The 199,149-nt window shown below is 65.6% G+C and carries 198 protein-coding genes, 1 tRNA gene and 6 pseudogenes (1 of these 205 only partly in view); 124 read left to right on the top strand and 81 right to left on the bottom strand.

Annotated features, from left to right (window positions below):
- Together AC6RIC_RS01845 and AC6RIC_RS01840 are read left to right on the top strand one after the other, a co-directional pair.
- Nucleotides 1-621, top strand: the 3' portion of a protein-coding gene (locus AC6RIC_RS01845) for a peptidoglycan DD-metalloendopeptidase family protein (RefSeq protein WP_454654472.1). It extends 1,404 nt beyond the left edge of the window; only the last 621 of its 2,025 coding nucleotides appear in the window; its start codon lies beyond the left edge, outside the window; it ends in the stop codon at nucleotides 619-621.
- 112 nt (nucleotides 622-733) lie between these two features.
- Nucleotides 734-1,651 (top strand): AEC family transporter, encoded by a 918-nt coding sequence (locus AC6RIC_RS01840; RefSeq protein ID WP_454654471.1) that lies wholly within the window; start codon nucleotides 734-736, stop codon nucleotides 1,649-1,651.
- 5 nt (nucleotides 1,652-1,656) lie between these two features.
- Here AC6RIC_RS01840 and gluQRS read toward each other — a convergent pair whose 3' ends face one another.
- The gene (gluQRS, locus tag AC6RIC_RS01835; RefSeq protein ID WP_499734871.1) at nucleotides 1,657-2,538 is read right to left on the bottom strand and encodes a tRNA glutamyl-Q(34) synthetase GluQRS; all 882 of its coding nucleotides are present in this window, start codon (nucleotides 2,536-2,538) and stop codon (nucleotides 1,657-1,659) included.
- A gap of 85 nt (nucleotides 2,539-2,623) precedes the next feature.
- Between gluQRS and AC6RIC_RS01830 the strand changes: the two genes are divergently transcribed.
- A complete protein-coding gene (locus tag AC6RIC_RS01830) occupies nucleotides 2,624-3,268 on the top strand; it encodes a DNA-3-methyladenine glycosylase family protein (protein ID WP_499734870.1) in 645 nt (214 codons plus the stop codon).
- A gap of 172 nt (nucleotides 3,269-3,440) precedes the next feature.
- On the opposite strand, the gene AC6RIC_RS01825 is transcribed toward AC6RIC_RS01830, so the two are convergent.
- Nucleotides 3,441-4,220 carry an HpcH/HpaI aldolase family protein gene (locus tag AC6RIC_RS01825; RefSeq protein WP_454654468.1) on the bottom strand — a complete coding sequence of 260 codons (780 nt, stop codon included), beginning with the start codon at nucleotides 4,218-4,220 and terminating at the stop codon, nucleotides 3,441-3,443.
- Nucleotides 4,221-4,367: 147 nt separating this feature from the next.
- Nucleotides 4,368-4,691 carry a DUF1476 domain-containing protein gene (locus AC6RIC_RS01820; protein ID WP_499734869.1) on the bottom strand — a complete coding sequence of 108 codons (324 nt, stop codon included), beginning with the start codon at nucleotides 4,689-4,691 and terminating at the stop codon, nucleotides 4,368-4,370.
- 317 nt (nucleotides 4,692-5,008) lie between these two features.
- Here AC6RIC_RS01820 and purC point away from each other — a divergent pair, with 317 nt between their 5' ends.
- The 4 genes from purC to purQ all read left to right on the top strand — a co-directional run bounded on the left by purC (nucleotide 5,009) and on the right by purQ (nucleotide 7,458).
- A complete protein-coding gene (gene purC, locus AC6RIC_RS01815; protein WP_257735084.1) occupies nucleotides 5,009-5,803 on the top strand; it encodes a phosphoribosylaminoimidazolesuccinocarboxamide synthase in 795 nt (264 codons plus the stop codon).
- Between the two features lie 41 nt (nucleotides 5,804-5,844).
- Nucleotides 5,845-6,432, top strand: a complete 588-nt coding sequence (locus AC6RIC_RS01810) for a hypothetical protein (RefSeq protein ID WP_499734868.1) — start codon at nucleotides 5,845-5,847, stop codon at nucleotides 6,430-6,432.
- An 84-nt stretch (nucleotides 6,433-6,516) separates the two neighbouring features.
- On the top strand, nucleotides 6,517-6,759 hold the full coding sequence (gene purS, locus AC6RIC_RS01805; protein ID WP_061966532.1) for a phosphoribosylformylglycinamidine synthase subunit PurS: 243 nt from the start codon (nucleotides 6,517-6,519) through the stop codon (nucleotides 6,757-6,759).
- Between the two features lie 3 nt (nucleotides 6,760-6,762).
- A complete protein-coding gene (gene purQ, locus AC6RIC_RS01800) occupies nucleotides 6,763-7,458 on the top strand; it encodes a phosphoribosylformylglycinamidine synthase subunit PurQ (protein ID WP_499734867.1) in 696 nt (231 codons plus the stop codon).
- A gap of 176 nt (nucleotides 7,459-7,634) precedes the next feature.
- Here purQ and AC6RIC_RS01795 read toward each other — a convergent pair whose 3' ends face one another.
- The 5 genes from AC6RIC_RS01795 to ccmA all read right to left on the bottom strand — a co-directional run bounded on the left by AC6RIC_RS01795 (nucleotide 7,635) and on the right by ccmA (nucleotide 10,576).
- Entirely contained in the window at nucleotides 7,635-8,228 is a 594-nt protein-coding gene (locus AC6RIC_RS01795; protein WP_499734866.1) for a DsbE family thiol:disulfide interchange protein, read from the bottom strand.
- Nucleotides 8,225-8,410 carry a heme exporter protein CcmD gene (gene ccmD, locus AC6RIC_RS01790; RefSeq protein ID WP_454654460.1) on the bottom strand — a complete coding sequence of 62 codons (186 nt, stop codon included), beginning with the start codon at nucleotides 8,408-8,410 and terminating at the stop codon, nucleotides 8,225-8,227. The genes AC6RIC_RS01795 and ccmD overlap by 4 nt, the downstream gene beginning before the upstream one ends.
- Nucleotides 8,407-9,168: a heme ABC transporter permease gene (locus tag AC6RIC_RS01785; protein WP_499734865.1), complete on the bottom strand. Its 762-nt coding sequence runs from the start codon at nucleotides 9,166-9,168 to the stop codon at nucleotides 8,407-8,409. The genes ccmD and AC6RIC_RS01785 overlap by 4 nt, the downstream gene beginning before the upstream one ends.
- A 119-nt stretch (nucleotides 9,169-9,287) precedes the next feature.
- Complete coding sequence (gene ccmB, locus AC6RIC_RS01780) at nucleotides 9,288-9,956, bottom strand: heme exporter protein CcmB (protein ID WP_454654457.1); 669 nt, start codon at nucleotides 9,954-9,956, stop codon at nucleotides 9,288-9,290.
- Nucleotides 9,953-10,576 carry a heme ABC exporter ATP-binding protein CcmA gene (gene ccmA / locus AC6RIC_RS01775; protein WP_499734864.1) on the bottom strand — a complete coding sequence of 208 codons (624 nt, stop codon included), beginning with the start codon at nucleotides 10,574-10,576 and terminating at the stop codon, nucleotides 9,953-9,955. The genes ccmB and ccmA overlap by 4 nt, the downstream gene beginning before the upstream one ends.
- A 235-nt stretch (nucleotides 10,577-10,811) precedes the next feature.
- On the opposite strand from ccmA, the gene acnA reads away from it, so the two are divergent.
- The 11 genes from acnA to AC6RIC_RS01720 all read left to right on the top strand — a co-directional run bounded on the left by acnA (nucleotide 10,812) and on the right by AC6RIC_RS01720 (nucleotide 21,406).
- On the top strand, nucleotides 10,812-13,511 hold the full coding sequence (gene acnA, locus AC6RIC_RS01770; RefSeq protein ID WP_454654455.1) for an aconitate hydratase AcnA: 2,700 nt from the start codon (nucleotides 10,812-10,814) through the stop codon (nucleotides 13,509-13,511).
- Between the two features lie 205 nt (nucleotides 13,512-13,716).
- On the top strand, nucleotides 13,717-13,998 hold the full coding sequence (locus AC6RIC_RS01765) for an acyl carrier protein (RefSeq protein ID WP_047580420.1): 282 nt from the start codon (nucleotides 13,717-13,719) through the stop codon (nucleotides 13,996-13,998).
- Nucleotides 13,999-14,129: 131 nt separating this feature from the next.
- Nucleotides 14,130-14,594, top strand: a complete 465-nt coding sequence (locus AC6RIC_RS01760) for a 3-hydroxyacyl-ACP dehydratase FabZ family protein (protein ID WP_454654453.1) — start codon at nucleotides 14,130-14,132, stop codon at nucleotides 14,592-14,594.
- Nucleotides 14,591-15,724, top strand: a complete 1,134-nt coding sequence (locus AC6RIC_RS01755; RefSeq protein ID WP_499734863.1) for a beta-ketoacyl-ACP synthase — start codon at nucleotides 14,591-14,593, stop codon at nucleotides 15,722-15,724. Before AC6RIC_RS01760 ends, AC6RIC_RS01755 begins: the two co-directional genes overlap by 4 nt.
- Before the next feature lie 10 nt (nucleotides 15,725-15,734).
- Complete coding sequence (locus AC6RIC_RS01750; RefSeq protein WP_499734862.1) at nucleotides 15,735-17,015, top strand: beta-ketoacyl-ACP synthase; 1,281 nt, start codon at nucleotides 15,735-15,737, stop codon at nucleotides 17,013-17,015.
- Nucleotides 17,012-17,758, top strand: coding sequence for an SDR family oxidoreductase (locus AC6RIC_RS01745; protein ID WP_499734861.1), 747 nt, complete (start codon nucleotides 17,012-17,014; stop codon nucleotides 17,756-17,758). Before AC6RIC_RS01750 ends, AC6RIC_RS01745 begins: the two co-directional genes overlap by 4 nt.
- A 56-nt stretch (nucleotides 17,759-17,814) precedes the next feature.
- On the top strand, nucleotides 17,815-18,057 hold the full coding sequence (locus AC6RIC_RS01740) for a CopG family ribbon-helix-helix protein (RefSeq protein WP_454654447.1): 243 nt from the start codon (nucleotides 17,815-17,817) through the stop codon (nucleotides 18,055-18,057).
- Nucleotides 18,054-18,338 (top strand): type II toxin-antitoxin system RelE/ParE family toxin, encoded by a 285-nt coding sequence (locus AC6RIC_RS01735; protein WP_454654445.1) that lies wholly within the window; start codon nucleotides 18,054-18,056, stop codon nucleotides 18,336-18,338. The genes AC6RIC_RS01740 and AC6RIC_RS01735 overlap by 4 nt, the downstream gene beginning before the upstream one ends.
- A gap of 16 nt (nucleotides 18,339-18,354) precedes the next feature.
- Entirely contained in the window at nucleotides 18,355-19,377 is a 1,023-nt protein-coding gene (locus AC6RIC_RS01730) for a zinc-binding dehydrogenase (RefSeq protein WP_091862509.1), read from the top strand.
- Between the two features lie 257 nt (nucleotides 19,378-19,634).
- Nucleotides 19,635-20,570, top strand: coding sequence for a lipid A biosynthesis lauroyl acyltransferase (locus AC6RIC_RS01725; protein ID WP_499736538.1), 936 nt, complete (start codon nucleotides 19,635-19,637; stop codon nucleotides 20,568-20,570).
- Nucleotides 20,571-20,638: 68 nt separating this feature from the next.
- Entirely contained in the window at nucleotides 20,639-21,406 is a 768-nt protein-coding gene (locus tag AC6RIC_RS01720; protein WP_499734860.1) for a DUF1223 domain-containing protein, read from the top strand.
- Between the two features lie 209 nt (nucleotides 21,407-21,615).
- Here the strand turns inward: AC6RIC_RS01720 and AC6RIC_RS01715 are convergent, their stop codons facing one another.
- From AC6RIC_RS01715 to AC6RIC_RS01705, 3 genes are all read right to left on the bottom strand, one after another.
- Nucleotides 21,616-22,221, bottom strand: a complete 606-nt coding sequence (locus tag AC6RIC_RS01715) for a TPM domain-containing protein (protein ID WP_499734859.1) — start codon at nucleotides 22,219-22,221, stop codon at nucleotides 21,616-21,618.
- Complete coding sequence (locus AC6RIC_RS01710; RefSeq protein ID WP_499734858.1) at nucleotides 22,221-23,024, bottom strand: TPM domain-containing protein; 804 nt, start codon at nucleotides 23,022-23,024, stop codon at nucleotides 22,221-22,223. The genes AC6RIC_RS01715 and AC6RIC_RS01710 overlap by 1 nt, the downstream gene beginning before the upstream one ends.
- Nucleotides 23,025-23,129: 105 nt before the next feature.
- Nucleotides 23,130-23,732 carry a LemA family protein gene (locus tag AC6RIC_RS01705; RefSeq protein ID WP_499734857.1) on the bottom strand — a complete coding sequence of 201 codons (603 nt, stop codon included), beginning with the start codon at nucleotides 23,730-23,732 and terminating at the stop codon, nucleotides 23,130-23,132.
- A gap of 124 nt (nucleotides 23,733-23,856) precedes the next feature.
- Between AC6RIC_RS01705 and ggt the strand changes: the two genes are divergently transcribed.
- Nucleotides 23,857-25,593, top strand: a complete 1,737-nt coding sequence (gene ggt / locus AC6RIC_RS01700) for a gamma-glutamyltransferase (protein WP_499734856.1) — start codon at nucleotides 23,857-23,859, stop codon at nucleotides 25,591-25,593.
- A 6-nt stretch (nucleotides 25,594-25,599) separates the two neighbouring features.
- On the opposite strand, the gene AC6RIC_RS01695 is transcribed toward ggt, so the two are convergent.
- From AC6RIC_RS01695 to AC6RIC_RS01685, 3 genes are all read right to left on the bottom strand, one after another.
- Entirely contained in the window at nucleotides 25,600-26,079 is a 480-nt protein-coding gene (locus tag AC6RIC_RS01695) for a hypothetical protein (RefSeq protein ID WP_499734855.1), read from the bottom strand.
- Nucleotides 26,080-26,082: 3 nt separating this feature from the next.
- A complete protein-coding gene (rlmN, locus tag AC6RIC_RS01690) occupies nucleotides 26,083-27,309 on the bottom strand; it encodes a dual-specificity RNA methyltransferase RlmN (protein WP_499734854.1) in 1,227 nt (408 codons plus the stop codon).
- 149 nt (nucleotides 27,310-27,458) lie between these two features.
- Nucleotides 27,459-28,067, bottom strand: coding sequence for an invasion associated locus B family protein (locus AC6RIC_RS01685; protein ID WP_454654432.1), 609 nt, complete (start codon nucleotides 28,065-28,067; stop codon nucleotides 27,459-27,461).
- A gap of 183 nt (nucleotides 28,068-28,250) precedes the next feature.
- Here AC6RIC_RS01685 and AC6RIC_RS01680 point away from each other — a divergent pair, with 183 nt between their 5' ends.
- Nucleotides 28,251-29,225, top strand: a complete 975-nt coding sequence (locus AC6RIC_RS01680; protein WP_499736537.1) for an NADPH:quinone oxidoreductase family protein — start codon at nucleotides 28,251-28,253, stop codon at nucleotides 29,223-29,225.
- 173 nt (nucleotides 29,226-29,398) lie between these two features.
- Here the strand turns inward: AC6RIC_RS01680 and AC6RIC_RS01675 are convergent, their stop codons facing one another.
- On the bottom strand, nucleotides 29,399-29,734 hold the full coding sequence (locus AC6RIC_RS01675; protein WP_454658914.1) for a YkvA family protein: 336 nt from the start codon (nucleotides 29,732-29,734) through the stop codon (nucleotides 29,399-29,401).
- A gap of 218 nt (nucleotides 29,735-29,952) precedes the next feature.
- Between AC6RIC_RS01675 and AC6RIC_RS01670 the strand changes: the two genes are divergently transcribed.
- Nucleotides 29,953-30,738, top strand: a complete 786-nt coding sequence (locus AC6RIC_RS01670; protein WP_499734853.1) for an SDR family NAD(P)-dependent oxidoreductase — start codon at nucleotides 29,953-29,955, stop codon at nucleotides 30,736-30,738.
- Nucleotides 30,739-30,833: 95 nt separating this feature from the next.
- On the opposite strand, the gene AC6RIC_RS01665 is transcribed toward AC6RIC_RS01670, so the two are convergent.
- The 4 genes from AC6RIC_RS01665 to ftsY all read right to left on the bottom strand — a co-directional run bounded on the left by AC6RIC_RS01665 (nucleotide 30,834) and on the right by ftsY (nucleotide 34,073).
- The gene (locus AC6RIC_RS01665) at nucleotides 30,834-31,547 is read right to left on the bottom strand and encodes an RES family NAD+ phosphorylase (protein ID WP_499734852.1); all 714 of its coding nucleotides are present in this window, start codon (nucleotides 31,545-31,547) and stop codon (nucleotides 30,834-30,836) included.
- Nucleotides 31,544-31,957 carry an MbcA/ParS/Xre antitoxin family protein gene (locus tag AC6RIC_RS01660; protein ID WP_499734851.1) on the bottom strand — a complete coding sequence of 138 codons (414 nt, stop codon included), beginning with the start codon at nucleotides 31,955-31,957 and terminating at the stop codon, nucleotides 31,544-31,546. Before AC6RIC_RS01660 ends, AC6RIC_RS01665 begins: the two co-directional genes overlap by 4 nt.
- A gap of 203 nt (nucleotides 31,958-32,160) precedes the next feature.
- Complete coding sequence (locus tag AC6RIC_RS01655; RefSeq protein ID WP_499736536.1) at nucleotides 32,161-32,784, bottom strand: septation protein A; 624 nt, start codon at nucleotides 32,782-32,784, stop codon at nucleotides 32,161-32,163.
- Nucleotides 32,785-32,792: 8 nt separating this feature from the next.
- Complete coding sequence (gene ftsY / locus AC6RIC_RS01650) at nucleotides 32,793-34,073, bottom strand: signal recognition particle-docking protein FtsY (RefSeq protein WP_499734850.1); 1,281 nt, start codon at nucleotides 34,071-34,073, stop codon at nucleotides 32,793-32,795.
- Nucleotides 34,074-34,230: 157 nt separating this feature from the next.
- On the opposite strand from ftsY, the gene AC6RIC_RS01645 reads away from it, so the two are divergent.
- The 3 genes from AC6RIC_RS01645 (at nucleotide 34,231) to AC6RIC_RS01635 (ending at nucleotide 36,788) form a co-directional block, all read left to right on the top strand.
- Nucleotides 34,231-34,893: an RluA family pseudouridine synthase gene (locus AC6RIC_RS01645; protein ID WP_499736535.1), complete on the top strand. Its 663-nt coding sequence runs from the start codon at nucleotides 34,231-34,233 to the stop codon at nucleotides 34,891-34,893.
- 99 nt (nucleotides 34,894-34,992) lie between these two features.
- Nucleotides 34,993-35,628 carry a DUF6875 domain-containing protein gene (locus AC6RIC_RS01640; protein ID WP_499734849.1) on the top strand — a complete coding sequence of 212 codons (636 nt, stop codon included), beginning with the start codon at nucleotides 34,993-34,995 and terminating at the stop codon, nucleotides 35,626-35,628.
- Nucleotides 35,629-35,666: 38 nt separating this feature from the next.
- On the top strand, nucleotides 35,667-36,788 hold the full coding sequence (locus tag AC6RIC_RS01635; RefSeq protein WP_499734848.1) for a GNAT family N-acetyltransferase: 1,122 nt from the start codon (nucleotides 35,667-35,669) through the stop codon (nucleotides 36,786-36,788).
- Nucleotides 36,789-36,808: 20 nt separating this feature from the next.
- Here the strand turns inward: AC6RIC_RS01635 and AC6RIC_RS01630 are convergent, their stop codons facing one another.
- The 4 genes from AC6RIC_RS01630 to AC6RIC_RS01615 all read right to left on the bottom strand — a co-directional run bounded on the left by AC6RIC_RS01630 (nucleotide 36,809) and on the right by AC6RIC_RS01615 (nucleotide 39,656).
- Nucleotides 36,809-37,105 (bottom strand): 4a-hydroxytetrahydrobiopterin dehydratase, encoded by a 297-nt coding sequence (locus AC6RIC_RS01630; RefSeq protein WP_499734847.1) that lies wholly within the window; start codon nucleotides 37,103-37,105, stop codon nucleotides 36,809-36,811.
- Nucleotides 37,102-37,674 (bottom strand): RNA 2',3'-cyclic phosphodiesterase, encoded by a 573-nt coding sequence (gene thpR, locus AC6RIC_RS01625; protein WP_499734846.1) that lies wholly within the window; start codon nucleotides 37,672-37,674, stop codon nucleotides 37,102-37,104. Before thpR ends, AC6RIC_RS01630 begins: the two co-directional genes overlap by 4 nt.
- A 234-nt stretch (nucleotides 37,675-37,908) precedes the next feature.
- The gene (locus AC6RIC_RS01620; RefSeq protein WP_499734845.1) at nucleotides 37,909-38,964 is read right to left on the bottom strand and encodes an aldo/keto reductase; all 1,056 of its coding nucleotides are present in this window, start codon (nucleotides 38,962-38,964) and stop codon (nucleotides 37,909-37,911) included.
- A gap of 83 nt (nucleotides 38,965-39,047) precedes the next feature.
- Complete coding sequence (locus tag AC6RIC_RS01615; protein WP_499734844.1) at nucleotides 39,048-39,656, bottom strand: arylesterase; 609 nt, start codon at nucleotides 39,654-39,656, stop codon at nucleotides 39,048-39,050.
- 180 nt (nucleotides 39,657-39,836) lie between these two features.
- On the opposite strand from AC6RIC_RS01615, the gene AC6RIC_RS01610 reads away from it, so the two are divergent.
- From AC6RIC_RS01610 to AC6RIC_RS01595, 4 genes are all read left to right on the top strand, one after another.
- Nucleotides 39,837-40,538, top strand: coding sequence for an ABC transporter ATP-binding protein (locus AC6RIC_RS01610; RefSeq protein ID WP_454654416.1), 702 nt, complete (start codon nucleotides 39,837-39,839; stop codon nucleotides 40,536-40,538).
- A 2-nt stretch (nucleotides 40,539-40,540) separates the two neighbouring features.
- The gene (locus AC6RIC_RS01605; RefSeq protein WP_499734843.1) at nucleotides 40,541-43,126 is read left to right on the top strand and encodes an ABC transporter permease; all 2,586 of its coding nucleotides are present in this window, start codon (nucleotides 40,541-40,543) and stop codon (nucleotides 43,124-43,126) included.
- Between the two features lie 219 nt (nucleotides 43,127-43,345).
- Nucleotides 43,346-44,122, top strand: coding sequence for a Bax inhibitor-1/YccA family protein (locus AC6RIC_RS01600; RefSeq protein WP_499734842.1), 777 nt, complete (start codon nucleotides 43,346-43,348; stop codon nucleotides 44,120-44,122).
- A 121-nt stretch (nucleotides 44,123-44,243) separates the two neighbouring features.
- Nucleotides 44,244-44,780, top strand: a complete 537-nt coding sequence (locus AC6RIC_RS01595) for a GNAT family N-acetyltransferase (protein WP_499734841.1) — start codon at nucleotides 44,244-44,246, stop codon at nucleotides 44,778-44,780.
- Between the two features lie 148 nt (nucleotides 44,781-44,928).
- On the opposite strand, the gene AC6RIC_RS01590 is transcribed toward AC6RIC_RS01595, so the two are convergent.
- A complete protein-coding gene (locus tag AC6RIC_RS01590) occupies nucleotides 44,929-45,297 on the bottom strand; it encodes a DUF2794 domain-containing protein (protein ID WP_336814630.1) in 369 nt (122 codons plus the stop codon).
- Nucleotides 45,298-45,655: 358 nt separating this feature from the next.
- The gene (locus tag AC6RIC_RS01585; RefSeq protein ID WP_499736534.1) at nucleotides 45,656-46,204 is read right to left on the bottom strand and encodes a peroxidase-related enzyme; all 549 of its coding nucleotides are present in this window, start codon (nucleotides 46,202-46,204) and stop codon (nucleotides 45,656-45,658) included.
- Between the two features lie 182 nt (nucleotides 46,205-46,386).
- On the opposite strand from AC6RIC_RS01585, the gene AC6RIC_RS01580 reads away from it, so the two are divergent.
- The 4 genes from AC6RIC_RS01580 to AC6RIC_RS01565 all read left to right on the top strand — a co-directional run bounded on the left by AC6RIC_RS01580 (nucleotide 46,387) and on the right by AC6RIC_RS01565 (nucleotide 52,160).
- Nucleotides 46,387-51,219 carry an NAD-glutamate dehydrogenase gene (locus tag AC6RIC_RS01580; protein WP_499734840.1) on the top strand — a complete coding sequence of 1,611 codons (4,833 nt, stop codon included), beginning with the start codon at nucleotides 46,387-46,389 and terminating at the stop codon, nucleotides 51,217-51,219.
- 107 nt (nucleotides 51,220-51,326) lie between these two features.
- Nucleotides 51,327-51,524 carry a Trm112 family protein gene (locus tag AC6RIC_RS01575; RefSeq protein ID WP_047580901.1) on the top strand — a complete coding sequence of 66 codons (198 nt, stop codon included), beginning with the start codon at nucleotides 51,327-51,329 and terminating at the stop codon, nucleotides 51,522-51,524.
- 64 nt (nucleotides 51,525-51,588) lie between these two features.
- The gene (locus AC6RIC_RS01570) at nucleotides 51,589-51,858 is read left to right on the top strand and encodes a CopG family ribbon-helix-helix protein (protein WP_499734839.1); all 270 of its coding nucleotides are present in this window, start codon (nucleotides 51,589-51,591) and stop codon (nucleotides 51,856-51,858) included.
- The gene (locus tag AC6RIC_RS01565) at nucleotides 51,855-52,160 is read left to right on the top strand and encodes a type II toxin-antitoxin system RelE/ParE family toxin (protein ID WP_499734838.1); all 306 of its coding nucleotides are present in this window, start codon (nucleotides 51,855-51,857) and stop codon (nucleotides 52,158-52,160) included. The genes AC6RIC_RS01570 and AC6RIC_RS01565 overlap by 4 nt, the downstream gene beginning before the upstream one ends.
- 9 nt (nucleotides 52,161-52,169) lie before the next feature.
- On the opposite strand, the gene AC6RIC_RS01560 is transcribed toward AC6RIC_RS01565, so the two are convergent.
- Entirely contained in the window at nucleotides 52,170-53,420 is a 1,251-nt protein-coding gene (locus AC6RIC_RS01560) for a ubiquinone biosynthesis hydroxylase (protein ID WP_499734837.1), read from the bottom strand.
- A 122-nt stretch (nucleotides 53,421-53,542) separates the two neighbouring features.
- Here AC6RIC_RS01560 and tesB point away from each other — a divergent pair, with 122 nt between their 5' ends.
- The 7 genes from tesB (at nucleotide 53,543) to AC6RIC_RS01525 (ending at nucleotide 62,296) form a co-directional block, all read left to right on the top strand.
- Nucleotides 53,543-54,409, top strand: a complete 867-nt coding sequence (gene tesB / locus AC6RIC_RS01555; protein ID WP_454654406.1) for an acyl-CoA thioesterase II — start codon at nucleotides 53,543-53,545, stop codon at nucleotides 54,407-54,409.
- Between the two features lie 238 nt (nucleotides 54,410-54,647).
- Nucleotides 54,648-54,986: a P-II family nitrogen regulator gene (locus AC6RIC_RS01550; protein ID WP_306224151.1), complete on the top strand. Its 339-nt coding sequence runs from the start codon at nucleotides 54,648-54,650 to the stop codon at nucleotides 54,984-54,986.
- 26 nt (nucleotides 54,987-55,012) lie between these two features.
- Nucleotides 55,013-56,488 (top strand): ammonium transporter, encoded by a 1,476-nt coding sequence (locus AC6RIC_RS01545; RefSeq protein WP_454654405.1) that lies wholly within the window; start codon nucleotides 55,013-55,015, stop codon nucleotides 56,486-56,488.
- A gap of 268 nt (nucleotides 56,489-56,756) precedes the next feature.
- Nucleotides 56,757-59,330 carry a DNA translocase FtsK gene (locus tag AC6RIC_RS01540; RefSeq protein ID WP_499734836.1) on the top strand — a complete coding sequence of 858 codons (2,574 nt, stop codon included), beginning with the start codon at nucleotides 56,757-56,759 and terminating at the stop codon, nucleotides 59,328-59,330.
- A 253-nt stretch (nucleotides 59,331-59,583) separates the two neighbouring features.
- Entirely contained in the window at nucleotides 59,584-60,363 is a 780-nt protein-coding gene (locus AC6RIC_RS01535) for a LolA family protein (protein WP_499734835.1), read from the top strand.
- An 82-nt stretch (nucleotides 60,364-60,445) separates the two neighbouring features.
- Nucleotides 60,446-61,261, top strand: a complete 816-nt coding sequence (gene xth, locus AC6RIC_RS01530; protein WP_499734834.1) for an exodeoxyribonuclease III — start codon at nucleotides 60,446-60,448, stop codon at nucleotides 61,259-61,261.
- Nucleotides 61,262-61,336: 75 nt separating this feature from the next.
- Nucleotides 61,337-62,296: an EamA family transporter gene (locus AC6RIC_RS01525; RefSeq protein WP_454654399.1), complete on the top strand. Its 960-nt coding sequence runs from the start codon at nucleotides 61,337-61,339 to the stop codon at nucleotides 62,294-62,296.
- A 9-nt stretch (nucleotides 62,297-62,305) separates the two neighbouring features.
- Here the strand turns inward: AC6RIC_RS01525 and AC6RIC_RS01520 are convergent, their stop codons facing one another.
- Together AC6RIC_RS01520 and AC6RIC_RS01515 are read right to left on the bottom strand one after the other, a co-directional pair.
- Nucleotides 62,306-62,770 carry a cyclic nucleotide-binding domain-containing protein gene (locus AC6RIC_RS01520; RefSeq protein WP_499734833.1) on the bottom strand — a complete coding sequence of 155 codons (465 nt, stop codon included), beginning with the start codon at nucleotides 62,768-62,770 and terminating at the stop codon, nucleotides 62,306-62,308.
- Nucleotides 62,771-62,773: 3 nt separating this feature from the next.
- Nucleotides 62,774-63,460: a response regulator transcription factor gene (locus AC6RIC_RS01515; protein WP_454654397.1), complete on the bottom strand. Its 687-nt coding sequence runs from the start codon at nucleotides 63,458-63,460 to the stop codon at nucleotides 62,774-62,776.
- An 81-nt stretch (nucleotides 63,461-63,541) separates the two neighbouring features.
- Here AC6RIC_RS01515 and AC6RIC_RS01510 point away from each other — a divergent pair, with 81 nt between their 5' ends.
- Nucleotides 63,542-64,108, top strand: coding sequence for a L,D-transpeptidase family protein (locus AC6RIC_RS01510; protein ID WP_499734832.1), 567 nt, complete (start codon nucleotides 63,542-63,544; stop codon nucleotides 64,106-64,108).
- A 104-nt stretch (nucleotides 64,109-64,212) separates the two neighbouring features.
- Complete coding sequence (locus AC6RIC_RS01505; protein WP_499734831.1) at nucleotides 64,213-64,593, top strand: glyoxalase superfamily protein; 381 nt, start codon at nucleotides 64,213-64,215, stop codon at nucleotides 64,591-64,593.
- A 164-nt stretch (nucleotides 64,594-64,757) separates the two neighbouring features.
- On the opposite strand, the gene AC6RIC_RS01500 is transcribed toward AC6RIC_RS01505, so the two are convergent.
- Nucleotides 64,758-65,423 (bottom strand): YggS family pyridoxal phosphate-dependent enzyme, encoded by a 666-nt coding sequence (locus AC6RIC_RS01500; RefSeq protein WP_454654393.1) that lies wholly within the window; start codon nucleotides 65,421-65,423, stop codon nucleotides 64,758-64,760.
- A 153-nt stretch (nucleotides 65,424-65,576) separates the two neighbouring features.
- On the opposite strand from AC6RIC_RS01500, the gene leuS reads away from it, so the two are divergent.
- From leuS to holA, 3 genes are read left to right on the top strand one after another with little or no spacing between them, the layout of a single operon-like run.
- Nucleotides 65,577-68,201 (top strand): leucine--tRNA ligase, encoded by a 2,625-nt coding sequence (leuS, locus tag AC6RIC_RS01495; RefSeq protein WP_499734830.1) that lies wholly within the window; start codon nucleotides 65,577-65,579, stop codon nucleotides 68,199-68,201.
- Nucleotides 68,188-68,721 carry a hypothetical protein gene (locus tag AC6RIC_RS01490; protein WP_499734829.1) on the top strand — a complete coding sequence of 178 codons (534 nt, stop codon included), beginning with the start codon at nucleotides 68,188-68,190 and terminating at the stop codon, nucleotides 68,719-68,721. The genes leuS and AC6RIC_RS01490 overlap by 14 nt, the downstream gene beginning before the upstream one ends.
- Nucleotides 68,722-68,727: 6 nt before the next feature.
- A complete protein-coding gene (holA, locus tag AC6RIC_RS01485; protein ID WP_499734828.1) occupies nucleotides 68,728-69,756 on the top strand; it encodes a DNA polymerase III subunit delta in 1,029 nt (342 codons plus the stop codon).
- Between the two features lie 186 nt (nucleotides 69,757-69,942).
- Here holA and AC6RIC_RS01480 read toward each other — a convergent pair whose 3' ends face one another.
- The 8 genes from AC6RIC_RS01480 to hemE form a co-directional block, all read right to left on the bottom strand.
- Entirely contained in the window at nucleotides 69,943-70,824 is an 882-nt protein-coding gene (locus tag AC6RIC_RS01480; RefSeq protein ID WP_499734827.1) for a ParB/RepB/Spo0J family partition protein, read from the bottom strand.
- A gap of 29 nt (nucleotides 70,825-70,853) precedes the next feature.
- On the bottom strand, nucleotides 70,854-71,684 hold the full coding sequence (locus tag AC6RIC_RS01475; protein WP_499734826.1) for a ParA family protein: 831 nt from the start codon (nucleotides 71,682-71,684) through the stop codon (nucleotides 70,854-70,856).
- On the bottom strand, nucleotides 71,681-72,328 hold the full coding sequence (rsmG, locus tag AC6RIC_RS01470; protein ID WP_499734825.1) for a 16S rRNA (guanine(527)-N(7))-methyltransferase RsmG: 648 nt from the start codon (nucleotides 72,326-72,328) through the stop codon (nucleotides 71,681-71,683). The genes AC6RIC_RS01475 and rsmG overlap by 4 nt, the downstream gene beginning before the upstream one ends.
- Nucleotides 72,325-74,211, bottom strand: coding sequence for a tRNA uridine-5-carboxymethylaminomethyl(34) synthesis enzyme MnmG (gene mnmG, locus AC6RIC_RS01465; RefSeq protein WP_499734824.1), 1,887 nt, complete (start codon nucleotides 74,209-74,211; stop codon nucleotides 72,325-72,327). The genes rsmG and mnmG overlap by 4 nt, the downstream gene beginning before the upstream one ends.
- Before the next feature lie 73 nt (nucleotides 74,212-74,284).
- Nucleotides 74,285-75,598, bottom strand: a complete 1,314-nt coding sequence (gene mnmE / locus AC6RIC_RS01460; protein ID WP_499734823.1) for a tRNA uridine-5-carboxymethylaminomethyl(34) synthesis GTPase MnmE — start codon at nucleotides 75,596-75,598, stop codon at nucleotides 74,285-74,287.
- Nucleotides 75,599-76,254: 656 nt separating this feature from the next.
- On the bottom strand, nucleotides 76,255-77,520 hold the full coding sequence (rho, locus tag AC6RIC_RS01455) for a transcription termination factor Rho (RefSeq protein WP_257735420.1): 1,266 nt from the start codon (nucleotides 77,518-77,520) through the stop codon (nucleotides 76,255-76,257).
- A gap of 225 nt (nucleotides 77,521-77,745) precedes the next feature.
- On the bottom strand, nucleotides 77,746-78,168 hold the full coding sequence (gene hemJ, locus AC6RIC_RS01450; RefSeq protein ID WP_454654381.1) for a protoporphyrinogen oxidase HemJ: 423 nt from the start codon (nucleotides 78,166-78,168) through the stop codon (nucleotides 77,746-77,748).
- Nucleotides 78,169-78,179: 11 nt separating this feature from the next.
- A complete protein-coding gene (hemE, locus tag AC6RIC_RS01445; protein ID WP_499734822.1) occupies nucleotides 78,180-79,214 on the bottom strand; it encodes a uroporphyrinogen decarboxylase in 1,035 nt (344 codons plus the stop codon).
- 489 nt (nucleotides 79,215-79,703) lie between these two features.
- Between hemE and AC6RIC_RS01440 the strand changes: the two genes are divergently transcribed.
- The 5 genes from AC6RIC_RS01440 to dnaQ are packed head-to-tail and all read left to right on the top strand — an operon-like array spanning nucleotide 79,704 to nucleotide 83,354.
- A complete protein-coding gene (locus AC6RIC_RS01440) occupies nucleotides 79,704-80,534 on the top strand; it encodes a pyruvate, water dikinase regulatory protein (RefSeq protein ID WP_499734821.1) in 831 nt (276 codons plus the stop codon).
- A complete protein-coding gene (locus tag AC6RIC_RS01435; RefSeq protein WP_499734820.1) occupies nucleotides 80,531-81,157 on the top strand; it encodes a Maf family protein in 627 nt (208 codons plus the stop codon). The genes AC6RIC_RS01440 and AC6RIC_RS01435 overlap by 4 nt, the downstream gene beginning before the upstream one ends.
- A 12-nt stretch (nucleotides 81,158-81,169) precedes the next feature.
- Nucleotides 81,170-82,003 carry a shikimate dehydrogenase gene (locus AC6RIC_RS01430; protein WP_499734819.1) on the top strand — a complete coding sequence of 278 codons (834 nt, stop codon included), beginning with the start codon at nucleotides 81,170-81,172 and terminating at the stop codon, nucleotides 82,001-82,003.
- 15 nt (nucleotides 82,004-82,018) lie between these two features.
- Nucleotides 82,019-82,633: a dephospho-CoA kinase gene (coaE, locus tag AC6RIC_RS01425; protein WP_499734818.1), complete on the top strand. Its 615-nt coding sequence runs from the start codon at nucleotides 82,019-82,021 to the stop codon at nucleotides 82,631-82,633.
- A 4-nt stretch (nucleotides 82,634-82,637) separates the two neighbouring features.
- Nucleotides 82,638-83,354, top strand: coding sequence for a DNA polymerase III subunit epsilon (gene dnaQ, locus AC6RIC_RS01420; RefSeq protein WP_499734817.1), 717 nt, complete (start codon nucleotides 82,638-82,640; stop codon nucleotides 83,352-83,354).
- Nucleotides 83,355-83,516: 162 nt separating this feature from the next.
- On the opposite strand, the gene AC6RIC_RS01415 is transcribed toward dnaQ, so the two are convergent.
- Nucleotides 83,517-84,251: a TerC family protein gene (locus tag AC6RIC_RS01415; protein WP_499734816.1), complete on the bottom strand. Its 735-nt coding sequence runs from the start codon at nucleotides 84,249-84,251 to the stop codon at nucleotides 83,517-83,519.
- A 173-nt stretch (nucleotides 84,252-84,424) separates the two neighbouring features.
- Nucleotides 84,425-84,919, bottom strand: a complete 495-nt coding sequence (gene secB / locus AC6RIC_RS01410) for a protein-export chaperone SecB (RefSeq protein ID WP_454654369.1) — start codon at nucleotides 84,917-84,919, stop codon at nucleotides 84,425-84,427.
- Between the two features lie 247 nt (nucleotides 84,920-85,166).
- On the opposite strand from secB, the gene AC6RIC_RS01405 reads away from it, so the two are divergent.
- From AC6RIC_RS01405 to AC6RIC_RS01385, 5 genes are all read left to right on the top strand, one after another.
- Nucleotides 85,167-85,892, top strand: a complete 726-nt coding sequence (locus AC6RIC_RS01405) for a Tim44/TimA family putative adaptor protein (protein WP_454654367.1) — start codon at nucleotides 85,167-85,169, stop codon at nucleotides 85,890-85,892.
- 65 nt (nucleotides 85,893-85,957) lie between these two features.
- Nucleotides 85,958-87,058 (top strand): murein transglycosylase A, encoded by a 1,101-nt coding sequence (mltA, locus tag AC6RIC_RS01400; protein ID WP_499734815.1) that lies wholly within the window; start codon nucleotides 85,958-85,960, stop codon nucleotides 87,056-87,058.
- A 1-nt stretch (nucleotide 87,059) separates the two neighbouring features.
- Nucleotides 87,060-87,623 (top strand): Smr/MutS family protein, encoded by a 564-nt coding sequence (locus AC6RIC_RS01395; RefSeq protein ID WP_499734814.1) that lies wholly within the window; start codon nucleotides 87,060-87,062, stop codon nucleotides 87,621-87,623.
- The gene (locus tag AC6RIC_RS01390; protein ID WP_454654362.1) at nucleotides 87,620-87,994 is read left to right on the top strand and encodes a helix-turn-helix domain-containing protein; all 375 of its coding nucleotides are present in this window, start codon (nucleotides 87,620-87,622) and stop codon (nucleotides 87,992-87,994) included. The genes AC6RIC_RS01395 and AC6RIC_RS01390 overlap by 4 nt, the downstream gene beginning before the upstream one ends.
- Nucleotides 87,995-88,092: 98 nt before the next feature.
- Nucleotides 88,093-89,091, top strand: a complete 999-nt coding sequence (locus AC6RIC_RS01385; protein WP_454654360.1) for an adenosine kinase — start codon at nucleotides 88,093-88,095, stop codon at nucleotides 89,089-89,091.
- 188 nt (nucleotides 89,092-89,279) lie between these two features.
- Here the strand turns inward: AC6RIC_RS01385 and AC6RIC_RS01380 are convergent, their stop codons facing one another.
- The 4 genes from AC6RIC_RS01380 to AC6RIC_RS01365 all read right to left on the bottom strand — a co-directional run bounded on the left by AC6RIC_RS01380 (nucleotide 89,280) and on the right by AC6RIC_RS01365 (nucleotide 93,450).
- Nucleotides 89,280-89,915: a pyridoxamine 5'-phosphate oxidase family protein gene (locus AC6RIC_RS01380; protein ID WP_499734813.1), complete on the bottom strand. Its 636-nt coding sequence runs from the start codon at nucleotides 89,913-89,915 to the stop codon at nucleotides 89,280-89,282.
- A gap of 264 nt (nucleotides 89,916-90,179) precedes the next feature.
- Nucleotides 90,180-92,351: a polyribonucleotide nucleotidyltransferase gene (pnp, locus tag AC6RIC_RS01375; RefSeq protein ID WP_488850874.1), complete on the bottom strand. Its 2,172-nt coding sequence runs from the start codon at nucleotides 92,349-92,351 to the stop codon at nucleotides 90,180-90,182.
- A gap of 260 nt (nucleotides 92,352-92,611) precedes the next feature.
- On the bottom strand, nucleotides 92,612-92,881 hold the full coding sequence (rpsO, locus tag AC6RIC_RS01370) for a 30S ribosomal protein S15 (protein ID WP_377843400.1): 270 nt from the start codon (nucleotides 92,879-92,881) through the stop codon (nucleotides 92,612-92,614).
- Between the two features lie 197 nt (nucleotides 92,882-93,078).
- Nucleotides 93,079-93,450: a winged helix-turn-helix transcriptional regulator gene (locus tag AC6RIC_RS01365; protein WP_442896376.1), complete on the bottom strand. Its 372-nt coding sequence runs from the start codon at nucleotides 93,448-93,450 to the stop codon at nucleotides 93,079-93,081.
- A gap of 124 nt (nucleotides 93,451-93,574) precedes the next feature.
- Here AC6RIC_RS01365 and AC6RIC_RS01360 point away from each other — a divergent pair, with 124 nt between their 5' ends.
- Complete coding sequence (locus AC6RIC_RS01360) at nucleotides 93,575-94,198, top strand: NAD(P)-dependent oxidoreductase (protein WP_499734812.1); 624 nt, start codon at nucleotides 93,575-93,577, stop codon at nucleotides 94,196-94,198.
- A 79-nt stretch (nucleotides 94,199-94,277) separates the two neighbouring features.
- Here AC6RIC_RS01360 and AC6RIC_RS01355 read toward each other — a convergent pair whose 3' ends face one another.
- Both AC6RIC_RS01355 and AC6RIC_RS01350 read right to left on the bottom strand, forming a co-directional pair.
- Nucleotides 94,278-94,628: an Atu4866 domain-containing protein gene (locus tag AC6RIC_RS01355; protein WP_499734811.1), complete on the bottom strand. Its 351-nt coding sequence runs from the start codon at nucleotides 94,626-94,628 to the stop codon at nucleotides 94,278-94,280.
- Nucleotides 94,629-94,927: 299 nt separating this feature from the next.
- Nucleotides 94,928-97,042: a methyl-accepting chemotaxis protein gene (locus AC6RIC_RS01350; RefSeq protein WP_499734810.1), complete on the bottom strand. Its 2,115-nt coding sequence runs from the start codon at nucleotides 97,040-97,042 to the stop codon at nucleotides 94,928-94,930.
- Nucleotides 97,043-97,403: 361 nt separating this feature from the next.
- Between AC6RIC_RS01350 and hslV the strand changes: the two genes are divergently transcribed.
- From hslV to trmB, 17 genes are all read left to right on the top strand, one after another.
- Complete coding sequence (gene hslV / locus AC6RIC_RS01345) at nucleotides 97,404-97,973, top strand: ATP-dependent protease subunit HslV (RefSeq protein ID WP_291656294.1); 570 nt, start codon at nucleotides 97,404-97,406, stop codon at nucleotides 97,971-97,973.
- A gap of 38 nt (nucleotides 97,974-98,011) precedes the next feature.
- The gene (hslU, locus tag AC6RIC_RS01340) at nucleotides 98,012-99,322 is read left to right on the top strand and encodes an ATP-dependent protease ATPase subunit HslU (RefSeq protein WP_499734809.1); all 1,311 of its coding nucleotides are present in this window, start codon (nucleotides 98,012-98,014) and stop codon (nucleotides 99,320-99,322) included.
- Nucleotides 99,322-100,893, top strand: coding sequence for a murein biosynthesis integral membrane protein MurJ (murJ, locus tag AC6RIC_RS01335; RefSeq protein WP_499734808.1), 1,572 nt, complete (start codon nucleotides 99,322-99,324; stop codon nucleotides 100,891-100,893). Before hslU ends, murJ begins: the two co-directional genes overlap by 1 nt.
- Before the next feature lie 46 nt (nucleotides 100,894-100,939).
- Nucleotides 100,940-101,989, top strand: coding sequence for a tryptophan--tRNA ligase (gene trpS, locus AC6RIC_RS01330; RefSeq protein ID WP_454654347.1), 1,050 nt, complete (start codon nucleotides 100,940-100,942; stop codon nucleotides 101,987-101,989).
- A 74-nt stretch (nucleotides 101,990-102,063) separates the two neighbouring features.
- On the top strand, nucleotides 102,064-102,558 hold the full coding sequence (locus AC6RIC_RS01325) for a universal stress protein (RefSeq protein WP_454654345.1): 495 nt from the start codon (nucleotides 102,064-102,066) through the stop codon (nucleotides 102,556-102,558).
- A gap of 102 nt (nucleotides 102,559-102,660) precedes the next feature.
- A complete protein-coding gene (locus AC6RIC_RS01320; RefSeq protein WP_454654344.1) occupies nucleotides 102,661-103,221 on the top strand; it encodes a NifU family protein in 561 nt (186 codons plus the stop codon).
- Between the two features lie 55 nt (nucleotides 103,222-103,276).
- The gene (gene tsaB, locus AC6RIC_RS01315; RefSeq protein ID WP_499734807.1) at nucleotides 103,277-103,963 is read left to right on the top strand and encodes a tRNA (adenosine(37)-N6)-threonylcarbamoyltransferase complex dimerization subunit type 1 TsaB; all 687 of its coding nucleotides are present in this window, start codon (nucleotides 103,277-103,279) and stop codon (nucleotides 103,961-103,963) included.
- Between the two features lie 71 nt (nucleotides 103,964-104,034).
- Nucleotides 104,035-104,514, top strand: coding sequence for a GNAT family N-acetyltransferase (locus AC6RIC_RS01310; protein ID WP_499734806.1), 480 nt, complete (start codon nucleotides 104,035-104,037; stop codon nucleotides 104,512-104,514).
- An 83-nt stretch (nucleotides 104,515-104,597) separates the two neighbouring features.
- A complete protein-coding gene (locus AC6RIC_RS01305) occupies nucleotides 104,598-105,398 on the top strand; it encodes a lysophospholipid acyltransferase family protein (RefSeq protein WP_499734805.1) in 801 nt (266 codons plus the stop codon).
- A gap of 106 nt (nucleotides 105,399-105,504) precedes the next feature.
- The gene (gene miaB / locus AC6RIC_RS01300; RefSeq protein WP_499734804.1) at nucleotides 105,505-106,875 is read left to right on the top strand and encodes a tRNA (N6-isopentenyl adenosine(37)-C2)-methylthiotransferase MiaB; all 1,371 of its coding nucleotides are present in this window, start codon (nucleotides 105,505-105,507) and stop codon (nucleotides 106,873-106,875) included.
- A 249-nt stretch (nucleotides 106,876-107,124) separates the two neighbouring features.
- Nucleotides 107,125-108,231 (top strand): PhoH family protein, encoded by a 1,107-nt coding sequence (locus AC6RIC_RS01295; RefSeq protein ID WP_499734803.1) that lies wholly within the window; start codon nucleotides 107,125-107,127, stop codon nucleotides 108,229-108,231.
- Nucleotides 108,228-108,800 carry an rRNA maturation RNase YbeY gene (gene ybeY / locus AC6RIC_RS01290; protein ID WP_499734802.1) on the top strand — a complete coding sequence of 191 codons (573 nt, stop codon included), beginning with the start codon at nucleotides 108,228-108,230 and terminating at the stop codon, nucleotides 108,798-108,800. Before AC6RIC_RS01295 ends, ybeY begins: the two co-directional genes overlap by 4 nt.
- Before the next feature lie 12 nt (nucleotides 108,801-108,812).
- Nucleotides 108,813-109,802 carry a hemolysin family protein gene (locus AC6RIC_RS01285; protein ID WP_499734801.1) on the top strand — a complete coding sequence of 330 codons (990 nt, stop codon included), beginning with the start codon at nucleotides 108,813-108,815 and terminating at the stop codon, nucleotides 109,800-109,802.
- The gene (gene lnt / locus AC6RIC_RS01280) at nucleotides 109,802-111,397 is read left to right on the top strand and encodes an apolipoprotein N-acyltransferase (protein WP_499734800.1); all 1,596 of its coding nucleotides are present in this window, start codon (nucleotides 109,802-109,804) and stop codon (nucleotides 111,395-111,397) included. The genes AC6RIC_RS01285 and lnt overlap by 1 nt, the downstream gene beginning before the upstream one ends.
- A 127-nt stretch (nucleotides 111,398-111,524) precedes the next feature.
- Complete coding sequence (locus AC6RIC_RS01275; protein ID WP_454654332.1) at nucleotides 111,525-111,938, top strand: helix-turn-helix domain-containing protein; 414 nt, start codon at nucleotides 111,525-111,527, stop codon at nucleotides 111,936-111,938.
- Nucleotides 111,939-112,067: 129 nt separating this feature from the next.
- Complete coding sequence (metK, locus tag AC6RIC_RS01270) at nucleotides 112,068-113,300, top strand: methionine adenosyltransferase (protein WP_454654331.1); 1,233 nt, start codon at nucleotides 112,068-112,070, stop codon at nucleotides 113,298-113,300.
- Between the two features lie 220 nt (nucleotides 113,301-113,520).
- Nucleotides 113,521-114,216 carry a tRNA (guanine(46)-N(7))-methyltransferase TrmB gene (gene trmB / locus AC6RIC_RS01265; RefSeq protein WP_499734799.1) on the top strand — a complete coding sequence of 232 codons (696 nt, stop codon included), beginning with the start codon at nucleotides 113,521-113,523 and terminating at the stop codon, nucleotides 114,214-114,216.
- Here the strand turns inward: trmB and AC6RIC_RS01260 are convergent.
- Nucleotides 114,191-115,279 carry a DUF2336 domain-containing protein gene (locus tag AC6RIC_RS01260; RefSeq protein ID WP_454654328.1) on the bottom strand — a complete coding sequence of 363 codons (1,089 nt, stop codon included), beginning with the start codon at nucleotides 115,277-115,279 and terminating at the stop codon, nucleotides 114,191-114,193. The genes trmB and AC6RIC_RS01260 overlap by 26 nt on opposite strands.
- A gap of 219 nt (nucleotides 115,280-115,498) precedes the next feature.
- Between AC6RIC_RS01260 and rimP the strand changes: the two genes are divergently transcribed.
- From rimP to truB, 6 genes are all read left to right on the top strand, one after another.
- A complete protein-coding gene (gene rimP, locus AC6RIC_RS01255) occupies nucleotides 115,499-116,191 on the top strand; it encodes a ribosome maturation factor RimP (RefSeq protein WP_499734798.1) in 693 nt (230 codons plus the stop codon).
- A 5-nt stretch (nucleotides 116,192-116,196) separates the two neighbouring features.
- Nucleotides 116,197-117,789 carry a transcription termination factor NusA gene (nusA, locus tag AC6RIC_RS01250; RefSeq protein ID WP_454654326.1) on the top strand — a complete coding sequence of 531 codons (1,593 nt, stop codon included), beginning with the start codon at nucleotides 116,197-116,199 and terminating at the stop codon, nucleotides 117,787-117,789.
- Between the two features lie 56 nt (nucleotides 117,790-117,845).
- Nucleotides 117,846-118,493: an RNA-binding protein gene (locus AC6RIC_RS01245; RefSeq protein WP_499734797.1), complete on the top strand. Its 648-nt coding sequence runs from the start codon at nucleotides 117,846-117,848 to the stop codon at nucleotides 118,491-118,493.
- On the top strand, nucleotides 118,490-121,315 hold the full coding sequence (gene infB / locus AC6RIC_RS01240; protein WP_454654323.1) for a translation initiation factor IF-2: 2,826 nt from the start codon (nucleotides 118,490-118,492) through the stop codon (nucleotides 121,313-121,315). Before AC6RIC_RS01245 ends, infB begins: the two co-directional genes overlap by 4 nt.
- A 151-nt stretch (nucleotides 121,316-121,466) precedes the next feature.
- Nucleotides 121,467-121,922 carry a 30S ribosome-binding factor RbfA gene (gene rbfA, locus AC6RIC_RS01235; protein WP_454654321.1) on the top strand — a complete coding sequence of 152 codons (456 nt, stop codon included), beginning with the start codon at nucleotides 121,467-121,469 and terminating at the stop codon, nucleotides 121,920-121,922.
- Complete coding sequence (truB, locus tag AC6RIC_RS01230; RefSeq protein ID WP_454654320.1) at nucleotides 121,912-122,853, top strand: tRNA pseudouridine(55) synthase TruB; 942 nt, start codon at nucleotides 121,912-121,914, stop codon at nucleotides 122,851-122,853. The genes rbfA and truB overlap by 11 nt, the downstream gene beginning before the upstream one ends.
- A gap of 207 nt (nucleotides 122,854-123,060) precedes the next feature.
- Here truB and hemA read toward each other — a convergent pair whose 3' ends face one another.
- The 3 genes from hemA to AC6RIC_RS01215 form a co-directional block, all read right to left on the bottom strand.
- Nucleotides 123,061-124,272, bottom strand: coding sequence for a 5-aminolevulinate synthase (hemA, locus tag AC6RIC_RS01225; RefSeq protein WP_499734796.1), 1,212 nt, complete (start codon nucleotides 124,270-124,272; stop codon nucleotides 123,061-123,063).
- 80 nt (nucleotides 124,273-124,352) lie between these two features.
- Nucleotides 124,353-125,612 carry an allantoate amidohydrolase gene (locus AC6RIC_RS01220; RefSeq protein WP_499734795.1) on the bottom strand — a complete coding sequence of 420 codons (1,260 nt, stop codon included), beginning with the start codon at nucleotides 125,610-125,612 and terminating at the stop codon, nucleotides 124,353-124,355.
- A 96-nt stretch (nucleotides 125,613-125,708) separates the two neighbouring features.
- The gene (locus AC6RIC_RS01215; RefSeq protein ID WP_499734794.1) at nucleotides 125,709-126,455 is read right to left on the bottom strand and encodes an SDR family NAD(P)-dependent oxidoreductase; all 747 of its coding nucleotides are present in this window, start codon (nucleotides 126,453-126,455) and stop codon (nucleotides 125,709-125,711) included.
- A gap of 411 nt (nucleotides 126,456-126,866) precedes the next feature.
- Here AC6RIC_RS01215 and AC6RIC_RS01210 point away from each other — a divergent pair, with 411 nt between their 5' ends.
- Nucleotides 126,867-127,670: a WecB/TagA/CpsF family glycosyltransferase gene (locus tag AC6RIC_RS01210; protein ID WP_454654316.1), complete on the top strand. Its 804-nt coding sequence runs from the start codon at nucleotides 126,867-126,869 to the stop codon at nucleotides 127,668-127,670.
- Complete coding sequence (locus tag AC6RIC_RS01205; protein ID WP_454654315.1) at nucleotides 127,667-128,584, top strand: DUF6492 family protein; 918 nt, start codon at nucleotides 127,667-127,669, stop codon at nucleotides 128,582-128,584. Before AC6RIC_RS01210 ends, AC6RIC_RS01205 begins: the two co-directional genes overlap by 4 nt.
- Here AC6RIC_RS01205 and AC6RIC_RS01200 read toward each other — a convergent pair.
- Complete coding sequence (locus AC6RIC_RS01200; RefSeq protein ID WP_454654314.1) at nucleotides 128,576-129,814, bottom strand: lipopolysaccharide biosynthesis protein; 1,239 nt, start codon at nucleotides 129,812-129,814, stop codon at nucleotides 128,576-128,578. The two genes, AC6RIC_RS01205 and AC6RIC_RS01200, sit on opposite strands and share 9 nt — an antisense overlap.
- Nucleotides 129,815-130,020: 206 nt before the next feature.
- Between AC6RIC_RS01200 and AC6RIC_RS01195 the strand changes: the two genes are divergently transcribed.
- A complete protein-coding gene (locus AC6RIC_RS01195) occupies nucleotides 130,021-131,019 on the top strand; it encodes an endo-1,4-beta-xylanase (protein WP_499734793.1) in 999 nt (332 codons plus the stop codon).
- A 24-nt stretch (nucleotides 131,020-131,043) separates the two neighbouring features.
- Nucleotides 131,044-133,500 carry an exopolysaccharide transport family protein gene (locus AC6RIC_RS01190; RefSeq protein WP_499734792.1) on the top strand — a complete coding sequence of 819 codons (2,457 nt, stop codon included), beginning with the start codon at nucleotides 131,044-131,046 and terminating at the stop codon, nucleotides 133,498-133,500.
- Between the two features lie 25 nt (nucleotides 133,501-133,525).
- Here the strand turns inward: AC6RIC_RS01190 and AC6RIC_RS01185 are convergent, their stop codons facing one another.
- Nucleotides 133,526-134,575 (bottom strand): glycosyltransferase family 2 protein, encoded by a 1,050-nt coding sequence (locus tag AC6RIC_RS01185; protein ID WP_499734791.1) that lies wholly within the window; start codon nucleotides 134,573-134,575, stop codon nucleotides 133,526-133,528.
- Between the two features lie 168 nt (nucleotides 134,576-134,743).
- Between AC6RIC_RS01185 and AC6RIC_RS01180 the strand changes: the two genes are divergently transcribed.
- Nucleotides 134,744-135,913 carry a glycosyltransferase gene (locus AC6RIC_RS01180; RefSeq protein WP_499734790.1) on the top strand — a complete coding sequence of 390 codons (1,170 nt, stop codon included), beginning with the start codon at nucleotides 134,744-134,746 and terminating at the stop codon, nucleotides 135,911-135,913.
- A 6-nt stretch (nucleotides 135,914-135,919) separates the two neighbouring features.
- Here the strand turns inward: AC6RIC_RS01180 and AC6RIC_RS01175 are convergent, their stop codons facing one another.
- Entirely contained in the window at nucleotides 135,920-137,029 is a 1,110-nt protein-coding gene (locus AC6RIC_RS01175) for an AbrB family transcriptional regulator (RefSeq protein WP_454654309.1), read from the bottom strand.
- A gap of 445 nt (nucleotides 137,030-137,474) precedes the next feature.
- Here AC6RIC_RS01175 and AC6RIC_RS01170 point away from each other — a divergent pair, with 445 nt between their 5' ends.
- The 5 genes from AC6RIC_RS01170 (at nucleotide 137,475) to AC6RIC_RS01150 (ending at nucleotide 143,050) form a co-directional block, all read left to right on the top strand.
- The gene (locus AC6RIC_RS01170) at nucleotides 137,475-138,398 is read left to right on the top strand and encodes a DMT family transporter (RefSeq protein ID WP_499734789.1); all 924 of its coding nucleotides are present in this window, start codon (nucleotides 137,475-137,477) and stop codon (nucleotides 138,396-138,398) included.
- A gap of 111 nt (nucleotides 138,399-138,509) precedes the next feature.
- A complete protein-coding gene (locus AC6RIC_RS01165) occupies nucleotides 138,510-139,553 on the top strand; it encodes a GMP reductase (RefSeq protein ID WP_499734788.1) in 1,044 nt (347 codons plus the stop codon).
- A gap of 97 nt (nucleotides 139,554-139,650) precedes the next feature.
- A complete protein-coding gene (locus AC6RIC_RS01160) occupies nucleotides 139,651-140,682 on the top strand; it encodes an amino acid ABC transporter substrate-binding protein (protein ID WP_499734787.1) in 1,032 nt (343 codons plus the stop codon).
- Between the two features lie 167 nt (nucleotides 140,683-140,849).
- Nucleotides 140,850-142,010, top strand: a complete 1,161-nt coding sequence (locus AC6RIC_RS01155; RefSeq protein WP_499734786.1) for an amino acid ABC transporter permease — start codon at nucleotides 140,850-140,852, stop codon at nucleotides 142,008-142,010.
- A complete protein-coding gene (locus tag AC6RIC_RS01150; protein WP_499734785.1) occupies nucleotides 142,007-143,050 on the top strand; it encodes an amino acid ABC transporter permease in 1,044 nt (347 codons plus the stop codon). Before AC6RIC_RS01155 ends, AC6RIC_RS01150 begins: the two co-directional genes overlap by 4 nt.
- 207 nt (nucleotides 143,051-143,257) lie before the next feature.
- On the opposite strand, the gene AC6RIC_RS01145 is transcribed toward AC6RIC_RS01150, so the two are convergent.
- Complete coding sequence (locus AC6RIC_RS01145) at nucleotides 143,258-143,800, bottom strand: GcrA family cell cycle regulator (RefSeq protein WP_454654301.1); 543 nt, start codon at nucleotides 143,798-143,800, stop codon at nucleotides 143,258-143,260.
- Between the two features lie 545 nt (nucleotides 143,801-144,345).
- Between AC6RIC_RS01145 and AC6RIC_RS01140 the strand changes: the two genes are divergently transcribed.
- Genes AC6RIC_RS01140 through AC6RIC_RS01130 form a run of 3 tightly spaced genes read left to right on the top strand, consistent with a single transcriptional unit; the run spans nucleotide 144,346 to nucleotide 147,536 of the window.
- Complete coding sequence (locus tag AC6RIC_RS01140; protein ID WP_499734784.1) at nucleotides 144,346-145,566, top strand: aspartate aminotransferase family protein; 1,221 nt, start codon at nucleotides 144,346-144,348, stop codon at nucleotides 145,564-145,566.
- A 42-nt stretch (nucleotides 145,567-145,608) separates the two neighbouring features.
- The gene (argF, locus tag AC6RIC_RS01135) at nucleotides 145,609-146,532 is read left to right on the top strand and encodes an ornithine carbamoyltransferase (protein WP_499734783.1); all 924 of its coding nucleotides are present in this window, start codon (nucleotides 145,609-145,611) and stop codon (nucleotides 146,530-146,532) included.
- Nucleotides 146,532-147,536, top strand: a complete 1,005-nt coding sequence (locus AC6RIC_RS01130; protein ID WP_499734782.1) for an Hsp33 family molecular chaperone — start codon at nucleotides 146,532-146,534, stop codon at nucleotides 147,534-147,536. Before argF ends, AC6RIC_RS01130 begins: the two co-directional genes overlap by 1 nt.
- Before the next feature lie 139 nt (nucleotides 147,537-147,675).
- Here AC6RIC_RS01130 and argE read toward each other — a convergent pair whose 3' ends face one another.
- Both argE and apaG read right to left on the bottom strand, forming a co-directional pair.
- The gene (argE, locus tag AC6RIC_RS01125; protein WP_499736533.1) at nucleotides 147,676-148,809 is read right to left on the bottom strand and encodes an acetylornithine deacetylase; all 1,134 of its coding nucleotides are present in this window, start codon (nucleotides 148,807-148,809) and stop codon (nucleotides 147,676-147,678) included.
- Nucleotides 148,810-148,850: 41 nt separating this feature from the next.
- Nucleotides 148,851-149,243 (bottom strand): Co2+/Mg2+ efflux facilitator ApaG/CorD, encoded by a 393-nt coding sequence (gene apaG / locus AC6RIC_RS01120; RefSeq protein WP_454654295.1) that lies wholly within the window; start codon nucleotides 149,241-149,243, stop codon nucleotides 148,851-148,853.
- A 194-nt stretch (nucleotides 149,244-149,437) separates the two neighbouring features.
- On the opposite strand from apaG, the pseudogene AC6RIC_RS01115 reads away from it, so the two are divergent.
- Nucleotides 149,438-150,298 (top strand): annotated as a pseudogene (locus AC6RIC_RS01115) (2'-deoxycytidine 5'-triphosphate deaminase); the annotation flags it as partial.
- Nucleotides 150,299-150,561: 263 nt separating this feature from the next.
- Here AC6RIC_RS01115 and AC6RIC_RS01110 read toward each other — a convergent pair.
- Nucleotides 150,562-150,735: a helix-turn-helix domain-containing protein gene (locus tag AC6RIC_RS01110; protein ID WP_499734781.1), complete on the bottom strand. Its 174-nt coding sequence runs from the start codon at nucleotides 150,733-150,735 to the stop codon at nucleotides 150,562-150,564.
- A gap of 200 nt (nucleotides 150,736-150,935) precedes the next feature.
- Here AC6RIC_RS01110 and AC6RIC_RS01105 point away from each other — a divergent pair, with 200 nt between their 5' ends.
- The 3 genes from AC6RIC_RS01105 to AC6RIC_RS01095 are packed head-to-tail and all read left to right on the top strand — an operon-like array spanning nucleotide 150,936 to nucleotide 152,820.
- A complete protein-coding gene (locus AC6RIC_RS01105) occupies nucleotides 150,936-151,346 on the top strand; it encodes a hypothetical protein (protein WP_499734780.1) in 411 nt (136 codons plus the stop codon).
- Between the two features lie 4 nt (nucleotides 151,347-151,350).
- On the top strand, nucleotides 151,351-151,983 hold the full coding sequence (locus tag AC6RIC_RS01100; RefSeq protein WP_499734779.1) for an HAD family hydrolase: 633 nt from the start codon (nucleotides 151,351-151,353) through the stop codon (nucleotides 151,981-151,983).
- Between the two features lie 45 nt (nucleotides 151,984-152,028).
- Nucleotides 152,029-152,820: a metallophosphoesterase gene (locus tag AC6RIC_RS01095; protein ID WP_499734778.1), complete on the top strand. Its 792-nt coding sequence runs from the start codon at nucleotides 152,029-152,031 to the stop codon at nucleotides 152,818-152,820.
- Nucleotides 152,821-152,975: 155 nt separating this feature from the next.
- Here the strand turns inward: AC6RIC_RS01095 and AC6RIC_RS01090 are convergent, their stop codons facing one another.
- Entirely contained in the window at nucleotides 152,976-154,328 is a 1,353-nt protein-coding gene (locus AC6RIC_RS01090) for an IS701 family transposase (protein WP_499736532.1), read from the bottom strand.
- A 134-nt stretch (nucleotides 154,329-154,462) separates the two neighbouring features.
- Between AC6RIC_RS01090 and AC6RIC_RS01085 the strand changes: the two are divergent.
- The 6 genes and pseudogenes from AC6RIC_RS01085 to AC6RIC_RS01060 all read left to right on the top strand — a co-directional run bounded on the left by AC6RIC_RS01085 (nucleotide 154,463) and on the right by AC6RIC_RS01060 (nucleotide 162,978).
- Nucleotides 154,463-155,219: pseudogene (locus tag AC6RIC_RS01085) on the top strand (IS5 family transposase).
- Between the two features lie 509 nt (nucleotides 155,220-155,728).
- Nucleotides 155,729-157,015, top strand: coding sequence for a tyrosine-type recombinase/integrase (locus AC6RIC_RS01080; protein ID WP_499734777.1), 1,287 nt, complete (start codon nucleotides 155,729-155,731; stop codon nucleotides 157,013-157,015).
- A gap of 5 nt (nucleotides 157,016-157,020) precedes the next feature.
- Nucleotides 157,021-159,183, top strand: coding sequence for a site-specific integrase (locus tag AC6RIC_RS01075; RefSeq protein WP_499734776.1), 2,163 nt, complete (start codon nucleotides 157,021-157,023; stop codon nucleotides 159,181-159,183).
- Between the two features lie 161 nt (nucleotides 159,184-159,344).
- Nucleotides 159,345-161,129, top strand: a complete 1,785-nt coding sequence (locus AC6RIC_RS01070) for a hypothetical protein (protein ID WP_499734775.1) — start codon at nucleotides 159,345-159,347, stop codon at nucleotides 161,127-161,129.
- Nucleotides 161,122-161,640, top strand: coding sequence for a hypothetical protein (locus tag AC6RIC_RS01065; RefSeq protein WP_499734774.1), 519 nt, complete (start codon nucleotides 161,122-161,124; stop codon nucleotides 161,638-161,640). The genes AC6RIC_RS01070 and AC6RIC_RS01065 overlap by 8 nt, the downstream gene beginning before the upstream one ends.
- Before the next feature lie 306 nt (nucleotides 161,641-161,946).
- Entirely contained in the window at nucleotides 161,947-162,978 is a 1,032-nt protein-coding gene (locus AC6RIC_RS01060; protein ID WP_499734773.1) for a 2'-deoxycytidine 5'-triphosphate deaminase domain-containing protein, read from the top strand.
- 95 nt (nucleotides 162,979-163,073) lie between these two features.
- On the opposite strand, the pseudogene AC6RIC_RS01055 reads toward AC6RIC_RS01060, so the two are convergent.
- A pseudogene (locus tag AC6RIC_RS01055) lies at nucleotides 163,074-163,199 on the bottom strand (IS110 family transposase); the annotation flags it as partial.
- Between the two features lie 115 nt (nucleotides 163,200-163,314).
- Between AC6RIC_RS01055 and istA the strand changes: the two are divergent.
- Nucleotides 163,315-164,814: an IS21 family transposase gene (istA, locus tag AC6RIC_RS01050; protein ID WP_499732769.1), complete on the top strand. Its 1,500-nt coding sequence runs from the start codon at nucleotides 163,315-163,317 to the stop codon at nucleotides 164,812-164,814.
- Nucleotides 164,814-165,542: an IS21-like element helper ATPase IstB gene (gene istB / locus AC6RIC_RS01045; protein ID WP_499732768.1), complete on the top strand. Its 729-nt coding sequence runs from the start codon at nucleotides 164,814-164,816 to the stop codon at nucleotides 165,540-165,542. The genes istA and istB overlap by 1 nt, the downstream gene beginning before the upstream one ends.
- A gap of 114 nt (nucleotides 165,543-165,656) precedes the next feature.
- Here the strand turns inward: istB and AC6RIC_RS01040 are convergent.
- The 6 genes and pseudogenes from AC6RIC_RS01040 to groES all read right to left on the bottom strand — a co-directional run.
- Nucleotides 165,657-165,857 (bottom strand): annotated as a pseudogene (locus AC6RIC_RS01040) (IS110 family transposase); the annotation flags it as partial.
- 52 nt (nucleotides 165,858-165,909) lie between these two features.
- A complete protein-coding gene (gene htpG / locus AC6RIC_RS01035) occupies nucleotides 165,910-167,793 on the bottom strand; it encodes a molecular chaperone HtpG (protein WP_499734772.1) in 1,884 nt (627 codons plus the stop codon).
- Nucleotides 167,794-167,907: 114 nt separating this feature from the next.
- A complete protein-coding gene (locus AC6RIC_RS01030) occupies nucleotides 167,908-168,174 on the bottom strand; it encodes a hypothetical protein (protein WP_499734771.1) in 267 nt (88 codons plus the stop codon).
- A gap of 51 nt (nucleotides 168,175-168,225) precedes the next feature.
- Nucleotides 168,226-168,441 carry a hypothetical protein gene (locus AC6RIC_RS01025; protein ID WP_091862297.1) on the bottom strand — a complete coding sequence of 72 codons (216 nt, stop codon included), beginning with the start codon at nucleotides 168,439-168,441 and terminating at the stop codon, nucleotides 168,226-168,228.
- Between the two features lie 75 nt (nucleotides 168,442-168,516).
- Nucleotides 168,517-170,142, bottom strand: coding sequence for a chaperonin GroEL (gene groL, locus AC6RIC_RS01020; protein ID WP_499734770.1), 1,626 nt, complete (start codon nucleotides 170,140-170,142; stop codon nucleotides 168,517-168,519).
- A gap of 58 nt (nucleotides 170,143-170,200) precedes the next feature.
- Nucleotides 170,201-170,515, bottom strand: coding sequence for a co-chaperone GroES (gene groES / locus AC6RIC_RS01015; RefSeq protein ID WP_306224585.1), 315 nt, complete (start codon nucleotides 170,513-170,515; stop codon nucleotides 170,201-170,203).
- 260 nt (nucleotides 170,516-170,775) lie between these two features.
- Here groES and AC6RIC_RS01010 point away from each other — a divergent pair, with 260 nt between their 5' ends.
- The 6 genes from AC6RIC_RS01010 (at nucleotide 170,776) to AC6RIC_RS00985 (ending at nucleotide 173,908) form a co-directional block, all read left to right on the top strand.
- A complete protein-coding gene (locus AC6RIC_RS01010) occupies nucleotides 170,776-171,045 on the top strand; it encodes an usg protein (RefSeq protein WP_092156555.1) in 270 nt (89 codons plus the stop codon).
- Between the two features lie 174 nt (nucleotides 171,046-171,219).
- Entirely contained in the window at nucleotides 171,220-171,513 is a 294-nt protein-coding gene (locus AC6RIC_RS01005; RefSeq protein WP_173049411.1) for a DUF982 domain-containing protein, read from the top strand.
- Nucleotides 171,514-171,582: 69 nt separating this feature from the next.
- Nucleotides 171,583-172,149 (top strand): phosphatase PAP2 family protein, encoded by a 567-nt coding sequence (locus tag AC6RIC_RS01000; protein ID WP_454655594.1) that lies wholly within the window; start codon nucleotides 171,583-171,585, stop codon nucleotides 172,147-172,149.
- A 265-nt stretch (nucleotides 172,150-172,414) separates the two neighbouring features.
- A complete protein-coding gene (locus AC6RIC_RS00995) occupies nucleotides 172,415-172,624 on the top strand; it encodes a cold-shock protein (protein ID WP_047576572.1) in 210 nt (69 codons plus the stop codon).
- Between the two features lie 41 nt (nucleotides 172,625-172,665).
- Entirely contained in the window at nucleotides 172,666-173,010 is a 345-nt protein-coding gene (locus tag AC6RIC_RS00990; protein WP_454655595.1) for a hypothetical protein, read from the top strand.
- A gap of 64 nt (nucleotides 173,011-173,074) precedes the next feature.
- A complete protein-coding gene (locus tag AC6RIC_RS00985; RefSeq protein ID WP_454655596.1) occupies nucleotides 173,075-173,908 on the top strand; it encodes a transglutaminase-like domain-containing protein in 834 nt (277 codons plus the stop codon).
- Between the two features lie 101 nt (nucleotides 173,909-174,009).
- Here AC6RIC_RS00985 and AC6RIC_RS00980 read toward each other — a convergent pair whose 3' ends face one another.
- Nucleotides 174,010-174,279, bottom strand: a complete 270-nt coding sequence (locus tag AC6RIC_RS00980) for a hypothetical protein (protein WP_454655597.1) — start codon at nucleotides 174,277-174,279, stop codon at nucleotides 174,010-174,012.
- Nucleotides 174,280-174,380: 101 nt separating this feature from the next.
- On the opposite strand from AC6RIC_RS00980, the gene AC6RIC_RS00975 reads away from it, so the two are divergent.
- A complete protein-coding gene (locus AC6RIC_RS00975; RefSeq protein WP_499734769.1) occupies nucleotides 174,381-174,596 on the top strand; it encodes a hypothetical protein in 216 nt (71 codons plus the stop codon).
- A 93-nt stretch (nucleotides 174,597-174,689) separates the two neighbouring features.
- On the opposite strand, the gene AC6RIC_RS00970 is transcribed toward AC6RIC_RS00975, so the two are convergent.
- The 4 genes from AC6RIC_RS00970 to AC6RIC_RS00955 all read right to left on the bottom strand — a co-directional run bounded on the left by AC6RIC_RS00970 (nucleotide 174,690) and on the right by AC6RIC_RS00955 (nucleotide 177,258).
- Entirely contained in the window at nucleotides 174,690-174,950 is a 261-nt protein-coding gene (locus AC6RIC_RS00970; RefSeq protein WP_499734768.1) for a hypothetical protein, read from the bottom strand.
- Nucleotides 174,951-175,016: 66 nt separating this feature from the next.
- Nucleotides 175,017-175,322, bottom strand: a complete 306-nt coding sequence (locus tag AC6RIC_RS00965) for a hypothetical protein (RefSeq protein ID WP_499734767.1) — start codon at nucleotides 175,320-175,322, stop codon at nucleotides 175,017-175,019.
- Nucleotides 175,323-175,657: 335 nt separating this feature from the next.
- A complete protein-coding gene (locus AC6RIC_RS00960; protein WP_499734766.1) occupies nucleotides 175,658-176,497 on the bottom strand; it encodes a sugar phosphate isomerase/epimerase family protein in 840 nt (279 codons plus the stop codon).
- On the bottom strand, nucleotides 176,494-177,258 hold the full coding sequence (locus AC6RIC_RS00955) for a GntR family transcriptional regulator (RefSeq protein WP_499734765.1): 765 nt from the start codon (nucleotides 177,256-177,258) through the stop codon (nucleotides 176,494-176,496). Before AC6RIC_RS00955 ends, AC6RIC_RS00960 begins: the two co-directional genes overlap by 4 nt.
- Nucleotides 177,259-177,467: 209 nt before the next feature.
- On the opposite strand from AC6RIC_RS00955, the gene AC6RIC_RS00950 reads away from it, so the two are divergent.
- The 10 genes from AC6RIC_RS00950 (at nucleotide 177,468) to AC6RIC_RS00905 (ending at nucleotide 184,059) form a co-directional block, all read left to right on the top strand.
- Nucleotides 177,468-178,361 carry a dioxygenase family protein gene (locus tag AC6RIC_RS00950; protein ID WP_499734764.1) on the top strand — a complete coding sequence of 298 codons (894 nt, stop codon included), beginning with the start codon at nucleotides 177,468-177,470 and terminating at the stop codon, nucleotides 178,359-178,361.
- A gap of 33 nt (nucleotides 178,362-178,394) precedes the next feature.
- Complete coding sequence (hpaH, locus tag AC6RIC_RS00945; RefSeq protein WP_499734763.1) at nucleotides 178,395-179,177, top strand: 2-oxo-hept-4-ene-1,7-dioate hydratase; 783 nt, start codon at nucleotides 178,395-178,397, stop codon at nucleotides 179,175-179,177.
- Nucleotides 179,178-179,748: 571 nt separating this feature from the next.
- Nucleotides 179,749-180,522, top strand: a complete 774-nt coding sequence (locus AC6RIC_RS00940; protein ID WP_499734762.1) for a substrate-binding domain-containing protein — start codon at nucleotides 179,749-179,751, stop codon at nucleotides 180,520-180,522.
- 310 nt (nucleotides 180,523-180,832) lie between these two features.
- Nucleotides 180,833-181,495, top strand: a complete 663-nt coding sequence (gene trhA, locus AC6RIC_RS00935; RefSeq protein WP_499734761.1) for a PAQR family membrane homeostasis protein TrhA — start codon at nucleotides 180,833-180,835, stop codon at nucleotides 181,493-181,495.
- A 312-nt stretch (nucleotides 181,496-181,807) separates the two neighbouring features.
- Nucleotides 181,808-181,933 carry a hypothetical protein gene (locus AC6RIC_RS00930; RefSeq protein ID WP_499734760.1) on the top strand — a complete coding sequence of 42 codons (126 nt, stop codon included), beginning with the start codon at nucleotides 181,808-181,810 and terminating at the stop codon, nucleotides 181,931-181,933.
- Between the two features lie 8 nt (nucleotides 181,934-181,941).
- On the top strand, nucleotides 181,942-182,229 hold the full coding sequence (locus AC6RIC_RS00925; protein WP_089174491.1) for a hypothetical protein: 288 nt from the start codon (nucleotides 181,942-181,944) through the stop codon (nucleotides 182,227-182,229).
- On the top strand, nucleotides 182,226-182,495 hold the full coding sequence (locus AC6RIC_RS00920; protein ID WP_061966613.1) for a DUF1488 family protein: 270 nt from the start codon (nucleotides 182,226-182,228) through the stop codon (nucleotides 182,493-182,495). Before AC6RIC_RS00925 ends, AC6RIC_RS00920 begins: the two co-directional genes overlap by 4 nt.
- A 657-nt stretch (nucleotides 182,496-183,152) precedes the next feature.
- Nucleotides 183,153-183,413, top strand: coding sequence for a hypothetical protein (locus AC6RIC_RS00915; RefSeq protein ID WP_499734759.1), 261 nt, complete (start codon nucleotides 183,153-183,155; stop codon nucleotides 183,411-183,413).
- Nucleotides 183,414-183,685: 272 nt separating this feature from the next.
- Nucleotides 183,686-183,841 carry a hypothetical protein gene (locus AC6RIC_RS00910; RefSeq protein WP_499734758.1) on the top strand — a complete coding sequence of 52 codons (156 nt, stop codon included), beginning with the start codon at nucleotides 183,686-183,688 and terminating at the stop codon, nucleotides 183,839-183,841.
- Nucleotides 183,842-183,855: 14 nt separating this feature from the next.
- Entirely contained in the window at nucleotides 183,856-184,059 is a 204-nt protein-coding gene (locus tag AC6RIC_RS00905; protein ID WP_499734757.1) for a DUF4167 domain-containing protein, read from the top strand.
- A gap of 65 nt (nucleotides 184,060-184,124) precedes the next feature.
- Here AC6RIC_RS00905 and AC6RIC_RS00900 read toward each other — a convergent pair whose 3' ends face one another.
- The 8 genes from AC6RIC_RS00900 to AC6RIC_RS00865 form a co-directional block, all read right to left on the bottom strand.
- A complete protein-coding gene (locus AC6RIC_RS00900) occupies nucleotides 184,125-184,337 on the bottom strand; it encodes a hypothetical protein (RefSeq protein ID WP_499734756.1) in 213 nt (70 codons plus the stop codon).
- A gap of 58 nt (nucleotides 184,338-184,395) precedes the next feature.
- Complete coding sequence (locus AC6RIC_RS00895; RefSeq protein WP_499734755.1) at nucleotides 184,396-184,626, bottom strand: hypothetical protein; 231 nt, start codon at nucleotides 184,624-184,626, stop codon at nucleotides 184,396-184,398.
- Nucleotides 184,623-185,999 (bottom strand): glycoside hydrolase family 130 protein, encoded by a 1,377-nt coding sequence (locus AC6RIC_RS00890; protein ID WP_499734754.1) that lies wholly within the window; start codon nucleotides 185,997-185,999, stop codon nucleotides 184,623-184,625. Before AC6RIC_RS00890 ends, AC6RIC_RS00895 begins: the two co-directional genes overlap by 4 nt.
- Before the next feature lie 39 nt (nucleotides 186,000-186,038).
- On the bottom strand, nucleotides 186,039-188,306 hold the full coding sequence (locus tag AC6RIC_RS00885) for a glycosyltransferase family 4 protein (RefSeq protein WP_499734753.1): 2,268 nt from the start codon (nucleotides 188,304-188,306) through the stop codon (nucleotides 186,039-186,041).
- A complete protein-coding gene (locus tag AC6RIC_RS00880) occupies nucleotides 188,303-189,265 on the bottom strand; it encodes a class I mannose-6-phosphate isomerase (protein WP_499734752.1) in 963 nt (320 codons plus the stop codon). Before AC6RIC_RS00880 ends, AC6RIC_RS00885 begins: the two co-directional genes overlap by 4 nt.
- Before the next feature lie 301 nt (nucleotides 189,266-189,566).
- Nucleotides 189,567-189,824, bottom strand: coding sequence for a hypothetical protein (locus tag AC6RIC_RS00875; protein WP_499734751.1), 258 nt, complete (start codon nucleotides 189,822-189,824; stop codon nucleotides 189,567-189,569).
- A gap of 1 nt (nucleotide 189,825) precedes the next feature.
- Nucleotides 189,826-189,963, bottom strand: a complete 138-nt coding sequence (locus tag AC6RIC_RS00870; protein WP_499734750.1) for a hypothetical protein — start codon at nucleotides 189,961-189,963, stop codon at nucleotides 189,826-189,828.
- 123 nt (nucleotides 189,964-190,086) lie between these two features.
- Nucleotides 190,087-190,440, bottom strand: coding sequence for a hypothetical protein (locus AC6RIC_RS00865; protein ID WP_265057397.1), 354 nt, complete (start codon nucleotides 190,438-190,440; stop codon nucleotides 190,087-190,089).
- 603 nt (nucleotides 190,441-191,043) lie between these two features.
- Between AC6RIC_RS00865 and AC6RIC_RS00860 the strand changes: the two are divergent.
- Both AC6RIC_RS00860 and AC6RIC_RS00855 read left to right on the top strand, forming a co-directional pair.
- Nucleotides 191,044-191,274: pseudogene (locus tag AC6RIC_RS00860) on the top strand (dCTP deaminase domain-containing protein); the annotation flags it as partial.
- Nucleotides 191,275-191,389: 115 nt separating this feature from the next.
- A tRNA-Gly gene (locus AC6RIC_RS00855) sits at nucleotides 191,390-191,464 on the top strand.
- Nucleotides 191,465-191,540: 76 nt separating this feature from the next.
- On the opposite strand, the pseudogene AC6RIC_RS00850 reads toward AC6RIC_RS00855, so the two are convergent.
- Nucleotides 191,541-191,825: pseudogene (locus AC6RIC_RS00850) on the bottom strand (helix-turn-helix domain-containing protein).
- A gap of 4 nt (nucleotides 191,826-191,829) precedes the next feature.
- Nucleotides 191,830-192,579 carry a hypothetical protein gene (locus AC6RIC_RS00845; protein WP_499734749.1) on the bottom strand — a complete coding sequence of 250 codons (750 nt, stop codon included), beginning with the start codon at nucleotides 192,577-192,579 and terminating at the stop codon, nucleotides 191,830-191,832.
- Between the two features lie 501 nt (nucleotides 192,580-193,080).
- On the opposite strand from AC6RIC_RS00845, the gene AC6RIC_RS00840 reads away from it, so the two are divergent.
- Together AC6RIC_RS00840 and AC6RIC_RS00835 are read left to right on the top strand one after the other, a co-directional pair.
- On the top strand, nucleotides 193,081-193,521 hold the full coding sequence (locus tag AC6RIC_RS00840; protein WP_499734748.1) for an autotransporter-associated beta strand repeat-containing protein: 441 nt from the start codon (nucleotides 193,081-193,083) through the stop codon (nucleotides 193,519-193,521).
- An 83-nt stretch (nucleotides 193,522-193,604) separates the two neighbouring features.
- Nucleotides 193,605-195,839, top strand: a complete 2,235-nt coding sequence (locus tag AC6RIC_RS00835; RefSeq protein WP_499734747.1) for an autotransporter outer membrane beta-barrel domain-containing protein — start codon at nucleotides 193,605-193,607, stop codon at nucleotides 195,837-195,839.
- Between the two features lie 245 nt (nucleotides 195,840-196,084).
- Here AC6RIC_RS00835 and AC6RIC_RS00830 read toward each other — a convergent pair whose 3' ends face one another.
- Nucleotides 196,085-197,287, bottom strand: coding sequence for a BaiN/RdsA family NAD(P)/FAD-dependent oxidoreductase (locus AC6RIC_RS00830; protein WP_499736531.1), 1,203 nt, complete (start codon nucleotides 197,285-197,287; stop codon nucleotides 196,085-196,087).
- Between the two features lie 268 nt (nucleotides 197,288-197,555).
- On the bottom strand, nucleotides 197,556-199,130 hold the full coding sequence (locus AC6RIC_RS00825) for a methyl-accepting chemotaxis protein (protein ID WP_499734746.1): 1,575 nt from the start codon (nucleotides 199,128-199,130) through the stop codon (nucleotides 197,556-197,558).
- Nucleotides 199,131-199,149: the final 19 nt, after the last annotated feature.

Below are 199,149 nucleotides of genomic sequence, written 5' to 3'. Positions count from 1 at the left end.
GCCGAGATTTTGTCAGCGACCCTGACGGTGAACGGCGAGGCGCGCCGGGTCTTCCGCTACCAGGCCCCCGATGACGGGCTGATCGAGTATTTCGACGACGAGGGCAAATCGCTGAAGAAGTTCCTGCTGCGCAAGCCGATCGCCGATGGCGAGCTGCGCTCCGGCTTCGGCATGCGCTACCACCCGATCATGCGCTATTCGAAGATGCATACCGGCGTCGACTGGTCGAACCGGATCGGCACGCCGATCCTCGCCGCCGGCAACGGCACCGTGCTCAAGGCCGGCTGGTCCTCCGGCTATGGCAAGCACACCGAGATCCAGCACGCCAACGGCTATGTCACCACCTATTCGCACCAGTCGAACTTCGCCAACGGCATCGTGCCGGGCGCCAAGGTGCGGCAGGGCCAGGTCATCGGCTATCTCGGCAATACCGGCCTCTCCACCGGCCCGCATCTGCATTACGAGGTTCTGGTCAACGGCAATTTCGTCAACCCGATGAAGATCCGCGTGCCCCGCGGGCGCGAGCTCCAGGGCACGACGCTCGCCGAGTTCAAGCGCCAGCGCGACGAGATCCGCGGCCTGATCGAGAAAGCCGGCGGCACGCTCGCGCAATTGCGCTGAGCGCATGACGGCAAAGCGCTAGAACCTCCGCTCCGCTTCGGCTGCTTGACAGCGCTTCCGCAAGCGGACACCGCGGAGGCTGGCGTTCCTCTCTCGCGCGAGTTCCGAAGCCATGCTCGCTTCTCTCCTCGTCGTCCTGCCCGTTTTCGGGCTGATCGGCCTCGGCTATCTCGCACGCTGGAGCAAGCTCCTGCGCGAGACCACGGGCGAAGGCCTGTCGGATTTCGTCTTCGTCCTCGCCGTGCCTTGCCTGCTGTTCCGCACGCTCGCCAAGGCCGACATCCCCATGACACAGCCCTGGGGCTACTGGATCGCCTATTTCGCCGGCCTCGCCGTGGTCTGGGCGCTGGCGATGGTCATCGCGGCCAGGTTCTTCGCTCGGAAGGGGCCGGAACTCGTCGTCTCCGGCTTTGCCGCCGCGCAGTCGAACACCGTTTTCGTCGGCGTCCCCATGATCCTGAAGGCCTATGGCGATGCCGGCGCCGTGCCGCTCGGCCTGCTGCTCGCCGTCCATCTGCCGGTCACGATGACGGCGGCGACGCTGCTGGCGGAAGGGCGGTCGGCCTCGATCCCGCAATTGGTCAAGCGCCTGTTCACCCATCCGATCATCATCGGCATCCTGCTGGGATCGGCAGCCCGTCCATTCATCGCGTACATTCCCGAGCCGGCCTGGACGCTGGTCGATCTGCTGGCAGGCGCTGCCGTGCCCTGCGCGCTGATCAGCCTGGGCATCGCCATGCGCCGCTACGGCCTCGAATCCGGCCTCGCCCTGCCGGCGGTCCTCAGCGGATTGAAGCTCGGCCTGCATCCCCTGCTGGTCTATTGGCTGGCGACGCGGGTCTTCGAGATGCCCGCGCATTGGTCGGGCGTCGCCGTGCTGTTCGCGGCCTGCCCGTGCGGGATCAACGCCTATCTCTTCGCCGAGCGCTATCGGCAGGGCGTAGCCGATGCATCGAGCGCGATCACGCTCTCGACCCTGCTCTCCCTGTTCACCACAGCCGCCTGGCTGACTTTCCTCGGCGTCGGCTGAGGGGTTCAGGCGAAGCCGAGCTGCCGGCGGATCTCTGTCGCAGTGATCCCATCGGCGCGCAAATCCGCAAGGCCCTGCGAATCCCGGCTCTTGGCGAGCTTCTGCCCGTCGTCGTCGAGCAGCAGGCGGTGGAAGTGATAGAGCGGCGTCGGCAGACCGAGGAGGTGCTGCAGCAGGACGTGGACATCCGTCGCCGCTTCGAGATCGCGGCCGCGCACGACATGGGTCACGCCCTGCAGCGCATCGTCGACGGTGACCGCGAGATGGTAGCTCGTCGGCACGTCCTTGCGGGCCAGCACGACATCGCCCCAGCGTTCCGGCGCAGCCGGCACGGACCGCCGGGCATCGTCGGCATCGAAGACCGTATAGCTCAGCGGCAGCGCGGCCGCCGCGAGCGCCGCCGCCATGTCGAGCCGCAGCACATGCGGTTCCCCGGCCGCGATGCGCTGCGCCGCATTGTCGGAAGCGAGCCCCTTGCAGGAACCGGGATAGAGCGGCGCGCCATCCGGATCGACCGGCCAGGGCTGCCCGGTCGCGGTTTCCCGCGCCGCGACCGCATTGCGGATCTCCTGCCGGGAACAGAAACAGGGATAGACCAGCCCCCACCGGCGCAGCCTCCCCAGCGCTCCGGCGCAATCGTCGAAATGCTGGGATTGCCTGCGGAAGCCGGGCTCGAAACGAATGCCGAGCCAGGCCAGGTCGGCCTCGATCCCCTCGACGAGTTCCGGTCGGCACCGGGTCAGGTCGATATCCTCGATCCGCAGCAGCAGGCGCCCGCCGAACCGCCGGGCCAGCGCCTCATTGGTCAGGGCCGACAGCGCGTGGCCAAGATGAAGCCGCCCGTTCGGGCTCGGCGCGAAGCGGAAAACGGGTGGAGCGGGCTGCATCGATCCTGTCTAGGCATTGCGCGCATCTGCGCCAAGCCGCTCCCTGCTGACGAAAGCCGTCGCCTCTGCCATCGATACCCGGACCATGATCGAGAGAATCACATCAAACGCCGATCTCGAGGAAGGCATGGCCGCCCTCGTCGCCCTGCACCCGGACTGGCAGCCGATCGTCGCGCGCACCGGCCTGCCGCCCTTGCGGCTGCGCGAGGGCGGCTTTCCCGGCCTCGCCGCGATCATCGTATCCCAGCAATTGTCGGTCGCCAGCGCGCGCGCCGTCTGGAGCCGGTTCGCCGGGGTCTTCGTCCCGCTGACGCCAGAGCGCGTCCTGGCCGCGACCGATGACGACATGCGCCTGTCCGGCCTGTCGCGGCCGAAGCAGCGCACCTTGCTCGCGCTCGCGACCGCGCTGGTCGAGCGGCGCTTCACCTTCGAGGCGCTCGAACACGCTTCGCCCGAGGAGGTTCATGCGCAGATGACGGCGATCTCCGGCATCGGCCCCTGGACGGCCGATGTCTATCTGCTGTTCTGCCTCGGCCATCGCGACGGCTTCGCGGCCGGGGACCTCGCCATCCAGGAAGCCGCCCGCCACGCCTTCGGCCTCGCGGCCCGACCGAAGCCGGCCGAGCTTCAGGCCATGGCGGAAGCCTGGCGGCCATGGCGCGGCGTCGCGGCGCGGCTGCTCTGGGCGGACTACGCCCTGCTGAAACGCCGCGAGGGCATCAACGCCTGAGGCGCGTCGCATGTTTAAGAAGAGCGCGGGTCATCCCGGACGCAGCGAAGCGGAAATCCGGGATCCATGCCTGAACCTTTATCGGGACCGGTCCGGCATGGATCCCGGGCCAAGCCCGGGATGACGGCGTGTTTCCTCGTAAAAGCGAGAGGCGAGGAGACGTAATCCGAGATCAGCCCCGTGTGATCTTCAGCGCCGCCTGCGCGGCCGCCTTCAGCATCCCGGAATCGCTCATCACCGTGACCATGCGCGCGCCCATCTCGAGGCCCTGCTTGGCGCGCTCCGCCGTCGCGCAATAGAAAGCGACCGGCTTGTTCACCGCCGAGGCGCGGGCGACGACATGCTTGAGCGCCTCATCGACCTCGCGCGCGGTGGCATCGACCTTCGCCCCGCCGGACAATGCGATCGACAGGTCGGACGGCCCGACGAAGAGCGCGTCGATCCCGTCCAGCGCCAGGATGTCGTCGACGATCGCCATCGCCTCGCGCGTCTCGATCATCGCGAAGGTCATCGAGAAGCTGTTGGCGGTCTTGAGATAGCTGTTCTGGTCGAGGCCCGAGGCCCCGAGACCGCCATAGCTGCCCCAGCTGCGCTCGCCCATCGGCGGATACTTGGCATAGGCCGCGAAGCGACGCGCATCCTCCATCGTGTTGATCATCGGCGCGATGACGCCGGAGACGCCGCTGTCGAACAGCTTCGAGACGTTCTGGAATTCGCCGACCGGAATGCGCGCGATCACCGGCTTGCCGGCGGCGTTGATCAGCGGGATCGCGCGAATGACCTCGGCGAGTGTGATCGGCCCGTGCTGCATGTCGAGCGTGATCGCATCGAAATCCTCCTGCGCCAGGATCGCCGAGACGGAGGGGTCGGGCAAACCGCACCAGGCCGAGACGACGCTGTCACCCCGGGCGAAACGATCGGCGAGGGAAGCGAGGACGGTGGGCTTGGCCATGATGCGTTCATCCGTGTCTGGCCGCATTTCGGGCGTTGCGGCGGTCGATGCAGGTTGAACAGTGTCAGCCCGGAAAAGCAAACGGGCGCCCATGCGCCCGTTTCAAAGACGTCCTGCGTCAGCCGGGATGCGGCCGAAGGCGTGCGCTTAGCGCGCGGCCTGAATGTCGTCGGCCGCCTTGATCAGCAGCTCGGTCATCACCGTGCGGATCTCGGTATCGGTGATGGAGACGCCGGCAAGCGCGAAGTCGTTCTTGACCTTGCGCACCACGTCCTCGTCGCCGGCCTCCTCGAAATCGGCCACGACGACCGACTTGGCATAGGCCTCCGCATCGGCGCCGCTCTTGCCGAGCTTCTCGGCAGCCCAGAGCCCGAGCAGCTTGTTGCGCCGGGCCGTCGCCTTGAAGCGCAGCTCCTCGTCATGGGCGAACTTGTTCTCGTAGGCATCCTTGCGCTGGTCGAAGGTCGTCATGCGGCGTCCATGTCCTTGTCTGGGGAATATGTCACTCAACCATATAGGTTGCTCGCGAGGCGAGAGCCAGCCTCGATCAGGGTCTTCAGCGGTCTTTAAGCGTCCGGAGGCCTCCGGACGCCGATTTGTTGCGTTTGCGGCGCAGACACTCCATATAGCAGGCGCGAGGGCGCCCTTGGCGCTCCCGCTCACAACCGGCGCCGTTGCCGCCGCTGGATTCGCCTTGTGCGGCTCCGGCAAGCCGACGGCGAAGGACAAGAACAGATCAGGGGCCAGATCCCGCCGCGACCCCATCGCGTCCAGAGAAGGGCCAACCTTTGGATTTCCTCAAGCCACGGTACATACCCATGAATCGCCGCCGTCGCATTTACGAAGGCAAGGCGAAGGTCCTCTATGAAGGACCCGAGCCCGGTACGCTGATCCAGCATTTCAAGGATGACGCCACCGCCTTCAATGCCAAGAAGCATGAAGTGATCGACGGCAAGGGCGTGCTCAACAACCGCATCTCCGAGCACATCTTCTCGAATCTCAACGATATCGGCGTGCCCACGCATTTCATCCGCCGGCTGAACATGCGCGAGCAGCTCATCCGCGAGGTCGAGATCATCCCGCTCGAGGTCGTCGTGCGCAATATCGCCGCCGGCTCGCTGGCGACGCGGCTGGGCCTCGAGGAAGGCACGCAGCTGCCGCGCTCGATCATCGAGTTCTACTACAAGAACGACGCGCTGAACGATCCGATGGTCTCGGAAGAGCACATCACCGCCTTCGGCTGGGCGACGCCGCAGGAGATCGACGACATCATGGCGCTCGCCATCCGCGTCAACGACTTCCTCTCCGGCCTGTTCCTCGGCGCCGGCATCCGCCTCGTCGACTTCAAGATGGAGACGGGCCGGCTCTGGGAAGGCGAGATGATGCGCATCGTCGTCGCCGACGAGATCAGTCCCGATTCCTGCCGGCTCTGGGACATCAAGTCCAAGGACAAGATGGACAAGGACCGCTTCCGCCGCGACATGGGCGGCCTGATCGAGGCCTATTCCGAAGTCGCCCGCCGCCTCGGCATCTTGGGCGAGAACGAGAACCCCGGCCCATCCGGCCCGCGCCTCGTGCAGTGAAGGCCATCGCGGCGCCATTTTCGCGAATGACACGGGAGCGCATGCGCTCCCGTTTTCATGTCGCGGCCCTGGCTCTCGCCAGCAGCCTCCTGCTCGGAGCCTGCTCGCATCATTTCGGACCCGGCATCGCCGATCTGCCGGCTTCGCAGGGCTGGCAGCCCCTGCCGATCGGCTCCTGGGTGCTGAATGACGGGCTCGAAGCCCGCTCGATGGTGTTCTGTCCGCGCGACAGCTGCACGCGCCAGGGCTTTGCGGCGGTCGTCGCCCTCGGAGGCGGCCGGGCGCGCGACATGGAAAAGGCCCTGTCGGAAAGCCCGGCGAGCCTCGGGCAAGCCTTCGCTCAGCTCGCGGCTGCGAAGGCGGCCGAGCGCCGCAAGGCGCAGCGCAACCAGAAGAAGAAGCCGGAAGCGAAACCGGAGGCCCACAGCACCACCGATGTCGCTCGCATTGATTCGGCTGAAGCCAAAGGCGTTCTCGTCACCATCCGCTCGCTTGACACCGCCGGCCGCCAGGCTGTCACCGCGATCCTCTACGGCCGCGAGAGCGACCGTCTCGTGCTGGCGCTTGCCGTGAGCGAGACCGCCGAAGCCGCCCGCCGCGACGCCGAGGCCGCCTGGCGCAGCCGCTGATTCACGTGAAACGGTGGGAAACGGTTGAGCCCGCCCCGATTCGCCTCTAAAGCACCCCGTAACAATCCGCGTCCGGAGAACCCCATGAAAGCCCGCGTCACCGTCACCCTGAAGAACGGCGTGCTCGATCCGCAGGGCAAGGCGATCGAGGGCGCGCTGAAGTCGCTCGACATCGCCGGCGTGGAATCGGTGCGCCAGGGCAAGGTCTTCGATATCGAGCTCTCGGGCTCGGACAAGGCCGCCGCCGAGGCCGCCCTCAAGGCCGCCTGCGAAAAGCTCCTCGCCAATACCGTGATCGAGAACTACCGCGTCGAGATCGGAGCCTGAGCGATGAAAGCCGCCGTCATCACCTTTCCCGGCTCCAACCGTGAGGGCGACGTCGCCAAGGCGTTGAAGCAGGCCGGCGCCGAAGTCACCCATGTCTGGCACGGCGACACCGAGCTGCCGGCCGGGACCGATCTCGTCGTGCTGCCCGGCGGCTTCTCCTATGGCGACTATCTGCGCACCGGCGCCATCGCCGGCCGCGCCCATATCATGGACGCGACCCGCGCCCATGCCGCCCGCGGCGGCTATGTGCTGGGGATCTGCAACGGCTTCCAGATCGCCTGCGAAGCAGGGCTCCTGCCCGGTATCCTCGTGCGCAACGCCCATCTGAAATTCGTCTGCAAGCGCCAGTACCTCAAGGTCGAGCGCAACGATACGCCCTATACGAGCGCCTATGCCAAGGGTCAGGCGATCGATGTCTGCATCGCCCATGGCGAAGGCAACTACATCGCCGATGCCGAGACGCTCGCCCGCCTCGAAGGCGAAGGCCTCGTCGCCTTCCGCTATGCGGATGCCGAGGGCAATGTCACCCCGGCGGCAAACCCGAACGGCTCGCTCAACAACATCGCCGGCATCTATTCGCCCGGTTTCAACGTGCTCGGCCTGATGCCGCACCCGGAAAACCTGATCGATTCGCTGGTCGGCGGTACGGATGGGCGCGGCCTGTTCCAGAGCCTCGTCGGCTCCAAGCGCGCGGCCTGAGGCGCAGCCTTCCCTTCTCCCCCTGCGGGAGAAGGTGGCTCGGCAAAGCCGAGACGGATGAGGGGTCGCTCAGGCCTCTCCGGTTAGCGCACAACCGACCATAAAACGATTCAGCACAGCGCGCCCCCTCACCCCGGCCCTCTCCCGCAAGGGGAGAGGGGGTGGGTCGTGCCTTGTCAGCGCGCCTTCAGCGCCCGCTGCAGCAGCTTGCTCGCCGCATTCTGGTCGAGCGGCCCGACATGCTTGTCGAGGATATGGCCATCCGGCCCGATGACGAAGGTCTCGGGCACGCCGTAGACGCCCCATTCGATCGCGCCGCGCCCGGTCCGGTCGACACCGACCGCCGAGAACGGATTGCCGAGCGCACCGAGGAAACGGCGGGCATTCTCGGCCTCGTCCTTGTAGTTCATCCCGACCAGCGCGACCTTGCCCTGCTTGACGGCGTCAGTCTCGGCGAGGCCCATCAGCACGGGATGCTCGACGCGGCAGGGCGCGCACCAACTCGCCCAGACATTGACCAGCGTCGCCTTCCCCCCCGCGAGATCGGCACTGCCGAAGGCCGGCACCGGCTTGCCGTCCCGCTGCAGCCCGTCTAGCGGCGCAAGCGTGATCGCCGGCGCGACACGCCCGATCAGAGCCGAGGGCACCTTGCTCTTGTCGCCGCTGAACAGCCCGATGCCGAAGACGATGGCAAGCAGGCCGAAAATGATCAGCGGCGCGAGAAAAACCAGCGGCGAACGCCGCCGCGGCGTGACTTCGACCTGGCTCATGCCGCCTCCCGGCCCGAACGGCGACCGGCGCCGCGACGCTCCAGCGCATCGAGTGCCCGTTTCTGGGCGGCATGGTCGCGCAGGATCGCCAGCGTCAATCCGAGAAGGACGAGCGCCGAGGCGCCATAGGAAGCCAGGATGAAACCGGCATGCGGCCCGATTGCGTCCAGAAATCCGCTCATGCCGGCACTCCCTGCGCCGCCAAGCGGTCGAGCCGCTCGGCTTCGAGGATCGTCAGTGTCCGCACCCGCCTGCGCATGATCTCGGCGCGCATCGCAACCATGTGCATCGACAGCGCCATCAGCGTGAAACCGACCGCCAGGATCAGCAGCGGCCACAGCATCGCGGGATGGATCGTCGGCCCGCCCATGCGCAGCACCGAGGCCGGCTGGTGCAGGGTGTTCCACCAGTCGACCGAGAACTTGATGATCGGCACGTTGACGAAGCCGACCAGCGTCAGGATGGCGACGGCCCGCGCCGCGCGCGAGGGATCGTCGAGAACCCGCCAGAGCGCGACGATGCCGAGATAGATCAGCAGCAGCACGAGCATGGATGTCAGCCGCGCGTCCCAGACCCAATAGGTGCCCCACATCGGCTTGCCCCAGAGCGCGCCCGTGATCAGGCAGATCAGCGCGAAGCAGGCGCCGATCGGAGCGGCCGCCTTCTGCGCGACATCGGCGAGGGGATGGCGCCAGACCAGCGTGCCCAGCGCCGAAAGCGCCATCATCGAATAGAACATCATGGCGAGCCAGGCGGCCGGCACATGGATGAACATGATCCGGATGGTCTCGCCCTGCTGGTAGTCGGCCGGCGCCTTGAACCAGGCGAGGTACAGGCCAACAATGATCGACAATGTCGCGATCGCGGCAAGCCACGGCAGCAGCACGGCCGAGAAGCGCATGAAGCGCGTCGGATTCGCGAGGTCGATCAGGCTGGCCATGATGCCGGCGATGTCAGTTGCGGGGGCTTGAGCGCCATGGTGGCAGCTTTAGCAATCTCGACGGGTTCCAAGCAATGCGTGGGAGCTGGCTGCGACATCACGAACCGGAGGGGCATCGCTCAATCGGCCGAGCGCAGGGCCGCCGCCGCGGCCACGGTGCCGACCACGATCGCGCCCAGCGAAATCGCGCACAGGATCAGGAACGGCGTCAGGAAAGGCACGGTGCCGCCGACAGCAGCGTTGGCGGAGGACACCCCGAAGATCAGCACCGGCACCGTCAGGGGCGCGACCAGCACCGGCACGATCAGCCCGCCCCGCTTCAGGCTCGCGGCAAGCGCCGCTCCGCCCGCCCCGATGAAGCTCAGGGCCGGCGTGCCCACCAGAAGCGTCGCGACCAGCGGCAACACACCTTCCCCCGGCAACGCCACCAGCAGGCCGAGCAGCGGCGAAACCAGCGCCAGCGGCAAGCCCGTCGTCAACCAATGCGCCAACCCCTTGGCCAGAACCGCCAGTTCCAACGGCAAGGCCGAAGCCCGGATCAGGTCGAGCGAACCGTCCTCCTCGTCGCTCTGGAACAAGCGGTCGAGCCCGATCAGCACCGAAAGCAGCGCGCCGAGCCAGAGGATCGCCGGACCGATCCGTGAGAGCAGGTTGAGATCGGGCCCCAGCGCGAACGGCACGAGCACCACCATCGTCAGAAAGAAGACGAGCGCCAGCTCGCCGCCCCCGCCGGCCCGGCTGGCGACGGCAAGGTCGCGCTTCAGGATTGCGAGAAAAGCGCGCTTCATGCCCCGATCCTGACCTCGCGCGTGCCGTCGAGCCCGAGCGGGCCGTGAGTTGCGGCCAGGATCGCACCGCCCTGCGCGAGATGATCGCGCATCAATCCGGCGACCATCGCCTGCGAAGCCGTATCGAGCGCCGAAAGCGGCTCGTCGAGCAGCCAATAGGGACGGCGCGAGACCAGAAGCCGTGCCAGCGCGACCCGCCGCCGCTGCCCGGCCGAGAGATAGCCGGCCGGCAATTCCGCGGCATGGCCGAGCCCAACCGCCGCCAGCGCCTCGTCCGGGGTCGCTGCGGCATGCCCAAGCACATCCTGCGCGAAGGCGAGGTTTTCGCGCGCGGTCAGCGCAGTCTTGAGTCCGTCGCGATGCCCGACGAGATGCGCGATCTCCGCGAGATCGGCCTCGTCCTCCACGCCCTCCAGCCGGATGCTGCCGCCATCCGGCCTGAGCCTTCCGCAGAGCATCGCGATCAGGCTCGACTTGCCGGCGCCGTTACGGCCGGTCAGCGCGATGGCCTCGCCCGGGCGCAGCGCAAAGCTCAAGCCTTCGAAGATCAACCGGCCGCCACGGCGGCAGGCGAGTTCTTCAGCGTGAAGGCTGGTCGGGGGAAAGGAAGCGGGTTTCAAGGCAGCGCTGCCGCAGATACGTCCGAGCTCATTTCGTTCATCTAGCGCGCTTCTTGGAATTGCTCTATAGAACCCGCGGCTACGCCGCACGCCGATCCGGCGCGGGGCTCGGGCACTCCCGAGGCGGCGCGCGCGTCATGCGCATTAGGCCTTCGAACGGCATCGTCCGCAAGGGCAGTATCCCTTGAAGACATGTCGGTCGCGACCGCAACCCCTTGATCAGGATCAAGCCCGAATGGCCTCGCTCGACTCATTCAAAGCCCGCAAGACGCTCACCGCCGGCGGCAAGACCTACACCTACTACTCCCTTCCCGATGCCGAGAAGAACGGCCTGCCCGGCATCTCCAAGCTGCCCTTCTCGATGAAGGTGCTGCTCGAGAACCTCCTGCAGTTCGAGGACGGCCGCTCCGTCACCAAGGCCGATATCGAGGGCTTCGTCGCCTGGCTCGACGACAAGGGCACCGCCGGCAAGGAGATCGGCTTCCGCCCCGCCCGCGTGCTGATGCAGGACTTCACCGGCGTTCCGGCGGTGGTCGACCTCGCCGCGATGCGCGACGGCGTCAAGGCGCTCGGCGGCGACCCGCAGAAGATCAACCCGCTCGTGCCCGTCGATCTCGTCATCGACCACTCGGTCATCGTCGACGAGTTCGGCACGCCCAAGGCGCTCTCGCAGAACGTCGAGCTCGAATACGAGCGCAATGCCGAGCGCTACAAGTTCCTCAAGTGGGGCCAGGGCGCCTTCGACAATTTCCGCGTCGTCCCGCCCGGCACCGGCATCTGCCACCAGGTCAACCTTGAGTACCTCGCCCAGACCGTCTGGACCCGCAAGGAGACCATCGACGGCGTCGAGGTCGAGGTCGCCTATCCCGATACGGTCGTCGGCACCGATTCGCACACCACCATGGTCAACGGCCTCGCCGTCCTCGGCTGGGGCGTCGGCGGCATCGAGGCCGAGGCCGCGATGCTCGGCCAGCCGCAGTCGATGCTGCTGCCTGAGGTGATCGGCTTCAAGCTGACCGGCTCGCTCAAGGAAGGCATCACCGCGACCGACCTCGTGCTCACCGTCACCCAGATGCTGCGCAAGAAGGGCGTCGTCGGCAAGTTCGTCGAGTTCTTCGGCCCCGGTCTCTACAACCTGACGCTGGCCGACCGCGCCACCATCGCCAACATGGGCCCGGAATACGGCGCGACCTGCGGCTTCTTCCCGGTCGACAGCGAGACGCTGGACTATCTCACCACCACCGGCCGCACGGCCGAGCGCATCGCGCTGGTCGAGGCCTACAGCAAGGCGCAGGGCCTCTTCGCCACGCCTGAGACGCCCGACCCGGTCTTCACTGACACGCTCGCGCTCGATCTCTCCACGGTCCAGCCCTCGATGGCCGGCCCGAAGCGCCCGGAAGGCCGCGTCGATCTCTCCGCCGTCAAGGCCGGCTTCGCCGCCGCGATGGACACCGACTACAAGAAGGGCGCCGAGATTTCGCGTCGCGTTGAGGTCGAGGGCGAGGATTTCGATCTCGGTCATGGTGACGTCGTCATCGCCGCCATCACCTCCTGCACCAACACCTCGAACCCCTCGGTGCTGATGGCGGCGGGCCTGCTCGCCCGCAACGCCGTCGCGAAGGGCCTCAAGGTCAAGCCCTGGGTGAAAACCTCGCTGGCCCCCGGCTCGCAGGTCGTCGCCGAGTATCTCGCCAAGTCCGGCCTCCAGACCGATCTCGACAAGCTCGGCTTCAACCTGGTCGGCTTCGGCTGCACCACCTGCATCGGCAATTCCGGCCCGCTGCCAGCGCCGATCTCGAAGGCGATCAACGAGAAGGGCCTGATCGCGGGCGCCGTCATCTCCGGCAACCGCAACTTCGAAGGCCGCGTCTCGCCGGACGTGCAGGCGAACTACCTCGCTTCGCCGCCGCTGGTCGTCGCCTATGCGCTCGCCGGTTCCATCCAGATGGACCTGACGACGCAGCCGATCGGCCAGGGCTCGGACGGCAAGGACGTCTACCTGAAGGATATCTGGCCCTCCAACAAGGAGATCCAGAGCTTCATCCAGCAGAACGTCACCCGCGCCATCTTCGAGGCGAAATATGCCGACGTCTTCAAGGGCGACGCGCATTGGCAGGCGGTCAACGCCCCGACCTCGGAAACCTATGCCTGGGACGATGCGTCGACCTATGTGCAGAACCCGCCCTATTTCCAGGGCATGGGCAAGAAGCCGGCCGCGATCGGCGACATCAAGGGCGCCCGCATCCTCGGCCTGTTCGGCGACAAGATCACCACCGACCACATCTCCCCGGCCGGTTCGATCAAGGCCGCCTCGCCGGCCGGTCACTACCTGACCGAGAACGGCGTCGCGGTGGCCGACTTCAACCAGTACGGCACGCGCCGCGGCAACCATGAGGTGATGATGCGGGGCACCTTCGCCAATATCCGCATCCGCAACCACATGCTTGGCCCGAACGGTCGCGAGGGCGGCTACACCATCCACTATCCCAGCAAGGAAGAGCTGCCGATCTACGACGCGGCGATGAAGTACCAGGCGGAGAAGGTGCCGCTGGTGATCTTCGCCGGCGTCGAATACGGCAACGGCTCCTCGCGCGATTGGGCGGCGAAGGGCACCAACCTCCTCGGCGTCAAGGCGGTGATCGCCCAGAGCTTCGAGCGCATCCATCGTTCGAACCTGGTCGGCATGGGCGTCGTTCCCTTCACCCTGCAGGAAGGCACGAGCTGGGCCTCGCTCGACCTGAAGGGCGACGAGAGCGTCACCATCCATGGCCTGGCCAACGTCAAGCCGCGCCAGATGATGGAAGCTGAGATCACCTATGCCGACGGCTCGGTGAAGAAGGTGCCGATCCTCTGCCGCATCGATACGCTGGACGAGATCGACTACTTCAAGAACGCCGGCATCCTGCATTACGTGCTGCGCGGCCTCGCCGCGTAAGCCGGAAACGTAGCGACGAGACAGATCATGGCCGGCGCAAGCCGGCCATGACGCATGGGGGACGCCTCCCGGTTGTCCTCGCGCCCGCCGCAGTGTAAGGGGGCGGTTCAGTCATCCTCGGTGGCGACTTGGGGCAAGCGCAGGGCGATATCCCGCGCTCGGATGTCGTCCGCCATCACCGATACCAGACGGGAGCACCCGCAGCATGTCCGCCACGTTCGAGACGGTCGCCGGCATCATTTCCGAAACCTGCGATATTCCGCGGGAGAAGATCACCCCGCAGAGCCACGCGATCGAAGATCTCGGCATCGATTCCCTGGCCTTCCTCGACATCGCCTTCGCGATCGACAAGGCCTTCGGCATCAAGCTGCCGCTCGAGCAGTGGACGCAGGAAGTCAACGAGGGCAAGGCGCCGGCCGAGCAGTATTTCGTGCTCGAGAACCTCTGCAAGCGCATCGACGATCTCGTCGCCGCCAAGAAGGCGTAAAGCCTGCGCTTGAGGCCGCCGGGCTTGAGCCGGCGTCCCTCTCCCGATAGAGCATAGGGGCCGTCGCGCGGATCATCCGATCCGTGTCGCGGCCTTGCGCCGTTCTGGTGCCCAGCAGACCTAAGGATCGCATGCGTCTCGAATATTTCGACATGATCGACAGGGTCGTGACCTTCGATCCGTCGCAGAAGCGCATCGTGACGCGCTCCACCGTCCCCGCCGAGAGCCCGGTTTTCGAGGGTCACTTCCCCGGCCACCCGCTGGTGCCCGGCGTGTTGCTGACCGAGACCATGGCGCAGGCCTCGGGCTATCTCCTGCTCGGTCTCAACGGCCTCTCGCAGATGCCCTTCCTGATGACGGTCGACAAGGCGCGGTTCCGCACCTTCGTCGAACCCCGCACCGAGCTGGAAGCCAGTGCGGAGCTGATCATCGAGGGTTCCGGCTACGCCGCGACCAAGGTGAAGCTGACCAGCGAAGGCAAGCCGATCTGCGATGCCGAGCTGCGCTTCCGCCTGATGCCTTTCCCCGCCGATATGCGCGCGCTGATGCAGAGCCGCATCGCAGCTATCGGCCTGACACCGGAGCCTGCCCCATGAACCGCCGCGACGTGGTCATCACCGGCATCGGTATCGCCTCCAGCCTCGGCGAAGGCGTCGAGGCCCATGCCGCCGCGCTCGCCGCCGGCGGCCCGCCGGTCGTCGATACCGAGAGCTTCAAGCCCTATCCGCTCCACCCGCTGGCGCCGCTGGAGCTGGACAAGCAGATCCCGAAGAAATCCGACCAGCGCCAGATGGAACCCTGGCAGCGGCTTGGCGTTTACGCAGCCGGCCTCGCCCTCGATTCCGCCGGGCTGAAGGACGACACCGAGGCGAAGAGCGCGATGCAGGTCATCGTCGCCGCCGGTGGCGGTGAACGCGATCACGCCGTCGATGCGGCGATTCTGGAAGGCCTGCGCGGCGCCAACGAGCCCGGTGCCTTCCTCAACGAACGCCTGATGAGCGATCTCAGGCCGACGCTGTTCCTGGCCCAGCTCTCCAACCTGCTCGCCGGCAATATCGCCATCGTCCACGGGGTCACCGGCCCGTCCCGCACCTTCATGGGCGAGGAGCAGGCCGGCGTCGACGCGGTCCGCACCGCCCATGCCCGCATCGCCTCGGGCCAGTCCGACCTGATGCTGGTCGGCGGCGCCTACAATGCCGAGCGGCGCGACATGCTGCTGCTCTTCGAGCTCGGCGGCTATCTGCACCGCGACGATTTCAAGCCGGTCTTCGAACGCGAGGACGCTCCGGGCCTGATCACCGGCAGCGCGGGCGCCTTCCTCGTGCTGGAATCGGCCGAGCGCGCCGCCGCCCGCGGCGCCAAGGCCTATGCGAAGCTCAAGCATACCGGCGCCGCGCGCAGCCGCCGCGAGGCTGGCACGGTCCAGTCGGCCCTGACGACGCTGCTCGGCGGCTTCGGCCCGCTCAGTGGCGACGCGCTCGCCATCTCCGCCGCGACCGGCTGCGCCGGCATCACCGGCGAGGAAGCGGCTGCCATCGCCGCGGCCGCCCCTTCCGCCAAGCGCATCGCGGCCGGCGATCTCGTTGGCCATGGCGTCGAGGCGGCCTTCCCGGTTTCGGTGGCGCTCGCGGCAATCGCCCTGTCAGCCGGACAGGCCAGGGAAGCGATCGTCACCGGCGCCGGCCACTGGCGTGGCGAAGGCGCCGCGCATCTCGTTCAAGCGTGAGGGTAAAGCCATGACCACGCATCGCGACGCCAAGGGCCGTCCGCTCGTCGCCGTCACCGGGCTGGGCGTCGTCACCTCGCTCGGCCAGGGCAAGGACACCAACTGGCAGGCCCTGACGGCAGGCAAGTCAGGTATCCACCGCATCGATCGCTTCCCGACCGAGGGTCTGAAGACCAGCATCGGCGGCACCGTCGATTTCCTGTTCGACGGCCCGTTCACTGCCCCCCAGCTCTCCGAGAAGCTCGCGACGCTCGCGGCCGAGGAAGCTGTCGGCCAGAGCGGCATCGGCGCCGACGGCGATTTCCCCGGCGAGCTCTTCATGGCGGTGCCGCCCGTCGAGATGGAATGGCCGCAGAAGCAGGAGATGGCCCAGGCCACCTCTGGCGAAGCCGATTACGACGGCCTGCTGCGCACCGCCGCCACCGGCAAATTCCGAGCGATGCACGAGCTCTTCGTCTTCGGCGGCGTCGCCGACCATATCGCCGACCGGTTCGGCACCAAGGGTTCGCCGATCTCGCTCTCGACCGCCTGCTCCTCGGGCGCGACCGCGATCCAGATGGGCGTCGAGGCGATCAGAAGGGGCGATACCCAGGCCGCTCTCTGCATCGGCACCGACGGCTCGATCCATGCCGAGGCGCTGATCCGCTTCTCGCTGCTCTCGGCCCTCTCGACCCAGAACGACCCGCCGGAAGGCGCGGCCAAGCCGTTCTCGAAGAACCGCGACGGCTTCGTCATGGGCGAGGGCGCCGGCGCCCTGGTGCTGGAGGACTACGACCATGCTCTGGCACGCGGCGCGACCATCTTGGGCATCGTCGCCGGCTGCGGCGAGCGCGGCGACGGCTTCCATCGGACACGCTCGAGCCCGGACGGCAAGCCGGCCATCCTCGCCATGCAGGATGCGCTCGCCGATGCCGGTCTGACGCCTGACGATGTCGACTACATCAACGCCCACGGCACTTCGACGCCGGAGAACGACAAGATGGAGGCGATGAGCTGCGCCGCCGTCTTCGGCGAGCGCATGGCAAGCCTGCCGATCTCCTCGAACAAGTCGATGATCGGCCACACGCTGACGGCGGCCGGCGCGGTCGAGGCGGTGATCTCCTTCATGACCATCGCCAACGGCACGATCCCGCCGACGATCAATTATGTGAACCCCGATCCGGCCATCGCCATCGACGTCGTGCCGAATACGGCACGCAAGGCGAAGGTCAGGACGGTGATCTCCAACTCCTTCGGCTTCGGCGGGCAGAACACCTGCCTCGTGCTGACGGCGCCTCCGGAGGCTGCATGACCAAGATTCTCGTCACCGGCGGCGCCAAGGGCGTCGGCGCGGCGATCGTGCGCGCGCTCGCAGCCGCCGGCCACGATGTCGACTTCACCTTCCGCTCCTCTGCCGACCAGGCGAAGGCGCTGGCGGAGGAAATCGCCGCCAGCTGTCCCGGCCGCGCCATCACGGCGCTGCCGCTCGACCTCTCCGACAAGGAGGCGCTCGACGCCTTCTGCGAGGCGCGCGAGGGCGAGAGCTATTTCGGCCTCGTCCACAATGCCGGCCAGCCCTATGATTCGCTGGCCGCAATGATGGCGCAGGACAAGGCCGAGGCGGCGATGCAGGTCAATTTCTGGGCCTTCACCCGCCTCGCCAAGAGCCTGATGCGCACCATGATCCGCGCCCGCGCGGGACGCATCGTCGCGATCGGCTCGGTCGCAGCTTTGCGCGGCAATCCCGGCAACGCGGCCTATGCGGCCTCCAAGGGCGCGCTGATCTCCTATGCCAAGACGCTTGCGGTCGAGACCGGCAAGCGCGGCGTCACCGTCAACGTGATCGCGCCGGGCTTCGTCGACACCGACATGATGGCGCCCTACGCCGCCTATCGCGACAAGATGCAGGCGCAGATCCCCGCCGGCCGCTTCGCCAAGCCCGAAGAGGTCGCCGGCCTCGCCGCCTTCCTGATGAGCGAGCCCGCCGCCTATATCAGCGGTACCGTGCTGCCGATCGATGGCGGCCTGACGGCGCAGCTCGGCGTGCATCGCTGAGTTCGACCAGGGCCGCCGTTCATGCTATGGTTCACCTCGAACCGGAGTGAACCGACATGACGGCAGCCTTCACCATCCGCCTCGACGACGAGATGCTGGCCAAGCTCGACGCGCTGGCCGCCGACACCGACCGCTCGCGCAACTGGATCGCGGCCAAGGCGATCCAGGACTATGTCGAACTGAATGCTTGGCAAATCCAGCGGATCAAGGAAGGCATTGCCGAAGCCGATCGCGGCGAATTCGCGACGGATGAGGAAGTCGCGGCGGTGTTCAATAAATACAAGGCCATGGCCGAGTGAAGCTCATCTGGACGAAGCGCGCGCTACGCGAACTCGATCAGATATTTGCGTTCGTCGCGCGGGATAGCCGATCTGCTGCGACAGCACTGGTCGATCTGGTCGAGAAACGATCCGCGATGCTCGTCAGCCACCCGGAGATCGGGCGGCCGGGCCGGAGCGATGGGACCCGCGAACTCGTCCTCACTGGAACGCCCTATATCCTGCCCTACCGCGTCCGCGACGGCCGCGTCGAAATCCTCGCTGTGATTCATACCTCCCGGCAGTGGCCGGACCAGCTCTGAAAGAACTCGAACCCTCATGCGTTCCCTCCAACTCCATGGCGACCGTGACCTCCGTCTCGAGGAGATCGAGCCGCCGCCGCCGCCCGCTCCTGGCGAGGTGCAGATCCGTATCAAGGCAGTCGGGCTCAACTATCTCGACCTCTGGGGTTTCCGCGGCATGGCCTTCGCCAAGCGCAAGATGCCGCAGGCGGCCGGCGTGGAGGCGGCCGGCGAGATCGTCTGCGTCGGCGAGGGCGTCACTGGCTTCGCACCCGGCGACACCGTCACCGCCTATGGCGCCGATACCTGCGGCCAGTGCAAGGCCTGCCGCGAAGGCCGCGACAATCTCTGCGAGAACGTCGCCGGCATCATGGGCTTCCATATCGACGGCTTCGCCCGCGAACTGCTCAATCGTCCGGCTCGCCTCACCATCAAGGCGCCCAAGGGCGTCTCCTTCGAAGATGCGGCCTGCGCGCCGATCGGCTTCGGCACGGTCCAGCACATGCTCTTCGACAACGCGAAGCTGGAGCCCGGCGAATCCGTGCTCGTCCATGCCGGCGGCTCCGGTATCGGCACGGCCGCGATCCTGATGGCCAAGGCGATCGGCTGCACGGTCTATACGACGGTCGGCGATGACGAGAAGGGCGCCAAGGCCAAGGCATTGGGCGCCGACCACGTCATCAACTACCGTGAGGACCGCTTCGAGGGCGTCGTCCGCAAGCTCACCGGCCGCAAGGGCGTCGATGTCGTGTTCGAGCACGTTGGCGCCGACACCTGGAACGGCTCGCTGCTGTGCCTGAAGCGCGGCGGCCGGCTCGTCACCTGCGGCGCGACCTCCGGCCCCTCGGCGACGATCAACCTGATGCAGCTCTTCCAGCAGCAATACCGCATCACCGGCTCCTTCGGCTGCCGCATCGAGAACATCGCGCAGTCGCTGGAGAAGATGGCCGGCGGCATGAAGCCGGTGATCGATTCGGTCTTCCCGCTTGCCGAATTCGAGAAGGGCCTCGCCCGGATCGAGGGCCGCAAGGTCTTCGGCAAGGTCGTCATCGCCTTCTGACCGGGAGCTGTTTCCCGCCAAGGACTTGACGCGGGCGGCTTCCTGCCCCAGATCGCCCGTTCAAGGCCCGGTCTTGCTCTCGGCACGGGCGATCTAGAGCATTTTCAAGCGAAGTGGGCACCGGTTCGCGTGAAGAAAATGCGACCAAACAAATGGGCGGAGCAGGTGTGCGTTGCGCAGCAACGCGGACTTGCTCTGAGGCAGGACCGACCTTGAGACGATTGAAGGCTATCGCCGCGCGCGCCGGCGCCGCGGTGATGATCGGCGTGATCCGCGCCCTGTTCGCATTCCTGCGCATGCTCGGCCCCGAGCGTGCCAGCGATCTCGGCGGCTGGCTGCTGCGCACCGCAAGCCCGCTGATCCCGGTCAATCGCGTCGCGCTGGCCAACATCCGCGCGGCCTTTCCCGAGAAGGACGAGGCCGAGGTCAAGCGCATCGCGCGCGGCGCCTGGGAGAATCTCGGCCGCGTCGCCGGCGAATACGCCCATCTCAAGACGCTCTTCGATTACGACTACCTCAACCCCGACAAGCCCTCGCGCGTCGAGGTCGCGGGGATCGAGCACTTCATCGCGCTGAAGGACGACGAGAAGCCCGGCCTGATCTTCTCGACCCATCTCGCCAATTGGGAGCTGCCGGCGATCTGCGCCCAGGCCTACGATCTCGAAACCACCGCCGTCTTCCGCGCCCCGAACGACCCGGCAATCGCTGCCGTCGTCCACGAGATCCGCTCCGGCACGATGGGCGGGCTAGCCGCTGCGAAGCAGGGTGCAGCCTTCGCCATGCAGGGCGTGCTGGAGAATGGCGGCCATCTGGGCATGCTGATCGACCAGCATTTCACACGTGGCGTCGTGGTGCCGTTCTTCGGCCGCCCGGCCTTGACCAACCCGATCATGGGCAAGTTCGCCAAGCGCTTCGAATGCCCCGTCCATGGCGTACGCGTCATCCGCCTGCCGAACCACCGCTTCCGGCTCGAACTGACGCCGCCGCTCGATCTGCCGCGCGACGCCAATGGCGAGATTGACGTGCAGGGCGCAATGGCGATGATGACGGCCGTGGTCGAGGGCTGGGTGCGCGAGTATCCCGAACAATGGCTCTGGATGCATCGCCGCTGGCGGCCCAATATGATCTCGGCCGTTGCGCGCGACGCCTTTGATCACGCCAGCGCGACCGTGCCCGTTTTCAAGGCAACGTGATTTCCCTCGCAAGCCGATTGCGGGCTTTGGTAACCTCCGGAAAAGACGTCACCCGCAGAGTCCCGATCATGTCCTCTCGCCCGCGCCATCTCGCAGCGACCGTTGCCGCCTTTGCCTTGGGCATGGCGGCCGCTCACGCGCAGACGCCGGCGAAGGCACCCAGGGCGGTCATCGAGCTCTTCACCAGCCAGGGCTGCTCCTCCTGCCCGCCGGCCGATGCTCTGGTCGTCGAGCTGGCCAAGGATCCCGAACTGATCGCCCTGACCCTGCCGGTGACCTATTGGGATTATCTCGGCTGGAAGGACACGCTCGGCAAGGATTCCTTCGCCCGGCGCCAGAAATTCTACGCCAAGGCCCGGGGCGACGGTCAGGTCTACACGCCGCAGGTGGTGATCAATGGCGCTGCCCACGCGATCGGCTCGGAGCGGGCGGAGATCGAGAAGGCGGTTAACCAGTTCGCGGCAACCGGCTTCGCCGCCCGCATCGCCTTGAAGGAAGAGAACGGCGCTCTCCAGATCAAGGTCGCCCCGACCAGCGGCGAGAGCGAGGCCACGGCCGGCATCTGGGTGCTGCCGACCACGCATCAGGCAGCGGTGCCCATCACGCGCGGCGAGAACCAGGGCCGTACGCTGTCCTATGCCAATGTCGTGCGCGGCATGGTGCGTGTCGGCGACTGGACCGGCAGGGAAACGACCGTCACCGCCCCGCTTTCGGCGACACAGGCGCCGGAGGCCGATGGCTATGTCGTCGTCGTCCAGGCCGAGCGCCCCAACAAATACGGCCACATGATGCCCGGCGCGATTCTTGGCGCCGCGAAGGGGTTGGCCAAGCGCTGAGCGTTTTCCGCTCCACCGAGCGGTGTGGACGATGACCGGGTTGCCCCGGTCGCCTGCTTTGTCATTCCGGGGCTTCGCGCAGCGAAGAGCCCGGAAACCACGACAGGGTGAGACATTCTATACCCGGTTGCAGATCGCTCTCCCAGTCGTGGGTTCCGGGTTCGCGCCTGCGGCGCGCCCCGGAATGACAAAGGTAGTGCACACGCTGCCTAAAGCAGGATCACCTTGTTCGAGAGCTCGTCGACATCGCCGGGCACGGGCGGCACATGCTGTCCCAGCACCGTCCCGACGGAACCCACGGCGGCGATCAGCCCTTCGGTCAGGCGATCCTCCCGCGCGGCAGCCAGCAGCGGCTCGATGATGCCGCGCCAGGTATCCTTCTCGACCAGCCCGTCGATGCCGGTATCGGCCAGGATCTCGGCATAGCGCTCCTGCAGGGCGATATAGAGCAGCACGCCGGTGCGCCCCTTCGTCCGGGTCAGGCCACGCGCCGTGAACTCGCGCAACGCCACATCATGCGCGCGCCGGCGCTTGACGAAACCGGGCACGAAGCGCCCACCCCGGCCGTACCAGAGCAGGCTCGCCAGCAAGCCAGCGGCGCAGATCAACTGGATCAGGAAGATGCGCTGCGCGCTCATCACCGTCAGCCACAGCAGCGGCCACGGCACGAACAGCGCGAGCGTCAGCGCCATCATCGCCGGGACATTGCGATAGCTCGACGCGGCCCGGTCGATCACCACGACGATCTCGCCTGCGGTCAGACTTTCGGCCCGGCGCACAGCCTCCGCGATCGCATCCCTGTCGGCTGAATCCATCACCAGTCTCCCGAAGCCCCCCCGCCGCCGGACGAACCGCCGCCACCTGAAAATCCGCCGCCGCCCGAGCTCCAGCCGCCTCCGCCGCCGCTCCAGCCCGAGCTGGAACCCGAGCCCGTGCTCCAGCCCGTGCTCTGCGGCAGCGTCACCCATTGCCCGTTGCGCAGGCGATGCCGGCGCGCGCCGCCCTGCTGGCTCAAGCCCCGCAGGAACGCGACGATGAACAGGAAGATGAAGATCATCGCGATGATCACCGCGATGTCCTCGCCCAGCGTGCTCTCGTCCGAGCGCACCTCGGCCCTGCGCTGCCATTCCTCGGCATCCCCCGCGAGAATGGTCAGTATCGCGTCGACGCCGCCCTCGATCCCCCCGGCGAAATCGCCGGTCTTGAACTTGGGCGCGATCGCCGTAGTGATGATTACCTTGGAGAGCGCGTCGGTCAGCGCCCCTTCCAGGCCGTAGCCGACCTCGATGCGGACCTTGCGCTCCTTCGGCGCGACAATCAGCAGCGCGCCGTTGTTCTTCGCCTTTTCGCCGAGCTTCCAGTGCCGGAAGAGCCCGTTGGCGAAATCCTCGATCGTGACGTCCTGCAGCGAGGGCACCGTCGCGACGACCACCTGGTCGGAGGTCTTGTCCTCATGCGCCTTGAGCTTGTCCTCAAGCCGCTGCCGGACATCCGGCGCGAGCAGATTGGCGCCATCGACCACACGGCCCGTCAGTGCGGGATAGCGCGGCTCGGCGACGAGCGCGAAGCTGCCCCAGACCAGCAGAAGCAGCGACAGCACAGCCCGCCAGAGCGTCATTCCCGGGCGCAGCGAAGCGCAGACCCGAGAAGCTCTGGCAGTGGATGCCCGGGTCGGGCCCGGACATGACGCGCGAACCGCTGTCACCGGTTTCTGCCGTCGACCTCAGAACTTCACCGCCGGCGGCCGGTCCGCTCCGGCGGTCGCCGCGAACGTCTCCATCGGCTTGGCGCCCCAGAACAGCTTCGCCCAGATCACACCCGGGAAGGTGCGAATCTCGGTGTTGAAGGCCTGCACCGCCTGGATGTAGTCGCGCCGGGCCACCGCGACCCGGTTCTCGGTGCCTTCGAGCTGCGACTGCAGGGCGAGGAAGTTCTGGTTGGACTTCAGCTCCGGATAGCGCTCGACCGTGACGAGCAGCCGCCCGAGCGCGCCGGTGAGCTGGTTCTGCGCGTCCTGGAATTCCTTGAACTTCGCGGGGTCGTTGATGGTCGAGGCGTCGACCTTGACCTGGCTCGCCTTGGCGCGGGCCTCGACCACCGCGGTCAGGACCTCGCGCTCCTGCGCGGCATAGCCCTTCACCGTCTCCACCAGATTCGGGATCAGGTCGGCGCGGCGCTGATACTGGTTCTGCACCTCGGACCAGGCGGCTTTCGCCTTTTCCTCCAGCGTCGGCACGTTGTTGTAGCCGCAGCCGGCCAGCACGACGCCGAGCATGCCGAGAATGAGCCAGGTGAGCGGCCGGCGAAGATGAGTCGAAAACGACATGCCGAAAACCCCTTTTGGCAACGTCAGAACTAGCGATTCGGACCTTACTCGCCAGCGCCCGCCCATCCAAGCTGTCACGCTGCGACGAATGGCCTATCGTGCGATTCTCACTGGAGCTTCGCCCATGCGCCTGTCTCTCTTTCTCTCTCTGTCATCCGCCCTGCTGGCCGCGCAGATCGCCGTCGCCCAGCCACAAGCGCCCGCCCCCGAGGCTGCGACCGGGCGCGCCACCAAGACCCTGGGAACGGCCCAACGCTTCATAGCCGCCGCCGCCAATCCGCTGGCCGCGACGGCCGGGCGCGAGATCCTGCGCGCCGGCGGCAGCGCCACCGACGCCGCCATCGCCATCCAACTCGTCCTGAACCTCGTCGAGCCGCAGAGTTCCGGCATCGGCGGCGGCGCCTTCTTCGTCCATTGGGACGAGGCCGGCCGCAAGGTCACGACGCTGGACGGGCGCGAGACCGCGCCCGCCGCCGCCAAGCCCGACCGCTTCATGAGGGACGGCAAGCCGATGCCGTTCCGCGAGGCCGTGGTCGGCGGCCGCTCCGTCGGCGTGCCCGGAACGCTGAAGCTGCTGGAAGAGGCGCATCGCCGCTGGGGCAAGCTGCCCTGGGCCGATGTCGTCGCGCCCGCGGTAAAACTGGCGGAAGAAGGCTTCGCGATCTCGCCGCGCCTCAACGGCCTGCTGGCCGATGAAAAGGACCTCCCGAAGAACGCCCTGGCTGCTGCCTATTTCTACGAGCCGGACGGCAAGCCCAAGACCGTCGGCACCATCCTGAAGAACCCGGCCTTCACCGCGACGCTGCGCGCCGTGGCCGTACAGGGCTCGGAAGCCTTCTACAAAGGACAGATCGCCGAGGACATCGTCGCGACGGTGACCGGCCACCCGACCAATCCCGGCGACATCACGCTGGCCGACCTCGCGGGCTACAAGGTCGAGGAACGCGACCCGGTCTGCGGCGCCTACCGCATCTGGCGCCTCTGCGGCATGGGCCCGCCGAGCTCGGGCGCCGTCGCGCTCCAGCAGATGCTCGGCATCCTCGAAGGCCAGGACCTGCGCCGCATCGGGCCGGGCGCCGATGCAGCCCACTGGTTCACGGAGGCAGGCCGGCTCGCCTTCGCCGATCGCGCGCTTTATCTCGCCGATCCCGCCTTCATCAGCGTGCCCGTGCGCGGCCTGATCGATCGCGACTATATCCGCTCGCGCGCCGGCCTTGTCAGTCCCGAGCGCTCGATGGGCCGCGCCAAGCCCGGCGATCCGCCGCATCGGCGCGCACAGCTCCTTGCCCCCTCCGACGGTATCGAGAACGGCACCAGCCATATTTCGGTGGTCGATGCGGACGGCAATGCCGTCGCCATGACCACGACGATCGAGGACGGTTTCGGCTCCCGGCTGATGACCAAGGGCGGTTTCCTGCTCAACAACGAGCTGACCGATTTCAACTTCGCACCCGAGGAGGACGGCAAGCCCGTCGCCAACCGCGTCGAGCCCGGCAAGCGCCCGCGTTCCTCGATGGCGCCGACGCTCGTCTTCGACGCTTTCGGCCGGCTCCATGCCGTGGTCGGCTCGCCCGGCGGCAGCCAGATCATCGGCTATGTCGCCAAGACGCTGGTTGCCCTGCTCGACTGGAAGATGGACCCGCAACAGGCCGTCGATTTCGGCAATTTCGGTAGCCGCAACGGCCCGACCGAGCTGGAGAAGGGCACCGAGGCCGAAGCCTGGAAAGCGGCTCTGGAGGCCAGAGGCCACGAGGTCCGCCTGCTGGAGATGACCTCGGGCACGCAGGCCATCGTCAAGACGCCGGAAGGCTTTCTGGGCGGCGCCGACGGCCGCCGCGAAGGCGTCGCGATCGGCGACTGAGCAGGATTACTGTTGCGCCGGGCGCTCGCCACCAGCGCCGCGCCCGGCGATCAGCCAGTAGACGAAGCCCGTCGCCGCGCCGACCAGGAAGAGCCCGGAGATGATCTGGATCTCGGCCGTGCTGGGCGCCCGCGACAGCCGGAGCATCGCGAGCGGCAGGAGCGCAGCCAGAAGCCCGGTGAAGCCGCTCTGGAGCAGGCCGCTGCGCAGACGGAAGAGTTCGGAGCCAACCGCGACCAGCACCACCGGCGCCACGATGATCGCCATGCCGAGCTTGCCGATCAGGGCAAAGGCCGCCTGAGCGGCCGGCGCCGGATCGATCCCGCTCTCGGCGAGCCCGAACAGGATATCGATCAACCGCTCGATACCGCCGCCGATCAGCATGGCCACGGCGGGCGAAGCAAAGCTCGCCGCTCCCAGGAAGAACACGCCCGCCCCGATCGCGACGAGGCAGGCGAACGGGATCAGCAGGAGCCAGCGCAGCAAGGCTTATTCCGCCGCCACAGCCGGAGCGTCGGCCTGCGCCTCGTCCAGCATGAGCCGGGCGCGGGCGGAGAGTTTTTCCGTCTCGCTCTTGAGCTGGCCGCAGGCGGCGAGGATGTCGCGCCCGCGCGGCGTGCGCACCGGCGAGGCATAGCCGGCGCGGAAGACGATCTCGGAGAAGCGCTCGATCCGGTCCCAATCCGAGCACTCGTACTTGGTGCCGGGCCACGGGTTGAACGGGATCAGGTTGATCTTGGCCGGGATGCCCTTGAGCAGGCGGACGAGCTCGCGCGCTTCGGCGTCGGAATCGTTCACGCCCTTCAGCATCACGTATTCGAAGGTGATGCGCTTGGCGTTCGACAGGCCCGGATAGTTCCGGCAGGCCTCGAGCAGGTCCTTGATCGGGTATTTCTTGTTGAGCGGCACCAGCTCGTTGCGCAGGTCGTCGCGCACCGCATGCAGCGAGATCGCCAGCATCGTGCCCATCTCCTCGCCGAGCGGGCCGATCTGCGGCACCACGCCCGAGGTCGAGACGGTGATGCGGCGGCGCCCGATCGACAGGCCCTGATCGTCCGTGATCACGGCGATCGCATCGCGCACGCCGTCGAAATTATAGAGCGGCTCGCCCATGCCCATGAAGACGATGTTCGAGACGAAGCGCCCGCCGTCGTTGGGAACGAAAGCGCCGTCCGGTGCCGCGCGATTCGGGAAATCGCCAAGCCGGTCGCGCGCCACCATCACCTGGGCGACGATCTCCTCGGTCTTGAGGTTGCGCACCAGGCGCTGCGTGCCGGTATGGCAGAAGGTGCAGGTCAGCGTGCAGCCGACCTGGCTGGAGACGCAGAGCGTGCCGCGATCGACCTCGGGGATATAGACGCATTCGATCTCGGCGCCGCGATCATGCGGACCGGTCGAGGGCATGCGCATCAGCCATTTGCGGGTGCCGTCGGTCGAGACCTGCTCGGCCGTGACGGCCGGCAGGTCGAGCGAGAAACGCTCGGCGAGCTGCCCGCGCAGCCCCTTGCCGATCGTCGTCATCGCGTCGAATTCGCGCACGCCGTAATGGTAGATCCAGTTCCAGAGCTGGCCGACGCGCATGCGCCGCTCCTTCTCGGGCACGCCGATCTCGGCCAGCGCCTCAAGCAAGCCAGCGCGGGTGCGCCCGACCAGCGAAGGGCGTCGCAAAACGGGTTCGGCCGCCGGAGCGGCGGTAGCGGGAACGGATGCGGTCATCGGAGCTCTGTCGTCGCCCATCGGGGAAGGCGCGGGATTTCGCGGCTCCCTAGCACAATTCGGGCAAAAGCGGAAATCCGCCCTCCACGCGGATCATCCCAGCCACGGCGAAACGGAAAGCCGGGATGACGGCGTGGAGCCTTTCAGCCTTACTTGCAGGCGTCCTCAGCCCGCTTCACGATCTGGCTGATGCCGGCGAGCGAGTACTTGTCGCTGGTCGGGTTGCCGCGCTTGGAGGTGCCCTTGATCTCCAGCCCGGAGCCACGGCGCAGCGAGTCGAGCATGCGCGGCTCCTCGGCCGGGTTCTTCAGCCACATGTTCTGGCCCTTGGCGACCAGCGCGAAACGCTCGTTGCCGACGATCGCCTGATGCTCGACCCCTTCCTTGAGGTCGAAATTCATCACGAAGCTGATCTCGTTGCGCACGCCCTCGCCCGGCCGGCTGGAGACGAAGAGCAGGCCTTCGACATCCTTGAGATTGGCGGGGATGCGGGTCTCGGCCTTGGACAGAGCGTAGCAGACCTTGGAACGACCCTGCTGCGACGAGAAGGCCTGCCATTTTCCGGCCGTCTCCAGCAGCATGGCCTGGCCCTGGCCAGGACTGGCGGCAGCGGCGGCGGCCGGAGCGGGCTTGGCGCGCTGCTGGGCGGCTGCGCCTGTCGGCAGCAACAAAACAGCAATGCCGCCCGCCGCGAGGGTGGCAGCAAGAGCGGAACGGGGGGCAGCGGCGCGGGAGGTGCGGAGGAACGAGTTGATCATGGACCGCCATCAGTCACTAAAAAACTTAATACCGCGTTTACCACCTGTTGATCAGGCGATCGCGCGGGAACGGCGGAATAGAGTGTCACGATCCTGGCGAAAATACGAATGATGACGGGGCGGTTCCGTGCCGCCTCCGGCCATGCCAGAATCGGGCGCGATGAGGACGAAGGCGGATCGACGATGAAGGCCCTGCTCTGCGACCATTACGGCCCGGCCGAGGAGCTGGCGATCCGCGACCTGCCCGATCCGGAGCCCGGCCCCGGCGAGGTCGTGATCGCAGTGAAGGCCGCCGCCCTCAACTTCTTCGACACATTGATCATTCAGGGCCGCTACCAGACGAAACCCGCATTCCCGTTCTCACCCTCGGCCGAATGCGCCGGCACGATCAGCGCCGTCGGCGAGGGCGTGACCGGCTGGCAGGTGGGCGAACGCGTCGCGGCCTGGCTGGGTTACGGCGCAGCGCGCGAAAAGGTCGCGGTTTCCGCCGATCAGCTCATCCGCATTCCCGAGCGGCTCGACGATGCGCAGGCGGCCGGCCTCTTCGTGACCTACGGCACCGCGATGCATGGCTTGATCCAGCGCGCCGAACTGAAGGCCGGCGAGACGCTCGCCGTCCTCGGCGCCTCCGGCGGGGCGGGTCTGGCGGCGGTCGAGATCGGCGCGCTGCTCGACGCCCATGTCATCGCCTGCGCCTCCTCGGCCGACAAGCTCGCGCTCGCCCGCGAGCACGGCGCGCAGGAGGAGATCGATTATGGCCGCGACGACATTCGCGCCGAGCTGAAGAAGCTCACCGAAGGCCGCGGCGTCGACGTGCTCTACGACACGGTGGGCGGCGAATTGGCCGAGCCGGCCCTGCGCTCGATGGCCTGGGAGGGGCGCTATCTGGTGGTCGGCTTTGCCGGCGGCGAAATCCCGAAAATCCCGCTCAACCTCTTGTTGTTGAAGGGCTGCGACCTGCGCGGCGTGTTCTGGGGTCAGTTCGTCGCACGCGACCCGGCCGGCCACCGCCGCAACATGGAGCGCCTGCTGGACTGGGCGGCGGGCGGTCATATCCGCGCCCATGTCCATGCCACGATCCCGCTCGAACGCTGGACCGAGGCCTACGCGCTGATCGCCGACCGTAAGGCCAAGGGCAAGATCGTCCTGACGCTCTGACGATCGCGTTCCACGAAGACCTCGAAAAAACCCACCGCCGTCACCCCGGGCGACCGGAGGGAGACCCGGGATCCATGCCTGAACCTCTACCGTAGGCGCTGCGGCATGGACCCCGGATCGGCGCCGCTCACGCGGCTTGTCCGGGATGACCGCGTGTTTCCGGTGAAAGCGAACTAAAGCTCCGCCATCGCCTGCTTCGCCCGCTCGCGATGCTCGATCGTGATCGAGCCGGCAACGGCTGCGATCGCAGCCGCGATCACCGCCGCATCATCGGTGAAGCCGAGCAGCGGCATGATGTCCGGCAGCGCATCCACCGGCAGCACGAAATAGCCGAGCGCGGCGAGCAGCGTCAGCCGCACGCGTCGCGGCGTCGCCGGATCGCGGGCGCAGAACCACGCCGCCAGCAGATCCTCCGCGAACGGAATACGCTTCGCGACGCGCTTGAGCCGGGCCATGAAATCGGCGCCGAACTTCGCCTCGTCGCGCAGGCTCTTGCGGATCGCCTCCATCTCCTCGCGGCTGAAGCTTGCGCTGAACCCCTCGCTCATCCCTGTCTCTCTCCCAGGCGTTCGATAACGCCGATGATCGCGCAACCATAATCGGCGCGCCCTATCGAAAGATGGCCCCGGCGCAATCCTGCACAAGAGGCGGTTCCGAAAACCCGCTTGGAGCGGCGCGAAACGCCCTCTAAACCGGCTGTCACAACAAGATTGACGGGAAACGCGCCATGAAACTCGATTCCTCCCTCGCCGCCATCGTCACCGGCGGCGCCTCCGGCCTCGGCGAGGCGACCGCCCGCATGCTGGCCAGCCAGGGCGTCAAGGTCGCGCTGCTCGACCTCAATGCCGAGCGCGGCGAGGCCATCGCCAGGGAGATTGGCGGCGTCTTCGCCCTTTGCGACGTCACCAGCGAGGTTTCGGTCGACGAAGCCCTGGCCAAGGCCCGCGCCGCCCATGGCGTCGCCCGCATCATCGTCAATTGCGCCGGCATCGCGCCCGGCCGCCGCGTCGTCTCGAAGAAGCGCGACACCGGCGAGCTCGTCGCGCATGACCTCGCCACCTTCGAGAAGGCGGTCGCGATCAACCTGACCGGCACCTTCCGCGTCATCGCCAAATCGGCAGTCGCGCTCGCCGGGCTCGATCCGGTGACGGAGGATGGCGGCCGCGGCGTCATCATCTGCACGGCCTCGGTCGCGGCCGAGGACGGCCAGATCGGCCAGGCGGCCTATGGTGCCTCCAAAGCCGGCGTCGTCGGGCTGACCCTGCCGGTCGCCCGCGACCTCGCCGGGGTCGGCATCCGCATCGTCACGATCATGCCCGGCCTGTTCGAAACCCCGATGTTCGCCGGCCTGCCCGACGACGCCAAGGCCTCGCTCGCCGTCTCCGTGCCGCATCCCTCGCGCCTCGGCCGCCCGGCTGAATATGCGGCGCTCGCCCGCAGCATCATCGAGAACGACATGCTGAACGGCACCGCGATCCGCCTGGACGGCGCGATCCGGCTGGCGCCGAAATAGTACCGTCATTGCGAGCGTAGCGAAGCAATCCAGGGGCAGCAGAGCTCTACGTCCTCCTGGATTGCTTCGTCGCTACGCTCCTCGCAATGACGCCCTCAGACGATGCGATAGACCTCGCCGGCGCTGCGATCCCGGTAGAGGTCCACGCGCTCGCCGTTCCAGTGATAATCGAGATGCCGGCCCTGAACCGGGTGGCTGGCGCCGTCGGGGTAGAACAGCCCCGCGCATTCGCCGCCGGGGCAGCGCACGCTGGGATAGGCGATGCCGGCAGAGCCCAGCCCACGCAAGCCGATGCCGAGCGCCTGGCTCTCGGTGTAATCCGTGGGATCGAGCGCCGGGGCAGCTTCGACCCCGAGCGAACGGATATCGTGAAGCTCCGCGTCGACCTCCATTACGATCTCACGGAATTGCGAGGTCCAGCCCGGTGGCTGGGCCGTCGCCCGCATGAAGCGGGCGTGGTGATGGATCGTCTCCAGCAGCGCCACTTCGAAGCTGTCCCCCACATAGAGCACGCCAAAACTGCCATCGCTGAAGCGGCTCGGCCGGTCCGGGCTGACATGGGTGAAGGGCGCCATGAGCCAGCTCGCGCCCGGCCCCGAAACGCGTCGCTCCGCCGGCACAAGATCGAGATTGCCGATCGTCTCCATCAGGCGTGGATTGGTCTTCTGCTCGGCCGCGATCAGGAGCGGCCAGTCGGCGGGATCGGCGATATCCTCGAACAGGTCGATCGGCGGGAAGATGCTGCGGATGATCCGGACCGCACCCCGCCATTCGATCTCCGCGACCGGCAGAATAGCCGGATCGATCACCAGGCGCCCCGTTCGGCATCGAGCAGACGGCGCACCCGCATCAGATCGGTGAGTTCGCCGCCGAGCATGACATCCAGCGCCGACTTGCCACCGAAATCAGCATTGGCCCGCTTGATCCAGTCATAGCCGCGCTGCGGCTCGGTGAAGATCAATCGCAGCGCCTTGTGAATGCCCATCAGGTTCGACAGGCGAGCCTTGCCGTCGCGCGAGATGCGGCCGATCTCGCCGGCCTTCCAGCGCCGATAGCTCCTGACCGGCAGGTCGATCAGAACAGCCGCGTCCTCGTCGGTGATCCGCCAGAGCCGGAACAGGTTGACGGCGGCGCGGAACATCGCGGCGGCCTCGTCATCCGTGATCGGATCGGGGACGAAATCACGCTGGGCCGTCTCGATGCGCAGCAGGGCCGTCATGGCATCGCTCTCCATTTGGCATAAAGTGGAGACAATCCTACCAAATGGCAAGAGGCATCCAAAACACCGCCATCATCCCGGACAAGCCGCGTCAGCGGCGCCGATCCGGGATCCATGCCTGAGCCTCCATCGGAAACGCTCCGGAAAGAACCCGGGTCTGAGCTTCGCTCCGCCCGGGATGACAGCGTGGAGATTGCTGGACCTTACTCGTCCGTCTTCGCCGGCTTGATCTCGTGCTTCAGGATCAGGGGCGTCTGCGCCAGCGCGAAGGCCATGGTCAGCGGCATCACGCCCCAGACCTTGAAGGCGACCCAGAAATCCTGGGTCTGCGTGCGCCAGACCACCTCGTTGATGGCTGCCAGCACGAAGAAGAACAGCCCCCAGCGGAAGGTCAGCTTGCGCCAGCCTTCCTCGTCGAGCTGCAGCACCGTCTCCAGCACCAGCGAGAGCAGCGCGCGGCCGAAGAGCAGCCCGCCGAGCAGCACCGAGCCGAACAGCGCGTTCACGATGGTCGGCTTGACCTTGATGAAGAAGGCATCGTCCAGCGCCAGCGTCAGCCCGCCGAAGACGGTGACGACGATCGCGTTCACGATCGCCATGCGCGGCAGATAGCCCATCAGCGCGCGCGACAAGGCCAGCGCGATCAGCGATGCCGCGATGAAGATGCCGGTCGCGACGAAGATGCGCCGGTCCTCGGCCACGCCGAACAACCGGTCGCCATAGGAATTGGCGAAGAAGAAGATCGCCAGCGGCCCGAATTCCAGCGCGAGCTTGAGCAGCGGATTGACCGCCTTGCCCTTCTCAGCTGCGCCCGCCGGTTGCTGCATCGTCTCGCTCACGCCGCCTCTCCCGAAGCTGATTCCATGCCCGCCACGGCCCGCGCGAAATCGCGCGCCGAGAACGGCTCCAGATCGTCGACGCTCTCGCCGACGCCGATGAAATGCACGGGCAGGCCGAACTGCGCCGCCAGCGCCACCAGGATGCCGCCGCGCGCGGTGCCATCGAGCTTGGTCATGACCAGCCCGGTCACGCCCGCCGTCTCGCGGAAGGCCTCGACCTGCGAAATCGCATTCTGGCCGACGGTGGCGTCGAGCACGAGCAGGGCCGCATGCGGCGCGCTCGGATCCTGCTTGCGGATGACACGCACAACCTTGGCAAGCTCGTCCATCAGTCCCTGCTTGTTCTGCAACCGACCGGCCGTGTCGATCAGCAGCACGTCGGTATTGTTCGCCTTGGCCTTCTGCAGCGCCTCGAAGGCGAGGCCCGCCGCATCGGCGCCCTGCTGGCCATAGACAACCTCGGCCCCGGTGCGCTCACCCCAGACCCGCAACTGCTCGATCGCCGCGGCGCGGAAGGTATCGCCGGCCGCGAGCATCACGGATTTGCCCTCGCTGCGGAATTTCGCGGCGAGCTTGCCGATCGTCGTGGTCTTGCCGGAGCCATTGACCCCGACCATCAGCAGCACGAAGGGCTTTTTCGTGGCGTCGATCGCCAGCGGCTGCGCGACCGGCAGGAGGATCGTCTCGACCTCGCGCGCCAGGATCGCCTTCACCTCGGCCGGCTCGATCTGCTTGTCGTAGCGCCCGTCACCGACCGCTTTCGCGATCCTGGCGGAGGTCGCGAGGCCGAGATCGGCCTGGATCAGGATGTCTTCGAGATCCTCCAGCGTGCCGGCATCGAGCTTGCGCTTGGTGAAGAGGTCGGTGATCCCCGTCGTCAGCGCCGAGGAGGTCCGCGACAGCCCCTCTGTCAGCCGCCGCCACCAGCTCCGCTTCGGTTGCGGCGCAGGGACGGGGGCAGGTTCGGCGGCCACAACGGGCTCGGGCTGCGGAACGATGGCGACGACTGGTTCCGGCTCCGGCTCGACCGGAGGCGCAACCTCTTCAACCGAAACAGGAGGCGCGACGGGCTCAGGGGTCGGCGCCTCGACGATAACCGCTTCCGTCTCGACAGCCGTCGCAGGAGAGATCTCTTCAACGTCCGACTTCGGCTCCTCGACAGGTTCGACGGTCGGTTCGGTCACCGCCTCCGGGGCGGGAGCCGGCTTGGCCGGTTCCTCGTCGCGTCCGAACAGCCTCGAAAAGAAGCCGCGTTTCTTCGGTTCGGTCTCGCTCATCGTCGTCCTGTCTTCGGTTCGGCGGGCATATCGGGTTGCGCCGCCGGGCCGGCTTCGCTAGCGCAATGCCATGGCAGCGCCGGACCGACCAGAAAATTCGCAATCCCACGGGCAGATCAACGACGAGCTGCCGGTGCCGCTGCTCTATCGCGACGCCATGATGCTCGTCATCGACAAGCCCGCCGGATTGCCGTCGCATCGGGGGCCGCAGGCCAAGCGCCGGATCATCCCGGTCCTGACCGATTATCTCGACGCGCTCCGCTTCGGCCTGCCGCGCAAGCCGGAAGCAGCCCACCGCCTCGACAAGGACACGTCAGGTTGCCTCGTGCTCGGCCGGCATCCCCGCGCCATGGCCGAGCTCAACCAGATGTTTCGCGACGGGCGCATCGGCAAGACCTATTGGGCGATCGTGCAAGGTAATCCTGCGCAGGACGAGGGGCTGATCGACTTGCCCTTGGCCAAGCGCTCGCCCGAGCGCGGCTGGTGGATGAAGGTCGATCCTGCCGGCCTGCCCTCCCAGACCCGCTACCGCGTGCTGGGCCGGGGCGAGAGCGAGCACGGCCCGCTCGCCTGGCTCGCGCTGGAGCCGTTGACGGGTCGCACCCACCAGTTGCGCGTCCATTGCCAGGCTTCGGGCTGGCCGATGCTCGGCGACGAGATCTATGGCGATGCCCCGCGCGAGGGCGGGCCGGGCCTCCAGTTGCACGCCCGGTCGATCGCGATCCCGCTCTACAAGAAGCGCGATCCGATCGTCGTCGAGGCGCCGCCACCGCCGCATATGCTGGCGGCGCTCGGCGCCTGCGGCTGGAACAGGGTTTAGAACGCGTCAACGCGGCGTCTGCGACATACTGGCGGCGATCAACCCTTCGCTAATCCGGGGCTGCTATGCCACGGCTGCAACATCTCTCGTCATGCAGCCATGACCGATAGCGCCGTCGCCGAACCGCAGCTCCTGACCCTGCCCGAAGCCCGCGCCCACTGCGCGGATGGCGCAGCGCCGCCGCTGGCCGTGCTCGTCGGCTGGGTCGAGACCTATCTGATGAGCGCCCATGCCGATCTCGGTCGCTCCGGCGCCGTCTGTCCCTTCACCCGCCAGGCCGCGAAGCTCGATACGGTCCGTCTCGGCATCTCCACGGCGACCGCTGCAGATGCGGAGGCGGCCTTTGCAGCCGTCAGCCGGAGCTTCGCCGAGCTCGATGCGATTCCCGCCCCGCCGGCCATGCAGCATTTCCGCACCGTGATCATCGGCTTTCCCGGCTGCGCCGATCCGGCCGGCACGACGATGCTGCAACGCGTTCAGAAGCGCTTGAAATTCGCATCGCTCCGCCGCTTCCGCATGATCGGGCTGATGCACCCGGACTCGGAGGCGCCCGGCCTGTGGAACCCGCAGTTCCGCCCCTTGCGCACACCCTTCCCGGTCGTCGCCGTCCGCCACATGGTCGAGCATGACGCGCCCTTCGCCGCGCGCCACCCGCTCCTGATGCTGCCTTATCTCGCCCGCTTCCGCATGGCCGGCGCCAGGCGCTTGATTCAGCATCTGCGCGCGGGTCCATGAACGCATCCCTGCCTTTGCCGGCCCGGCGGGACAGTGCCGTGACGCTCGATCTTGTCGAGGATGTGGCTGGCTTCCTGGAGCTGCGCCGCGACTGGGAGGCCCTCTTCGAACGCTCCGCCACCCCCGCGCAGCTCTTCCAGAGCCATGTCTTCCTGCGCCATTGGGCGACGCATTACCTGCCCCCCGACACCCGGCTCAGCATCGTCATAGCGCGCCAAGGCGGTGAACTGGCGATGATCTGGCCGCTCGTCCGCCAGCGGCGTTACGGTCTCGATACCCTCCGCTTCATGGGCGTCCCAGTCGCCCAGTTCGGCGACGTGCTCGTTGGCGATGGTCAGGAATCGTTGCTGGAGGCAGGCTGGGCATTCATTCAAAGCCGAGGCGCCGATCTCTTCGAGGCCCGCAAGCTGCGGGCCGATTCCCGCCTCGCCCTGAGCGGCCTGCTCGACGGCGCCGTACAGGGTGATCGGCAGGAAGCGCCCTTCGCGGATCTCGGCCGCCGTGTCGGCGAAACCGGGCCGAGCCTGGCCTACCCCGCACGCGAACGCTCGAACCATCGCCGTCGCCTGCGTCGCCTGGAGGAATACGGCCCAGTCGCCCACGCCATGCCGGCGCCCGGCCCGGAGGCGGCACGGCTCGCCGCCGCCGCCATCGCGATGAAGCGCATGACGCTCGCCCGGCGCGGCATCGTCGCGCCGGTCATCAACGATCCCCGCTTCGCCGCCTTCTTCACCGATCTGGCCGCCGACGCCTCCGGCGAGGCTTCACTGCGAATCGCAGCGCTATCGATCAACGATGCCCCGATCGGCATCGACCTGTCCTTTGACTGCAAGGGCCACAGCTTCGCCCATGTCCTCGCGACGGACTCCGAGCACGAACAGGCCGGCATCGGGAAGATCCTGATCCACCACAGCTTCGCCAGTGCCCGCGCCCGCGGCAGCGCGGTCTTCGACCTGCTGGCACCGGCCGAGCCTTACAAGCTGGAACATGCCGATGGCAGCGTCGCGGTCAGCGACCGCCTCCGGCCGCTGTCGCTGAAGGGGCGGCTCGCCTGTCATCTCGGCATCCAGCATTGGCGGCCGATGCTGAAAACCCTGGTGAAACGCCTGCCGGCGGGCCTCTCGCGTCAGGTCATGCCGGCGCCGCGGCAAGGCCCGTAGCCCGGAGCGATGGTTTCGACTCAATCCGAAATCGCGTCGATGGCGCGTGCCAGCTTGACGTCGAGCTCGGTCAACCCGCCCGCATCATGGGTCGCAAGCGTGACGTCCACGGTACGGTAGACATTCGACCATTCCGGATGGTGGTTCATCGCCTCCGCGAGCAAGGCGACGCGCGTCATCCAGCCGAAGGCTTCACTGAAATCGCGGAAGACGAAGCGCTTGGCGATGGCCTCGCGCCCCGGCGCCAGCTTCCAGCCGGTCAGCGTCGCCAGCGCTTCGGCCTGCGCTTCCGGGGACAGCCGCTTCGGCCGGGTCATCGCCGCATCTCCCGTGACAGGCGATTCGGGTAGGCGGGGCCGAGCGGATAGGCCGCCTCCAGCACATAAGGTCCGCCGCCGATCGAATCGCGCGAGGACATCAGCGCCACCCGGCGCGCGGTGAAGGTGAAGGGGCGGACGATCGGGTGCAGGCTGAGGAACTGCGCGAGTTCGACGGGGGTCGTGTCGCGCAAGCGCGCCAGCGTGACATGCGGCACGAATTTGCGTGCTTCAGCCGGCAGGCCGAGGCGGCGCATCTGCCGTTCGAGATCGCCCTGCAGATCGGTCAGCGCCTTGCCCGGCTGCGCCCGCGCGAAGACCGCACGCGGCTTGTCGCCGCCGAAGCTGCCGAGCGCATCGAGTGTGATTTCGAACGGGTAGGCCGTGAGATCGGAGAGCATATGGTCGACATCGTTCGCCATGCGGCGGTCGACATCGCCGAGGAAGCGCAGGGTGATGTGGTAGTCGGCCGGCTCGATCCAGCGCGCACCCGACAATCCGCCGCGATGCAATGTCAGCCCGGTCGCGACCTCGGCGGGAATTTCCAGAGCGATGAACAGCCTCGGCATGAGCGAATCCCTGCCAAGCGATTGTGACTCTGGCGAGACGGTAGAGCAGGAAGCCGGCGGAGGGGAGTTGTTTTTGTACGTTGGCTTCACCCCCGCGCCGTCATCCCGGACAAGCCGCCATAGCGGCGCCGATCCGGGATCCATGCCGGAGCTTCCCCATAAGGGTTCAGGCATGGATCCCGGGTCTCCCTCCGGTCGCCCGGGATGACCCGCGTTTGGGTGAGAAATCAGAACTTACGGGCAGGGATTGCCCGCGAGCTGATGAATCGCGTCGATTTGCGCCTCAACCTCCGGCGAAAGCTTCACGCCGATCGAGGCGATATCGGTCCTGAGCTGCTCCATCGAGGTTGCGCCGATGATGTTGGCGGTGACGAAGGAGCGGCTGTTCACGAAGGCGAGCGCCATCTGCGCCGGATCGAGCCCTGATTCGCGGGCGAGCGCGATATAACGCTTGATCGCGTCCTCGGCTCCGGCCGTCTGATAGCGCTGGCCCCGGTCGAACAGCGTCGTGCGTGCCCCGGCCGGGCGGGCACCATCGAGATATTTGCCGGTCAGATAGCCCTGCGCCAGCGGCGAATAGGCGAGCAGGCCGACATCCTCGTGCAGCGCGACCTCGGCGAGCGCCGTCTCGAAGGTGCGGTTGAGCAGATTGTAGGCGTTCTGGATCGACTGCACCCGCGGCGTGCCGCGCGCTTCCGAATCGGTCACGAAGCGCATCGTCCCCCAGGCGCTCTCGTTGGAGAGGCCGAGATGGCGGATCTTGCCGGCCTTGATCACCTCCGCGAAAGCGTCGAGCTGCTCGGCGATCGGGGTCTCGTCAGCCGCAGGCGCAAAGGCGTCCTTGGCGAAGCGCGTCGGATTCGAACCCCAGGGCATCGGCCGCTCGGGGAAATGCAGCTGGTAGAGGTCGATGTAATCCGTCTGCAGCCGTTGCAGGCTCTTGTCGACGGCCTCGAAGATCTGCTTGCGCGTCACCCGCGTCGGGCTCTTGTCGTCGCGGAACCAGGTATTGCCGCCGCGCCCGCAGACCTTCGACGCCAGGATGACCTTGTCGCGATTCTTCCGCGCCTTGAACCAGCTGCCGATGATCCGCTCGGTCGAGCCTTGCGTCTCCGGCCTCGGCGGAATCGCGTAGAGCTCGGCCGTGTCGAAGAAATTGACGCCCTGCTCGATGGCGTAATCCATCTGGGCATGGCCTTCGGCCTCGGTGTTCTGCTCTCCCCAGGTCATGGTCCCCAGGCAGATCACCGAGACCTTGAGATCGGTACGTCCAAGGCGGCGGTATTCCATGGCGAAGCAACTCCGGAAGCGGGGGGGCCGGCAGGCGGCAATACGGGAATCGGGGATACGCGCGCGGAGAACCCGCAGGCGGATCAGGACCTGGGCGGCAGGGTGGCGATGAAGCGCTCGACCGTCGGCAGGATGGTCCGGACGATGACGGCGACGCCTTCGGCCGTGGGATGAAGCCCATCCGCCTGGTTCAGGGCGCGGTCGCCCGCGATGCCTTCCAGGAAGAACGGGTAAAGCACCAGCCCGTGCTTCTTCGCAAGCTCCGGATAGATCGCATCGAAGCGTTTCGCGAAATCCTCGCCGAGATTGCGCGGCGCATACATGCCCGCGAGCAGCACCGGGATCTTCCGTTCGATCAGACGGGCGATGATCGCTTCGAGATTTTTCCGGGTTACGGCCGGATCCACCCCGCGCAAGGCATCGTTGGCGCCGAGTTCGAGGATGACGCCGTCGGCCCCCTCCGGCACCGACCAGTCGAGCCGTTCGAGCCCGCCTTGCGTCGTGTCGCCGGAGACACCGGCGTTCACGATTTCGACAGCGAGGCCTTTCTGGCGCAACGCCTGCTCCAGCACGGCCGGAAAGGCGGCGCTGGCGGGCAGATTGTAGCCTGCCGAGAGCGAATCGCCGAAGGCGACGAGCTTCAGCGAGCGCCCGGCACTCGGATCGGGGGAGGGAGTCTGGGCGCCGGCCATGTCGGGGGACCCGACCAGAAGCAGCAGGAAGGCGACGAAAAACGTCGCAGCCGATTGGACAAGCGCGAGCCTGAACCCATATGGCCGCAGACCGTGCCGCGCCGCGGTTCCGCCCCGCTCGGGACGCGATCCGGTGCGAACGGGGATGGCGATGGAAGCGTAAGTCGGGATCATGGCGTGATGAGCGAGAAGGCCGTTTCGGCAATCGAGTTGCAGGATGTCCACCTGAGTTTGGGGCGTGGCGCCGCCCGCGTCCATATCCTCAAGGGCGTCTCGGTGTCGCTGGCCGACGGCGAGGCGACCGGGCTCGTGGGCCCCTCCGGCTCCGGCAAGTCGACCCTGCTGATGACCATGGCCGGTTTGGAGCGCCCCGATTCAGGCCTGGTCAAGGTCGCCGGCCAGGATCTTGGCGCGCTCGACGAGGATGGGCTCGCCGTCTTCCGCGGCCGGCATATCGGCATCGTCTTCCAGTCCTTCCATCTCGTGCCGACAATGACCGCCCGCGAAAACGTCGCGCTGCCGCTGGAACTCGCCGGCCATCCCGACGCCTTCACCCGCGCCGAAGCCGAACTGCGCAATGTGGGCCTGGGCCACCGCATGGACCATTACCCGGCCCAGTTGTCCGGCGGCGAGCAGCAGCGCGTCGCCATCGCGCGCGCCGTCGCGCCGGACCCGGCGATCCTCGTCGCCGACGAGCCCACCGGCAATCTCGACGAATCGACCGGCCGCGCGATCGTGGACCTGATCTTCGCCCTGAAGCGCGAGCGCGGCGCGACGCTGGTGCTGGTCACCCATGATCTCTCGCTCGCCGCGCTTTGCGAACGCACGGTCCGCCTGCGTTCCGGCGTGATCGAGGCCGAGCCCGAGACGGTGGTCGCCTGACGATGCACGCCCCCGTCAAGCCGTCCCAAAGTCCGACCTACCGCGCCCTCGGCATCGGTCTCGTCCTGCGCCTCGCGATCCGCGATCTGCGCGCGGGCCTGCGCGGCTTCGGCATCTTCATTGCCTGCCTCGCGCTCGGCGTCATGACCATCGCCGCCGTCGCCTCCGCCTCGCGCGGCCTGACCGAAGGCCTTGCCCGCGAAGGCCGGCGCATCCTCGGCGGCGATGCCGCCTTCAGCCTGATCCACCGCGAAGCGACAGCGCCCGAGCTCGCCTTCCTGACCGCACGCGGCACGGTTTCCAGCATCGCCACCATGCGCGGCATGGCCAATGCCGGTGAGAAAGGCGCGGCCCTGGTCGAGATCAAGGCGGTCGATGCGGCATATCCGAGCATCGGCACGGTCGAGACCGATCCGCAGACGCCGCTGCCCGGCCTGCTCGACCAGCGCGATGGAGCCTATGGCGCCGTCGCCGATCCCGTCCTGTTCGGCCGGCTCGACCTCAAGCCCGGCGACACCGTCACCGTCGGCGGCGCAAAAATTCAGCTCCGCGCCAATCTCATCTCCGAGCCCGACAAGATCGCGGCCGGCGTCGGCTTCGGCCCGCGCCTCCTGATGTCGCAGGAGGCGCTGAAGGCGACCGGCCTGATCCAGCCCGGCAGCCTGATCCGCTGGACCTATCGCCTCCAGCTTCCGCAGACCGCGACGAGCGATGCCGATCTTGAGAAGCTGATCGCCGATTCCGGCACGCAGCAACGCGATGCCGGCTGGGAGATCCGCTCCCGCGCCAATGCCGCGCCGAGCTTCCAGCGCAATCTCGAACGCTTCACCCAGTTCCTGACGCTGGTCGGGCTCACCGCACTGCTGGTCGGCGGCGTCGGCGTCGCCAATGCGGTGCGCCGCTTCGTCGAGGCCAAGAAGCTCGATTTCGCCACGATGAAAGCGGTCGGCGCCACCGGCGGGCGCGTCGTCGCGATCCACCTGACCGAGGTCATGCTCGTCGCCGCGATCGGCACCGCCATCGGCCTCGTGCTCGGCGCCGCCGCGCCCTTCGGCCTCGGCGCGATCGTCCGCAGCATCCTGCCGGTCCCGTTCGAGCCGACGCTGGCGCCGGGCGAACTCGCCATCGCCGCGCTCTACGGCCTGCTGACGGCGTTCGTCTTCGCGATCATCCCGCTCGGGCGCGCCCACGATATTCCGGTCTCCGCCCTGTTCCGCGACAAGGTCGAGCCCGATCCGCGCCGCCCGCGCGCGATCTATCTCGTCCTCTGCGCGCTCGCGCTGGCGGGTTTGGCCGGCGTCGCCATCGGCTTCGCCTATGATCGCCGGATCGCGCTGATCTATATCGGCGTGATGTTCGGCGTCTTCCTGCTGCTGCGCGCCGTCTCGCTCGGCCTGATGGCGCTGGCCCGCCGCCTCCCGCGCCCGCGCCGCCCGGCGCTCCGCATGGCTCTGGCCAACAGCCATCGGCCGGGCGCACTCACCCCCGCGCTCGTGCTCTCGCTGGGCTTGGGCGTCGCGCTGCTTTCGGCGCTCTCCTTCATCGATGTCAGCCTGACCCGGCAACTCACCGGCGCCCTGCCCGACAAGGCACCGAGCTTCTTCTTCCTCGACGTGCCCAGCCGCGATTCCGAGCGCTTCGACGCCTTCCTCGCGGCGGAGCGGCCGGGCGCGAAGACCGAGCGCGTGCCGATGATGCGCGGCCGCATCGTCTCGGTGAACCAGACCCGCGCCGAGGATATCAGGGCGAGCGAGCAATCCGCCTGGGTGCTCGACGGCGACCGCGGCATCACCTATGCGGCCACGCTGCCGGAAGGCTCGCGCATCGCGGCCGGCGAATGGTGGCCGGCCGATTATCGCGGCGAGCCGCTGGTCTCCTTCGACGCCCAGAACGCCGCCGGCATCGGCCTGAAGATCGGCGACCGACTCACCGTCAACGTGCTCGGTCGCAACATCACCGCCCGCGTCGCCAATTTCCGCACGGTCGACTGGCGCTCCTTCGGCATCAATTTCGTCATGGTGTTCTCGCCCAACACCTTTGCCGGGGCGCCACACACCAATCTCGCCACCATCGCGACGAGCCCGGACGGCAAGGGCGCGACCGATGCCGCGCTGATGCGCCGCCTCGCGCTCGACTTCCCGGCTGTCACGGCGGTGCGGGTCAAGGACGCGCTCGAAGCAGTCAATACGATTGTCGCCCAGCTCGCCATGGCGATCCGCGGCGCCTCCGGGCTCGCCATCGCCGCCAGCCTGCTCGTGCTCGGCGGCGCGCTCGCAGCCGGACAGCGCGCGCGGCTCTATGACGCGATGATCCTGAAGACCCTCGGCGCGACCCGCCGCTTCATACTTTCGTCGTACGCCCTTGAATACGCCGCCATCGGCTTCGTCGCAGCCGTCTTCGGCGTTCTCGCGGGTACAGCGGCAGGCTGGGGGATCGTCACGCAAGTGATGCGGATCGAGTTCGTCAGTGATCCCAGAGGGGCTATACTGGCTGCGACTGCCGCTGTCGGGGTTACCGTCCTGTTCGGGCTCGTCGGTACGATAAAAATACTGACGAAAGCGCCGGCTTCTCATCTCAGAAATTTATGATGACTATCTGAGAACGACTCTCGATAGACATTAAGATCCTGTAATTCTGCATGGGTGCAGCGCCGAACTTCTATGCCGGCGTCGGCCTTAACCATGGCGGGCTCTTGTAAGAACCGGCAAAGCCGCCCATATTCCCGTCATCGCGACTTTCGTGCGCGAGGACGGCTGGCGCCTGCGCGCTTGTCGTCGTCCGAAACTACGTCAGGGGAAACTCTCTTAATGAGCAACTTCGACCGCAATGCTCCAGTCTGGGGTGCCGGCCGCGCACAGCAGACCAGCGCCGTCGAGATGGATCAGGGCCTGCGCTCGTTCATGCTCGGCGTCTACAACAACATGACGATCGGCCTGGCCATTACCGGCCTCGCCGCGATCGGCATCAGCATGCTGGCGATTGCCGGCGTCTCGCCCACCGGTAAGGTGACGGCGCTGACCCCGCTCGGCCAGGCCCTGTATCTCAGCCCGCTGAAATGGGTCGTGATGCTGGCCCCGCTCGCCTTCATCCTGTTCTTCTCGTTCAAGGCCGAGAGCATGAGCTCCTCGGCTGCGCGCGCCATGTTCTTCGCCTTCGCGGCGGTGATGGGCGTGTCGATGTCCTCGATCTTCGTCGTCTTCACCGGCGAGTCGATCACCAAGGTCTTCTTCATCACGGCCGCGGCCTTCGGGGCGCTCAGCCTCGCCGGCTACACCACGAAGAAGTCCCTGTCGGGCATGGGCTCGTTCCTGATCATGGGCCTGATCGGCCTCGTGATCGCCTCGGTGGTCAACCTGTTCCTGAAGTCGAGCGGTCTGTCCTTCGCCATCTCGGCGATCGGCGTGCTGGTCTTCGCCGGCCTGACCGCCTGGGATACGCAGCGCCTGAAGGAGATGTATCTCTACTCCGATCTGGACCAGGAATCGGCTGCGAAGCTCTCGGTGAACGGCGCTCTGTCGCTCTACCTGAACTTCATCAACATGTTCCAGATGCTGCTCTCGCTGTTCGGCACGAAGAGCGAATGATCTGATCCCGCTCCGCGGGTGAGACGAGCCCCGGCCCCACGGCCGGGGCTTTTTCTTTGGGCCAAATCTTCCCTCGAGTTAGGCCTTCCCTTCTGGCACGGACATTGCTCATGCTTTGGGCATGACGACGCCTTCGATCCGCCCTGCCATCCCAGCCGATATCGCCGCCATCGCCGCGATCTACGCCCATGCGGTGCTGCACGGCACCGCCTCCTGGGAACTGGAACCGCCCGATGAAGCCGAGATGCAGCGACGCTTCGAGGCGATCCTGGCCGGCGGCTATCCCTATCTCGTCGCGGAGCGGGACGGCGCCATCCTCGGCTATGCCTATGCCGGAGCCTACCGGCCGCGCCCGGCCTATCGCGCCACCGTCGAGAACTCGATCTACATCGCCCCCGCCGCGCAGGGGCTCGGCATCGGCACCCTTCTGCTTGATGCCCTGATGCAGGCCTGCACCGAGCGCGGCTTCCGCCAGATGATCGCGGTGATCGGAGATGGCACCGGCGCCTCGATCGGCTCGCGCCGCCTGCATGAGCGCGCCGGCTTCCGCCTGATCGGCGTGGCCGAAAGGATAGGATTCAAGCACGGCCGCTGGCTCGACCAGATGCTGATGCAGAAGGAGCTGGGCGAGGGAGATCGGACGCCGCCGGCTCTCTAGCCCTTCGCAGCCCTCATCCTGAGGAGCCGCACAGCGGCGTCTCGAAGGAGGCTCCAGATAGTTCCGGAGCCTCCTGAAGCATCCTTCGAGACGCGCCTTCGGCGCTCCTCAGGATGAGGGCTCGAACATCTGTCCGGTCCGTGACGCCTCAGCTCACCACGCTGAGCTTGTTGTCGAGCACCTTGAGCACGCGCGAGAGTTCCGAGCCGCGCTTCAGGATCAGCCCGGTCGCCGCGACCACGGAATAGGCGCCCTGCCGCCGCGCCAGCGCCGGATCCTTGACGATGCGGTAGAGCGGCATCTCCGACGAGCGCCGGAACACCGAGAACTGCGCCTTGTCCTTCAGGAAATCGATGGCGTAGTCGCGCCATTCACCGGCCGCGACCATCCGGCCGTAGAGGTTGAGCAACTCGCTGAGTTCGCGCCGGTCGAAGGTCACGGTGGTCGGTCGCGCCGGCGCCGGGAAGTTCACAACCGCGCTCGCGGCCTGCGGTTGTGGCGTTTCGCTTTCGCTCATGGCGCCTCCCTGGTCGGAGCCTCACCAAATCACCACTGGATGATGCGCCCGCGGCCCTGCGCTGGCAAGGGAGCAAGCCGGCAAGGGACCACGCGTCGGGTCGGTGTTCTCCACGAATGCCCCATTTTCGCCGCGAACACGCCAAGCGAGCGCCAAGTTGCGACGTTCAACTCTCTTCGTTGCCTCGACGGCCCGGTTTCACTGATCGCCGGTTTGTCAGCCCCCCAGCCCCCCGGAGTTCGGGCGGAGCCGGGCCACCGAGTCGGGGCCAACTAGCGGCTGGCATTGCGCCGGCCGTTTTTCTTTTGGGGCTACCCTCCCGGCCGGCGTCGCGAGATGCCGGTGTTGGAAAGCGATCTTACCGCGCCTGCCCGTGATAATCCGCATTGGGCCGCATATCGACCGCCGAGGCCATCCGGTTCGACATGTTGTAGAAGGACGCGACGGCGCCGATGTCCCAGATGTCGCGCTCACTGAACCCGGTCTTGCGCAGCGTTTCCCGGTCCTCCTCGCCGATCAGATGCGGGGTTTCCGTCAGCTTGACCGAGAAATCGAGCATGGCGCGGTGCCGCGCCGACAGCGCCGCCGCCCGGTAGTTCATCACCATGAGCTCGCCCAGCACGGGGTCGCCGGAGAGCTGGCGCACCGCCGCGCCATGGGCGGTCAGGCAGTAATAGCAGCGGTTCACGCTGGAGACCGCGACCGCGATCATCTCCCGCTCCAGCTTCGACAAGCCGGACGGCGCCAGCATCAGGTCGTTGTAAAAGGCCGCGAAGGCCGTGAGCTTGGCGTCGTCATGGGCATAGGAGCTCAGCACATTCGGCACAAATCCGAGCTTCTCCTCGCATTTCGCGAAGTAAGCCTGGTTTTCGGCTGAAAGCGCGCCCGGCTTCAGGTCCAGAGCCATGACGACCGGCGGCGAATCCTGACGCGCCGGCTCTTCTCCCACCTTGGGTTTGTCATGCTTTATTGCCATGGTGCGTCCTGTCGAGTCGGCGAGAGCGTCAGTTTGCCGCTTTTTCAGGCACGGCAAGTTGAAAGGCTCCGCAGCCTATGTCATCGCTGCGGCAAAACAACTGGGGTTGGGACATGGGCAAACGGGTGACGAACGCGACCGCTGGCGCGATCGCAGCGATCGAGGCCGCAGCCACCGGATTGAAGAATTCGATGCCCGCCGAGTTCCCCCGCCTGCTCTTCGGCCGCTCCGTCGCCGAGGATCTCGACGCCCTCCCGGCCGAAATGCTCGCCCGCACCGCCGCCGCCGCCTTCGAGCACCTCGCTCAGCCGCGCAAGCCGGATACGATCAACCTGCGCTTCCGCGACGAGGAATTCGGCGAGGGCGAGCGCAAGCACCAGCTCACCGTTCTCGAGGTCGTCAACGACAACAAGCCGTTCCTGCTCGATTCGACGCTCGCCGAACTGCAGGAGCAGGGCCATGAGCCCCGCCTCGTCGCCCACCCGATCCTGGCCGTCGCCCGCGACGCCAAGGGCAAGTTCACCTCGCTCGCCGGCGAAGCCGCCGGCCGCGCCCCCGAGGGCACGCGCCGCGAGAGCCTGCTCCATATCCATGTCCCGCGCATCGATACGCCGGAAGCCCGCGAGAAGCTGCGCGCCGGGCTCGACCACGTCTATGCCGATGTCGCGCTCGCCGTCGACGACTGGGCCGCGATGCGCGGCCGCATCACCGAGGTGATCCAGGCCTATCGCGCCAATCCGCCGCCGCTGCCGGAGGACGAGATCAACGAGGCGCTGCAGTTCCTCGAATGGATCGCCGGCGACAACTTCACCCTGCTCGGCATCCGCGCCTACCGCTTCCCTGGCGGCGACGTCGCGGCCGACCCGATCGAGGGCTCGGGCCTCGGCATCCTGCGCAACCCCACGGTCAAGGTCCTGCGCAAGGGCCGCGAACTGGTCACGGTCACGCCGGAGCTGCGCTCCTTCCTGGCCAAGCCCCAGGCGCTGATCATCACCAAGGCCAACGTCAAGAGCCGCGTCCACCGGCGCGTCCATCTCGACTATGTCGGCGTCAAGCTGTTCACGCCGGACGGCCGGCTCGACGGCGAATTGCGCATCGTCGGCCTGCTCACCTCGAACGCCTATACCGGCTCGGCCCGCGCCATCCCCTATCTGCGCCTGAAGGTCGCCCGCGTCGCCAAGAATATCGGCTTCGACCCGGCGAGCTATTCCGGCCGGGCGCTGATGAATGTGCTCGATGCCTATCCGCGTGATGAGCTCTTCCAGATCGACACCCCGACGCTGGAGCAGTTCGCGCTCGACATCCTGCAGCTCACCGAGCGGCCGCGCATCCGCGCGCTCGCCCGCGTCGATGAGTTCGACCGCTTCGTCTCGATCCTCGTCTTCATCCCGAAGGACCGCTACGACACCACGGTGCGCCTGCGCGTCGGCGACTTCCTGGCGCGGATCTATGCCGGGCGCCTCTCGGCCGCCTATCCCGCCTATCCCGAGGGTCCGCTCTCGCGCACCCATTACATCATCGGCCGCGACGAGGGCAAAACCCCGCGTGTCGAGCGCTCGACGCTCGAAGCCGGCATCAGCGCCATCGTCCGCACCTGGGGCGACGGGCTGAAGGACGTGCTCGACCAGGAGAAGGCCGGCCCCGCCGCCCGCGCCCTGGCAGAGCGCTATGCCGAGGCCTTTGGTGCCGCCTATCGCGAGCGCTTCTCGGCCGCCGACGCGCTCGTCGATATCGAGATGCTCCAGCAGCTCACGCCGGAGCGCGGCCGCGCCGTCAATCTCTACCGGCGCGAAGGCGACGACGCCAAGCGCGCCAATCTCAAGGTGTTCTCGCGCGGCGCCCCGATCTCGCTCTCGGCCCGCGTGCCGGTGCTCGAGAACATGGGCTTCCGCGTCGTCAACGAGCGGACCTACAACGTCATGCCGCAGGGCAATGGCGATGCGGTCCGCATCTGGCTGCACGACATGACACTGGAGCGCGCCGACGACGGCGAGATCGATGTCGAACATCTCGATCCGACCATCGAGGCGGCGCTGATGGCGCAGTTCCGCGGCTTCGCGGAATCCGACCGTTTCGACCAGCTCGTGCTCGTCGCCGGCCTTGGCTGGCGTGAGGCCGCCCTGCTGCGCGCCTTCGGCCGCTATTTGCGTCAGGCCGGCGCACCCTATGCCCAGGGCTATATCGCCGATGCGCTGACCAGCCATCCCGGCATCGCCGCCGGGCTCGTCGCCTATTTCGCCGCCAAGTTCGACCCGCGCGTCCCGGCGGGCGAACGCGAGCAGCGCATGGCCCAGAAACATGCCGAGATCGAGGAGGCGCTCGACGCCGTCACCAGCCTCGACGACGACCGCATCCTGCGCCGCCTCGTCAATCTGGTCGATGCCGCCTTGCGCACCAACTTCTTCCAGATCGGCCCGGACGGGCAGCCGCGCCAGACCATCACCTTCAAGTTCGACTGCGCCAGGGTCGACGGCCTGCCGCTGCCGCGCCCGCTCTACGAGATCTTCGTCTATTCGCCGCGCGTCGAGGGCGTCCATATGCGCTTCGGCAAGGTCGCCCGCGGCGGCCTGCGCTGGTCCGACCGGCCGCAGGATTTCCGCACGGAGGTGCTCGGCCTCGTCAAGGCGCAGCAGGTCAAGAACGCTGTGATCGTGCCGGTCGGCGCCAAGGGCGGCTTCTTCCCGAAGCAGCTCCCGCCGGCTTCCGACCGCGCCGCCTGGCTCGCCGAAGGCACCGAGAGCTACCGCATCTTCATCCGCAACCTGCTCGAGCTCACCGACAATCTCGACGGCGAGACGGTGATCCCCCCCGCCGACACCGTCCGCCACGACCACGACGACCCCTATCTCGTCGTCGCCGCCGACAAGGGCACCGCGACCTTCTCCGACACCGCCAATGCGATCTCGCTGGAGAAGCATCACTGGCTCGGCGACGCCTTCGCCTCCGGCGGCTCGCAGGGCTACGACCACAAGGGCATGGGCATCACCGCCCGCGGCGCCTGGGAAGCGGTGAAGCGCCATTTCCGCGAGGTCGATATCGACATCCAGACCACGCCCTTCACCGTCGCCGGCGTCGGCGACATGTCGGGCGACGTCTTCGGCAACGGCATGCTGCTCTCGCCCGCGATCAAGCTGGTCGCAGCCTTCGACCATCGCGACATCTTCCTCGATCCCGATCCGGACACGGCAAAATCGCTGGCCGAGCGCCAGCGCCTCTTCGCCCTGCCGCGCTCGTCCTGGGCCGATTACGACAAGAGCCTGATCTCGAAGGGCGGCGGCATCTTCTCGCGCCAGGCCAAGAGCATCCCGCTCTCACCCGAGGTTCGCGCGCTGCTCGACCTCGACAAGAAGGAGGTTTCGCCGCCCGAGCTGATGACGGCGATCCTGAAGAGCCGCGTCGACCTGCTCTGGTTCGGCGGCATCGGCACCTATATCCGCGCCTCCGACGAGACCGACGCGCAGGTCGGCGACCGCGCCAATGACGCGATCCGCATCGCCGGCAACGATCTCCGGGCGCGGGTCATCGGCGAGGGCGCCAATCTCGGCATGACCCAGCGCGGACGCATCGAAGCGGCCCGCAAGGGTGTCAGGATCAACACCGACGCGATCGACAACTCCGCCGGCGTCAACACCTCCGACGTCGAGGTCAATATCAAGATCGCGCTCGCGGGCCCCGTGGCAGACGGCCGCCTCAAGGAAGACAAGCGCAACGAATTGCTCGCCACGATGACCGACGAGGTCGGCGATCTCGTGCTGCGCAACAACTACCTGCAGACGCTGGCGCTTTCGCTGACCGAGGCGCAGGGCTCGGCCGCGACGCCTGGCCTGCGCTTCCTGATGCAGAAATTGGAACAGGACGGAAGGCTCGACCGTGCGGTCGAGTACCTGCCGAGCGACGCCCAGCTCGCCGAGCGCGAGAAGCGCAGCGAAGGTCTCACCCGGCCGGAACTCGCCGTGCTGCTGGCCTATGCCAAACTCTCGCTGCACGATGCGCTGCTCGAATCCCCGGTGCCGGACGATCCCTATCTCGCCAGCGAGCTCGTCCGCTATTTCCCGAAGGCGCTACGCGAAGCCTATCCGGACGCGATCGCCAGCCACAAGCTGCGCCGCGAGATCGTCGCGACCCAGCTCGCCAACGCGATCGTCAACCGCGGCGGCCCGGCTCTCGTGCCGGTGCTCGCGGCTCTGACCCGCTCCGACGCGCCGGCCATTGCGGCTGCCTACGCGATCGCGCGGGATTCCTTCGATCTCATCGCCCTCAATGGCGAGATCGACGCGCTCGATGCGAAAATCCCCGGCAAGACCCAGCTCGGCCTCTACGGTGCCGCACAGGAACTCGTCACCAACCGCATGGGCTGGTTCCTGCGGCGCGGCGTCGCCAAGCCCGGCACGATCGAGCCGACCATCGCCCGCTACGCCAAGGGCGTGAAGGAGCTGGCCGGCGAGCTCGGCTCCCTGCTGCCCGAGGCGGCGTCCCAGGCGAGGCTCGCGCGCATCGCCGTGCTGACCTCCGAGGGCGTGCCGGAAGCGCTGGCCACGCGCATCGCAAGCCTGCCGGCGCTCGCCGAGGCGACCGACATCGTCGACATCGCCGAGCGCGGCAAGCGCAAGATCGGCGAGGTCGCCCGCATCCATTTCGGCATCGACGCGCTGTTCGGCCTGTCGAGCCTGAAGGCGGCGGCCGCGGCCGTGCCGGCAACGGACGATTACGAGCGTCTCGCCCGCGAACGGGCGATCGAGACCCTCGACGACGCCCAGTCCAACCTGACGCAGGAGGCTGCGGCCTCGGCCAAGGGGCAGGGTACGCTGGAGAGCTGGCTCAGCGAGCGCGGCGAGGATGCGGAGCGCACCCGCAGCACCGTCAACGCGATCGCGAGCTCCGGCCTGACCTTGCCGAAACTGATGGTGGCGGCCGGCATGCTGGCCGACCTGCCGCGTAAGCGGTAGATTGCGGCGCCTCTGCGCGCGAAGCGATCTGAGCATAGTGTCCTGACATCGGACCGGAAGGCGGCATCCGCTTTTCGGTCCGATGCACTTGTTGAACGGAAAGACCGATGACCGGCGAAGCCGACACGACCACCCGCATCGACCCCAAGCTGCTCGAAATCCTGGTCTGCCCACTGACCAAGGCGACGCTGGAATACGACGCCGCGAAACAGGAACTGATCAGCCGCCCCGCAAAGCTGGCCTATCCGATCCGCGACGGCATCCCGATCATGCTGCCGGAAGAGGCGCGGCCGCTGGAGGATTGAGGCGGTTTGGCCCGCCCTCGACACTGTGTTAGTATGTACACATCCCAACACAGGAGCTGAGGCGATGGCCGCGACGGAAACAATGACGATCCGGGTTTCGGCCGAAACCAAGCGTAAGCTCGAGCGCATCGCCGCCAGCGCCCGGCGCAGCAAGTCCTTCCTCGCCGGCGAGGCGGTTTCGACCTATGTCGACCGCGAACTGGAGATCATCGAGGGCATCAAGCGCGGCTTGGCGGATGTCGAGGCCGGGCGGGTCGTGCCGCATGACGAGGCCATGGCCGAAGCCCGCCGGGTCATTGCAGAGGCGCGGCGCGAGAAAGCCCAGCGCGGATGAAGCCGGTCATCTGGTCCGATGACGCGCAGCACGATTACTTCGACATCCTCAGATATATCGCCAAGGACAACCCGGACGCGGCCGAGCGGGTTGTCGATGCCATCGAGCAGGCTGGAAACAACCTGGGCGAATTCGCGACAGGGCGACTTGGCCGTGTGAGCGGCACTTACGAGAAGCTGGTTCCCGGCCTGCCCTATATCCTGGCCTATGCCATTATATCCCGAGATGGGCGCGAGGTCGTCGCGATCCTGCGTGTCATCCATACGGCGCGAGACTGGCGCGAGGAGGATTGGCCCGCCTAGACGAGGCCCTTAAAGCGCCTCGCCCCGGAGCAATCGTGGCGGTGCGCCGGCGACGCCCGCCGCCTCCCGGATGAAGAAGCGCTTCAGGCCCGGCAGTCGGTCGACGAGGCCGAGGCCGAGATCGCGCGCCAACCTGAGCGGCGTCGCATCGTTCGAGAACAGGCGGTTCAACCCGTCGGTCACCGCGCCCATCGCCACCGTGTCGAAGCGCCGCGCCTTCTCGTAATCCTCCAGGACGTCGGCCGAGCCGGGGTCGAGCCCGAGCCGGGCCGCATCGACGATAGCCTCGGCCAGCGCCGCGACGTCCTTCAGGCCGAGATTGAGCCCCTGCCCGGCGATGGGGTGGATCAGATGCGCGGCATCGCCCAGCAGGGCCAGACGCTCGCCCACGAAGCGGCGTGCCACGCCGAAGCCGAGCGGATGCGCGCTCACCTTGCTTTCGAGCGCGATCTCGCCGAGTTCGAGCCCGAAGCGCCGCTCGATCTCGGCGAGCATGTCCTGCGCATCGAGCGAGAGCAGCGGCGCGACATTCTCTGTCCGCTCCGTCCAGACGATCGAGGAGCGGTGTCCGAGCCTGCCGCCATCGGCCAGCGGCAGGATGGCAAAGGGGCCCGACGGCAGGAAATGCTCGACCGCCCGGCCATCATGCGGCCGCTCATGTCCGATCGTGGCGACGATGCCGGACTGGCCATAGTCCCAGCCGACCCAGCCGATCCCCGCCAGCTCGCGCAGTTTCGAGCGCGCGCCATCGGCTGCAACCAATAGCGCCGCCGCGCAGCGCGTGCCGTCGGCAAAAATGATCTCGACCGACGCATCCTCGGCGGAGAAGCGTCGCACGCCGGCGCTGCGCAATTCGACGCCAGCATCGCCGCACGCGGCTTTCAGGGCTGCGACCAGCGCCGCATTCTCCACCATATGGGCGAAGGGTTCGCCGGGTTCGACCTCGCCGTCGAAGGTCAGGAAGACCGGGCGGACGGCGTCCTCGGTCCGGCTGTCGGAGACGATCATCTCCAGCATCGGCTGGGCCGTATGCGCGATTCCCTCCCAGACGCCCAGCGTCTTCAGCATGGCCCGGCCGCCCGCCGCGACCGCATAGGCACGGTTATCGGCACGGGGCGCGGCCGACAGCGCCGGATCGGCCAGGATCACCGAGAAATCCTCGCCCAGCCCCTGCTTCAATGCGAGCGCCAGCGCCAGCCCGGCGATGCCGCCGCCCGCGATGACGATGCGCATGGCGCTGCTGCCCTGCTCGATAGCCATGTCGTCCTTCTCTCCGCGCCGACTTGACGCCACGGGATGCCTCGGTGCTGATGCCAACGAAGCCGGCTGCCCCTGTGCGGGGCGCCGGCCCGTCCGTCAACTAGACCGCGATACCGCCGACCATGTCCCAGATCAGCGCTTCCCTGACGGCGATCCTCGACCTCGAGCAGCTCGAGCGCAACCTGTTCCGCGGTCGCAGCCCCAAATCGAGCTGGCCGCGCGTCTTCGGCGGGCAGGTCATCGCGCAATCGCTCTATGCCGCCTGCAAGACGGTCGAGGGCCGGCAGCCGCATTCTCTGCATGCCTATTTCCTGCTGGCAGGCGACCCCGAAGTCCCGATCGTCTACGAGGTCGATCGCCTGCGCGATGGCCGCTCCTTCACCACGCGCCGCGTGCTGGCCATCCAGAAGGGTGAGGCGATCTTCGCCATGTCCGCCTCCTTCCATGTCGAGGAACCCGGCTACGAGCACCAGATGCCGATGCCGAAGGTGCCGATGCCGGAGGAGCTGCCGGACCGCGAGGAGATGGTGAAGCTGTTCAGCGCGCCGGAACACAACCCGCTCCAGACCTTCTACCAGCGCAAGCGACCGATCGAGATCCGTCCGGTCGAGCTTGAACGCTATCGGGGTGCCGCGAACCTGGAGCCGAAATTCAATGTCTGGATCCGCGCGATCGAGCCGCTGCCGGATGAGCCGGCCTTCCACCAGAGCGTGCTCGCCTATGCCTCGGACCTGCTGTTGCTCGATTCCAGCCTGATCGCCCATGGCGCGACGGTCTTCGACCAGAAGATCCAGGCCGCCAGCCTCGACCACGCGCTCTGGTTCCACCGTCCGTTCCGGGCCGATGACTGGCTGCTCTATTCGCAGGACAGCCCTTCGACCTCGGGTGCGCGCGGCTTCTCGCGCGGTCTCGTCTTCGACCGGCAAGGCCGCCTCGTCGCCTCGGTCGCGCAGGAAGGGCTCGTCCGGCCCCGGCCCGATCTCGGCTGATCGGATTTCAGGCATCTGCGCAGAATCCAGCCTATTGCCTAAATCTTAGGCAATAACGCCTGTCATTCTCCTCGGACCTTTCTGATTCCGCCTCCGGAAGCGGCTTCGCAGTGTCCGGAGCGGGTTGGCACGTCCCTTGAATTGCGTGTTGCGACGCAACTGCGATCCCGCAGGCGCGAGAGTGCAACGAGATCGCCGGGGCTGACGACCGGGCGGCGCAGACGGGGAAACCCAGCACATGAAAATCGTGATGGCGATCATCAAGCCGTTCAAGCTGGAGGAGGTGCGCGACGGGCTCACCGCCGTCGGCGTGCACGGCCTGACCGTGACCGAGGTGAAAGGCTACGGCCGCCAGAAGGGTCATACGGAAATCTACCGCGGCGCCGAATATGCCGTGAGCTTCCTGCCGAAGATCAAGATCGAGGTCGCGGTCTCCGACGAGCTCGTCGACCGGGTGATCGAGACGATCACCGCCGCCGCCCGCACCGGCCAGATCGGCGACGGCAAGATCTTCGTCTCCTCGATCGAGAAGGCCGTGCGCATCCGCACCGGCGAGACCGACGCCGACGCCCTCTGAGCCCCGACCTTCAGGAGTTTTCGACGATGACTTTCAGGACTTCCCTGCGGGCCGGATTGGCTGGCCTCTCGCTGGCGGCGCTGACGGCCGGCGTTGCGCTGGCCCAGGCTCCCGCCACCCCGCCCGTTCCCAACAAGGGCGACGTCGCCTTCATGATGAGCTCGACGATCCTCGTCCTGCTCATGACCATTCCCGGCCTCGCCCTGTTCTATGGCGGGCTCGTCCGCTCGAAGAACATGCTCTCGGTCCTGACGCAGGTTTTCGCGATCGTCAGCGTCGTCTGCATCCTCTGGGTGACCTATGGCTACTCGCTCGCCTTCACCAATGGCGGCGGCCTCAACGATTTCGTCGGTGGCTTCTCCAAGGCCTTCCTCAGGGGTGTCGACGCCACGACGGTCGCCGGCACGTTCTCGAACGGCGTCTACATCCCCGAATTCGTCTATGTCTGCTTCCAGATGACCTTCGCCTGCATCACGCCGGCGCTGATCGTCGGCGCCTTCGCGGAACGGATGAAGTTCTCGGCCCTGCTGCTCTTTACCGTGCTCTGGGTCACCTTCATCTATTTCCCGATGGCCCACATGGTCTGGTACTGGGGCGGGCCTGACGCGGTCGGCAACGCCGCCAAGGCGCTCGCCGAGGCCGGCGCGGACGGCAAGGTTGCCGCTCAGGCCGCGCTCGACGCCGTCAATGCCGATGCCGGCATGCTCTTCAAGTGGGGCGCGCTCGACTTCGCCGGCGGCACGGTCGTCCATATCAACGCAGGGATCGCCGGCCTCGTCGGCTGCATCCTGATCGGCAAGCGCGTCGGCTTCGGCAAGGAGCTCATGGCACCGCACTCGCTGACCATGACGCTGATCGGCGCCGCGCTTCTCTGGGTCGGCTGGTTCGGCTTCAACGCCGGCTCCAACCTCGAGGCGAACGGCACCGCCGCACTCGCCATGCTCAACACCTTCGTCGCAACGGCGGCGGCGGCGCTGGGCTGGCTGTTCGTCGAATGGGCGGTCAAGGGCAAGCCCTCGATGCTCGGCATGGTCTCCGGTGCGGTCGCCGGCCTCGTCGCCGTCACCCCGGCCGCCGGCTTCGCCGGCCCGATGGGCTCGATCGTGCTCGGCCTCGCCGCCGGTGCCGTCTGCTTCGTCTTCTGCACGACCGTGAAGAACGCGCTCGGCTACGACGATTCGCTCGATGTCTTCGGCATCCACTGCGTCGGCGGCATCATCGGCGCGATCGCGACCGGCATCCTCGTCAACACCACGCTCGGCGGCGCCGGCATCCCGGATTATTCCAGCAAGCCCGGCGAGCTCGCCGTGGGTGCGTATGAATTCGGCCCGGCCGTGATGGCCCAGATCAAGGCGGTGCTGTTCACCATCGTGTTCAGCGCCGTCGGCTCGGCGATCCTGTACAAGATCGTCGACCTGGTCGTCGGCCTGCGCGTCACCACCGACCAGGAGCGCGAAGGCCTCGACATCGCCGAGCATGGCGAGCGCGCCTACCACAGCTGATCCTCCCGCCGCTCCCAGCGGCAACTCGGCCCCGGCAGCGCTGCCGGGGCCTTTTTGTTGCTCCCGGCTATCATGCCCGGGCCCGACCCGGGCGTTCGGGATTGAGAAGGCATCTCTTCCGACAAGAAGTTCCCGTGCCGTCGCTTCGCTGCCCGAGAATGACGGAGCGCTGCCCGGCAAGGTTAAGCGGGTCTTAACCTCGGCTTCCTAACCTTCCGCGGATGGCCGACTGGTGCGGCCCGACAGTCCGGACAAGACCCGAAACCGCATGCGCACGATCCGCCGCTCCCAATCGCTCATGGACCGCCTGCCGGACCCGGTGCGCGAGTTCCTGTCGCGCCGTGCCTCGGAGCTGACTGGCATGGGCGTGCTCGCCCTGATGGTCGCCGTCGCCACCGCGCTGGCGAGCTGGTCCGTCGACGATCCCAGCCTCAACAACGCCACCAGCGGCGCCGTCCGCAACTGGCTCGGCCGTCCGGGCGCCATGGTCGCCGATCTCCTGATGCAGCTCATCGGGCTCGGCGTCATCGCCCTGCTGTTCCCGCCGGTGATCTGGGCGCTCAGGCTCGTCCGCTTCCACATCTTCGATCGCGGCGCGCTGAAGCTCGGCCTCTGGGTTGTCGGCGTCGCCGCAACCGCCGCCGTCGCCAGCGCCTTGCCGGCAACCCCGCGCTGGCCCCTGCCCACCGGCATGGGCGGCGTCATCGGCGACGGCCTGCTGTTCGGCACGCGCAATATCGCAGGCATCGCCGGCAGCGCAGTCGGCAGCCTGGTCGGTTTCCTCTATGCCGGCATCGCCATTCTCGCGGTCACCGCCGCCGCCGGCTTCGGCTTCGTCACCGACGAGGACCCGGCTCTCGACAACGACGAGGCCGAGGATAGCTGGTCCGACGCCGACGAGCGCCGTGACGACGAGCCCGGCATCGCGGTCATCCTGATCGGCTGGCTTGCCCATGGCGCGATGGCGCTGCGCGCCGCGATCCTGCGCCGCCTGCCGCAGCCGCCCGAGCCTGCCGTCGATACCGGCGTGGTTCCGACCCGTGACAATGGCCGCGTCCGCCGTGAGCCTCAATTCGGCGAGACACCGGCCGGCCGCCGCGGCCTGCCCGATTTCGATCCCGAGCCGCTGCCGGGCGCCCGTTCTGTTACGGGCCCGAATCGAGCGGCCGACGACTATGACCCGCCCTTCGATCTCGACGACGAGCCGCAGGACCTGCGCGATCTCAATGCCCCGCGCGTGACCATGCCGCGCGCCGCGCCGAAGCCGGGCAAGCGCATGCAGCGCGAGGCCCAGCCCTCGCTGCTCGACCGCGACACGTTCGAATTGCCGCCGCTGACCTATCTGGCCGAGCCGAAGAAGGTCGCCGCCAATGCGGTCTCGACCGACGCGCTGGAGCAAAACGCCACACTGCTCGAAGGCGTGCTGGAGGATTTCGGCGTGCGCGGCGAGATCTCGCAGGTGCGCCCCGGCCCCGTGGTCACGCTCTATGAGCTGGAACCGGCGCCGGGCACGAAGTCGTCCCGTGTGATCTCTCTCGCTGACGACATCGCGCGTTCGATGAGTGCGGTGTCGGCGCGTGTGGCGGTGGTTCAGGGCAAGAACGCGATCGGCATCGAACTGCCCAACACCCGCCGCGAGACCGTCTTCCTGCGCGAGTTGCTCGCCAGCCAGGATTTCGAGGCGACCAAGCACAAGCTCGCGCTCTGCCTCGGCAAGACCATCGGCGGCGAGCCGGTCATCGCGGACTTGGCGCGCATGCCGCATCTGCTGGTGGCGGGCACCACCGGCTCGGGCAAGTCCGTCGCGATCAACACCATGATCCTGTCGATCCTCTACCGGCTGAAGCCGGAGGAGTGCCGCCTGATCATGGTCGATCCCAAGATGCTCGAACTCTCCGTCTATGACGGCATCCCGCATCTGCTCACTCCCGTCGTCACCGATCCCAAGAAGGCGGTCGTCGCCCTCAAATGGGCGGTGCGCGAGATGGAGGAGCGCTACAAGAAGATGTCGAAGCTCTCGGTGCGCAACATCGACGGCTTCAATGCCAGGGTCGGTGAGGCCAAGGCGGCTGGCGAGGTCATCACGCGGACCGTCCAGACCGGCTTCGACAAGCATTCGGGTGAGGCGATCTACGAGGAGGAGGTCATGGACCTCGAGCCTCTGCCCTATATCGTCGTCATCGTCGACGAGATGGCCGACCTGATGATGGTCGCCGGCAAGGAGATCGAGGGTACGATCCAGCGCCTTGCCCAGATGGCGCGTGCCGCCGGCATCCATGTCGTGCTCGCCACGCAGCGTCCCTCGGTCGACGTCATCACCGGCACGATCAAGGCGAACTTCCCGACCCGCATCTCCTTCCAGGTCACCAGCAAGATCGACTCGCGCACGATCCTCGGCGAGATGGGCGCCGAGCAGCTGCTCGGTCAGGGCGACATGCTCTACATGGCCGGCGGCGGGCGCATCACCCGCGTCCACGGCCCCTTCGTCTCGGACAACGAGGTCGAGAAGGTCGTCGCCCACCTCAAGACCCAAGGCCGGCCGCAATATCTCGACGCCGTCACCTCCGAGGAGGACGAGGGTGGCGAGGACGAGGACGGCGCCGTCTTCGACAAGAGCGGCATGGGCCAGGCCGACTCGGACGACCCCTACGAGCAGGCGGTCGCGGTCGTGCTGCGCGACAAGAAGGCCTCGACCTCCTATATCCAGCGCCGCCTCCAGATCGGCTACAACCGCGCCGCATCCATCATGGAGCGCATGGAGAACGAGGGCATCGTCGGACCCGCAAATCACGCAGGGAAAAGAGAGATCCTGGTCGAATCCCAGAATCAGCACGACGATTGAGGCTTGCGACGCCGCACGCCCTTGCGGCAACCGGCGCCAGTCCTCAAATTGCCATGACGATGCTGCAACCTCAGCAGCGAACCAGGCGTTGAGACGGAAAGACCGGATCGGGACGCCCGATCTCCCGCGCCAGCGATCTCTAGGCTTCGGCAGGAGTGGCCGCGGCACAAGGAATGGAGCAGCCTTGCTCGACAGATTGACCCCGGCCGCCCGGGCTTCGGCTCTGGTGGCGACGATGATCGGGTGTGGACTCGTGGCCGGACCGCTGGCGGCCCAGCCATTGCAGCTTCAACCGCCGAAGCCCGCTGCCGCCAAGCCGGCGGCCCCGCGCCTCGTGCTGCCGCCACCCCGGCCTGCCGGGCTCGGGGAGGCGCGCAGCGCCGCCAGCCAGGCCGCTCCGGTTCAGGCTGTCGCATCGAACGCCCCTGCCGTGGCCGCCGCCGCGGCTGAGACGGCCAAGCCGGCAGCCACTCCCGCCAAGGGCAAGCAAGCCCCTCCCGCGACGCAGGAAGAGGCGGTCGAGCGGCTCAACGCCTATCTCAACAGCTTCACGACCCTGCAGGGCAATTTCATCCAGCACGCCTCCAATGGGCGGCGTCTGGAAGGGCGCATCTATATCCAGCGCCCCGGCAAGATGCGCTTCGAATACGAGCCGCCGACCACCACGGAGGTGATCGCGGACGGCACCTCTGTCGCGATCCGTGACAAGCGCCTGGCGACGCAGGATCTCTATTCCATCGGCCAGACGCCCTTGAAATTCCTGGTGCGCGAGAAGATGGACCTGGCGCGCGAGGGCACCCTCAAGGGCGCCAGCGTCGATGGCGACCTTCTCACGGTCCGCATCGAGGACCGTTCGACGCTGGGCGGCACCTCGAAGATCACGCTGAAATTCGACCTCGTTGCCAACGAACTCCGACAATGGATCGTCGTCGATCCGCAGGGTTACGAGACCGCGATCTCGCTCTACAATCTCGACACCCGTCGCCGGCCCGATCCGCAGAATTTCGTGATCGACTATCAGCGCAGGCTCTGACGGCGGCAGGCCGACCGAAAACGGCTTGCCTTTTGCGCCCTGACGACCCAGTTTCCGGCCTCCTCCCTGCCGGAATCCTCGCGTGCAACTCACCGTCACCAGCTGGAACATCAATTCGGTTCGCCTGCGCATCGGCATGGTCGGGGAGTTCCTGACCACTCACGCCCCCGACGTGCTCTGCCTGCAGGAGACCAAGACACCGGACGAGCAGTTCCCGGCCAAGGCCTTCCACCAGCTCGGCTATGTCCATCAGGCCTTCATCGGCCAGAAGGGCTATAACGGCGTCGCCATCGTCTCGAAATTGCCCTTCAGCGAGAAGGAGGCGATGTCGATGTGCGGCCGCAACGATGCCCGGCACATGACGGTGACGCTCGACAAGGCCGCCGGCCCCGCCGCCGGCATCGCCATCCATAATTTCTACATCCCGGCCGGCGGCGACCTTCCCGATCCCGAGAAGAACGACAAGTTCGCCCATAAGCTCGCCTTCCTCGACGAGATCGGCGCCTGGGGCGTGACGAAGAAGCCGACCGAGCGGCCGGCGATCCTGCTCGGCGACCTCAACATCGCCCCGCTCGAGCATGACGTCTGGAGCCATAAGCAGCTCCTCGACGTCGTCAGCCACACGCCGATCGAGACGACGACGCTGGAGACGCTGCGCAGCGAGCTCGGCTGGACCGACGCCGCCCGTACGCTGCGCCCCGAACCCGAGAAGCTCTACTCGTGGTGGAGCTACCGCGCGCAGGATTGGTCGGCAACGAACAAAGGCCGCCGGCTCGACCATATCTGGCTCTCGGACGCGCTGAAGCCGACCTTGCGCGACCTCACCTTCCTGCGCGAGGCCCGCGGCTGGGAGCGCCCCTCCGACCATGTCCCGGTCACCGTGACGCTGGATCTCTGACGAGCCTACGCCGCGCTTCATACCGCAGCGGCCCCTCAGCCATGCCGACCCGTCCTAACCGGCGGGCGAGCCCGCATGGTATGGGCCGGCGGCAAGTTCTCCGGCGAAGCCAGTCCCGTGCAGCCAGCCCCCTCCACATCGCTCTCCTTCCGCGACATGCTGCTCATACTGGCGGTCATGATCGTCTGGGGTACGAATTTCGTCGTCATCCATATCGGCGTCGCGCATTTCCCGCCGCTGCTCTTCGCCGCCCTGCGCTTCACCTTCGCGCTCTTGCCGGCGGTCTTCTTCCTCAAGCGGCCGGACGCACCCTGGAGCAAGCTCGCCGCCTATGGCGTCCTGATCGGCGCCGGCCAGTTCGGCCTGCTCTTCTTCGCGATCAAGGGCTATATCGCGCCGGGTCTCGCCTCGCTCGTGGTGCAGTCGCAGCCCTTCTTCACCATCCTGCTGGCGGCGGCGATCACGCATGAGCGCGTGCAGCCCTTCCAATTCGCCGGCCTTGCGCTCGCCGCCATCGGCATCGGCGTGATCTTGTGGCACACCGACGGCTCGACCACGCCGCTCGGCATCGTCCTCGTGCTCGGTGCGGCCTTCTGCTGGGCCGCCGGCAATATCGTGGCGCGCAGCACGCCCAAGGTCGACATGCTCGCCTATGTCGTCTGGACCAGCCTGTTCGCGATCCCGCCGCTGCTTGCCCTGTCCTGGACGATCGAAGGCTGGCCGGCGATGCGCGACGGCCTTGTCCATGCGCCAGCCATCGCCTGGGCCGCCGCGATCTGGCAGGCGGTCGGCAATGTCATGTTCGGCTATGCCGTCTGGGGCTGGCTGCTCTCGCGCTATGCCGCTGCCACCGTTGCGCCGACATCCCTGCTGGTCCCGGTCTTCGGGATGGGCGCCGCCGCGATCTGGCTCGGCGAGCCCTTGCCCGGCTGGAAATTCCTCGCGGCCGGGCTGGTGCTCTCCGGCCTGTGCCTCAACAGCCTCTGGCCGCGCTTCGCCGCGATCCGGGCGGCGAGACACCCGCCCTCGTCCTGAGTGACCGCGCTACGTCCGGTCGATCGCGTTCAGCGCCTCCTGCACCGCCGAGAGTTCACCGACGAAACCCAGCAATCGTTCTCCGATCGCGTTCACGATGGCCTCGGCCGAATCAGGCGATTCGCCGAGCACGCGCCGCATCACGCTGCGCGGCAGCCGCATCACCTGCGTCGGCTCGCGCGCGATCGCGGTGACCTGACGCGGGACTGACGTGAAGAGGGCGAGCTCGCCGATCATCGCGCCGGGGCCGATGATCTCGGTCGCCGGCTTGCCATCGTCCTGCACCGTCAGCGCGACCGCGCCGGATACCACGAGAACAGCCCCGTCCGACGGCTCGCCGGCGCGGAACAGCACGTCTCCGGCGCGCAGGATGCGGCTTTCGGCCGCGAAGGCGAGGAGCCTCAGCGCATCGCGCTCCATCAGGCTCAGCAACGGCTGCCGGGCCAGCAGGGCCATGTCTTCGTCGAGGGCCATCCGTCAGGGATTCAGCCGGTAGCCGCCGGCATCGGTGACCAGCAGGCGGGCATTGCCCGGATCGGGCTCGATCTTCTGGCGCAGCCGGTAGATATGGGTTTCGAGCGTATGCGTGGTCACCTGGCTGTTATAGCCCCAGACCTCCTGCAGAAGCACCTCCCGCGCGATCGGCTTGCGGCCGGCGCGATAGAGGAAGCGCAGGATCGCGGTCTCCTTCTCGGTGAGCTTGGTCTTGGACCCCTTCTCGCTGACGAGCAGCTTAGACCCCGGATGGAAGGTATAGGGGCCAACTTGAAAAATGGCGTCCTCGCTCGCCTCGTACTGCCTGAGATGGGCGCGGATGCGCGCCAGCAACACGGCGAACTTGAACGGCTTGACCACGTAATCGTTGGCGCCGGCCTCGAGCCCGAGCACGGTATCGGCATCGGAGCCTTGCGCCGTCAGCATCACGACAGGGCTCTTGAAACCGTTCTTGCGCATCACCTTGACGGCCTCGCGCCCGTCCATGTCGGGCAGGCCGACATCCATCACGGCGAGGTCGACACGGTCGCCTTGCACCGCCTTGATCGCCGCGGTCGCGTTGTCGGCCGTCGACAGCCGGAACTCCTCGTAGAGGGCCAGCTGCTCGGACAATGTGTCGCGCAGGGTCTGGTCGTCATCGACGAGCAGGATATGATGGACGGCGGACATGAATGGATCGCTCGCACGCAGGGATTTCGGCAACATGAGCCTGCTGAGTCGTCATCGCAAGTGAGGCCGCCTGGAATTCCCGTGAGAAACCGTTCGAACCACTCAAGCCAGCCGCATGGCGGACCGCGCAATCTCACCGCTCTGCGCGTCTTCGCCTCGGTCCATGACCGCCGCAAGGGCTTCCTCGTCGCCGGCAATACCATCTTCCCCTGCGCGCTCGGTCGCTCCGGCATCGGCACCGTGAAACGCGAGGGAGATGGCCGCACGCCGCGCTTCGACCTGCCTTTGCGCAGCATTTTCTACAGGGCTGATCGCCTCCCCCGTCCTCGCACCTTGCTGCCGCTGAAACGGATCGGGCCGCGCGACGCCTGGTGCGACGACCAGAAGGACCGCCGCTACAACCGCCTGATCGACCGCCCGCCCGGCGAGGCCGAGGAACGGCTGCAGCGCGAGGATCATCTCTATGATGTGATCGTCGAGCTCGGCTGGAACGACCGGCCGGTGCAGCGCGGGCGCGGCAGCGCGATCTTCTGGCACCTCGCCCGCGCCGGCTTCACGCCGACAGCCGGCTGCGTTGCCGTCGAGGGCCATGTCTTCGCCAAGCTGCTGCCCCGGCTGGCGCGCCATTGCCGGATCGTGGTGAGGTGAGCTAGGAAGGAAGCGGGCACCGTCTCGATCATATCTTAGGATCAGGTAGCCACGCTCCCGGGCACCGTCCCGCGACGCGGCGCCATCCCAGCCAGAGATTTGCGATGACTGATTCGGTTTCCGCGTTCCGCTTCGGGCGGATCGCCGCCATGCTGCCCGTGGCCGACATCACCCGCGCCTGCGATTTCTACGTCAGTGTCCTCGGCTTCAGGAAAACCTTCGAGAACGGCAATCCCGTCGGCTTCATGATCCTGAAGCGCGACGCAGCCGAACTGCACCTGACGCTCCAGCCCGGCCACAAGGCAGCGGATTTCAACGTTGCGCATATGATGGTCGAGGATATCGACGCGGTGCATGCCGTGATCCGCGAGCGTGGCCTGCGCATCGTCAAGGGCCTGCGCGACAAGGACTACGGCCTGCGCGCCTTCGTCTTCGAGGACCCGGACGGCAACCGCATCGATGTCGGCGAGCCCTTGAAGAAATAGCAGCGAAACCCGCTGTCTTCCCGTGCGCGCTGCGGCGCGAAGTGCCGCTGCGCAGACACGGAACCGTCGTCAGAAGAGAGCGCCCTATCAGGAAAACGGTCCCGCATCTGCGCAGCAGCATTGCATGCTGCAGCGCGTGCGGGATGACCGCACCTTGAAAGAGGTCACCCCCGCGCCCCGAAAATCGCGCTGCCGACGCGCACATAGGTCGCGCCAAGCTGGATCGCCGCCTCGTAATCGGCGCTCATGCCCATCGACAAGCCCTTGAGTCCGTTGCGGGCCGCGATCTTTGCGAGCAGGCCGAAATGCGGCGAGGGCGGCTCGTCAGCCGGCGGAATGCACATCAGCCCCTCGATCGCGAGACCGTGAACCTCGCGGCAGCGGGCAATGAACGCATCTGTCTCGGCCGGCAGCACGCCGCCCTTCTGCGCTTCTTCGCCGGTATTGACCTGAACGAAGAGCCGCGGGGCCTTGCCCAGCCGCGCGATCTCGCGTGCCAGCTCCTTGGCCAGGCTCTCGCGGTCGAGCGACTGGATGACGTCGAAGAGCTCCACCGCCTCGCGCGCCTTGTTCGACTGCAGCGGGCCGATCATGTGCAATTCGGCGTCGGGGAAGCGCTCCTTCAGCGCCGGCCACTTCGCCTTGGCCTCCTGCACGTAGTTCTCGCCGAAGACGCGCTGCCCGGCTTCAAGCACTTCGACGATCTGCTCGGCCGGCTTGGTCTTGGAGACCGCAACCAGCGCGACCGAACCGGCTTCACGCCCGAAATCGCGCTCGGCCCGGCTGATCGCCGTCCGAATTTCAGCCAAACGCGTAACCGTATCGCTCATCTGCCAGCCTCTCATGCCCTGCGCGCCGTTGACCGCGTGCGCGCAATGGTGTCCTAGAGCAGGTTGCAAGATTCCGACATCCGGTTTTTGCATTCAGCCCCTGCGCCGGCCTGCCTCCGGGAGCCGGCAAACCCGCAAGAATTGCCCGCTGACATGGCCGTCGAACGCTACAATCCGAAAGAGTCCGAGCCGAAATGGCGCACCGTCTGGGAGGAGCGCAAGCTTTTCGAGACGAGGAACGACGACACCCGGCCGAGCTACTACGTCCTCGAGATGTTCCCCTACCCGTCGGGGCGCATCCATATGGGCCATGTCCGCAACTATGCGATGGGCGACGTCGTCGCGCGCTACAAGCGCGCCAAGGGCTTCTCGGTGCTGCACCCGATGGGCTGGGATGCGTTCGGCCTGCCGGCCGAGAACGCTGCCAAGCAGAAGAAGGTTCATCCGCGCGAATGGACCTATGAGAACATCGCGACCATGCGCAAGCAGCTCAAGTCGATGGGCCTGTCGCTCGACTGGAGCCGCGAGCTCGCGACCTGCGACCCCAGCTACTACCGCCACCAGCAGAAGATGTTCCTGGACTTCCTGAAGGCCGGGCTGGTCGACCGCAAGACCGCCAAGGTCAACTGGGACCCGGTCGACGAGACCGTGCTGGCCAACGAGCAGGTCATCGACGGCCGCGGCTGGCGCTCCGGTGCCCTGGTCGAGATCCGCGAACTCACCCAGTGGTTCTTCAAGATCACCGAATACGGCCAGGAGCTGAATGACGCTCTGGAAGGCCTGACCCGCTGGCCCGAGAAGGTCCGGCTGATGCAGAAGAACTGGATCGGCCGCTCGGAAGGCCTGCTAGTTCGTTTCGCCCTCGAATCGAATGGCGCCGGGCAGGACGAGGTCGAAGTCTACACGACCCGCCCCGACACGCTGTTCGGCGCCAAGTTCGTCGCCATCGCGCCCGATCACCCGATCGCCAAGTCGATAGCAGCCAAGAGCCCCTCGCTGCAGGCCTTCATCGAAGAATGTAAGCGCACCGGCACGGCGCAGGAAGCGATCGACAAAGCCGAGAAGCTCGGCTTCGACACCGGCCTGCGTGCCATCCACCCGCTCGATCCGAACTGGACGCTGCCGGTCTATGTCGCGAACTTCGTGCTGATGGAATACGGCACCGGCGCCATCTTCGGCTGCCCGGCCCATGACCAGCGCGACCTCGACTTCGTCAACAAATATGGCCTCGGCAATACCCCGGTCGTCGCGCCCGAGGGCACCGACCCCGCCGGCTTCGTCATCACCGACACCGCCTATGACGGCGACGGCCGCATGATCAATTCCCGCTTCCTCGATGGCCTGACCATCGCGGAAGCCAAGGAGGAGGTTGCCCGCCGCCTCGAAGGCGAAACCCGCGGCAATCGCCCGGTCGGCCAGCGCAAGGTCAATTTCCGCCTGCGCGACTGGGGCATCTCGCGCCAGCGCTACTGGGGCTGCCCGATCCCGGTCATCCATTGTTCCGCTTGCGGAACGGTGCCTGTGCCGGATACCGATCTCCCCGTGCAGCTCCCGGACGATGTCTCCTTCGAGAAGCCGGGCAACCCGCTCGACCATCACCCGAGTTGGAAGCACGTCGCCTGCCCGCAATGCGGCAAGGACGCCCGTCGCGAGACGGACACGATGGACACCTTCGTCGATTCGTCCTGGTACTTCGCCCGCTTCACCGATCCGTGGCGGACCGAGAGCCCGACCGACCGCAAGGCTGTCGACCGCTTCCTGCCGGTCGACCAGTATATCGGCGGCGTCGAGCACGCGATCCTGCATCTGCTCTATTCGCGCTTCTTCACCCGCGCGATGAAGAAGACCGGCCATGCCGGCCTGGACGAGCCTTTCGCCGGCCTGTTTACGCAAGGCATGGTCGTGCACGAAACCTACCGCGCCGCCAATGGCGACTGGGTCGAGCCGGGCAATGTCCGCATCGAGGTCTCCGGCACTGACCGCCGCGGCTTCGATGTCGACACCGGTGCTCCGATCGAGATCGGCTCGATCGAGAAGATGTCGAAGTCCAAGAAGAACGTCGTGGACCCCGACGATATCATCGCCTCCTACGGCGCCGATACCGCACGCTGGTTCATGCTCTCGGATTCACCGCCGGATCGCGATGTGATCTGGACCGACGAGGGCGTGCAGGGCGCGGCCCGCTTCGTCCAGCGTCTCTGGCGCCTGGTCGCGGAGATCGCCGAGCGCACCGGCGGCAAGGCCGAGAAGCCCGCCGCCATTGGCGAAGCCGCGCTGGCGCTGCGCAAGGCGAGCCATCGCGCGCTCGAAGCCGTCGGCGCCGATATCGAGCGCCTCGGCTTCAATCGCTGCGTCGCCCATATCTACACGCTGACCAACGCCATCGGTAAGGCGCTCGACGGCGCGGCCGAGACGCCCGAGCTCGATGCCGATATCGCTTTCGCGCTCCTTGAGGCTGCCACGATCGTCACCCAGCTTGTGGCGCCGATGATGCCGCATCTGGCCGAGGAATGCTGGCACGCGCTCCGCCAGCAGGGCCTCGCCGGCGAGGCATCCTGGCCGGAGGTTGATCCGGCGCTGCTGAAGGATGACAGCATCACGCTGCCGGTCCAGATCAACGGCAAGAAGCGCGCGGAAGTGACCGTGGCCGCCGATGCCGATACGGTGGCGGTGGAAGCGGTCGTGCGGGCCAGCGAGGCCGTTCAGCGGGCCCTCGAAGGGCGTCCGATCCGCAAGATCATCGTGGTTCCCGGGAGAATCGTGAATGTCGTCGTCTGAAGCCGCTCTCCCCCGCCGCAGCTTGCTGGCAGCCGCGCTGATGGTCGCCGCCCTTGCGGGCGGCTGCTTCCAGCCGCTCTACTCGGACTACACCGCCAGCACCGTTGGCGGCAGCGTCAAGACGGCGCTGCGCGGCATCGAGATCCCTGAGATCAAGGGTGTGACCGGTCACTATTTCCGCAACGAGCTGGTCTTCGAGCTCGACGGCGGCGGCGATTCAGACGCGCGCAAGACCCTGAAACTCGAAGCAGTGCTCGGGGAATCGGTCGAGATCGTCACCGTCGACTATGCCAACGGGCGCGCCGATTCGGCCGTGCTGGTGGCGACCGTAAGTTGGAAGCTCATCCGCCAGGGTTCGGGCGAGGTCGTCTCCTCCGGCACGAATTCCGTCCGCGTCCCCTATGAACGCTCCTCGCAGCGCTTCGCCACCGTGCGCGCCGCGCGGGATGCGCAGATTCGCGCGGCGAAGAACCTCGCCACCATCGTCCGGGGCCAGATCGCCGCCGATATCACCTCCTAACGCGCCATGGTTGCGATCAAGGCGCACGAGGCCGAACGAACCCTCGCACGGCTCGATCCTGCCTGGCGGCTGGTCCTGATCTACGGCCCCGATGCCGGCCTCGTCTCGGAACGGGCGGCGGGGCTTGCGCGGGCTAGCGTCGACGACCCCCACGACGCCTTCCAGCTCATCCGCATGGACGGCGACGCCATCGCCTCCGATCCGCTCAAGCTGGCCGACGAGGCGAACACGATCGGCCTCTTCGGCGGTCGCCGCGCCATCCGCGTCTCACCGACCTCGAAGCCGCTGCTGGCGGCGCTGGAGCCCCTGCTGGCGACACCGTCCCAGGACGCACTCGTCATCATCGAGGCCGGCGATCTGCAGCGCAGCAATCCCATTAGGACCGCCTGCGAGAAGGCGAAGACGGCGCTCGCCGTGCCCTGTTATGGCGATGCGGCCCGCGATCTCGGTTCGATCATCGACGAAATGGTCCGCGCCGCCGGCAAATCGATCGACCGCGTCACGCGCGATCACCTCACCGGTCTGCTTGGTGGCGACCGGCAGACCTCCCGCCGCGAGATCGAGAAGCTGCTGCTCTATGTCGGCTCGGACGCAGCCGTCCAGATCGAGCACGTCGACGCCGTCGTCGGCGATACCGCTCAACGCGAACAGGCGATGCTGGTCGATGCTGTCTTCGCCGGAAAGCTGCCGGTTCTCGACCTCGCCCAGGCCAAGCTCAGCAGCGAAGGACTCGATCCCGGCGTGATGCTCGGCGCCGTGCTGCGGCAAGCGCTGACGCTCCTGAAGGCGCGCCAGTCGATCGACGCCGGGAAAGGGCTCCGCGATGTCGTCGCGACGATGCGCCTGCCCTATCCGCGCATCGCGACCACGGAAGCTGCACTCAATGCCTGGTCCAGCGCGAAATTGAGCGAAGCCGTCGGCCTGCTGGGCAATGCCGTGCTGGCGACGCGGCAGAACGCCGATATGGGCCGCGCCATCGCGACCCGTGCCCTCTGGACGCTCGCCCGGCTCGGACGTGCCGGGCGGCCCGAGTAAGCGCTGTCGACACTCGGTGGCAGCAAATGCGGAGCCACTTTATTTGTCATTCCGGGGCTTCGCGAAGCGAAGAGCCCGGAATCCACGACTGGGCAGGACATCCGATGCATGTTGTTGGCGGCTCACCCGGTCGTGGGTTCCGGGTTCGCGCCTGCGGCGCGCCCCGGAATGACAATGGTGTTCCGATCAAGCTTTCAGGCGGTGACAGAGCGCGTCGAGCTGCTCGAGCGTCTTGTAGCCGATCTTGACCTCGCCCGAGCCGTTCGCCCGATGCCCGATCAAGACGGATAAGCCGAGCGCCTCTTCCAGCGCCTTCTCGAGCGCACGCGTGTCCGGATCCTTCGCCGCCTTCGGCTTGCTCGGCACCGAGCTCTTGGTCTCGCCCCGCGCCTCTTCCTGCACGATCCGCTCGATATCACGGACGCTCAGGCCGTCGTCGATGATCTTCTGCGCCATGAATTCCGGGTCCGAAACGGACAGGAGCGCACGGGCATGGCCAGCGGAAACCGCGCCTTCGCTGACCAGCTTGCGCACCGGCTCCGGCAGCTTCGACAGGCGCAGCGTGTTGGCGACATGGCTGCGGCTCTTGCCGATCACCCGCGCCAGGTCGTTCTGCGTATAGCCGAATTCGGCGATCAGGCGCTCATAGCCCGCCGCCTCTTCGATCGCGTTGAGGTCCGTGCGCTGCACGTTCTCGACGATAGCGATCTCCAGCGCCTCGCGATCATCGGCCTCGACCAACAGAACCGGGACGTCATGCAATTCGGCCCGCTGGGCCGCGCGCCAGCGACGCTCGCCGGCGATGATCTCGTAGGCGTCCATCATTCCGGGGATGGAACGAACGATGATCGGCTGGAGAATACCGCGCTCGCGGATCGAGGTCGTCAGGTCCTCGAGATCCTCCTCCACGAAATTGCGACGCGGATTGCGGGCGCTCGGCCGCAGGAACTCGACGGGGACACGACGCTGGCCGCGCGCCCGCTCGATCGCCCCGATCTCATCTCCGACATCGCCGATCAGCGCCGCCAGACCGCGGCCAAGGCGGGAACGCCCCTGTTCTTCGGCCATTGCCATCCTCATCAACCTCTATTTGTAATTTATGCCGCGGCCCGCAGGGCGCGCTCGCGCTTGATCACTTCCGAAGCCAATCGCAGATAGGCCTGCGAGCCGGAGCAGCGCAGATCGTAGAGCAGCGCCGGCTTGCCATAGGACGGCGCCTCCGAAATCCGCACATTGCGCGGGATCACGGTCTCGTAGACCTTGTCGCCGAGGAAGCTCTTCACATCCGCCATCACCTGCCCGGACAGGTTGTTGCGGGGGTCGAACATGGTCAGCACCACACCCTGGATAATCAGGCGCGGATTGAGACCGGCCTTGACCTGCTCGACGGTCTTGAGCAGCTGGCTCAAGCCTTCCAACGCGAAGAACTCGCATTGCAGCGGCACCAACACCGCGTCCGCTGCCGTCATCGCATTGATCGTGATCAGGCTGAGCGAAGGCGGGCAATCGATCAGGATATAGGTCAGGTCCTGGCAACGCTGGTCATAGACCAGCTCGTCGATCGCGTTCTTGAGGCGATGCGCCCGATCCTTGGCCGAAGCGATCTCCAGCTCGACACCGAGCAGATCGAGCGTCGAGGGCGCCAGCGACAGGCCGGGAACCGCCGTCTGCTGCAGTGCCTGCCCCAGTCCGACATCGCCACAGAGCACGTCATAGGTCGAGGATTTGCGGTTGCGGCGATCGACGCCGAGCCCTGTCGACGCATTGCCCTGCGGGTCGAGGTCAACGATCAGCACCTTCTCGCCAATGGCGGCCAGGGCGGTGCCAAGGTTGATCGCGGTCGTCGTCTTGCCGACGCCACCCTTCTGATTCGCAAGCGCGATCACGCGCGGGCGGCGCGGTGTCGTCACGGATGTGAGCTCAGTCATGGATCGGCTCGTCTCTCCGCCGAGCGCACCACCAGGATTCGCGCGGCATCGTCAGTCACGGAGGAAACCGTTGTCGCTTGAATCTTCCAATATCTGGCCGAGTCGGTCAATTCCGCATCTAGATGTTGTCCCTTGGGAAAGAGACCGAGCGTGCCGGTTCTCAACAGCTCTTCGCACCAGCCGAGCAACTGGGGCAGGGGCGCCAGCGCCCGAGCCGTCACGACCTCAGCCTTCCCGGTGAAATCGCCGATCACGTCCTCGATGCGGGCTGCGTGGACCTTGACCGGCGCCCCGGTGATGCGGGCCGCGTGGCGCAGGAACGCGCATTTCCGGGCATTGCTCTCGACCAGATCGATCTGGCCCTTGCCCTGCTCCGCCAGGCAGATGCCGATCACAAGTCCGGGAAAGCCACCGCCGGAGCCGAGGTCGAGCCAGCGCTCGCGGCCCTCGGCCAGGCCGAAGATCTGCAGGGAATCCGCGATATGGCGGGTCCAGACATCGGCCAGCGTCGCCGAGGAGACGAGGTTCTTCGCCGCCTGCCAGCGCCCGAGTTCTGCAACCAGAAGAGCGAGGCGCTCCTCTGTTTCACGTGAAACAGGCGTCAAGCTCAAAGCGCGCTGGCGGTCGTTCTTATCAACAGTCACGTCGTACCTGTGGATAATGCGGGCGTTCGGCGCTTTCGGGCGTGAGCCGCCAGCAGCGTCAGGGCTGCCGGAGTCATGCCTTCGATCCGGCCCGCCTGGGCCAGGTCGGCCGGTCGCTGAGCCGCCAGCTTGAGCTTCAATTCGTTCGACAGGCCCGAAATCGTGTCGAGGTCGAGATCGGCCGGAACCTTCAGGGATTGATCGCGGCGATAGGCCTGGATCTCCGCCGCCTGCCGGTCGAGATAAACCGAATAGACGGCATCCGCGGTCACCCGCGCCACAACCGGCGCGGCATACTCCGTCAGCTCCGGCCAGACGGCAGCCAACTGCTCGAAACTCACATCCGGATAAGACAGAATCTGGTACGCACTGCGGCGCAAACCGTCCTGGTTGAGCTGAAAGCCGACGGCTTGCGCTTGCTGCGGCGTCAGCGAGAGGCCCTTCAAGGTCTCGCGCAAACCGGAGATATCGCGATCCCGGGTCTCGAAAGCGGCCTGTCGCATCGAGCCGACGATGCCAAGCTGCACGCCCAGCGCCGTCAATCGCTCATCGGCATTGTCGACACGCAAGGACAAGCGGAATTCCGCTCGCGACGTGAACATTCGATACGGTTCCGTAACGCCATGCGTCACGAGGTCGTCGACCAGCACGCCGATATAGGATTGCGTGCGATCGAACACGGCGGCCTCAGCCCCGCCTGCCATTCGCGCCGCGTTCAAGCCGGCAAGCAGCCCTTGAGCGCCCGCCTCTTCATAGCCGGTCGTGCCGTTGATCTGCCCCGCCAGGAACAACCCGGCAAGCGCGCGTGTTTCGAGCGTGTTCTTCAGGGCGCGCGGATCGATGAAATCATACTCGATCGCATAGCCCGGCCGCAGCATCGCCGCCCGCTCGAGGCCGGGGATCGTCTTCAGCAGGTCGAGCTGGACGTCTTCGGGCAACGAGGTCGAGATCCCGTTCGGATAGACGGTATCGTCATCGAGGCCCTCGGGCTCCAGGAAGATCTGATGGCCGTCGCGATCGCCGAAACGCCCGACCTTATCCTCGATGGACGGGCAGTAGCGCGGTCCGCGCCCCTCGATCTGGCCGGAGAACATCGGAGCACGGTGCAGATTGGCCCGGATGAGATCATGGCTCGCCAGCGTCGTCCGGGTGATCCCGCAGGAAATCTGCGGGTTGGTAATGGTCGTCGTCAGCGCAGAGAAAGGCTCCGGCGGTTCATCACCCGGCTGCATTTCGAGCGCAGCCCAATCGATGTTGCGTCCGTCGAGGCGCGGCGGCGTTCCCGTCTTCAGCCGTCCGAGCGGGAAACCATGGCGCTCCAGTGTTGCCGACAGGCCAAGTGACGGCGCCTCGTCGACACGTCCAGCCGGAATCCGCTTCTCGCCGATATGGATCAGGCCACGCAGAAAGGTGCCGGTCGTCAGCACGACCGTTCCGGTTCCGAATCGGCATCCATCCGCCAACACAACCCCGGTGACACGCCCGGCTTCGACCTCCAGGTCGAAAACCTCGCCGGCGACGATGTCGAGATTGGGTTGCGCCACCAGAAGGTCCTGCACCGCCCGGCGATAGAGCTTGCGATCCGCCTGAGCGCGCGGCCCGCGGACCGCGGGGCCCTTCCGGCGATTGAGCATGCGGAACTGGATGCCGCCGAGATCGGCAGCCCGCGCCATGATGCCGTCGAGCGCATCGATCTCGCGAACGAGATGTCCCTTGCCGAGGCCACCAATGGCCGGATTGCAGGACATGACGCCGATGGTTTCCGGCTTATGCGTGACCAGGGCGGTGCGGGCGCCGTAGCGCGCCGCAGCTGCGGCCGCTTCGGCCCCGGCATGGCCGCCGCCGACGACGATCACGTCGTAATGCTGCCGATGAATTGACATGCGGTTTCGCTAGCGAAGCGCGGCGGATGGGTCAACGGCAATCGCGGAAACGTGGCCGGATCCCGCCGCTTCCTCACTTTCCGATACAGAATCCAGCGAAGAGGCGGTCGAGCACATCCTCGACATCGATCCGCCCGACCAATCGTTCCAGCGCGACGACGGCAAGCCGGATATCTTCCGCCAGGAGCTCGCCCTGCCCATGACGCGCCGTCGTGGCGCGTTCGAGCGCCGCGATCGCGTCTGCGACGGCCATGCGATGGCGCTCGCGGGTAAGAAGCGCAGATTCCCCCGATCCAAGCTGCTGGAGGCGGGCCGCGATCTCGGCCAGCAACTCGTTCACGCCCTGGCCAGTCCTGACGGAGATCGCCTGCTCCCCGGGCAAGGCCGATCCCGGAAGATCGGCCTTCGTCGCGAGCTTGAGCAACTGAGCCTCGCTCTCGATTCGATACGGCTCCGAATCGATACCGCGCAAGCCGAGAACGAGATCGGCACGGGCAACCAGAGCCCGCGCTCGGCGAACCCCTTCGGCTTCGATCGGGTCGGCGCTGTCGCGAAGGCCGGCCGTGTCGATCAGGATCACCGGAAGGCCGGCGAGATCCAGTCGCACCTCCAATGTATCCCGCGTCGTTCCTGCGATCGGCGAGACGATTGCGACCTCGCGGCGTGCCAGCGCATTGAGCAGGCTGGACTTGCCCGCATTGGGTGGCCCGGCCAGCACAACGACGAACCCTTCGCGAACACGCTCGCCCATGGCGAAGCTGCCGAGGGCGCTCTTCAGCGAACCGAGCACGTCTGAGGCGAGATCCAGCGCCTGCTTCTGCAACGGGCCCGACACATCCCCTTCATCGGAAAAATCCAGTTCGGCAGCGAGCAGGCTCATGGCCTCGATCAAGCTCGCCCGCCACGTCGTGGCGAGCGTGCTCAATGCGCCGTCCATCTGGCGCAGCGCCTGCTTGCGCTGCCATTCCGTTTCCGAATCGATCAGGTCCGCCAGGCCCTCGACAGCGGCAAGGTCCAGCTTGCCGGCCTCGAAAGCTCGCCGCGTGAACTCCCCGGCTTCCGCGAGCCGGATATCGGGCAGGGCAGTGAGAACGCTCAGAAGCCGCGCCAGGACGGCTCGCGAGCCATGGACGTGGAATTCGGCGACATCCTCGCCGGTGAAACTGGCGGGAGCGGCAAAAAACAGGACAAGCGCGCTATCGATAGCCGCGCCTCGCGCATCGACCAGCTTCCGCAGGGTCGCGACCCGCGGTTCGGGGATGAGCCCTGCAAACGTTTCGAGAACGAATCGAACGCGCGGTCCGGAAACTCTGATCACGGCAACGCCGGCTTTGCCGGGCGCCGAGGAGAGGGCCACGATCGTCGTATGGGCGTGTGGAACCATCATGCCTGTCGAGTAGTGCCGTATCGAGCGACTTCTTGAACGAGGTCCCGACGAACATCAAGGCTGTCAGGGCGAGGGCTGCTCGACCGCTCCGGGGCCGTGCTTGCAGCCGATCCGCGCTGCCCGGCGCCGGTTCGTCTGGTATGACCAGGGTGGAATCCGTGGCACTACCAGCCATACCGTGTACCTGCTGCGGAAAGCTCGCGTTGATGCGACCCAAACCGGCATACCCGCCCCAGCCAGATCACTGGAGAACGGTGGCGGAGCCTACCCATCAGGCAGCGAGCCGAGAGAGCGATCCGCCCGAACCTACGATGCGCGGAGCTTCGGCACGACCGAGGTCACCCGATACGGCCCCCACTGACATGTAACCTACACAGTCGGCGCGCAATGCAAGGCCATACCACTTCGGTATGACTCGGTCCGACTCGATCCGTCTGATGTGGACGCGATCTGCCCGCGACAGTTCCACAATGTGCGGACATGACGGGTGGTCCGGGCCGCAGTGCGCCAACCATCACGGATCCGAATCGACCGATCGCTATCAAGATCTGGCGCATCGCCCGGTGGCATCATCACGGGTGCTGAAACGATTTCGCCGCCGTATCGAGAAGTCGATACGGCGGCGAATCGAACGCCCGATACCGGTTGCGCGATCGTCAGGTATTCATCGAATCGAAGAATTCCGAGTTCTGCTTGGTCTGGCGCAGCTTGTCGATGAGGAACTCGATCGCGTCCTGCGGACCCATCGGGTTGAGGATGCGGCGCAACACATAGGTCTTCTGCAGGTCCGAGCGCGGCGTGATGAGCTCTTCCTTGCGGGTGCCGGACTTGAGGATGTCGATCGCCGGGAAGATGCGCTTGTCCGCCACCTTGCGGTCGAGCACGATTTCCGAGTTACCGGTGCCCTTGAACTCTTCGAAGATCACCTCGTCCATGCGCGAGCCCGTATCGATCAGCGCCGTCGCGACGATGGTCAGCGAGCCGCCTTCCTCGATATTGCGGGCCGCACCGAAGAAGCGCTTCGGGCGCTGCAGGGCGTTGGCGTCGACACCACCGGTCAGGACCTTGCCGGAGGACGGCACCACTGTGTTGTAGGCGCGGCCGAGACGGGTAATCGAGTCGAGCAGGATCACGACGTCGCGGCCATGCTCGACCAGGCGCTTGGCCTTCTCGATCACCATCTCCGCGACCTGGACGTGGCGGGAGGCCGGCTCGTCGAAGGTCGAGGACACGACCTCGCCCTTCACCGAGCGCTGCATGTCCGTGACTTCTTCCGGTCGCTCGTCGATGAGCAGCACGATCAGATAGCACTCAGGGTGATTGCTGGTGATCGACTGCGCGATGTTCTGGAGCAGAACCGTCTTACCCGTGCGCGGCGGCGCGACGATGAGCGCGCGCTGGCCCTTGCCGATCGGCGCGACGATATCGATGACCCGCGGCGAGAAATCCTTCTTCGTCGGATCCTGCACTTCGAGCTTCAGGCGCTCGTCCGGGTAGAGCGGCGTCAGGTTGTCGAAATGGATCTTGTGCTTGATCTTCTCCGGGTCCTCGAAATTGATCGAGTTGACCTTGAGCAGGGCGAAATAGCGCTCGCCATCCTTCGGGCCACGAATCGGACCCTCTACCGTATCGCCGGTGCGCAGGCCGAACTTCCGGATCTGCGAGGGAGAAACGTAGATATCGTCCGGGCCCGGCAGATAGTTCGAATCGGAGGAGCGCAGGAAGCCGAAGCCGTCCTGCAGGACCTCGACGACACCTTCGCCCAGGATCTCGGTCTCGCGCGCCGCGAGCTGCTTCAGGATAGCGAACATCAGCTCCTGCTTGCGCATGGTGCTGGCGTTCTCGACCTCGACTTCCTCGGCGAAGGCCAGGAGTTCGGTCGGCGACTTGCTCTTAAGCTCTTGAAGCTTGATTTCCCGCATGGGGCACCCGGATCGTGAACACCCTGCCGAAGAGCAGGGGAGAGGACGGTACTGGATTGATCGACTTATCGGCCCTGACCGGACCTGCGCGAGGGTTGCGCGACATGAACTACTGCTAGGGCAGGCAGCTCACGAACAGTCGACAACAAGGGAGGACGCTGGAGAAGCGTAGCGTCCTGATAGCGGGAATCGGGTCCGGGCTCAAGCGGGAAAGCGCGGAGAACCTTAGAACGGCTTCACGATGACGAGAATGACGATGCCTACCATCAGCACCGCCGGGATCTCGTTGAGGATCCGGAAATAGCGCGGCGACTTCACATTGCGGTCATTGGCGAAATTGCGCACGTGCTTCACCAGCACGCCGTGGATGCCGGAGAGGATGAAGACGAGCAGAAGCTTGCCGTGCAGCCAGCCGCCCTTGAAGCCGAACGCGTACCAGGCGAGGTAGAGGCCGAGCACCCAGGTCACGATCATCGCCGGATTGATGATGCCCTTGAGCAGCCGGCGCTCCATGATCTTGAAGGTCTCGGACTGGATCGAGCCGGTCTGCGCCTCCGCGTGATAGACCATCAGGCGCGGCAGATAGAGCATGCCGGCCATCCAGGAGATGACGGCCATGACATGGAAAGCCTTGATCCACTCGTACATCGCCTGAGCCCTCAGCCTCGTACCCGTTTCAGCAAGCGCTCGACATGCGCGATCGGCGTGTCCGGCAGGATGCCGTGGCCGAGATTGAAGATGAACGGCCTGTCGCCAAACGCGGTCAGGATGGCATCGACCTCACGTTCCAGCGCGTCGCCACCGGCGCGTAGCACCAACGGATCGAGATGGCCCTGCACCGGCACCCTGGACTGGATCGCTTCGCGAACGAAGGTCCGGTCGATATCGGTTTCGAGTCCGACAGCATCGACACCGGTCCCTGCGATGTAATCCGGAATCAGATGCCCGGCGCCGCGGGGAAAGCCGATGATCCGGGCCTGCGGATGCGCTGCCCGCACGCCCTCGACGATCCGACGCGTCGGCGCGATGCACCAGCGCTTGAAATCCTCAGGCCCGAGCGATCCCGCCCAGCTATCGAATATCTGGACAGCATCGACGCCGGCGGCGATCTGCGCATTCAGATAAGCGATCGACGAGACCACGATCCGGTCGATGATCGCCTGGAATAGAATCGGGTCGCGTTCGAACAAGGCCTTCGCCGGCCCCTGATCCGGTGTTCCGCGACCAGCAACCATATAGGTCGCCACAGTCCAGGGCGCGCCGCAGAAGCCGATGAAGCCGGTCTCGCGGGGCAGGGCAGCCCGAACCCGGCGAACCGTCTCCGGGATCGAATCGAGCTTCGCTTGATCCGCAACGCGATCGATCTGCGCCAGGCGGGCCGCATCGGCCACGGGTTCCAGGCGCGGCCCCTCCCCTTCGGCGAACCAGAGCCTCTGGCCGAGGGCCTGCGGAACGAGCAGGATATCCGCGAACAGGATCGCGGCATCGAAGCCAAAGCGTCGGATCGGCTGGAGCGTCACTTCGGCTGCCAGCTCGGGATTGTAGCAGAGCGACAGGAAGCTGCCGGCCTTCGCCCTGAGCTCGCGATATTCCGGGAGATATCGACCGGCCTGGCGCATCATCCAGATCGGAGGCGTCGGAAGCGTTTCGCCGCCGAGCACACGGATCAGGGCAGGGATATGGCTTGTCGTCATGCCTGGCGGGCCATCCATCCCGCTATCTCTCAAATAAGATTCCTAGAGAGAATCTTTTTGTTTTGACTCTTGGAGACAGGGAGATAGCCCGCCGCAATTTCGTCCACAACCGATCCACAGGCACTGGGACAGCGAGTCGCGGGCGGGCCGGGGCCTCGATCAGGAGTTAAAGCTTTATTAACGAACTGGAATCGGCGGTGCCCACGCCGGCTTCCAAAATGATTCACGTGAAACACTTTCTTTACCATTCACAGCCGGGCGTCTGTTGATGGACTGGGCGGGTTATACAGAGCCGCCGCCCAACCGTCCGTTTCTGTTCGGTTGTCCACACTGGTCCCCATGGCCCGGGATAACCCGGCCGTTCCCGCAAGCGCTTCAGAAGCCGGCTTCGCTGGAAAGGAGACCTGTGGCGTCAATTCGCCTCGGGGCGATTCCGGTCGGGCTCAAAGCGCGCTAGAGGAAGAGAACGCTTCAGGCCGGGGGGATGCCGTGGTCCGCAATTATTTCCATCTGCATCTGGTCTCGGATGCGACGGGCGAGACGCTGATCGCCGTCAGCCGCGCCGCTGCCGCGCAATACGAAACCGTCTCCGCGATCGAGCATGTCTATCCGCTGGTCCGCTCCGAGGCGCAGCTCGCGCGCGTCCTCGCCGAGATCGAGGCTTCACCCGGCGTCGTGCTCTACACGTTGGTCGAGCCGGAATGGCAGGAGAAGCTGGAGAGTTTCTGTCGCGATCTCGGTTGCCCCTGCCTGTCGGTGCTGCAGCCCGTGCTCTCGCTGTTCCAGTCCTATCTCGGCCAGGCCTCGGCACCGAAGCCCGGCGCGCAGCATGTGCTCAACACCGAATATTTCCGTCGCATAGACGCGATGAACTACACGCTGCTGCATGATGACGGACAGATGGGCGGCGATCTCGACAATGCCGATGTCATCCTGGTCGGCATCAGCCGGACCTCCAAGACGCCGACGAGCATCTATCTCGCCAATCGTGGCATCAAGACCGCGAACATTCCGCTGGTGCCGAATATCCCTCTGCCGCCTGAACTGGAAAACGCCAGGAAGCCCCTCATCGTCGGCCTCATCGCCAGTGCCGACCGCATCGTCCAGATCCGCCAGAACCGCCTGCTGTCGCTGCGTGCCGACGACGATACCGCCTATGTCGATCCGGACGCTGTTGCCGACGAGGTCACGCAGTCACGCCGCCTCTGCGCCCGCAAGGGCTGGCCGGTGATCGACGTGACGCGCCGCTCGATCGAGGAGACCGCGGCCTCGATCCTCGACCTGCTCCGCGACCACCGCATGAAGTTCATCGCGACATGAGCACCTCGTCCAGCCTTTGGCTCGCCAACGAGCCGCTGATCCTCGCTTCCGGCAGCACGATCCGGCGTGACATGCTCCTGGCCGCCGGCATCCCGGCCGAGGTGGTGAAACCGGAGATCGACGAGCGTGCCGTCGAAAAGCCGCTGGTCGATTGCGGCGTACCGGCGGATCAGATTGCCGCGGCGCTTGCCTGCGCCAAGGCGCTTTCCGTCTCGCGCGATCGTCCGGGCCGCTTGGTGCTTGCCGCCGACCAGACGCTGATTTGCGACGGTGTCGCCTTCCACAAACCCGCCGATCTTGTGGCGGCGGAGCGCCAGATCGCCCTGCTTGCCGGCCGGACTCATGAGCTCCACTCCGCTTTCGTCATTGCGCGAGATGGCGCGCCGCTGACTGAGGGGCTCGAGGCGGCACGGCTGACCATGCGCCCGCTCAACACCGACTTCATCGCGCGTTATGTCGCCGTCGCCGGTCCGGGTGCCTTGTCCAGCGTCGGCGGTTATCAACTGGAGGGACTGGGCGCGCAGCTATTTGAGAAGGTCGAAGGCGACCATTTCACCATTTTGGGCCTGCCGCTCCTGGCGGTGCTTTCGGCGCTGCGCGATCTCGATTGCCTCGCCCGCTAACGGATTTCATTCATGGCGCCTCGCTGCTTCGTCATCGGACATCCCATCGCGCATTCGCGCTCGCCTTTGATCCACGGCGAATGGCTGCGCGAGCATCGGCTCCCCGGTTCCTATGAGCGGATCGATGTCGCCCCGGCCGAACTCCCGGCGTTCATCGCGCGCCTGCGCGAGGGGGAATTCGCGGGCGGCAACGTCACCGTGCCGCATAAGGAAGCGGTCATAGCGCTGGTCGACGAGATCAGCGATGCCGGCCGCGCGGTCGGGGCGGTCAACACGCTCTGGCGCGAGAACGGCCGGATCGTCGCCGACAACAGCGATGTCGGCGGTTTCCTCGCTCATCTCGATGCGACGGTGCCCGGCTGGCAGGATCGCGTCGATACGGTTCTCGTCCTTGGCGCAGGCGGCGCGGCCCGCGGCATCTGCTACGGTTTGAAGTCGCGCGGCGTCGCACGCATCCTCGTCGTCAACCGCAGCCCCGAACGCGCGGCGGAACTGGTCACCGCTCTTGGCCATCCCCTTGAGGCTGGCGATTGGGCGAAGCGCGACAGCCTCGTTGGTGAGGCCGATCTCATCGTCAATACGACGGCGCTCGGCATGCAGGGCAAGCCGCCGCTGGAGATCGATCTCGCGGCCCTGCGACCGGGAACCATCGTCGACGATATCGTCTATGTCCCCCTGAAGACGGCATTGCTGGCCGAAGCTGAACGGCGTGGCGGCGTCCCGGTCGATGGGCTCGGCATGCTGCTCCACCAGGCTGTGCCCGGCTTCGCGCGCTGGTTCGGCGTGACGCCGCAGGTGACGCCGGCCCTGCGTTTCCTGATCGAAGCCGATATCCTGAAGGTCTGATTCGCCGGAGCCGTCATGACTTTCGTGCTGGGCCTCACAGGCTCGATCGGAATGGGAAAATCGACGACCGCGCAGCTCTTCGTGCAGCGCGGCGTGCCGCTCCATGATGCCGATGCGGCCGTACATCGCCTGCATCGCGGCCGGGCTGCGGCGCCGATCGAGACCGCCTTTCCGGGAACGGTGATCGACGGGGCGGTCGATCGCGCGAAGCTGGGCGCTGCGGTGCTCGGCAAGCCCGAGGCTTTGCGCCGGCTCGAAGCGATCATCCATCCGCTGGTGCGCGAGGAGGAGGAAGCCTTCCTTGCCCGCTGCCGCCGGGACGGGGCGGGGCTCGCCGTCATCGACGTGCCGCTCCTGCTCGAAACCGGAGGCGGGTCGCGCTGCGACGCCGTCCTCGTCGTGACCGCGCCGGCCGAGGTCCAGCGCCAGCGCGTTCTCGCCCGTCCGGGCATGACTCCGGAGAAGCTCGACGCCATCCTGTCGCGCCAGATGCCGGATGCGCAGAAGCGTCGCCATGCCCATTTCCTTGTGGACACCTCGCGCGGTCTCGTGGCCGCCGAGCGGCAGGTCGGCTCTATCCTGATGGCGCTCGCCGGCCGTCCCGGGCGCGGTGCGCAAGCGAGGTCCTGAAGCGATGCGCGAGATCGTTCTCGATACCGAAACCACCGGCGTCGAAGCCAATAACGGCGACCGCATCGTCGAGATCGGCTGCGTCGAGCTGCTCAATCATTGCCCGAGCGGCCGGACCTTCCACGTCTATATCAATCCCGAGCGCTCGATGCCGATCGAGGCCTTCAACGTCCACGGGCTCTCGGAAGAATTCCTCTCGGACAAGCCACTCTTCGCGGCGGTCGCGCAGGAATTCGCGGAGTTCATCGCCGGCGCCAAGCTGGTGATTCACAACGCCGCCTTCGACGTCGGCTTCATCAACATGGAGTTCAAGCGTCTCGGCCTGCCGCCGATCGAGCAGGCCCTGGTGGTCGACACCCTGTCGATGGCGCGCCGCAAGCATCCGGGTGCCTCGAACAGCCTCGACGCGCTCTGCTCGCGCTATGGCATCGACAACGGCCGCCGGACCAAGCACGGCGCGCTCCTCGACTCCGAGATCCTGGCGGAAGTCTATATCGAGCTGATCGGCGGCAAGCAGGCCTCGCTCGGCCTTGGCGATGCGGCTGCGGCGGGCCGTGGTGACATCGCGGTGGCGGCGGTCGAGAAACCGCAGCGTCAGCGCCCGTTGGCGCCACGCCTCAGCGATGAGGCGCTCAAGGCGCATGAGGCCTTCATTCTCGGCTCGCTCAAAGCGCCGCTCTGGAAGGGCTATCTCGGCATAACCGACGACGCGGCACAGTAGCACCGCGGCTTGTCATTCCGGGGCTTCGCGAAGCGAAGAACCCGGAACCCACGACCGGGTGAGCGGACTGCAACCGAACACCCGGTATCTCACCCAGTCATGAATTCCGGGTTCGCGCCAGCGGCGCGCCCCCGGAATGACAAGGGAAGGTGAGCCCGAAGCTTATCGCGCCCGGCGGCGCGATACCATGTTGAGCGCCTCGATCAGGGCCGAGAAGGCCATCGCGGCGTAGATATAGCCCTTCGGCACATGCACGCCGAAGCCCTCGGCGATCAGCGTGCCGCCGATCATCAGCAGGAAGCCCAGCGCCAGCATCACGACGGTCGGGTTCTTGTCGATGAAGCGCGCCAGCGGGTCGGCGGCGAGCAGCATCGTCAGCACCGCGACGAGGACGGCGATGACCATGACCGGCACATGCTCGGTCATGCCGACGGCGGTGATGATCGAGTCGATCGAGAACACCAGGTCGAGGATCAGGATCTGGAAGATCGCGGCGCCGAAGCTCAGCGTCACCGCGCGCGTGCCGCCCTCGGCCAGGATCGATTCCGGATCGGGATCGACCTTGTGATGGATCTCCTTCGTCGCCTTCCAGACCAGGAACAGGCCACCGGCGATCAGGATGAGGTCACGCCAGGAGAAGGTCTGTCCGAAGATCGAGAAGATCGGGGCGGTGAGCTTGACGATGATGGCGACGGTGCCGAGCAGGGCCAGACGCAGGATGAGGGCCAGGCCGATGCCGATCCTGCGGCCCTTGGAGCGCTGATGCTCCGGCAGCTTGTTGGTCAGGATCGAGATGAAGATCAGGTTGTCGATGCCGAGCACGACCTCCATGGCGATCAGTGCCCCGAGCGCGGCCCAGACAGCGGGATCGGCGGCAAGCGTCAGAAGGTGGTCCATCGGTTCTCCATCGGATACGAAAAAAGGGCGGGCGTCCCTGCCGGGGCGTCCGCCGTTGCTTCGGGCACATGGCGAGGGGTGCCTCGCTCCGCAAGGACAACAATCATCCGCAATAAACGAAGAAAGGGCCCGCGAGGGGCCCTTTCGTAATTCTTTGCCGATGCGGCGACCGATCAGTTGGTCGCAGCGCCCTGCTGGCCTTCGAGCTCCTGCAGGCGCTGCTGGAAGAGCTGCGCGAAGTCGATCGGCGGCACGTAGAAGGGCGGGAAGCCGCCGTTCTGCACGGCCTCGGCGATGATCTGCCGGGCGAAGGGGAAGAGCAGACGAGCGCAGTCGATCACCAGCACGGGGTGGACATGCTCCTGCGGGATGTTCTGCAGGCGGAACACGCCTGCATAGCTGAGGTCGAAGGCGAACAGCGTCTCGCCCTTGACCTCGGCCTTGCCTTCGAGGCGCAGCACGGTCTCGTAATCGTTGTCGCCGAGAGCGGTCGAGCCGACATTGACCTGCAGCGACATCTGCGGGCCCTGCTGCGCATCCTGCTGGGCGAGAGAGCGCGGCGCCTTCGGGTTCTCGAACGAGAAATCCTTGGTGTACTGGATCAGGGCATTCAGGCTCGGAGCCGCTTCGGCGCCGGCGCCATTGCCGTTGGGGAGTTCGTTGGCCATCGGTCCCATCTCGTTCTGGCAGGCTGTCTCGGGAAATCCCGTGCCTCTGCCGGCATTCGGGACTGCGCTCCATGCTATGGAGCGGCGCGCGCGTCGGCTATCATGGACGTCGTGCCGGCACAAGAACTCGCCTTCACAAGCGAGGGGGTGGATGTTACGAGCCAGTCTCACCATATGACTGGTGAAGGCCCAGCGCTTGAGGCGCAGAAGGGTCAGGCAACAACGGGGAGCCGCGGGTCAGCTTTCGATGCAGAATTCCTTCGACATGCAGACTCTGATCTTTCTGGCTCTGGCCGTGTTCGTGGCCTGGAAGCTGCGCTCCGTGCTCGGCCAGAAGACCGGTCACGAACAGCCCAAGGACCCCTTCGCCCGCCGCGAGACGCCGCCGATGCGGCCGGATCAGGCGCAGAGCCAGGACAAGAGTGACAATGTCATCCGCCTGCCCGGCGCCGCGAACGATCCCGTAGCGCCCCAGCCGCCGGCAGCCGAACGCTGGAAAGACCTGGCCGCGCCGGGTTCAGCCGTCAGCGCGGGCATCGAGGCGGTGATCCGGCAGGAGCCCGGCTTCGACCCGCATGAATTCGTCGGCGGCGCCAAGGCCGCCTATGAGGCGATCGTCACCGCCTTCGCGCGTGGCGACCGCAAGATGCTGAAGGGCCTCCTCGCCAAGGAGGTCTATGACGGCTTCGAGCAGGCCATCACCGAGCGCGAGAAGCGCGGCGAGAAGGCGGAATCCAATTTCGTCTCGATCGATAAGGCCGATCTCGCCGCTGTCGAGGTCAAGGGCAAGACCGCGCAGGTCACGATCGCCTTCGTCTCGCAGCTCATCAGCGTTACCCGCGACGCTCAGGGCGCGGTCGTCGATGGCAGCGCCGAGCAGGTCTCGGAGGTCAACGACATCTGGACCTTCTCGCGTCAGCTCGGCAGCCGCGATCCCAACTGGCTGCTCGTCGCCACCGAATCCGCCGCGTGAATCGCGGCGGCGCCGGTGTCGCACTGGCGTTCTCCGCGGCCCTGGGCCTTGCATCCGTGACCGCCATGGCCTCGCCGCCCCCGCTGCCCCAAGGAGCTCGTGCCGAGGCGATGTCGCCCGCCGCGATCCTCGGCTGGGCGCAGGACGATCACGGCAAGGCTTTTGCCATCTTCGCCCAGGGCTGCATGGCCGATCCGCCCCTGCGCCAGGGCGTGCCGTTGCCGGAGCGTCTGACCGCCGTCTGTGACAACGCCAAGGCGCTCGCGGCGGCGGGCCCGGTCGGGCGCGAGCAGGCGAAAACCTTCTTCGAGCAGAATTTCGCCTTCTGGCTGATACGGCCGGAAACCGGCGAGACCGGCTTCACCACCGGCTATTTCGAGCCGGAATTCGAGGGCTCGCTGACCCGTTCGGATGCCTTCCCGACGCCGCTCTACGACCGGCCGAAGGATCTGGTGACGCGCTTCTCCGAGGATGACTGGCCGGGCCTCGATAAAACGCTTTCGGCTGCGCGCCGAACGGCCAAGGGCTTCGAGCCCTTCCCGGATCGCACCGCGATCGAGACCGGCGCGCTCGACGGGCAGGGGCTTGAAATCCTCTGGCTGCGCGATCCCGTCGACCGCTTCGTCCTGCAGGTGCAGGGCTCGGGCCGGGTCCGCCTGCCGGATGGCTCGGTCACGCGATTGAGCTATTCCGGTCGCAACGGCCATCCCTATACCTCGCTCGGCCGCGTGCTCAGCCAGCGCGAGAATATTCCGCCCGAGCAGATGACGATGGACCGGCTGATCGCCCGGCTGAAGGCCGATGCCGGCTTCGCCCGTGATCTGATCCGCCTGAACAAATCCTTCGTCTTCTTCGCCCGTCGCGACGACCTGCCGGCCGGGAGCGGCCCGATCGGCGGCGCCGGCCTGCCGTTGACGCCGATGCGGAGCATCGCCGTGGACCGCACGGCCTGGCCCTATGGCCTCCCCGTCTGGATCGATACGACGCTTCCCGACGGGGCTGGCGGCAACGAGCATCTCGCCCGCCTGATGATCGCGCAGGATACCGGCTCGGCCATCCTCGGGCCGGCCCGTATGGATCTCTTCGTCGGCTCGGGCGCCGAAGCAGGGCATCGTGCCGGCCTGATCCGCCATCCCGTCGCCTTCACCGTGCTCTGGCCGCGCTGAAATGCGGTCTCGCCGCGGAAAGACGCTGACGGAGGCCGATATCGCGCTCTGGCGACAGGTCGCACGCTCGGTCAAGCCGCTGCCCGGCCGGGCGCCGGTCGAGCCGGAGCCGGTTTCCGAGCAAGCACCGCCCGCACCAACCGAAACCGCTATGCGCGCCGTTGCGGCGGTTTCTCCGGCCAAGGCCGCTCCACCATCGGCCCCTCCGCTGGCGCCGATCGAGCGGCGTTTGCGCACGCAGTTGCGCCGCGGCCAGCAGAGCGTCGATGCCTCGATAGACTTGCATGGCATGCGGCAGGACGAGGCGCATCTGGCGCTCCATGCCTTCCTGCGCCGCGAGCAGCGGCGCGGCTGCCGCATCGCGCTGGTGGTCACCGGAAAGGGCGCGCTTGCGCCGGCGCTGTTCGGCGACGAGCGCGGCGTGCTGCGCCGGATGGTGCCGCACTGGCTGCGCCTTCCCGATCTGCGCGCGCTGGTCCTCGGCTTCGAGGAGGCCGAGCAGCGCCATGGCGGCTCCGGCGCGCTCTATGTCCGCCTGCGGCGCCTCAGGGAGCATGGGCCGTGACGCCCTTCGGGCAGCGTGTTCGGGCGCTGCGGGAGGCGCGTGGCATGAGCCTCGCGCAGATGGCGGAGGGCCTCGGTGTCTCGCCGGCCTATCTCTCGGCGCTTGAGCATGGCAAGCGCGGCCGCCCGACCTTCAGCCTGATCCAGGGCACGATCCATCTCCTCGGCGTGATCTGGGACGAGGCGGACGAGCTCGTTCGCCTCGCCGATCTCTCGCATCCGCGCGTGGTCATCGATACGGCCGGGCTCGATCCGGAGGCAACGCTCTTCGCGAACCGGCTGGCGCGCGAGATCGGCCTGCTGGAGGACGAGGACCTGCGCCGCCTCGCCGTTGTGCTCGACGAGGCCGCCGCCCGCCGCGATCCCGCCTGATTCGCCCCGCTTGACCCCGCATCACACGGATGCGACAGGGCCAGCACCTTTCCTTTCGGCCGACGGGCCGCGCCATCCGGACAGAGCAAGCAAGAGCCATGACCCAGACCCGCACGGACGTCCTCGCCCTCGGTAACGCCATCGTCGACGTGCTGGCTTCGGCCGAGGAGGATTTCCTCATCGCCCAGAAGCTGACCAAGGGCGCGATGATGCTGATCGACGAGGCCCGCGCCGAGTCCCTCTACGCCGCGATGGGCCCGGCCCGGATCATCTCGGGTGGCTCGGCCGCCAACACCATCGCCGGCCTCGCTTCCTTCGGCGGCAAGGGTGCCTTCATCGGCAAGGTCCGCGGCGACGAACTCGGCAAGCTCTATCGCCATGACCTGACCTCGCTCGGTGTCGCCTTCGGCACGGCCGATGCGGCGGAAGGCCCGGCGACGGCGCGCTCCTTCATCATCGTCACGCCCGATGGCGAGCGCACGATGAACACCTATCTCGGCGCCTGCCAAGGCCTCTCGGTGGCCGATGTCGACGCGAAGGCCGTTGAGGCCGCCGATATCGTCTATCTCGAAGGCTATCTCTGGGACCCGCCGGCGGCCAAGGAGGCCTTCCGCAAGGCGTCGGAGATCACGCACAAGGCCGGTGGCCGCGTCGCCATCACCCTGTCCGATTCCTTCTGCGTCGACCGCTATCGCGACGAGTTCGTCGGCCTGATCCGCAACCGCATGGTCGATCTCGTCTTCGCCAACGAGCATGAGCTCAAGAGCCTCTACGAGACCTCGGATTTCGACACGGCCCTGTCCTGGCTGCGTTCGGAGAACATCCTGGCCGTCGTCACCCGCTCCGAGAAGGGCGCGCTGGCGGTGACGCCGGACGGCATCGTCGAGGAGCCGGTCTTCCCGGTCGAGCGCGTCGTCGATGCGACCGGTGCCGGCGATCTCTTCGCCGCCGGCTTCCTCTACGGCCTGACCTCGAACCGCGAGACCCGCGACTGCCTGCGCCTCGGTGCGCTGGCCGCGGCCGAGATCATCTCGCATGTCGGCGCCCGGCCGGATGTCGTCCTGAAGACGCTGGCGGGGAACGAAGGGCTGCTGTGAGGCGCAACGCCGAGGACACCACGATTGTCATTCCGGGGCGGCCGTATGGGCCGAACCCGGAACCCACGACCGGGTGACGTCCGAATTACAATTCCTCCGGCGTCCCTGATCGCTCGGTCTCACCTCGTCGTGGGTTCCGGGTTCTTCGCTGCGCGAAGCCCCGGAATGACAAGGCGACGAGCTCTCTCTCAATACAGCGTCGCCTTGACCCGTCCCGGCAGCGCCTCGTCATAGGTCTTGCCGTCGAAGGTCGCGACTTCGGCGTTGCGTGCCGTGATGTCGCGCAGGATCGTGCCGGGTGAGGGCAGGCTGCGCCGGTCGACCTGCCGCTCCGCGTTCCAGAGCTCCGCTCGCACCACCGCGCGCGAGCACTGGAAGTAGACCGCCTCGACATGGACGACCATCACGCTTGCCGGCAGCTTCCCGGCCATCTCGAACGGCGATAACAACTCTGGGTCGCAGGAAATCTCCGCGCGTCCGTTCACGCGCAGCGTCTCACCGCAACCGGGGATCAGGAAGAGCATTCCGATTCGATCGTCGAACAGGATATTCTTTAAGGAATCCAGACGGTTATTGCCTTTTCGGTCGGGAATCAGGAGCGTTTTCGCGTCCCGGACCGTGACAAAGCCCGGCAGATCCCCGCGCGGCGAACAATCCAGCCCCTCCGGACCGACTGTCGCGAGCACGAAAAACGGCGAGGCCGCGATCAGCGCCGCATAGTTCGCATCGACATGATCGATCTCCTTGAAGGTCGATGCCGGCGCGACCGGGTTGGGGTAGGCACGAGAGAGGTCGTCGAGCGAGGCGATGCGGTGGTCGGACATGCCGGTCTCCATGGATCGGTATATGTCTAGACTATTGGGCGCACATCCACCAGCCGTCATTCTTGGGCTCCCCGAAGCCGTGACCCGGGAATCTCCAGACGAGAAGATGCGGGAGCCTCACGCGGCACAAGATGCTGGGGGCAAGTCCGAGCATGATGCGCGGCTCGACCGTTTCTCCGTTCGAAGTTGCGAAACCTGAAACGAAAAACGCCCCGCATCATCCGATGCGGGGCGTCTTGTCTTACACAAGCTGGCGGGCGGTGATTACTCGGCCGCGCCCTGCTTCTCGCGGTTCTTCTCGGCCTCGCGCTGGGCCTTGAGCTTCTCGGTGAGGTCTTCGCCGGTGGCCTGGTCGACGACCTTCATCGAGAGGCGGATCTTGCCGCGCTCGTCCTGGCCGAGGAACTTGACCTTGACCTTGTCGCCTTCCTTGACGACGTCTGAGACCTTCTGGACCCGCTGCGGAGCGAGCTCGGAGATGTGGACGAGGCCGTCCTTGGCGCCGAAGAAGTTCACGAAGGCGCCGAACTCCATGATCTTGACGACGGTGCCGTCATAGATCACGCCGACTTCGGCCTCCGAGACGATCGACTTGATCCACTTGATCGCGGCTTCGATCGACTTGCCGTCGGCCGAGGCGATCTTGATGGTGCCGTCGTCCTCGATGTTCACCTTGGCGCCGGTCTTCTCGACGATCTCTCGGATGACCTTGCCGCCGGAGCCGATGACTTCACGGATCTTGTCGACCGGGATCTTCATCGTCTCGATGCGCGGCGCGAACTCGCCGAGCTGGCTGCGCGAGGCGGAGAGCGCCTTGTTCATCTCGCCGAGGATGTGCTCGCGACCGCCCTTGGCCTGCTCGAGGGCGACCTTCATGATCTCCTCGGTGATGCCGGCGATCTTGATGTCCATCTGCAGCGAGGTGATGCCCGCGGCGGTACCGGCGACCTTGAAGTCCATGTCGCCGAGATGATCCTCGTCACCGAGGATGTCGGAGAGCACGGCGAAGCGCTTGCCTTCGAGGATCAGGCCCATCGCGATGCCCGCGACCGGCGACTTCAGCGGAACGCCCGCATCCATCAGCGCCAGCGAGGTGCCGCAGACGGTGGCCATCGAGGAGGAGCCGTTCGACTCGGTGATCTCCGAGACGACGCGGATCGTGTATGGGAACTCCGACTTCGCCGGCAGCATCGGACGGATGGCGCGCCAGGCGAGCTTGCCATGGCCGATTTCGCGGCGGCCGGGCGAACCCATGCGACCGGTCTCGCCGACCGAGTAGGGGGGGAAGTTGTAGTGCAGCAGGAAGGTTTCCTTGTAGGTGCCTTCCAGCGAGTCGATGAACTGCTCGTCATCGCCGGTGCCGAGCGTGGTCACGACCAGCGCCTGCGTCTCGCCGCGGGTGAACAGGGCCGAGCCGTGGGTGCGCGGCAGCATGCCGGCCTCGGCGACGATCTTGCGCACGGTCTTCAGATCGCGGCCGTCGATGCGGGTGCCGTCATCGAGGATGGTCCAGCGCACGACCTTGGCCTGGGCTTCCTTGAACTGGCCGCCGACCTGCTCCTTGGTGAAGGTGGTCTTGCCGTCCGGCTCGGCCGAGATCAGCGAGGCGACCTTGGCCTTGGCGGCGTCCAGCGCCTTGTAGCGCTCGGCCTTGGTGGTGATCTTGTAGGCGGCGCGCAGGTCGGCGTCGACGAGCTTCAGGACGGCGTCCAGGACGACGGAGTTGTCGGCCGGGGTGTAGTCGCGCGGCTCCTTGGCGGCCTTCTCGGCCAGGCGGATGATGGCGTCGATCACCGGCTGGAAATGCTTGTGGCCGAACATCACGGCGCCGAGCATCACGTCCTCGGGAAGCTCCTTGGCTTCCGACTCGACCATCAGCACGGCGTCCTGGGTGCCGGCGACGACGAGGTCGAGAACCGATTCCTTGGCCTCTTCGATCGTCGGGTTCAGCTTGTAGGCGCCGTCGATATAGCCGACGCGGGCGCCGCCGATCGGGCCCATGAAGGGCACGCCGGAAAGCGTCAGCGCAGCCGAGGTCGCGACCATCGCGAGGATGTCGGGATCGTTCTCGAGGTCATGCTGGAGAACGGTGACGACGACCTGCGTGTCGTTCTTGTAGCCTTCGACGAAGAGCGGGCGGATCGGACGGTCGATCAGGCGGGAGACCAGGGTCTCCTTCTCGCTCGGACGGCCTTCGCGCTTGAAATAGCCGCCGGGGATGCGGCCGGCCGCGAAGGTCTTTTCCTGGTAGTTCACGGTCAGCGGGAAGAAGTCGAAGCCCGGCTTCGGCTCCTTGGCCGAGACGACGGTCGCGAGCACGACGGTCTCGCCATAGGTGGCCATCACGGCGCCGTCGGCCTGGCGGGCGACCTTGCCGGTCTCGAGGACGAGCTTGCGGCCGCCCCAGATCAGTTCTTCGGTTTGGATGTCGAACATGTTTTTCGTCTTTCGGTCGGGTTCGACCCGTCCGGTGCCTTCAGGTCCATGGGCAAGACGGCGGAACGCTCGGGTGTGAAAGGGATTGCGCCCGAGCGCTCGGCGATCCTGCCATGGACGTCTTGGGCGCCCGGCGGGTCACGCGGGAAGGCCGCCCCATGCGGCCGCCGCGGCAGTCAGGTGGCTCGCCCCATGGCGGCTTCACCTGAGAAGGAGCCGCCCGGAGCAGGTCGCGCCGGGCGGAAACCGTCAGCTCTCGATCAGCGGCGGATGCCGAGCTTCTCGATCAGCGTCTTGTAGCGGGCCTCTTCCTTGCCCTTCAGGTAGTCCAGCAGGGACCGGCGCTGCGAGACCAGCTTGAGCAGGCCGCGGCGCGAGTGGTTGTCCTTGTTGTGGGACTTGAAGTGGCCGGTGAGGTTGGTGATGCGCTCCGTGAGGATCGCGATCTGCACTTCCGGCGAGCCGGTGTCGTTCGGCTTGGTGGCGTGTTCCAGGATCAGCGCGGTCTTGCGCTCGGCAGTGATCGACATCGGGATATCCTCGTGTTTGGGTTGATCTGGCGGGCCAGGCCGGGATGTCGTCCAGCAAGGTCCGAAGCCCGCGAGCCGCCTCATCGCGGAGGGGTCGCGCCGCCGGCTTTTCGGCCGGTTGCCCGGGCATATACACGAAATCGGTGGAAACGCCAGCGTTCCCGAGACCGGCTGGCTGTGAAGCCCTTGACGGCGCGTTAGGCCGAAGCCTCGCCGCGATCATAGCGCTGCTGCGCCGCCTCGACCTCGCCGATATGCGCCTCGGCCCACAGCGTCAGCTGGTTCACGGTCTGCGCCAGCGTCCGCCCGAGTTCGGTCAGCGAGTACTCGACGGTCACCGGAACCGTCGCGAACACCTCGCGCCGCACCAGCCCGTCGCGCTCCAGGCTCTTTAGTGTCTGCGACAGCATCTTCTGCGAGATATTCTCGATCCGCCGCCTGAGTTCGTTAAAGCGCAGGGTGCCGTCGTCGAGCGCGATCAGGATCAGCACCGCCCAGGTATCGCCGATGCGATCGAGCACGCGCCGCGTCGGGCATAAGGCCTGGAAAGGGTCGGGGCGTTTCAGCATGGCGGTTTCCCGGAGGTGACCATGTCGCGTGAAAGTGCCTTCTTTACGGGGCGATGCGGCAAGATCAGATAGGTTCCATTGGAGTGTAGGTATCTATTGGATACCACAACAAGGAGCCCCTGTCATGAAAGTCGCCAAGAAGGTCGCATTGATCGGCGCCAGCGGATTCATCGGTTCGCGCCTGCTGGCCGAACTCTCCGCCCGCGGCCATGCCGTCACCGCCATCGCCCGCAATCCCGACAAGATCGCCGCCCTGCCCGGCGTCACCGCCGTCAAGGGAGACGTCTTCGACAAGGACGGGCTCGCCAGGCTCCTTGCCGGCCATGACGCGGTGATCAGCGCCGTGCATTTCACCGCCAGTGACCCGCAGACTCTGCTCGCGGCGGTCAGGCAGTCGGGCGCGAAGCGCTATCTCGTCGTCGGCGGCGCCGGCAGCCTCGAGGTCGCGCCGGGCGTGCAGCTCTTCGACACGCCGGAATTCCCGGCCATCTATCTCGACGAAGCCCGCAAGGGCGGCGCTTTCCTCGACCTGCTGAAGCAGGAGCAGGGTCTCGACTGGACCTTCCTCTCGCCTTCGGCCCTGATCCAGCCGGGCGAGCGCACCGGGACATTCCGCCTCGGCACTGACCAGCTTCTCGCCGACGCTAAGGGCAACAGCTCGATCTCGGCGGAGGACTATGCGATCGCCCTCGTCGACGAGCTGGAGAAGCCGACCCATAGCCGCCGCCGCTTCACGGTCGGCTACTGATTTCTCGCGCCAATAAGAAAAGGGCCGCGCCTCCGGAGGGAGGCGCGGCCCTTCTTTATTGAGCGGAGTGCGATCGCGATTACGCCTTGCGGAAGCGCTTCTCGCCGATGCTGAGCGTGCCGCGCTTCAGCTTCCCGAGCGCGACCCAACCCGTCTCGCCCTCGAAATAGAGCTTCGAGCGGTCGACCGCGTAGCGGCCGACATGGTTGGCGCCGGCGGCGGGCTTCGCCTTGTGGAACTGGCCGTCGGGCCTGAGGTCGATCAGGATCGATCCGTCCTCGGTCTTCCACTGGCCGATCGCGGCCTGTTCGAAGGGGCCGAGCGTGTCGGCGGTGTCGAAATCGATCTCGAGCGGGCGGACGGTACGGCTGGCCGGCGCGAAGCCGGACGCGAACTGGCCGAGAGCCTGAAGAACCTGGCTGAACTGCATGGTTTTCGTCTCCCTGTGGTGGTGACGGCTGAAACCGCTTGTCGCAGACATCCCCGTCGGGACCTGTCAGCAAGCGGTGCGGCATCGATCGACTCCGGCGAGTCGGTCGAGGAACGTCACGAATTGAATGTGCGAGGGCGGCGTCGTGATCGAGCAAAGCTCCGGCGCCTGTCACGGAGATAGGTCGCAAGCGGGCCTCCGCAAGATGCGGCGCCAGAATTTTTGCCTGAAACGCAAACGGCGCCCTTTTGGGGCGCCGCACATGTCGTGTTCGAGGATGGTTCGGAGGCTGGTTGCTCTCAGAACTCCTCCCATCCGGAGTCGCTGGCCCGGCCGCTGCCGCCATTGGCGACCTTGCGCGGGGCGGGCATGGCCTTGGATTGGACGAAGGCGGCCTCGGCCAGCTGGCGCAGCCGCGCCGGCTCGCCGGAGTCGGACACGGCAACGGGAGCAGGCCGCGCCGCCCGCATCGGCGCCTTGACGGCGCGCGGTCCCGTCGCCGGCTGGGCGTAGGCCGTCTGGCCTGCAGCCTCACGGTTGGTCCGGAAGGTTGCGACCAGCGCGTTGAGCTGTTCGATCCGGCCCGAGAGCGAATTGGCGGAAGCGGCGCTCTGCTCGGACAGGGCCGCGTTCTGCTGGGTCATCTCGTCGAGATGCGCCACCGCCTGGCTCATCTCGTCGATGCCGTTGGCCTGCTCGCCCGAGGCTGCCGAGATGTCGGCGATCGTCGCCGCGACCTTCTGCGAGGCCGCGAGGATGCGGGCGAGCTGGTCGCCGGCCTGACGCACCAGCTTCACGCCCTCGCCGACCTCGGCATTGGACGAGGAGATCAGCCCGGAGATGTCCTTGGCCGCCTCGCCCGAGCGCTGCGCCAGGGTCCGCACCTCGGAGGCCACCACCGCGAAGCCCTTGCCGGCCTCGCCGGCGCGGGCCGCCTCGACCGCCGCGTTGAGCGCCAAGAGGTTGGTCTGGAAGGCGATGTCGTCGATCACCCGGATGATGTCGGAGATCTTCTGCGAGGCGGTCTCGATCCTTGCCATGGCGTCGACCGCCTGGCCGGCGATGGTGCCGCCGCTCTCGGCTGCCTGCATCGCCTCGTCGGCGATCCGGGCCGCGTCCTTCGAGGCCTGGGCCGAGGCCTTGACCGAGGCTGCGAGTTCCTCGGTCGTGGCGGCAGTCTCCTCCAGCGAGGAGGCCTGCTCCTCGGTGCGCTTCGACAGGTCGTCGGCGCCCATGTTGATCTCGCGCGCGGCGAGGCCGACATCCGCCGAGGTCGTCTGGATCGTCGCGACGGTGTCCGAGAGGCGGTCCACCGTCTCGTTGATCGCGCCCTTCAGGTCGGCGAAGCGGCCGCGATAGCCCGTCTCGATCCGGTTGGTCAGGTCGCCGCCCGCGATCGCCGAGAGCGCTTCCGCAAACTCCGTCGTCGCGCCGTCAACAACCGCGTTGATTTCGTTGATGCCGGCGACCAGCCGCTGCATCTGTTCGTCGGCATCGTCGATCTGCAGGCGCGCCGAGAAATCACCGGCCGCGGCCGCGGCGACGACCTCACCGACATCCGAGACCACCGCTTCCATCGACTGCGCCCGGGCGAGGCGCGCGGCCGCAGCGGCGCGCTCCTGCTCCTGCAGCAAGGCGACCTGCTCGGTGCTCTGGCGCAGAACGGAGACGGCACGCGCCATGGCGCCGATCTCGTCCGGACGCTCGGAATGGGGGACATTGACGCTGGTATCGCCAGCGGTCAGCTTATCCATGACCTGGCTGAGGTCGAGGATCGGGCGGGTGATCGAGCGCTGCGCGAAGACGAGCGCGACACCGACCGAAACCAGAAGCGTCGTCAGCAGGATGATCGGCATCAGCCACTGCACCTGCCGGGTGAAGGCGGTCGCCTCGTCGCCAACCATGATGCTGGCCTTCTCCACGCGCTGGCTGAAGCTGATCAGCAGATCGTTCAGAGCCTTGCGGTTGGCGCGATTGGCTTCGTTGTTCCCTTGCTCGTTCGCGGCTGCCGGAGAAACTTCGCGCCCGAGCCGAGCGGTCTCGGTCCGGAAGACGATGAATTCATCGACCGCCTTGGCGATCTGATCGACGACTGCGCGCTCTTCCGCCGGAGCAACCTTCTTCAGATCGGCGGTGAACTTGCGCAGCGCCGGGAAGCGATCCTCGATGCCCTTGGCGTAGGTCGCGGCTTCCTGAGGATTCTTCGCCATGTAGACGCCACGCGATTCCATGACGACGGCCGTGACGATGCCGTTGATGCGCTGGGTCTGCAGCGCGACACTGGCCTGGATATCGGAACGGTTGTTCAGATCGTCGGCCTTGTGCAGGCCATAGATGCTGATGATCGCCGACAGGATGGCGCCGGCGGCGACAATGGCCAGCATGGCGAGGATTTTCAGGCGGATGGATTTCATGAATGGCGTCCCGAGGCGGGCCCCCCACAACGGAAGCCGTTCTAAACCCGACCCTTGCGCAACAATCATAAAAAACTGCTTAAAAGTTTAGCACTTTGGCAAGTTCCGCTTCTGCTGCCGCTGCGTTGCCGAATGCGAACGACTTTCTCGTAGCAAGAGCTCGCTCATCATCACTACAGTTGCCGCTGCATCACGAAAGCTGACATTCGCCTCCGATAATCCATGATGACTCGGCTTATGATTCACGTTCGGCCCCTGGCCTGCTGGGGTGGCCTGCCGGCCTGCCCCTTGATAGAGCCGCCTCGCCTGAACATGTTTGACGTCATCCGCCGCCCCGTCCCGATCTCCGGTTAGCCATCCCATGTCCGAAAACAGCAATGCCCCCGTGATGCACGCCACCACCATCCTGATGGTGCGCAAGGGTGGGCGCGTCGTCATTGGCGGCGACGGCCAGGTCTCGCTCGGCCAGACCATCATGAAGGGCAATGCCCGCAAGGTCCGCCGCCTCGCCAAGGGCGACGTGATCGCGGGCTTCGCCGGCGCCACCGCCGATGCCTTCACGCTGTTCGAGCGCCTCGAGAAGAAGCTCGAGCAATATCCGACCCAGTTGCTGCGCGCCTGCGTCGAGCTCGCCAAGGACTGGCGCACCGACCGCTATCTGCGCCGGCTGGAGGCGATGCTGCTTGTCGCCGACAAGGAGGTTTCGCTCCTGATCTCCGGCACCGGCGACGTGCTGGAGCCTGAAGCGAGCGAGCACGGCGCGGTGATGGCGATCGGTTCCGGCGGTAATTATGCGCTCTCGGCGGCGCGCGCGCTGATCGATGTCGAGCCCGATGCCGAAGCGATCGTGCGCAAGGCGATGAAGATCGCCGGCGATATCTGCGTCTACACCAACCATTCGCTCGTCATCGAGACGCTCGAAGCGGCCTGACGTTCCCACCAGGCCCGTTCACCGGATACAGCACCGCAATGACCAGCTTTTCCCCTCGCGAGATCGTCTCGGAACTCGACCGCTTCATCGTCGGCCAGAGGGACGCCAAGCGCGCCGTCGCCATCGCCCTGCGCAACCGCTGGCGCCGCCAGCAGCTCGAAGGGCCGCTGCGCGAGGAGGTTTCGCCGAAGAACATCCTGATGATCGGACCGACCGGCTGCGGCAAGACCGAGATCGCCCGCCGGCTCGCCAAGCTCGCCAATGCGCCTTTCCTGAAGGTCGAGGCGACCAAGTTCACCGAGGTCGGCTATGTCGGCCGCGACGTCGAATCGATCGTGCGCGATCTCCTTGAAGTCGCGATCGCCCTCGTGCGCGAGAGCCGGCGCAAGGATGTTCAGGCCAAGGCCCATGTCGCGGCCGAGGAGCGCGTGCTCGATGCCCTCGTCGGCGCCAATTCCAGCCAGGCGACGCGCGATTCCTTCCGTCGCAAGCTGCGCGCCAACGAGCTCGACGACAAGGAGATCGAGGTCGAGATGACGGCTGGAGCCGGTGCATCCGCGCCGATGTTCGAGGTTCCCGGCATGCCCGGCGCCTCGATCGGCGCGATCAACCTCTCCGACATGCTCGGCAAGGCCTTCGGCCAGAAGGGCAAGCCCAAGCGCGTGCTGGTCAAGGATGCCTACCAGCCGCTGCTGGCGGAGGAGAGCGACAAGCTGATCGATCAGGATGCGATCATCCAGGCCGCGATCCGCGAGGTCGAGGAGAACGGCATCGTCTTCCTCGACGAGATCGACAAGATCTGCGCCCGCGAGGGCAAGGGCGGCGCCGATGTCTCGCGCGAAGGCGTGCAGCGCGACCTGCTGCCGCTGATCGAAGGCACGACGGTCGCGACCAAGCACGGCGCCGTGAAGAGCGACCACATCCTCTTCATCGCGTCCGGCGCTTTTCACGTTTCGCGGCCTTCCGATCTGCTGCCGGAATTGCAGGGCCGCCTGCCGATCCGCGTCGAGCTCAACCCGCTCGACATCGAGGATTTCAAGCGCATCCTGACCGAGACCGAGGCGAGCCTGATCAAGCAGTCGGTGGCGCTGATGGCGACCGAGGAGGTCAGCGTGACCTTCACGCCCGACGCGATCGACGCCATCGCCCGGATCGCCGTCGAGGTGAATTCCACGGTCGAGAATATCGGCGCCCGCCGGCTTCAGACCGTGATCGAGCGCATTCTCGACGAGATCTCCTTCACGGCGCCGGATCGTTCCGGAGAGGCCGTGACGATCGACGCCGCCTATGTCGAGGCCCGCATCGGCGACCTCGCCAAGAATGCCGACCTGAGCCGGTTCATTCTCTGATGGAGAAGCCGGCGGCATCGGCGCCGGAATCGTCCCGTCTCGCACGCGATTCCGCTGTCGTTGGCGCGGCCACGATCGCCTCACGCCTGCTCGGCTTCGCCCGCGACGTGCTGATCGCCCGCCTCCTCGGCGGCGGGCCGGTGGCGGATGCCTTCCTGGCGGCTTTGCGGCTGCCCAATCTCGTTCGGCGCGTGCTGGGCGAAGGCGGTCTCAATGCGCCCTTCGTGCCGCTCTATCTCGCGATCAAGGGCGAGCGCGGCGAGGCGGCGGCGCACGGCTTTGCCGGCGAGGCGGCCGGGCAGGTCGGCCTGCTGCTGCTGGTGCTCGTCGGCCTGGGCGAATTGTTTGCGCCCTGGCTGGTGCTGGGTCTCGCCGGCGGCTTCGCCGACGCGCCGGAAACCCTGGCGCTGGCGGCGTCCTACACGCGGCTGATGCTGCCCTTCCTGTTCCTGACGACGCTGGCAGCCATGCTGGCGGCGCTTCTCAATGCGGAGAAGCGCTTCGCCGTCGCGGCCTTGGCCCCGGCCCTGATGAACGCGATCCTGCTCGTCGTGCTCCTGCTGCTGCACGCCAAGGGCACGCCGCCGGAAACCGGCGCGCGCTGGCTCGCGCTCTGCACCAGCCTGACCGGCCTTGCCCATCTCGGGATGATCCTGCTGGCGCTGCGCGGTCCCGGCCTGCCGCGTCCGACCCTGCGCTGGTCGCCGGACATGACGCGGTTCGTCCGCACGGGCGGCGCGACCTTGCTCGCCGCTTCCGCCGCACAGCTCGTCCTGCTGGTCGCGACGCAGATCGCATCGATCGGTCCGGGCGCCGTTGCCGCGCTCTACTATGCCGACCGCGTCTTCCAGCTCCCGCTCGGCTTCGTCGGCGTCGCGATGGGCACCGTCGTATTGTCCGACATGGCGCTGACTGCGAACCGGGAAGGTCCTGACGCCATGTTGGGGCAAGCTCTGGCGCTGGGCCTCGCGCTCGCCCTGCCGGCTGCGACGGCGCTCGTCGCCCTAGCCGAGCCGATCGTCTCGGCGCTGTTCGAATATGGCCGCTTCGATGCCGCCGATCGCGGCCGCACGGCTGCGGCGCTCGCCGCCTTCGGCTACGGCCTGCCTTTCGCCATAGCCGCAAAGGTCTTCGGCCAGGTCTATTTCGCCCGTCGCGCCCCGCGCCTCCCTCTGATCTCCGGCGGCCTCGCGGTGCTGGTTGCTGCGCTGATCGGCTTCTGCTTCGCTCATGAGGGCAATGCTGCGGGGATGGCGGCGCTCGCCGCGACATTCGCCTTCGTGGCGCAGGCTGCCCTGCTTGGCGGGGCGCTGCTGCGCGACGGCATCTGGCGTCCGAGCGTGAGCAGCTTGCGGCCGATCGCCGCCAGCCTCGCGGCCAGTGCGATCATGCTCGCCGTGCTCGAACTGCTGCTCAGGCTGCTGAACGGGCCGCTGGCCTTCGATCAGCCGGCCTTGCACCGGGTCGGAGCGCTCGGCCTGCTCTGCCTTGCGGGGCTCGCGACCTATGGCGCCGCGGGCTGGACGCTGGGTGCCTTCGGTGCTCTCCCCTTGCGCAAGCGGCGGGGTTGAGCCAGAAGCGCCGCTTCCCTTCTCCATCGTGACGGCGGAGTGCCCCATGTCGGGTTTTCATCAGCGCGTATTCTCAGGCATGCAGCCGACCTCGACGCTGCATCTCGGCAATTATCTGGGCGCGCTGACCAACTGGGTCGCGATGCAGGATACGCATGAGTGCATCTATTGCGTCGTCGACATGCACGCGATCACGATGTGGCAGGACCCGGCCGACCTGAAGCGCGCCATCCGCGAGGTCACGGCCGCCTATATCGCGGCGGGCGTCGATCCCAAGCGCAGCGTCATCTTCAACCAGAGCCAGGTGCCGGGCCATGCCGAGCTTGCCTGGGTGTTCAACTGCGTCGCCCGCCTCGGCTGGCTGAACCGCATGACCCAGTTCAAGGAGAAGGCCGGCAAGGACCGCGAGAACGCCTCGGTCGGCTTGTATGCCTATCCGAACCTGATGGCGGCCGACATTCTGCTCTACAAGGCGACGCATGTGCCTGTCGGCGAAGACCAGAAGCAGCATCTGGAGCTGACCCGTGACATCGCCCAGAAATTCAACAACGACTTCGGCCCGCAGATCGCCGAACGCGGCCTCGGCACGGGCGAACTCGGTTTCTTCCCGCTGCCCGAGCCGATGATCCAGGGCCCGGCGCCGCGCGTCATGAGCCTGCGCGACGGCACCAAGAAGATGTCGAAATCGGACGCCTCCGATTATTCGCGCATCAACCTGACCGATGATGCCGAGGGCATCGCCCAGAAGATTCGCAAGGCCAAGACCGATCCGGAGGCGCTGCCCTCCGAGGAGAAGGGGCTGGAAGGCCGGCCTGAGGCGGAGAACCTCGTCGGCATCTATGCCGGCCTCTCCGGCATCTCGAAGGACGCTGTGCTCAAGCAGTTCGGCGGCGGCCAGTTCTCCGGCTTCAAGGCTGCGCTGGTCGATCTCGCGGTCGAGAAGCTTGCGCCCATCGCCGGCGAGATGCGCCGCCTGCTGGCGGACCCGAAGCACATCGACGACATCCTCGGCGCGGGCGCCGATCGGGCCGATGCGATCGCCGCGCCGATCATGCGCGAGGTCAAGGACATCGTCGGCTTCGTGCGGAGCCGGTGACGTAAGGGTGCACTTGCGCCGGGGTGCCGGCGCAGGCCACCATGCCCGTCCCTGAAGCGGCGGCAGGACAGTTCATGGTCAAGAGACGGCGGTCCTACGAGACGGGCCATCGCCCGAAATTCCTCGCCGTGGTCGACGGCAGCGAGGAATGCGCCAAGGCGATTCGCTTCGCCGCGCGCCGTTGCGCCCGCGTCGGCGCCTCGATCGTCCTGCTCGGCGTCGCCACCCCGCCCGAGCATGAGACCTGGCTCGGCGTCGGCGAGGTGATGCTGGCCGAAGCCCAGGCCGAGGCCGAGAAGCGCCTTGAAACCGCGGCCGCAGCGGTGCGGACGCTGGCCGGGCTCGAACCGGAGAAGGTCGTGCGTGTCGGCAACAAGGCCGACGAGCTCGTCAAGCTGATCGAAGAGGACGAGGATATCTCGCTGCTCGTGCTCGCAGCCGGGACGAGCAGCAAGGGGCCGGGCCCGCTCGTCAGCGCGCTCGCGGGCAAATCCTCGGCGAGCTTCCCGATCCCCGTCGCCATCGTGCCCGGCCATCTGGAAGACGAGGAGATCGACGCCCTCGCCTGAGGCGACGACCTGCGATTCCATGCCGCTGGAATGATTCCAGCCGGCGGCTTATATCGGAGCCAGGAACGGCGACCTTGAATCGCCGGTACCGGAGGCAAGTCCATGTTCATCCAGACCGAAGCCACGCCGAATCCGGCGACACTCAAGTTTCTTCCCGGCCGCGCCGTCATGCCCGATGGCACGCTCGACCTGCGCGATGTCACGGATGCCGAGCGTTCGCCGCTGGCTCAGCGCCTGTTCGGCGTGTCCGGCGTGTCCGGCGTCTTCCTCGGCTCCGATTTCATCACCGTCACCAAGTCGGACGGCGAATGGCCGCATCTCAAGCCCGCGATCCTCGGCGCGATCATGGAGCATTTCATGTCGGGCGCCCCGGTCCTCGCTGCCGGCTCGGCCGCCGATGTGATCGAGGAGGGCGAGTTCTTCGACCCCGCCGATGCGCAGACCGTCGAGACGATCAAGGACCTGCTCGAAACCCGCATCCGCCCGGCGGTGGCCGGCGATGGCGGCGACATCACCTTCCGCGGCTATCGCGACGGCACGGTCTATCTCGCGATGAAGGGCTCCTGCTCGGGCTGCCCCTCCTCGACTGCGACGCTGAAGCACGGCATCCAGAACCTGCTGCGCCACTTCCTGCCGGATGTGCGCGAAGTCGAAGCCATCTGAGCAAAGCGGAACTGTTGGTGACGATGAGCCGGGCTTTTCGCGGAATGACATCCTGATGCGCATTCTCGCGATCGATACCGCGCTCGGCGCCTGCTCGGCCTGCGTGTTGGATACCGCCGACATGGCGAAGCCATTGGCGATCGAGCAGATCGCCATGGATCGCGGCCATGCCGAGGCGCTGATGCCGCTGGTCGAGCGTGTCATGAAGGATGTCGAGGGCGGCTTCGGCTCGCTCTCGCGCGTCGCCGTGACCGTCGGCCCCGGCAGCTATACCGGCTTGCGCGTCGGCGTCAGCGCGGCCCGCGCCATTGCCTTCGCCGCCGGCATCCCGGCGGTCGGGGTCACCACGGTCGCGGCCTGTGCCGCGCCCCTGATCGGGCGCGAATCGGGCCGGGTCATCGCCGCCGCACTCGATGCCAAACACGGCCAGGTCTGGTTCCAGGCTCTTACGGCCGAGGGTAAGCCGCTGGTCTCCCTCCGGCAGGTCAGCTATCGCGACGCGGCCCGTGCCATCGGCGCAGGGCCGGTCAGCCTCGTCGGGTCCTCGGCGCTCGCCGTCGCCAACGAAGCCTGGGCGATCGGTCTCGACGCGTTGGTGATCGACGATGCCAAGGCGCCCGATATCGCCTGGGTCGCCCGGCTCGGCTTCATCGCCGATCCCGAAAGCGCGCCGCCCCGCCCGCTCTACCTGAAGGCGCCCGAGACGACGCCGCAGGACAAAGCCCGCCTGCCGCGCCGGTGAGCGCATCCCCCAAATGGTGGTTGCCGCTTCGTCGGCCTGTGCGAACAGGCGGCATGGATTGGCTACGCAAATTGCTTCACCCTGATTCGGCACCGCCGCGCACGATGCGGCTCGATGCGGGCCACGCCCTTGATGTCGCGACGCTGCATCATCGCGGCGGCTTCGCCCGCGGCTGGGAGCCGGCCGAATGCGCGGCGCTGATTGCCGATGCAGCGGTTGTCGCCGATGGCGTCTTCAGTGGCGACGGCCACCACCCCGAAGGCTTCGTCATCTCCCGCAAGGCTGCCGACGAGGCGGAGATTCTCAGCATCGTGGTCGCGCCCACCCGCCGCAACGGCGGCTTTGGCCGCGCGCTTCTGGCGGCACATCTCGCGCGACTGGCCGAGGCGGGCGCGATCCATGTCTTCCTCGAGGTCGAGGACGGCAACCTGCCGGCGGAGCGGCTCTACCGCCATTTCGGCTTTCGCGAGGTCGGGCGGCGCAAGGGCTACTACCCCAAGCTCGACGGCACCCGCGCGACCGCGATCGCGATGCGGCTCGATCTCGCGTGACAAGCCGGCGCAATCGCGCCATTGACGACATTCTGAATCCCCAATGAGACCGCCGCTCCACCGATGATCGGACCCGCCTCAGCATGAACGGACTCCGCTTCGGTGCGCTCGCCCGTCTGGCGATGCTGTGCACGGGCACGCTCGGGCTCGTCCTCGCCCAGCTCGTCGTGATGCGGGTCATGCCCTCGCGGCGGGGGGCCTTGCCGCTGCGCTTCCATCGCCTGACCTGCTGGTGCCTCGGCGTCCGGCGGCAGGTGCGAGGGGCTCCGCCGCCGGCCGGAACCGGGGCGCTGATCGTCGCCAACCACGTCTCCTGGCTCGATATCGGCGTGATCGGTGCCGAGCGCGAATTGGCCTTCGTCGCCAAGAGCGAGGTCGGCGAATGGCCGGTGGTCGGCTTCCTCGCCAATCTCCAGCGCACGCTCTATCTCGACCGCCAGCGCCGCAGCGCGACCGCGGGCATGGCCGCCACCATGGGGGCGCGCATCGCCAATGGCGAGGAGGTCGTGCTCTTCGCCGAGGGAACCACGGGCGACGGCACGCGCATCCTGCCCTTCCGCTCCTCCCTGCTCGGCGCCGCGCATCAGGCGATGGGCGACGCCACGGCGGATGTGACGGTCTATCCGCTGACCATCACCTATACCGGCTGGCAGAACCTGCCGGGCGGACGCAACGGGCGGGCGGCGCTCGCCTGGTACGGCGATACCGAGCTCTGGCCGCATCTCAAGCATGTGCTGGAATGCGGCGCGGTCGATGTCGAGCTGGTCTGGGGTGAACCGATCGTGATGGGCCGGGCGACCTCACGCAAGGAAGCGACGCGGCTCGCCGAAGCATCCGTTCGCAGAGCCCGCCAGCGGGCCGTCACCGGCCGCGCGGAGGCGTGACCCCGGTTGGTCCGCCGCTTGCTTATCTTGCCCCTGCGCCCCGCGGCCGTTCCCAAGGCGCCCGATCCGCAGTAAAGGATGCGCTTTGGAGACCCGATCCGCGCCGATGAAGAAAGTCCATATCAAGTCCTTCGGCTGCCAGATGAACGTCTATGACGGGCAGCGCATGGCCGACATCCTGAGCCATCAGGGCTATGAGGAGACGGCGACGCCGGAGGGCGCGGATCTCATCCTGCTCAACACCTGCCATATCCGCGACCGGGCGGTGCAGAAGGTCTATACCGAGCTCGGCAAGCTGCGCGACATCAAGAAGGCGCAAGGCGCCGAGGGCCAGGAGACGAAGATCGTCGTCGCCGGCTGCGTCGCCCAGGCCGAGGGCGGCGAGATCCAGCGCCGCCAGCCCGCCGTCGACCTCGTGGTCGGGCCGCAGGCCTATCACCGCCTGCCGGAGCTTCTGGCCGAGACGGCTAAGCGCCGCGTCGTCGATACCGACCTGCCGGTCGAGGACAAGTTCGGCTTCCTCCCGGCGCCGAAGCGCCAGGCCATTCTGGCGCGCGGCGTCTCGGCTTTCGTCACCGTGCAGGAAGGCTGCGACAAGTTCTGCGCCTTCTGCGTCGTGCCCTATACGCGCGGCGCCGAATTCTCGCGGCCGGTCGCGCAGATCATGGCCGAGGTCGAGCGCCTCGCCGAGGCCGGCGTGCGCGACGTCACCCTGATCGGCCAGAACGTCAACGCCTATCATGGCGAGGGGCCGGACGGTGCCGTCTGGAGTCTGGCGCGCCTGATGCATCGCGTTGCCGAGGTGCCGGGCATCGTCCGCATCCGTTATACGACCAGCCATCCCAGAGACATGGACGACGACCTGATCGCGGCCCATCGCGATCTGCCGCAGGTCATGCCTTTCCTGCATCTGCCGGTGCAGGCGGGCTCGGACCGCATCCTCGCCGCGATGAACCGCAAGCACACCGGCGACGAATATCGCCGCCTGATCGAACGCATCCGCAAGGCCCGGCCCGATATCGCGCTGTCCTCGGATTTCATCGTCGGCTTCCCCGGCGAGACCGATGCCGATTTCGAGGACACGATCCGTCTCGTCGACGAGATCGGCTTCGCCTCCAGCTATTCCTTCAACTATTCGCCCCGCCCCGGCACACCGGCGGCCGATCTCGAAGCGCAGGTGCCGCGCGAGTTGATGAACGAGCGGCTCTATCGCCTGCAGGAGCGCATCGAGCATCACCGGCAGGCCTTCAACCGGGCCATGGTCGGACGAACGGTGGATGTCCTCCTGGAAAGGGCGGGACGCTATCCCGGACAGCTTGCCGGCAAGTCGCCCTATCTGCAGGCTGTGCAGATCGAGAGCGACGCGAATCAGATCGGCGACATCGTGCGGGTGGTGATCGAGAAGACGAGCACGAATTCCCTGTTCGGCCGGCTGGCTGAGCCGGGCGAGACGGATGGGAAGGGCTTGGCCGCTTGAGCGCGTCCGGGCTCATCGCCATTTGCCAGGGAGGGGCGCCGGCCTGTCATCAGGCTGAGATTGTTGCGTCCGGTTATGCTGCGAGACGACCCGGCCGGGCGCTCCTGCCCGGTTGGAACAGGCGCCGGGGACAGGCCAACCACCACCCCGACCCGAAGCGAGGCGACGCATTTGGCACAAGCTGATTCGACGCAAAGACCCGACCGGAACCCGCGGCGCGACCTTGCGCCAGCCCGCCCCGAGGGCGGTGTGCGCGAAAGCGCGGTCCGTGACGGGCTTGCGGCGACAGAGGTCGTGCTCTCCTTCGACGACAACCGGCTCGCGAGCCTGGTCTTCGGCCAATACGACCAGAACCTCGCCCATCTCGAGCGCCGGCTCGGCGTCGTGGTCAGCCCCAATGGCAATCACGTTACCGTGAAGGGCGCCCGCGAGACGGCTGAGCAGGCCGGGCGCGTGCTGAAGACGCTCTATGCCCGCGCCAAGGCCGGCGCGCCGGTCACGCTGGGCGAGGTCGACGGCGCGATCGAGGAAAGCAACGTGCAGCGCTCGCTTTTCCCGACCGCCGATGCCGGCAAGACCTCCTTTGATGCGGTCGTGACCCGCAAGCGCGGGCCTGTCCGCGCCCGCAACGCCGCACAGGACGCCTATCTGCGCCAACTCAAGCGCCACGAGCTCGTGCTCGCCGAAGGTCCGGCCGGCACCGGCAAGACCTGGCTCGCGGTCGGCCATGCCGTCTCGCTGATCGAGCAGGGCGTGGTTGAGCGCATGATCCTGTCGCGCCCGGCTGTGGAGGCGGGCGAGCGCCTCGGCTTCCTGCCCGGCGACATGCGCGAGAAGGTCGATCCCTATCTGCGTCCGATCTACGACGCGCTGAACGACTTCATGGAGGCGCGCCATGTCGAGCGCGGCCTGCAGACCGGCATGATCGAGATCGCGCCGCTCGCCTTCATGCGCGGGCGCACCCTGACCAATGCCGTCGTGCTGCTCGACGAGGCCCAGAATGCCACCTCGATGCAGATGAAGATGTTCCTCACCCGCCTGGGCGAGGGCTCGCGCATGATCATCACCGGCGATCCCTCGCAGATCGACCTGCCGCCCGGCCAGCGCTCTGGCCTGATAGAGGCGGTCAAGCTGCTCAAGGATGTCGAGGGCGTCGGCTATGCCCGCTTTGAGGAAGGCGATGTCGTCCGGCATGATCTGGTGCGACGCATCGTCATGGCCTATGAGAGCGCAGCGCGCCATGAGCGCGAGGAGCGGGAAGAGCGCTTGCGCAATCCCGAAACGCCCCCGGATCTCAACCGGGAAGGCGACAGCGAAGGGCTGAAGCGGATGTTGGCGCGGGAGCGGCCGCGATGAACGATCGACCTCGTGGGCGGCGCACGGCGCCGCCACCCGAGAAGACGTCTTCGGAGATCCACCTCGACGTCAGGGCGCAGTCGCGCCGCTGGCATGAGCTCGGCAAGCTGCCGGCCCTGCGCGCCTTGCTGAACGAGGCGCTGGAAGCGGGGATCGCGGTGGCCCCGCGCAAGCCGATGCCCGGCGCCGAGCTCAGCCTGCTGCTGACCGACGACAAGCGCATCCGCATCGTCAACCGTGACTGGCGCGGCTTCGACAAGGCGACGAACGTGCTCTCCTTCCCGGCCGCGCCGCCGGAGCGCATCGCGCAGAGCCCGCTGCTCGGCGATATCGTCATCGCCTATGAGACGGTGCTGCGCGAGGCTGAGGCCGAATCCAAGAGCGTGACGGACCATCTGCGTCATCTCGCGATCCACGGCCTGCTCCATCTCCTCGGCGAGGATCACGAGACCGATGCCGAGGCGCGCCGCATGGAAGCGCTCGAAGTCGCCGCCCTCGCCCGTCTCGGCGTGGCCGATCCCTATGCCGGTGCCGAACTCGTCACGGCGCCCGTTCCCTCTTCCGCGTAAGCCCCCACGATCATGAGCGACGACAGTCGACAACCCCAGAACGAAACCGCCGGCCGTGGCCTTGGCCATTGGCTGGGCCAGTTCCTAGACCGGCTTGGACTGCGCGGTGGCGGCACCGCCCGCGAGGAAATCGTCGAGGCCCTGGCCGAGGAGAATGGCGAACTTGCCGATCTCTCTGCCCAGGAACGCGCGATGCTCACCAATGTGCTGAGCCTGCGGGAACGCCGCGTCGGCGATGTCATGATCCCGCGCGCCGATATCGTCGCCGTCCCGGCCGAGGCGACGCTGGACGAATTGCTCGCGCATTTCCGCACCGCCGGCCATTCGCGCCTGCCGGTCTTCGACGACACGCTCGACGATCCCCGCGGCATGGTCCATATCCGCGACTTCCTCGAATACATCGCCGAGAAGGCGCGGCCGGGGGAAAACGGGCCGCCGGACGAGAACGGCAAGCTCGCGATTCCGCACACGCTGTCCGCCGTCGATCTCTCGACGCGGCTCGCCGAGACCAAGCTTCTGCGCCCCGTCCTCTACGTGCCGCCCTCGATGCCGGCCGTCGATCTGCTCGTCCGCATGCAGTCGACCCGCACCCATATCGCGCTGGTCATCGACGAATATGGCGGGACCGACGGGCTCGTCTCGATCGAGGACCTGATCGAGATCGTCGTCGGCGATATCGAGGACGAGCATGATCTCGAGGAGACGCCAATCGTCCCGGCCGGCGAGAACCGCTTCACGGCGGACGCCCGCGCGACGCTGGCCGAGCTGAAGGCTGCCACCGGCGTCGATCTGTCCGGCAATGAGGTCGCCGACGACATCGATACGCTGGGTGGCTTGATCGTCACGCTCGCCGGCCGCGTCCCGGCGCTGGGAGAGATAGTGAAGGGCCCGGACGGGCTCAGCTTCGAGATCCTCGATTCCGATCAGCGCCGCGTGAAGCGCCTGACCATCCATTGCCGCAGCGAACCCGCGGCCGAAGAACCGGCGATGGAGCCGGGCTGATGGGGCTCTCCGGCATCGCCGAAGCCGTCATCCTGGGGTGGGGTTGGCGGAAGCGCCTGATCGCGCTTTTCGCTGGTGCGAGCGGTGCGCTTGCCCTGCCGCCGCTCGATCTCTGGCCGCTCATCGCGGTGCCGATGACCATCGCGGTCTGGCTGATCGACGGCGCTGTCGGCACCAGTGCCTGGCGCCGGTTCCGGGCCGCCTTTGCAGTCGGCTGGTGGTGGGGCTTCGGTTTCTTCCTCGCCGGGTTGTGGTGGCTCGGCGCCGCCTTCCTCGTCGAGGCCGACAAGTTCGCCTGGGCGATGCCGCTCGGCGTCGTCGCCCTGCCGGCCTTCCTCGCCATCTTCCCGGCCTTCGCCTTTGGCTTCGCCCGCCTGGCCTGGCCCAAGGGCGCCGGGCGCATCCTCGTGCTTGCCGTGATGCTGGCGCTCAGTGAATGGCTGCGTGGCCATGTCCTGACCGGCTTTCCCTGGAACGTCTACGGCATGATGCTGGCGGGCGAGATCCATCTCGCGCAGGCCGCCTCGCTGGTCGGGCTCTACGGCCTGACCCTGTTCGCCGTGGCGATCGGCGCGGCTCCGGCCGTTCTGGGAACCGCGCAGACGCCGGCCGGGCGTCGCCTGCCGCCGCTTCTGGCTCTCGCCGCGTTGGCTGGCCTGTTTGCTTTCGGATACTGGCGCGTGCCCGCCGCCTCCTCCCCGCTCGTGGCGGGGGTGAAGTTGCGGCTGATGCAGCCCAATCTGCCGCAGGATGCCAAGTTCAACGGCCGCAACGGCGAGGCGATCCTCAACAGCTACCTGGCCTTGAGCGACCGCGCGACCAGCCCGACCTCGCCCGGCCTTCAGGGCATCACGCATCTGGTCTGGCCGGAATCGGCCTTTCCCTTCCTGCTCGGCCGCACGCCCGGCGCCTTGTCCCGCATCGGGGCCGTGCTCCCGCCCGACGTGACGCTGGTCACCGGCGCGGCTCGTGCCGGCGAGACGCTGCCGGGCGAAAGCCGGCCGCCGATCTACAATGCGATCCAGGTGGTCAATGATGAGGGCGTCATCGTCGCCGGCTATGACAAGGTTCATCTCGTTCCCTTCGGCGAGTACCTGCCGCCGATCCTCGACACGCTGATCCGCGGGGTCGGTCTGTCCCAGTTCGTCTCGATTCCCGGCGGTTTCGCGGCCGGAAGCGCCCGGACGCCGCTTGCGATCAAGGGGCTTCCGACGGCGGCACCGCTGATCTGCTACGAGGCGGTGTTTCCGGGCGCGGTCGCCGCGCGCGGTCCGCGCGCCGGCTTCTTCCTGAACCTGACCAATGACGGCTGGTTCGGCCAGACCAGCGGCCCCTACCAGCATTTTGCGCAGGCGCGGCTGCGCAGCATCGAGGAAGGCCTGCCGCTGGTGCGCGTCGCCAATACCGGAATTTCGGCGGTGGTCGATCCTTACGGCCGCACGGTGGCGAGCTTGCCCCTCGGCGTTGAGGGCGTGCTGGATTCAGGTCTGCCGCGCGCCGGCTCGATCACGCTCTATGCAAGGGCAGGGGACTTCGTCTTCGCCGGGTTCATGCTGCTTTTTCTGGCATTGTCACGGTTGCGCGTTCGAGAATGATCCCGATTGGAACTTTTTCACGGCGAAGGGTGGATTAGCCGTGAAGCCTATAATAAAGGACGGCTACCGCGCGCCGACCAGGATGGCGGCTCCTGGTCATGACACTGATGCCTAAGCAGGGTGAATCATGATCAAGAAAGTCCCCAACCCCATCGACAAGCATGTCGGCAGCCGCGTCCGCATGCGTCGAATGCTCGCTGGGGTCAGCCAGGAAAAGCTCGGCGAAGCACTCGGGCTGACCTTCCAGCAGGTGCAGAAATACGAGAAGGGCTCGAACCGCATCAGCGCGAGCCGCCTGCAGCAGATCGCCAAGATGCTGGATGTGCCGGTGGCCTTCTTCTTCGACGGCGCGCCGACCGGGGATATGCCGGAATCCGGCTTCGCGGATTCCGCCGCAACGACCTTCATTTCCGAATTCCTCACCACCAGTGAAGGCGTACAGCTCACCAAGGCCTTCACGCGGATCAAGAGCGGCCGGGTACGTCGGCGGATCATCGATCTCGTCGAGGCGCTGGCGGAGGAAGACGCCGGAACGGCGTGATATCGCCTTCTTTTCGTTCGGTGTGACGAACGATCCTCCCGATAAGCGGATTTTCCTGCTTGACGGCGAACGCGTCCGCTGCGAAGACGAACCGTTCATTGGGCTGGCGTCGCTGCGCCGGCCTTTTCCATGTGCCGATTCAGGGAAGCCCCGACCGTGTCACGCCAGAATTACCTGTTCACCAGCGAGTCCGTCTCGGAGGGGCACCCCGACAAGGTCTGCGACCGCATCTCCGACGAGATCGTCGATCTGTTCTTCAAGGAAGCCGCCAAGGCGGGCATGGATGCGAGCAAGGTCCGCGTCGCCTGCGAGACGCTCGCGACGACCAATCGCGTGGTCATCGCCGGCGAGGTCCGCACCTCGCTCGACGAGAAGGCGATGAAGAGCAAGGTCAAGTCGGCCGCGCGCAAGGCGATCAAGGCGATCGGCTACGAGCAGGACGGTTTCCACTGGAAGAAGTGCAAGATCGACGTTCTTCTGCATCCGCAATCCGCGGATATCGCCGTGGGCGTCGATGAGGCCGGCAACAAGGATGTCGGCGCCGGCGACCAGGGCATCATGTTCGGCTATGCCAGCCGCGAGACGCCCGAGCTGCTGCCTGCCCCGATCTACTACGCCCACAAGATCCTCGAGATCCTGACGCTCGCCCGCAAGAAGGGCGAGGGCGATGCGGCCAAGCTCGGCCCGGACGCCAAGAGCCAGGTCACCGTCAAGTACGAGAACGGCAAGCCGGTCGGCGTCACCCAGATCGTGCTCTCGACCCAGCATCTCGACGAGACGCTGACCTCGGCCGATGTCCGCAAGATCGTCGAGCCCTATATCCGCCAGGCGCTGCCGGATGGCTGGATCTCCAAGGACACGGTCTGGCACATCAACCCGACCGGCAAGTTCGTGATCGGCGGCCCGGACGGCGACGCTGGCCTCACCGGCCGCAAGATCATCGTCGACACCTATGGCGGTGCGGCTCCCCATGGCGGTGGCGCCTTCTCGGGCAAGGACCCGACCAAGGTCGACCGTTCGGCCGCCTATGCGGCGCGCTACCTCGCCAAGAACGTCGTCGCGGCCAAGCTCGCCGACCGCGCCACGATCCAGCTCTCCTACGCCATCGGCGTCGCCAAGCCGCTGTCGATCTATGTCGACCTGCACGGCACCGGCAAGGTCGACGAGGCCAAGCTCGAGGACGTGCTCGGCAAGCTGGTCGATCTCTCGCCGAACGGCATCCGCAACCATCTCGGCCTCAACAAGCCGATCTATGCCAAGACCTCGGCCTACGGCCATTTCGGCCGCAAGGCCGGGCGTGACGGCTCCTTCTCCTGGGAGAAGACCGATCTCGTCGACGCGCTGAAGAAGGCCGTCGCCTGAGACAGCGCGTTCGCTTGAATTGACGAGGCCGGAGCTGTTCGCTCCGGCCTTTTCATTTTGCTACAGGCATCCTATCCGCGCCGTCATCCCGGGCGGAGCGAAGCGTAGACCCGGGATCCATGCCTGAGCCTCGATCGGATAGGCTCTGGCATGGATCCCGGATCGGCGCGGCTGAAGCCGCTTGTCCGGGATGACTTCGGTTCCTGCGAGACGATTCCGAATGACCTACGACCCCGATCATGACGAACGCGCCTTCTATGGCCGCCGCAAGGGCAAGGCCCTGCGCGACGGCCAGAGCCATCTGATGGAGCACACGCTGCCGCGTCTGCGCCTGCCGGAAGGCGAGATCGCGGACCTCAAGGCGCTGTTCCCGCAACCCGTCGAGGCCGTCCGGCTGGAGATCGGCTTCGGCGGCGGCGAGCATCTGCTGATGCGGATGCGCGAGAGCCCGCAGATCGGCTTCATCGGCGTCGAGCCCTTCATCAACGGCATGGCCAAGTTCCTGGCCGTGGCCGAGCGTGAGGGACTGACCAATATCCGGGTCTGGGACGACGACGCCGCGCTTCTGCTACCGCGCTTGCCCGCAGGCAGCCTCGACGCGATCGACCTGCTCTATCCCGATCCCTGGCCGAAGCGCCGCCAGCGCAAGCGTCGCTTTGTTTCCGAGCACACGCTGGGCCTGTTCGCCCGCGCGCTGAGGGCAGGCGGACGTTTCCGCTTCGCCAGCGATATCGACGATTATATCGGCTGGACGCTGTCGCGCCTGATGGCCTCGCCCGATTTCGACTGGACCGACGAGCGGCCGGGCGACTGGCGCACGCCCTATCCCGGCTGGATCCGCACCCGCTACGAGGCGAAGGCGGTCCGCGAGGTGCGCATCTCCAGCTATCTCACGGCTTTGCGTCGCGCATCCTGAGGAAGCCGAGCACGCGCTGGGCGGTGCCCTGCGCGAGAGTGCGGAAGCTTTCGCGGGCGCGGTCGACGGCGGCCTGCGACTTGCCGAAATCCTTGCGCAGCGAGATCAGCGCCGCCGTGGTCTCCCACGACCAGCCGAGCGCGCGTGCGACCAGCAGCACGGCCTCGCGGTCGCTGCCGAGGATGATCTGCTCGCTCGCCGGCAGGCCGAGCTGCGCCAGCACCGCGACACCGCAGATCGCGTGCTCGGTCGCGCCGTCGCGGGCATAGGTACGGACCTTGGCCTCGTCGAGCAGACCGGCTTCGTTCAGCTCGCGGATTTCGACGAGGGCCGCGCTGATCGCGCCGAGCTCGCCCGGCATCTGGCCGCCGGCCGCGATGGCGTCCGCTCCGCGTTCGACCGCGCTGTCGACATCGTTGGCAAGCGTCGGTTCGAGACTCTCGCTCAACCGGCGTCGGGCGGAATTCTTGGCGGCGGTCATGAGCTGGTCGACGAGTTCGGCCGGAATGTCACGGCGCAGGCCGAGCGTGGCCTGGAGAGCATCGTCCTGTGCCGCCCGCATCACCAGAACGCCCATGCCGTGGCGCGAGAACTGAGCTGTCTGGTTGGCCGCGACGGCATGGGTCACGACGCGCCCGCCGCGCAGGATCAGGAAATCGGTGACGGGTTCGCCGAGCCCGGGCCGCTCGGTGATGGCGAGCATATGATCGCGCCCCTTGGCGGCCGAGATCGCGACGAGGTCCTGATCGGTGAGGCGCGGCGACTGCACCAGGACGGCACGCGCCACGGCGATCTCGTCGAGGGCGAGCTGGCGGACGACGCCGCTCGGCGCGTTCGGCACCGGCGCGATCCGCTCCGACAATTCGACGCGGGCGCGCAGCTCGATGGCGCGCGACAGCCGCCCGATCACCACGTCGAAGACGCCGACCTGCTCTTCGTCCATATGGACGGCTGTGGCCAGGAACAGGTCCGTCAGCCGCGACAGGATGTCGGCGCGCACGTCGTTCGAGCCGCGCAGCATCGTGGATTCGAGATCTCGCAGCAGCGAGCCGACCGCACTCATACCTGATCCTCAACCGGTATACCGTTGCGTCATCTTGCACGCGAAGGATGACCATTGGGTTAGCGCCGCCGCAACCGAGCTTGCATATCGGGGCGATGCGGACTAAATAGCGGGCAACAGCTCTGGTATCGGTTAACGCCGATGATCAAGAGCGGGCCCACCGGCCCGCTCTTTTTTATTGGCCGCGACCCGCCGGAGGCAGACGGAACGGTCCGGGCCATGAGTGAACCCACCCACGAGCCGATGACGGCACCCGATCAGGAACCTCGCCTCGTCGTCGAGAGCGGCGTGGCGGCGCGTGTTGCCGCGATCATCGAGCCTGCGATCGTCGATCTCGGCTACCGGCTGGTGCGCGTGCGCATCAGCGCCCAGAACGGCTGCACCCTGCAGATCATGGCCGAGCGGCCGGACGGCACGATGAATGTCGAGGGTTGCGAGGAGGTCAGCCAGGCGGTGTCGCCGGCGCTCGACGTCGACGACCCCATCCAGGCGGCCTATCACCTTGAGATTTCATCGCCGGGCATCGACCGGCCACTGGTGCGCGCCAGCGATTTCGAGCGCTGGGCCGGCCATCTCGCCAAGATCGATACGAGCGAGCCGGTCGCCGGCCGCAAGCGCTTCCGGGGTATCCTGCGCGGCGTCGCCGGACAGGACGCGCTGCTGACGCGCGACGACGCCAAGAGCGAGGAAGAGCGCGACGTCGCCATTCCGATGCGCGCGATCGCCGAGGCCCGGCTCGTTCTGACCGACGCGCTCGTGACCGAGTCGCTGCGCCGCGGCAAGTCCGGCCTGCCGCCGGAAATGCCCTCCGCCGAAGAGATCGCCAGCCCTAGGAAGGGCCGAGGAAAATCGCTGGGACCACGGCCGACCAAGGCCGGCAAGACCCCGCAAGACAATAACGAAGAGGAGTGAGCGTCATGGTCGTCAGCGCCAACCGGCTCGAACTGCTGCAGATCGCCGACGCGGTCGCCCGCGAGAAGTCGATCGACCGCCAGATCGTCGTCGATGCCATGCAGGACGCCATCGCCAAGGCCGCCCGCTCGCGCTACGGCGCCGAGACGGATGTCCATGCCGAGATCAACACCAAGACCGGCGAACTGCGCCTCGCCCGCCACCTCCAGGTCGTCGACACCGTCGAGAACCCGGCGATCGAGATCACGGTCGACGAGGCCAAGCGCCATAACCCGGCCGCCCAGGCCGGCGACGTCATCGCCGATCCGCTGCCGCCCTTCGATTTCGGCCGCATCGCCGCCCAGTCGGCCAAGCAGGTCATCGTCCAGAAGGTGCGCGAGGCCGAGCGCGACCGCCAGTACGACGAGTACAAGGATCGCATCGGCGAGATCGTCAACGGCGCGGTCAAGCGCGTCGAGTACGGCAATGTCTTCGTCGATCTCGGCCGTGGCGAAGCCATCATCCGCCGCGACGAGATGATCCCGCGCGAGACCTTCAAGGTCGGCGACCGGGCCCGCGCCTATGTCTACGACGTGCGCCGCGAGCCGCGCGGCCCGCAGATCTTCCTGTCGCGTACCCATCCGCAGTTCATGGCCAAGCTCTTCGGCCAGGAAGTGCCCGAGATCTATGACGGTATCGTCGAGGTGAAGGCTGTCGCCCGCGACCCCGGTTCGCGCGCCAAGATCGCCGTGATCTCGCGCGATTCCTCGATCGACCCGGTCGGCGCCTGCGTCGGTATGCGTGGCTCGCGCGTGCAGGCCGTCGTCGGCGAGCTTCAGGGCGAGAAGATCGACATCATCCCGTGGTCGCCGGATGTCGCGACCTTCGTCGTCAACGCGCTGCAGCCGGCCGAGGTCGCCAAGGTCGTGCTCGACGAGGAAGCCGACAAGATCGAGGTCGTGGTTCCCGACGAGCAGCTCTCGCTCGCCATCGGCCGCCGTGGCCAGAACGTCCGCCTCGCCTCGCAGCTCACCGGCTGGGATATCGACATCCTGACCGAAGCCGAGGAGTCGGAGCGCCGCCAGAAGGAATTCGTGCAGCGCACCGACCTGTTCATGAACGCGCTGAACGTCGACGAGACGGTTGGCCAGCTTCTCGCCTCGGAAGGCTTCCGCAATGTCGAGGAGCTCGCCTATGTCGATCTCTCCGAGCTCGCCTCGATCGAGGGCTTCGACGAGGACACCGCCGGCGAGATCCAGAGCCGCGCGCAGGAGCATCTCGCCGCCGTCGAGGCGGAGCTGGACGAAAAGCGCCGTGCGCTCGGTGTCGAGGACGCCTTGCGCGAGGTCGATGGCGTCACCACTTCCATGATGGTTGCGCTCGGCGAGAACGATGTGAAGACCGTCGAGGATCTCGCGGGCTGCGCCACGGACGATCTCGTGGGTTGGACCGAGCGCAAGGACGGCGAGTCGACCCGTCATTCCGGCTATCTCGACGGGTTCGACCTGTCGCGCCAGGACGCGGAAGCGATCATCATGGCGGCCCGTATCCATGCGGGCTGGGTCGAGGCGCCGGCCGAGGAGCCTGAGGCGGAAGCCGACGAGGCGGCCGAGGCCTGATAGGAACCTTCGCGGTGAAGGCGGCTCAAAAGGAAGGACCGGAGCGAAGCTGCGTTGTGACGCGGACCGTGAAGGCGCCTGAGGATTTGATCCGCTTCGTCGCGGGGCCGGACGGTACGCTGGTCCCGGATCTCAGGCGCAAGCTGCCCGGACGCGGCGTCTGGGCGAGCCTCAGCCGCAGGACGGTGGCCGAGGCGATCAAGCGCAAGGCCTTCGAGCGTTCGCTCAAGGCGAAGGTCGCGGTTCCCGCCGACCTTCCGGAGATGATCGATGCGCTGATGCTGCGCGATGCGGTGCAGGCGCTGTCGATGGCCAACAAGGCGGGTCTCGTGATCGCGGGCTTCGCCAAGGTCGAGGCCCTGATCGGCTCGGGCCGTTGCGTCGGCGTCATTGCTGCCAGCGATGGGGCCGAGGATGGCAAGCGCAAGATCGGCCAGGCCATCCGGCGGATCGGGGCAGCCCGCGAAGCCGAAGGGCTCAAGGCCCGTGAACTGCCCGTCGTCGCTATTTTCACGGCGGCGGATTTGGAATTGGCGTTGGGGCGGGCACATGTGATACATGCCGCGCTTGCTCCGGGTCCGGCGGCGGAGGGCGTCCTCTCCCGCTGGCGTCGGCTCGTCCGGTATCGGACGGACGATACCGCCGCATCCGACCAGAACGACACCGAAGACACGACCGAACCGGCAGGACCGAACGCGGAATGACCGATACCAAGAACCCGGGCGACAAGACACTCTCCGTCAACCCGCCCAAGACCCTGTCGCTGAAGCGGCCTGTCGAGCAGAGCACTGTTCGCCAGAGCTTCTCGCATGGGCGTACGAAGCAGGTCGTCGTCGAGGTGAAGCGCCGCGCCGCCGGGCATGAGGTCAAGGAGCCCGTCGCGCCGCGTCCGCCGCAGGCCCCGGCTCCGCAGGCGACCGCGCCGCGCCCCGCCGCTCCGCAGCCGCCTCAGCGTCCGGCCAGCAGCATGCTGCTGCGCACCCTCTCCGATGAGGAGAAGGACGCCCGTCAGCGCGCTTTGTCGGAAGCCCGCAGCAGCGAGGCTGAGGCGCGCCGTATCGCCGAGGACGAGGCGCGCCAGCGCGCTGCCGCCGTCGAGCGCGAGCGCCAGGAGCGCGAAGCCGCTGCCGCCCGTCAGCGGCAGGAGGAAGAGCGCCGCCGTCAGGAAGACGACCAGAAGCGCCGCGTCGAAATGGCCGCGCGCCAGCGCGACGAACAGCCTCCCGCCCGCCCGGCGGCCCCGCCGCCGCAGGCTCGCGAGGCCGCGCCTGCGCCCCAGGCTCCTGCGCCCCAGCCGACCCAGTATTATGGCCGTCCGGCCCCGTCCGGCCCGCGCGAGTTCACCTCGCGCCCGCCGATGCGCGACACCGGTGCGCGCCCGCCCCGGCTCGACAGCCGCCCGCCGCGTTCCGATGCGCCGCGCACGCCCCGCATCGACACGACGGCTCCGTCCGAGCCGGCGGTCGCCCGTCCGGCGCGCCAGGCGCCTTCGGCCAACACCACGCGCAATCGCTCGGATGATGTCGACGTCAAGGCCGCGTTCCGCCGTCCCGGCTTGAGTGCCGGCCCCGGTCGTGGCCCGGCTCCCGCCGCGCCCAAGACGCCGAAGACCACAAACGACAAGCCGCGCGGTCGCCTGACGCTGTCGACCGCGACCGGGAGCGAGGACGAGCGCACGCGTTCCGTCGCCTCGTTCCGCCGGCGCGTGCAGCGCATGACCGGCCACCGCGCCTCTGACGTCGCGAAAGAGCGCGTGATGCGCGAGGTGATCATCCCCGAGACGATCACCATCCAGGAACTCGCGAACCGCATGACGGAACGCGGCGTCGACGTCATCCGCTTGCTGATGAAGCAGGGCGCGATGCACAAGATCACCGACGTGATCGATGCCGACACCGCCCAGCTCATCGCCGAGGAAATGGGTCATACCGTCAAGCGCGTCGCCGAATCCGACGTCGAGGAAGGCCTGTTCGACACGCCGGATACCGACGAGACCCTGGAGTCGCGGCCGGCCGTCGTGACCATCATGGGCCATGTCGACCACGGCAAGACCTCGCTGCTCGACGCGATCCGCAAGACCAAGGTCGTCACCGGCGAGGCCGGCGGCATCACCCAGCATATCGGCGCCTATCAGGTGACGACCCCGCTGGGCACCCAGGTGACGTTCATCGACACCCCCGGCCACGCCGCCTTCACGGCGATGCGCGCCCGCGGCGCCAAGGTGACGGACGTCGTGGTGCTGGTCGTGGCGGCCGATGACGGCGTCATGCCGCAGACGGCCGAGGCTATCCATCACGCCAAGGCTGCCGGCGTGCCGCTGATCGTGGCCATCAACAAGGTCGACAAGTCCGACTCCAATCCGGACCGTGTCCGCGCCGAGCTGCTGCAGTACGAGATCCAGGTCGAAACGCTCGGCGGCGAGACGCTCGAAGTCGAGGTTTCCGCCAAGACCGGCCACAACCTCGACAAGCTGCTCGAGGCGATCTCGCTCCAGGCCGAGCTGCTCGATCTCAAGGCCAACCCGGATCGCGCCGCCGAAGGCACGGTCATCGAGGCCAAGCTCGATCGGGGCCGCGGCCCGGTCGCGACCGTTCTCGTCCAGCGCGGCACGCTGCGCACCGGCGACATCGTCGTGGCGGGTGCCGAATGGGGCCGCGTCCGCGCGCTCATCGCCGATACCGGCGCGCAGGTGAAGGAGGCTCCGCCCTCCATGCCGGTCGAGGTTCTCGGCTTCAACGGCACGCCCGAGGCCGGCGACCGCGTTGCGGTGGTCGAGTCCGAGGCCCGCGCCCGCGAGATCACCGATTACCGCGAGCGTCAGCGTCGCGACCGCCTCGCCGCCCGTGGCGCGGCTTCGGGCGCCGGCCGTTCGCTCGCCGAGATGATGCGCGAGCTCAAGGAAGGCGCCGGCCGCAAGGAGTTCCCGCTCGTCGTCAAGGGTGACGTGCAGGGCTCGGTCGAAGCCATCGTCGGAGCGCTTGAGAAGGTCGGCAACGAAGAAGTTCGTGCCCGCGTGCTGTCCTCGGGCGTCGGTGCCATCACCGAGTCGGATGTCACGCTCGCCCAGGCTTCGGGCGCGGTGGTCGTCGGCTTCAACGTGCGCGCCCACAAGGAAGCGCGCGAGGCGGCCGACCGGGCCGGCGTCGAGATCCGCTACTACAACATCATCTATAACCTCATGGATGACGTGAAGGACGCGATGTCGGGCCTGCTGGCGCCGACTCTGCGCGAGACCATGCTCGGCAACGCGACGATCCTCGAGATCTTCAACGTCTCGAAGGTCGGCAAGATCGCCGGCTGCCGCGTCACCGACGGCACGATCGAGCGTGGCGCCAATGTCCGCCTGATCCGCGACAACGTCGTGGTTCACGAGGGCAAGCTCGGCCAGCTCAAGCGCTTCAAGGACGATGCCAAGGAAGTCGTGGCCGGCCAGGAATGCGGCATGTCCTTCGAGAACTACCAGGACATGCGCGCCGGCGACGTCATCGAGTGCTATCGCGTCGAAGAGATCAAGCGCAGCCTCTGAGGGCTGCGCTTCCTGAAACAGCGCGTCATGGCCGGGCAAAGCCCGGCCATCTCGTGACGAGAAGAGCGCGTCCAGCGCCTGATCATCCTGAGACGGCGGGCCTGGCCCGCCGGGACGTTTGGTCCGGTCCGATCCCGGAGAAACGAGAACCATGGCTAAACCTGCAAAACCTTCCGGCCCATCCCAGCGGCAATTGCGCGTCGGCGAACTGATCCGCCACGCGCTGGCCGAGATGCTCGCACGGGGCGACATTCATGATGACGTGCTGGCGAAGCATGTCGTGACCGTGCCGGAGGTCCGCCTCTCGCCGGATCTCAAGCTCGCGACCTGCTACATCATGCCGCTCGGCGGGCTGGACATCGCTCCGGTCCTCAAGGCTCTCGAAGCCAACAAGCGCTACCTGCGCGGCGAGATCGCCCATCGCGTGAACCTGAAATACGCGCCGGACCTGCGCTTCCGCGCCGATGAGAGCTTCGCCGAGGCCGAGCGCATCGATGCGCTGCTCGATACCGAGGCGGTGCGCCGCGACACGCAGGTCCAGCGCCTCAGGATCGACCAGGACCACCAAGACGAAGCCCCCGAAGACGACCGTAACGATGACCGCTGAGAACGCTCCCGAAATCGCCCAAGACGCTGCGCCGGCGCAGCGTCCGAAGAAGCGCGACGTCCATGGCTGGGTCATCCTCGACAAGCCGATCGGCATGACCTCGACCCATGCGGTCAGCGTCGTGAAGCGCGCCTTCGGCGCCAAGAAGGCCGGCCATGCCGGCACACTCGACCCGCTGGCGTCGGGCCTGCTGCCGATCGCGCTGGGCGAGGCGACCAAGACCGTTCCCTTCGTCATGGACGGCCGCAAGGCTTATCAGTTCACTGTCGCCTGGGGCACGCAGACCAATACCGACGACACCGAGGGCAGCGTCATCGCGACCTCGGACAAGCGTCCGGACGAGGCGGCGATCGCTGCGCTCCTGCCGCGCTTCACCGGCACCATCATGCAGACGCCGCCCAAGTTCTCGGCGATCAAGATCGCCGGCGAGCGCGCCTACGACCTCGCCCGCGACGGCGAGGAGGTCGAGCTGGAGGCGCGGCCCGTCGAGATCGACGCGCTCCACATCGTCAGCCATGACGGCGCCACCACGACCTTCGAGGCCGAATGCGGCAAGGGCACCTATGTCCGCGCCATCGCCCGCGATCTGGGTCTGGCCCTGGGCTGCCTCGGCCATGTCGCGCATCTGCGCCGCACCCGCGTCGGGCCGTTCACGGTCGCAGACGCCGCCAGTGTCGAGACCCTGCGCGAGAGCCCAGAAAGCGCGCTGACGGCGCTGCAGCCGGTCAAGGCGGCGCTGACGCTGATCCCGGAGATCGTGCTCCACCGCGACGCCGCCGCCCGCCTCAAGCGCGGCCAGAGCGCCCTGCTGCGCGGAGCCGGCGCCCCGATCGAGTTGGAGGCCGCCTACGCGACCTGCGCCGGCACGTTGGTCTCGACGGGCTCGGTCCAGAACGGCGAGTTCGTTCCCCACCGCGTCTTCAATCTCTGAGGCAAGGAGGCCGCGGCTTGCCCCCTCTCCCCTTGCAGGAGAGGGTTGGGGTGAGGGCGCGCGCCGGCCTGGATCGTCGGCGTTTCACGGCCCGCTCATAATTGCGACCTGAGAGACCCCTCATCCGTCTCGGCTTCGCCGAGCCACCTTCTCCCGCAAGGGGAGAAGGGCAAAGCCCGCGCCTCTGATCGACGCCTCTGGCGCCCCTCAGGCCGCCCGCTTCAGCCCGTCCCGCGCCCAGATCGCACTGAGCGCCGCCACCAGCGTGTCGATATCGGCATCGGAATGGAAGGGCGAGGGCGTGATCCGCAGCCGCTCCGTGCCACGCGGCACGGTCGGGTAGTTGATCGGCTGGACATAGATGTCGAAGCGATCAAGCAACTCGTCGCTGATCGCCTTGCAGGCCTTCGCCTCACCCACCATCACCGGCACGATATGGCTGGGATTGGCGAGATGCGGAATGCCGGCGGCGTCGAGCTTGGCCCGCAAGGCCGCGACGCGGTCCTGCTGACGCTCGCGCTCGGCGGAGCTCTCCTTGAGATGCCGGATCGCGGCGATCGCGCCCGCAGCCACGGCCGGCGGCAGGGAGCTCGAGAAGATGAAGCCCGACGCAAAGCTGCGGATGAAGTCGCACAGCGCCGCCGAGCCGGTGATGTAGCCGCCGATCACGCCATAGGACTTCGCCAGCGTGCCCTGGATCAGGGTGAGCCGGTCGGTCAGGCCCTCGCGCTCCGAGATGCCGCCGCCACGCGCGCCGTAGAGGCCGACGGCATGGACCTCGTCGATATAGGTCATTGCGCCGAACTCGTCGGCGATGTCGCAGAATTCCCGGACCGGCGCGATGTCGCCATCCATCGAATAGACCGACTCGAAGGCGATCAGCTTCGGCCTGTTAGGATCGAGCGCCGCGAGCTTGCGGCGCAGGTCGGCCGGGTCGTTATGGGCGAAGATATGCTTCTCGGCGCGCGAATGCCGGATGCCCTCGATCATCGAGGCATGGTTCAGCCCGTCGGTCAGCACGATGCAGCCGGGGATGCGCGCGGCCAGCGTCGAGAGCGAGGCCCAGTTCGAGACATAGCCGGAATTGAAGATCAGCGCGGCTTCCTTGCCGTGCAGATCGGCGAGCTCGCGCTCCAGCAGGACGTGGTAGTGGTTGGTGCCGCCGATATTGCGGGTGCCGCCGGCGCCGGCACCGCTGCCATCGAGCGCCTGATGCATCGCGGCCAGCACCTTGGGATGCTGGCCCATGCCGAGATAGTCGTTCGAGCACCAGACGGTGACGTCGCGCGGGCCGCTCTCGCCATGATAGGTCGCGATCGGGAAGCGGCCGGCCTGGCGTTCCAGGTCGGCGAAGACGCGATAGCGGCCCTCGCTGCGCAATCCGTCGAGCTCCCGACGGAAGAAGTTCTCGAAATCCATTCCAGCCTCCTGCGGCGCGCCTCTCCTAGGCCTTTCGGGCCGTTCGCGGAATGGTGCGCGGTGTCGCGGCTGGAATTGTTCTACTGTGAGCGCCCGGCCAGTTCCAGAATCGTTTCGATGAGGACGCGGATGGCGATGCCGGCATCGGCCTCGGTCATGTTCTCCAATGGCGAATGGCTGATGCCCTTCTCGTTGCGCACGAAGAGCATGGCGACGGGTGCCACCGCGGCGATCGCCATGGCGTCATGCCCGGCGCCGGAGGGCAGCCGCCGCCCGGCGAGGTTGCTGCCGCTGCGGGCGATGCCGGTCGCCAGTGCATCCTGCAGCTTCGGCTCCATCGGCACGGCCGTGGCCCGGGCATAGGGGATGATCTCCAGCCCGACGCCGCGACGCTCTGCGATCTCGGCGAAGCGTTTGCGGATCTCGGTATCCATCGCCGCCAGAGTCTCGTCCTTCGGGGCGCGGAAATCGATGGTGAACTCGGCCGCGCCGGGGACGACATTGGTCGCGCCGGGCTCGGGGCGCAGCACCCCGACCGTGCCGACGGCGAGCTCATGCGCGCCGGCGATCTGCTCCAGTGCCAGCGCCATTTCGGCTGCGGCGGTCAAGGCGTCCTTGCGCAGCGCCATCGGCACGGTGCCGGCGTGTCCTGCCTCGCCGGTGACACGCACCTGTGCGCGGCTCTGCGCGTTGATGGCGGTGACGATGCCGACCGCCTCGTTCTCCGCCTCCAGCAACGGCCCTTGCTCGATATGGACTTCGAGATAGGCCTGGATCGAGCCCGGCTTGCGGGCCAGCGCCGCGATCCCCGCCGGATTGCCGCCGAAGGCGACGAGCGCTTCGCCGAGCTTCACGCCGTCGCTGTCGCGTGCCTCCAGCCAGGCCGGGTCATAGGCGCCGGCCAGCGCCTCCGAGGTCGAGAGATGCGTCGGGAAGCGGACATTCTCCTCGTCGCCGAAGCCGATCACCTCCAGCGGGAAGGGCAGGCTGATCCCGGCATCGCGCAAGGCCTGTGCGGCAAGGATGCCGGCGACGACGCCGAGATTGCCGTCGAAGCGTCCGCCATCCTTCACCGTGTCGATATGCGAGCCGATCAGCACGGCAGGCGCGCCGGGAACGGTGCCTTCGCGCCGGCCCTGCACCGAGCCGGCAGCGTCGATGAAGGCGGTGAGCCCCGCGACCTCCATCGCGCCCTTGACCCATTCCGCCGCTTGCTTGTGCGCGGGCGAGAGATAGAGGCGCGTCAGCTTGCCGGGCTCGTCGCTGAAGCGATTGAGGCCGGCAAGCGCCGCGAAGGCACGGGCGCCGAGGACGGCGGCGGAGGGAAGCGTCTGCGTCATGCCGCCAAGCTAGAGCAGGGTTTTTAAAACTGCGACGGCCAATTTCGCCAAGCAGCTTCTCTCCGGTGGCATGATCCGCCCCCGCTCACCCTCGCCTCAGTAGGTCGCGCGACCGCCGGAGAGGTCGAACACGCCGGCCGTGGTGAAGCTGTTCTCGGCCGAGGCGAGGAAGGCGACCATCGAGGCGACCTCGTCGGGCAGTAGGAAGCGCCCGCGCGGGATCTTCGCCAGCATGTAGCCGATATGCTCCTCGCTCATCTGGTCGAAGATGCGGGTGCGCGCCGCCGCCGGCGTGATGCAGTTCACCGCGATGTCCTTGTCGGCGAGCTCCTTGCCGAGCGACTTGGTCAGCGCGATCACCGCCGCCTTCGAGGCGGAATAGGCCGACGCGTTGGGATTGCCCTCCTTGCCCGCGATCGAGGCGACGAGGACGATGCGGCCGTAATTGCGCTTGACCATGCCGGGGATCACCGAGCGGCAGCAATGCAGCGTGCCGTCGACATTGAGCTTCATGACCTTGGCCCAATCCTCGAGCGGGTACTCCCAGGTCTTGTGGTTGGGTCCGGCGATGCCGGCGCTGGTGACGAGGATGTCGATGCTGCCATGCTGGGCCTCCAGCGCGTCGCTCGCCTTCTGCACGGCCGCCGCATCGGTCACGTCGACGCCGACGCCGATGGCGCCATGGCCGATCTCGGCTGCGGCCTTGGTGGCGAGCGCCGCGTCGACATCCCAGATCGCGACGGTCGCACCGCTCTTGGCGAAGCGCTCGGCGACGGCGCGGCCGATGCCCTGCGCCCCGCCGGTGACGATGGCGACGCGTTTCTTTAAATCGATTTGGTTCATGCCAGCCCTCCCGAACTTTGTGCGGGTCACCCTAGCCGGGTGGATCGGCGCCGGCCAAGAGGACATAGCCATTTCGGTGAAATGCGCAGGGCCGTCATGCATTTTGTTAAGGATGATCGCAAAAAGACCGGGGGCCGAGGGCCTTCGCTGCGTGCCGGATCGGGGCGGTTCGAAGCGGGTCTGTGTCGCGGTGAGACGGTGTCCGGGACAGGGTGGCGCCACCATTCGGGCGATCGTTCCGGTTCGGTACAAGGCCTTGTCGCTGCAAGAGGATTGCCATTAACGCGGGCTCGCGGATCGCGGGAATAAGCCATTCACCTTTCAGCGGGCTTTGCCTTGACCCGAGCCCTGAAACGGCAAAGACAATCACGACATTCGCAATGGGCCGCCGTGCCCCTGATCGAGAGCACCGTGCCCGCAACCGCCATCACGATTGTCAGCGAAGCCAGGAGCCGCAAGCGGCCGGGTTATGCCAAGCGCGATATCGGCGGCATCGGCATCGCCGTGATGGAGCGTGAGGCGGCGATCGCGGAGGTGGTCGATGCGGTGTCGACGGGAAGCCATATGAAGATGGCTTTCTGCAACGCCAACCTGGTGAACGTCGCCGCCGGCAACGCCGCCCTGCTGCGCAGCCTCTCGACCTTCCTCGTTCTGGCCGACGGCATCGGCGTCGATCTCGGCAGCTGGATCCTCTATGGCAAGGCCTTCCCGGCAAACCTCAACGGCACGGATTTCTTTCCCACCCTCTTCGCCCGCTCCGGGCGGCCGATGCGGGTCGCCCTGCTCGGTGGCCGGCCAGGCGTCGCGGATCGCGCGGTCGCCAACCTGACGAAGCGCTATCCTGCCCATCGTTTCAGCGTGGTCTCGCACGGCTATTTCACGGCCGAAGAGGAGCCTCTCCTTCTCGAGGGCCTGAAGGCCCAGCGCCCGGACCTGCTGCTGGTGGCGATGGGCAACCCGCTCCAGGAACGCTTCATCGCCGATAAGCTCGGCCCGCAGCATGGCTCGGTCGCGGCCGGCGTCGGGGCGCTGTTCGATTTCTTCGCCGACGAAGTGCCGCGTGCGCCCGAGTTGGTGCGCAAGGCGCGGCTCGAGTGGATCTTCCGTCTCTGGCTCGAACCGCGCCGTCTGTGGCGGCGCTATGTGCTCGGAAATCCCGCTTTCCTGATGCGCATGGCCCGGCAATATGCCATGGGCGGCCGACGCAGCGGGTGAGTTCCCTGACATTGAGAGCGACCTTTGCCCTGGCGACGCCGAGCTACAGGGGCGATATCGAGCGTTGCCGGCTGCTCTGCGCCAGCATCGATCGCTTCGTCAGCGGCCACGCCGTCCATTATCTTCTGGTCGAGGATCGTGATGTCCCGCTCTTCCGCGAGCTCGAAGGGCCACGCCGGCGCATCCTGCCGGAATCGCAATTGCTGCCGGGCTGGCTGAAATCACGGCCCGATCCGCTGAGCCTCGGCAGGCGCCGTCTCTGGACCGGAGTGCAGGCGCTGGCGCGCGGCATCCCGCCCTTGCGCGGCTGGCATGCCCAGCAGCTCAGGAAATTCGCGGTAGCGACGGCCTGCGAAGAGGATGTCATCCTCTTCGCCGATTCCGACATGCTGTTCCTGCGCCCCTTCGACCTGACCAGCCTATCGGATGACGGAGCCATCAGGCTCTATCGCAAGCCGGACGCCATCACGGCCGACATGGCGCGGCATATCCCGTGGTGCACGCATGCCTCGACCCTGCTCGGCCTCGACGCCCCGACCTTCCCGAGCCCCGACTACATCAACAACCTGGTGAGCTGGCGCCGCGACCATGTGCTGGCCCTGCTCGACCATGTCGAAAGTGTCAGCGGGCGCGACTGGGTCTCGGCCATTGCGCGCGAGCGGCAGTTCTCGGAATACATGATCTACGGCTATTTCGTCGAACGCGTGCTCGGGCTCGAGGCATCCGGCCACTGGCCGGATGCGCGCGAGCTCTGCAAGGTCTACTGGTTCAGCGAGGATGTCGCCGGCATGGAGGATCTCGCCTCCTTCGAGGAGGTGCTGGAGCCCTGGCAGGTCGCCGTCGGCATCCAGTCCTTCATCGGGCAGCCGCTCGACCGCATCCGCGCGCTGTTCGAGCGGCAGGCCTCAGCGTAACGGCCTGCGTCCCTGCGCCAGCAGCCTGTAGGTGAAGCCGGCCGAGGCGAGATAGACCACGCCGAAGACGAGGTTCATCCAGGCGGCCCAGCTTCCGGCCTCCGGGAAGCGTGTCATCACCAGCGAGATCAGCCCGGCCTTGATCGCCGTGAGCAGGCACAGGAGCGCGATGCGCGAGCCCGTGCGCTCGCGGGCATAGAGCAATTCGGCGTGATACTCGACGAGGTTGCGGAAGGCCGGGACCAGCAGCATCGGCGCGAACAGATAGGCCGCCTCCGAGACGTTGCGCCCGAGCAGGTTCGGGAAGGGCATCAGCGCGACGATGACGCAGACCAGCCCGCCGACCGAGACCAGCGCGATGCCGGCCTCATAGGCCGCAAGGCGCCTGAAGCGACCGATGCCGCGATCCTTCATGATCTTCTGGACGAGCATCTGGTTGAAGCTGCGCACCGGCATGGCGGTGAGGTCGATCACCCGGAGCGCGATGGCGTAGAGCCCGGCGGTACGTTCCCCGGCGAGCCCCAGCACCAGGAGCTTGTCGAGTTCGGACTGGACATAGAACACGATATCGGCCGCGCCGGCGAAGACGGCATCCGCCATCCGGCGCGGATAGAGGTTGCGCACGAAGCGCCAGCGCGTCCTCGGCAGGAAGGCGAGGAGCGCGATCAGCGCGCTCGCCATGGTGGCTCCGCAATAGGCGAAGGCCCAGATCTCCAGATTTGCCCGGCCGAAGGCGGCGAAGAGCAAGGCCGCCACTGTTCGCAGGCCCGAGCCGATGATGACGAGCAGCGCCGCCTGCCGGAAGCGCCTCAAGCCGTTATTGACGATGGCGACGACCTCGACGAGCCGCCAGCCCAGCACCTCCGCGACGATGATCACCGCGAAAGGCAGGAGCGCCAGGCGCTCCGCGAAGAGCAGCAGATAGGCGGCCCCGGCGACCGCGACGATCAGCGGCAACGACAGCGCGGACAGGCCGGCAAAGCCGGAGAGATAGGCGCCGAGCAACCGCGGCTTGACCGTGGCGACCCGGTAGAGCGGCGAGATGAAACCGAAGGCCAGCAGGCGCGACAGGATGAGCCCGGTCGAGGAGGCCGTGGCGAACAAACCAAATTCGCCGAGGGTCAACGTATTCGCAACGATGAGGAAGTAGACAAGGGAGATCACGAGCCGGCCGGCGGAGCCGCTCAGGATGGTGAGGTAGGCGAAGATGGTGGTGCGATCCGGTAGCATGACCCGTTTCCGCGGCGGCTGGCCCGGCGCGTGCCTTTGCGTTGCAGCATGACGCCCACCTCTTAGACCAGAGGCGTTGAACGACCCTAAACGACACGGAAGCGTCCCGATTGACCATACGGAAAGCCGAAACGGACCGAAATGAAGCGTCGCCGACGCGGCGCGGCGTGCTGCGCGGCGCGTCGGCTTGCCTGATGGCCGGCGCCATGACGGGGACCGGTGCCGCCGCCGTGCGGCCGATCCCGTTTGGCTCCGCCGCGGAGATCGGCGCCTTCCGCGGGGATGTGCGCTATCGCGACGCGCTGAAGCGCTATTGCGATGTCATCGTCCCCATGAACGACCTGAAATGGGAGGCGCTGCGGCATGACCAGCCGCGCTTCGATTTTTCGGGTGCCGACGAACTCGTCGCTTTCGCTCAGGCGAACAAGAAGGCGCTGCGCGGCCATACCCTGCTCTGGGGCGAAGCGCTGCCCAACTGGACCAGGGAGATGACGACGCGGGCTGAGGCCGAGCGCGAACTCGTCAACCACATCGAGGTCGTCGTCGACCGCTACAAGGGCAGGATCGCGACCTGGGACGTCGTCAACGAGGTCATCAAATACGATCCCACGGATGGCGGACCCTGGCGCGACACCATCTGGCAGCGCCTGCTCGGGCCGGAGCATGTCGATATCGCCTTCCGCACGGCGGCGCGGATCGATCCCAAGGCCAGGCTCGTGCTCAACGATTTCCATCTGGAGGAGCCGGTCCCCGGTGCCGCCGCGCGCCGCAAGGTCGTGCTCGATATCTGCCGGCGCCTGAAAGACAAGGGCATTCCGATCCATGGTGTCGGCATGCAGGCCCATCTCTATGCCGACAAGGGCATCGACGTGGACGGCGTGCAGCGCTTCATGCGCGATCTCGATGAGCTCGGCCTCGATGTCGAGATCACCGAGCTCGACGTCATCGACTGGAAGCTGCCGGCCGATGCCGCCCAACGCGACAAGACCGCCGCAGCCCTGGTCTCGACCTTCCTCGAGGCCGTCGTCTCGGTCAAACGACCGAAGGCGATCGTCACCTGGGGACTGACCGACCGCTATTCCTGGGTCCACGAAACCTTCCCGCGCAAGGACAGCGCCCGTGCCCGGCCCCTGCCGCTTGATGCCGATTACCGGCCCAAGCCGATGATGGCCGTGCTCGAACGCTACCGGCGTGGAGTCGCGTGATGCAGAACAGTGAAGCGTAGCGTCATGTTCACCACCGGGCCCGCCACGAGCGAAGCGCAGGACAAGCCGAACCGCCCGGAGCGGCCGGCCGCGGCCCTGCCTGTCCAGCTTGCGCGGCTGGCCGATCCCCTCTGGATCCTCGGGGCGCTCTGGGCGCGGCGCTGGCTGATCGTGCTCATGGCTGTGCTCGGCCTGGCCTTGGCGATCCTCGCCGGCCTGCTGATGACGCCGAAATACGTCTCGACCGCGCAGCTTTTCATCGATCCGCGCGACCTGCGCGTGCTCCAGAACGACGTCTCCCCCAACAATGTCGGCAGCGACCCGACCTCGATCACCGGCTATCTCGAAAGCCAGGCGCGCGTGATCGCCTCCGACAGCATCAAGTCGCGGGTCGTCGAGCGTCTCGACCTTGATCGCGATCCGGATTTCGGTGGCCCTTCGAGTAGCTTCCTCTCCCGTCTGCTGGGGACCGGTACCGGTCCCTCGCCCAAGGCGACGCTCTACGCACTCGCGGCGCTCGACCGCACGGTCGCGGTGCGCCGCGGCGAACGCACCTTCGTCATCGACATCTCGGCGACGGCGCAGGATCCGGACAAGGCCGCCAAGATCGCGAATGCGCTGGCCGAGGCCTATCTCGAGGACCAGGCCGCGGTGCGCGCCGAAGCCGCGCAGAAGGCGACGGCCGCGCTGACCAGCCGACTCGAGGAACTGCGCAACCGCCTGCGCATCGCTGAGGAAAAGGCCGAGAAATACAAGGAAGCCAACAATATCGTCGGCGTCGGCGACCGTTCGCTCGGCGAGCAGCAGCTGTCGCTCAACAGCGCGCAGCTCGTCGCGGCTCGCACCCGTGCGACCGAAGCCAAGGCGAAATACGACCAGATCGCCGGTACGCGCGCCTCCAGCATCGAGGCCGGGGCCATTCCGGAAGCGGTCGCCTCCAACACGATGACCGCCTTGCGCGCCCAGCTCGGCGCGGCGCTGGCCCGCGAGGCCGATCTCGTCTCCTCCCTCGGTGCGCGGCATCCGGCGCTGACCTCGGCGCAGTCGCAGGTGCGCGACGCCAGGCGCCAGATCAGTGAGGAACTCGCCCGTATCGGGCGCGCCGCCAAGGTCGAGCATGACCGTGCGGTCGAGGCCGAGCGTCAGCTCGCCCGTCGCGTCGAGCAGCTCACGGCGGGGCAATACGCCGCTGGCCGGGCCTCCGTGCAATTGCGCGAGCTCGAGCGCGAGGTCGAATCTTCCCGTGCCATCTATGACGCCTTCCTGAGGCGCGCCCGCGAGACCGGCGAGCTCGGCGGCATCGACACCACCAATGCCCGCATCATCAGCCCGGCCATGCCCCCGCTGGAGAAGAGCGGCATGAGCCGCCGGACGCTGGCATTGCTGGGGGCCTTTGGTGGCGGTGGGGCGGGCGTCCTTCTGGCGCTGGGACTTGCCGTCTTCGCCGTGCCGCGCCCGCCGGAGCCCCCGCCGGCTCCGAAGCGCGAACCGTTCTGGCGCCGTGCCCCGCGCCCGGTTGCGCCCGAGCCGGTCGAGACCGAGAGCCCAGCTCCAGCTTCCGCGCCGGCCGTTGCGGTCACACCGCCACCCCCCAAACCGGTGGCGTCAGCTCCCGCGCCCACCGAGCCGCCACCGCAGCAGCAGCCCGCTCAAACGAGCGCAAGACCGGCGAACTGGCGGCGCCTGATGGCGATCCCGGGCGGCTCCGCGAAGCGCGCTGGAAACGCTCCCGAGGCCGCGCCCGTTTCCGAGAGCACCTCCGAACCTGTATCCGAACCGGCGCCCCTGCCGATGCTCGGCACCATCCCGCAGGTGCGCAACCGCCGCTGGCGGCGTGACGTGGCCGAGGCGCGCTCGGTCTTCCAGGGCCAGAGCCATCTCGTCGATGTCATAGACAAGCCGCAGTCAGGTTTCGCTGCCGCCATTGCTGCGACCCGTCGCGAGCTGGCCGGGGCCGCAGGCGGCGAGCATCGCCGCCGCATCCTGGTCGTCGGCCTGGAGCCGCAGGTGGGCGCGACGACGCTCGCCCTCAATCTGGCGCTCGATGCCGCCCGGTCCGGCCTGCCGGCGCTGCTGGTCGATGCCGCGGGCGGTGCCCATGGCCTCACCCCGGTCTTCGCGGCGGACGCATTGATCGGGCTTGGCGATGTCATGTCCGGCCAGGTGGCACTGGGTCGCGCGATCATGAAGGACGAGGGCACCGGCCTGACCTTCATGCCCTATGCGGGGGCGGTCCCATCGGCCGGCGCGGGCTCGCTGCGGACGGGTGCCTTCGCGGCGACGCATCGCTTCGGGCCGATCATCGTGGATGGCGGCCATCTGGCGGCGGACAGCCTGATCGGGCGCTTCGCCGAGGTGGTGGACGATATCGTGCTGGTCGCGCGCGACGGCAAATCTGCCCAGGCCGGCGCCGAACGCCTGAAGGCGCAGCTCGGAACGCATGCGGGCAAGCTGCGCGGCGTCGTGATCAACGTGGTGTGAGCGTCACGACCGGGCCCTGCGCCGGTCAGTTTTTCTCGGGCTTGCGATATTGCTCGTTGGCGACGCCGAATTCGGACATCAATCGGCCGATCGCGACCTGGGCGTGGTAGAGCCCGATCACCCCGGAGCGCGTGCGGAGGCCCAGAGCAAGCCCGCGCGGGACCGACGCGGCCAGCAGGGCCAGCGATTTCGCCAGCACCCGAAGCCTTCCGGCGGTTCCAGGATTTTGCCGCCGTTCGATCGCGGCCGAGATCGCGCCGTTGCGCAGGCCGCGTGCGTTGATCCAGCTGAATTCGCTGCGCCGTTCCGGCATGGTCTCGCGCTGCGCGGCCTCCTGCACCCACCAGAAGCGGAAGCCGGCGGCCTTGGCGCGGGTGAAGAAATCCGTGTCGCCGCCGCCGGTGAAGTCGAAGCTCTCGTCGAGGAAAGGGAAACCGAGCCGGTCGAGCACGCCGCGCCGGATCAGGTAATTGGCGCTGGAATAGAGCATCGGCACCGGCCCGGAGACGCTGTAATGCGAACGGAATACCGGATGCGCCGAGAGCCAGGTACGCGACGCATCGGCAAAGGCGGCTGTCACCGAACCGCCGAACAGCTCGGCAGGCGCCGTGCGGGCCGCCGTGACGAAGGCATCGAGCCATCCGGGCTCGGCTTCCTCGTCGTCGTCGATGCCGAGAACCTGTTCCAGCGCGGGAAAGCGCGTCAATGCGCAGCGCCAGGCCGCGTTATAGGCCTTGCAGTTGCCCTGGCGCGGCTCGACGATGACGAAGCCCTTGAACAGTCCAGCGGCAAGCAACGCGCTGGCGCGGGCGGCTCCGGCCCGCTCGACGCCTTCGTTCTCGACGACGATCACCGCGAAATCATGCCCGCCTTTCTGGCCGGCGAGCGAGCGCAAGGTCGCCTCCAGCATCTCCGGGCGCCGGAAGGTCGGGACGCAGACGACGCTCCTAACCCCGGCCAGCGCCTCGGGCGCCGAGCATGCCACCACCTCGAAGCTTTCGGGCGTGCCGAAAACCGGCCCGGCGGAGCGGTCTCGCTCGCCTCTCGTCATGCTTTCGTTTGTCTGGCTGGCCATGGTCATCGACCTGCAAACTAGGCTGCGGCAACTTAAGGTTCGGTGTCCGCCTCTCTCGAAAGAGCGGCGGATCCCTGCAACTCCCGTTGATCATAGCCGGCGGCATGGCTTGACCTGCCCGGCCAATGGGAGGAGTGGAATGACCTCCTGCCGACGAGCTCTTTCGCCTTGCGCCTCGCTTTCCTGACTTCGCTCATCCCCGTCGCCCGGCCGGATACCGGCTTCGAGATCGCCAATGCGGCGATCCTTTCGGCATTGCGCGAGGCCGGGCACACGGTCACCGCGATCGGCTTCCTCCGTCCCGGCGAGATCCCGGCGGAGCCGGAGCAGGCGATCGTGGTCACCGAGGCCGATATCGAGAACGCGGTGGTTCCGGCCGTGCAGAAGCTGCGCTGGCTCGTCGACGCTGTGCGGCTCGGGCTGCCGGTGGCCTGCGCGAAACTCAGGCTCGCCGGAGCGGGCCGCCTCGTCGAGGCCGTCCGGGCGCAGGGACCCTTCGATGCGCTGGTCCTGAATTCGGTCATGCTGCCCGGTGCCTTTCCCGAGCTGCTGCGGATCGCGCCCTGCATCCTGGTCGAACATAATATCGAGCATGTCTCGGCCCGGCAGAATGCCGAGCATGCCGGAAATCCGCTGTTGCGCCGGCTCTACGGGCGCGAGGCGCGATTGCTCGAGGGGCTGGAGCGGCGGCTCTGGGACGAGGCGCGCTTCATCTGGACGCTGGCCGAGGAGGATCGACGGGCGCTCGGCCCCGCCCATCAGGCGAAGTCCTGTGCCCTGCCGCTGGTGTCCGGGAGCGCGGCCGCAGCCCCGCCGGATGATCTCGGCGAGGCCCCGGTCTTCGATATCGGCCTGATCGGCACCTGGACCTGGGGCCCCAATCTGATCGGGCTCGACTGGTTCCTGCGCGAGGTCTGTCCGCTGCTCCCGGAGGGAATCCGCGTTGCGGTTGCCGGGCGCGTCCCGCCCGAGCTGCGTGCGCCGCCGAATGTGACACTGGTCGGCCGCGTGCCCTCGGCCGAAGGCTTCCTGCGCTCCTGCCGGCTCGTCGCGCTATCGAGCCGGGCCGGAACCGGCGTGCAGCTCAAGACGATCGAGGCGATGCAGCTCGGCCTGCCGGCCGTCGCCACGACCCTGTCCTGCCGCGGTTTCACGGACATGCCTGCCAATTTCACCCTCGCCGATACGGCCGAGGATTTCGCCCGGGCGCTGACGGAGCGCGTCGCGGCGATCCGCTCAGGGGATCGGCAGCGCATCGACGGCGCGGCCTTCATGGCGAGCCAGCGCAAGGCGCTGGCGGATGGCCTCGCACGGGGGCTTGCCGCCGCCAGGGGCTGAGAACGGCTATTCCGCCGCGGCCTTGCCGGCGCGGCGGCCGATCAGGCCGAAGATCGGCCCGGCCGAGACCATCACCAGGAAAACGCGGATGATGTGGTGGGCCGCCACGAAGGCGACCTCGGTATGGAGCGCCAGCGCGATCAGGCTCATCTCGGCGAGGCCGCCGGGCGAATAGGCCAGGATCAGCGGGATATGGCCGTGCACGGAGACCAGCGCGACGAGCCAGGCGAAGCCCAGTGTCAGGGCCAGCAGGATCGCGGTCGAGCCGACCGAGAGCAGGAGCACGCGCAGGATGATGCGCGGCGGCGTGCCGACGAAGCGGCAGCCGATCGTCACGCCGAGCACGAGCTGCGCTGCATTGACGATTTCCGACGGCGGCATTGCGGCGCTCAGACCGGCGACATGCACGATCGCGCTGACCAGCATCGGGCCGAGCAGATATTTCGCCGGCATCCTGAGCCAGTGCCCGACGATCACGCCGACGATGCCGCAGCCGATCAGCCAGAGCTCGGAGCTGATGGGTGTCTGCGCCAGCGACGGGCCGGCGACGCGCCCACCGCTCAGCGTGACCCCGCCGATCCACTGCACGATGAAGGGCAGCGTCATCACCACCAGCAGGATACGAGCCGAGTGGATCAAGGCGATGATGCGGGCATCGCCACCTTTCTCCTCGCCGACGGTGACCATCTCGATCAGCCCGCCCGGCATGCCCGAGAAGAAGGCGGTGACGGGATCGAACCCGGCGACGCGGCGGAAATAGCTGACGCAGCACAGCCCGCAGGCGACCATGAACAGCACGAGCCCGGCCAGCGTCGGCAGCCAGTTCGGCAGTTGCGCGATCACCTCGGGCTTGAACGAGGCGCCGAGCATCACGCCGATCACCGCCGTCATCGGCGGACGGATCACGGACGGCGCAGCCACAGGCAGGCTGATCAGGGCCGCGAAGGTGCAGAACACCATCGAGCCCAGCATCCAGGGCAGGGGTAATTTGGCCTGCACGAAGAGCCAGCCGCCGAGCCCGCCGAGCGCGAGCGCGAGCGCAAAGCGGCGATAGGGGAAGCGGCTGGGAGCCAGAGCCTTGATCCCGCCCAGGAAATCGTCGAGCAGGGCCTTCATCGGCCTGGTCCGTCGCGCCGGCTCAGCCGGTCGGTTGCCATGGCCCGAAAGCGGGAAGAGGGGCGGTCTCGAAGCGTCAAGCGGCAGGTCCCTTTCGGGTTCCTCCTAGAGACTGTTCGCGCCGTTGCACAGCCCGCGCCGGGTATGTCGCCCCTGCGCGTCGCGCGGCCGGGACAACGCGGCCATGTCGCATTGTCATTGGCCGAATTGCCGCGTTTCCTCAATGATTTGCGGCAGGGATGAAATGCCGGGCCGGTCATCGGCCGCCGACCACTGGTTGAGGGTGATGAGCGAGGAGCGGCAGTCCGGCCGGCAGGGTCGGCCGGGGTTCGAGGGCAATGCCCCCTGGCACGAGCCAGCCGCTTCCGCGCCTCCCGAGCCGGGTGTTTCTCGTCCTGCCCCGATCGTCGAGCCTGAACCGCCCGTTGGTGCGAAAGCAGGCGGGGTGGGCTGGTTCGAAAGCCGCAGGCAGCGTCTGCGCTATTGGTGGCGCGGCGCGAGCCCCAATCTGCGCGGCTCGGTCCTCATGTTCGCGGCGATGCTGGTTTATGCGGTAATGGTCGCCGGCATCAAGCATGTCGGGCAGGGCATTCCGCTCGTGCAGATCCTGCTGATCCGGCAGGTGATCATGACCGCGATCCTGCTGCTCTTCGCGGCCGGCAGCCTGCGGCGGGCGTTGCATACCGACAGGCTCGGCCTGCAGATCTTCCGCAGCGTGGTCACGTTGCTTTCGATGCTCTGCGGCTTCACGGCGGTGATCAAGATCCCGCTTGCCCAGGCGACCGCGATCGGCTTCAGCCAGGTGCTGTTCGTCACCATCGCGGCGGTGCTCTTCCTCAAGGAGGTTGTCGACGGCCGGCGCTGGGCTGCGACCGTGATCGGCTTCATCGGCGTGCTGATCATGCTGCGCCCGAGCTCGGAGGGGCTGGATATCTATGCCCTGCTCGCGGTCGCCGGCGCGATATGCGGCGCCGCCATCACGGTCAGCGTGCGCAAGCTCGCCGCGAGCGAGCGCACCGATACGATCCTGCTCTATCAGGGCATCGTGCTGATCGTGCTCCTGTCCGTGCCGACCTTTCTCTGGTGGCAGCCGCCGACGCCCAATCAATGGTTCTGGCTGATCACGCTCAGCCTGTTCGGTACCGCCGGGCAATGGCTGATCACCCGCGCCTATCAGGTCGGCGAGGCGGCGGCGCTGGCGCCGCTCGATTTCAGCCGCCTGCTGCTGGCGAGCTTTACCGGCTTCGTCTTCTTCGCCGAGATTCCGGAGCTCACCACCTGGCTCGGCGCGGCCGTCGTCATCGGCGCGACGCTCTACACGATCCGCAAGAACGCCCGCAGGGTCGCGCCGCCGCCAGCCCCGGTCTGAGCGGCCGGGATTGCGCCGGCCCCGTCCCGGGCGCTATGAATCGGCGCACGCCTCTCCCGCGTGCGGCCGCCCGGCTTCGCCCCGCGCGGCACGACATCCAGAGGCCGGATCATGCGCATCGAAAACGACCCGAAGCTCGACTTCCGCGACGTGCTGATTCGTCCGAAGCGCTCGACGCTGGGCAGCCGCGCCGAGGTCGATGTCGAGCGCAGCTTCCACTTCGCCCATACCGGCAAGGAGTGGAAGGGCTTCCCGCTGATCGCCGCCAACATGGACGTGGTCGGCACCATGGCGATGGCCGGGGCGCTCTTGAAGCACGGCGCCATGGTCGCCCTGCACAAGCATTACAGCGCCGCGCAACTGATCGCCTTCTTCCGCGAGCCCGGCTCCGCCAATGCCTTCTATTCGCTGGGCACGACCGATTCCGACCATGACAAGCTGAAGGCCGTCCACGCCCAGTCGCCGATCACCAAGATCTGTCTCGACGTCGCCAACGGCTATACCGAGAAATTCGTCGACACGGTCAAGGCGACGCGCGCCGCCTTCCCGGACGCGGCGATCATGGCCGGCAATGTCGTGACCGGCGACATGACCGAGGCGCTGATCCTCGCCGGCGCCGATATCGTCAAGGTCGGCATCGGGCCGGGCTCGGTCTGCACCACCCGTAAGATGACCGGCGTCGGCTATCCGCAGCTCTCCGCCATCATCGAATGCTCGGATGCGGCCCATGGCCTGAAGGGTCTCGTCTGCGGCGATGGCGGTCTGACCGTGCCGGGCGATGTCGCCAAGGCCTATGGCGGCGGCTCCGATTTCGTGATGATGGGCGGCATGCTCGCCGGCCATGACGAGTGCGAGGGCGAGATCCGCTACGAGGAGCGCGACGGCGAGAAGGTGCCGGTGGCGATGACCTTCTACGGCATGTCCTCGGATACGGCGATGAACAAGTATTCCGGCGGCGTCGCCAAATACCGGGCCTCCGAGGGCAAGACCGTGGAGGTGCCCTATCGCGGCCCGGTCGAGGGCACGATGCAGGAATTGATGGGCGGCGTGCGCTCGGCCATGACCTATATCGGCGCGGTCCGCCTGAAGGAGATGTCGAAGCGCACCACTTTCATCATGGTCGGCAGCCAGCTCAACACCATCTTCGGCAACTGACGCGGATTGGCATTTCCGCCGCTACCGCTTTCCTTGCGCCTGTTGCATAGTCGCCCTGCAACATAGAGAGCCGCCCGACGGCTTCGGGGAGACGGATATGACGATCAGGATCTTGGGTGCGGCGGTCATGCTCGCCGCGGGAGCTTCGGTGGCGCAGGCGCAGCAGCTCGCGCCGAGCCCGACGCTGGACGCCATCAAGGCGCGCGGCAATCTCGAATGCGGCGTGCATCTCGGTCTGCCCGGCTTCTCCTTCGCCAATGACAAGGGCGAATGGAGCGGGCTCGACGTCGATTACTGCAAGGCGCTCGCCGCCGCCGTGCTCGGCGATGCCAACAAGGTCAAGTACACGCCGACCTCGGTGCAGCAGCGCTGGCCGATCCTGCAATCGGGCCAGGTCGACGTGCTCTCGCGCAACTCGACCATCACCTTCTCGCGCAACGCGACGCTCGGCCTCAATTTCCAGGGCATCAATTTCTACGAGGGCCAGACCTTCATCGTCCGCAAGTCGGCCAATGCCAAGACGGCGGCCGATCTCGACGGCGCCTCGGTCTGCGTCGCCGCCGGCTCGACCGAGGAGAAGAACGCCGCCGACTGGTTCCGCGAGCGCAACCTCAAGACCACCATCACCAATTTCCAGAAGAACGACGACGCCATCGCCGCTTATGACGCCGGCCGCTGCGACGCCTATACCGCCGGCGTCGGCGCGCTTGCCGGCCAGCGCGCCAAGCTCAAGACCCCCGAGGATCACGTCATCCTGACCCAGCCGATCTCGAACGATCCGCAGGGCCCGGTGACGCGCTGGGGCGACGAGCGCTGGCAGCTCGTCGTGCGCTGGGTGCTGAACGGCATGATCGCCGCCGAGGCGCTCGGCGTCACCTCCAAGAACGTCGACGACATGAAGGCGAACTCCAAGAACTCGGAAGTGCGTCGCCTGCTCGGTGCCGAGGGTGGCTTCGGCGCGATGATGGGGCTCTCGAACGACTGGATGTACAACGCCATCAAGCAGGTCGGGAACTACGGCGAGAGCTTCGAGCGCACCGTCGGCATGGGTTCGAACCTGAAGATGGAGCGCGGCCAGAACCAGCTCTGGATCAAGGGCGGCCTGCTCTTCACTCCGCCCTTCCAGTGAGAGCGGACGCCTAGCGACCCCGCCAGCGCGTCATCCCGGACAAGCCGCGTGAGCGGCGCCGATCCGGGATCCATGCCTGAACCGTTCCGGCATGGATCCCGGGTCTCCACTTCGTTCCATCCGGGATGACCGCGCGTTTCCGACGCAAGTTGCGAAGGCCTCGCGGCATGAATGTCCTGTCCCTCCTCAACGACAAGCGCGTCCGCGACTGGTTCTACCAGATCGCCCTGATCCTGCTGCTCGTCGGCCTCACCGTGTTCTTCGTGCGCAACGCCTCGGAGAACATGGTCAAGGCCGGCATCGCCTCGGGCTTCGACTTCCTCTGGCGGACCTCGGGCATCGAGGTGCCCTTCGTCCTGACCGGCTATACCCAGTCGGACGATATCTTCGCCCTGTTCTGGGTCGGCGTCGCCAACACCATGCTGGTCACGGTGATCGCCATCGTGCTGGCGACGCTGCTTGGCTTCGCGCTCGGCATTGCCAGGCTGTCCTCGCACTGGCTGCTCTCGACCATTGCCGGCGCCTATATCGAGTTCGTCCGCAACATCCCGCTGCTGTTCTTCGTGCTGTTCTGGTATTTCGGCGTCATCGCCGCCCTGCCGCAGCCGCGCCAGAGCATCGGCCTGTTCGGCGTCGCCTTCCTCAACAATCGCGGGCTCACCATCCCGCTGCCGGATGCGCCCGGCAATTTCCGCTGGGCGGCGCTGGCGGTGCTCGCCTCCTGGCTCTGCTACTGGCTGGCCAGCGTCTGGGCGCGCAAGCGCAAGGAGCGCACCGGGCAGGATGCGCCGTTGCTCGCCATCGGCATCGGCCTGATCGTGGTCGTCCCGGCGCTCGCCATCGCCTGGGCCAGTCTCGCCACGCGCTGGGACATTCCGGTGCTGCGCGGCTTCAACTATCGCGGCGGCTTCGTCGTCATCCCTGAATTCGTCGCGCTGCTCGCCGCGCTCGTCACCTATACCGCCGGCTTCATCGCCGAGATCGTGCGCGGCGGCATCGAATCCGTGGCGAAGGGCCAGAGCGAGGCCGCCTCGGCGCTGGGCCTCCGCCCCGGCCGCATCCTCAGCCTCGTGGTCATTCCGCAGGCGTTGAGGGTGATGACCCCGCCGCTGACCAACCAGTATCTCAACGTGCTCAAGAACTCGTCCTTTGGCGCGGCCATCGCCTATCCCGACGTGGTCAGCCTGTTCATGGGCTCGGCGCTCAACAATACCGGCCAGGCGATCGAGATCATCGCCATGACGCTGGCGGTCTACCTCGTCATCGGGCTCACCGTTTCGGCCCTGATGAACTGGTACAACGCCCGCATCGCCCTGGTGACGCGATGACCCGCGCCTCCTCCCTCTCGATCTGGCGCGAGCGCCTGTTCGGCACGCCCTTCACCGGCTTCACCAGCGTGGTGCTGATCGTCCTTATGGCTTGGATCGCCATCCCGCTGATCCGCTGGGCCGTGATCGACGCGACCTGGATTGGCTCGACGCGGGCCGACTGCGCGCCCGGTGGCGCCTGCTGGGTCTTCATCCGCGCCCGTTTCGGCCAGTTCATGTACGGGCTTTATCCCGTCGACCAGCGCTGGCGCGTCGATATCGCCGGGCTTCTCGTCCTGGCGAGCGTGCTGGCGGTCGTCTTCGCGCCACAGCGCCTCCGCCTGAAGCTCGCGCTGGCGCTGCTGGTCATCCTGCCGCCGCTCGGCATCTGGCTGCTCTCCGGCGGCTTCGGCCTGCGCCATGTCGAGACGCGCGAATGGGGCGGGCTGATGCTCACCCTGTTCATCTCGATCTATTCGAGCCTGATCGCGATACCGCTCGGCATTATCTTCGCGCTCGGCCGACAGTCGGAACTCAGGATCATCCGCCTGATCAGCGTGATCTTCATCGAGTTCTGGCGCGGCGTGCCGATCATCGCGGTGATCTTCCTCGCCTCGCTCCTGCTGCCCCTGATCCTGCCCGGCGGCATCGGCATCGACCGGCTGGCGCGCGCCGTCATCGGGCTCGGCTTCGTCATCGCCGCCTATATGGCCGAAGCGGTGCGCGGCGGCCTGCAGGCCCTGCCCAAGGGCCAGCGCGAGGCGGCGACGGCGCTCGGCCTCAACTACTGGAAGGCGACGGGGCTGATCGTCCTGCCGCAGGCCCTGCGCATCTCGCTGCCGGCGATGACCAACGAGTTCATCGCGCTGATCAAGAACACGACGCTGGTGCTGGTCGTCTCGATCCTCGACCTGCTCGGCATCGCGCAGGCTTCGCTGGCCGATCCCAACTGGGTCGGCATGAACATGGAGGCCTATGCCTTCTCGGGCGCGATCTACTGGCTGATCTGCTTCGCGCTCTCGCGCTGGAGCCGCTCGCTGGAGAAGAAGCGGAGGTTGTGACGGAGCGGGACACCTCTCAAAAGAGCGCTGTCATCCCGGGCGACCAAAGGGAGACCCGGGATCCATTCCGGAGCGCTTCCGGCAAAGGTTCCGGAATGGATCCCGGATCAGCGCCGCTTCGCGGCTTGTCCGGGATGACGGCGGTGAAAGGGGCAACAAAAAACCGGCCTTTCGGCCGGTTTTCTTCATTCGCTGCTCCGAAGCCGATCAGGCCCGGACCTTGCTCCGGTCGCGCCGGCGATCTGCGGCGGGCTGGTAGGCGATGCGGGCATGGTGGCTGCAATAGGGCAGGCCGGTCTGCGAGCGGGCGCCGCAGAAGCGGAATTCCGGGGTTGTCGGGTCGCCCATCGGCCAGCGGCACATGTACTCGCGCAGGTCCATGATGGTGACGCGCTCGGAGAACGGGATCACCACGTCCTCGGACGGCAGCGGCACGGCTTCCACCTCGATCTCCGCCTCGGGGGCGAAGGCCGGCGCCAGCGCATGGGCGCCGCGCGTCGGGGCAGGCGCCGCCATCGGGTGGCTCGGCGTGCGGGCCGGTGCCTTGCGCGGGGCGCTGTTGCGTGGCGCGGCGGGCTGTGCCGCGCTCTTGGCCCGGCCCGAGAGGCCGAGGCGGTGGACCTTTCCGATCACCGCATTGCGCGTGACATTTCCCAGCTCGGCGGCGATCTGGCTGGCGCTCAGCCCGTCGCTCCAGAGCTTCTTGAGCTGCTCGACGCGCTCGTCCGTCCATGCTCCGGCTTCGTTCATCCGCATCACCTGTCTTGTCCGGCCGGCCCCTCGCGGGTCCTGCCTTTAAGGGCGCTTCGTGACGGAATCCGGGACCGGCGGCGCTGTCGCAAGGACAAGGCCGTTACTGCCGCAACAGACGGTACAGGAGGCGCCGCACGAAATGTCGTATCTGACGAAGCCGACCATACAAGCTGCGGTGACTCGCGAACAAGAGTCGGCGAATCCGATTTGGGCTTTTCCCCAGACGATTCGCCATCGGGCGGTCAAGCGAATCCTTTCGGCAACACTGTCCCTGCGGCATTGAATTGACAGTCGCGGCCGCCTTAAGCATATTTATCCACAAGGTGACGCCGCCCCCGATCGGGCGGCGCTTATGTTTGGCGGATCAAGGTTCCGACGATGCGGATGACGGCGCGACGAGAGATCGGGAGCTGGGTGCGACGATAACGTCGTCACCGGGTCTTATCGTGGCTGCATGCCTGCAGCATCCATCCCGGATCGTCGTTCTCCGTTCAGCGCCAATCCGTTTCTCACCCCGTCCCCTTCGCGAGGATCTTCGTCTCATGGCTCCCGCCCCTGCTTCCGCCAGCCAGTCCGTGCTTGTTCCGACCTATGCCCGTGCCCCCGTCGCTTTCGAGCGCGGTGAAGGTCCCTGGGCGATCACGGCCGACGGCACCCGCTATCTCGATTTCGGCGCCGGCATCGCGGTCAACGCGCTCGGCCACGCCCATCCGCACCTCGTCAAGACGCTGACCGAGCAGGCCGGCAAGATCTGGCACACCTCGAACCTCTATGGCGCGCCGGATGGCGAGCGGCTGGCTCGCCGCCTCTGCGAGGCGACCTTCGCCGAGCGCGTCTTCTTCACCAATTCCGGCGCCGAGGCGAACGAGTGCGCCATCAAGATGGCGCGGAAATACCATGCCGCGAAGGGCCATCCCGAGCGCTACCGCATCATCACCTTTGAAGGCGCCTTCCACGGCCGGACGCTGGCGACCATCGCCGCTGGCGGCCAGCAGAAATACATCGACGGCTTCGGTCCCAAGGTCGACGGCTTCGACCAGGTGCCCTTCGACGACGAGAAGGCGCTGCGCGCCGCGATCACGCCCGAGACGGCCGCGCTGATGATCGAGCCGATCCAGGGCGAGGGCGGCCTGCGTTCGGTGCCGGCCCGCTTCCTCAAGCTGCTGCGCGAGCTCTGCGACGAGCAGGGCCTGATGCTGATCTTCGACGAGATCCAGACCGGCGTCGGCCGCACCGGCAAGTTCTTCGCGCATGAGATGTATGGCGTTGCGCCCGACATCATGTCGATCGCCAAGGGTATCGGCGGCGGCTTCCCGATGGGCGCCTGCCTCGCGACCGAGGAGGCCGCCTCCGGCATGACGCTCGGCACCCATGGCACGACCTTCGGCGGCAATCCGCTCGCGATGGCTGTCGGCAATGCCGTGCTCGACGTGGTGCTGGCGCCCGGCTTCATCGAGAATGTCGGCCAGATCGCTCTTCGCCTGAAGCAGTCGCTGGCAGAGCTCAAGGACAAGTACCCGGACGTCATCGCCGAGATCCGCGGCGAGGGCCTGATGCTCGGCCTGAAGCTGCACACGCTGAACACCGAGTTCGTCAACGAAGCCCGCGCCCATGGCCTGCTCGTCGTCGGCGCCGGCGACAATGTCGTGCGCCTGCTGCCGCCGCTGATCATCACCGAGGCCGATGTCGCGGAAGCCGTGTCGCGTCTCGACAAGACGGCGGGCGCGATCGAAGCCGCGCTGAAGCGGCCGGCCGCCGAATAAGTTCGCCCCAGACCCCACACCAGCGAAGCGAAGGAAGCGCCCGTGACGCGCCATTTCCTCGATCTCTCCGATTTCTCCGGCAGCGAGCTGCGTGCGATCCTGCGCACCGGCGAGGAGATCAAGTCGCGACGCCGTACCCCCGCAGCCGTTGGTGACCGCCTGCTCGAAGGCAAGGTCGTCGCGACCATCTTCGAGCAGCCGAGCCTGCGTACCCGCGTCTCCTTCGATGTCGGCATCCGCGAGCTCGGCGGTTCGCCGATGATGGTCGCCGGCCATGAGATCGAACTCGGCGAGCGCGAGACCATCGCGGATACCGCCCGCGTGCTCTCGCGTTATGTCGACGCGATCATGATCCGCATCCTCGACCACGATTCGCTGGTCGAGATGGCGAAATACGCCACCGTCCCGGTGATCAACGGCCTGACCAAGCGCCAGCATCCCTGCCAGGTCATGGCCGACGTCATGACCTTCGAGCAGCGCAAGGGCGCGATCGAGGGCAAGCGCATCGCCTGGACCGGCGACACCAACAACGTGCTGACCTCCTGGGTCCACGCCGCCGGCCGGCTCGATTTCGAGTTGTCCGTCGCGACGCCCGAAGAGCTGGCGCCGCCGCCGGCCCTGATCGCCTGGGCCAAGAAGCAGGGCGCCAAGATCAAGCTGACTCATCGTCCTGAGGAAGCGGTCGAGGGCGCCGATTGCGTCATCACCGATTGCTGGGTCTCGATGGGCGACGACGACGAGGGCACCCGCCACAACCTGCTGCGGCCCTACCAGGTCGACGACCGGCTGATGCAGCGCGCCGAGAAGGACGCGATCTTCATGCACTGCCTGCCGGCCTCGCGCGGCGAGGAGGTCACGGACGCGATCATGGACGGCCCGCAATCGGCTGTCTTCGACGAGGCCGAGAACCGCCTCCACGCGCAGAAGGGCATCCTGGCCTGGTGCTTCGGCGGAGTGGCGGCTTGATGGCCGTGGACGACACCATGGACACCGTCGGGCTCGACGATCGGGTCATCCCCTTCGCCGTGCCCGATCTCGATGTGCGCGGCCGCGTCGTTCGGCTGGGCGCATCGATCGATACGATCCTCGACCGCCATGGCTATCCCGAGCCCGTCTCGCGCGTGCTCGGCGAAGCCGCTGCGCTCACCGTCCTGCTCGGCACGGCGCTCAAGTTCGAGGGCCGCTTCCAGCTCCAGACCAAGAGCGATGGCGCCATCCCGATGATGGTCGTCGATTTCAACGCGCCCGATAATTTCCGCGCCGTCGCCCATATCGACGAGGCCAAGCTCGTCGAGGCGATCGCGCTCGGCAAGGTCTCGACAGGCGAATTACTGGGCGAGGGCCATCTTGCCATGACCGTCGACCAGGGCACGGCCACCACGCGCTACCAGGGCATCGTCGCGCTGAAGGGCCAGAGCCTTGAGGAAGCCGCCCACCAGTATTTCCGCCAGTCCGAGCAGATCCCGACGCGGGTCCGCCTCGGCGTCGGCACGGTCACGACGGGTGGACGCCCGCAATGGCGCGCCGGTGGCATCCTCGTGCAGTTCATGCCGCATTCGCCGGACCGCCTGCGCGCGGCCGACATCCATCCCGGCGACGCGCCCGAGGGCCACGATATCCTCGCGGGCAACGACTCGGACGGCATCGCCGACGATGCCTGGATGGAGGCGCGTTCGCTGGTCGAGACGGTCGAGGACCACGAACTGCTCGACCCGACGCTGGAAAGCGAGCGCCTGCTCTATCGCCTGTTCCACGAGCGCGGCGCCCGCGTCTTCGAGCCGGTCACGGTGTATGAGGCCTGTCGCTGCTCGCGCGAGCGCGTGCTCTCGATGCTGCGCGGCTTCGCGCCCGCTGATCGTCAGGCGATGATCGCCGATGACGGCAAGCTCGGCGTTACCTGCGAATTCTGCTCGCGGCGCTATTCCTTCGACCCGGCCGAGGTCGAAGAGGGGCAGGCGGCTGGGCAGTAGTTCCCGAGCACGACGTTTCCGTCATGGTCGGGCTTGTCCCGACCATCCACGTCTCAGCTGGTCGAAGTCCGTGTTCAAGACGTGGATGCTCGCCACAGGGGCGAGCATGACGAGCGCGAGATTTCGGCTCGGCGGGTAACTACCCGGCCTGACACTCCGCCATCAGCTTGCGCATGAAGGCCTCGCCGGCGGCCAGCTGCTCCAGCGTGATGTATTCGTCCGGCTGATGCGCCTGGTCGATCGAGCCGGGGCCACAGACCACGGTCGGAAGTCCGGCCTGCTGGAAATGCCCGGCTTCGGTCGCATAGGCGACGGCGATGGTGTGGTTGCGGCCGGAGAGCCGCATGGCGAGCCGCTCGGCCTCCGAGCCCGGATCGGGCGCCAGCCCCGGCACATCCGAGGTCATCTGCGTCTCGATCGCCGCGCTCGGCGCGGTCGAGCGCATCCGCGCCAGCACCTTGTCGGCGGTCTTCGCGAAGCGCGCCGGACCGGCTTCGGGATCGGAGCTCGGGACCGTCCTGATCTCCCAGAGGATCTCGCTGCGATCGGCCAGGATGTTGCGGGCGATGCCGCCGTGGAACGTGCCGATATGGACGGTGTCATAGGGCGGGTCGAAGCGGCCGCTTGTGTCCGGCCGCTGTTTGGCGTCTTCCGCCATATGGTCGAGTTCGGCCGCGAGCAGCGCGCCGGCATGGACGGCGCTGGCGCCGAGCTGCGGCTTGGAGGAATGCGCTGCAAACCCCTTCACCACGGTCTGGAAGGTCCTGACGCCCTTATGCGCGTCGCAGATGTCGAGCATGGTCGGCTCGCCGACGATGACGGCGCGCGGCCGCGGCAGGGCCTTGCCCATGGCATTGATGCCATCGACCACGCCGAGGCAGGTCACCTCCTCGTCATAGGACAGGAAGAGGTGGATCGGCGTCTTGAGATTGGCCGCCAGGAAATCCGGCACGAGTGCCAGCCCGAGCGCCAGAAATGCCTTCATGTCGACGGCGCCGCGGCCATAGGCCTTGCCGTCCGCGACATGCAGCGTGAACGGGTCGCGGCTCCAGGCCTGGCCGGCGACCGGCACGACATCGGTATGGCCGGACAGCACGATGCCGCCGCGATCCTGCGGGCCGACGGTCGCGAACAGCGCCGCCTTGTCGCCGGCCGCGTTCGGGAAGCGCACGGAGGAGACGCCCCAGCCGGTGAGGTAGTCCTCGACGAAATCGAGCAGGGCCAGGTTGGACTTGTCGCTCACCGTGTCGAAGGCGACGAGGCGGGCGAGCATCTCGAGCGGCGTATAGCGCTGCCCGGCTGGAGCGGAGGCGGTCAATGCAGAACCTTCTTCACATAGGGGGAATCGAGCGGGAAGAGCGGCACCTCGACATCGAAGACCGTGCCGTTCTCATCCTGCATGGCGTAGAAGCCGTGCATCGAGCCGTCGGGCGTCGTCAGCGGGCAGCCCGAAGTGTAGTTGAAGCTCTCGCCCGGCCGCAGCACCGGCTGCTTGCCGACCACGCCTTCGCCGCGGACTTCATGGACCTCGCCGCGCCCGTCGGTGATAAACCAGTGCCGGGTCATCAACTGCACGGTTTGCGTCGAGAGATTCACGATCTCAATTGCATAGGCCCAGAAATAACGGCCCTGCGCATGCGAGGATTCGCCATCCATGAAACTCGGCGACGCCGTCACGCGCACGCCATGCGTCTGGGCCTGATACATCGAAGGCTCCGCTTCGGCCGGTCGCGGCTTTCCCGCCGTGATGTGTTATCGGCCAGCCGGCGCCAGCGTCAATGTGGTGGGGCTGCGATTCTGGCGTGGACAACCTGCCGGGCCGCGCATGCCTCGCATCCACCATGCTTGGCCTTGACGGCCCGCTTCGCTAGCTATGACCGATTATTCTCAGCGGAACGCGCATGCTGACCTTCAAGCCCGGCATCCAGCCCGACAGCTCCATCCGCGCCTTCATCGAGGCGGGTGCGATCAGGCTCGCCAAGCCGCCGGCCGAGGGGCAGATCCAGCCCGCGAGCCTCGACCTGCGCCTGGGTGCGCGCGCCTATCGCGTCCGCGCCTCGTTCCTGCCCGGCCCGGAGCGCACGGTGCGCAGCCGGATCGACGATCTCTCGCTGCACGAGATCGACCTGACGCAGGGCGCGGTGCTGGAGACCGACTGCGTCTATATCGCCGAATTGATGGAAGGCCTGCGCCTGCCCAAGGGCCTGCGCGCCGCCGCCAATCCGAAAAGCTCGACCGGCCGGCTCGATGTCTTCACCCGCGTCATCACCGACCGCGCCCGCGAGTTCGATCTGGTCGAGGACGGCTATGACGGCCCGCTCTTCATCGAGATTTCGCCGCGCACCTTCCCGGTGCTGGTCCGCTCCGGCTCACGGCTCTCGCAGATCCGCTTCCGCGCCGGCGAGACCCGCCTCGACGACCGCGCGCTCGGCGAAATCCACGTCCGCGAGACGCTGGTCAGCGCGGCCGAGCCCTCCTTTCAGGGCGGCGTCGCCGTCAGCGTCGACCTCTCGGGCTTCGACGGCCTGCTCGGTTATCGCGGCAAGCATCACACGGCGCTGATCGATGTCGACCGCGTCGGCGCCTATCGCCCCGCCGATTTCTGGGAGCCGATCCACGACGATGGCTCTGGCAGCATGATCCTCGACCCCGGCCAGTTCTACATCCTCGCCTCCAAGGAAGCGGTGCATGTCCCGCCGGACTATGCCGCCGAAATGACGCCCTTCGACGCGCTCGTCGGCGAGTTCCGTGTCCACTATGCCGAAATATCCTGTTCGGCTTAAGTGTTCCCTCGACGGGGGCGGTTGAAAGCAGAGCGCGGTTCTCCCTCTGATGCTCTCATTGGCCCTTGGTTTCGGTAGGAGGCGGCGCGGCGCAGCTGGCCTGGGTTGCGCAGCCGCGCCGTCTCCGGTTCGTCAGGGCTCCTTGTTGGAGGGGGGGATGACGGTCAGTTAAGGGAAAGCTGCTGAGGACCGGCTCAGTAGCTCAGGGAATCTAACAGATCCCCGTCTCTGCAGGCTCGTAACTAGAAGTCACCATTCGCTTCCAACAGCGCGGTGATCTTCACGTTCAGTGCGGCTGCTACACGGTCGACGGTTGTCAGAGTTGGATTGCGGACTCCTCGCTCGAGGCCACTGACGTACGTTTGCTCGACACCCATGCGAACGGCGATTTCGTCCTGCGATAGCCCGGCAGCCATGCGGATTCTCCGCATGTTTTTTCCAAAGATCTGCCGAACGTCCATCGGTTGAACGAAGCGGAGACTTGTTTGCAATTCTAGGTATTATAGTATCTAAAGCGAATCGTAGAGGCACGGCTGAGCCGTAGCTCTGCTCGTTTTCAGGTGCTTGGATGAAAGAGCCAACGGACGAAGAGCGGCTTCGCTCGAGCGGCCCAGCGATGCGTGTGTTCGACAACGTCACACGGCGCTGGGGGCTTTCCGAACGCTTGAAGCTTCAATTTTTGGGGTGCGCGGAACATGATTTCCGCGCGTGGCTTCCCTCCGCGCGACGGCACAGGCCTCTCATGCTCGAGTTGGGGGTCCTGATGCGAATTTCGGCTGTCTTGGGCGTCTTTGGTGATCTGCGACAGCTGACGAATGGATCTGCCGAAGAGATGCGGTGGCTCACCAGTGGGATCGCTGCTCCCCCATTCGAAGGGAAGGCGCCGATAGAGCTTCTGTGCCGCTCCTTCGAAAGCCAAATGGACGTTCGCCGGCATCTAAGTGCCCGCGTCGTCGGCCAGCATCCCCCGAACGCGGTGGATAAAGGTTTCAGAAAATATACCGATGACGACCTAATTTGGGTTTGACTACGTGGCCACCATTCGCGCTGTTTGCTTCGATGCCTTCGGAACTGTCGTTGAAATTACGGATCGGCGACGGACGTTTCAGGGATTAGTCGGTAATACCTATAATGACATTGCCATACGAGCGATGACACAGCCTATAGATCTCAGGGCTGCTGTGAAACTCCTGAATCCAGCTCCAAAAGAAGAAGAAATCGTTAGCTGGGAGGCGGATATTGCCGCGGAGTGCGCTTCAATAAAATTGCGCCCTGGCATAAAAACCATTTGGGCGACCCTGAAACAAGCTCAACTCAAGATTGCGGTTTGCTCCAATTTGGCCGCTCCCTATGCAATGCCGATGTTCGATGCCTTGCCTGATGAACTCGACGGCTTGGTCCTGTCGTATCGCGTGGGCTTGATGAAACCTCATAAGGAAATTTACTCGCTCGTGGCTTCGCAGCTTCGCTTGAAGTTGTCGCAGATACTCTTTGTGGGCGATCGGATCGAGGAGGATGTGCTTGGGCCGGCGGCTGTGGGCGCTCCTGCCATGCCCATCGGCGAGTTCGAAACATTCTTTGGCTTCGCACCTTCAATCTTCGCGCCGCCGAACATCGTTGAACTGTTCGATCGCATCGGATCCGTGAAAGCCAAGTCCGGCTAGGTATCCAGCCGGTGCAACTCTGAGCTCAATAAAACTGGATGCAGAATGCGCCTGTTAGATATTTCCGACATCCATCTTGAGTGTGGCCCGTTCAAGTTTCCCGCCTCGATGCCTGACTTCGACATTGCCGTGTTCGCGGGCGACATCGGGCAGCCAATTACGGCGGCGGTATCGTGGATGATCGAGCAACAGCAGACTGGGCCGCTGCGCGGTCGGCCAGTCATATATGTTCCTGGTAATCACGAGTTCTATGGAACCGTGATGCAGCACAACCTTGCCAAAGGTAGGGAGGCCGCTGAGCTCGCAAAGATCGAGCTCCTCTCGCGCCGAACTGTCGTGATCGGCGGGGTGCGCTTTATCGGATGCGTCTTGTGGACCGATTACCGGCTCTATGGCACACCGAAGCCGTCAATGGTCTACGCTGGGCAAACCCTCAATGACCATCGGCTGATCCGATACAAGGAAGTCAACGGGCACTACAGCCGATTTATGCCATGGCATGCCGCTGCCGAGCATCGCCTTGATTTGGCATTCATTCGGCAGGAGCTTTCGACGCCCCACAGCGGGCCGACGGTTGTGGTCACGCACCACGCCCCCCATCCGAATTCCATCGAGCCGCGATACCAGGGCAGCCCGCTCACTCCTGCCTTCGCCTCAGACTTGAGCAACATCATCGCCGAGTTTCAGCCTGAGCTCTGGATCCACGGTCACGATCACGGATCGCACGATTATCGGATTGGGCGGACGCGCGTTTTCGCAAACCAGGCAGGCTATCCAAATCTGCACGGCGATCGAGAAAATCGCGGCTTTGACCCGAGATGCGTCATTCGGATCTAGTAGTGAGGAGAGGAGCAGATTCTGCTGTACGGCTCGAAGTTGGATCTGAAATACAGGGTTTCCAGCCCCGCGCATCTGCAGCTGGGAAAGTTTTGGCGTCCCGCAAAAAGTGACGGTACGTTCGCCACACGACCTAGCACTACTTTGGCAGATTCCTAGAACTGAGCCTGCGGCGGCAATGCGGACATCGGTTTTGGGGCGGCCGTTCGAGAGTGGCGATGATGGCTGCCCGGACCGCTGGCAGGGTGGGCTGAGGCGGTGGTCCCTGGATTCTTCTTTTCCCGCTTCGCCTGTTTGAGGCGCCGGGATTGAAGGAAGGCGTAGGCGATCATGGTCATGAGCGCGTGCCGGTGCAGTCCCGTCCATGATCGTCCCTCGAAGTGATCGAGCCCGAGTTCCTCCTTCAACTGCTGATGCGCCTGCTCGCAAATCCAGCGCGCCTTGATCGCGCCGGCCAGGCGCTTGAGCGAAGTGTCGGCCGGCAGGTTCGAGAGGTAATATTTGCGCTCTCCATTCGAGCGATGTTCGCCGATCAGCCAGGCCTCTTCTCCCGGCAGATGCTGCTGCCCCATGTCGCCGATCCTCTGGGGCGGCCCGTCTGCCACCTTGATCCGCACGGCGGCGAAGCGGGCCTTCAGCGGCCCCTTGGTGCCACGCCGCCAGCTCAGCGTGCGCCAGGGCGCCGTCGCCAGCGTCTTCTCCGCCGATACCGACTTCGCGTCGGGCACATGATTCTTGCGCGGGCGGCCGCGCTCGGCGACAGGAAAGACGAAAGCCACGTCAACCGGATAGACCTTCTGGCGCGCTCCAACGCCGACGGCCCAGGTGAGCCCACGCTCGCTCAAGGCGTGCCGGAACGGTGCAGAGAGACCATAACCGGCATCGGCCAGCACGCAGCCGAAGCGCAGGCCGGCAGTGCGCGCCCGATCGATCTCGGCGAGCGCGATCTGGGGCTTAGTCCGATAGTCTCTGTGATTGTCCGGCACGCCGGCTCGGGCCAGTCGCACGGGATCGCTCGTCCAGCTCTCGGGCAGGAATAGCCGCAAGCCCACCATGACCGGCACTTCGCCGGAAGCCAGCGTCAGCGACACCAGGGTCTGACAGTTGGCGTTCTTGCCCAGGGCCGAGGCGTATTGCGACGCGACGCCAACCGAGCGCTCTCCCTTCTTCGGTAGCGCCGTATCGTCGATGATCAGCCAGGCCTCGGCTCCGCCGACCATCCTGTCGGCCTCAGTGAGCAAGGCCTTCTCAAGCGGTGCGGCGTCCCAAACGCCGCTGGCGATGAAGTGATGAAGCTGGTCGTAGCCGACACCGCCGTCGCGGGCCGCCATCGGCTGGATGCTCTTGCGATCACCGGCGTCGATCAGCCCCGCCACATAGGCCGGGCACATCCGAGCTCGCACCTTGTGGCGTAGAGCAGCGAGAAACGGCGCAAGCCAGCGCGCAAGATCAGACTTCCAGTTCCCGTCCATGGCCGGCCCTCCAAAAGCCGACCACCCATGAATCATGCAAACCGTGCCGCGGGAATCCCGAAAACGCCAGCCGTCCAAAAATTCTGCCAAAGTAGTGCTAGGGTCCGGACCCATAAAATTGTTGGCGACGCCGGCATGGTGTGATTCACGGCTTCCGAAAGGAAGTGATGATGAATCCCGATCGTTTCTGGCTGACGGATGCGCAATTCGCGCGGATCGAGCCATATTTGCCCACCGCCACACGGGGCAAGCCGCGTGTTGATGACCGCCGGGTGATCAGCGGCATTGTCCATGTCCTGAAGTCCGGCGGGCGCTGGATCGATGCGCCGCCGGATTACGGGCCGCGTAAGACGCTCTACAATCGCTATGTTCGCTGGGCCGCCAAGGGCATCTGAGTCGATCTCTTCCATGCGCTGGCCAGCGCCGGTGGTCCTTCCGCCCAGGTGCTCATCGACTCCTCCGCTGTGAAGGCGCACCGCTCGGCCTCGGGCGGAAAAGGGGGAGCGGAACCAAGCCATCAGGCGCTCGCGCGGCGGCCGCAAGACCAAAATCCACGCGCTGACCGACTGCGACTGCCGACCCATCGCGTTCCTGCTCACCGGCGGCCAGGTTGCCGATTGCACGGCAGGTTCAGCCCTGCTGGAGCAAATGCCGGCAGCTCGCATCCTGCATGGCGACAAGGGCTACGACAGCAATGCCATCCGCCGGCAGGTCGAGGAAAATGGCACGATGCCGAACATCCCGCCCAAGGCGAACCGCCGCTGGAAGAACTGCTTCTCGCCCGTGCTCTACCGCGACCGAAACGCCATCGAGCGTATGTTCTGCCGTATCAAGGACTTCCGACGCGTCGCCACGCGATACGACCGCAACGCCGTCAACTTCCTCGCAGCCGTCTGCATCGCGGCCACCGTCTGCTACTGGTTGTGAGTCCGGCCCCTAGAGCGACGAACTGAAGGCGAAAAGCCACGAAACGCGGCTATGTGTCAGGCATCGTCAGATTGGAACCAGCAATCACGGCTCGCATAACTATCGAGTCGAGGAGCGCGCCGCCAGCAGCGATCTGCCCAAGCCGCCCAGGGCGGACGCTGAGAACTCATATCCAATGATCAGAAGGGTCTCTGGCTGGGCGCATTTTATCTTCTGCCACTCGCCGCCTCGGCCGGATCGCTATGCGCATTTCCTGCGCTTCGCCATGGTGCCCTCAAGGCCCATCTTGCAGGCCAGAGCCAGGAAGCATCGTCCACGAAGTCTATGCCATGCCATTGGATAATATAAGCTATTTTTGGAATCGTTGATGCTCACATATAATGCGTTAATTCGAGAATTAATTATTCATAAAATATAAAATATTCAGATTAATTTGGTTTAATATTTGATAATTATTCGCCCCAACAATGCGCTTAGACCGATTTAAGTTAGATTAGAGGAACGAAACGATGCTCCAACTCCTGGTCGCCAGCTCTAGGAAGCATGACGACGTCGACGTGGATGCGAATTTTGCTTCGGAGTTAGGGCCCGCGCTAACTATCAAGGATCGCTATCGCTTCAAATTTAGCTACGTCGTTGATCGGTCAACGATGGCGCCTGTCAGGGAGATTCTTGAATACCTTACATACTCAGCGTCGAAACGCTCGAATAGCGAAACGACGATTAAAAATAAAGCGGACGCTTGCTATGAGTTGTTTCTATACCTTGATGCTATAGATTTAGATTATCGAGATATCTGTCTTGATACTTTAGTTGAATATAAGGAGAGGCTTTCGGCTTACATATCGCCAAGAACAAGGCGACCTCTTGCGGCGGGTACGGTTAAGTATCGCCTCCAGGTCGCTCGAGAGTTTTGCGAATACCATAAGCTTATAGAACCGAGAGCTGCGAAAGCGATCGTAGGAAGACCGACGTACGGATCATTCCCCGCATACAGCGCAAAGTCAGATTCTGAGCTAAGCGTAAAGAACAATAGCTCGCTCGTAGAGTATATCATCAAAGATGATTTGAATAAATTGATGTCAGAACTCGCTGGTAACCCAAATGAGCGAGGGCTTAACTATTCGAGGGACTGGCTTATTTCGGCATTCTGTCTCACAACGGGTTCTAGGATATCGGAGACACTCGGGCTGAATACAGGGCAAATTTACGCTGCGTACAAAAGCGTTCAAGAAGGTAAGCCCGCTGTAATTAGGCTTATCAAAACCAAAGGGTCGAAACCTAGGGACATTATTGTTGACCGAGATTTGATCATGCTTCTCAAGAGATACGTTGATAGCGATGGCCCGCGAGCGAGAGCCGTCGAAATTGGTCAAGCCCATCGCTCATCGTTTAAAGATAACGAAAGCGTTTTTGTAAATGAAAGCGACTGCGCTCCGCGTTTCGCTGGTAGGACTTACAGCGCAAAACGAGCTGAAGAGCATTTCGCTGCCGTTCAGATTAGGATCGGCATGGTTAGGACCGTCCCGATCTACGATTTGGAGACAAGAGAACCCATTGGAGAGCGACAGGTCAACAAACACCGCATTCATCACCTACGGCATACTTACGCGATTCAAGCGTGGCACGCGTACCGTCGACTGCCAGAAATCGACCGATGGATAAAAATACAGGGGCAGCTTGGCCATAAAAGCCATGAAGTGACCGCCTCCATCTATCTCCGAGCCGTCAAACACCTCGAGGGTGATGCTCGAGACGTCATGGGTGCATACCTGAAGACACTAGCTGGATTCTAATGAATATGGCGAATGACTCCAAAAAATCGAAAGCAGACAAGCCGCGCGTAATTCGTGGTCCATCAGGACATTACCATCCATTTTTCCCAGCAAAGGTTTTTGACCCTGATCAGATGTTCCAATTTAAGAATTGGAACGAGCTTGGCGGACCGCTGGCGTTCCAAGTAGCCTCGGCGTTTGTTGCTTGTTTTGCCAAAAATAGCTACCTCACAAGAGATGTAAAGCGCGGCAACTTGAACAAGCTGTATAGGTTTGTCTCGACGCGAGGCATCAAAACTCTAACCGATATAACAGATGACGATGTTCGCGATTTCAGAAAATTCCTCGAGCCGGTGCTGTCAACGAGAGTCACTGACTGGAGCACAGCACGGAGCGTCATCGATCATGCCTTTGCCGCAGCGGGTAAAACTGCACCGAAAATGGAAACTGCGCCGTGGGCGCGAAAGCCAGAGGAGTGGGCTCCACCCGCCAAGGAGCACCTGAGGGCGCCTACATCTTCAAACCAGACGGAGGGTGCCGGCCGGAAGCCATCGACCGCCCGTTCACAACATCCCCGAGCGCGCTTGGCGGAGCTCTCCGTAACGAAGGTCGATGGCGTTTCTGAGGGCGCCGTCAGCAGGTTGGATCTGAATCCCAGCATCATCGAGGCCGGTGGTGGCCGGATGGTTTTCTTCCCAGCGCGAGGCTCCGCGCCTGCTCATAGGCAAGATTTCACGGATTGGTGGCTGTTCAATCGGGGCTTCGCGAAGGAGATAATGAGCGTCACGATCGCTCTGAAGCGAAATAATACTCAAAAATCTCTGAATACATGGCGAACCAGATGTCGATATCTACTGTCGTTTTTGAAGCAACTTCCGGTAACGGAGCGTCCGCGATCATTTTCAGATTTTTCCGCCGCCCAAATGCTAGCGTTTCTTTCATTCATCGACAAGGGGGATGTCGCAGCTAGGACCAAGAATTGGAGAGCTGCTACCGCAGTTATTGTTCACGCCTGCAACGCTCATTCAAAGACTGCGCCAGCGTTTCCAGTCAATCCATGGCCAGGCCACGCAGCGCGGCAGCCAGCTGCGACGCAGCCGCTAACTGCTTCGGAAATTGGAGCGATCCTCAGTGCTTCCATGAGGTCGATGAGCGCGACGCTATCGTCGGCGGATCAGGCGGGGTACGAGGGTGTCACCTTGGCGGAGTTGTTCCCGTTCCTTGTGACGCTCGCATTCTGGACATTGTTCAATCCCGAGACCGTCGCCGGCATTCGGCGCTCCGAAGTCAGATCAGACCTTCTCGGTCGCTTCGCTGTCGTTGGTTTTAAAGGGCGTAGTACCACTGATCAGGTCGCGACCTTTCCGAGCAGTGATGATCACCCCTGCGCGCCAAAGGCGGTGATTCAAAACATAGAGAAAATCACCCGACCTCTTCGAGGGCGGCTGCCACCAGATAAGCGGGACTATCTTTTCGTTGGTCTCGTGCGTCAAGCCCAAAGGTCAAAGGCAATGGTGCAGGCATATCCGGACGTGGGAGCTGCGATGATTTCATACTATAGAGACGGATTCTGCAAAGAGTTCGACCTCAAGAAGTTTACGTTGCAGCAGATTCGAGTGACTGGTGCTGTTATCGTCAACCGCCTGTTTGGGGGCGATGTCAAAACAACTCAGCTGCTACTGAATCACCTCCACATTGGGACCACCGATAGCTACGTGCGGCGGGATGCGCGGCGCGTCGAAGCGGAGCGCCTTGCTGACCAGATGGAGAAGCGATCTCGGTTTGTGCGATCCGGCGGAGCACGGGATGTGCGAGACCAGCCGGAAGCGACTCAGAGTGCGGCCACACCGGGCTTCGTTTGCGCCGATCCATTCTTCCCGCCTGGGTGGCTAGATCAGGGTGAGGGAATGTGCGCGGCCTATGGAGCTTGTCCGACCTGCCCGCTTGGCTCGGTCGACCGACGTTGTGCCTTTAGCTTTGCCCAAGTCCTGAGGCTTCGCAACCAAATCCGCGAAGCCCATCGTGACCCCCGGATGCCTCCACGCAGCTGGATCGAGATCTGGAAGCCCCGACTTGCGGCGATCGAAGAGAAGTGGCTCCCAATGTTTTCCGATGATGTGAGAGCTGAAGCGGCCGCCGACGTTCGCGATGTGGTCATTGCTCCCCTTCCCTTCCTTGATGAGGTGTGACCGTGGCGAAGGTTCAAACGGCCCGAGCGCCCATCTCTGGCACTCGATTTGAGGAGGGGGGCGTCTGGGAGGATGAGGTCTGGCGTTTTCCAGTTACGACGCCTGGAGCTAAGCGATCTCTCTTCAGCATGAATTGGGCCATCCCACTCGCTGACGGCAAGATGTTGACCGACCTCGACTATGCTGAGGTTCTACATGCCTGGAAGCAGGTGCTCTGGGCTATGTTAACCGCACCACCAGATGGGCATCCCCGTAAGGGTTCATTCTGCGGGAGATTTGGGACCTCCCTGAGGCTTCTTGCGCCGTGGATGATTTCGTCTCATCGCCTTGATCTTGCCAGTCTTGATCGATCGGCGTTCAGCGAATTTGTTGAACTGGTGCGCATAAAGCTCGCTGAGGATGAGGATTTAGAGTTCGATGAAGCGCCGAGTGAAGATGGTGCCACGGTTGACACCTTCTCGAGTTACTTATCCGTATTTTCACTTCCCTATTTTGTACGGAACGAACTAGCTGCAGCAGGCATCACTCATCCTTCGGAAGATCCACTGAGCGGGCGGAGCGCGCTCGATATTGCGCGTGATCTCTGCAAAAAGGAAACAAGCCCAACGCGGGAGGTGTCAGATTCGATCTTCGTGGCAACTGTCAACACCGCGATGGCCCTATTGGATGAACCCTGGCTCGAGCCACTGATAGAATTGAATCAGATTCTATCGTCACAGCCGAGCGGCGACCATGAGCGAGAGTGCGAGTCCTTCCGTTGGGCGTACTTTCCAGAGACGCCGCTTACGACCACTTCGGTCAGAGCCACCAAAGACGCTGTACTGCGCGTCCGAGCTGCTTGCCAACTTCTTATTCAAGCCACCTCTGCCTTACGGGTGTCTGAGCTCTGCGGCATCAAGTCACGAGGGCGCAACAAATCGACGGGGCTTCCCGCATGCATTAGCATCGAGCGGACCTTCGACGATGAGTATGAAATTTTCAGCCTGAACGCCGAGCTGTTCAAGCACACGCCCTCTTCGGAGCCGGCGACCTGGGTGCTTGGCATGCGGCCCACCGGGGCCAACTACCTACCGCCTCCCGTGCGGGCGATCGACGTTTTGGAGCGTCTGGATAGCGGCTGGCGCCAGTTGGCCGGCAAGGACGCGCTACTCATCCAGTTTACGATCAACTGGGGGTTTCCCAGCAGTCGTCGGTTTGTTTCAGGAGCGACCGGCGACGTCGTCAGGAGGCACCAGCAGCGTTGGCTGATCGAAGCGGGCTGTGCAAAAGAAAGTGACGCCATCTCCACTCACATGTGGCGCAAAACCTTCGCCCGCTACTTGATCCGCGTGTCGGCCGACCTCCTGCCTGCGATCTCGCATCATTTGCAACACCTTTCGATCGCCATGACGGAAATCGGGTACGGCAAGCCGGATAAGACCATGCGCGATATTGTAGCCGATGCACGGGTCGAGGAGGCGGGCTCCATCATCCTCGGCGCCATAACGGGCCAGCGGCGCATCGAGGGGCCGGTTGCCCAGGAGATCCAAGAGTTCTCCCGTGGCCTTTCCCAACGTTTGGGCAATCGACCAGTAGCCAGCGTACCGCAGGATATTGAGCAGGAGGTTCGGGAAAGACGAATCGAGCTGTACGGCAGTGAGATTGGCTGGTGCGTTTTCCGTAGCGAGAGCGCTCGATGCCACCTTCTCGCGGATGATCCCACTCCCGCGTTTCTTCGCCTTGCGCCGGCTTTCGCTAATAAGAAACCGGCCGTCTGCCACAAATGTGCGAACTTCGGCGTTGGCGATGAACATGTCGGATTTTGGCAAGAGCGACGCTCGCTCTTTCAAAAGCGATTGGCCGCTTGTGGCCCGGAAACCCCGCCGAGCATCAAGACGTGTCTGAAGCGCTCTCTCGACCGTTGCGACACGGTGCTATCTTGGATGGGCGTCACAGCAGATGAATGAAGATCATGTCGATTCGGCATATACACCGCAGGAGCTTCGATTTATTGAAGCAATTGGTCGGATATTGGCAGGAAAGCCTCTAGAAAAATCCCTCAAAAGGAAAGCCGGAAAGTCAAGTGTTATTACACTAAATGTTGCGAATGTGTCTCTAGAAGCCGGGTTCGCGCGTACTTATCTATATAAAAACAGAAGCACGATGGCACGTGTCTGGGCGAAAATTGAGTCTTGCTTAGCTCCTCAAAGTCAACGCTCAGATAGAGATTCAATCATCCGCGAGCTGCGAGACGCCAACGCAATGCTGAGGGCCGAACGGAATCTCGCGATCGACGCCGCGCGGCGGTGTATGCAGGAGGTTATCAGGGCAAATGAGAACATCAGCGAGAACAAGGCGAAGGCGCGCCTAAGCCAGGAAAACACTAGATTGCAGGCGCGAATAGCTTATCTCGAAGGGGAGAATGCTAGATTGCGAGCAAATGTGGAAAGCGGGAAAGTGGTGCCACTCCGGCCCTAAAAGGCCGTTGTCCGACTGCGGGTTTAAGACAAGCAGAGCGCCACTCGCCTCAGCTCGCCTGAGCGGTCGTCCTCCCAATATGTCCAGAAAGCCACAGAAGCCTCAATGCCGTGGGTCGGGAGCATGCGAGCAGGCGAAACGCATTCTCCCACCACCGTTCATTTGCTGGGTCCTTTCGCATCAAGGCGCCTCCGGCAGGAGCGCGGGTATGCTAGCGGAAAGTCACTGTGGATGACGAGGTCAATGGCGGCTTGAGTGCGCCATTGCATGTAGACTATCAGCCAGGCCCTTTCGGTGTGAGAAACGATGAATTTTGGAATTTGGCCGTCGCAGTGGATCCGGCGGGCTATTGAGGCGGGCGTCATCTGCGCTAGTACGCCGATCAATGAAGCCGCGATCCAACCAGCGAGCCTAGATCTTCGCTTGGGGGACCGAGCCTATCGCGTTCCCACGAGCTTTCTGCCAGGTAAAGGAAATTCAGTCGCCCAGCGTTTGAGCGATCTCGCAACGCATGAGGTGGACCTGACTAAGCCTCAGGTTCTTGAGCGGAACTGTGTCCATATCATTCCGCTTCAGGAACGTTTGCGCCTCGATGAGGGCACCAGCGCCCGCGCAAACCCCAAAAGCTCTTCCGGCAGGCTCGATATCTTCGTTCGCCTCATCGCAGATTGCGGAACCGCTTTCGACGAGATCCCCGCTGGCTATTCTGGCCCGCTCTTCGCCGAGGTCGTGCCGCGCTCATTTCCGGTGATTGCGCGGGCCGGCGATTCACTCAACCAACTCCGGTTCCGGGAAGCCGCTTCTGACCCGAAGCGTCCCAGCCGGACGTTTCCTGTTTCGATCGATCTGGAAGGAGCGGCTGCCGGCGGCATCGTCGCGTATCGGGCGCGCAAAACCACTGGCCTGATCGATCTTCAGCAGATCGGAAAGTATGACAGGAACGATTTCTGGGAGCCTATCCAATGCCGCCCTGGTCGGCGGGAACTCGTCCTCGTGCCGGACGAATTCTATATCATGGCCTCGTTGGAAGATATCGAGATCGACGAAGATGAAGCTGCAGAAATGATAGCTTATGATACTGCGGTTGGCGAAGTGCGTGTACATTACGCCGGTTTTCTGGACCCGTTCTTCGGGAAATCGAAGATTACTGAAAGTAATAATAGTAAGGTCGTTCTTGAAATTAGGAGTCATGATGTTCCGTTCATGCTTGACCACGGGCAGCGTGTTGGAACTTTGATTTTTGAAGACATGATCGAAACTCCGGATAAGCTGTATGGGCAGCAGATAGAATCCAACTACCAAGGCCAAGGCTTGAAGCTGTCGAAGCAATTTTTCTGAGCCTGTAGAGCCGTAGCCCTCAGCGCCAAGCGTTTCGTGATCAAACGGTCAAGCTGCTTGACCGTGCAACCAGCACCAAAATGAGCAGTGGACTGAGCTCTCTTCACCTCGACGAAGCGCATAGTCGGGCGGGTCACCGCTTCACAGATCGCCTCGGCATCGGCCGCGTCGTTCTTTTGCCGCTTGACGTAGGGCTTCACATAGCTTGGCGGCATCAGCCTGTGTTTCGGCGTGCAAGTTTGACCCCATGAGGCGGGGGATCGGCGTCCAACTTTGACCCCCTTGAGCCGGTTTCGGTGAGACTGTCCGTCCTGGTTTCGGATGGGCGGGCGGGGGATGAAGGGCGTGGATACGATTGCGCGGATCCGGCGCGAGTTTTCGATCCGCGGGAAGACGATCAAGGAGATCGCCCGCGAGCTGCACGTCTCTCGGAACACGGTGCGCAAGGTGCTGCGCTCTGGCGCGACGTCGTTCGAGTATGAGCGGAAGGTTCAGCCGCAGCCGAAGATAGGGCCCTGGCGCCCTGAGCTGGATCGGCTTCTGATGGCGAACGACGGCAAGCCGGCCCGCGAGCGCCTGACGCTGATCCGTCTTTTCGAAGAGCTGCGGGATCTCGGCTACGAGGGCGGATACGATGCCGTTCGTCGCTATGCGCGAGGCTGGCGCCGCGAGCAATCCGCCGTCACAGCCGACGCCTATGTGCCTTTGAGCTTCGCGCCCGGCGAGGCCTACCAGTTCGACTGGAGCCACGAGATCGTCGTCATCAATGGCGCCACGACCCAGGTGAAGGTGGCGCATGTCCGGCTTTGTCACTCGCGCATGCTGTTCGTACGGGCCTATCCGCGCGAGAGCCAGGAGATGGTCTTCGACGCCCATGACCGCGCCTTCGCCTTCTTCAAGGGCGCCTGCACGCGCGGCATCTACGACAACATGAAGACCGCTGTGGAGACGATCTTCGTCGGCAAGGAGCGGGCCTATAACCGCCGCTTCCAGCAGATGTGCAGCCACTATCTGGTCGACCCTGTCGCCTGCACGCCAGCCTCGGGCTGGGAGAAGGGGCAGGTCGAGAACCAGGTCGGGCTCGTGCGCGAGCGCTTCTTCGCCCCGCGCCTGCGGGTCAAGAACTACGACGAGTTGAACGCCTGGCTGCTGGATCAGGTGCTTCGCTACGCCAAGGCCCACCGCCATCCGGAGCAACGTGACCGCACAATCTGGGAGATGTTCGAAGCCGAGCGCCCGAGCCTGGTGCCTTACGCGGGGCGGTTCGACGGCTTCCACTCACTGCCAGCCTCGGTGTCGAAGACCTGTCTCGTGCGCTTCGACAACAACAAGTACTCGGTCATCGCGAGTGCGGTCGGGCGCCCCGTCGAGATCCGCGCCTATGCCGATCGGATCGAGCTGCGCCAGGACGGGCGTATCGTCGGCGAGCATCCCCGCTGCTATGGCCGCGACCAGACCATCTACGATCCCTGGCACTATGTCCCGGTACTGGCTCGCAAGCCGGGCGCCCTGCGGAACGGAGCGCCCTTCAAGGACTGGGTCTTGCCCGGTGCGATCGACCGGGTCCGGCGCAAGCTCGCGGCCGTTCAAGACGGCGACCGGCAGATGGTTGAGATCCTCACCGCGGTGCTGAGCGACGGATTGTCCGCCGTCGAAGCCGCCTGCGCGGATGCTCTGCGGCAAGGCGTCCACTCCGCCGACGTGATCATCAACATCCTGGCCCGGCGCCGCGAGCCGGCGGCAGCGATCACGATCATGACGCCCGATGCCTTGCGCCTGCACCATGAGCCTGCCGCCGATTGTGCCCGCTACGACAGCCTCAGGAGAGCCGTGTGATGGAACGCTCGGAGATTCTTGCCACCATGGGCGAGCTCAAGCTCTATGGCATGAAGGCCGCCTACGACGAGATCATCGCCTCGGCGGTGAAGCGCCAGCACGAGCCGCAGCGCGTCGTCGGCGACCTCCTCGCCGCCGAAATCGCCGAGAAGCAGGCTCGTTCGATCAAGTATCAGATCACCATCGCCAAGCTACCGCTCGCCAAGGATGTCGCCGACTTCGCCTTCGACGGAACCCCGATCAACGAGACCCTCGTTCATGATCTCGCCGGCGGCAACTTCCTGGCGCACCAGCGCAATGTTGTCCTCGTCGGCGGGACTGGGACCGGCAAGACCCATCTCGCCATCGCGATCGCCCGGGCATGCATCCGTGCCGGTGCTCGAGGCCGCTTCTTCAACGTCGTCGATCTCGTCAACAAGCTCGAGGCCGAAGCCCGCACCGGCCGCCAGGGCCGCATGGCCGATTATCTCGCACGCATGGACTTCATCGTCCTCGACGAACTCGGCTATCTGCCCTTTGCCCAGTCCGGCGGACAACTGCTCTTCCACCTGGTCAGCAAGCTCTACGAGCAGAGCTCCGTCATCGTCACCACGAACCTCGCCTTCGGCGAATGGCCGTCCGTCTTCGGCGACGCCAAGATGACCACCGCGCTCCTCGACCGGCTCACCCATCACTGCGACATCGTCGAGACCGGCAACGAGAGCTGGCGCTTCAAGAACAGGCTCTGAGTTCCCCGCACACCACCGATCCGGAGTCGGCGCGGCTGCGCAATCCAGACCAGCTCCGCCGCGCCGCCTCCTCGCCGCGAAGCATACTCAAGGGGTCAACATTGGACGCCGATCGGGGGGCAACTTTGCGGGCCGTTTGACAATCAGCCGGACCTGATGGCCGAGCTTGGTCAACTCGCGTGCCCAGTGATGCGCCGTGGCGCAGGCCTCGATCCCGGCCAGGCAGGCCGGAAGCTTGGCGAAGAAGGAAAGAAGCTGCGTTCGCCGAACCTGCCGACGGGCCACGACGAGACCGTTCCGGTCGACCCCGTGAAGCGCCTAACGGAATTGCCTGACCGCACGGCCACGCGTTCGTTCGCTTCGCCGCTCAATCTTCGCCGAAGCTTCGCGTCATGAGCCGGTTCAGCCTTTCGGCAAATGCGCTTGCGTCTATCGGGCGATCGCCGTCCAGGACGCGCGCGGTATCCAGGAGCAGATGGGCGACGTCGCTACGCAACGCATCATCATCGACAGACGAAAGGGCCGAAACCATCGCATGCCGAGGGTTGACCTCGAGGATGGGCTTGGCAGCACTCTCCACTCGACCAGCGGCGCTGAGCAGGCGTTCGAACTGGCGATCCGGCCCCTTATCCGACGCGACAAGGCAGACCGCGCTCTCGGTCAGCCGATCGGAGGATCGGACATCCGCAACCTCTTCGGCCAGAATCTCCTTCATCGATACAAGTAGAGCGCCGACCTTCTCGCTCGCTTCCACCGACGGAGGCGCCGCGCCATCAAGCAGCGGGATGAGACCGAGATCGGCCGCCCCTTGCGTCACCGACTTGAACGGCTTGCCTTCGAAATCCGGGGCTGCCGAGGCCCAGAAGCTGTCGATCGGATCCGAAAGCAACAGCACCTCGATGCCCCGCGCCCGAAAACCTTCGAGCTGCGGGGAGTTGGCGATCCGGGAGGCATCGTCGCCGGCGATGTAGTAGATCGCGGTCTGGTTGTCCTTGAGCGCGCCGACATAGTCCTTGAGGCTGCGCCACCCTTCGCCGGAAACTGTCGTCCGGAAGCGAGCGAGGCCGAGCAGTTGCTCCCGGCGCGCGAAATCCTCGTATAGTCCTTCCTTGATGACGACGCCGAAATTGTCCCAGATCAGACGGAATGTATCCGGTTCCTGTTCGGCCAGTTTCGCGAGATCGGCGAGGACACGGCTGGTGACGCCCTTCTTGATCGCGCCGAGCAGCGGACTGTCCTGGATCATCTCGCGAGAGACGTTGAGCGGCAGGTCGGCGGTGTCGACGATGCCGCGCACGAAGCGCAGGTAGCGCGGAAGGAGCTCGGCTTCGTCCGTAATGAAGACGCGCTTCACATAAAGCTTGATCCGCCCCTTGCGGTCGGCGTCGAAGAGATCGAACGGACGCGCGCCCGGGACGAAGGCGAGTGCGGTATATTCGTGCAGGCCTTCGGCGCGAAAATGGATCGTGGCCGCCGGCTCGTCGTATTGTCCCGCAACGCTGCGGTAGAAATCGGCGTATTCGTCCTTCGTGATCTCGCTTTTCGGCCTGGTCCAGAGCGCGGCTCCGTCGGAGAGGGCGACCGCATCGGCGCCCGGCTCCGTGATCAGCGAGATCGGGACGGGCACATGGCCGGACTGTTCCTTGACGATGCGCTCCAGGGTCCAGCGCTCGGCATAGGACTTGGCCCCCTCCATCAGGTAAAGCGTCACACGCGTCCCGCGGGACGGAGCCGCGTCCAGCGCCGCAGGCGCCACGGTGAATTCGCCCTTGCCGTCGGAAGACCAGGTCCAGGCTTCGGCGCTGCCAGCACGGCGGCTGACAACCTCGACCTTCTCGGCCACCATGAAGGCGGAATAGAAGCCGACGCCGAACTGGCCGATGAGTTGCGCGCCGTCCTTGCCATCGGCGGTTGCTACCCGCTCCATGAAGCTGCGCGTGCCGGAGCGGGCGATCGTGCCGAGAGCTTCGATCATCTCGTCATGGCTCATACCGATGCCGTTGTCGGCAATGGTCAGCCTGCCGGCCTCCGGATCGGCCGAGATGGTGATCGCGAGCTTCGGGTCGTCCCCCAGAAGCGCGGGGGTGCCGATCGCGTCGTAGCGCAGCTTCTCGCAGGCATCAGCTGCGTTCGATATCAGCTCGCGCAGGAAAACGTCCCGGTCGGAATAGACCGAATGCACCATCATGTGGAGCAGGCGGGAGACGTCGGCTTCGAAGCTGCGATGCTCGGGCGTGGCGGTCGTCGTCATTCGGATTTCTCGAATAGATTGGCAGCGGGGGAGACGCTGGCAGAGAGCGATATCGCGCGGGACCGCGGCGAGCCAGCCTGTTTGCTGACGGCCGGGGAGTATAGAGAGCGGCGCTCACCCGCTCCCGGACGCTTGTCGGTTGGATAACGTCCTGACCAGAGCAAGTATGGCGTTCAGGCGCGCGGTCGCGAACTCGCCGGCGCCGGGCAACTGAGCCTCGATGTGAGCGGCGACAGTCTGCCACGTTGCCGATCCATCCCGCGTCATGACGGCCAGGAGATTATCCTTGAGGCCATACGTTGCGCTCTCGGCGTTGGTGATGAGGGCCTTGAAGCGGTCGGACGGTGAGATGTCCTTAGGTTCCTGTGTGGCGTCGGTCATGTCGGTCTGATGCGATTGAGAGAATGCAGGGGCTTTCACGGAGCCTTTCGCCTAGGCCTTCTCGCGAAACCGGTCGATCGCACGCAGTGCGAGATCGTCCTCGTCGAGCGCCAGCGGAACCAGCGAAGCCACGATATAGGCGAGGTTGTTTCGCTCCAGCTCGTCAGAGCCCGCCGAAAGCGACGGCTTGAGTTCCGCCCATGCCTTTTCAAGAGCAGCTTCGGCACGGGCCAGATCGATGGGATCGGTCAGTGATGAAAAGGGCATAGCGTTCCCCTAGGCATTGCGTGTGCGGTTGGAATCCTGAGAGGGGCGCCGCGGAAACCGCGGCGCCCCCGATGCTCAATAGTCCATGCCGCCGGCGGGCATGGCCGGTGCCGGGTCCTTCTTCGGCGCCTCGGCGATCATTGCCTCGGTGGTAATCAGCAGGCCCGCGACCGACGCCGCGTCCTGGATTGCCGTGCGCACGACCTTGGTCGGGTCGATAATGCCGGCCTTGACCAGATCGCCGTACTCGCCTGTCTGGGCGTTGTAGCCCCAGGCGTAGTCCTGCGACTCCAGCAGCTTGCCGACCACGACCGCGCCGTCGCCGCCGGCATTCTCGACGATCTGGCGGGCCGGGGCCGTGATCGCCTTGCGGACGATCTCGATGCCAGTACGCTGATCGTCATTGCCGGGCACGAGCCCTTCGAGCGCCTTGACCGCGCGCAGCAAGGCGACGCCACCGCCCGGCAGGATGCCTTCCTCAACCGCTGCGCGGGTGGCGTTCAGGGCATCGTCGACGCGGTCCTTCTTCTCCTTGACCTCGACTTCGGTCGCGCCGCCGACGCGGATGACCGCGACGCCGCCGGCGAGCTTGGCCAGGCGTTCCTGGAGCTTCTCACGGTCGTAGTCCGAGGAGGTTTCCTCGATCTGCGCCTTGATCTGGGCGACACGGGCGTCAATCTCGGCCTTCTTGCCGGCACCGTCGACAATGGTCGTGTTTTCCTTCTCGATCCGGACCTTCTTGGCGCGGCCGAGCATGTCGAGCGTTACGGTCTCCAGCTTGATGCCGAGATCCTCGCTGATCGCGGTGCCGCCGGTCAGGATGGCAATATCCTCGAGCATGGCCTTGCGACGATCGCCGAAGCCCGGAGCCTTGACGGCCGCGATCTTAAGGCCGCCCCGGAGCTTGTTGACGACGAGCGTGGCGAGAGCCTCGCCCTCGACATCCTCCGCCACGATCAGCAGCGGTTTTCCAGTCTGGACGACCGCTTCCAGCAGCGGCAGCATCGCCTGGAGGCCCGAGAGCTTCTTCTCGTGGATCAGGATGTAGGGGTCTTCGAGCTCCGCGAGCATCTTCTCGGTGTTGGTCACGAAATAGGGCGAGAGGTAGCCGCGGTCGAACTGCATGCCCTCGACGACGTCGAGCTCGGTCTCGGCGGTCTTGGCTTCCTCGACGGTGATGACGCCCTCGTTGCCGACCTTCTTCATCGCCTCGGCGATCATCTCGCCGATCGTGCGGTCGCCATTGGCCGAGATGGTGCCGACCTGCGCGACCTCCTCCGAGCCGGTGATGGTCTTCGAATGCTCGCCGAGCGACTTCGTCACGGCCTCGACGGCGAGATCGATGCCGCGCTTGAGGTCCATCGGATTGATGCCGGCGGCGACGGCCTTGGCGCCCTCGCGGACGATGGCCTGGGCGAGCACCGTCGCGGTCGTGGTGCCGTCACCGGCCGCATCGTTCTGCTTCGAGGCCACCTCGCGGACCATCTGGGCGCCCATATTCTCGAACTTGTCGGAAAGTTCGATCTCCTTGGCGACGGTGACGCCGTCCTTGGTGATGCGGGGCGCACCGAACGACTTCTCGATCACGACGTTGCGGCCCTTCGGACCCAGCGTGACCTTCACGGCATTGGCAAGCGTGTCGACGCCGCGCAGCATCCGCTCGCGCGCGTCCTGCGAAAACTTCACGTCCTTCGCAGCCATGATTCCTCACTCCTTCAGACTTGAGGTTTCAGGTTGATGATGTGGGATGAAGGCCCCGTCAGGCGGCCTTCTTGAGGGCGGCAGTCGTCTCGACGACGCCCATGATGTCGGTCTCCTTCATGATCAGGAGATCCTGGCCGTCGATCTTGACCTCAGTGCCGCTCCATTTTCCGAAGAGCACGCGGTCGCCGACCTTGACGTCTGGCGGCACGAGCTTGCCGGTTTCGTCGCGCGCGCCGGCGCCAACGGCGACGACCTCGCCCTCCTGCGGCTTTTCCTTGGCGGTGTCGGGAATGATGATCCCGCCCTTGGTCTTCTCCTCGGCGTCGATGCGCTTCACGACGACGCGGTCATGCAGTGGCCGAAACTTCATGAGTTCCTCCAATTTCCATGTCGGTCACATGTCAAAGCGGGTCGGCCCTGTTCGGTTCTCGCGGCGAGTTCCGCGCGCCTTGAGGCGCCGTGCCCGCGCGATGATTTGGGTTGCCCCATTTTTGCCTTCAAGAGGTCGGCAGCACTTTTTTGATCGAGTGCTAACAAGCTGAAAAGGCAGCACAAACGCAACCTTTCATCTTGCCAGAGCGTTGAGAATCCGCTGCCATCGGCGCAGTGAAAACCAGGGAGCTGAAAGGAATGGCTTCGACAGACTTTGCCCGCCAGATCGCCGGCTACGGATTGACCACCGCCGGCATCCTCTACCGATTGCCCGACCACCCTTCGATCCTGCAGGAATATATCTGGCAGGATTACGACCTCGCTCCGCGCTTTCCCGAACTCAACAAATTCCTCGCCTTCTGGCAGGCCAAGCTTGACGGCAAGCTGTTCCGCATCACCGTCGCTCACAAGGACCTGATCGGGCCGGCCGACCTCAGCGCGGTCAGCGGCGAGTTCCGGCTCCAGTGACGTTGATGCTTCGCAGGGCTTGATCCGAAGAGAACACATCCCAAAATCATAGCAGCCGCCGACAGCGACAGCGCGCTCGACGCGGTGATCAACCAAACCGGATCCATGTTACTTCCTGGAGGATATGGCTATGGCAACGTTGGCAATCGCTCCCCGCCAAGGGAGGACTGCATGATGACATCAGACGACTTCGAGAGGCCGGTCGTGATCCTGACCGGGCTCGGGCATCCGGCGGCGATCGCGTCCGCAATGGAGGCCTACATGTTCTTGGCCGACTGGCCGGAGAGCAGGCGCGATCCGGTCCACGGCTTTGCGCTGAAAGCCTGCCTGGCGGCGATCCGCGGCGAGATCGAACCAGACACGGCGCGCGGCCTGTTCGCGTCCTGGGCGGAAAAGCATGATCTCCTTGCGCCCGACGTGGCCGCGTTCGCCAGCAGCCGCAAGGAAGGCTCGCGCGGCCACGCCTGACCTAAAGCCCGGCGCCGCACCAGCGGCGCCGGGCGTCTTTGAGGCGAAGGCGCCATTCAAAGGATATGAATGTTTCGGAGCGAGAGAGTGCCGTTGTTTCGATTGCCTCGCATCCGCCTGGACGTCAGCAAATGCGAGAAGAGATTCGTGCGGGCGCTCGCACAGAACGCTCCGAGCGGGAGCGGTCGAGCTGCCAAGGCCCTCGGATGGGCCTGTGATGCGCGAACGTTATTGAGCGCGGGAGCGATCTGGTGGCTGGTCTCGCCCCCGGGGAAGCGACAAACCTCTCTGCGCTATCTCGCCGTTTTCGCCACGACGACGATTCTCCACCACGCCATCAAAAGGTTTGTCGATCAGCAGCGTCCCGATCGCGTCATTCGGACCCCTGTAAGGCATCAATTGATCGGTAGGGCGAGCGATGCGTTTCCCTCCGGGCACGCGATGCATGCCGGCGCCTTGGCATCGTTTCTGGCCGGTTCCGGGACCGGGTCGCCGCCATGGCTGTGGAGTGCCTTTGGCGCGTTGGCGCTGTCGCGTGTCCCTGCCTTGGCTCATTGGCCTTCAGGAGTCGCGGCTGGGTTTGCCGCCGGGGTCGTCGTCGAAAGATCGAGGCGGCGCATTCGTCCTCTGCAATGAGCCTTCGGCCCGAGCCAGCCCCTGCAGGGAGTGGCCAAAGAGAAAGAGAAATTACAAATAATTCCTGTCTTGAGATTGCTGGAAAAGAATTTTCTTGCGTCTTTGAAAGTTATCATCTAGATATAAGCGCATCGAGATTGCTTGGTTGGTTTTTGTTTTACCGCGCTCCGAGCGCGGGTTCGATGATCCCCCCTTTCAAAATCGTTCTGAACTCGCCCGACATCCTGTCGGGGAGCGACAGAGTTTGCCAGAAGGAGGGTTATTCATGACCACCGGCACCGTGAAATGGTTCAACTCCACTAAGGGCTTCGGCTTCATCCAGCCCGACGATGGCGGTCAGGACGTGTTCGTTCATGTCTCCGCCGTCGAGCGGGCTGGCATGCGGGATCTCCGCGAAGGCCAGAAGATCGGGTTTGAGGTCGCTCGCGACAACAAGTCCGGGAAGATGGCGGCGGAGCAGCTCCAGGCCGCGTAATCAGGCGATGTGTCAACGGCGACCACGGATGTACTGGCGCCTTGACCATAGCCATCGGAAAGGCCGGGCTGATGCTCGGCCTTTTTTGCTTTCAGCCTACTCGCGCTGAACATCCAGTGCTCGACGAGAACGCAAGGAGAAGCGGCATGATTCAACAATCCAAGCAGCGCATGACGGCGGACAATCAATTCCTCAAGCTTCAGACCAAGTCGCTGGCGAGAGGTCGGATGACATCGGAGATGGACAGCATCATCCAACAGCGCGCCGAGAACACAGCCCGTCTGCGGGGCCTTCGGCTTGCGAAGGAGGCACAAGACCAGGCCATGGCTCTCGCGTTGCCGCCGCTCAAAGCCAAGCGCGCGAAGGTGTCTAAAATCTCCGCATAGTCGCCCGGAACTCGGCCCTGTGGCCTTGTGTTGCGGTCTCACCCGTTCAGGTGAGAGGACATCCATGGACATTCGCGTCGGCTACCGGATCGAGATCGGTACGATCCAGGCTACTCCGGGCATCTTGCTGCTCGACCCGCATCCGAGCCGACAGCCGGATTTCGTGACTGGACCCAACGCGCGGGCCGCCTCCGTCGTCGACGGAAGCGATGTGCCCATGGAGGAGTACACGGACGGCTTCGGCAATCTCTGTCGCAGGCTCGTCATTCCCGCAGGCGGGGTCATCCTCACCAACGACATGGTCGTGCGCGACTCCGGCATGCCCGATCAGTTCGATCAGGCGGCGGTGGAAATATGGCCGCCCGATCTGCCCACCGGCGTGATCGGGTATATGCTGCCGAGCCGATACTGCGAGGTCGACGAATTGTCGGCGACGGCCTGGAACCTCTTCGGGAGTTTCGCGCCTGGCTGGAACAGGGTTCAGCAGATCTGCAATTTCGTGAACGCGCAGATCCGTTTCGATTATCAGGGCGCGCGCAGCACGCGGACTGCCGCCCAGGCCATGAACGAGCGGGTCGGCGTCTGCCGCGACTTCACTCACCTGGCCATCGCGTTGTGTCGGGCGATGAACATTCCGGCACGCTACTGCAACGGCTTCCTCGGCGACATCGGCGTTCCTCCCGACCCGGCGCCCATGGATTACAACGCCTGGTTCGAGGCTTATCTCGGCGGGAGATGGTGGACCTTCGACGCACGCCACAACGTGCCACGCATCGGTCGCATTCTGGTTGCGCGGGGGCGCGACGCGGCCGACACCCCGATGGTCCATACCTTCGGTCCGCATACGCTGAACCGCTTTGAGGTGATTACCGAAGAGGTATCGCCGAAGGTCCTCTAGTGAAATGAACCCGATGTGGCGAAGGGCGGCGCTCGTATCATCGCGCAACTCACCTAAAGTCATAGGTGCGATTGAGAGCCTCCGCCATACCTTGGCATATGTCACTTCTTGGTGGTTATACGGCTCAAGGCATCGGTGATCGGATTATGGACACTGTTTCGGCGACCAAACGAACTGGCTCTCCCGTGCAGGACGATCTGTCCTTCGCCTATGACGCGTTCGCGGTCATCGCTCCCCTTCACGCCGTATTGGGGCTCGCCGTTCAAACGGGTGGGGAGGAGCCGGGTCACGGCATAGGTGCCAACGGCGCTCTGGTCGTAAAAGCCGAATGCTAGGCTCACTCGGTCTCCGACCTTGAAATGATGCGACATATCTCGCTCCTCGGTTTGATGCCCTCTGGAGCCGAGAGCGAGCATGAAGATCGTCAGACACGCCAATCCGCGACGTCTGCCATTTAGTGGATGGTCGGAAAATGGAGCGGCGTTCCGGCAAGGAGGTTTGGCAAGCCGGTTCTGCTGATTTCCGCAGCAAATTCGGCCAAGGCCGCTTCATCAGTCTCGAATTCAGCGAGCCAGATCGTCCAGCCGCCATCGCCATGGACAAGCTCAAGGGTCCATCCGTCGGACCAAGCCAACTTATAAATCTCAACCTGAACCGTGACGCCACCTTGATGGAAGCTTCGGCTTAGCGAAGACCGCTTCGTTTCTTTATTGCCTATCTGCATTACTGCTCCAGTCTCATTGAGGATGGCGCAGCAAGCGCTTTAAGGAGGAAATGTAGGTCAAGCCGCCCTGTCGAGAGTAGGCGACGGGCGCCCGACAACGGTCATGTATAGGTCTGTCCAATTGGTCACCGCGAGTTCGACCGCCATGCCCTCCTGGCAGTGGAGAAGAACCTTGTAGGAAAACTCGCTGGGGTCGGTATGGGCCGTTTCGACAATCAGATATCCGACCCAGTGGTGCGCCTGATGAACGCCAAACTGATATCTGACAGGCAGCGCCCGGCCGCTTCGGAGCGTGATTGAGCCAATTCCGTTGAGCATGGATGTCTCCACTGCTTGGAGGCAAAGCCTCAGCAAATCACCATCTGCGGTTAAGAGGGGTTGGGACTATCGGCTCACAGCGACGGGACGAGAATCGAGGCGGATACGGGCTTGGGCTCGCGAGTTGAGCTGTCCGAGATTGGTCGCGAACCTGACGTGACGCTCGGAATGACTTATGACAAGGGCCGCGAACGCAGGCTCGTTATCTAGGGCAATCTGGATCGGCTTGAGCAAAGCGATTTGATCGAGCGAGCGGATATTGCCGATAAGAATGCCGCGGCAGCCTCCGGCACCCTGCGACTGCAGGAGGCAATAGCCGACCGATAGGTCCGTACCGTCGCGCAGGATCAACCTGCCGTGGCCGGGTTGCATGATGTTCTCGATTATGATTGCCGGCCGAAATGCTCGGGCGGGAGGAGAGCGCGCAAAGGCAGCGCTACTCACATTAGGCGCCTTATTCGAGCCGATAGCAAGCAGTACCTGATCATTCGCACCATGGGGCGTAGCTATGCGCTCGCTGGCGAGCGGCTCGATCACTCTCCACCGATGTCGGGCAAACCATTCGGGCTCCTGCTGAAGCAATGCATGGCTCATCCGGAAGGCCGCAGGCTGCCTCATAAACCATGGCAGAGATCGAATACGTGAGAGCGCAAAGCTTCGCCGATACTCAAGGCCACTTCCTAATCATCACCGCAGCACCGATCGTTTCAACGCGCGCTTTCAGACGGCGTGCTTTCACACTGCGATCGCCCAAAAAGCGCGATGGTAGCGTCGAAAAGCGCCTTTGCATGGCGCTCTGCGGACAAGCCTGCATTTGGCACCTCGACCGACAGCCTCGCGTTTGAGGGCGCCATGGTCAGGAGCTCTCGCAAAGGTAGAGCGCCCTCACCGGGCAGGAGCCGCCCGCCGCGTGCCTCGGCGACGAGCGCGGCGTCATCTGCGGGGCGCTCGGCAACCGCATCACAGAGTTGAACGCTCTGGATCAGCCCCTTCGACACGCTCTTTAAGTCCGCCGGGATGGCTCCGGACCGTGACAGATGCAACGCATCGATCAAGACGCCGACATTCGCCCTCCCAGTCGCATCGGCTGCCTCGACGGCGGTCGCCAGTGTGCCGATCCGGCGCCATGGCATGATTTCCAGATCAACACCCATGCCGAACTCGCCCGCCAAGGCAGCGAGCACGGTCAGGTTGTCGATGAAGCGCCCCTTGTCCGGATCGTCCCCGCAGACGCTGAGCCGGCGAGCGCCTAGTTCGCCAGCGCTTTCCAGGACAGGCAGAAGCTCTGAGGCCGAAAAGGCTTCGTCGATGACGACGAACTCGATGTCAAAGACGGCGGTCCCCGCCTGCCGCAGAGCCTCCTTGACCGAATGCATCTCCGCACTGCCGGGACGCAGAGTGTAGAACGGCGCGCCCGGGAACGCCGGGTGAAGCCGCAGCCCGACCGCGGTGTAGCCGATCTCCCCGGCAAGCCGCACGAATTCGATCGGCGGCACATCGATGCAAGAGAAATGCGCGATGCCCAGCGGTGGATTGCTCTCCGTCATGGGGCGATCCTGTCAGCGAGGTGGCTCGCGAGATTTCTGCCGGTCCGGTGGATGTGCTCGCGCAGACGGGCACAGGCGAAATCGGCATCGCGCGCGGCCGCCCCTTGTGCGATCTCGCTGTGTTCCATGCCGACATTGCGATCGCCGGAGGTACGCACGAGAAAGCTGCGCCGATAGCGATCGTTGAGATTGAGAAGCGTCCGGCAAAAGCCGAGCAGCAGCGGCATCCCGCAGCCGGCGAGCAAGGTGAGATGGAAATCGCGGTGCAGCGCCTCCCAGCGCTCCAGCGTTGCCGTATCGGCTGGATTGCGCTCGGCGGTGTTGAGACGATGCAGGGTCCGCATCACATCGCCCTCCCATTCCGTCGGCGCAGTGGCGATCGCCTGGCGCAAGGCGAGGGTCTCGAACTCCTCGCGTAATCTTGTGATCTCGCGAAGGTCGGACACGGATACCGGCGCAACGCGATAGCCGCGATTGTCCTCGAAGGTTACCAGGCCATCGGGTACCAGCCGCGCCAAGGCCTCGCGCAGCGGGCTGAGCGAGACCGAAAAGATTTCGCGGGCTCGGAGGAGATTGATCTTGGCGCCGGCCTCAAGCTGCCCCGAGATGATCGCCTCGCGCAACCGCTCCACCAGCTGACTGGCGATGGTGCTCTTGCCGTCGTCGAAGAGCGCTGCCTGCCAGGAGCCCTGGGAGACCGGGTCGCCGTCGGGCTTGAGCTCGGAAGGCCCTGCCTTTTTCGGCGCATCGACGATACCCATGCTCCAGCCTTCTCCTATCCCTGCGCGCGAGATAATAAACGATTATCTAACGCTCATCTACTCTTATTGGCCCGCCATGCCGCGAATCGATTCGGCCATTAATGCGGTTTATGGCGCCATGGAGCGGCTTTAGCCCGAGGCGCGATTGACATATTATCGATTATTTTTCACAAGGAGCCCGTTTTATCAGTTCTAGAAGAGGCGCGATCATGCTCATAGCGCGGCAGGAGGACGTCACGTCGGCGGCTCTAAAGGTCATGGCGCGGACGCTGGAACCGCGGATGCGGGAGATCATGATCTCACTGGTGAATCATCTGCACGGCTTTGTCCGTGACGTGCGCCTTACCGAAGCGGAATTTCGGGACGCAACCGCCATACTGAACGAGATCGGGGCTCTCGCCTCCGACACGCACAACGAGTTCGTGCTGATGGCCGGCTCGCTCGGCGTTTCCTCGCTTGTCTGCCTGCTGAACAATGGCGACGGCGGGAACACCGAGACGTCGCAGTCTTTGCTGGGCCCGTTCTGGCGGCTCAATTCGCCGCGTGTCGAGAACGGCGGCAACATCGTGCGCTCCGATACGCCCGGCGATCCGCTCTTCGTCCAGGCACGGGTGGTGGACGGCACGGGAAAGCCGATCGAGGGCGCAGAGGTCGATGTCTGGCATGCCTCGCCGGTCGGCCTCTATGAAAATCAGGATCCCGAGCAGGCCGAGATGAACCTGCGCGGCAAGTTCACGACCGATGCCGACGGCCGCTTCTGGTTCAGCTCGGTGATGATGGTGGGTTATCCGATCCCAACCAACGGCGTGGTCGGCCGCCTCCTCAAGGCGCAGGATCGCCATCCGATGCGCCCAGCGCATCTGCATGCCCTGATCTTCAAGCCCGGCTTCAAGGTACTGATCTCGCAGGTCTACGACCCGAACGATCCGCATATCGAGACCGACGTGCAGTTTGGCGTGACCAAGGCGCTGATCGGCGACTTCATTCGCCATGACGAACCGCACCCGGCGCTGCCGGATGCCGAGGCTCCCTGGTACTCGCTCGACTACACCTATGTGATGGAACAGGGCGAAGCCGTGCTGCCCCGGCCGCCGATCAAGTAGCCCCATGCCTGCTGACTGGAAGGACGTATTGCCGTGCTGACTGAAGACGATCGCCGCAAGGCTGCCGAGGCCATCCTGAAGGCGGAACGCGAGCGTGTGCCTTGCGTCCAGCTTTCAAAGACTTTCCCCGACATGGAAATCGCAGACGCCTATCGGGTCCAGGATCTCTGGGCCGAAGCGCGGATCGCAAGCGGCGCGCGGCTCGCCGGTCACAAGATCGGCCTGACCTCGCGAGCCATGCAGATGGCCTCGAAGATGACCGAGCCGGACTACGGGCGCATCCTGGACGACGCGCTTTACAACGACAGCGCTCGGATCAAGGCTGATCTCTTCATCAAGCCGAGGCTCGAGGTCGAACTCGCCTTCATCATGGGCGAGGACCTGTCTGGCCCGGCCTGCCGCGTCCACGATGTAATGCGGGCGACCGAATTCGTCGTTCCGGCCCTGGAGATCATCGACTACCGCACCGAGCTTCCGCGCGCGATCGTCGACACGATCGCCGACAACGCCGCCTTCGGCGCCATCGTCCTCGGAGGCCGCTCGATCAGGCCCTTCGATGTCGATATCCGCTGGATCGGAGCCACGCTGTCGCAGAACGGCATCATCGAGGAATCGGGCGTTTCGGCCGCGATCATGGGCCACCCGGCTGCCGGAATCGCCTGGCTGGTCAACAAGCTCCATGATGTCGGCGCGGGGCTGAAGAAAGGCCAGATCGTGCTTGGCGGCTCCTTCACTCGCCCGGTCGACATCAAGAAGGGCGACGTGATCCAGGCCGACTATGGCCCGCTCGGCGCAATCGGCGTGTCCTTCATCTAGGGACGCGCAATGATCGGTGGAGCCGCGCGCCGATTCAAGAAATCGGGCTTTAGGTCAGAGAGGCCGCTTGGCGCCACGGGGCCAGTAAAGGCGGGTAAGCTTCGTGGCGGGCAGAACACGCCGTCATGACGCGAATCCCGCTGACGGCGAGGGAGATGCGGTCTTCTGAGTACGGTTCCTCTCGATCACGAAGCGCCTGCTGGAGACAGTGGAGCGAGAGCGGGAAGGGGGTCTTCTCAGATTGGGGAATAAAACCGAACGGGCACGTCGCGCGATAGCAGCAGTGTTGGGTTGGGGCACGCTAAAGCCGATATGGATCTTACTATCGAGGATACATTAAATCCGGGCTTATGGGCTGTCATTGAAAATGCCTGTCTTGCTGAGATTAGGCGCTCCACCGATGGCTTCTCGGGAAGCAGGCATCGAGACGAGCCTTCGTGCCGCGTCTCGCGGATTACGAGTTCGACCGGCGGCAGCGCGAGACAACGGCCCGGATGGAAAGGAGATTTCTAATCCTGTCACTTGTGTCGCTCACATCCCGGTCGCAGCATCCCACGAAGGAGGACAATCCATGAGACAACATCGCACTGCAGTCATCGCCGCTAGCGTGCTCCTCTGCGCCCAGCCGGCCTTCGCTGACGTCAATGTCATCAGCTCGGGCGGCTTCACCGCGGCCTACAAGGAGCTGGTCCCGGCCTGCGAGGTGAAGATCGGCCAGAAGGTCACGAGCGCCTACGGCGCGTCGATGGGCGCGGCACCGGACGCGATTCCCAACCGCCTGGCGCGCGGCGAGCCGGCCGATGTGGTGATCCTGGCCGGCGATGCCTTCGACAAGCTGGTCAAGGACGGCAAGGGGATGGCCGGCACACGCACCGATCTCGCGCGCTCGGCAATCGGGCTTTCAGTCAAGGCTGGGGCGCCGAAGCCCGACATCTCCACGGTCGAAGCGCTCAAGAAGACGCTGCTGGATGCAAAGTCGATCGCCTATTCGGCGAGCGCCAGCGGGACCTATCTTTCCGAGGAGCTCTTCCCAAAGCTCGACCCGAGCGGACAGGTCATGGCGAAATCCAAGAAAATCTTCAGTGAGCGCGTCGGCACCATCGTCGCGCGCGGTGAGGCGGAGCTCGGATTCCAGCAGGTCAGCGAGCTGATCCCGATCGCGGGGCTTGATTTCGTCGGCACCCTGCCCGAGGAGGTCCAACGCGTGACGGTCTTCTCAGCCGGGCTCACGGCTGGCGCCAAGGAGACCGAAGCCGCGAAGGCACTGATCGCCTGCCTCGGCGGCGCGGATGCGGCCGAGACTATACGCAAGACGGGCCTCGATCCGATCCCGGCGAAGAGGTAATCGGCCTACCTTTTGAATTCTTGACCTGCGGAGGCTTATGTAACCCATCCCCGATTCAACCCGCGTGTCAGGGTCCGTTGGGCCGCGAAGCGCCACTTCCGGACATTGAGTGTCGGCCCGCAAGCAGACATTCGGGTGGGCCTCGGCGAATTACTCCCACTGATGCCGGTCTCAAAAAAGTTCTACTTCTTCTTCAGACCCATCGCCGCGGACATCCGGGAGAACGCGCTCTCGCACGCCGACATTGAGATGACACAGGCTCGCGGTAGGTGCCAAACCAACTCTACCCGTCGACACGTTAGGAAACGCTGTGAACGTTCCCGTCGTAGGACGTTTCGTCTTCAAGCGTGCCGAGCTCTGGGCTGACGGCGTGATCCATGTCCTCGGTGTTGTCCTGGGGCTAGGGGCCGTCGCGACGTTGATCGTCCAGGTCGCCAACAGCGCGCCGCTGTTCGACCTGCTTCCCGTTTCGATCTATGGCGCCGCGCTCCTCGCAGTTCTGATCGTCTCGGCCACCTACAACATGTGGCCGATCTCACCGCGCAAATGGTTCATCAGGCGTTTCGACCATTCGGCGATCTACGTGCTGATAGCCGGCACCTACACCCCATTCCTGATGAAGCTGAGCGCGAGCATTGTCGCCCAGGCTCTTCTCGCCATCGTGTGGCTAGCAGCCACTGTCGGCGTCGCGATTAAAGTGGCTTTGCCCGGCCGGTTCGACCGGCTGTCGATTGCACTCTATCTCTTGATCGGGTGGAGCGGGCTCCTGATCTGGGAGAGTGTCAGCCTCCTGCCTGCGATGACCCTCTGGCTGATCGTCGCAGGCGGCATCCTCTATTCGATCGGCGTCATCTTCCATATCTGGGAAAGCCTGCCGTTCCAGAATGCGATCTGGCACGGCTTCGTCCTCGTGGCTTCCGGCTGCTTCTATGGGGCTGTGTTTCGGGCGTACGCGATAGCGCCGGCTGCGTGAGCTGTGGTCGATACGGACATCCGCATTCTACGGAGTGATCTTCAGTTGGAGCCCATCTTTGCCGGCGGCGCTCGCCACCAGCCCGCATGACAATTTGAGACATCAAGTGACAGTGTTCGATCAAAAAATCGATTTAACACTCATGAAATACGATTATAATCGTTAGATTCGAAATAATATGAAACGACATAGCTCCTTGCCTTGTAAAACCATCTTACGCACACCATTTTAAAGCAATCTCGAAACGCATCGGGAATTTACTTCAGGGAATTTGCGCGAAGCGCCCCGATCTGGGCAAAACGGAGCCCGGCCATGACAAATATTTCCGGCCACTGGTTCATTTATCGCGTTTGGGCCGCAGACCGCTATCCGGTTTGGATCGCGCATGGTGGCCTCATCGCCGCGTTCGCACTGGTCTTCGCCCTCGTGCTGAAATGATGCCATCCATGGAACCGCATCTGGAAAAGGCTCGGCTTGCAGCCGCAGGCTATGCCCCAGCGCCGGAGGCCTCGGCCCTGATCTATGGAATGATCGGCATGGCGCTCTTCAGCGTCGGCATGTGGGGAGCGGGCAGGTTCTATGACCTGCCGCTGATACCCCACTTGTCGTTGGTTGTTGTCGGCTCGCTGATCGCGTTTCCCGTTGGCATCTGGCTACGAAAGAAGCGGAAGCGGCGCCATGTCGAGGCCTATCAGGCTGAGCTGGTGCGTCTTGGCGGGGGGCACCGGTCATGAGCCTCGACTTTCCCAACTCGATCCGGCGTTACGAACCTGGCCGGGGCTGCGTAAGCTTCTGGGGCTCTGAAGCGTCATTGGAAGTCATGTTCCAGATCGAGCTCGACGTTCTGCGGACTTTAAGCCCCGCTGTCATCGACGGAAGCGAGGGTTCGTTCCTTGTCGCATTCGACCTCAATCGCTCAGCCATATTGCAGGCCGCTCGCTCCGCCTATCTGAAGAAGCGCGGGGGCTATCATCGGCTCTCGGCCGACGCCTTCCGCTAGCAAGGGCAGGGAGGCTATCGGCCGCGCGTAGCGGATCAGCGCGGGCGGCAGGTGGGCTTCGGCCTGCCTCACATGGCAACTTCGCCTTTGTCCAGCCATCGTCAATCGCAGGAGCGCGCGACATCATGAGCGAACGGCGAGAGCTATATCGCAGTCCCACCGGCGACTGCTGGTTTCTGGGGCGGGAGCCGACGAGCGGTTCAGCATTCGTGATCCATCAACCGAATGGTCCGGGAGGTGGCCAGCTGTCGCATATCGAATTGGGAGCCTTCCTCGTCTCAGGAAAGTCGGACCGTCCCGAGCAACAGGCCTTGCTCCGCCTCATCGGGACGCTCGTCGATGTACCTCCCTACGCAAATCGAACGTGACGTCGTGATACGGGCGACCAGCCAAGTTATTGGCACGGCGTCGCGGAGTTGTTTGTAAAACGCACTCACCGAAGCTTGATTTAAGCTTCGTTTTCTTTGCGTTGTAAAATAATTCTGCAAATTTCACTGAATCTCTGCCGCCTTCAGCAAAATCAGAAGCTCACAATACCTAAAACGTGACTTGCGACGCGCATCGAAAGAGCGCTCAGTTCAGCTACAGTTGTCTCCATACCGCTTCTGGAAATGACCGTCGTGGCGCCACTGACGCCACCAAGCGGAGACACAAACCATGCTCAACGGAACCGGCTCGGTCGCTTTACGCAGTGGCCGAAGGCTGCCCGCCAAATATCAGTTTGGCACGCATCAGGAGCATTATTGGGTCGGGTATCTGATCTGCGATACGGAATTTGTCGATCCGAGCGAGTTTTCCTACAAAATTCTCCTTCAATGCGAAGGTGGCATAGCGGTTGAACTCGCCGTTACCGACTGGACAGACCAGTATATGGCAGTCGTGGGGCGCCCGTTACCGGAGTTCGATCAAGTCGCTTGAACGAAGATCGTGGATCGAGCGGCGTCAGCTTTGTCGCTGGATTGCTCCGAAGCGCGTTGCCGTTCGACTTGGTATCACAGGGACGTCAAACGGCCACAATGATCGTCCAGTAATAAACGATCGACGGAGTCGTTTATCTGGCATCGCGAAATCGCGGTTTGCCCGACTTCTTTCCTCTTTCGACATCGCTCGCCGCTTTGCGGCATCCGCTGCCGGCATGATGCCGGCCGTTTGACACGTCGCGTGGCCGAGCCGCGCGCTATGGGATTCACATGAACAAAACCATCGACAAGAACAAAAAAGAACACGGTATCGGCAAGGCAGCGCCAGCACCTTTGTCTCCGCGCCCTGCACCGATCTGCAAACCCGTTTCCGGCGGTCTCTCGCGCGCTGAATTGCGTGAGATCGTCGCTGAGATCCTGGGTTGAGGGGGAGAAGAACCATGAATCTGAATCATCGCGAGCGACGCCCTCAGAATCGAGGTGGCCGGGTCGAGGCACCGCGAGCGCCCGACCTTCAATCCAGATACGAGCGAACGCTCACCCTCGCACGCGGGTCGGAAATGATCGGCGACAAAGTTGAAGCCGAGCGCTTCTATCAGCAGGCCGATCACTATCGTCGCCTGTTGAATAACCAAGCCGCTTAGCGGGAGTCAGACCTGCTCCGGCTGACGATCGACGATCGCGATACCGCGCAGCGAGCCCAGCAGTTTCACGATCGATTTCTCGGCGGGACTGTAGCGCCGCCTGCGCGCTCATCAGCCTCCTTGCGCAACCGCTGTTCCTTCAGCCGGGCCGTCTTCGCGTCGCGCTCCTGGTTGAGGCTTTCAGTCTCCGACAGAAGGCGACTCCGCGACAGCGATTGAGTCTGCGTCTTCAGGAACGCAGACTCCGCCTGGGTCCGGGATTTTGAGTGCTCGGTCATTCTGCTTTCCTCCTGATGGGCGGCTACAGCCGCCGCTCCGCCCGGTCGTCGCTCCGGATCATCCTTGAGAGCCGGATACCGGCGATTTAGCTTTTGCTTGTGAAACGATGATCTGGTCGTGCCCGATCGCCCTTTCGCGGCCGTCGATGCCTCGAACCCGGTAGTGACGCTCACCGCTCTCCCGCGCCGGCATCACGCGGATAATCTCGTAATCGCCTTCTCCAGAGCGATCGGCGAAGCCAAACGACAGGCTCACGGTGTCGCCGACCTTGATGGAACGTTCGGTCATGGCTTTTCGCTTTCGAGAGTGGGCTGTCCGGCGGGAAGCCGCTTGTCTTTGCCGGGCGCATTCGTGACTGCGCTGCCCGGCTCCATCGCTTCCAGCAGCGGAGCGATCTTTACCGTGGCGAAATGGCAGAACGTGTCCGAGACCGCATAAGGCAGGACGATCATGTCGCCGTGCCGCAGCGCACCACAGGTGTAGACGACGTTCGGCACGTAGCCTTCCCGTTCCGAAGGCTCGGGCTGGACGAAAGGCTGGCGCAGGCGCCCCAGCACTTTCGAAGGGTCCGCCTTGTCGAGCAGAACCGCACCGATCGTGTATTTTCGCACGGCCCCGACGCCGTGAATCAGGAGCAGCCAGCCTTCGTCGAGCTCGATCGGCGAGCCACAGGTGCCGATCTGGACGAACTCCCACGGGTATTGCGGCCTCAGGATCGCGACCCCGCCGTTCCAGGTCAGGAGATCATCCGAATAGATCAGGTGGAGGTTTTCATTGTCCTGCCGGGAGATCATCGCATAGCGCCCGCCGAGTTTGCGCGGAAACAGCGCCATGCCCTTGTTCACGGCGGCGGAGCCGCGCAGCGGCGACAGCCGAAACGACAGGAAGTCGCGGGTCTCGATCAGCTCCGAGCGAATCGACCTGCCGTCATAGGCTGTGTAGGTGGCGCGATAGAACGTGCCGTCATCTTCCTCGAACGCAACGAAGCGTGCGTCCTCGATGCCGTTCGACTGGGCTGCGGTCACGGGAAAGATCACCCGCTCGCTGATGTCGCTATCAGCCGCGAAGGCGACCTCGACATCCTCGCCATCGAGCCGCGCCATCCGGTTGTGCAAGGTGGCGATCGTCGCCAGGCGCGAGGTCGGGTCGACGCTGACTTCGCCGCCGGCCGCGACCGACCCGAAGCGGAACGTCAGGGACGAGATGTGCCCCTCTCCGACGGCGCGAACGCTGAGGATGAAGCGAAGCCCGCCTGTGGGAGCGCCGGACTGGTCGGGATGTGCGACGATGCTGGGATTGAAGAGTGCGGCCGCCTCGAATGAATACTCGTGCAGGAAATAGGCTCCGACCAACTGGCGCTGGACCCTGGTGAAGGCGGCGTGTGCGGCGAAGGCATCCTCCATTTCGTCGGCGCGCGCCTCGAAACGCTCCAGAAGATTGCGGTGCCGGCCGTTGAAGTTTTCAAGCACCTCGGCGAGCAGGCTTGCCGCTGCCTCCGGGTCGAGCGACAGCACCCGCTCGACGATATGGTTCGCCTTGGCCTTCTCGGCAGGATGGAAATCCCCTGGCTCGCCCGCGGGGCCGAACCGACGCACGACGACCCGGGAGGGGTCGGGATGCAGGTACAGGGTCTGCCTGTTCAGGAAACTGGGCTGGGACAAGACGTCCGCCGATCTGTTTTGAGCAAGGTCGCAGAAAGATCAGGCGTGCAAGACCCGAAGAGGCGCCAGTTTCGGGCGATCCCCAGTAACGCGGGCAAGCTGGCGAATCTCGGCGAGGCTGAGCAGGTACGATACGACGGATTCACCGCCGCGGTTCTCATTTGGCCGATCGCGATGGAGGCCGTCACGGCAGGCGCCGGTGTCCAGGTCGACCAGGGGCGTGGAGAGGTCGTTGTCGCCCAGGAACCAGGCGAAAGCGCGTGCGGCTTCGTTGCGCCATTCCGGATCGCCATCGGCGCGCCAAGCTGCGAGGCAGGCTGAAATCGCTGCCGTCGCCTCCAACGGCTGCTGATCGAAAGCCTTCGGTACGCTGCGCCTGTCGCCGAAGCTCTCCGAACCGATCGGCCTGAACAGGCCAGCCCGCGTCGTCTGGAGATGTGTGAGCCAACACAGCGACCGCAGGCCAGCCTCGATATAGGCCGGCTCCTTCGTCGCCAGTCCCGTCGCGATCAGGGCTTGGGGCAGGCGCGCATTGTCGTAGGAGAGCCCATCCTCGAACCAGATCCAGTCCGGCGTCTCGACCGTCGCGAGCAGGCCGAGCAGGCGGTCGGCGAGACGCGCACGGAGCGAGATGGCCACCGCGGCGGAGCAATGAGCGTCGAGGCCCAGCAAGGCAAAGGCCCAGGCACGCGGGGAGCTGAAGCTCTCGACAATGGGCAGGGCCTCGGTGAACAGGGCGGCCGCCCATCGCCGCCGCGAAGCGCTCGTATCGTCGCGCGCGCAGACACCCAGCGCCCAGAGTGTGCGTCCGTGGCTGTCTTCCGATCCGGCTTCTTCGAGCCAGCGCCGGTCGAAGCTCATGAAGTTGCGGAAGCGCCGTCGATCAGGATTCCAGGCATGCTGGACGAAGGAAGCGAAGCGTGCCGTCAGCGCGTCCGGCAGGCGCGCCTCACCGGTATTGGTCAGAGCATTGGCGAGGAGCAGAGCGCGGGCATTGTCATCGACGCAATAGCCATGCGAGCGGTCCGGCACGGAATGAACCGCGTGCTGGAACAGCCCGGTATCGTCGCACATGGACAGGAGGTGGCCGGTCTGCATCTCCGGCGGCGGCGCCATTGCCGGCAGGGCCCTCGGCTGGCTTGAGCCCGCAACAGCGTTCAGCACACGACCGCGACGGGCCGTCTCGAAGGCGGCGAGATAGCGTTTCGCGGTTCGCTCCCAGGTCATCGACCGGCTGCTCGCATAGGCGCGCAGCCTCATGGCCTGGCGCCTGGGCGCATCGGTCAGCAGGCCTGCGATCTCGTTGCCGATGGCGACGGCATCGCCGAACGGCACCAAGATGCCACGCCCATCGGCGAGCAATTCCCTGGCGTGCCAATAGGGCGTTGAAACCACGGCCTTGCCCAGCCCGAAACTGTAGGACAACGTGCCCGACGTCATCTGCGCCTCGTTGAGATAAGGCGTGACATAGACATCACACATGGAGATGAAGCCGAGCAGCGTCGCTTGATCGACGAACCGGTCGAGGAAGACGACGTGATCCTCGACCCCGAGCTCGCGCACACGCGCCATCAGACTTTCGCGATAGGCCTCGCCATGCTCGCGAACGAGATGAGGATGTGTCGCGCCCAGAACGACATACATTGCATCGGGGCGGCGCCTCAGGATCGAGGGCATCGCGTCGATCATCACCTCGATGCCCTTGTTGGGCGACAGCAAGCCGAAAGTCAGGATGACGGATTTGTCGCCGAAGCCCAGCCTTTCCTTGGCTTCATCGGGCTCGACAAAGGCAAATTCGGGAATGCCGTGCGCGATCACCTCGATCTTGTCCGCCGGCAATCGATAGACGGTCCGCAACAGGTCGCGCGCCTTCTCCGCCATGACGACCACGCGAGCCGAGGCATCGACGATCCGTTCCATCACGTCGCGCTGCGCAGCATCGGGTTCGGCCAGGACGGTGTGCAGCGTTGTGACGACGGGCATGGTCAGGCGCGACAGCAGCGCCATGATATGGCTCCCGGCTTCACCGCCGAAGATGCCGAACTCGTGTTGGAGGGAAACGACGTCGAAGCGGCCCTCGTTCAGGAAGTCGGCGGCACGCGCATAGTCTTCGAGCCGCTGGTCGGAAATCTGGCAGTGCACGGAAAACGGATAGTCGTAGCCCTCGGCATGGTCATTCATGGCGACGATGGAGGTATCGACATCGGAGGATGCGATCGCCTGCTGCAGATCGGTGGTGAAGGTCGCGATCCCGCAGCGGCGGGGCAGCGAGTTGCCGATGAAGGCGATGCGTTTGGTCGGGCTCATGCTCGTGCCTCCGTGGACGGAGCTGGCGAATTCAAAACGGCCTGCGGCGGCCCTGTCGGCGGTGAAACCGTCTCGCGGAACCGGGGCATGCCGTCGCCGTCGACACGGCGCAGGAGATCGCGGCTGGGTGCCACCGCGTCATAGGCGATGAGGCAGGACAGGCCTGCTTTGCCAGGCGCGATGCGCACGCCCTGTGCCTCGACGAAGCAGCCCTGACCGACGCCGATTTGGAACGCGCCGATGGCGGCAGCGCCAGCGATAGCGACCAGCCAGGTCTCGCATCGCGCATCGAGCTCCCAGATCGATCCGGCAGGCAGATCAATCCGCTCGAAGACAAAGTAGGGGGTTGCGACGAGCAGGGTCCGGACGTCGCTCAGGAGCCGCGTCGGCACGACGCGTCTCGTGGGGCCTGCATGAGCGACCGCAACGCCTTGCTCGATATGCAGTTCACGAGCGCGGCCATAGTCGAAGAGGCGGAATGTCGCGTCGCTGCGCTGTTGGATTTCGGCCAGCACGAGGCCTGGGCCGATCGCGTGAATCGTTCCCGCCGGAACGGCGATGACCTCGCCCGCGGCCGGCTTGTGCCAGGCGACAAGCTGGGCGATCGAGCCATCGGCAATAGCAACCCGCAGGTGCTCCGGGGTGACGACCGCCTTGAGCCCGACTCCAACCGTGGCGTTAGAGGCTGCGGACAGGATGTACCAGGCTTCTGTCTTGCCGCGCGGCAACCCCATCCCGTGGGCGGCAACATCGTCCGGATGCACTTGGATCGACAGAGCCTCCTGCGTGAACAGGAGTTTGAGCAGCAAGGCTGGCTCCGGTGCATGCTTCTTGCAGCGCTGGAACCAGAGTTCACCGATCGGAACGCCGGGATGCCCGATCCCGCTCCAGGGTAGAAGGTCAGTCGATCCCCAGGGCTTGGAGATCATCTCGATGCAGGCTTGTTCGAGCGCCATCATAGGGCTCCTGGTTCGTACGGCGGGAAATCGGCGGATGGATCGTCGCGCGCGGCCTTGGGTAGCGGCGGCTCGCGGGGGCCGGCGCAAGAAATCGCGTATCGCGAGCTGCGTCGGCTGGATGGCGAGTCAGAAGGGCGCCAGCCGCACTCCCGGTTTTGAAGCAGTCTTCCAAACGATCGAGCCGCTCGAAGTGGCATCGAAACGCGCCATGGCTGAGATCAGGCGTCAAATGCGCCCGCCGCGCGATGCAGCATGTAGGATCGACGAAGGCCGGCGCGTGTGCCTCCTCGCCGGCGTCATTCTAGGCGCTGATATCAGCCTCCACCGCGCTGGCCAGTTCGCCCGGGCTCACCGTGAACACCTGGGAGCTGCCAGACGAAAATAGCGATGGCGTGTGCAGCATGGTGGCGATCTGGCGGTAAGCGAGGAACGAGGTAGCTGGAATCTCCTCCTCGTCGACCACCACGCGGTAGGTACCGGCAGGCTGCATATGGTCTAAGGCGCTCAGCCTGAAGGGCTTCCTGAACGTGACCGTGGTTTCTCGGCTGCGAATGTTCACGTCAGCTCTTCTTCTTCGGCTTTCCCGCAAGTTCGAGCGCTGCCGGCAGACCCTTCGCCGATACGGGCACTGCCGCCGCTTCCTTTTTCTTCTTGGGCTTCTTGGCTTCTCGGTTGCCGCGCATCTGTCCCTTGGCCATATGAAACTCCTCTTGCCGAGCAGGGAGGCGACATGAACTCCACCATCTCCGCGCTGCTCACGCGGAATGGTTCATGATCGACGGGCGATGTCGCCGCGTAAGGCTGTCGCCGTTGCGGTCGTCTCAGGTCTTGGACATGCCGAGCGTTTCGGCGCAGGCCTTGGCGACGGCCGAGTCCGGCGACGTGCTGCCGATCATCGTGGCCCAGCCGCCCTTGGCGATGAAATCGCCCTGGCTCCACGAACTGATCTTCTTCAGCTCGGCGAGGGCGGCATCGGCATTGGGTTGCTTTTGAAAGTTGCTCACGCAGATCGGGGACAAGGCCGCGACAACGGCATTCTCAGCCCGGAGCTTCGCGACACGTTCGCTCGACGAAGCGGTGGACCACCCACCCCAGGTGAAGCCGAGAACGGCAAGGGCAACAGCGCCGCCAACGGCGCCCCAGATGGCAGGTTTGGTTTGAGAGGGGATTTTCATGGAAAATCCTTCCGATTTGCGGAAGAAAAACCTCCCGTAAAATAATGTATCATAGAATTAGAAAATAATCCTGTTTATTTATCTCACGAAAGCGAGATCGAATATTATTTTCGTTTCGCGATTTACGTACTTTCCTGATGCCGAAAATTTTGCTTCAGCTGCAGGGAAATCGGATCATATGGTTCCCAAGCCTTGCTCATTCGAGATGATGCGCTTGCCGGCCACATCGCGCTGCCCGGAAGCAGACCTTCCAGATGTCAGCTAAGGGCCAAAGTTGCGCGTTGGACCATTTCCCGCGCGCCGCGCGCGGCACGGCTCCGCGAGAGGAGAAGCAGCGGGCTGTGGCGCTGGGCTTATCGCATAGAACGCCAAAGCTCGACGCGGGGTGAATGTCGAAGCAAAGACAATTGGGGCTTGCCATTCGAGCTGCGAGTTAGAGTGTGCGGTGTTGTAATCAACGCGCCAGTTGAGCACGTAGGGAACACATTCAAGGGGACACGAGCTCTCCGTAAATTGGAGCCTTTCGGGCTAGTTTTTCCGCCAAATCAAATAGATGGATCGGATTCGAAGCGCGACGGGGAACACTCTATACCGGATATTTCAGCCGGTTTCTTCGATCCCGGCTTCGGTCATCGCGCGGCCGGCGGCCAGGGCGCCCGGGCCGTGCTCGAAGTCCGTTCCCGCGATGTGCCCTTCATCATCGAGGACGGCCAGATCGTCGGGCGCCTTGTCTACGAGAGCATGGCGGCCCGGCCGGAAGCGCTCTACGGCGCCGACCTCAAGTCGAATTACCAGGGCCAGGCCCTGAAGCTGTCCAAGCACTTCAAGAGCTGAGTGGTCACCAGCTCGCGTCTTCCGGCGATCACCGGCGATTCCCGGATGACACTTCGGTCCGGACCCGCTATGAACGCGGGCCTGCCGCGCGTTGCTTCGTCTGCGTGAAGGGCATGCGGGCGTAGTTCAGTGGTAGAACGTCAGCTTCCCAAGCTGAATGTCGTCGGTTCGATCCCGATCGCCCGCTCCAATATTTCAATGGGTTAAACCCATATCCTCGAAGCCCTGAATGTCAGAAGCTACGTAGCAGCTACGAGCCGAGCGATTCAATCGCTCTTGGGCTTCGGACCTGCTTGCGCCGGTTGAGCCACGTCGGAAGGCTTCGACTCGTTCGCTTCAGCAACCTCATTTGCGATGAGATCAGCAGCCCTCACACCGATGGCATTGGCCAGATCGTAGAGCGAGATGATCGTCGGATTTCGGCGCCCGCGTTCGAGGCCGCTGATATACCATCAGCTGAAGCCCGAGCGCGCTCCGGCCTGCTCCTGAGACAGGCCGCGTGCCTTCCGCAAACGCGCAGGATTTTCTCCGATCAGCTTGCGCCTATCCATGTGCTCAGAGCTGGCAATTTCGCGGCGACGTTCGAGGTTGCCCCTCGTCGAGCAGCCGGAACCCCAGCACTGAAGGTGAGGCTTTGGCGATCCGTCCGAAACGCCCCTCGGCTTTCGTCAATGTGGCCTCCTGGCAACGATGCCGAGGCTTGACGAAGCGCATCCCTGTCAAGAGTTGCCGAATCCCGTAAGGGCATGCCGTAATGGCGTGCGGCATTCCGTGGATGTCGCCGCCTGCCACCTTGCGCGATTTCGATTCGGATACTTCACATTCCCGTGCCGGATCGTGGAATGAATACCCCGGCTGACGAGCCGTAATGGCCGCGCCGGACTCTTGACGACCTGGGGGCTGCGTGTCTGCCCGCCTGACACGATTGGACTGGGGCTGACGATGACGAACCGGGACTGCAACGGAACGCTCCGGCAGCGGATTCTGGCCGGCACCTCGGCGCTGGCGCTCCTGCTGGCCGCCGCACCGGCCTGGGCTGATGGCGGCAAGGGCGGCGCTGCAAGGGGCGGTTCCGGCGGCACGGACAGCACGACCGGCGTCGGCGGCAGTGGGGGCAGCGCGAGCGGCATTAACAGCGCTTTTTTCGGTGGAGGCGGCGGCGGCGCCGGTGAAACTGGCGGCGCTGGAGGACATGGTGGCGCGGGCGCCGGCGGGGCGGGCGGGGCAACCGCTGGCGCTGGCGGGACAGCAGGCAGCGCTGGCAATTCCAGTAGAGGCGGAGGCGGCGGTGGTGGTGGTGCCCATGGCTTTGTCGACACTGGCTCGACCTTGCCCATGACCGCAGTCAGTGGCGGGATGGGCGGTGCAGGTGGGAGCGATCCCGGCGGCAACGGCACCGGCGGCGGTGGTGGTGCGGGCGGCTACGGCGCTGTGCTGGGAGCAGCAACGGGCGCACTTTCCGTCAACGTGATTGGCGGAGCGGGAGGAGCTGGCGGCGCTGATTACGTGGGAGGCGGTGGCGGTTCGGGTGGAATGGGCCTGTACATTCTGAATGGCGGGACCTTCACGATCAACAGTGCGATCCAGGGTGGGGATGGCGGGGCGGGTGGCGCTGGGGGTGGGACACTCTCAATAGGCGGCGTCGGTGGAGCGGGCGGAGCGGGCCTGTACATTCTGAATGGCGGGACCTTCACGATCGACAGCGCGATCCAGGGCGGAAATGGCGGGGCGGGTGGCGTTGCGGTTGGGACACTCTCAACAGGCGGCGTCGGTGGAACGGGCGGAGCGGGCATCGTCGGAACCGGCGTGAATCTAACCCTGGGCAGCACCGTCGGCGTCACTGGCGGCACGGCAGGCGGCGGCGGATCACGGGCCGACGCCATCACCTTCACGGGCGGTGCCAATGCGCTGACGCTCAACACGGGCGCCAGCCTCACCGGCAATATCAGCGTCACCGGCTCGCTGGAGTTCAAGCAGCCGACCGGCTTTGCCCTGTCCAACGTCATCACCGGCACGGGCTCGCTGTCGAAGACCGGCGCGGGCACGCTGACGCTGTCGGCCGCCAACAGCTACACCGGCGGTACCACGGTCTCCGGCGGCACACTGATGCAGGGTGCGACGGGCGCCCTCGTTGGCAACAGCGCCTATACGGTGAATGGCGGCACGCTCGACCTGAACAACTACGCGCTGACCGCCTCTTCGCTGTCCGGTACGGGTGGCACGGTCGCGCTGGGCAGTGCGCCCTGACCGTCGACCAGGCGACCGACACCAGCTTCGCAGGGGCGATCACCGGCACGGGCTCGCTGTCCAAGACCGGCGCGGGCACGCTGATGCTGTCAGGCGCCAACAGCTATTCTGGTCTCACGGCTGTCTCCGATGGCACGTTGAGGCAAGGCGCGGCGGGCGCGTTCGTCGGCAACGGTGCCTATGCGGTGAATGGCGGCACGCTCGACCTGAACAACTTCGCGCTGACCGCCTCCTCGCTGTCCGGCACGGCCGGCACGGTCGCTCTGGGCAGCGCCGCCCTGACTGTCGACCAGGCCAGCAACACCAGCTTCGCCGGAGCAATCACCGGCACGGGCTCGCTGTCCAAGTCCGGCGCGGGCACGCTGACGCTGTCGGGCGCCAATAGCTACTCTGGTCTCACGGCTGTCTCCGATGGCACGTTGAGGCAAGGCGTGGCGGGCGCCTTCGTCGGCAACAGCGCCTATGTGGTGAATGGTGGCACGCTCGACCTGAACAACTTCGCGCTGACCACCGCCTCGCTGTCCGGCATGGGCGGCACAGTTGGACTGGGCAGTGCGGCCCTGACCGTCAACCAGGCGACCAACACCAGCTTCGCCGGGGCGATCACCGGCACGGGCTCGCTGTCCAAGTCCGGCGCGGGCATGCTGACGCTGTCGGGCACCAACACCTATATCGGGCCGACCATCGTGTCGGGCGGCACCCTATCGGTGAACGGTTCGATCGCCGGTTCGGCCGTCACGGTCGCGGCTGGCGGTAGGCTCGGCGGCAACGGCACGGTCGGCCCGACCACGATCTCTGGCGGCACGCTGGCGCCCGGCAACTCGATCGGCACGCTCGCCATCGCCGGCAACCTCGCTTTCACGGCCGGTTCGACCTATGCGGTGGAGGTCTCGCCGTCGAATGCCGACCGGGTCAATGTCGGCGGTGCGGCCACGCTCGGAGGAGCGACCGTCGCCGCGAGCTTCGCTCCGGGAACCTATGTCGCCAAGCAGTACACGATCGTCAATGCGACGGGCGGCGTCAGCGGCACCTTCGGCAGCAAGGTCGACACCAATCTGCCTGCGGGCTTCAAGTCCGGCCTGAGCTACGATCCCAACAACGCCTATCTCGACCTGACGCTGGACTACACGCCGCCGACCAGCACGCCTACGCTCTTTCCCAATAGCGGCCTCAATCCGAACCAGAGCGGCGTCGCCAATGCTCTGACCGGCTATTTCAACAGCCATGGCGGCATCCCGATGGTGTTCGGCAGCCTGACGCCTGCCGGGCTGTCGCAGGCGGCCGGCGAACCGGCGAACGGCGTCCAGACGGTCAGCCGCGACGCAATGAACCTGTTCATGGGCACGATGGTCGATCCCTCGCCGGAGGGCCGTGGCATACCGCTCGCGCCGGGACCGGATGGGTTTGCCGGCTATTCCTCCGCCTCCGACAAGGCGATGGACCTGCCGACGCGGAAGCTGCCTTTGACAGCCGATCCCGATGCCTGGCGCTGGAGCGTCTGGGGCAGCGGCTTCGGCGCCGCGCGCTTCACCGGCGCCGATAGTGCGGCTGGGACCTCCGCCGTCACCGACCGGGTCTATGGCGCGGCCGTCGGCGCCGACTACAGGTTGACGCCCTCGACCGTCGCCGGCTTCGCCCTGGGCGGCGGCGGCGCCAACTTCAACACTTACGGGCTGGGCTCGGGCAGCTCCGACCTGTTCCAGGCCGGCGCCTTCATCCGCCAGCATTTCGGGCAGAGCTATGTCTCCGCCGCGCTGGCCTATGGCTGGCAGGATGTCACCACCGACCGCAGTGTCGCCGGCCTCGACCGGCTCCAGGGCCGCTTCAACGTCAACAGCTGGGCCGGCCGGATCGATGCCGGCCACCGCTTCGCGCTCGGCTCCTTCGGCCTGACGCCCTACGGGGCGCTGCAACTGACCCGGGTCTCGCTGCCGTCCTATGTCGAGACGGCGCTGGGCGGCCCCGGCCTCTTCGCGCTGTCCTATGCGGACAAGGACGCCACCTCGACGCGCAGCGAACTCGGCCTGCGGGCCGATGCGAGGTTGGATCTCGGCGGCCTGCCCCTGACCCTGCGTGGCGGACTGGCCTGGGTGCACAATTTCAACCCCGGCAGCAGCGTTGTCGCAGGCTTCCTCTCCCTGCCCGGCACCGGTTTCCTCGTTCAGGGCGCGGCGCAGGACCGCAACGCGCTACGCACCACGGCCACCGCCGAGCTGTCACTGAGGAACGGCCTCTCGCTGGTGGCGAGCTTCGACGGCGAATTCAGCCGGAACAGCCGCAGCCTCGGCGGAAAGGCCGCCATCCGCTACAGCTGGTAAGGGGCAGGAGCCCGTCTGGTGTTTTGCCGGTGATCAAAAGAGCTTCCGTGAGACCGGCAGCTCATGCGTATCGGAGGTCTGACGGCTTCGAGAGAAGGCTGCTCCAAGCCCATGTTTGTCCCGATCATGGCGAAGTGCGGCTTGCGATCTTCGAAGACAGCCGAAGAAGCCATGATGCTCTCTGTTAGCCATCGCTGATGTGCATCTGGATCGTTGAAGAATTGGCCCCGAGCCGCGCGGACATCTCAGCCGGTGCGTTCTGCGATGGCGGTCCCTGCCGCCCAGCCGGATGACCACGCCCATTGGAAGTTGTAGCCGCCAAGCCAGCCTGTCACGTCGACAACCTCACCGATGAAGTACAGGCCCTCGACCGTTCTTGCTTCCATCGTCCGTGAGTTCAGGCCGGACGTATCGACGCCGCCGAGCGTCACCTCGGCGGTTCGGTATCCCTCCGATCCGATCGGCATGACGTCCCAGCCCTGAATGGTGGACGCGATCGCGGCGAGCTTCTTGTCGCTCGCGTCGCCGATGGGGCCTGCCCAGCCATGGGCGTCCGCAAGATAAGCCGCCAATCGCTTCGGCAAAATCTCACCAAGCGTATTCGGGAGGCTTCTGCGGCCGTTTTCCTGTCTGGACGCGCGCAAGGCGGCAAACACGTCCTGCTTTGGCAGGAACGCGATCCTGATCGGCTCCTTCTCGCGCCAATAGGACGAAATCTGCAGAATCGAGGGGCCTGAAAGCCCGCGATGCGTGAACAGAAGCGCCTCGTCGAACGCGGCCTTGCCGCAGGAGACCCGCGCATCCGCGGCGACGCCGGCCATGTCGCGAAACCCGGAAAGGACGTCTTCGCCAAAGGTCAGCGGCACGAGGGCCGGGCGGGTTTCCGTCACTGCCAGACCAAACTGGCCGGCGATCTGGTAGCCAAGGCCGGATGCCCCCATCTTGGGGATGGATTTTCCGCCGCAGGCCACGACAAACTGCCGGCATCGGATTCTGGCGGCTCCATCGCCACCAAGGGCGATCGCAAAGCCATCATCCAGCCGTTCGAGGCTTTCCAGCGTGGTTCTGAGGCGCAGTTCGCAGGCTGCGCGCGCCATCTCGGCCATCAGCATGGCGATGATATCCTTGGCGGAATCATCGCAGAAGAGCTGTCCGAGCGTCTTCTCGTGATAGGCGATGCCGTGCTTTTCGACCAACGCGACGAAGTCGTGCTGCGTATAACGGCCGAGCGCTGACTTCGCGAAATGCGGGTTGTTCGACAGGAAATTACGCGCGCTCGTGCCGATATTCGTGAAGTTGCAGCGCCCCCCGCCGGAGATGCGGATTTTCTCGCCGGGTGCCTTGGCATGATCGACGACGAGGACGCGCCCGCCGCGCGATGCGGCGTGGATCGCGCACATCATTCCAGCGGCACCGGCACCCAGGATGACAGTGTCGTAACGCTCAATCGACATCGAATGCGGCTAGCCTCGGAACGGTTCAAACGGCCGTTGCGCAGCGTTTCGGATGGCAGCGCGCTGCGCTCGGCTTCGGGTAGATGATCCGCGGCCGTCCAGCAACCGGCGACACCAATGGCTTGGCGCCGCTTCATCGACGGAAGGTCGCCGGTTCGATCCCGATGCCCGCCCTAAATTCCCGTTATGCCGCGCTCCCCGGCGAAATGCGCGGGCGGGATCCCTTGTCGTGCTCCGGCGCCCTCTTTGGCTTCAGCCGGACCTACAGCCGGACGACCAACTGAGAGAAAGCGTCGACGGTGTCGTTCAGGATGCGCGCGGTTGCCTGGATGCGCTTCGCCGTCTCGGCGACCGAGCAGGCCTGGTCGAGCGCGCCCTCCGAACCTGCCGTGACGATCGCAGTCGCCTGCGCGACGGCTTCGGCGGCGACCACCGCGTCGCCGAGGGCGGCGACGATCTTGTCGAGCGCGTCGGCTTGCTGATCGGATGCCGCGAGGATGGTCTCGGCTGAATCGATCACGGAATGCGCGGCCGTTTCGATCTCATGCGAGGCGGCGATCGATTGCTTGGCTGCCGTCCGAATTTCGTGAACTTGCGTGATGATCAGCTCGGCAGCTTCGTTGGTCCGGCCCGACAGTAGCTTTACCTCATGCGCCACCACGGAGAAGCCCGTCCCGAGCTGGCCGGCCCGTGCCGCCTCGATCGTCGCGTTGAGCGCAACGAGATTGGTCTGTCGCGCGATGTCGCGGATCAGATTCGTGCCCTTGTCTACCTCATCCAGGAGCTGGACGAGCCGCTGCTTGATGAGAACCGATCTGCGCACGTTCTCGGCAGCGATCTGGACGAAGCCGGAGGTGTGGTCAGCGCCGGCCCGGATCGACGAGACTGCGTCGGTCATGCGATGCGATTCGTCGTCGACATGTTTCAGGCCGAGCCTGGCGCGATCCACCATCTCGGGAAACTCCGCCACGCCTGACCGCGATGTCCTGGACAGCGAGGACAGCCGATCGGCGCTGCCGTTCATCTGGTCGATCGAATCGGACAGGGAAGACAGGGCGGTCTTCACGGCGCCATGAAAGGTCTCGACGCGGCCTTCGAGGGCAAGCCGCGTGGCTTCCTCGCGTGCCGCGTGCCGACGCTCCGCCTCTCGCAGCGTTGCGATCTCGGTTTCGGCTCGCACGCGATCGAGGAAGCGCCGGGCGACCGAGCGAGCGAGCAGCAGCGAGAGCACGAGGAAGATCAGGTCGACAGCCAGGTAGAGCACCAGCATATCACCCTGGAGGAAGGCCAGATGCGTCAGGCGGCCGGCCCAGAGCGTCGCCAGGAAGGCCAGGGCGGCCGCGGGCAGGATCGCCATGGTGAAGACGCCGACGCAGGACAGGCCGGTGATGGTGATGCCGATGATCCCGTCGAGCCGCGGTGCGGCGCCGGGATTGAAGGCGACGGCCAGGATCGCCCAGGGCATCGCGAGCAGGCATGAATCGCGGATGATGCGAACCGTGAACCGCGGCGAAGGCGGCTCGGCCTGCCGCGCGCGGGCCCGCAGCAGGCCCATGCGCCGGATGCCGAGGCCGGACAAGGCCACGATGGGCGGTGTCCAGAGCAGCGGAAATACCAGCCATCCCGACCAGAGCAGCACGGCCGAGATCGTCAGCCCGAACACCATGTTGGCGCCAAGGATCGTCGGCAGGGCTTCGCTGTAGCGCGCTGCTTGCGCCTGGCGCAAAGACGCGCGTTCCTCCTCGGCGATCGCCAGGCCACACTGCGCATCGAGCCAGGCGCTCCACCGCAGCAGGCTCCGACCGGCAAGGCCGAGTTGATCTGACAGGGCAGCCACTGAAGCGTCGGCCTTCCGC

The organism is Allobosea sp. TBD101, from assembly GCF_059817965.1.
The sequence above is the reverse complement of the archived record's forward strand: the minus strand, read 5'-3'. Positions and strand labels throughout refer to the sequence as shown.

Coding starts and splice junctions, on each gene's coding strand:
- AC6RIC_RS01840 (WP_454654471.1), top strand. CDS start 734: ATGCTCGCTTCTCTCCTCGTCGTCCTGCCCGTTTTCGGGCTGATCGGC.
- gluQRS (WP_499734871.1), bottom strand. CDS start 2,538: ATGCAGCCCGCTCCACCCGTTTTCCGCTTCGCGCCGAGCCCGAACGGG.
- AC6RIC_RS01830 (WP_499734870.1), top strand. CDS start 2,624: ATGATCGAGAGAATCACATCAAACGCCGATCTCGAGGAAGGCATGGCC.
- AC6RIC_RS01825 (WP_454654468.1), bottom strand. CDS start 4,220: ATGGCCAAGCCCACCGTCCTCGCTTCCCTCGCCGATCGTTTCGCCCGG.
- AC6RIC_RS01820 (WP_499734869.1), bottom strand. CDS start 4,691: ATGACGACCTTCGACCAGCGCAAGGATGCCTACGAGAACAAGTTCGCC.
- AC6RIC_RS01810 (WP_499734868.1), top strand. CDS start 5,845: ATGCGCTCCCGTTTTCATGTCGCGGCCCTGGCTCTCGCCAGCAGCCTC.
- purS (WP_061966532.1), top strand. CDS start 6,517: ATGAAAGCCCGCGTCACCGTCACCCTGAAGAACGGCGTGCTCGATCCG.
- purQ (WP_499734867.1), top strand. CDS start 6,763: ATGAAAGCCGCCGTCATCACCTTTCCCGGCTCCAACCGTGAGGGCGAC.
- AC6RIC_RS01795 (WP_499734866.1), bottom strand. CDS start 8,228: ATGAGCCAGGTCGAAGTCACGCCGCGGCGGCGTTCGCCGCTGGTTTTT.
- ccmD (WP_454654460.1), bottom strand. CDS start 8,410: ATGAGCGGATTTCTGGACGCAATCGGGCCGCATGCCGGTTTCATCCTG.
- AC6RIC_RS01785 (WP_499734865.1), bottom strand. CDS start 9,168: ATGGCCAGCCTGATCGACCTCGCGAATCCGACGCGCTTCATGCGCTTC.
- ccmB (WP_454654457.1), bottom strand. CDS start 9,956: ATGAAGCGCGCTTTTCTCGCAATCCTGAAGCGCGACCTTGCCGTCGCC.
- acnA (WP_454654455.1), top strand. CDS start 10,812: ATGGCCTCGCTCGACTCATTCAAAGCCCGCAAGACGCTCACCGCCGGC.
- AC6RIC_RS01765 (WP_047580420.1), top strand. CDS start 13,717: ATGTCCGCCACGTTCGAGACGGTCGCCGGCATCATTTCCGAAACCTGC.
- AC6RIC_RS01760 (WP_454654453.1), top strand. CDS start 14,130: ATGCGTCTCGAATATTTCGACATGATCGACAGGGTCGTGACCTTCGAT.
- AC6RIC_RS01755 (WP_499734863.1), top strand. CDS start 14,591: ATGAACCGCCGCGACGTGGTCATCACCGGCATCGGTATCGCCTCCAGC.
- AC6RIC_RS01750 (WP_499734862.1), top strand. CDS start 15,735: ATGACCACGCATCGCGACGCCAAGGGCCGTCCGCTCGTCGCCGTCACC.
- AC6RIC_RS01745 (WP_499734861.1), top strand. CDS start 17,012: ATGACCAAGATTCTCGTCACCGGCGGCGCCAAGGGCGTCGGCGCGGCG.
- AC6RIC_RS01740 (WP_454654447.1), top strand. CDS start 17,815: ATGACGGCAGCCTTCACCATCCGCCTCGACGACGAGATGCTGGCCAAG.
- AC6RIC_RS01730 (WP_091862509.1), top strand. CDS start 18,355: ATGCGTTCCCTCCAACTCCATGGCGACCGTGACCTCCGTCTCGAGGAG.
- AC6RIC_RS01725 (WP_499736538.1), top strand. CDS start 19,635: ATGATCGGCGTGATCCGCGCCCTGTTCGCATTCCTGCGCATGCTCGGC.
- AC6RIC_RS01720 (WP_499734860.1), top strand. CDS start 20,639: ATGTCCTCTCGCCCGCGCCATCTCGCAGCGACCGTTGCCGCCTTTGCC.
- AC6RIC_RS01715 (WP_499734859.1), bottom strand. CDS start 22,221: ATGGATTCAGCCGACAGGGATGCGATCGCGGAGGCTGTGCGCCGGGCC.
- AC6RIC_RS01710 (WP_499734858.1), bottom strand. CDS start 23,024: ATGACGCTCTGGCGGGCTGTGCTGTCGCTGCTTCTGCTGGTCTGGGGC.
- AC6RIC_RS01705 (WP_499734857.1), bottom strand. CDS start 23,732: ATGTCGTTTTCGACTCATCTTCGCCGGCCGCTCACCTGGCTCATTCTC.
- ggt (WP_499734856.1), top strand. CDS start 23,857: ATGCGCCTGTCTCTCTTTCTCTCTCTGTCATCCGCCCTGCTGGCCGCG.
- rlmN (WP_499734854.1), bottom strand. CDS start 27,309: ATGACCGCATCCGTTCCCGCTACCGCCGCTCCGGCGGCCGAACCCGTT.
- AC6RIC_RS01685 (WP_454654432.1), bottom strand. CDS start 28,067: ATGATCAACTCGTTCCTCCGCACCTCCCGCGCCGCTGCCCCCCGTTCC.
- AC6RIC_RS01680 (WP_499736537.1), top strand. CDS start 28,251: ATGAAGGCCCTGCTCTGCGACCATTACGGCCCGGCCGAGGAGCTGGCG.
- AC6RIC_RS01675 (WP_454658914.1), bottom strand. CDS start 29,734: ATGGAGGCGATCCGCAAGAGCCTGCGCGACGAGGCGAAGTTCGGCGCC.
- AC6RIC_RS01670 (WP_499734853.1), top strand. CDS start 29,953: ATGAAACTCGATTCCTCCCTCGCCGCCATCGTCACCGGCGGCGCCTCC.
- AC6RIC_RS01660 (WP_499734851.1), bottom strand. CDS start 31,957: ATGACGGCCCTGCTGCGCATCGAGACGGCCCAGCGTGATTTCGTCCCC.
- AC6RIC_RS01655 (WP_499736536.1), bottom strand. CDS start 32,784: ATGCAGCAACCGGCGGGCGCAGCTGAGAAGGGCAAGGCGGTCAATCCG.
- ftsY (WP_499734850.1), bottom strand. CDS start 34,073: ATGAGCGAGACCGAACCGAAGAAACGCGGCTTCTTTTCGAGGCTGTTC.
- AC6RIC_RS01645 (WP_499736535.1), top strand. CDS start 34,231: ATGATGCTCGTCATCGACAAGCCCGCCGGATTGCCGTCGCATCGGGGG.
- AC6RIC_RS01640 (WP_499734849.1), top strand. CDS start 34,993: ATGACCGATAGCGCCGTCGCCGAACCGCAGCTCCTGACCCTGCCCGAA.
- AC6RIC_RS01630 (WP_499734847.1), bottom strand. CDS start 37,105: ATGACCCGGCCGAAGCGGCTGTCCCCGGAAGCGCAGGCCGAAGCGCTG.
- thpR (WP_499734846.1), bottom strand. CDS start 37,674: ATGCCGAGGCTGTTCATCGCTCTGGAAATTCCCGCCGAGGTCGCGACC.
- AC6RIC_RS01620 (WP_499734845.1), bottom strand. CDS start 38,964: ATGGAATACCGCCGCCTTGGACGTACCGATCTCAAGGTCTCGGTGATC.
- AC6RIC_RS01615 (WP_499734844.1), bottom strand. CDS start 39,656: ATGGCCGGCGCCCAGACTCCCTCCCCCGATCCGAGTGCCGGGCGCTCG.
- AC6RIC_RS01610 (WP_454654416.1), top strand. CDS start 39,837: ATGAGCGAGAAGGCCGTTTCGGCAATCGAGTTGCAGGATGTCCACCTG.
- AC6RIC_RS01605 (WP_499734843.1), top strand. CDS start 40,541: ATGCACGCCCCCGTCAAGCCGTCCCAAAGTCCGACCTACCGCGCCCTC.
- AC6RIC_RS01600 (WP_499734842.1), top strand. CDS start 43,346: ATGAGCAACTTCGACCGCAATGCTCCAGTCTGGGGTGCCGGCCGCGCA.
- AC6RIC_RS01595 (WP_499734841.1), top strand. CDS start 44,244: ATGACGACGCCTTCGATCCGCCCTGCCATCCCAGCCGATATCGCCGCC.
- AC6RIC_RS01590 (WP_336814630.1), bottom strand. CDS start 45,297: ATGAGCGAAAGCGAAACGCCACAACCGCAGGCCGCGAGCGCGGTTGTG.
- AC6RIC_RS01585 (WP_499736534.1), bottom strand. CDS start 46,204: ATGGCTCTGGACCTGAAGCCGGGCGCGCTTTCAGCCGAAAACCAGGCT.
- AC6RIC_RS01580 (WP_499734840.1), top strand. CDS start 46,387: ATGGGCAAACGGGTGACGAACGCGACCGCTGGCGCGATCGCAGCGATC.
- AC6RIC_RS01575 (WP_047580901.1), top strand. CDS start 51,327: ATGACCGGCGAAGCCGACACGACCACCCGCATCGACCCCAAGCTGCTC.
- AC6RIC_RS01570 (WP_499734839.1), top strand. CDS start 51,589: ATGGCCGCGACGGAAACAATGACGATCCGGGTTTCGGCCGAAACCAAG.
- AC6RIC_RS01565 (WP_499734838.1), top strand. CDS start 51,855: ATGAAGCCGGTCATCTGGTCCGATGACGCGCAGCACGATTACTTCGAC.
- AC6RIC_RS01560 (WP_499734837.1), bottom strand. CDS start 53,420: ATGGCTATCGAGCAGGGCAGCAGCGCCATGCGCATCGTCATCGCGGGC.
- tesB (WP_454654406.1), top strand. CDS start 53,543: ATGTCCCAGATCAGCGCTTCCCTGACGGCGATCCTCGACCTCGAGCAG.
- AC6RIC_RS01550 (WP_306224151.1), top strand. CDS start 54,648: ATGAAAATCGTGATGGCGATCATCAAGCCGTTCAAGCTGGAGGAGGTG.
- AC6RIC_RS01545 (WP_454654405.1), top strand. CDS start 55,013: ATGACTTTCAGGACTTCCCTGCGGGCCGGATTGGCTGGCCTCTCGCTG.
- AC6RIC_RS01540 (WP_499734836.1), top strand. CDS start 56,757: ATGCGCACGATCCGCCGCTCCCAATCGCTCATGGACCGCCTGCCGGAC.
- AC6RIC_RS01525 (WP_454654399.1), top strand. CDS start 61,337: ATGGTATGGGCCGGCGGCAAGTTCTCCGGCGAAGCCAGTCCCGTGCAG.
- AC6RIC_RS01520 (WP_499734833.1), bottom strand. CDS start 62,770: ATGGCCCTCGACGAAGACATGGCCCTGCTGGCCCGGCAGCCGTTGCTG.
- AC6RIC_RS01515 (WP_454654397.1), bottom strand. CDS start 63,460: ATGTCCGCCGTCCATCATATCCTGCTCGTCGATGACGACCAGACCCTG.
- AC6RIC_RS01505 (WP_499734831.1), top strand. CDS start 64,213: ATGACTGATTCGGTTTCCGCGTTCCGCTTCGGGCGGATCGCCGCCATG.
- AC6RIC_RS01500 (WP_454654393.1), bottom strand. CDS start 65,423: ATGAGCGATACGGTTACGCGTTTGGCTGAAATTCGGACGGCGATCAGC.
- leuS (WP_499734830.1), top strand. CDS start 65,577: ATGGCCGTCGAACGCTACAATCCGAAAGAGTCCGAGCCGAAATGGCGC.
- AC6RIC_RS01490 (WP_499734829.1), top strand. CDS start 68,188: ATGTCGTCGTCTGAAGCCGCTCTCCCCCGCCGCAGCTTGCTGGCAGCC.
- holA (WP_499734828.1), top strand. CDS start 68,728: ATGGTTGCGATCAAGGCGCACGAGGCCGAACGAACCCTCGCACGGCTC.
- AC6RIC_RS01480 (WP_499734827.1), bottom strand. CDS start 70,824: ATGGCCGAAGAACAGGGGCGTTCCCGCCTTGGCCGCGGTCTGGCGGCG.
- AC6RIC_RS01475 (WP_499734826.1), bottom strand. CDS start 71,684: ATGACTGAGCTCACATCCGTGACGACACCGCGCCGCCCGCGCGTGATC.
- mnmG (WP_499734824.1), bottom strand. CDS start 74,211: ATGTCAATTCATCGGCAGCATTACGACGTGATCGTCGTCGGCGGCGGC.
- mnmE (WP_499734823.1), bottom strand. CDS start 75,598: ATGATGGTTCCACACGCCCATACGACGATCGTGGCCCTCTCCTCGGCG.
- rho (WP_257735420.1), bottom strand. CDS start 77,520: ATGCGGGAAATCAAGCTTCAAGAGCTTAAGAGCAAGTCGCCGACCGAA.
- hemJ (WP_454654381.1), bottom strand. CDS start 78,168: ATGTACGAGTGGATCAAGGCTTTCCATGTCATGGCCGTCATCTCCTGG.
- hemE (WP_499734822.1), bottom strand. CDS start 79,214: ATGACGACAAGCCATATCCCTGCCCTGATCCGTGTGCTCGGCGGCGAA.
- AC6RIC_RS01435 (WP_499734820.1), top strand. CDS start 80,531: ATGAGCACCTCGTCCAGCCTTTGGCTCGCCAACGAGCCGCTGATCCTC.
- AC6RIC_RS01430 (WP_499734819.1), top strand. CDS start 81,170: ATGGCGCCTCGCTGCTTCGTCATCGGACATCCCATCGCGCATTCGCGC.
- coaE (WP_499734818.1), top strand. CDS start 82,019: ATGACTTTCGTGCTGGGCCTCACAGGCTCGATCGGAATGGGAAAATCG.
- dnaQ (WP_499734817.1), top strand. CDS start 82,638: ATGCGCGAGATCGTTCTCGATACCGAAACCACCGGCGTCGAAGCCAAT.
- AC6RIC_RS01415 (WP_499734816.1), bottom strand. CDS start 84,251: ATGGACCACCTTCTGACGCTTGCCGCCGATCCCGCTGTCTGGGCCGCG.
- secB (WP_454654369.1), bottom strand. CDS start 84,919: ATGGCCAACGAACTCCCCAACGGCAATGGCGCCGGCGCCGAAGCGGCT.
- AC6RIC_RS01405 (WP_454654367.1), top strand. CDS start 85,167: ATGCAGAATTCCTTCGACATGCAGACTCTGATCTTTCTGGCTCTGGCC.
- mltA (WP_499734815.1), top strand. CDS start 85,958: ATGGCCTCGCCGCCCCCGCTGCCCCAAGGAGCTCGTGCCGAGGCGATG.
- AC6RIC_RS01395 (WP_499734814.1), top strand. CDS start 87,060: ATGCGGTCTCGCCGCGGAAAGACGCTGACGGAGGCCGATATCGCGCTC.
- AC6RIC_RS01385 (WP_454654360.1), top strand. CDS start 88,093: ATGACCCAGACCCGCACGGACGTCCTCGCCCTCGGTAACGCCATCGTC.
- AC6RIC_RS01380 (WP_499734813.1), bottom strand. CDS start 89,915: ATGTCCGACCACCGCATCGCCTCGCTCGACGACCTCTCTCGTGCCTAC.
- pnp (WP_488850874.1), bottom strand. CDS start 92,351: ATGTTCGACATCCAAACCGAAGAACTGATCTGGGGCGGCCGCAAGCTC.
- rpsO (WP_377843400.1), bottom strand. CDS start 92,881: ATGTCGATCACTGCCGAGCGCAAGACCGCGCTGATCCTGGAACACGCC.
- AC6RIC_RS01365 (WP_442896376.1), bottom strand. CDS start 93,450: ATGCTGAAACGCCCCGACCCTTTCCAGGCCTTATGCCCGACGCGGCGC.
- AC6RIC_RS01360 (WP_499734812.1), top strand. CDS start 93,575: ATGAAAGTCGCCAAGAAGGTCGCATTGATCGGCGCCAGCGGATTCATC.
- AC6RIC_RS01355 (WP_499734811.1), bottom strand. CDS start 94,628: ATGCAGTTCAGCCAGGTTCTTCAGGCTCTCGGCCAGTTCGCGTCCGGC.
- AC6RIC_RS01350 (WP_499734810.1), bottom strand. CDS start 97,042: ATGAAATCCATCCGCCTGAAAATCCTCGCCATGCTGGCCATTGTCGCC.
- hslV (WP_291656294.1), top strand. CDS start 97,404: ATGTCCGAAAACAGCAATGCCCCCGTGATGCACGCCACCACCATCCTG.
- hslU (WP_499734809.1), top strand. CDS start 98,012: ATGACCAGCTTTTCCCCTCGCGAGATCGTCTCGGAACTCGACCGCTTC.
- murJ (WP_499734808.1), top strand. CDS start 99,322: ATGGAGAAGCCGGCGGCATCGGCGCCGGAATCGTCCCGTCTCGCACGC.
- trpS (WP_454654347.1), top strand. CDS start 100,940: ATGTCGGGTTTTCATCAGCGCGTATTCTCAGGCATGCAGCCGACCTCG.
- AC6RIC_RS01325 (WP_454654345.1), top strand. CDS start 102,064: ATGGTCAAGAGACGGCGGTCCTACGAGACGGGCCATCGCCCGAAATTC.
- AC6RIC_RS01320 (WP_454654344.1), top strand. CDS start 102,661: ATGTTCATCCAGACCGAAGCCACGCCGAATCCGGCGACACTCAAGTTT.
- tsaB (WP_499734807.1), top strand. CDS start 103,277: ATGCGCATTCTCGCGATCGATACCGCGCTCGGCGCCTGCTCGGCCTGC.
- AC6RIC_RS01305 (WP_499734805.1), top strand. CDS start 104,598: ATGAACGGACTCCGCTTCGGTGCGCTCGCCCGTCTGGCGATGCTGTGC.
- miaB (WP_499734804.1), top strand. CDS start 105,505: ATGAAGAAAGTCCATATCAAGTCCTTCGGCTGCCAGATGAACGTCTAT.
- ybeY (WP_499734802.1), top strand. CDS start 108,228: ATGAACGATCGACCTCGTGGGCGGCGCACGGCGCCGCCACCCGAGAAG.
- AC6RIC_RS01285 (WP_499734801.1), top strand. CDS start 108,813: ATGAGCGACGACAGTCGACAACCCCAGAACGAAACCGCCGGCCGTGGC.
- lnt (WP_499734800.1), top strand. CDS start 109,802: ATGGGGCTCTCCGGCATCGCCGAAGCCGTCATCCTGGGGTGGGGTTGG.
- AC6RIC_RS01275 (WP_454654332.1), top strand. CDS start 111,525: ATGATCAAGAAAGTCCCCAACCCCATCGACAAGCATGTCGGCAGCCGC.
- metK (WP_454654331.1), top strand. CDS start 112,068: ATGTGCCGATTCAGGGAAGCCCCGACCGTGTCACGCCAGAATTACCTG.
- trmB (WP_499734799.1), top strand. CDS start 113,521: ATGACCTACGACCCCGATCATGACGAACGCGCCTTCTATGGCCGCCGC.
- AC6RIC_RS01260 (WP_454654328.1), bottom strand. CDS start 115,279: ATGAGTGCGGTCGGCTCGCTGCTGCGAGATCTCGAATCCACGATGCTG.
- rimP (WP_499734798.1), top strand. CDS start 115,499: ATGAGTGAACCCACCCACGAGCCGATGACGGCACCCGATCAGGAACCT.
- nusA (WP_454654326.1), top strand. CDS start 116,197: ATGGTCGTCAGCGCCAACCGGCTCGAACTGCTGCAGATCGCCGACGCG.
- infB (WP_454654323.1), top strand. CDS start 118,490: ATGACCGATACCAAGAACCCGGGCGACAAGACACTCTCCGTCAACCCG.
- rbfA (WP_454654321.1), top strand. CDS start 121,467: ATGGCTAAACCTGCAAAACCTTCCGGCCCATCCCAGCGGCAATTGCGC.
- truB (WP_454654320.1), top strand. CDS start 121,912: ATGACCGCTGAGAACGCTCCCGAAATCGCCCAAGACGCTGCGCCGGCG.
- hemA (WP_499734796.1), bottom strand. CDS start 124,272: ATGGATTTCGAGAACTTCTTCCGTCGGGAGCTCGACGGATTGCGCAGC.
- AC6RIC_RS01220 (WP_499734795.1), bottom strand. CDS start 125,612: ATGACGCAGACGCTTCCCTCCGCCGCCGTCCTCGGCGCCCGTGCCTTC.
- AC6RIC_RS01215 (WP_499734794.1), bottom strand. CDS start 126,455: ATGAACCAAATCGATTTAAAGAAACGCGTCGCCATCGTCACCGGCGGG.
- AC6RIC_RS01200 (WP_454654314.1), bottom strand. CDS start 129,814: ATGCTACCGGATCGCACCACCATCTTCGCCTACCTCACCATCCTGAGC.
- AC6RIC_RS01195 (WP_499734793.1), top strand. CDS start 130,021: ATGACGGGGACCGGTGCCGCCGCCGTGCGGCCGATCCCGTTTGGCTCC.
- AC6RIC_RS01190 (WP_499734792.1), top strand. CDS start 131,044: ATGTTCACCACCGGGCCCGCCACGAGCGAAGCGCAGGACAAGCCGAAC.
- AC6RIC_RS01185 (WP_499734791.1), bottom strand. CDS start 134,575: ATGGCCAGCCAGACAAACGAAAGCATGACGAGAGGCGAGCGAGACCGC.
- AC6RIC_RS01175 (WP_454654309.1), bottom strand. CDS start 137,029: ATGAAGGCCCTGCTCGACGATTTCCTGGGCGGGATCAAGGCTCTGGCT.
- AC6RIC_RS01165 (WP_499734788.1), top strand. CDS start 138,510: ATGCGCATCGAAAACGACCCGAAGCTCGACTTCCGCGACGTGCTGATT.
- AC6RIC_RS01160 (WP_499734787.1), top strand. CDS start 139,651: ATGACGATCAGGATCTTGGGTGCGGCGGTCATGCTCGCCGCGGGAGCT.
- AC6RIC_RS01155 (WP_499734786.1), top strand. CDS start 140,850: ATGAATGTCCTGTCCCTCCTCAACGACAAGCGCGTCCGCGACTGGTTC.
- AC6RIC_RS01150 (WP_499734785.1), top strand. CDS start 142,007: ATGACCCGCGCCTCCTCCCTCTCGATCTGGCGCGAGCGCCTGTTCGGC.
- AC6RIC_RS01145 (WP_454654301.1), bottom strand. CDS start 143,800: ATGAACGAAGCCGGAGCATGGACGGACGAGCGCGTCGAGCAGCTCAAG.
- AC6RIC_RS01140 (WP_499734784.1), top strand. CDS start 144,346: ATGGCTCCCGCCCCTGCTTCCGCCAGCCAGTCCGTGCTTGTTCCGACC.
- AC6RIC_RS01130 (WP_499734782.1), top strand. CDS start 146,532: ATGGCCGTGGACGACACCATGGACACCGTCGGGCTCGACGATCGGGTC.
- argE (WP_499736533.1), bottom strand. CDS start 148,809: ATGCTCGCCCGCCTCGTCGCCTTCGACACGGTGAGCGACAAGTCCAAC.
- apaG (WP_454654295.1), bottom strand. CDS start 149,243: ATGTATCAGGCCCAGACGCATGGCGTGCGCGTGACGGCGTCGCCGAGT.
- AC6RIC_RS01110 (WP_499734781.1), bottom strand. CDS start 150,735: ATGGCTGCCGGGCTATCGCAGGACGAAATCGCCGTTCGCATGGGTGTC.
- AC6RIC_RS01105 (WP_499734780.1), top strand. CDS start 150,936: ATGCGTGTGTTCGACAACGTCACACGGCGCTGGGGGCTTTCCGAACGC.
- AC6RIC_RS01095 (WP_499734778.1), top strand. CDS start 152,029: ATGCGCCTGTTAGATATTTCCGACATCCATCTTGAGTGTGGCCCGTTC.
- AC6RIC_RS01090 (WP_499736532.1), bottom strand. CDS start 154,328: ATGATTCATGGGTGGTCGGCTTTTGGAGGGCCGGCCATGGACGGGAAC.
- AC6RIC_RS01080 (WP_499734777.1), top strand. CDS start 155,729: ATGCTCCAACTCCTGGTCGCCAGCTCTAGGAAGCATGACGACGTCGAC.
- AC6RIC_RS01075 (WP_499734776.1), top strand. CDS start 157,021: ATGGCGAATGACTCCAAAAAATCGAAAGCAGACAAGCCGCGCGTAATT.
- AC6RIC_RS01070 (WP_499734775.1), top strand. CDS start 159,345: ATGTTGACCGACCTCGACTATGCTGAGGTTCTACATGCCTGGAAGCAG.
- AC6RIC_RS01065 (WP_499734774.1), top strand. CDS start 161,122: ATGAATGAAGATCATGTCGATTCGGCATATACACCGCAGGAGCTTCGA.
- AC6RIC_RS01060 (WP_499734773.1), top strand. CDS start 161,947: ATGAATTTTGGAATTTGGCCGTCGCAGTGGATCCGGCGGGCTATTGAG.
- istA (WP_499732769.1), top strand. CDS start 163,315: ATGAAGGGCGTGGATACGATTGCGCGGATCCGGCGCGAGTTTTCGATC.
- istB (WP_499732768.1), top strand. CDS start 164,814: ATGGAACGCTCGGAGATTCTTGCCACCATGGGCGAGCTCAAGCTCTAT.
- htpG (WP_499734772.1), bottom strand. CDS start 167,793: ATGACGACGACCGCCACGCCCGAGCATCGCAGCTTCGAAGCCGACGTC.
- AC6RIC_RS01030 (WP_499734771.1), bottom strand. CDS start 168,174: ATGACCGACGCCACACAGGAACCTAAGGACATCTCACCGTCCGACCGC.
- AC6RIC_RS01025 (WP_091862297.1), bottom strand. CDS start 168,441: ATGCCCTTTTCATCACTGACCGATCCCATCGATCTGGCCCGTGCCGAA.
- groL (WP_499734770.1), bottom strand. CDS start 170,142: ATGGCTGCGAAGGACGTGAAGTTTTCGCAGGACGCGCGCGAGCGGATG.
- groES (WP_306224585.1), bottom strand. CDS start 170,515: ATGAAGTTTCGGCCACTGCATGACCGCGTCGTCGTGAAGCGCATCGAC.
- AC6RIC_RS01010 (WP_092156555.1), top strand. CDS start 170,776: ATGGCTTCGACAGACTTTGCCCGCCAGATCGCCGGCTACGGATTGACC.
- AC6RIC_RS01005 (WP_173049411.1), top strand. CDS start 171,220: ATGACATCAGACGACTTCGAGAGGCCGGTCGTGATCCTGACCGGGCTC.
- AC6RIC_RS01000 (WP_454655594.1), top strand. CDS start 171,583: ATGTTTCGGAGCGAGAGAGTGCCGTTGTTTCGATTGCCTCGCATCCGC.
- AC6RIC_RS00995 (WP_047576572.1), top strand. CDS start 172,415: ATGACCACCGGCACCGTGAAATGGTTCAACTCCACTAAGGGCTTCGGC.
- AC6RIC_RS00985 (WP_454655596.1), top strand. CDS start 173,075: ATGGACATTCGCGTCGGCTACCGGATCGAGATCGGTACGATCCAGGCT.
- AC6RIC_RS00980 (WP_454655597.1), bottom strand. CDS start 174,279: ATGTCGCATCATTTCAAGGTCGGAGACCGAGTGAGCCTAGCATTCGGC.
- AC6RIC_RS00975 (WP_499734769.1), top strand. CDS start 174,381: ATGGAGCGGCGTTCCGGCAAGGAGGTTTGGCAAGCCGGTTCTGCTGAT.
- AC6RIC_RS00970 (WP_499734768.1), bottom strand. CDS start 174,950: ATGCTCAACGGAATTGGCTCAATCACGCTCCGAAGCGGCCGGGCGCTG.
- AC6RIC_RS00965 (WP_499734767.1), bottom strand. CDS start 175,322: ATGCAACCCGGCCACGGCAGGTTGATCCTGCGCGACGGTACGGACCTA.
- AC6RIC_RS00960 (WP_499734766.1), bottom strand. CDS start 176,497: ATGACGGAGAGCAATCCACCGCTGGGCATCGCGCATTTCTCTTGCATC.
- AC6RIC_RS00955 (WP_499734765.1), bottom strand. CDS start 177,258: ATGGGTATCGTCGATGCGCCGAAAAAGGCAGGGCCTTCCGAGCTCAAG.
- AC6RIC_RS00950 (WP_499734764.1), top strand. CDS start 177,468: ATGCTCATAGCGCGGCAGGAGGACGTCACGTCGGCGGCTCTAAAGGTC.
- AC6RIC_RS00940 (WP_499734762.1), top strand. CDS start 179,749: ATGAGACAACATCGCACTGCAGTCATCGCCGCTAGCGTGCTCCTCTGC.
- AC6RIC_RS00930 (WP_499734760.1), top strand. CDS start 181,808: ATGACAAATATTTCCGGCCACTGGTTCATTTATCGCGTTTGGGCCGCA.
- AC6RIC_RS00925 (WP_089174491.1), top strand. CDS start 181,942: ATGGAACCGCATCTGGAAAAGGCTCGGCTTGCAGCCGCAGGCTATGCC.
- AC6RIC_RS00920 (WP_061966613.1), top strand. CDS start 182,226: ATGAGCCTCGACTTTCCCAACTCGATCCGGCGTTACGAACCTGGCCGG.
- AC6RIC_RS00915 (WP_499734759.1), top strand. CDS start 183,153: ATGCTCAACGGAACCGGCTCGGTCGCTTTACGCAGTGGCCGAAGGCTG.
- AC6RIC_RS00910 (WP_499734758.1), top strand. CDS start 183,686: ATGAACAAAACCATCGACAAGAACAAAAAAGAACACGGTATCGGCAAG.
- AC6RIC_RS00905 (WP_499734757.1), top strand. CDS start 183,856: ATGAATCTGAATCATCGCGAGCGACGCCCTCAGAATCGAGGTGGCCGG.
- AC6RIC_RS00900 (WP_499734756.1), bottom strand. CDS start 184,337: ATGACCGAGCACTCAAAATCCCGGACCCAGGCGGAGTCTGCGTTCCTG.
- AC6RIC_RS00895 (WP_499734755.1), bottom strand. CDS start 184,626: ATGACCGAACGTTCCATCAAGGTCGGCGACACCGTGAGCCTGTCGTTT.
- AC6RIC_RS00885 (WP_499734753.1), bottom strand. CDS start 188,306: ATGAGCCCGACCAAACGCATCGCCTTCATCGGCAACTCGCTGCCCCGC.
- AC6RIC_RS00880 (WP_499734752.1), bottom strand. CDS start 189,265: ATGATGGCGCTCGAACAAGCCTGCATCGAGATGATCTCCAAGCCCTGG.
- AC6RIC_RS00870 (WP_499734750.1), bottom strand. CDS start 189,963: ATGGCCAAGGGACAGATGCGCGGCAACCGAGAAGCCAAGAAGCCCAAG.
- AC6RIC_RS00865 (WP_265057397.1), bottom strand. CDS start 190,440: ATGAAAATCCCCTCTCAAACCAAACCTGCCATCTGGGGCGCCGTTGGC.
- AC6RIC_RS00845 (WP_499734749.1), bottom strand. CDS start 192,579: ATGGGCACCACCACCACCGCCGCCTCCGCCTCTACTGGAATTGCCAGC.
- AC6RIC_RS00835 (WP_499734747.1), top strand. CDS start 193,605: ATGCTGTCAGGCGCCAACAGCTATTCTGGTCTCACGGCTGTCTCCGAT.